The following is a 220,767-nucleotide window of genomic DNA, read 5'->3' on the forward strand; positions in this document are numbered from 1 at the left end:
CTGCGACTCGAGCTCGACCAGCCGATGCTCGAACTCGACCGACACACCCGGAGCCTCCGACGCCGCCGTCAGCAGCGCGTTGTTCAGCGCACCACGGCTGATCGAGTTGATCGCCCGGTTGCCGCCGGCCGAGTACGCCTGGAAGTCCAGCGGTCCGGAGACCGGGTGGATCATCCGGCCCTTCATCGGCAGCGCGTCCGCCATCACCTGGTCGACCAGCCCGATCCGCCGCAGCGCGTCCAGCCCGCGTTCGGAGATCGCCAGGTTGATCGACCGGCCGCGCTCTGCCTGGCCGACGCGCGGATCCGGCCGCCGCTCGTACAGCGTCACCGACAACCCGCGCCGGGCGAGGAAACAGGCCATCAGACTCCCGGTCAGCCCGGCTCCCACGATCGCGACCTTCATGCCGGCACCGCCTCAGCCAGAGCCGTCGCCGCCCGCCAGCAGTCGTGGTACGTCGAGTACAGCGGCACCGGCGCGAGCCGCAGTACGTCGGGCTCCCGCGAGTCCGCGATCACGCCGTGCTCGAACCGCAACCGCTTCGCCAGCGCGCCCGCGCCCTGCGCAGCACCGATCCGCACCGACAACTGCGCCCCGCGCCGCTGGGGATCCGTCGGCGTGATGACCTGCACCGGCCGCTCGATCATGACCTCGCTCAATTGCCTCTCCAGGTACGACGTCAACCGCAGACTGCGTTCGCGCAACACACCGATACCGATCTTGTCGAAGAGCTCCAGCGACGTACGCACCGGGCTCATCGAGAAGATCGGCGGATTCGACACCTGCCAGGCATCCGCGGACGCCGGCGGCCGCGACTCCGGTGTCATCTCGAACCGGGTCGATGCCTCGGTGCTCCACCAACCCTCGAACCGCGGCCGGTCGCCGCCCAGGTGCCGCTCGTGCACGAAGGCACCGGCCAGCGCACCCGGTCCAGAGTTCAGGTACTTGTACGAGCACCAGGCGGCGAAGTCCACGCCCCACTCGTGCAGCGCCAACGGCACGTTCCCGGCCGCGTGCGCCAGGTCCCAGCCCACGATCGCACCGGCCGCGTGGCCGGCCTTGGTGATCGTCGGGATGTCCATCAGCTCACCGGTCAGGTAGTTCACCCCGCCCAGCAGCACCAGGGCCACGTCACCACCCAACTGCTCGACGACGTCCGCCGTACGCAGGCACTCCTCGCCCGGGCGTGGCCGGAGGCGGATGATCGCGTCGTCGGCGTCGTACCCGTGGAAGCGGGCTTGGGAGCGTACGGCGTAGCTGTCGGAGGGGAAGGCGGAGTCCTCGATCACGATGCGGTGCCGCGAGCGGGTCGGACGGTAGAACGAGACCATCAGCAGGTGCAGGTTGACCGTGAGCGAGTTCATCACGACGGTCTCGTTCGGCAGCGCGCCCACCAGCCGTGACGCCGGTCCGGTCAGGAGCTCGTGGTACGGCAGCCACGGCCTGTCGGCGTCGAGGTGTCCCTCCACGCCCAGTGAGGCCCACGCGTCGAGGTCCTCGAGCAGCTCGGTCCGGGTCGCGCGCGGCCGCAGCCCGAGCGAGTTCCCAGCGAAGTACGCCACGTCCGGGTAGTCGCCACCCTGCGCCGGCGGTACGTCGAACAGGTCGCGGTGCCCGGGGTCCGCGGCATCGAGTTCCAGCGCCTCAGCCTCCGCGCTCACGCCTCGGCGACCTCATCCGTCGCGGGCTCCGCCACGTCGTCCGAGACGTCGTCCGCCTCGGCGGGCTTGTCGGCCGGCGGGTCGATCACCTGGCCCTTGCCGAGCACGGTGATACCGCCCTTGGAGACGGTGAAGCCGCGTTCGCGGTCGTGGTCCGGGTCGACGCCGATCTCGACGCCTTCCGGGACGACCACGTTCTTGTCCAGGATCACGTTGATCAGCCGGGCCCCGGCGCCGATCTTGCAGTTGTCCATGATCACCGCGCGCTCGATGTAGGCGCCGGCACTGACGATCACGTTCGAGCCGAGCACCGAGGTCTCCACCGTCGCACCGGTCACGATCGACCCCTGGCAGACGATCGACTCGCCGACGGTCGCGTCGTCGGTGAACTTCGCGCCTGGCAGTTGCGGGTGCGAGGTGAAGATCGGCCAGTCCGAGTTGTAGAGGTTGAACACCGGCTGGATCGAGACCAGGTCCATGTGCGCCTCGTGGTAGGAGTCCAGCGAACCGACATCCCGCCAGTACGAGCGGTCCCGGTCGAGCGCACCGGGTACGTCGTTGTCGCGGAAGTCGTAGACCCCGGCCTTGCCCTCGGCAACCATCATCGGGACGATGTCGCCGCCCATGTCGTGCCGGGACGCCGGGTTCGCGGCGTCCTTGCGGAGCGCCTCGACCAGGACGTCGGCGCTGAACACGTAGTTGCCCATCGAGGCGAACGTCTCGTCCGGCGAGTCGGGCAGCCCCGGCGGGTCGGCCGGCTTCTCCAGGAACTCCTCGATGGTCTGCCCGTCCGCGCCGGTCTTGATCACGCCGAACTCGCTCGCCCCGGCCCGGGGCACCCGGATCCCGGCCACGGTGACGCCGTTCCCACGCTCCAGATGCGCGGCGACCATCTGGGCCGCATCCATCCGGTACACGTGATCGGCGCCGAACACCACGATGACCTCGGGCTTGAAGTCGTCGATCAGGTTCATCGACTGGTAGATCGCGTCGGCGCTGCCCTGGTACCACTGCGGGCCGAGCCGCTGCTGGGCGGGCACACAGCTGACGAAGTTCCCCAGCAGGGTGGACATCCGCCACGTCACGGTCACATGCCGGTCCAGCGAGTGCGACTTGTACTGCGTCAGCACGAACAGGTTCCGGATCCCGGCGTTGACCAGGTTGGACAGCACGAAGTCGATCAGGCGATAACTGCCCCCGAACGGCACGGCCGGTTTGGCCCGGTCCGCCGTCAGCGGCATCAACCGCTTGCCCTCGCCACCGGCCAGCACGATTCCGAGAACTCTGGGCGCCTTTGCCATGTCCGCACCTTAGCTCCGAGAGCCCTCGGGCATAAGCGCTTGCGAGTGTCGCCACACTGGGGGGATGCCAACCCTCATCGAACCTACGGTTGCCGTTCACCGCTCGTTCCTCGCCGCCTGGGACGAGTTCGGCCCGGAGGACGAGCGGTGGATGGGTGCACGGGCGATCAGCGGCGACGAGGAGGAGTGGAGCCGCGAGCAGGCTGAGGACCCGACCGAGTTCGCCCGGATGGTCGAACTGATCCGGAGCGAGGCGGATCCGGCCACCGAACTGCGGCCGGACCTGGTCCACCAGACCGTGCTCTGGTTCGTCGACGGCGAGGAGTGGCTCGGCCGCCTGTCGATCCGCCACGACCTGACCCCGGTCCTGACCGAGCTCGGCGGCCACATCACCTACGGCGTACGCCCGTCGGCGCGGCGTCACGGCCACGGGACCCGGATGCTGACCCAGTCCCTGCCGATCGCGGCCGGTCTCGGCATCGACCCGGTGCTGGTCACCTGCGACCTGGACAACGTCGGCTCACGCAAGGTGATCCAGGCGGCCGGGGGCGAACTGGAAGACGAACGACACGGAAAGCTGAGGTTCTGGGTACCGACACACGTCGCGTGATGACCTAGCCTCGGACGCATGAAGGTCGCCATCCTGACGCGTGAGTATCCTCCGGATGTGTACGGCGGGGCGGGGGTGCACGTGGACTTCCTGGTCCGCGAGCTGCGCCGGCTGCTGGACGTGGACGTGCACTGCATGGGCGAGCCACGGCTCGGCGCGACCGCGCACTCCGAGGACGACCCACGCATCCCGAACGCGAACCCGGCGCTGCGGATCCTGTCCACCGACCTGACCATGACGGCCGCGGTCGGCGACTCCCAGCTCGTCCATTCCCACACCTGGTACGCGAACATGGCCGGCCACTGGGCCAAGCTCCTGTACGACGTACCGCACGTGGTGACCGCTCACTCGCTGGAGCCGCGCCGCCCGTGGAAGGCCGAGCAGCTCGGCGGCGGCTACCGCCTGTCCAGCTGGGCCGAGCGTACGGCGTACGAGGCGGCCGATGCTGTGGTCGCGGTGAGCAACGGCATGCGGGACGACGTACTGGACTGCTACCCGGCGATCGACCCGGCCAAGGTGCACGTGATCTCGAACGGGATCGACGCCGACTTCTACCGGCCGGATCCGGCGACCAACGTGCTGGAGCGGCTGGGCGTCGACCTGAGCCGACCGTACGTGACGTTCGTCGGGCGGATCACCCGGCAGAAGGGCGTCCCGCACCTGCTCCGGGCCGGGCTGCGGCTGGACCCGTCGGTGCAGCTGGTGCTGCTCGCCGGTGCGGCTGACACGGTCGAGCTGAAGGTCGAGACGGACGCCCTGATCGACGACCTCAAGGCGGCCCGGGACGGCGTGTTCGTAGTCTCCGAGATGCTCCCGCGCGACGAGGTCCGGCAGGTGCTGACGCACGCGCTCGCGTTCTGCTGCCCGTCGATCTACGAGCCACTCGGCATCGTCAACCTGGAGGCGATGGCGTGTCAGACCGCCGTCGTGGCCAGCGCGGTCGGTGGCATTCCCGAGGTGGTCGACGACGGCGTCACCGGCACCCTGGTCAGGTACGACGAAGACGACATCGACGCGTTCGAGCGGGACCTGGCGGCGGGGATCAACGACCTGGTCGACAACCCGGCCAAGGCGACCACGATGGGCAAGGCGGGCCGCGACCGGGCGGTCTCGCAGTTCGGCTGGGACGCCGTCGCGGACCGGACCGTGCAGCTGTACACCAGCCTGCTGGGGTAGGCGAAAGTCCACCTCCGGCCCGGGGCCGAGCACCCTCGTCGCACGCTCGGCCCGGCGGTTGGCTGGAGGCATGACTTCACGGATGACCAAGACCGTTGCCGCCACTCTCGCCACCGCCGCCTTGCTCGCAGCGCCGATCTCGGCGTACGCCGCTGTCAGCCAACCGACGCTCTCGGAAGCGGCCGTCACCAGCGTCCACGCTCCGCGTGGTGCGCTCGTCTCGGCCGTCCCGGTCGCCCGGCTGACCGCGGCCCAGTTGGACGGCGCCGCGGCCGGGACCGGCTTCGTCGGTACGCCGGCGGCCAAGCACGACGTCACGGCGTACCGGTTGATCTATCGGACCGTCGACCCGAGCGGCCGGCCCACCACCGCGAGCGGCCTCGTCGTCCTGCCCGACGGCCGCCACGGCGCGCTGACCGTCGCGGAGTACCTGCACGGCACGACCGCGACGAAGGCCTACGCGGCCTCCGTGTCCGAAGAGTCGACCGACCGGCTCGTCACCGCGCTCTTTGCCGGCCAGGGGCTGGTCGGGGTCGCGCCCGACTACCTCGGTCTCGGGCTCGGACCGGGCGAGCACCCGTACATCGACACCAAGACCGAGACGAGCGCGTCCGCGGATCTGCTGCTGGCGGCTCGCACGTTCGCGTTGAGGCATGGAGTCCTCCTCAAACGCGACGTACTCGTCACCGGCTTCTCCCAGGGCGGCCGGGCCTCAGTTGCCTTGGGACGGGCGCTCAGCCGGGGTGAGGTCTCGACGTTCCGCCTCGGCGCTCTGCAGGGCGTGGCCGGGCCGTACGACCTGCAAGGGACCGAGTTGCCGGCCGCCTTCAACGGTGGGGTGGCGCCCGCGACCGCCGCGTTCTATCTCGCCTACTTCACCACCGCGTGGAACCGGACCGTCGGCCTGTACGACGACCCGCGGGAGGCGTTCCAGGAGCCGTACGCGAGCACTGTCGAGGGCCTGTTCGACGGGACGCACCCGGACGAGGACATCGTTGCCGGACTCCCCGATTCCCCGCAGAAGCTGTTCACGCCGGCGTTCATCGAGCGGCTGAAGCACCCGACTGGTCGCTACCTGCGCGCGTTGCAGTCGGCCGACCAGATCTGCCACGACTGGGCTCCGCGCGTGCCCGTCCACTTCTACAGCGGCACGAACGACACCGACGTGGTGGCCGCCAACGCGGACGTCTGTGCTACCTCGCTGCGGGCTCGCGGCGCCACCGTCACCGTCCACTCGATGGGCGCGGTCGACCACGTGGGTACGGCGTTGGCGGCGTACCCGCAGATCGTGCGCGCCTTCAGTCACTGGGCCTAGGTGCCTGATCGCGCTGCCCGGTCGTCTCATCGCCGGTCTGCTTGCCGGACGCGACGAGGCTGCCGAGCAGGGCGAGCGACTCGACGTCCGGCGCGATGACGACGACGTGGTCGACTTCCGCGCCGACGAGAACATCGGGTTCGCGTCGTTCTGCCCGCTCGGTGGCTTCAGCCCGCTGCAGTCCGAGACCCTCGCCAAGGTCGCCGCCCGCCTGAACGCCTCACCTCAGCAGGTCGCCCTGGCCTGGCTCCTGCAGCGCTCCACCACCAGCATCGTCATCCCCGGCACGTCCTCGCTCACCCACCTCCGCGAAACATCGCCGCCCGCGACCTCACACTCCCCACCGAAGCCATCACCGAACTCAACCCGATCGGTGGCTGACAGCGCTCAGCCGATGCCGGAGGTTGGGGTTTCGGAGGTGAGCCAGGTGGTGAGGAGGCGGGCGCCGGCGCCGGTCGCGCCGACGGAGTACTCGAAGCGATCGGCCGGAGACTCCGCGATCGACGACAGGTCGAGGTGGGCCCACGGGATGTCGCCCGCGAACGCCTTCAGGAACAGGGCCGCCGTGATCGACCCCGGGCCCTTCGAGCTGTTCACCGAGTCGGCGATCGGCGTCGAGATGAGCTCCTGGTACTGCTCGGCCAGCGGCATCCGCCACAGTTCCTCACCCGACACGCGGCCGGCGTCGGCGAGGTTGTCGGCGAGCGCGTCGTCGGTCGCGAACAGACCGCCGTACAGCATCGAGCCGAGCGACACCTTGATCGCGCCGGTCAGCGTGGCGATGTCGACGATCGCGTCCGGCTTCAGCTCCTTGACCGCGTAGGCGAGGCCGTCAGCCATCACCAGGCGGCCCTCGGCGTCGGTGTTCTTCACCTCGGTGGTGCGGCCGCCGTAGTGCCGGATCACGTCGTCCGGGCGGTACGCCGTCCCGGACGGCATGTTCTCGGCGGAGCAGATCAGGCCGGTGACCCGCACGTTCGCGCCGAGCTCGCGCAGTGCCGACATCGTCGCCATCACGGAACCGCCGCCGGTCATGTCCCGCTTCATCGACACCATGCCCTCGCGCGGCTTCAGCGACAGGCCGCCGGTGTCGTAGGTGATGCCCTTGCCGACCAGGACGACGTACGGCGTCTTCTTGGTCGCGCCGGCCGGCACGTAGTCGAGCCGGATGAACCGCGGCGGCCGGGTCGACCCCTTGCCGACCGCGAGGATGCCGCCGAAGCCGTCGGCGGCCAGCTGCTTCTCGTCCCAGACGGTGACCTCGAGACCGGACGACGCGGCCAGCTCGGTCGAGCGGGCAGCCATCCAGGACGGGTCCTTCTCGTTCGACGGGGTGATCGCGAACTGCCGCGCCACCCACCCGGTCCGCCCGAGCACGATGCCGCGATCGAGCACCGTCTGCCGCTCCGACGCGGACCCGTCGGTCAGCGTCACCCGGCCGACCACGGGCTTGCCCGTGTCAACCGTCTTCTGGGTGTAGCTGAACGATCCGAGGACGACGCCCTCCGCGACCGCCTGCAGCGTCGCGTCATCGATGCCCTCGGCAACGACCGCGGTGAGCTCGTCCTTGCCGCGGCCGAATCTCGCGATCGCGGCCCCGGCGTGTCGCAGGTCCTTGGCGCTGCCGTCGCCGGCGCCCACCAGCAGCACCTCGGTCACCTCGCCGGTCAGCAGCGGATAGCTCGCGGTGGCCCCGGCGGTCGGGCTGAAGCCGGTCGCCTGCTGCACCTCGTAGAGGCGATCGAGATCGACTCCGAGCCGCTCACCCGCCTCTTTGGCGGCCGCGGGCAGACCGCCCTCGCCGACCACGATCACCCAGGTCGGGGCGCCGTGCACGGGCAGACCGGGCTGCCAGGACACGGCCGGAAGAGTCGGGAAGGTGAACGTGTTGCTGCGGCGAGCCACTAGGAGGACCTCACTGGTTTGATCAAATGTGGGGACTGCATTGTCCGGGGCCAACCGTAACGACCCCGGCCGGTGCCCGAAAAGGCACCCACCGGGGTCGATGAAATTGGCAGAGGTACGGAAGGCACCTCGAGGGATCCGCTCAGCCGACGACGGCCTTGAGCGCGTTGCCGAGTTCGGTCGCTTCGTCGGCGTTCAGCTCGACGACCAGCCGGCCGCCGCCCTCGAGCGGAACCCGCATCACGATCCCGCGGCCCTCCTTGGTGACCTCGAGCGGACCATCGCCCGTCCGCGGCTTCATCGCCGCCATGCGCGCACCCCTTCCCAGTGTCGGTGTTGAGCGACGACACCGCGCGGGGAACCGTCGCCGGCGCCGTTGCGGTGATGCGCCGTCGGCGCGTATCGCAGTGTGTATCGCAACCATTATCCCCGATCACAGGCCAGAGCCGTGCACCATACGGCAGACTCAAGTCTTGTGCACGCCCGTTCAGCCCTTTTCGACCTGTACGGCGACCATCTGCGCGCCCGCGGCGCGCGAGCCCCGGTCGCCGCGCTGGTCCGGCTGCTCGCGCCGCTCGGCGTCCATCCGCCGGCGGTGCGTACCGCTGTGTCCCGGATGGTCCGGCAGGGCTGGCTGGAGCCGGTCCGGATCGACGGACAACCCGGCTACGCACTGACCTCCCGGGCGCGTCGCCGCCTCGACGACGCCGCCGCCCGGATCTACCGGACCAGCCCCGACGGCACCGGTCCGGCCGGTACGAACGGCTCCTCCGGCTGGGATCAGCACTGGCATCTCGGCATCCTCCGCGAGGTCCCGAACGCGCGCCGCCGCGATCAGCTCGCGAGCCAACTCGCCTTCCTGGGTTGGGCTCCGCTGTCCGACGGCGCCTGGGTCGGGCTGCGCAACGACGCCGAGGTGGACCAGATCCTCGGTGTGGAAGGGATCGCCGCGGATCGGTTCCGCGCACCCGTCGACGCCGGTGCCGTCGAGTTCGCCCGCCGGGTCTGGAAACTGGACGAACTCGGCGCGTCGTACGACGCCTGGCTGATCGAGGCGAAGGTCCTGGTGGACAGCGCCGGCGACGACACCACCGACGAGCAGGCGTTCGCCGTACGGTCGGAACTGGTGCACGAATGGCGCAAGTTCCTGTTCCTCGACCCGGGGCTTCCGGGTGAGCTGCTGCCCGATGACTGGGCCGGAACGCGGGCCGCAGCATACTTCGATTTCCACGCCGAACGACTGAGCCCCGCGGCCGGGCGTTTCGTCGACGACTGCCTGACACTGCACTGAAATTCCTCACCGATTGTCAAGGAGCTGACCACGATGAGTGACTCCGTCACCTACACCGTCACCGACGGCGTAGCCACCATCACCCTGAACCGGCCCGACGCGATGAACTCGCTCGACACGCCGACCAAGGTTCTGCTCCGCGACACCGTCCGGGCCGCCGCCGAGGACACCGCCGTACGCGTCGTCGTACTCACCGGGACCGGACGGGCGTTCTGCGTCGGCCAGGACCTGAAGGAACACATCGGTCTCCTGCAGGCGAACGACACGGCCGCCCTCTGGAGCACGGTGCCCGACCACTACGCCCCCATCGCCCTCGCCCTCGCCGAGATGCCGAAGCCGGTCATCGCGTCGGTGAACGGCGTCGCGGCCGGCGCCGGCGCGTCGATGGCGTTCGCGTGTGACTTCCGGGTGGTTGCTGACACAGCCGGCTTCAACCTCGCCTTCACCGGCATCGCACTGTCCTGCGACACCGGCATCTCGTGGACCCTCCCGCGTTTGATCGGGCACGCCAAGGCTGTGGAGTTGCTGTACTTCCCTCGAACGATCCCCGCCACCGAAGCCCTCGATCTCGGGCTGGCCACGTCGGTCGTCCCCGCCGCTGATCTCACGTCCGCCACGGCTGAGCTCGCCACCAAGCTGGCTCATGGGCCGACGGTCGCGTACGGCGCTGTGCGGCAGTCGCTCGGGTACTCGGCGACGCATACGTTGGCCGAGTCCTTGGTGTACGAAGCGGGCAAGATGCAACAAACCGGCGACACCGAAGACCACCACAACGCAGTCGCCGCCTTCGTCGCCAAGCAGAAACCCACCTTCACGGGCCGCTGAGGTTGGTTGGTCAGCCCCACGCGGCGGCTACGCGCGCTCCTGCCGTCGCGTGCTGGCCGTCGCTCCCACCCGCCCCCTTCCTTGCTTACGCCGGGACTCCTTCGTCGCCAGGCTTGTTGACCGCATCGGCGTACTGCTGAGCCAGCGCATCACCCAAACGACTGTTATCGAACTGCAGATCGGACACCGCATTCGGCGAGAGGGCGCGGATTGTTGGTTGCCCCAACGCTTCGGCTACGCGGACTCGTACATCGCGTGCTCGCACGGCTCTCGGCCAGCCGTTGTTTGCATCGGCAACCGCACCATGCGCATCACGCCGGCACGAACCACTCGCGTCCACGGTGTGCTGGGAATCCACGTACTGGCGACACCACAGTGCAGTCGCAAGCCGGGGTACGAAGGAGTCCCAGCGCGAGCAAAGAACGAGGCGGTGGGAGCGGCTGCGAGAACTCGACGGAAGGAGCGCGCGTGGCTGTCGCGGGGGCTGAAAAGTTTGGTGGGCTCCCCGGCCGCGTTCCGGCCGGGCGAGTCACGGCCGGACAACCACCTGACAGTCGGGGAGCCCGGAATCACCTCATCACGTTCAGTGCCCGGAGCACAACTCGTTCAGCCGTTTGTGTTCCAAATTGGCCCAGATCCCTTCCACCACAGGCGTTTCCGGCCAATCGTGCCATTGCACGCGCCAGCTGCATGGCGCAAAGTACGGATGCAGCTGCACGTGCATCGAGGGCTTGCGACCACCGGTCAACGCCCACCGCAACCCATCAGTCAGTGCCCACAAACCGCTGCGCTGTGGTGGATCAGCACGCGCCACAAACGAGTGCAGGCGATCTGGTTTCGGCGTGTTGTGGTCGGGGAGGATCAACGGGCGATGCAGGTTGAGAGGTGGTCGTTGACGATGCCGCTGGCTTGCATCAGGGCGTAGGCCGTGGTCGGGCCGACGAACACGAATCCCTTTTTCTTCAGGGCTTTCGACATCGCGACGGACTCTGGCGTCGTGGCCGGCACATCGCCCAATGTCTTCGGTGCCGGCCGGTTGGCAGGCTGGAACGACCACAGGAGTTCGGTGAACTCGCCGTCGTCCAGCTCCAGCAGCGCACGTGCGTTGGAGATGGTCGCGTTGATCTTCAGGCGATTCCGGACTATCCCGGGATCGGCCATCAAGCGGTCGAAGTCGTCGGTGCCGTACTTCGCGATCACCTCTGGATCGAAGTGCGCGAACGCGGCCCGGAAGTTCTCCCGCTTGCGCAGGATGGTGATCCACGACAGTCCGGACTGGAACCCTTCCAGCGTCATCCGCTCGAACAGTCCCCGGTCGTCGCGGATCTCCTTGCCCCACTCGTTGTCGTGGTACTCGATGTACTCCGGCGCGGAGGTCGCCCACCCGCACCGCGGCGCCCCGTCCGGCCCGATCACCGTCATCGCGCGACCTCCCGCACCAACCGCCGCAACGAGATCCGCATCAGCACCTCGAACGCCGGCCGCACCACCGGCCACCCCATCCGACCGACCTTCCCCAAGGGCGGTACGACGTCCTCCGCCCACGTGAAGGTGCTGCCGACGCCGGTCGGAACGATCGAGAAGGTCCCGGTGCCGGCGACGACGGTGCCGAGGTGTTTCACCGTGCACTCGCGCGGAGGATCCCAGTGTGTGATGACCATGTCGTCAGTGAACCCGATGCCACCGACAGAAGTGCGCGCCGCGATCCCGCCGCCGACACCCTCGCCGTCGTGCTCGGTCGCCCAGACGCGGGTCAGCAGCATCCATCGCGATTGTCGCTCCCAGTCGATCGCGGCATCCCAGGCTGCCTGCGGACTCAAGGACAGATAGACCGAGGCTTCCGCGTGGCAGTTCCCGTCGGAGTTCATCAGCTCGGCCGCTGGTAAGCACCCTGCTCAGGCGGGGCCGGCTCCTCATGCTGAGGCGCTGCGTCAGGCAGCACCCAGTGCGGCGTCGGGGCGGGCTGCGGCCCTGCTGCCGGCACCGACCGCTGCTGGCCCGGCTGTGAGTTGTCAGCCGCGGGCGGCTGCTCGGGTGCGGGCCGCTGGTACCACGGCTCACCCTCCGGCTCGTACGACGCAGCCTCGGGCTGCCGCGGCTCCGGGGCCAGCGGCGGGTCAGACTGCCGAGGCGGCGTCGACTGCTGGGGCGGCGTCGATTGCTGAGGGGCAGGCTGACGCTCGGCCGGCGTACGCCGGGGTGGTCCGGGCTGGGACTGGGCTTCCAGGAGGGCGCGGGCCTCGGCCTGGAGGCGCTCGTACTCGTCCGCCGCCGCGTGGGAAGCGGCGGACCGTTCAGCAGCCGTCTGCTCGGCGACGACAGGCTGCTCGGCAGTCTCAGGCTCGTCGGAAGCGACAGGCTGCTGCAGAATCAGGCGCGGCGGGGCGGCCGCTGCCGGCGACACACCCTGAGCCGCAGCAGGCTGCACCTCCCCGGAAGGCTGCACCCCAGCGCCAGGACCAGCGGAAGGCTGCACGCCAGCGCCAGGACCAGCGGAGGGCCGCACCCCAGCGCCAGGACCAGCAGCGGTCTGCGGACCGCCCGAGGCCTGAGCGCCGCCGGCCATAGGCGACGCGGATCCAGGCTGCTGGCCTCCCGCGGCCGCTTGCTCCGGCGACACGACCGGGCGCGCCGGCTGCCCGGGCGATGCCGGATCCTGCTCGGAAGTCACGACAGGCTGCTCAGCCGTCACCGAGGGCTGTTCCGAGGTGTCCGACTCCGGGAAGTCGCCGCCGACCATGATCGGCTGCTGCGTCCCGGTGTCGTCGAAGTCAGCCGCGCTGTACCGGGACCGGGAGGTGAACCCCGCCCCGTCCGGAGCCTCCACGATCGGCGCGACCGCACGCTCGAGGTCGGCGATCCGGCGGTCGCGCTCGGCGACCTCCTTCGCGACTCGCTCGAGCAGTGTGTCCACCTCGTCCATCCGGTAGCCGCGCAGTCCGACCGCGAACCGGGCCGACTCGATGTCCGCCGAGCCCAGCGCCTGCCGCGCCGGCACGGTCATGTCGGGCCGATCGTCGTACGCCGTACTCATGGCACCCCAACGACCCGAGGCCACCACTGCGACAGCCCCGATCAACAGCACCACGATCAGCCCGAAGAACCACATCACGGGTCCGATCGTGCCATGCCGATCCAGTCACCCGCACAATCGGCAGGGTTTCGGACGTTCCGCACGGGCCGGTTCAGCTCCCGTCCGAGCCGAGCCGATGCGCTTCGCGACGCTCGCGGGCCTCCGGGTTGTCCGCGTCAGCCACGTCCCGCGCGGCGGCGGCCGCGGCCTCCTCGGCGGCGGCGTCGGCCCCCTCACCGGCCTTGATGATGTAGCTGATCGCCTCGTCCACGTCGTCGGTGATGGTGAACATCTCCAGGTCGGCCGCGGAGATCTTCCCGTCCACGAGCATCGTGTCCCGCAGCCAGTCCGCCAGCCCACCCCAGTACGACGTACCGAACAGCACGACCGGGAACGACGTGACCTTCCTGGTCTGGGCCAGCGTGAGCGCCTCGAACAGCTCGTCCAGCGTGCCGAACCCGCCCGGCATCACCACGAACCCCTGCGCGTACTTCACGAACATGGTCTTGCGGGTGAAGAAGTAGCGGAAGTTCATCCCGACGTCGACCCACTCGTTCAGGCCGTTCTCGAACGGCAGCTCGATGCCGAGCCCGACCGACACGCCGCCGGCCTCGGACGCGCCCTTGTTCGCCGCCTCCATCACACCGGGTCCACCGCCGGTGATCACCGCGTAACCGGCGCCGACCAGCTTCCGCCCGAATTCCTCGGCGGCGGCGTACATCGGGTCGTTCGGCTTGGTCCGGGCCGAGCCGAACACGCTGATCGCGGCGCCGAGCTCGGCGAGCATGCCGAAGCCCTCGATGAACTCCGACTGGATCCGCAGTACCCGCCACGGGTCGGTGTGCACCCAGTCGGTCGGGCCGCGGCTGTCCAGCAGGCGCTGCTCCGACGTGGATTGCTGCACCTGGTTGCGGCGCATCACCACCGGCCCGCGCTGCTGGTGGCCGAGCGGGCGGTCGGGGTGGATCGAGGGTTCTGCCATACCCCCAGGTTAGGTCGTCAGGTACTTACCAGCCTGGCGACGCGGGCTCCGTCAACCAAGTCCTCAACCTTTGTTCACACAGCTCGATCTCGGCCTCGGGCACGAACTCGTCCTGCTTGTGCGCGTACAGCGGGTCACCGGGTCCGTAGTTCACCGCCGGTACGCCGAGCAGCGTGAACCGGGCCACGTCGGTCCACCCGAACTTCGGCTTCGGCTCACCCCCGACCACCTGCAGGAACGCCGCCGCGGCCGGCCGCTCCAGCCCGGGCAGCCCGCCCGGCGCAGAGTCGGTGACAGCAAGCCCGAACCCGTCGAACACCTCCCGGAGGTGCGCCTCCGCCTCCGCCTCCGACCGGCTCGGCGCGAACCGGTAGTTGATCTCCACCGTGCACAGATCCGGTACGACGTTCCCCGCGACACCACCGCGGATCGCGACCGCGTTCAGACCCTCGCGGTACTCCAGGCCGTCGATCGGCACGCGCCGCGGCTCGTACGCCGCCAACCGGGCGAGGATCTCCCCCGCCGCGTGGATCGCGTTGCGACCCATCCAGGACCGGGCCGAATGCGCCCGCTCGCCCCGGGTGGTGACCTCGATCCGCATGGTGCCCTGGCAGCCCGCCTCGACCACCGCGTTCGACGGCTCCATCACCACCGCGAACACGCCCTCGAGGAGTTCAGGATTCGACCGGGTCAGCTTGAATAGGCCGTTCCGCTCGGCCTCGACCTCTTCACAGTCGTAGAAGACGTACGTGACGTCGCGGTTGGGCTCGGCCAGCGTCGCGGCGAGCCGGAGCCCGACCGCGACCCCGCCCTTCATGTCGCAGGCTCCGAGCCCGTGGATCAGGCCGTCGGCGCGCCGGGCCGGGAGGTTGTCGTTCAGCGGCACGGTGTCGAGGTGCCCGGCGATGACGATCCGCTCGTCCCGGCCCAGATCGGTGCGCGCGACCACGGTGTTGCCGTGCCGGAACACCTTCAGATGCGCATACGCCGACAGCGCCGCCTCGACCTCGTCCGCGAGCGCCTCCTCGGTCCCGCTGACCGAGGAGATGTTGACCAGCGCCTCGGTCAGGTCAGGGCCGGGCATGGTCAGGTCGAGCTTGTTCATCAGGCGTCCTCCGCCGGGGGTACGAACACGCAGAACTCGTTGCCCTCGGGGTCCGCGCAGACGTTCCAGCCGATGTCGTCGTCCTTGGGCCGCAGCAGTGTCGCACCCGCGTCGAGCACCGGTTGCAGCGCGGGCGCGGTGACGTCCCAGTGCACCCGGTTCTTCACCGTCTTCGGCTCCGGCACCGGCACGAACACCCAGTACGGGAACGGCAGGCCCGGCACGTTCTCCAGCCAGTTGTACGGCGTACCCGGCCGACTGCCGAAGTCACCACCGACCACTCCGTGCCACCAGCGCGCCTGCGCCTCGGGCTCGGCTGCGTCGACGATGAGCTCCAGCACCTTGTACGCCGGGACGGTGGTGCGGACGAATCCGCAGAACTCGCCGCCCTCCGGGTCCTCCATCACGGTCCACATCTGCTCGTCACTCGCCGGCACCTGGATCGTCGCGCCCTGGCGCTCGAGGTCCCCGATCGCGCCGGCGGCGACGTCCAGATGGACGCGCTGCTTCACCGTCCGCGGCTCGTCCACCTTGTTGATCCAGATGGTCTTCTCCGGTACGTCGCCGACCAGCACGTTCGGGTTGTCGGCCGGCGAGGTCAGCCCCAGGACGTTCCCCCAGAACGCCGTCATCGCGCTCGGGCACGTCACATCGATGCACAGGTCCTTGAAACGTGCGACGGTCATAGCCCACAGGCTATCGGCCGTGCTGCTTACGGTAATGGCGGTTCACACGCTCGCGGTTCCCGCAGGACGGGGAGCACCAGGTCTGGCGCGGATCGTCCTGGAGGAAGTACTTGACGCAGCGAGCAGCCGGGCAGGCCCGGAGCCGGGCGCGGTCCGGGCTGGCCAGGAAGTCGATCGCGGAACGGCCCACCGCGCCGACCAGCAGCGCGACCGGATCGTCGGTCCGCCCAGCCCATCGGGTGATCGGTACGCCGTCCTCGGGCCAGTCCAACTGGGTTGTCCCGAGCCGGTCGGAAGCGCGGTTCACCATGCGCAGTGCTGCCGCCGCATTCATGAGCCGATCCGCATCCGCCGTACTGGGAGGTCGGGGTGCGACGGCTCGGGCGAAGAGTGCTCGTACGGCGCTGCGGATCCGGACGAGGTCGTCCCGCGAGTCGTCGGCGCCCTCGAACGGACGGCCGAGCACCGCCGCGACGAGATCCTCGTGCTGCTCGACCCAGGCGTCTGTGTCGGCGGGCGTCGCGAGAAGGTCCGCGACACCGCCGTTGCCGTCGTGCCGAATCGTCGCCGCGAGAGCGAAAGCCAGCGTGCTCACGGTCGTAGTCTAACGGGATATCGGGTTGCTGCCATGTGAGTGACTGCTCTAGGGTCACTAACGCGACAGGCCGCACCTACCGTTAGGCATTCGATGACCGACCTCCGCACCAGACTGCGCGCAGTCCCGACGTTGACCGGTACTCCGCCGGCGTTCGATCCGGCTCGTACGCCGCAGACACCGCATCCACTGTTCGTCGAGTGGCTGCTCGCCGCGGTCGACCAGCAGATCCCGGAGCCTTGTGCCGCGACGCTGTCGACAGTGCGCGCCGACGGGCGTCCGAACGCGCGGGTCCTGATCCTCAAGGACGTCACCGACGACGGGTGGCAGTTCGCCTCGTCGGCGACCAGCCCGAAGGGCGAGGAGCTCGCGGGCACGCCGTACGCCGCTCTGACGTTCTACTGGATCCCGCTCGGGCGCCAGGTCCGCGTGTCGGGGACGGTCGAGGCCGCGGATCCGGAGGACTCGGCGCGGGACTTCATGTCTCGTCCGGTGCCTGCCCGCGCCGAGACGCTGGCTGGGCGGCAGAGCGACGTACTAGATGATCCGGCCGAGGTCGAGGCGGCGGTTGCGGAGCAGGTCGAGCGGTTGAACGCCGAGCCTGGTGTGGTCGCTGCGAACTGGACTCTCTACACGCTGCGGGCCGATGAGGTGGAGTTCTGGCAGGCGGATCCGGACCGACGGCATCTCCGCCTGCGCTACCGGCTCAGCGACCCGACTCTTCCCTGGACCAAGGAGCGCTTGTGGCCCTGAACGACGTCAAGACAGCAGTCACGCAACTGACGGCGCTGGTGACGGACCTGGACGACGAAACCGCCCGCGGCGCGTCCGTCCTGCCCGGCTGGTCCCGCGGTCACGTGATCACCCACATCGCGAACTTCTCCGCGGCGATGACGCGGCAGGTCGAGGAAGCCCTCCAGGGTCGCCTGGTCGAGTTCTACGACGGCGGCCGCCCAGCCCGAGAGGCCGCTATCGAAGCCGGCGCACACCGCCCCGCCGCCGAACTCAAGTCGCATCTGGCTGCCGCAACAACCGCCCTACTCGCCACCTGGGACAAGGTCGGCCCGGATGACTGGCAACGCCCCATCACCCACCGGGACAGCAACATCGCCGCCGCCGTCAACACCACCTGGCGCGAACTGACCATCCACACCACCGACCTCAACCTGGGCGTCACCCCTGCCACCTGGCCGCCCGCCTTCTGCCTCCACCTCCTGAACTTCCTCCGCCCCCGCACCCCCGAAGGGATCCACCTGACCCTCCAACCAACCGACGCCCCCACCTGGGAGAACGGCACCGGCACCCCCGTCACCCTCACCGGCCCCCTCCCCGCTCTCACCGCCTGGTACGCCGGCCGCATCCCCACCGACCCAATCCACGGCCCGATCCCGGACCTACTCCCCTGGCCCTGAAACGTCAGCCGACTGTGAAGTCGTCTACCTGGATGAAGGTGTCTACGCCGGGGGCGTTGAAGCCTGCGTAGACGGTTAGTTCGTGGACTGCTTCGGGGACCTTGACCGTTACCTCGTGGTGGACGTAGCCGGTGCCGGCACCGAAGGTCGTTGAGGCCAGGTCTTGGGTGCCGTTGCGGACTCCGAAGCGGCCTTGGTCAGCGGGCAGATTGGCGGACGCGTTGACCCAGGAGCCGAAGGTGTAGGTGGTGCCTGGGGTGACGGGGATGGTCTGATAGAGCGCGCTGAAACCGGTGCAGGTGCAGCGGATCCAGCCGTTGTTCGCGCCGGAGTGGGCGAAACCGAGTCCACGGTCGACACCGTTGGCCGCCGTACCCTCGAAGAGCCACGCCGGCTTCCCGCCGCCGGTTCCTTCGAACCCACCGTCAGCGAGTTGAGCGACGTACCTGACTGCCAACTCCGCCACGGACGTGAAGCTCCGCGTCCCGCCCGGCAGTCCGATCACCCGCACTCCGTCCGTCTCCTGCGCAGGGAACGTGATCGTGTACGCTGTGTTCGCGCCGGCCGAGACATCGCCCGGGTACGCCGGTGACACGGTCTGCGCACCGACCTCGACCCACTGACCATCCCGACGAACCTGCACCCGCGGCCGGCCCGTGAAGAACCCACCCTGCGCCGACACCGCGCCCGAAGTGAACTCCACATTGTTGACCTTGTGGCGAGACGGCCACTGGTAACCCCACCACGACGCACCCTTCACCTCGTCGTCGAAGTCGGTCTCACTCCCGGTCGTCGCACCGTCGTTCATCAACGCCAGACTGCCCGACTGCGTCGACTTCGAGATCGCGACCGCACCAGTAGCCGGCGCCGCCAGGTTCTCAGGTCCGGGCAGATTGTCAGCCGGCTCATCGGAGGACGGCGTCAAGACCAGCTTGCGCAGGTTGAAGTTGTAGACCGACGTCCCGATCCCGCCACCACCGCACGGGCAGACATTCGCCTGGATGTACATCGTCTTGCCGTCCGGCTGGACGAACTTCGACGGGATCGTCACGCCGTACCCGCCGTACTTCGAGGTCGACCACGGATACCCGCCGAAGTCCTTGCTCATGAAGTGCTTCCACGGACCCCACGGCGTCGGCGACTCGTAGAACTCGAACGTGTACTCCGTCCAGGACGTGTACACGTACCGCTTCTGCTGAGCCAGGTACGTGACCCCGCCCTGACTGATCACACTCAGGTTCGACGCGTTCGTCCCGTACGTCTGCGCGTACAGCCGTCGCTGATCCGTCAGCACCGGCTTGCGATCCGCGATCTTCGCCGACCATCCGGATCCGGTGTAGAACTTCCACGCACCCCGGTCCTGGACCTTCCCGCGAGGAACCCGCGCCAGGAAGACACTCTGCGGATCCGCGACCGTGTCGTCGAACGAGTCCCGCCAGTTCCCGTCCAGCCCATAGGCATAGACGTACCCGTCCGGCGCGAGCGCACCGCCCTTGCCGAAGTCCGCGAACCAGATCGTCGTGAACACATGGTCGTCGAACATCGGCTTGCTCTTGTCCCACGTCCACGTCCGCCCGTGGTCGGTCGACTTCAGGATCGTCGCGGCCGGTACGTCGTTGAAGTCCAGCGCGAGGTCCTGGACGGCCAGGTACATCGTGTCCCCGACGCACACCATCCCGGTGGGTTTGCGGTTGTACCCGGCACCGCTCCAGATCGATCCGACCTGGTCGCCCTTCGAGATCGTTGCCCCGGACAAGCTCCCGGGCGTCCCGTTGATCTCGCTGACAGCGATGTCGGCGAAGTCCTGGTCCAGGCTGAAGCCCTTGCCGTCGCCGTTGGCGGCGTACAGCTTGTCGTTGCCGGCCCAGCAGGACGGCCACAGGTCGCCGTCGCTCGGGCTGGGTGTCCCCTTCGACTCCACCTGTGCCGTGCCGATCGCGGTCGACGTAGTGGTGGCCGGTGGGGAGCCGGAGGATTGGGTGAGCAGTGTCGCCGTTGCGAAGACCAGCGGCAGGACAGCAAGCAGAGCCCCACGCTTCATGAGCGTTCCTTTACTTGAGGCCGGTCGTCTTCATCGCGTCGACCAGGCGTTTCTGGCCCGCGACGAACACCACGACCGTCGGGATGGCCGCGATCACGGCGGCCGCGAGAATGAGGTTCCAGGCCGAGGCGTACTGCCCCTGCATCCCGGACACGCCGAGCTGGATCACCCGCAGGTCCGGGTTCCTGGTGATGGTCAGCGGCCACAGGAACGCGTTCCAGTTGGCCAGGAAGAACAGCACCGACAGCGACGCCAGCACGGGTCGGCTGAGCGGCAGGATGACACTCCAGTACCGCCGCCAGTAGCCGCACCCGTCCAGGTCGGCCGCCTCCTCCAGCTCCCGCGGGATGTTCAGGTAGTACTGCCGGAGCAGGAAGATGCCGAAGGCATGGAAGATGCTGGGCACGATCAGGCCGGCGTAGCTGTCCAGCAGGCCGAGTTGCTTGGCCACCAGGAACAGCGGCACCAGGATCACCGGCAGCGACACCAGCAGCGTCGACATGATGCCGGAGAAGATGATCCCGCGTCCCGGGAACCGCAGCCGGGCCAGCGCGTACGCCGCCATCGAGTGAAAGAACAACGCGACCACGGTGACGACCACCGACACGATCGCACTGTTCAGCATGAACCGCGGCATCGGGATCTTCAGCAGCACGTACTGCAGGTTGTCCAGCGTCCAGGTGGTCGGCCAGCCGAAGTTGAAGACGTCCTCGGCGGGTTTGAGCGCGCTGATCGCGATCCACAGCAGCGGCAGTACGGCGATGATCGCCAGTACGTGCGCCAGGATGGGCAGGAATCTAATCCTCATCGAAGCGGCCTCCTCGGGTGAAGCCGAACATCAGGCCGGTGCAGATCACCAGGATCGCGACGACCACAGTGGTCAGCGCGGCGGCGTACCCCATGTTGTTGAACGTGAACGCCTGCTCGTAGATGTAGAGCACGACCGTGCTGGTGGCGCGGGCCGGTCCGCCTTTGGTGAGCACGAAGACCAGGTCGAACGCCTGCAGGCCGGTGACCGCGCCGATCGTCGAGTTGACCACGACGAAGAAGCTGGTCGGACGCAGCAGCGGCCAGATCACGTACCGGAATCGTTGCCACGAGCTCGCACCGTCGATCTGCGCGGCGTCCTCGAGCTCCTTCGGTACGTCCTTCAGACCGGCCAGGAAGACCAGCATCTGATACCCCATCAGGAACCAGACACTGATCACCACATAGGTGCCCAACGCAAGGGACGGCGTACCGAGGAAGGACACGTCGCCGAGGCCGAACGGCGCGAGGAGCTTGGACAGCGCGCCGCGCTTGTCGACCAGCAGGAACTGCCAGATCAGGCCGACCACGACCAGGCTGACCACGTTCGGCAGGAAGAACGCCGAGCGGACCCAGCCGATGCCCTTGAAGTGGTTGCGCACCAGCATGGCCAACGCGAAGCTCACCACGAACGCGATCGGCACGAACGTGACGACGTAGATCCCGGTGACCCTCAGCGAGGCCCAGAGCTGGTCGTCGCCGGCCATCAGCTTGTAGTTGGCCAGACCGACGTACTGGTAGTTGCCGAAGCCGTCGACCTTGAAGAACGCGACACCGAAGGCCAGCACCATCGGCAGTGCGACGAAGATCAGCAGGCCGATGGTGTCCGGCGCGAGGAAGGCGTACGCCGCCAACGCCTCGCGCCGTTTCCGCGTCATCCCGGCCTTGGCTCTGGGAGCCTGGGCCTTCTTCCGTGCGGTGGTGGGAGGGGCTGTCGTGGTCACCATCAGCTGATCGGCGCGCCCTGGTAGGTCTTCAGGAACGTGTCGATCTTGGCCGCCGCGTCAGCCGCCGCCTTGGCCGGGTCGGCCGCGTTCAGCTGGCAGGCCTGGATCGCGTCCGCGATCGGCTGGTACACCTCCGGTGGGAACCGCGGCTCCGGCTTGCCGGTCGGCGCGATCTCGCTGACGAACTTCTTCAGCGCACCGTCGGCGAACGCACCCTTGGCGTCCGCGGCCTGCTGCACCGACTTGCGCGGCGGCAGGTTGGTCTTCACCACGGTGTTCCACTGCCGCTGCCGTTCGATGCCGGCGGCATCGGTCGAACCGAGCGCCCAGGTGATGAACTTCGCCGCCGCCTCCGGGTTCGCGCCCTTGGAGTTGGCCACGAACGCCCAGCCGCCGAGGTCGGTGGCCGGCTTGCCGCCGTCCGGGGTCGGGTGCGGAATGATGCCGTACTTGAAGGTCTTGGCCTTGGCGCGCATGTCCGCGACCGCCCAGATGCCGCTCTGCTGCATCGCGGCCGCGCCGGAGCCGAGGTTCGACACGACGTCACCGCCGCCGTCGCCGAGCGCCTTGCGCGGGGCCACCTTGTGCTGGATGGAGTCCTGCCAGAACTTCAGTGCCTGGACGGCGGCCGGCGAGTCGAACGCGACCTTGCCGTCCTTGATCGGCGTACCGTCGCCCTGCCAGAGGAACGGGTACCAGGTGAAGTTCTGGTAGTAGCCCGGCAGCGTCTCGAACATCACGCCGTACCGGTCCTTGCCGGTCAGCTTCTCCGCGACCGCGATGGTCTGGTCCCAGGTCTTCGGCAGGTCTGCCTCGGACAGGCCGGCCTTCTCGAACGCGGTCTCGCTGTAGTACATCGCCAGCGGCTCGATCTCCATCGGCAGGCCGTAGACCTTGCCGTCGACGCTGCGCGCCTCGAGCAGGCCGGGCAGGTAGTCGGCCTTGGACTCGTCGGACAACGCCGAGCCGAGGTCCTGCAGGACGCCGCCGTTGTAGTACCGCAGGAAGTCGCCGGGGCTGATCAGGAAGATGTCCGGTCCCTGTCCCGACTGGAACGCGGTCTGCAGGGTGGTCCCGTTCAGGTAGTCCTTGCCGGGGATGTAGCGCAGCTTGACCTTGACGTCGTTGTTTTTGTTCCACTCCGCGACGGTGTCGACGAACCACTTGCTCTGTGGGCCCTGGTCATCGGACGGGCCGTAGAAATTCCAGAACGACATCTCCTTGGCGTTGCCGCCGGAGTCGTCGCCACCACAGGCGGACAGCAGCGGTACGCCGGCCGCCGACGCGGCGACGGCGCCGAGGCCGCCGCGCAGGATCGAACGGCGGCTGAGCTGCCTGGCAGGACTGCGCCAGATTGCAGGAGTGGGTGTTGCAGCCATCACGTGCTCCAGGGGGTGTGCTCTCGAACGACCGAGGATTGGCAATCGATTTCTCGCAATCTACGAGCGACGACCTGGCCGGTCAAGGCCCGAACCGGTGACGATGTGATCAACCTGGCCGATTTCCTCGTGCACGTGAGGGTTTCGACCTGGATGCAGACGTTGACACTGCCGGATCGGGCTGCCTACTCTTCGGAAATCGATTTCTGACATGAGAGGCGCTGGGATGCCAGTTGTGCCGAACCGTGCGACCGCCCACCGCACGGCCGACGAGCTGTCCAGGGACCTGGTGGCACGGGGATTGCAAGCGGCGCGGGACGCGATCGAGACCGAGGCCGCGGCGGTGTCCGCGTTGGCGGACCGGTTGGACGGGGTCTTCCTCGACGTACTGACAGCCGTCGCCGGCTGCGAAGGTCACCTGGTGGTGACCGGCCTGGGCAAATCCGGGCTGGTCGGCCGCAAGATCGCCGCCACGCTCGCCAGCACCGGGACGCCGGCCACGTTCATCCACTCCGGCGACGCGCTGCACGGCGACTCCGGTGCGGTGACAGCCCGCGACCTGGTCCTCGCCCTGTCCGCCTCCGGTGAGACCGCCGAGGTGTGCGCGTTCGCCCGGATGCTTCGGGACCGGGAGATCCCGGTGATCGCGATGACCGGCAACGAGGAGTCGACGCTGGCCCGGCTGGCGACGTACACGCTGGACACGATGGTGCTGAAGGAGGCGGACCCGCTGAACCTCGCCCCGACCGCGTCGACCACGGCTTCGTTAGCGATGGGCGATGCGCTCGCCTGCGCGCTCGTCGTACTGCGGGAGTTCAGTCACCACGACTTCGCCCGGTTTCATCCATCAGGTGCCCTCGGCAAGCGTCTGCTGGGGGACGAGGCATGAGTTCGTACGACGTCTGCGTGCTCGGCTCGTTCATGAAGGATCTGGTCGCGTCGGCCGAGCGGCGACCGCTGCCAGGCGAAACCCTGCACGGGACCGGCTTCGCGGAGTTCCTCGGCGGCAAGGGCGTGAACCAGGCCATCGCGGCCGCGCGGATGGGTGCCCGGACGGCGATCGTCGGCACCATCGGCGAGGACCGGTACGGCGAGGAGTTCCTCGAACTGCTCGAGTCCGACGGCGTCGACACCGCGTGGGTGGTTCGTCATCCGTCACTCGGCACGGGGGTCGGTCTGCCGCTCGTACTGCCCGACGGAGGCAACTCGATCATCATCGTGTCCCGTGCGAATGCGGCGATCACCGCGGACGACGTCGAGGCGGCGGCCGGCGTACTTACCGCCAGTAAGGTCCTCAGCGTCCAACTCGAACTCCCGGTCGAGGCGAGCCACGCTGCCCTCCGGCTCGCCTCGACCGCGGACGTCACCACGATCCTCACTCCGGCCCCCGTCGGCCCGGTCGATCCGACGCTGGCGTCGTACGTCGACATCCTGGTCCCGAACGAGGTGGAGGCGGCCGCGCTGACCGGGCTGAACTGCGACGACGAATCGCAAGTCCCCGCGATCGCGCGGAAGCTGGCCGAGGAGTGGGACCTGCGCGGGTGCGTCGTGACGCTGGGATCGCGCGGGGCCTACGTCCTGGACCGGGCACGGGACTTCGAGGAACGGGTGGAGGCGCACCGCGTCGCGACCGTCGACACAGTCGGTGCCGGCGACGCCTTCTGCGGGTCGCTGGCCGCGTCTCTGGCCGGCGGTGCCGAGCTGATCGACGCCGTACGGCTGGCCAACGCCGCCGGTGCTCTGTCCACCACCGTGAACGGCGCCGCGGACTCCGCGCCGGACCGCGCGACCGCCGTCGCCCTCCTGGACGGCGCGGCTACCGGCCTCGGCCCGCCGTCACCATGAGATCCTTGGTGTCCGCGGAGTGGCGTAGCTCGAATGATGCTGGTGTCCAGGTGCGCACCTCACTCCGCGGACACTTAGCGCTGGATCGGGGTTAGAGTGCGATCCAGACGACCATCGGATCTCCAGCGGGGAGCGGGCATGACGACGATCTACGACGTCGCGCGTAGATCGGGCGTGTCTCCGGCGACTGTCTCGCGGGTGCTGAGCGGCCGTCGCAACGTGGATCCGCAGTTGTCCGAGAAGGTCCGGGCCGCGGTGGCCGAGCTCGGCTACCGGCCCAATGGCGTCGCGCGGAACCTGCGCAAGTCCAGTACGAACCTGTGGGCCGTGGTCATCTCCGACATCGAGAACCCGTTCTTCACGTCGCTCGTCCGTGGTCTGGAGGACGTCGCGCAGACCGAGGGCTACCACGTCGTACTGTGCAACTCCGACGAGGACCCGGCCAAGGAGGCGGCGTACGCCTCGGCAGTGCTGACCGACCAGATGGCCGGCGTGGTGATCTCGCCGACGTCGACGGCCGAGGGCGTCCAGCAGCTCGCAGCAGCGAAGATCCCGCTGGTCCTGATCGACCGCCGGGTCGACGGGGTCGAGGCGGACACCGTGCTGGTCGACAACGAGCACGGTGCGCACGAGGGCGTCAAACACTTGATCGACGGTGGGTACCAGCGGATCGCGTGCATCACCGGACCGCGGAAGGTCAGCACGGCAATGGACCGACTAGCTGGTTATCGGTCGGCGTTGCGGGCCGGTGGGATTCGCTACAACAAGGACCTGGTCCGGCACGCGGATTTCCGCGAGGCCGGTGGATATGCGGCGATGGAGAGCCTGCTCGAGCTCGCCGAGCCACCCGAGGCGCTGTTCGTCACGAACAACCTGATGACGGTCGGTGCGCTGGAATGCCTTGCGAAGAAGGGCCTCCGCGCTCCGGCCGACATCGCGGTCGTCGGCTTCGACGACATCCCGTGGGCAGACCTCGTCGTACCCAGCCTGACAACGGTGGCCCAGCCGACGTACGAACTAGGCCGAACCGCCGGCCTCCTCCTCAAAGACCGCACCGCCTCCCCCGGCCGCCCACCCTCGACCGTCACCCTCCGCACCGAACTCCACATCCGAGCCACCTCAGCCCCAAGAACCAAGAAACGCTGAGACAGCACGAGGTCGGACACCCGGCAAAGGACACCGCCCTCCCGCCAGCAACCCGCGCACGAGGAACGCAGATCGGACACCGCTTCGCGGCGGCTGTCCCATCGGCCGCCTCCGGCGGCCGGCGCGGATCGTTTGACGAGCAGGGTGCTGGGCGGACCATCCGCACCTCGTGCAACCAACGCCTTCGGCGGCGGCTACTTCCTTGGCCCAACGGTGTCGCGAACAGGGGCGATCGGCGGGAGGGTCCGGCGCGGACGGGTCTGGGAGCACATCCGCGCGGGGCGATAGCCCGCCACGCCGATCAGGTATGGGTCAGCCGCTGCTGGCGTACCTAAGGACAGGAGGTAGTCGCCTGAAGCCGGCTCGCGCAGGCGACGCCAAGCGGGGCCAGGGTGTCAGAGGGGGACTACCTCCTGTCCTTACGTACGGGCAGACGCTGGTGAGGACCGGGCCAACGGTTCGGGCGGGGACAAACCCCGACGGGTCAGGTGGTCCGCCCGCAGGCGGGGTCGATGGCGGGCGGGGTCGACAGCTGGACGGGTCGATAGCTGGCGGGGTCGGTAGCTGGCGGGCGCCGCGGGAGTTGCTGGCGCCTATCGCGTATGGAACTCGGCTCCGGTCTGCGAACGCCGCCGGAGGCGGCGGGACAGCAGCCGCCGCGTAGCGGTGTCCTTTCTGCGCGCCGCCGGAGACGGCAGGAGGTCAGCCGCCAGCTTTGTGGAGGAGTTCGAGTTGGCTGAGGGTTAGGTCGGTGGTGGCGGCGGTGATGGTTAGGCGGTAGTGCTGGTAGGTGGCGGGGGTGGGGATTTTGAGGGGGGGGGTTTGGTGGGGCCAGGGGAAAGACTGGTTGGTTCGGGTGTCTAGGACGGTCCAGGTGGTGTTGTCGGTGGAGGCTTCGAGGTGCCAGGCGGTGGGGGTGCCGCCGGTGCCTGAGGTGAGGGTGTAGAAGGACGGGGTGACGGGGGTGGGGAGGGACCACGCGATGGTGGGGGTGGGGGTGTCGAAGGTGACCTCGGTGGTGGAGGTGTTGTCGAAGAGGGGGTTGCCGGGGTCGTGCGGGATCAGGTCGACGAGAGGGGTGGGGACGGCGTCGTCCTGGGTGATGGAGGGTGGGGTGGCCAGGGTCGCCCAGTCGGACGGTTCGGGCCCGAGGACGAAGTCGATCTGGCGGGCGGCACGGAGTTCGGCGTCTCCGATTGAGGCGGTGGGCAACTGTTTGCCGTCGACCAGGAGGTCTTGGACGTAAGGGTGTTGGACGTTGGACGCCGTGATGGTGATCGGCGAGCCGCCCAGCGGGGTGACGACGGTGCGGGAGAAGAGCGGCGAGCCGATCGCGTATTCGGGGGCGCCGACGCGGAGCGGATAGATGCCCAGGGCAGCGAACAGGTACCACGCGGACATCTCGCCGTTGTCCTCGTCGCCGGGGTAGCCCTGGCCGATCTGTTCGCCGACGTACAGGCGGTCGAGGACCTCGCGGACGATGGCCTGCGTCTTGTGGGGTGCGCGGGCGTAGTTGTACATCCAGGCGATGTGGTGGGCCGGCTGGTTGCTGAAGCCGAACTGACCCATCCGGACGGCCTGGGCCTCGAGCATCTCGTGGATGACGATCGAGTAGGTGCCCTTCTTCACCGCGAGTTCCGGCGTGGCGAAGAACTCGTCGAGCTTCGCCTCCAGGCCGCGCGGGCCACCGTACAGGTTGGCGAGGCCGCGTGGGTCGTGGGCGACGTGGAAGGCGAAGTTCCAGCCGTCGGTCTCGGTGAAGTCACCGCCCCACTCGCACGGGTCGAACTCCTCGGGCGTCTTCGCGAACGTACCGTCCGGCCGACGGCCCTGGAAGAAGTTGACGGCGTCGTCGAAGAGCAGCACGTAGTTCAGCGATCGCCGGCGCAGGTACTCCGCTTCCTCCGCGAGCTGAGCGCGACGAGCGGCCGGAACTGCTGGATCGTCGGCGAGGCGGGCGGCCATCTCGGCGAGGCCGAAGTCGTTCAGGTACGCCTCGAGCGACCAGGACACGCTCTCCTCGGTGTCGGTGCTCACGTACCCGGTGAAGAACCCCGTCTCCACGCCCTTCCGCCCGACCTCTGTCGCCTCCGGCCCGACGGTGGCGTTGCGGAGCCCGGCGTCGTACGTCGCCAACGGGTCCGGCAGCTCGACGCCCTTCAGGTAGGCATCCGCGAAGGACACGTCGGAGCTGGTCCCGGTCATGCAGTCCGCGTAGCCCGGCGACGACCAGCGCGCGATCCAGCCACCGTCGCGGTACTGCTGCACGAACTCGTCGACGAACTCCGCCGCCAGCGACGGGTAGAGGAACGCGTACGCCGGCCACGCGGTCCGGTATGTGTCCCAGAAACCGCTGTTGACGTACATCTTTCCGGACTTCTCCACCGCCCGATCGGCCTCGGGCGCGGTGACCGGGCTGGCGTAGCGGTAGTCCGGTTCGTCAATAGTGCCGGCGTTCTCGAAGTGGCTGTTCGGGTAGAGGTTGAGCCGGTAGAGGTTGCCGTAGACCGTGCGCAGCTGCGGCTCGGTCGCACCCTCGGGGCGAATCACCGCAAGCCGTTCGCTCCAGGCCTCCCAAGCGGCCTGCTGGATGTCCTCGAAGGACCGGCCCTCGAGCTCGAGCGACAGGTTGTGGCGCGCCTGGTCGACGCCGATGAATGACGTCGCGATCCGCAACGTGACTCCGTCGACCGCGGCGAAGGAAGCGGCGCGCGCGTTGTCGCGGCCACCAACAGTCGGCCCGAAACCCACCGGCGCCGACGAGAAGACGCCGTAGCAGTACATCCGCGTCCGGCCGAACTCCGAGCCGTTCTCGACCCAGCCGGTCAGCGCAGTCCCGTCGAAGCTGAAGGCGCCGTTCTCGTCGATCGTGTCGAACACCAAGTGCCGGCCGGCCGCATCACCCGGGAAGTCGAACCGGAAGATCGCGCCATGATCGGTCGGAGCCAGCTCGGCCAGTACGCCGTTCGCAAGGCGGACCGAGTACAGGTCCGGCCGAGCAATCTCGTCATCGTGGCTGAAGGCGGCCGCGCGTTCGGCCGGATCGCCGAGCGGCTCGGTCGCGGCCACGGGCATGATCGTCAGCTGGTCCCGGTCGCCCATCCACGGGCTGGGTTGGTGCGAGAACGACAGGCCCTGCAGCTCCGGCCGGTTGTCGGCGTTGTTCGCGCGGTGGTACTCGTACGGCCAGCGGTGGGTCGACGCGTCGGTCACCGGCGTGAGGAAGTTGAAGCCGTTCGGCCAGGCGGTGATCGGCAGCGTGTTGCCGCGGGAGAAGTCGTGGCTGGCGTTGGTGCCGCGCCGGGTGTCGACGGACGCGACCAGGTCCGTGCCGTCCAGCCGGGCCGGCGCCGGCGCGATCTCGATGTCGTCGAGCCAGCCCTCGAAAGGCCCTGAAGGGGCGTCGACCACGAGCAGCACCTGGTCGACGGTCTTCCCGGCCGCCGGGGTGAGGTCGACCTGTACGTCGTTCCACTGGTTCGCGTAGAGGATCTTGGCCGCGCCCTGGCCGGCCGCGTCGAACGGCATCCCGTACTGGTCCGTGACGTCGAGATCGGACAGGCGAGTGCCGTCGGTGAAGACCAGGTCCACCACGGCGTACGTCGCCGAGTAGCCGAGCTGCTCGTCGAGCTCCGGGTAGATCTTGTACCGCAGCCGGTCCCTGACCTGCAGCAGTCCACCCACCACTTGAAGCGCCGCTTCCTGACGGCCGCCCGTCGTACCGGAGTAGCGGGTCGCGTCGACACTGCTGAAGCCGGCGCCGCTCGGGCTGGTCGGGCCGACCGGCCCTCCACCTGTCTCGATGATCACGGGAGGCAATGCTACGGATCAGTGCGGCGGCGGAGGCGGGACGTTCCCATCCTGGACCCACGCCACATAGTCGCGCGCGATCTCCTCGTCCGCCCGCAGCCGGAGTCCCGCCGCCAACGCCCGCCGGTTGTCGAGCCGGAACGTCCCGTCGTTGCTCCCGTCGTGCGGCAGGTGGAAGCGATCGACGGCCGGCGACCAGTCCACCGGAGCAGCATCGGGTACGACGGAACGCCAGGCGTCGGCCAACTCCGCCATCGTCCGGGTCGGCCCGACCGCGTTGAACGGGCCGCTCACGCGCTCGGTGGTGAGCCGGAGCAGGAAGTCGGCCAGGTCGCGGGCATCGACGTACTGGACCGGCTGCGACGGCCGGGCAGCGGACTCCATCCGCGTCTCATGTGCAAGAGCGGTGCCCCAGTTGCCGAAGTCCGGGTTGTACGGACCGACCACGAAGCCGGACCGAACCGCCGCGGCCCGCTCGCCGAAAGTGGCCGACAGCAACGACTCGCAGCGCACCTTCGACGGCCCGTAGATGTCCATCGTGAACTCGTCCTCGGGCGCACCGTCCGGCCAGTCCAGCAGCGGAGCCGACTCGTCCATACCCGGCGTCACCTTGCTGGCGTAGACGGCGATCGACGACATGTAGGTGTAGTGGCCGACACGATCCCGGAGCAGCTCCGCACTCCGCCGGACCTGTGGAACCAGGAAGCCGGACATGTCGATGACGCCGTCCCACTCCCCCGTCGCCAGCACGTCCGGCGCGGCCCGCTCGCCGACCAAGCGTCGTACCTCAGGAAACAGCTCGGGGTTGGTCAGGCCACGGTTGAACAGCGTCACGTCGTGACCGTCGCGGAGGGCGGCCTCGACCACGTGACGGCCGAGGTTCTTCGTGCCGCCGAGGACGAGCAGTCTCACGAGAGCTGGTCCAGGAGATCCTCGAGCTCGGCCAGGAGCGGGGCGATCCAGGAGCCGGAATCCGGGATCGTGCGTTGGCCCTCGGTGACGACGAAGTCGAGTGCGAGCAGGCAGAAGCAGGCGCCGCCGGCGAGCAGTTGACGGTCGACCAGGAACGGATCCGCGCCGGCGATCTCGACGTAGTGGGCGACGATCGGTCCGCGGTCGTGACCGAGTGCGGTCGCATCGCGGACCAGGGTGTACAGGTCGCTGAGGTACGGCGCGACGTACGCCAGCGGCCAGTCGACCGCGGTCCATCGGGTGCCGTCGGTGACGAGATTCTTCGGCACGAAGTCACCGTGGACGACTCCGAACGGTGCATCCCGGTGCAGCGCAGCGAGTGCCTCGGTCAACGGCCCGACGTCGAACGAGATCCGCTCGATGCGATCAGCCAACTCCTTGACCCGCTGCGGCGGAAACCCACTCGGCCCTGATACGGCGCGCGAGCGAATCTCGGCCAGCAACTCGGCCGCGGCAAGGAAACCCTCAGCCGACGGCTCCTGCTCCAGCGTCACCCGGCCCACGTCCGCGAGCACGAGCATGCCGTCCTCGGCGTGGATCAGCTCCGGTGCCGGCAAACCCAACGGGATGACGAACCGCTCGTACGCCGTTCCCTCGCCGGACTGACTGTCCGTCCCCCGCTTCACGATCACACTGCGCAGTCCGTACGACAGCCGCCAGACCTCCGACGATCCCCACTGCCGCAGCAACTCGCCGTGCAACGCCTCGATCGACGGAGCCTCCGTAGCCCGCAGTACCGGTCCGTCAACATGCGAGAGCCACGCCGGAAGCATCCGGCCAGTAGATCACGACCGGCTGAGCTGCCGCCGCCGATTTACGAAGGGTTCGGGCTGCCTGCACAGGCGACGAGGATCCGGTCCACGATGCGCTGGGCGACCCGCTCGGCGTCGAGATCGGCGACGATCCGGTGCGGCCCGTCCCCCGGTGTGAAGGAGGTGATCCCAGCCTCGTCGACCTCGATCCGGCCGGTGGCGAACGTGAACAGGTCCGGATCGGTCAGCATCAGTACCGCGGCCGGGTCGTGCGGGACGTTGGAGTCCGACGCGGAGAAGCTCCAGAACTGCCGCATCTCCGCGCCAAGCAACTGCCCGAGCGGTCCGGCGGCCTCGAACTCGGCCACGACGGCGCCACCCAACCGGAGCCGTGACGTCTGGTCGATACCGATGACCGTCGCCGGCACTCCGCTGGCGAACACGGCCGCGGCCGCGTCGACGTCGCACTTGATGTTGTGCTCTGCATCGGCCGACAAGAAGTCGCCGCCCATGACACACAACTGCTCGATCTGGTGCCCGGGCCGCTCGACGGCTTCCGCCACATTGGTCAACGGGCCGACCGCGACAACCGTCGGTGAGGCGGCAAGCACTCCGATCGGATCGGTGTCGGTAGCGACGGTCTCGCGGTCCAGGTCAGGAAGAAGGGCGCCTTCGTGACCGGCCCACCAGACCGGCCGGCCGGAGCGGGTCTCGGTACGGCCAGGCACGATCGGGTCGATGGCGCGACCAGCGACCGTCGCCACCCGCGCGGCCATCCGGGCCCGCACGAGCGTGTCGCCGTACACGGTGGTGACGGCGGCGAGATCGAGTTCGGGCGAGCCGAGGATCGTCGCCAGCGCGAGGACGTCGTCGACGTCGGAGCCGAGATCGGTGTCGAAGGTCAGCGAGGATGCCGTCTGCATCCGTCCATGTGACCACAGCCACCGGTGCACCGGCCTCTGGAGCGGCGCGGGCCGTCTGGCAGGCTTGTGGGCATGACCGAGAATGCCACGCACGCCTGGGGCTTCGGCCTCGCCACCGTTTCCGCCGACGGGACCGTCCTCGACGTCTGGTACCCGGCGCCCGAGCTCGGCTCACGGCCGGACGACGCCAAGGCGCCGGCCGAGCTGATCGCTGCCGAGGGCAACGACGAGATCCGGCAGGTACGGCGTGAGGTGGTGACGGCCGAGATCACCCTGGACCAGGCGCCGGCGGGCACCGCGGACGCGTACCTGCGGCTGCACCTGCTGTCGCACCGGCTGGTCCGCCCGCACGGCCTCAACCTGGACGGCATCTTCGCCGCGCTGCCGAACAACGCGTGGACGTCGCTCGGCCCGGTCCCGGTCGAGGACATCGAGCAGGTGCGGCTGCGGGCCCGCGCAGCCGGCCAGCACCTGAGCGTGGCGAGCGTCGACAAGTTCCCGCGGATGACGGACTACGTCGTACCGAGTGGTGTCCGGATCGGCGACGCCGACCGGGTCCGGCTGGGCGCGCACCTGGCCTCCGGGACCACCGTGATGCACGAGGGCTTCGTGAACTTCAACGCCGGCACGCTCGGTACGTCGATGGTCGAGGGCCGGATCGTGGCCGGTGTGGTGGTCGACGACGGCAGCGACATCGGCGCCGGCGCGTCGATCATGGGCACGCTGTCCGGCGGCGGCACCCAGGTGGTGTCGATCGGCAAGCGCTGCCTGCTCGGCGCGAACGGCGGCACCGGCATCTCGCTCGGCGACGACTGCGTGGTCGAGGCGGGGCTGTACGTGACCGCCGGCACCAAGGTCACCCTCCCCGACGGCAGCATGGTCAAGGCCCGCGACCTGTCCGGGCAGCCCGGGCTGCTGTACCTCCGCAACTCGGTCACCGGTGCCGTCGAGGCGCGGCCGCGGCAGGGTGAGGGCATCACGCTCAACGAAGCCCTGCACGCCAACGCGTGACGGGTGAGCAACAACGCGTGCGGAACGCCAACCAACCGCACGTTCCGCACGTCAACCACTTCGTGACCGACACCTCGGAACCCGACCCCCGCCCCCGCACGTTGGGAGCGGTATGCCGTTGAAGCGTGGTGCCCTGGTGGCAATGGGCGCTGTCGGTGTGTTCGCGCTGGCCATCGGGTTGACGGTCCGGTGGGTCGGAGACAAGGGGATCGGGCCGTTGCTGCCGCCCAAGGAGCAGTGCACGGCCACGGTCAACGGGACCACTGTCGAGTTGGACCCGGAGCAGGCGGAGTCGGCCGCGATCATCGCGGGGGTCGCCGTACGCCGGGGACTGCCGGCTCGGGCGGCGACGATTGCGCTGGCGACGGCGTACCAGGAGTCCGGCCTGCGAAATCTTGCGCACGGGGATCGGGACTCGCTGGGGCTGTTCCAGCAGCGGCCGTCCATGGGCTGGGGTACGGCGAAGCAGGTGCAGGACCCGCACTACGCGGCCGGGAAGTTCTACGACGCGCTGGTGAAGGTGAAGAACTACCAGACGCTCGCGGTGACGGTGGCGGCCGACCGGGTCCAGCGCAGCGCGTTCCCGAACGCCTACGCGGATCACGAAGCGGATGCGCGGGTGCTCGCCTCGGCGCTGACCGGGCAGTCGAAGAGCGTGTTCGCCTGCACGGTGAACACCGACTCGGTGAAGCAGGAGGTGGTCGGCCGCAGCGGGCTGACGCCGCGGGCGGAGGCCGTACGCGCGGATCTGCTCGAGACATTCGGGAAGCTGTCGACCGGTGGGTATGCGCCGGGTGGGGTGCAGTCCGGGCACATGGAGGGGTCGGCGCATTACGACGGCCGGGCGGTGGATGTGTTCGTCCGGCCGATCTCGACGACGAACACGACCAAGGGCTGGGCGATGGCGCAGTACCTGGTGGCGCGGGCGGACCTGCTGAAGATCAAGACGGTGATCTTCAGCGACAAGATCTGGACGGCCGGTGGGCGCTCCGACAGCGGGTGGCGCGACTACACCCCGCCCGAACGCTCCGGCGACCCAGCCATCCTCCGCCACCTCGACCACGTCCACGTCGACGTCCAAGAGCAGTAGTCAAAGCATGTGGCGAGCACCCCGGTTGGAGTACTCGCCACACTAGGTAACCAAAGAACTACTCGTCGTGCTCCTGTGGGGGCAGGGCCTCGACTCCTCCACCCCCGCCTTTGGCTTTTCAGCCTTACTCGTCGTGCTCCTGCGGGGGCAGGGCCTCGATGAAGGGGTGATCCTTGTCGATCTTGCCCATCTTGGAGGCGCCGCCGGGGGAGCCCAGGTCGTTGAAGAAGTCGACGTTCGCGGTGTAGTAGTCCTTCCACTGCTCCGGGGTGTCGTCCTCGTAGTAGATCGCCTCCACCGGGCAGACCGGCTCGCAGGCTCCGCAGTCGACGCACTCGTCGGGGTGGATGTACAGCATCCGGTTGCCCTCGTAGATGCAGTCGACGGGGCATTCCTCGACGCAGGCGAGGTCCTTCAGGTCAACACACGGCTGCGCGATGACGTAGGTCACTGCTACTCCTCCTATGGCAGGCAAGCGCAGCGCTGATCTGGGGTGCTGCGATGCGGTGATGCTGTGCTCAATGCAAGGTATCTAGTATCACGGTAGTACTTCGCCCACTCTGCCAGGAGTCCGCATCGTGTCAGGCCCCCAGATAGGACTTTGGGTCCGTGATATCGGCCACCGTGTCGTCGTCCGGCACCGGATCCCGGGCGGACTGACCGACGTGATCGGCGTTCTGCAGTCCTGGGACCCCTCCGGCCTGGTCGTACGGCACGCGGACAGCAGTCTGCACCAGGTCGCGACCGCCGACGTGGCGGCGGCCAAACGGATCCCGGAGATGCCGCTGCGCCCGGTGGACGTCGAGCAGCTCTTCCTGACCACCGCCCTGGGCCGGCCCGCGGCCGAGACGGCGTACGTCGGCCAGTGGTTGCTGCGGGCATCTTCCGGCTGGACCGGCCGGGGCAACTCGCTGCTCCCGGCCGGAAACCCCGGCATGCCGGTCGCCGAGGCGCTCAAGCACGCTGAAGCCTTCTACGACGAGCGCGGCCTGCCCCCGCTGGCACTCGTCCGCGTCGGCAGCCCGGAAGCGGCCGAATTCCTTGCCCAGGGGTGGATCGACGCCCGCCCGGAGCAGTCGGACACCTTCGTCCTGCACACCACCCTGGACCACGTGAACGCCTCCCCGCAGTACGACGCACTGATCGCGGAGCACCCCAGCAACGCGTGGTACGCCGCCGCGTTCGACGGACCGGTGCCCGAGGCTGCCCCGGCCGTGATGGAGGGTGCGCCGAAGGCCGTGTTCGCCTCGATCACCCTGGACGGCCGCACAGTGGCCGTCGGGCGGGGGTCGATGACGGGGCACTGGCTCGGTATCGATGCCATCCGGGTGGACCCGTCGTACCGCCGCCGTGGCCTGGGTACGGCGCTCGTCCAGGGTCTGGCCAGGTGGTCCGGGCCGCTGGGAGGCCGCCGTACCTATCTGGAGGTCGTGGAGGAGAACACGGCCGCCATGGCCACCTACCGCAGGCTTGGCTATGCGGACGCGTACCGCTACCGCTATCTGACCAAGCGCTGAGCCGCAGCCGCCCCCACCAGCGTCAGCACGATGAACCCGACCAGTACGACGCTCAGCGCCGTACTGGGGTTCGAGGCGAGCGCTGCGTAGGTAGAACCGGCCAGAGCGACCCCGAGAGCGCCGGACAGCTGTGCGTTGGTGGCGACCACGCCGGACAGGTCCGCGGCGTACTGCGGGGACATGCTCGAGGTGACTGCTCCGATCAGAGTGTTGGCGCTGATGCCTAGCCCGAGGCCGCCGACGCCGAGCAGCGCGAACAGGAGCGGTCCGGTCCGGCCACCAAGCTGCAGATAGGCCAGCACCGACACGTAGCCGGCCGCGAGGACCAGACAGCCGATGACGGGCATCCACCGCACTCCCCTGCGCAGCCGCGGGATGATCGGCCCGGCCAGCCCGAACGCCGCCACCCAGACGACCATGGCGAAGCCCGAGTACGCCGGCCCCTTGTGCAGCCCGGCCTGGAGGTAGAGGGCGAGGACGAAGAGCAGAGCGAAGTACGTGCCCGTTGTGCAGCCATGTGCGAGCATGCCGGCCCGGACGGCCGGGTTCCGGAGCACCTGCCTCGCGATCAGGGGGCGACCACCGCGGGCGGCCCCGCGGCGTTCGCCGTACTCGAAGAAGGCCAGGGCGGGGAGGCTCAGCAGGAGGCACATCCAGGACCAGGTCGGCCAGCCGCGTTCGGAACCCAGCAGGAGCGGGACGATCACGAGCAGGACCGTGGCGGAAAGGGTGAGTACGCCGACCAGGTCGAGCGGATCGCGATCGGTGCTCCGGTCAGCGGGGAGCAGGCGGCGGCCGGCGACCAGGAGCGCCAGGCCGATGGGGATGTTGACGAGGAAGATCGGCCGCCAACTGGTGCCGAACAGGTCGGCCGCGATGAGTACGCCGCCGAGGATCTGACCGAGCACAGCCCCACCGGACAAGGCGATCGAGAAGTAGCCCAGCGCCTTCAGCCGGTCCCGGCCGTGGAAGTGCAACTGGATGCCGCTGAGGACCTGCGGGACCATCAGCGCGGCGCCGGCGCCCTGGACGAAGCGGGCGACGACGAGGGAGACGATCTCGGGCGCGAGCCCGCAGGCCAGCGAGGCTGCCGTGAACACCAGCAAGCCGAGGAGGAACGTACGCCGGTAGCCGAGCGACGAGCCGAGCCGGGCGCCGGTGATGAGCAGGACGGCGAACGCGACGACGTACCCGGAAACGACCAGTCCGACCGCACCCTCCGAGGCGTGCAGATCGGCACCGATCGACGGGCCGGCGATGTTCGCGACCGCGGTGTCGATGTTCGCCATGAACTGCCCGGTGAGCAGTACAGCCAGGATCGCGGCCCGATTGACCGTCTTCGTGTCGTGCAGGGTGTTTTCCACACGGCTGGAACGTGTGAGGCCGGTGTGATGTGAGGGCGTTAGGCTCAGGTGCCATGTCGGATCACAGGGCGGATCACGTGGCGGAGCGGCCGGAGTACGCGGGGGACTTCGAGGAAACGGTGCACGTGGAGTACACGCCGCACCCGGACGACGGGGTGGCGGACCCGGGCGAGATCGTCTGGACCTGGGTGCCGTTCGAGGAGGACCATCACCGCGGCAAGGACCGGCCGGTGCTGGTGGTCGGGTCGGACGGTCCATGGCTGCTGGCGCTGATCCTGACCAGCAAGGATCACGACCGGGACGCCGCCGACGAGGCACGCTGGGGCCGGATCTGGATGGACATCGGCAGCGGCGCCTGGGACAAGGAAGGCCGCAACAGCGAGGTCCGCCTGGACCGCGTGCTGCGCATCGACCCTGGTCAGGTCCGCCGCGAAGGCGCCGTCATCGGCGAGGACCTGTTCAACCAGGTAGCCGCCGAACTCCACAGGATCCACCGGAGCTGACGCAGCCCCGGCCCGGATCAGCTCGGTGGGCGGGTGGTGGCGCCCTGGCTGGGCTTGTTCAAGCCTGGCGGCGTACTGGTGCCGGGCGGCGTCGGGGTAGTGCCGGGCTTGGGACCGCAGCGGATGTCGTCGGCCGCGTTGTACTTCGTGGTGAACGACTCGGTCTTCTGCCGTACGCCGTTCTTCGCGAAGTACCGGAAGACCGTGATGTCGAACCCGGCGGTGGGCGCCTGCGGCCGGCACTTGGCATCGGCGTTGTAGACCACCTTCGGTGCGCGCGGGTTCCGCTTCCCCGACTGGCCCGCGGTGATGTCCCAGACCTTGGTGCCCCAGATCTTCACCGTGATGCTGCCCGCGCTGCCCGGCGTCGACGCCTTGAAGATCGTCTGCACCAGCACGCCGTGCCCGGAGTCGTTGAGGAACTTCAGGTCCACCGTCGGCCAGGCCACTGTCGCTTCCCGGCCGATCGGGTAGCGGCTGATGTAGACGCTGTGCGCCTTGTGCTCGACGTCCTTCAGCCCGGCGAAGAACGCCGCGTTGAACGTGGTCGTCGCCGACTGCGACACGCCACCGCCGAGGTCGAGCACGAACTTCCCGCCGCTGATGATGTTGCCCTCGGTGAAGCCGTTCTCCTTGGTCCGCTCGCCGACGATCTTGTTCAGGCTGAACGTGTCGCCCGGCTTCACCAGGGTGCCGTTGATCTTGGCCGCCGCGGTGCCGATGTTCACGTTCCGGTACGGCGCGTGCGGGAAGGTGGTGGTGAACTCCCCCATCACTTCCTTGATCCCGAGCGCGGCGGCAGCCTCGGTGGTCACCTTCGCCTTGGTGTGGGTCAGCCCGACCGCGGCCCGCCGCTCGCCTTGCGGCTTCGGCAGCACCGCGAGGATCGCGGGTCCCACCTTGGCCCGGTCGACCACGATGCCGTCGACGGCCGGAACGACCTTCGGCGTGGTCCCGACGATCTGGACCGTGGCGTCCTTGGGCAGCGTCTCCAGCGTCTTGAACCGCGCCTGGAACAGCGGCTCGAGCATCTTCGTGTTCAGGGCCGGGGTGGCGTTGCCGTCCTTGACGGTCACCGTCAGCGCGGGCCCGAACTCCTTCGGCTGCAGCTCGGCGGACTTGTTCCCGACGGTCAGCCGGACCGGGCCGGACATGGCCGGTTCGGCGAAGTCCTTCAGTGCCTTGTCCATCGCGTCCGTGCCGGCCTGCGGCTTGGTCACGTTGACCGGAAGGTCGGCGGGCGTGTCACCGGCCGGGTAGGCGGCGACGAGTGCGTCCGCCGCCTTCGCGTTGTCCAACTGGAGGCCCTCGGCGGGTGCGTGCTGGACCGGCGTGGCTTCCTTGAAGGTGATGGTGCCTTCGGTGGCCGGACGGTTCACCTGGGTGGCGAGCTTGTCGACGGCGGCCTTCAGCTTCGCGTCGTCCGCGGTGACCACCGGGTCGACGGCGCCACCGCCGGTCAGGGCATGCCAGATGCGGCCGGGGGCCAGGCTGCGGCCCGCGCCTGCGGCGTTGACGGTGGCGGCCAGGTTCAGGCTGAGACCGGCATCGGCCGGGTTCACCTCGAACTTCGACTGGCCGGCCTTGAGGGGCATCGGCTGGGCCAGGCGGTCCTTCAGCCCGGCCTCGAGCTTGGCCTTGGCATCGCCCTCGGACATCCCGCCGACCGGGATGCCGAGCACCGTGGTGTCACCGGGAATCTTGTCGCCCGCGAACGCGAACGCCGCGCCGTAGCCCACTACGACCACGCCAAACCCAGCAGCGGCGATGATCCCCGCTAGCTGCTTCTTCCCCACCGGACAGAGTCCTCCACTCAAACCGTGTACAGGCCGCGTCCGCTCGGGACACGAGGGGACATCTTACGGGACAGATCAGGCCTCTTCTGCCGCCGGGGCGGGCCCGTCCTGGCCGGGGGTGGCCCGACATGCCCCGGATTGCCCGTAGCCGCGCGACGTGCGGTCTAACGCTCAGGCTCCGGGCAGTTTCCGGTAGTGACTCGCGTGGTAGATCAGCGCGCCCGGATCGGCCGGCTCACCCAGGCCGAGGCTCAGAACCTCACCGACCACGATGGTGTGGTCGCCGCCGTCATACGTCGCCCAGGTCCGGCACTCGAGCCAGGACAGAGCCCCCTCCAGCACCGCGCAGCCGGTCTTCGGGCCGGCCGACGTCGTGATCCCGTCGAACTGGCTGTACAGATCCCGGCCGGAGCGGGCGAACCGGTCCGCGATCGGCTGCTGATCCCCCGCCAGCACCGACATGGCCCAATATCCACAGTCCAGTACGGCGGCATGCATCCGGACGCCCTTGTCGACGCAGACCAGCACCAGTGGCGGGTCGAGCGAGAGGGACGTGAACGCGTTCGCTGTCATCGCGTGCGCGACGCCGTCCTGGAGCGTGCTCATGATCGTGATGCCGGAGGCGAACCGGCCGAGCGCAGCACGGAAGTCGGCGGGCGCGACGCTCCCACTGGGCTCCGACGAGGACACCATTGCAGACTATGCCCGCAGGAAGGTTGACGCCTCAACCGAGTGTGTGGGAACGGTCACGCCCGCACGGCCCTACAGTCCCGCGAACAGGTCGTGCTCGAGGCCGTCCGGGCCGGGTGCCGCGGTGCCCTTGACCAGGCGATAGGACTCCGAGGCCCAGACCTGGTTGCCGTTGTTGTTCGACAGCGCGAAGAACGGCCCGTCGACGGTGATCTGGGTGGCGTGCGCCTTCATCGCGTTCATCTTGCGATCCAGGAACTCGTCGCCGTCGATGACGCAGTCGATCAGCCGGTCCGGCGTGATCGGCGGACCCATCGGACCGTCCGGATCCATGCCCTCGAACGTCGTCGTGTCACCGGCCTCGCGCAGCCGGCGCAGGCTCTCGCGCATCCGCGACTCCGCCATCGCGATCCAGTAGATCTTCGCGATGTCCCAGGCCTCGCCGAGGTCCTCCCGGTACGACGGGGCGGCCGCCAGGGCAGCGGCGTACGTCGCGACGCGATGGGCCTTGATGTGGTCGGGGTGACCGTAGTTCCCGTACTCGTCGTACGTCACCAGGACCTGGGGGCGGACCTCGCGGATGACCGGGACCAGGTCATCGGCCGCGGCGAGCAGGTCGGCCTGCCAGAAGCTGTCCTTGCGGGTCTCCAGCGGGACGGCGGCGTTGCCTTTGTCGTTGTAGATCATCCCGGTGTCGCGGTACTTCCCGGCACTGCCGAGCCAGCGGTGGTCGGTGACGCCGAGCTCGGCCATCGCGGCGGCGAGCTCGCCGATCCGGTGCTCACCGAGCTGATCGGTCTGGTCGGCGGCCAGGTGTTCGAGGTCCGGGACGAGCACCTCACCCTCTTCACCGAGCGTGCAGGTGATGAGCGTGACAGCGGCGCCCTCGGCCACGTAACGCGCCATCGTCACGCCGTTGTTGATGGTCTCGTCGTCCGGGTGGGCGTGCACCAGCAGCAGCCGGCGGTCAGGTAGCTCACTCATGCCGAAAGCCTACGTCGGCCCGCCGACAGCTTTTCTGGCTCGCCGGGACTGTCACGGCTCGCCGACAACTCGACAACAACCTTGGTCGCGGCCCGGGCGCTGCGCCTGGTTGAGGCCCGGGCATCGCCCGGACCGCGACGGGTCCGGCGCTGCACACAGGGGGGTCAGCGGCTGAAAGGGTGGTCAGCCGGGTCCGCAGCGCCGGTCTTCCCCGGACCCGAAGCCCGGGGAAGGGGATCAGCCGAACCGGCGGACGAGCAGACAGCCGGCCTGGAAGCGGGATCTGGCCCCGAGACCGGCGATCAGCGCGCTGATCTCGGCCCGGACGGTCCGCAGCGAGAGGCCCAGTTCCCGGGCGATCGCCGCGTCCTTGGCGCCGGTGGACATCATCCGGCCGATCGCCACCTGGCGACTGGTCAGCTCCTTCACCGCCGCGGGGGTACGACGCCGCGATCCCAGCTCGTACACCTCGCAGACGAGCTCCGGCGCGATGTCCTCCCGCCGCAGGGCGGGAACGGCCTGGTACACCGACATGCCTGTACTCCTCCCCGGTAAGTAACGGTCACGATTCTCCGGCCGGTCCAGACCGCTCACCAGGTACAACCCATACAGTTGACCCATACAAACCGTGACTGTCGCATCACGAAGGCCCGAGCAGGCCGGGTGAGGGTGTGATGTCTGCCACTCAGGGCAGTTCGCGGAGCCGCCGGACGAACGGCCGGTCCGGGATCAGCCAGTCCGCCTCGTCGAGTTCGGCCGGGGCGAACCACCGGAGCTCGGCGTGCTCCCGCAGTACGGGGTCGCCGGCAACGATCGACGCCCGGTAGACCTGCAGGCGGTACCGCTCGGAGATGTCCACCGCCGGACCGAGCGACTCGCCGACCTTGATCTCCAGGTCGAGCTCCTCGCGGATCTCCCGGACCGCCGCCTGCTCCTCGGTCTCGCCCGGCTCGGCCTTGCCGCCCGGGAACTCCCAGCCACCGCCGGGATCGGGCCGGTACGCCGCCAGCACCCGGCCGTCCCTGACAATGGCGACTCCTACCACGATCTGCACGGTGCGACTCTGCCAGATATACAAGGAAAACTGTCCCCGGCCTCCGGCAGGATGACCCGCATGCCGTTGCAGAACAGGGTTTTGCCGACCCAGGAGATCGTCGCCGACGCCGGCCGCGGCCTGCTGATGGGCAACCGCGGCACGCTGCACAACCCCGACCGCCGCCTGGGGACGACGCGCTGGCGCTCCAAGGCCTGGATCTGCTGCGTCCTTGACTGGAAAGGGGTTCGGCGCGATCCGATGCCGCCGGGACGCTGGACCGCACTGTTCTTCTTCGACGAGGCGGTCGCGCTCGCGGCCGGCCATCGCCCCTGTCATTACTGCCGCCGCAGGGACTTCCTGCTGTACGCCGGGGCCTGGGCGACCGGCCGCGGTCTCGACGAGCGCCCGCGCGCCGCGGCGATGGACGCCCAACTGCATCTCGAGCGCGTCGAGCCACGCACTCGACGACAACGCACCACGATCCAGGACCTCGGCGAACTCCCTGACGGAGCGATGATCCGGTACGACGGCCGCCCGGCGCTCGTGCTCGGCCACCAGGTGCTGCCCTGGTCCTGGGACGGGTACGGCGAGGCCCGCCGGCCGCCCGGACTGCGTGAGGCCGAGGTGCTCACCCCACCGGCGAATCTCGTTGTACTGAAGGCCGGATTCGCTCCATTACTCCACCCGACGGCGGTCGGCAACTGAGGTAACCCTAACTGGAAACACGCCGTACCGAGGAGTCTTCCGTTGAGCGCCCCGCAGAGGCAAAGTGTGCCCATACTGACAGCCACAAGACAACTACTGGAGTCGGCATGGGTGAAGGCAACAGCGGCGTTGCCGCAGTCGTCCGCGCGCTCGAGGCACTACACACGTCCGTCGGCAAACTCAGTCAGGAGTACGGTGACACTCTCGGCATCCGCCGGTTGGTGTCGGATGTGGCCCGGCTGAACGACGACTTGGCTGAGCTCGGCCCTCCCGACCCCCGTCACAGACCCGGACCCGTTCCGGAGGAACTCGAGGAGATTCCCGACGTGGAGTATGACGCGTCCATGTGGACAGACGCGGAGCACGAAGGCTTCGGCGCGCCCGACAGGCACGCTCCCTGATGGCGACCGGTGTAAGCGCTCCCGGTCGCGCGCAGATCGGGCAGAAAACCCTACGGACCGATCGCTGGTGGCTGGCACCGCTGCGCATCGGCGTGATCCTGGCCTTCTTCGTGATCTACGCGACGGTCCGGATCTTCATGAACAAGTGGTACTGGGTCGACGCCTACCACTACCTCACGCCGCTGTACTCGCCGTGCGTGACCAGCAGTTGCGTCGAAGGCTCCAGCCACCTCGGCACCTGGTTCGGCAACTTCCCGCGCTTCGTGCCGTTCAGTCTGATCACGTTCGTGATCCTGGCCGGCTTCCGCGGCACCTGTTACTACTACCGCAAGGCGGGCTACCGGTCGCTGTTCTTCGCACCGGCCGCGTGCGCGGTGCCGGAGCCGCACAAGAGCTACTCCGGTGAGCGGAAGTTCCCGCTGGTCGCGCTGAACCTGCACCGCTACTTCTTCTACGGCGCGCTGGTCTTCGGTCTGCTGAACGTCTACGACGGCATCCAGGCCTTCCACGGCAAGGACGGTGGCTTCGGCATCGGCCTCGGCACGCTGATCATCTGGATCAACCTGGTCGCGCTGTGGCTGTACACGCTGTCCTGCCACGCCTGCCGGCACATCGTCGGCGGCCGGCTGAAGAACTTCTCCAAGCACCCGCTGCGCTACCGGTACTGGACCTTCGTGTCCAAGCTGAACCCCAAGCACGGCACGTTCGCGATGACGTCGCTGTTCACCGTGATCTTCACCGACGCCTACATCATGGCGTTGTCGGCCGGCTGGTTCTCCGATCTGCGCTTCATCAACTGACCTACGGGATCTCTGACTTCTCATGACTGAGCTGGAACGACACACCTACGACGTCGTCGTGATCGGGGCCGGCGGCGCCGGCCTGCGGGCGGCGATCGAGGCCCGCGAGCAGGGCAAGCGCACCGCGATCGTGTGCAAGTCGCTGTTCGGCAAGGCGCACACCGTGATGGCCGAAGGCGGCTGCGCGGCGGCGATGGGCAATGCGAACTCCAACGACAACTGGCAGGTCCACTACCGCGACACGATGCGCGGCGGCAAGTTCCTGAACAACTGGCGGATGGCCGAACTGCACGCGCAGGAAGCCCCCGACCGGGTCTGGGAACTGGAGACGTACGGCGCTCTGTTCGACCGCACGCCGGACGGCCGGATCAGCCAGCGCAACTTCGGCGGCCACACCTACCCGCGGCTCGCGCATGTCGGCGACCGCACCGGTCTGGAGCTGATCCGCACCCTGCAGCAGAAGATCGTCTCGCTGCAGCAGGAGGACTTCGAGGCCACCGGCGACTACGAGGCCAACCTCAAGGTGTACGCCGAGTGCACCGTCACCGAGTTGCTGAAGGACGGGGACGCGATCTCCGGGGCCTTCGGCTACTGGCGCGAGTCCGGCCGGTTCATCCTGTTCGACGCGCCCGCGGTGGTGCTGGCGACCGGCGGTGTCGGCAAGTCCTTCAAGGTCACCTCGAACTCCTGGGAGTACACCGGTGACGGGCACGCGCTGGCGATGCGGGCCGGCGCGACCCTGATCAACATGGAGTTCATCCAGTTCCACCCGACCGGCATGGTCTGGCCGCCGTCGGTGAAGGGGATCCTGGTCACCGAGTCGGTCCGCGGTGACGGCGGCGTACTGAAGAACTCCGAGGGCAAGCGGTTCATGTTCGAGTACGTGCCGGACGTGTTCCGCGAGCAGTACGCGGAGACCGAGGACGAGGCGGACCGCTGGTACAAGGATCCGGACAACAACCGGCGGCCACCGGAGCTGCTGCCCCGCGACGAGGTCGCCCGGGCGATCAACTCCGAGGTCAAGGCCGGCCGCGGTACGCCGCACGGCGGTGTCTTCCTGGACGTGTCGTCACGGCTCCCGGCCGAGGAGATCACCCGCCGGCTGCCGTCGATGCACCACCAGTTCAAGGAGCTGGCCGACGTCGACATCACCGCGGAGCCGATGGAGGTCGGCCCGACCTGTCACTACGTGATGGGTGGCGTCGAGGTCGACCCGGACACCGCGTCGTCCGTCGTACCGGGCCTGTTCGCGGCCGGTGAGGTCGCCGGTGGCATGCACGGGTCGAACCGGCTGGGCGGCAACTCTTTGTCCGACCTGCTCGTCTTCGGGCGGCGTGCGGGCATGGGTGCGGCGGTGTACGTCGACTCGCTGCAGGAGCGGCCGAAGATCGACGAGGCGGACATCGACGCCGCGGCGACCGAGGCGCTGGCGCCGTTCGAGCTCGAGGGCGGGGAGAACCCGTACTCGATCCACCAGGAACTGCAGCAGTCGATGAACGACCTGGTCGGCATCATCCGCAAGGAAGAGGAGATGGAGCAGGCGCTCGGCCGGCTGGCCGAGTTCCGCGGCCGGATCGCGAAGATGACGGTGGAGGGCCACCGCCAGTTCAACCCCGGCTGGCACCTGGCGCTCGACCTGCGCAACATGCTGACGGTGTCCGAGTGCGTGGCCAAGGCGGCGCTGCGGCGGCAGGAGTCGCGCGGCGGTCACACCCGCGACGACTACCCGGGCATGAACGCCGAGTGGCGCAAGAAGCTGCTGGTCTGCGCACTCGATGCCGACGGCGGCGTGAACGTGACCGAGGAGCAGCAGATCCCGATGCGCGAGGACCTGCTCGAACTGTTCGAGCTCGACGAGCTGAAGAAGTACCTGACGGATGAGGAGCTGCCGGCCAAATGACCGAGCGGAGCGAGGGCATCAAAAAGCACAGTGTGTCTCGTGCCTCGTCGGCGCCCGGAGCGGAGCGAGGACGTCGATGAGCTACAAGGGCAAATTCCGCGTCTGGCGGGGTGACTCCGACGGCGGCGAGCTGAAGGACTACGAGGTCGAGGTGAACGAGGGCGAGGTCGTCCTCGACGTCATCCACCGGCTGCAGGCGACCCAGACGCCGGACATGGCGGTCCGGTGGAACTGCAAGGCCGGCAAGTGCGGCTCCTGCAGCGCCGAGATCAACGGCATGCCGAAGCTGATGTGCATGTGCCGGATGAACACGTTCGCCGAGGACGAGGTCGTCACGGTGACGCCGATGCGCACCTTCCCGGTGATCCGCGACCTGGTCACGGACGTGTCGTTCAACTACCAGAAGGCCCGCGAGATCCCGGCCTTCAAGCCGCCGGCGGACGTGAAGCCGGGCGACTACCGGATGCAGCAGGTCGATGTGGAGCGCTCGCAGGAGTTCCGCAAGTGCATCGAGTGCTTCCTGTGCCAGGACACCTGTCACGTGATCCGCGACCACGAGGAGAACAAGGAGAGCTTCTCCGGGCCGCGGTTCCTGATGCGGATCGCCGAACTGGACATGCACCCGCTCGACGCCGCCGACCGGCAGCACGCGGCCCAGGAGCAGCACGGCCTGGGCTTCTGCAACATCACCAAGTGCTGCACCGAGGTGTGCCCCGAGCACATCAAGATCACCGACAACGCGCTGATCCCGATGAAGGAGCGCGTCGCCGACCGCAAGTACGACCCGATCGTCTGGCTCGGCAACAAGATCCGCCGCCGCCCAGCCTGATCCACCACCCGAGAGCCCCCGGCCCACCCGCCGGGGGCTCTCGCCTTTCTCCCACCCCCGTCTGCCTGGCTGGCCCACGAGACGGTGGGTTGGCCCCCCGGAATCGCGGTGGCCAACCCACCAGCGGCGAGGTCAGCCAGGCAGACGGGGGTGGGAGAAGGGTGGGGGGTCAGTCAGGGATTCGGTCGTCCGGGTGGGGGAGTTGGGTGGGCCCGGTGAGCGCCTAGGGTGCGTGGCATGGACGTGGTGATCTTCGGGCTGATCAGCATCGGCATCTTCATGGTGATCTTCGTGCCGGTGTCGCAGCGGCTGCTCGGCGTGCGGTTCGGGCTGGTGCGGCTGGTGATCGGCGCCGCGCTCACGCTGACCGTCTTCAGCCCGCTGATGAACGCGCTCGCCGGCCCGCCGCCCGTCGACATCTCCACCGGTGCAGCGATGTCCTTCCTCGCTCTCACCGCGGTCTGCTCGGTCCTTAGCGGCCTGGTGTTCCTGGTGCTGTCCGAGGCCCTGGTCCCGACCGGATCGTTGCCCCGGGCCCGGGATCTCCGGCGTGACCTGGCCGGCCGGGTCGCCCGCACCCGCCGCTACCTGCAGATCCTCCGGATCGCGATCCGGCACGGTCTCGGACCATACCTGCGGGGCCGGCGCCGGCCCGGCCGTGAGAACGCCGCCGGCCAGGCCGAGCTGGCCCGATCGCTGCGGCTCGCGCTCGACGAGGCGGGCGTCACCTTCGTCAAGCTCGGCCAGGTGCTGTCCACCCGCAGCGACGTCATCCCGCCGTCGGTCGCCAGCGAGCTGAGTCGCCTCCAGGACCAGGCCTCCCCCACGCCCTGGCCGCAGATCGAGCAGGTCATCACCGAAGAGCTCGGAGCCCCACCCCACCAGGTGTACGCCGACTTCGACACCGAACCACTCGCGGCCGCCTCGGTCGCCCAGGTCCACACCGCGCGGCTGCGCACGCCTGACGGTCCGCGGGTGGTCGTGAAGGTCCAGCGCCCCGGCATCGCGTCGATCGTCGACCGGGACCTCGACATCGTCCGCCGGCTGGCCCGCCTGCTCGAGCGGAACACCGACTGGGGCCGGTCGATGGGAGTCCGCGCCCTCGCCGACGGGTTCGCAGAGGCGATGCGCGAGGAGCTCGACTTCACCGTCGAGGCCGGCAACATGACCGCCGTCGCAGCCGGCCAATCAGTTGCCTCCACCAACGAACTCGTCGTCCCCGAGCTCTACCCGCAGGAGTCGACCCATCGGGTCCTGACCATGCAGCGCCTGGACGGCATCGGGCTGGGCGGCGCTGCGACGGCGATCGCGGAGCGCGGCCTGGACGCGGCCCGGCTGGGCCGGGTGCTCTTCGACTGCCTGCTCGGCCAGGTCGCGATCGACGGGGTCTTCCACGCGGACCCGCATCCGGGCAACTTCCTGCTCCTGACCGACGGCCGGATCGGCATGCTCGACCTCGGCTCGGTCGGCCGGCTCGATCCAGCCACCCGCGAGGCGCTGCAGCGGTTCCTGCTCGCGATCGATCACGGTGACCCGGTCGCCGCGACCGACGCGCTGCTGGAGATCGTCTACCGCCCGGACGTGATCGACGAGCGCAGCCTCGAGCGCGCGGTCGGCCAGTTCATGACCCGCCACCTTGCCGCCGGAGTTTCGCTCGGACCGGCCATGTTCAACGACCTGTTCAGGATCATCACGATGCACGAACTCGGCGTGCCGCCGGAGGTGGCCGCTGTGTTCCGGGCGCTGGCGACGATCGAGGGCACCATCTCGCGGATCTCCCCCGGCTTCGATCTGGTCGCGGCGTCCCGCCAGTTCGCCGCCGCCCATGTCACCGATCGCCTTGCGCCAGAGGCCTTGCGTCGTACGGCGACCGAGGAGCTCGCCACGTTGCTGCCGATGCTGCGCCGGCTGCCGCGGCGGATCGACCGGATCGCGGCCGCGGCGGAGAGCGGACGGCTGGGGCTCAACGTGCGGCTGTTCGCGGATGACCGGGATCGGCGGCACATCACCGGCCTGCTGCATCAGACCCTGCTCGCGATCCTCGGGGCCACCGCGGGCCTGATGGCGGTGTTGCTGCTGGGTACGCCGGGCGGGCCTCAGGTGACCGCGTCGATGAGCCTGTTCCAGCTGTTCGGCTACAACCTGCTGGTGATCTGCGCGGTGCTCGTCCTGCGCGTCCTCGTCCTGGTCTTCCGGCTCCCGGACGGCCGTCGTACCTGAATCCGCTTGACCTCCAGTGCACTTGAACCTTGAGCATTGCGGTCATGACTGCGACCGCCTCCACCGGCAGCGACCCAGTGACCCGTGAGCGTCTGTTCAGCGGCCGGCACCTGCCGCTCGTGCTGGGGGTGATCGGACTCGTCACCCTGGGCGCGTTCGAGAACCGCGCGGTCGGTACGGCGTTGCCCACGATGGTCCGGGAGTTCAATGCCCTCGGCAGCTTCGGACTCGCGAACGCGGCTCCGAACGCGAGCTACCTGATCTCGCTCGCGGTCGCCGGGCTGTGGTCCGACCGGCGTGGACCGATCCCGACCCTGCGCACCGGCGCGATCGCCTTCACGCTTGCGCAGTTGCTGGTCGGTACCGCGGTGGGAATGCCGATGATCGTCGCGGGCCGGCTGCTCAGCGGATTCGCGGAGGGACTGCTGGACGTCTCGCTGATGGTGCTGGTCGCGCGCGCACTGCCCGCCGTACTGCGGCCCAAGATGTTCGCGCTGTTCGCAGCGATGTGGATCCTGCCGTCGGTGGTGGGGCCGCTGCTGACTGGTCTCGTCACCGAGCAGTTCGGGTGGCGGTGGGTCTTCCTGGGCGCCGTCGTCCTGCTGGTGCCGAGTTGGATGTTGCTCGGTCCTGCCATGCAACTCTCGCTGCGGACACCGGCGCCGGAGCGGAGTGCGGAAGATGCGGCTGAGCTGGAGGCTTGGCGGGCCGCGCTCCCCTGGGCACTCGCCGCGTCGGTCGCGCTGTTCTCGATGACGCTCGCCGGCGACCACCTGGAGGCGCACCCGGTGATCTGCGGGATCGCGATCCCGGTGGCGCTGGTGGTGCTCGGGCTGGCCGCCGTACGCGTGATGCCGAAGGGGACGTTCGTCGTACGGCGAGGCTTCCCGGCGGTGGTCGCGGTCCGCGGACTGGGCGGAGCGGCGTTCGCCGGAGTCGGCGCGTACCTGCCGTTGCTACTCACGTTGCAGCACGACTTCAGCCCGTCGCGTGCCGGTGTGACGCTGTCCATCACCGGGGTCAGTTGGGCGCTGGGGTCCTGGCTGCAGGGCAGGGAGCACGGCATCGAGCGAGTGAAGGTACTGCGGACCGGGCTGGCCTTCATGACGATCGGGCTGCTCGTCACTTCACTATTGGCCTGGACGGATGCAACGACCTGGTTCGGTCTGATCGGCTGGACGTTCGCCGGAATCGGAATGGGCCTGAGTACGTCGAGCCTGTCGGTGCTCACGCTGGACCTGTCGGATGAGAACAACTCCGGCCGCAACAGCAGCGCCGCCCAGATGGCGAGCACGATGAGCATCGCCACCGCCTTGGCCGTCAGCGGCACGCTGCTCGCTCTGAACTCCTCCGATCCTCAGCCGTGGGTGTTCGGCGCCATCGTCACGGCCGGCGCCGGCCTCGCCCTCCTCGGTTTCTGCACCGCCGGCCGCGTCCGCACCTAGTGCCGATGGGGCTAGAGTGACGGCATGGCTGAGCTGCTGACCGACGACCAGATCGACCTCGCGATCCGCGACCACCTGCCGCAGTGGAAGGTCGTGGACAACGAACTGGTCCGCAGCGTCACGAAGGAAGCGTTCCTGGACGGCATCCGGCTGGTCGCGACAGTCGCGCAGCTGGCCGAGTCGATGAATCACCACCCGGACATCGACATCCGCTACACCACGGTCACCTTCCGGGTCAGCAGCCACGAGGCCGGCGGCATCACCGAGGACGACCTGGTGCTGGCCCGGCACATCGACACCGCGGCGGGCTGACCGCTTTACGTCATGGCGGTTCTCGGTCAGCAGGAGCCCTGGCTCAGCAGCGCGGCAGGCACCTACACATGAGGGCATGACCTCACGCCGCCTCGCCCTCGGAATCGCCGCCCTCCTCCTGACCTCCCTCGGATCGGCCGTCCCCGCCGATGCCTCCTTCACCGCGCCGGGGTGGTCCTGGAACCGCCCACACTGCGACACCGTGTACGGCGATGGGTCGGTGACCATCACCGAGTCCGACGGCAAGGTGCTCGCGCCGACCACGGGCAAGCTGCGTCCCGTCACATACGCAAAGGTTGCCGCCCTCCAGGAACCGAACACCCTGATCACCATCGGCCAGCACCTGATCCAGCGGTCCAGCGACGCTGGTTGCAGCTGGCAACTACTCGACAAGACGCCTGGCGACCTCAGCACGTACGACGTCCAGCCGGGACCGGGCGATACGGCGTACATCTACAGCGTGAACGACCAGCCGATCCATCGGGTGAAAGGCGGTACGGTCACCACAGTCCAGGGACCGGTGAGCGGCGACGGACTCGCCGCGCTGTCCTCCGAGCCCGGCCGACTCCGTGTCGTCGCGGGCGACGGCCAATTCTACGACTCGTACGACGACGGCGTCACCTGGGTGCGGACCGGCGTACTGCCGGCGCGGAATCTCTTCGCGTACGACGCCGTGATCGACCCGCGGAACCCCGACCATGTCGTCGTCGGCGTGATGTCGGACGGCGTCTACGTCACGTTCGACGGCGGCCGCACCTGGACCCGGTCGCGGCCGGTGGAGCGGGTGAACGCGTTCAGCCTGGCGATGTCGCCGGCCGACCCGTCGAAGGTTTGGGTCGAGGGGTACGACCGCGACCGCGCAACCCGGTTCATCTGGGAGTCGGCGGACGGGGGGCTGAAGTTCCGCGAAGTATTGGACCAGAGCCGCGCGACCCTGATCAACGGCAACCGGATGTGGGACAGCCCGGCCGACCCGGACCTGCTCTACTTCAGCTACGGAACGTCGTTCGGCGGCTTCGGCGCCGACCTCTACCGCTTCCGCCCGTCCACCGGCGAGCTGTCCGAACAGCACAATCGCAACGACGGCATCCCGTCGGTGGCCTTCAACCCGTCCGACCCGAACATCCTCTATCTGGGGCTGGCGGAAGAGCGCTGACGCAGGCCGATCAGGACTCCCTCGGTGTCGCGCAGGTAGCAGAGCCGGCCGACCCCGGGCAGTTCCTGGATCTCGCCTTCCTGGCTGCCGCCGGCACCGCGGGCGGCGTCCAGCGTCGCCTCGAGGTCGTCGACCTCGATCCACGCGATCGTGGGCTGCTGCTGGTAGCGGCTGCTCATGATCGCGCCGTCGATCCCCTCCCCCGGTCCGGTCTGTGCGAGCAGGTAGCCCTCGGGCACCGGCGCCGGCGTGACCTGCCAGCCGAACACCTTGGTGTAGAACTCGGCGGCCCGGTCGTGGTCGGTGGCGACGAGTTCGACGTGGACGATGCGTCCCATGGCGGATCCTTTCCGATCGGTTCGGATCCGATCCTCACCCCCCGGGCCGGGTGCCGTCTTGGACGGAACTTCCATGCATCAGAGCGGCGATCCCGTTCTGCACCGCGCGGAACGAGGTCGCGCTGACGCCGGTGTACCGCTTGAAGTCGCGAGCCGCGTGCGCCTGGTCGTAGTACCCGTGCAGCGCCGAGAGCGTCGCGGCCGCGTCTCCTCCGATCAGCCCGCCGGCGAAGTGGTAGTACCGGATGATCTCGGCGTACTGCTTCGGCCCGATCCCCAGGTTGCGCGTGAAGACCCGATAGAGCGTGCTGTACGACGTCCCCGCTGCAGCGGCGACTTCCGCGACGGTCGTCCGACCATGAGCCTCGTCGATCACCCGGACCGCCTGCTCAACCAACGGCAGAGAAGGCACCTCGGTCAGCCGAGGCTTCAGGAAAGCAGCCAGGCGGTCCGCACGGGCCGGGCCGAACGGCTCCGCGCGAAGCTGCTCGACGAGGGCGGCCGTCGTACCGTCGCCAACCCAGTCGGACAACGGCAGTACGCCGTCCACGAGCCGATCGGCACGGCCGAGCGCGGCCATCCCCCACGGCTTGAACTCCACTCCGGCGTAGCTCGACGTACCGGTCTGGCCGATCACCTGCGGGCGGGTCATGATCCCGAACACCGACGCGGTGTTGGGCCACTCGGCCAGCGTGAGGGGGTCGTGCCGAGTCCCAGGTTCGGCGAGGGCGATTGCGAGGCCGGGGCGGCCGTTCGGGATCAGGATGTCCTGCCGCAGCGAGGCCAACGGCGGCGACTCGACCAGCCAGACATGCTCGACCAGATCCCGCAGCGCCTCCGGCGGTGCGAACCGCTGATAGGTGACCACGGGTTAGATCGTAAGTCTCTGGCTCCATCGGAATCGGATACGGTTGGTGAGTGACGACAGTCGACGAGTACCGCCTGCTCGGATTCAGCGACGAGGACCGCGAGGCCACCGAAGCGTTCGTTCCGGACCGCGAGGCGGTCGACGCATTGGCCCGGCAACTGCGCGCCGCGATCGGCAAGTTCGATGACGAGCCGGAGCTGCAGATGCCCGAGGACCCGCGGAACTCGGTCCAGGCGTTGCTCCAGACCGTGCCGGACATCCGGCGCTTCCACTCCGAGCTGGGGATCAGCGACGAGATCAGCTGGGCGACGCTCTCGGATCTCGGTCAGCAGCTCAAGGTGCATCGCCGGACCTTCGGCAGCTACGGCATGGAGACGCACTGGTGGCTGCGGATCCACTGGGCCGGGGAGATCTACGCGCTCGGGCGACTGCAGTTCCAGCTGTACCGGGTCCCGGCGGACAACCCGGTCCCGGGCACCGAGCCCGGCGAGTGGGTGCTCAACGTGCACATCCCGGAGTGGGGCCCGCTGACACCGGAGGCGGTCGACGACAGCTTCGCGCAGGCGCGTGAGTTCTTCCCGCGGTACTTCCCGCAGTACCCGGTGAAGACGGCGATCCTGTGGTCCTGGCTGATCGATCCGTACCTGCTGGACAACCTGGCGCCGGACTCGAACATGGTCCGGTTCGGCCGCCGGTTCACGCCGTACGGCAAACCGACCGACGCCCAGGACAGCGCGATCTTCTTCACCTTCCGCCACCACGGCACCGACACCCTGGACGAGCTGCCGCAGGACACCAGCCTGCAGCGGCTGGTGGTCAGCCGGATCAAGGCCGGCGGCACTTGGCAGAGCGGCTTCGGCTACCTCCGCCTCTGAGCCGTCTCAGGAGGACTTCGGTACGCCGTACCTCGTCAGCCAGCCCACTAGCTCGCGGTTGCTGACGCAGCGCACGTCGGGCTGCTTGCAGGTCTCCTGGACGAAGGTGGTCAGCGCGTCGGAGTAGACGCTGTTGTTCCACCGGTTGAAGTGGTTGCCGAGGAACAGCGGTGGGTTGCCGTTCGCCCGCGACTTCGCCAGCGCCTGGCGGTAGGTGGCGAGCACCTGCGCCCTGTAGGCGGGCGCCTGCGCCATCGGCGCCTTCTTCGCACCGGTCTGGCTGTACCAGAGGTTGTAGTCCATCGTCAGCGTCTTCTTGGTGGTCCCGGCCAGCGTGACCGACTCCAGCGGGAAGTCCCAGACGCCATTCACCTTCTTCGGCCAGGCGATGTACCCGGGCGCGGACGCGTCGTACAACATGCCGCGCTGCGCCATCGCGAGCCGGTACGCCGGCCGATTGCCCTCGAGACACGGTGTCCGCATCCCCTTCACCGTGGCCGGGTCGAACGGCGGTACGACGGGCTTGCCAGCAGCCAGCGTTGGTCCGGTCCGCACCATCCGGTCGAACGCGCTCAGCTCAGCGGTCCACTGCGCCGTGGTCCAGCGGCCGATCCCGGTCGCGCCGCAGAAGTGACCGTTCCCGTGCGTCCCGATCTCGTGGCCTTCCGCGATGGCCTGCCGCAGCACCGTCGTCCGGCCGAGCACACTGGCCGTATCACCCCAGCCGATGTCGGAAGCGCCAGGCTTGCGGTACGGCGGCCTGTAGTCGGTGCGATGTGATCCCGGATAGAGGTACGGGCCAGACAGGAAGAACGTCATCCGGGCGTTGACCTGCTTGGCCACTGCCCGCCAGTGCGACCAGAGCGCGAGATCACCGGCGCCGTCGAACGAGACCACGACGAACAGCGGCGGCTTACCGTCACGGAGCCGGGCCGGGAACAACCTGGTCACCGGGGCCGCGTCCGCGAGATTGCGCCCGGTCGTCGGCTTCGGCGTGGGCTTTGGACTGGGCGTAGGTGTGGGCTTCGGCGTGGCCGACGGTGTCTTCGTCGGCGCGGTGGGACTGTGGGTCGGGCCGCTCGGCGACGGCGCGCCCTCGAGTGGGACGTCCGCACATCCGGCCAGCAACGCCGCCATGACCGCTGCGGCGCCGAGGAGGTTCGCCCCAGGCCTCACCACCCCCCTACTGACGCACGTGGAGGCGGGAAGGTTGTCCCGGGACACGCACTCGCGCAGAAACCCAGCGGTCGATCGTTAGCCGGCTGTGATCTTGGCAGCGCGGCGCTTGACGGCGATCCGGCGCGAGGTCTCGATCACCAGGCCGATCACGAACGCCAGGCTGAGGCTGAACGCGAGCGCCTTCAGCGAGTCGTGCGCGAACGCATCTCCACCGAGGTAGCCGAGCAGTGCGACGTACGTGTAGGCGACGGTCACGCCGGCGATGGTGAAGATGATGAACTTGCGGAACGAGTACCGGGTCGCGCCCGCGGTGAGAGTCGCGACCATCCGCGCGCCGGGGATGTAGCGCACGGTCATCAGGATCAGGCCGCCGCGCGAGTGCAGCGCGGCCGAGACCTTGTCGTACAGCGCCTGTCTGCGCGCCTGGCGCTTCATCCAGCGGTGCAGCATCGGCCCGGAGCCGCGGCCCATGAAGTAGCAGGCGGACTCACCGATGACCGATCCGAGCATCGCGAGCACGATCACGAGCAGCAGGTTCTGGTGCCCCGCCGCGGCGGCCATGCCGGCCGTGACCACGAGACCCTCGCTCGGAACCACGGGGAAAACCGCATCGACCGCGGCGGCCACGAACAGGATCAGCAGAAGCCAATGTGAGGCCATCGCAACGCCGAGCAGGTGCCGCACGACCTCCATCAACTCTGTCACCCGGGTAAGGATGCCATCTCTGGTCAAACCCACCACAATCCCAAGCGTGTGATTCAGGCGTGGTTCACCGGATGTTCAGCGCCGGCGGCCGGGTGTGGTCAGAGCAGCACGGGCAGTTGGCGAATGCTGTTCATCAGCAGGCTCGCGCCGCGGGCCGGATCCTGTTCCGGTGCCGCCAGGCGCAGGTCCGGGAAGCGGTCGAACAGCATTCCCAGTGCGATCCGGCCCTCCAGCCGCGCCAGCGGGGCTCCGAGGCAATGGTGGATGCCGTGCCCGAAGGCGAGGTGGGCGTTCTCCGGCCGGGTGATGTCCAATTCGTCCGGCCGGTCGGTCTTGCGGCCGTCGCGGTTCGCGGGCAGCAGCGCGAACACGATCACCTCTCCCGCCTCGATCCGCGATCCGGCGATCTCGATCGGCGCCTGCGCGACGTACGGGATCGCGGCCTGCAGCGGGCCGTCGTACCTGAGGACCTCCTCGACGGCGGCCGGGAGCCGCTCGGGCTCAGCCTTCAGCAGGGCGAGCTGGTCCGGGCGCCGCAGCAGCGCGTGCACACCGTTGGTGATCAGGTTCACCGTCGTCTCGTGGCCGGCTGCCAGGAGCAGGAAGACCATCGAAGTGAGCTCGTCCTCGGTGAGCCGATCGCTGCCGTCGCGGGCGTCGATCAGGGCCGACAGCAGGTCCTCGGCCGGCGCCTCGCGCTTGTCCTCGATCAGGTCGCGGATGAACCCGACGATGGCTCCGGCCGCCTCGACGTACTCCTCCGGAGTGTGCACCGACGCGTCCACCGCGACCGACGACCAGCGGCGGAACTCCTCGCGATCGCGCATCGGGATGCCGATCAGCTCGCAGATCACGGTGATCGGCAGCGGGTAGCTGTACGCGTCGACCAGGTCCACCCCGTCACCGGCCGCGGCCATCTGGTCGAGCAGACCGGCCGCGATCTCGCGGATCCGCGGCTCCAGGCCCTCGATCCGTCGACGGGTGAACGCCGCGGTGACGAGCTTGCGTAACCGGGTGTGGTCCGGTGGGTTCACGACCAGCATGTGCTGCTCGGTCGCGTTCACCAGTTGGGCCGTGATCTGGTCGCGGTGCGGACCGTCCATCGGCGACCGCACGACGTCCGGATGCGCGAGCAGTGCGCGCGTCTCGGCGTACCCGGTCACCAGCCAGACCGGAACGCCGGTGAACAGCATGAGATGCGTCAACGGGCCCTTGGCCGCCAGCTCGGCGAACCCTTGGTGGCGGGCGATCCCACTGCTCACGATGAACGGCTGCGTCACATCCGCCAGCCTACGTTCGGAACGGACTGGACTTCAGTTGCTCGGCGAGCTCGGTCCGGGAGTGGATGCCGAGCTTCGCGTAGACCTTGCGGAGGTGGTACTCGACGGTCTTGGGGCTGAGAAACAACCCGGCGGCCGCCTCCCGGATGCTCTGCCCGTCCGCCAGTAGCAGCGCGATCTGCCGCTCCTGGGGCGTCAACTCGTCCGCAGTGCTCGGCACTCTGCGTCGTGCGGTCTCCCCGGTCGCCTTCAGCTCCATCGCGGCCTGGTCGGCCCACCCCGCTGCGCCCAGTGCGTCGAAGGCCTCCACGGCGAGCCTGAGCTGCGCCCTTGCATCCACTCGCCGTCTCGCACGCCGCAGCCACGCGCCGTATGCCAGCCGCGTCCTAGCCGCCTCGAACACGTCGAGGGTCTCCGCGTGCCAAGCGAGCGCTTGCATGAAGTCCCGCTCGTTGTCTCCGACCACGCCGCGCGCCCTGGCTGCCCGGGCCAACGACCACGGCTGTCCCTTCGCCTCCGCCAGGACGGTGTGCTCCTGCGCCACGCGCTCAGCATCGTCAGTCCGGCCCAACCGTCGATAGACCTCCGCCAGCTCCGGCGCCGGAGACAGATCAGGGTCCTTCAGACCGTTGGCAGCCAGTACGTCGACCAGCCGCTCGTACTGCGGCAGCGCCAGAGCCGGAGCGCCACGGCCCAGCTCCAGGTCGCCGAGCGCGAACAGCGACCAGAGCGTGCCGAGGTGGATCTCCCGCTCCGCACAGATCCGTAGGCACTCGCTGGCGAGATCCTGACTCTCCGCACGACCTTGGTGCGACGACAACCAGGCCAGTCCGGCCAGGTTCATCGCCAGCTCCGTCATCTGGCCGGTCTCGCGGGACAGCCGGATCCCCTCGTCGTACGCCGCCATCGCGTCCGTCCAACGGTCGGTCGTCGCATCGTCACGGGCCAGCACGAACAGCAGACCGGGCAGCGTGCCGAGAGCGACCTGCTCCCGCCGTTCCAGCATGGCCTGCTGCAGCAGCCCTCGACCGGTGCCACTCTCCCGGAGGAACAGTGCGGCGAGGACCATCCACACCTGCCGGCGTCGATCCCGATCCAACTCGACCGACGGCGCCATCGCGACCGCGGCCCGGATCTGGCTCGTTCCTCCTTGCCCAGCGAGGACCTTGGCGACCCCACTGGCGAGCATGCCCATGATGCGTGGACCGGGCCGCTCGACGCCGGGGAGCAAGCGGTCGATGTCGTGCGCCAGCTCCAGGCCGGCCGCCGCGTCGGACATTCGGAGGCAGGCACCGACGGCGTCGGCGAGCAGTCCGATCGCCACAGCCGGGTCCTCGCACTCGGCGGCCGCGGCGGCGAGGATGTCGCGGGCCCGGCTCGGGGATCCGCACTTGACCGCGATGTCGCCGCGGATCTCCTGCGCACCTATCCGGACCTGCAACGGTGGCTGGAGAGCCAACGCGTCGTCAAGCAAGGAGTCCGCTCGGTCTGCCAGCCCGGCTGACCAGGCCGCCTCTCCGGCCGCGACCAGTCTGACTGCCCGGTCGTGCAATCCCTCGGACAGGCGTGCTGCACGCTCATAGGCCGTTGCCGCGACGGAATGCGCACCACGAACAGCGGCGTGCTCGGCCGCGGCGTCCAACCCGGCTGCTACCTCGTCGTCGGTTCCCAGCACAGCCTCGGACAGGTGCCAGGCCCGTTTGTCCGCGTCCACCGTGACCCGAGCAACCGCCCGGTGCGCAGTACGACGCTCTGCCGGCCCAGCACTCGCGTAGATCGCTGAACGCACCAAGGGATGCCGGAACTGGACCTCGCCGTCGCGGATGGCGACCAGCGCAGCCGTCTCGGCCTCCTGCAACGTTGCGACGTCCACACCGAGCTCCTGGCACGCTCTCGCGACCGCACCGAGTTCGCTGTCGTCGAGGGCGGCCACCAGCAGCGCCGTACGTGCGTCAGGGCTGAGCCGGTTTGCCCTTGCGGTAAAGGCTTCTGCGATCAGTTCCGGCACCGGGAGAGGCGCACCCGGCGGCATGCGGTGGAGGTGGTCCGGGTCGGCGGCGAGCTCGAGCAGTGCCAGCGGGTTGCCTGCCACCGTGCTGTGCAGTTGCTCGACCAGCTCGCTCGGCAGGCCGCGCAAGATCGCCTGCGCGGCCTCGAGCGGAACGCCGTCGAGCTGGAGCACCGGAAGATCCGCCTCGGCGAGCGGATGCTGCTCCTGCGTGCGGGCGGCGATCAGCAGGACGATCGGATCGGCGACCAACCGCCGCGCGGCGAACAGCAGTGCCTCTGCGGACGGCCGGTCCAGCAGATGCGCGTCGTCGACGATCACGGCCAGCGGCGCATCTTCGGCGTACCGGCAGATCAGGCTCAGCGTTGCCGCTCCAACGGCGAACCGATCAGCTGTGGTGGCCGGCCCGAGTGCCAGTGCGGAGGCCAGTGCCGACCGCTGCGGACCGGGGATGCGATCGAGGCTGGAGAGTGCGGGCCGGAGTAGCTGGAGCAGGGCGCCGAACGGGAGTTCACGTTCGGCCTCGGTGCCGCGCGCTCTCAGGATCCGCAGTCCATGGGCCGTCGTGGCGGCCTCGTCGAGGAGGGTTGTCTTGCCGATGCCGGGTTCGCCGGTGACGAGCAGCACTCCGGCGGTGCCGACTCGCGCCCCCGCGACCAGTTGCTCGATCACCCGGCGCTCGGCCTCCCGCCCGATGAGCATGTTTGGCAGTCTGCACCAGGTGACCCACCTGATGCGATGGCCTGTCCGGGCTACCTAGGTTCGCCGTACAACCTAAAGGGGGCACAAGCAAATGACTGTTGCAATCGACGGCGACAAGCTGATGGGGTTCGTCTTCCGCGCGGTGGACGAGGTGGGCGCGACGCTGAACGCGGCCCTGGTCGTGATGGGCGACCGGCTCGGCTACTACCAGGCACTCGCCGACCACGGTCCGACCACGCCGGGCGAGCTGGCCGAGCGGACCAGTACGAGCGAGCGGTACGCGCGGGAGTGGCTCAACGCGCAGGCAGCCGGCGGCTTCGTCGAGTACGACGCGGACAGCGGCCGGTACACCTTGCCGCCAGAGCAGGCTGTCGCGATGACGGACCCGGAGAGTCCGGCGTACCTGCCGGGCTTCTTCCAGATCGCGCTGGGCACGGTGCAGCACACCACGGAGATGATCGAGGCGGCACGGAGCGGCGCCGGCATCGGCTGGCACGAGCGCACGTCGGACGTCCATCTCGGCTGCGAGCGGTTCTTCCGGCCGTCGTACAACGCGAACCTGCTGACCAGTTGGCTACCCGCTCTGGATGGCGTAGTGGCGAAACTGGAGAGCGGTGCAACGGTGGCCGACATCGGCTGCGGGCACGGCGCGTCCACGATCCTGATGGCGAACGCCTTCCCGCAATCGACGTTCGCCGGTTCGGACTATCACCAGGAGTCGATCGAGACGGCCAGGCTGCGCTCGGCCGAGGCGGGCCTTGGCGAGCGGGTGTCCTTCGAGGTGGCTCCCGCCGCCGGATTCAGCGGGTCCGGCTACGACCTCGTCACGACCTTCGACGCGTTGCACGACATGGGCGACCCGGTCGGTGCGGCCCGTCATGTGCGGGAGGCACTGGCACCCGACGGCACCTGGATGTTGGTGGAGCCAATGGCCGGTGACAAGGTCGAAGACAACCTGAACCCAGTGGGACGTGCGTACTACGGCTTCTCCACCCTGCTGTGTACGCCGGCATCGCTCTCGCAACCGGTCGGACTGGCACTCGGCACCCAGGCGGGCCCGGCGCGGATCCAGGACGTCACCACGGCGGCCGGGTTCACCAGGTTCCGTACGGTCGCGCAGACCCCGTTCAACCTGGTCTTCGAGGTTCGGCCCTGACCTTGACAAACAGTTCACCAGTTGGTGAAGTGTTTGCGTGCTGACGACGACCTTCGGTGCGCTCGCGGACCCGACCCGGCTGGCGATCGTGAGCCGGCTGAGCCGGGGCGACGCGACCATGGGGGAGCTCGCGGAGCCGCACCGGATCACCTCGCCCGCGATGACCAAGCACGTCGGAGTGCTGGTCGACGCGGGCTTGGTGGCCCGGCGCAAAGTCGGCCGGACCGTGGTGTGCACGATCCGGCCGGAGGCGTTCACGGAGGTCGAGCAGTGGCTCGGCGACCTGACGGCGTACTGGCACAGCACGGTCGACCGACTGGAAGAACTGCTGCGAGGAGGCGGGGATGGGACCTGACATCCGGATCGACAGGGTGCTGCCGGCAACGATCGGGAGGGTGTACGAGGCCTGGACCCGGGCGGAGTTGCTGACGCAGTGGTACTGCCCGAACCCTGACCTGGAGCTGAAGGTGCAGGCCGACGTACGGGTCGGGGGCGACTACGTGGTCGAGATGGGACCGCATGTCGTCCGGGGCACGTACCTGGAGGTCGAGCCGCCGCACCGGCTGGCGTTCAGCTGGAAGTGGGACGGCACCGAGGACGAGCCGACCCGGGTGGAGGTCGAGCTGACCGAGGTCCCCGACGGCACCCGGATGCTGCTCATCCACAGCGGTTTCGCCACCGAGGAGGACGCGACGAACCACCGGATGGGCTGGGAGCCCGAGCTGGGCCGCCTGGCCGGGTTGCTCACCGCTCAGCAGCCCGACCCTGCGACCGATCGAGGCTGACCACCAAGGCTTCTGCTGGTTCAGAAATGAGTCGAGCCCCGGGCGGCAACCCGGGGCTCAGGCGGATGGATGGACAGTTGGCGTATCAGCTGCCGGACTTGCGCCGGAATTGGCGCCTCTGCTTGTCGTTGTGCGCCTCGCCGACGCCCTCACGCCGCGTCCCGGACCCCGGGTGCGCGTTGTTGTGGGCGTTCTTCTTCTCGAGCGCCTCCTTGAACTTCTTCTGCAGATCGTCCGCCGGCTCGCTGGACTTGTCGCTCATACCGTCTCCTTCACAAACCGTCAGGCGTACACACCCCACGCTAACCAACTGTGACGGCACCCGCGAGGGGATTATCGTCGCAGCGCTCCCGCCGGGCCTGTCGCACGCGTCACGTCACCGTTGGCTCACCGCGGACGGGCAGCCGGGCTGGCCACAGTCCTCGGACTCAGGGACCTCACCGTTGAGGTCGTGTTCGTAGGCGTAGTGGAAGCAGTCCCAGTGCATCCGCTCGAAGACCTCGTAGTCGTCGCGGCTGGACTCCACCTGCTCGCCGCAGCGCATGCACGTCTGGTCGCCCACCCGGGCAAGGTACCCCTCGATCTCACTCTGAGGAAAACCCCCACGGACTGTCGTAGCTCGCTGTTAGCGTCGTGAACGAGACGATGAAAGGGGACGCACGTGCTGGTCAGTAGTGAGGCGATGCTCGGGATCGCGTTGGTCGAGCTGGGTCTGGTGGTCACGCCAGGGCCGAACATGATCTACCTGATCTCGCGATCGATCTCGCAGAGCCGCCGCGCCGGGCTGATCTCGCTGGCCGGTGTCGGCGTCGGCTTCGGGGTGTATTTGCTCGCGGCAAGCGTCGGCCTGGCCACCCTGTTCGCGCTGGTCCCGGAGATCTACGTGACGCTGAAGCTCGCGGGCGCGGCGTACCTGCTCTGGCTTGCCTGGAACGCGTTCCGCCCTGGCGGCAAGTCCGTCTTCGCGACCCAGGAGCTGGAGCCGGACCGGCCGCGGAAGCTGTTCGGCATGGGCCTGCTCACCTGCCTGCTGAACCCGAAGATCGCGATCCTCTACATCTCCGTGCTGCCGCAGTTCCTCGACCCATCGCGCGGCCATGTCGGCACCCAGAGCATGATCCTCGGCCTGATCCAGACCGCGGTCGGCGTCGGGGTGAACGCGATCTTCGTCATCACCGCCAGTTCGGTCGCCGTGTTCCTCACCCGCCGTCCCACCTGGATGCGCATCCACCGCTACCTCACCGGCACCGCCCTAGCCGCCTTCGCCATCCGCCTGGCCACCGACAAAGCCCGCCCCCTCGCCACGCACTGAGCCGCGTCGCGCCGTGCTGATCTGATGGCTTATTGATGTGCGGCCCTGGACGGACTCCCGGATACTGCTGGGCGTGTCGATGCATCCTGGACAACTCGACGTGACGACGGACCTGGTGGCGCGGCTGATCGAGTCGCAGCACCCGGAGTGGAGCGGCCTGCCGATCCGAGGGGTTCCTTCGCACGGCACGGTCAACGCGTTGTTCCGGATCGGCGACGGGGTGGTCGCGCGCTTCCCGATCCAGCCGGGCGACGCTGCCGATGTGCGCAAGGACCTCGACGACGAGGCCGACGCCGCCCGTCGTTTGCACGCGATCTCGCCGTACCCGACGCCGGAGCCGGTCGCGATCGGTGAACCCGGTGAGGGCTACCCGCTGCCGTGGGCGATCTACACCTGGCTCAACGGCACCATCGCGTACGACGCCGATGTCGCCGGATCGACTGCGTTCGCCGAGGATCTGGCGCGATTCGTGCTCGCACTGCGCGTCGTCCCGACCGATGGGCGCGAGTTCACCGGCACGTGGCGCGGCGGCGTACTGACCAGCCAGGACGAGTACGTCGCCGACGGGCTGCAACGCTCTCGCGGGATGATTGACGTGGACGCACTCGGCCGGTTGTGGGCCGATCTCCGTACCACCCCACGCACCGAGCCGGACGTCTGGGCGCATCGCGACCTGATGCCGGGCAACCTGCTGGTGGTCGGCAACCGCCTGGTCGGGGTGATCGACGTCGGCACGTTCACGGTCGCCGATCCGGCCATCGACCTGCAGCCCGCCTGGAACCTGCTCGATGTGCCGGCCCGCGCCGCGTTCCGGACTGCCCTCGGCAGTGATGACGACGAGTGGCGTCGCGGGATGGGCTGGTCGTTCGCCCAGGCCATCGGGTGTCTCTGGTATTACGTCGAGACCAACCCGGTCATGTCGCGCACCGCCCACCACACACTGACGGCGCTGCTCACTGCTTGGTAGTCACGAACACGAACTCTTTCCCGGGGCGGTCCGGCGCCTCCCGCACCTCGTCAACCGTGAACCCCGCGGCCGTCAGCGACTTCTCGAGCTCGTCCCGCTCCCGGAACCACAAGGTCGAATCCGACGTGAGCACCGCACCATCGGACTCGAACACATAGGTGCCCCGGAACGAAACGTACGGCAGCTCGACGGCGAGGAGATCGGACCAGCTCTCCACCGTGTCCACGCCCTCGACCGTCACGACCTGGTGCGTGTGCTCCCGGGTCCACTCTTCCCACGCCCGCTTCGCCGGATCTCGCGTCTCGAACACGAACCGCCCACCGCGCCGCAGAGCTTGGTGTACGCCGGCCAGCGTCGCCGCCCACTCCTCGTCGGTCAGGAACACCTGCGCCACGTTCCCCGTCATCACCGCGAGGTCAACCTCCAGCGGCGGCAACGTCGTCGCGTCCCCATGAATCCAGCGCACCCGATCGGCGTACTTCTTGCCCTTAGCAACTTCCAGCGAGGCCTCGGCCGGATCCACCCCGACCACATCAACCCCCTGCCCCGCCAGCAAGCAGCTCAGTTCCCCGGTCCCACACCCGACGTCGAGCACCCGCCGTACCCCGAACTCCCCCACCATCGCGGCGTAATGCTGCAGATCCTCCCGCCCCGCATCCAGCGCGTCATAAACCGCCACCAACCGACGCACCCCAAACAAAGCATCAACCATCCCGCGACGCTAACCCGCCCCGCACCGCCCCGCGACCACATTTCCGCGATCGGTCCTGCGCGGTCGCAATCATGAAGTGCCCCAAGCATCACCTGCCCCCGTGCAACTCCACACAAACCCAACGGATCCCCAGACCCCGGCGCCTACCCGAGATCCTCGAAGGAGTCCTCACCGGGCCGCCACACCATGAAGGACCTGTCCTCGAACCCGCCGAGCATCGCGATCTCAGGACTGACGAGCTCGTCTGACCTGGGATGCAGCACGATCGATCCGCCGGCGAAGTCGATCTGAAGACCACGCCCGGTCTCCTCGACCGTCGCGACCACCCGCCCAGGAATGAACGAGCGCAGCGCATCGGAGTACCCGACGTCACCGTCGTACAGCCGGGAATCGCCCACCTGCACACCCGGCATGACATCGCAGTTCAGCACCGGCAGCTCATCGGAGCCGATGGAGTCGAAGCGCAACTGCACGTAGTCCATCACAAACTGAACCGAGTACAGCCGGAACCCGACCAACCGCCCCGCCCCAGCAACTCGTTCGGTACGTACGTCACCGGATTCGACTCCAAGCCCACGAACTGATCAGACACTGCAGCGGAATTCGACTACGTCGCCGTCCCACCCCCACCCCCGAAGGGGTACTTCTCTTTAGACGTTGAAGCGGAACTCGACTACGTCGCCGTCTTGCATGGTGTAGTCCTTGCCTTCCATGCGGACCTTCGCGGCGGAGCGGGCCGCGGTCATGGTGCCGGCGTCCATCAGGTCGTCGTACGAGACGATCTCGGCCTTGATGAAGCCTCGCTGGAAGTCGGTGTGGATGACGCCGGCCGCCTCCGGTGCGGTGGCGCCGCGCTTGATGGTCCAGGCGCGGGCTTCCTTCGGACCGGCGGTGAGGTACGTCTGCAGGCCGAGGGTGTCGAACCCGACCCGGGCCAGCACGTCCAGACCCGGCTCGTCGATGCCCATCTCCGCGAGCATCTCCCGCGCCTCGTCCTCGTCGCCGAGCTCGACCAGCTCCGCCTCGAACTTCGCGTCCAGGAAGATCGCCTCGGCCGGCGCCACCAGATCACGCATCTGCTGCTTCAAAGCCTCATCGGCGAGCTCGTCCGCGTCGCAGTTGAACACGAACAGGTACGGCTTGGCCGTCATCAGCATCAGTTCACGGATCGCATCGCGGTCCACGTCGGACGCGATGATCGGCGTACCCGCCTCGAGGTGCTTCTGCGCGGCCCGGACCGCCTCGAGCACGACCGCGCTCTCCTTCTTCAGCCGGGCTTCCTTCTCCAGCCGCGGGATCGCCTTCTCGACGGTCTGCAGGTCGGCCAGGATCAGCTCGGTCTGGATGGTGGAGATGTCGTCGGCCGGCGAGACCTTGCCGTCGACGTGGGTGACGTCGTCGTCGCGGAACACCCGGGTGACCTGGCAGATCGCGTCCGACTCACGGATGTGGCTGAGGAACTTGTTGCCCAGCCCCTCGCCCTCCGACGCGCCGCGGACGATGCCGGCGATGTCGACGAACTGCACGGTGGCAGGAATCACCTTGGCCGAGTTGTACAGCTCGGCCAGCTTGCCGAGCCGTGCGTCCGGTACGCCGACCACGCCCACGTTCGGCTCGATGGTCGCGAACGGATAGTTCGCGGCGAGCACGTTGTTCTTGGTCAGCGCGTTGAACAGGGTGGACTTGCCCGCATTGGGGAGCCCGACGATTCCGATGGTGAGTGCCACGGGCGTCAAGAGTACGCGGCCGGGGCGCATGGACCCCAATTCAGATCAGGAACGCCTCCAGCTCAGCGGCGTACCAGCGGCTGGTGCGGCCGATCGACCGCATGCCCAGGCGGCGGCACACTGCCAGTGACGCCGTGTTGTCCGGACGAACCACCGCGTGGATCTCACCGAGGCCGGCCTTGAATCCGCGTGCGATCGCACCACCCGCCGATTCTGTCGCGAGACCGCGCCCCCACGCGTCCGGATGGAAGTGCCAGCCGACCTCGACCTCCCCCTTGCTCGCGATCCCGTCGGACGGATCAGGCAGCGGAACGAGGAGAACAGTCCCCGCGACCGTGCCGGTCGACCGCTCCTCCACCGCCCAGACGCCGTACACCGGGTCCTGGTTGCGCTCGTTCCACCGCTTGATCACCCGCGCGGCCGCGTCGCGGTCCGTCATCAACCGCGGCTCGGCGCCGAGCCAGCGCGACACTTCCCAGCGCCGGTAGATGTCGAACACCCGATCCTCGTCCGTGTCCGCCCAGCCACGCACCACGAGCCGGTCCGTCTCGTAGACCACGTTCGGAGCCATCGCGGCACCTCCCCCTTCCGATTCATGGAGCCGTCCGAACCAGCCGGGGGCAAGCCGCGTCTCCACTCTGTGACCAGTTGGAGAGATCGCCGTGGCCATCGATCACGCTTCGTGTCCGGATGCCTGCAATTCCTGCATTTCGGGTGGCTCGAGGTCGTCTCCTGCCTGTTCCCGATCTGCCTGTTCGCCGGCCTGGCCGTCTCGAAGTACGTCGATCTCCCGATCGACCGGTACGACGCCCTGCTCGCGTACTGCCTCGGTCTCACCCTGCTGTTCTGGGTGGTCGGGCTGGAGACGTGGCGCGAGGTCGCGGTGATCTTCGCGTTCCACCTGGTCGGGCTCGGTCTCGAACTGTTCAAGGTGCAGGTCGGGTCGTGGCAGTACCCGGGCGACGCGGTCACGAAGTTCGCCGGAGTGCCGCTGTTCGCCGGATTCATGTACGCCGCGGTCGGCAGCTACATCTGTCAGGCCTGGCGCCGGTTCGACCTGCGCGTGAGCAGCTACCGTTCCGTGCCCACCACGGTCCTCGCCGTACTGATCTATGCGAACTTCTTCACCCACCACTGGATCGTCGATCTCCGCATCCCGATCGCGCTCGCCCTCCTCGTCGTCCTGCGTCGTACCTGGGTCTTCTTCACGGTCGGCTCACGGCGCTATCGCATGCCGCTCGCGCTGTCGTTCGGCCTGATCGGCTTCTTCCTGTGGATCGCGGAGAATTTCGGCACCTTCCTGGACGCGTGGAACTATCCCGACCAGGTCGACGTGTGGCGCCTCGTTCACCCGGCCAAGTTCGGCGCGTGGGCTCTGCTCGTCAGCATGAGCTTCGTCCTCGTTGCCAGCGTCAAGTCTTTGGAGGGCCGTCTCTACCACCGCGGCACGCCCGCCACCGTCTCGACGCCGGAGGCAACGAACGTCGAGCCGGCCGACCTTCCAGCGAACATCACGGCGGCTGAGATCGCACCGCAACATGGGGATGCCAACCAGAGCTCACGGTAGGGCGTCTTCCCGGGTGTGAGGCTCCTTCGGGGGAGCAACTGGGGAAATCCGCCTGATCTGTGAGGGAGCATCATGTCCCGGAAGTTCGCCGCTTTCGTCGCGACCGGTGTGGCGTTGGCCGTCGTTGTCGGATCGCTGCTGACCTTGGCACTAGCACATTCGCGAGCGCCGAAGCCCGCCGTCGCGACCACACAGACCTCTGCCACACCGACCGTGACGCCGACCCAGACACCGATCGTCAACGCTCCACCGACCACGCGCCATACTCCGGCCCCGGACCCGACCGCAGCGCTTGCTGCAGGCAACAAGAAGGTCCTGTTTCTGAGCTTCGACGACGGGCCGGACCCGCTCTGGACTCCACGGATCCTGCAGATCCTGGCCAAGCACGGCGCGCACGCGACCTTCTTCGAACTCGGCTCCATGCAGGCCGCGCACCCGGGTCTACGTGAACAGGTGCTTGCCGCAGGCAACACCATCGGCAGCCACTCGATCACTCACCCGCAACTCACCGCTCTCCCTGCCGCCAAACGCCGGCACGAGATCTTCGACGGACCGAAGTCCACCTGCTACCGCCCCCCGTACGGCGCATCGAACCCGAAGGTCCGCGCCGACATCAAAGCGGCCGGCATGACCCAGGTCCTCTGGGACGTCGACCCCCGCGACTGGGCCCGCCCAGGCACGACCGCGATCGTCCACAACATCCTCACCCACGCCCACCGCCGCAACATCATCCTCCTCCACGACGGCGGCGGCGACCGCTCCCAAACCGCCGCCGCCCTGGACAAAGTCCTCCCCCTCCTCAAATCCCAGGGCTACACCTTCCCCGCCATGACCTGCTGACCCTCAGCATGCCGAGCGGCAGGCGACCGCACACGGCACCGAGTCGGCACTCTCTCGGCAATTTCGCGGCACTTGGCCGCGTGTTGGCGGAAAGTGTCGGTGGGGTTGGGCACTATCGGTGACATGACGGGTACGACGGTGTTGTTGGTGTTGCTGTTCCTGGCGGTGGGGTTGCTGCTGGGGGCTGTGTTCGGCGTGCTCTGGGTGCGGGGGCGGGATGGGGCTCAGCTTGCGCGGGTGACTGCCGAGCGGGATGCGGCCGAGGATCGGGTTGTCGAGCTGACGCAGGAGCGGACCACGGTCGGGCAGCAGATGGGTGGCCAGGCTGTGGTCAAGGAGGCTCTGGATCGCCTGCATGTGCAGCTGAATCAGCTCGAGCAAGGCCGGGCCGCGTGGCAGAGCCAGCTGCATCAACAGGTCAACGAAGTGCGGATGAGTGGCGAGGCGTTGCGTCGCGAGACGGCGTCGTTGTCGACCGCGTTGCGCAAGCCGCAGGTGCGTGGGCGCTGGGGTGAGCTGCACCTGCGCCGGACCGTTGAGCTGGCCGGCATGGTGGCGCATTGCGACTTCACCGAACAGACCACGACGGTCGGCGAGGACGGCGTACTGCGTCCTGACCTCGTCGTACGACTTGCCGAGGGCAAGAATCTGGTCGTCGACTCGAAGGTGCCGCTGGCTGCCTTCCTCGAGGCGGCGGAGTCGGACGACGCTGGGTTCCGCGAGGAACGGTTGCGTGCGCATGCCAGGCATCTGCGGACGCATGTCGATCAACTGGCGTCGAAGGCGTACTGGACACGACTGTCGCCGTCACCGGAGTTCGTCATCCTCTTCGTGCCTGGCGAATCGTTCCTGTCCGCGGCGCTCGACGTCGAGCCGTCCTTGCTGGAGTACGCCGCTGAGCGCCGGGTGATCCTGGCGACGCCGACCACGCTGATCGCGACGTTGCGGGCCGCGGCGTACGCCTGGAATCAGTCGGCGCTGACCGAGTCGGCGCAGCAGGTCTTCGAGCTGGGTCGCGAGCTGTACGAGCGTCTCAGCACGATGGGCGAGCACTTCGGACGAGTCGGGCGGTCCCTCACCTCCGCCGTGGAGGCCTACAACGGGACCGTCGGGTCGTTCGAACGCCGGGTCTTCATCACCGCCCGCAAACTCCGCGACCTCCACGTCACCGAAGCCGAGCTCACCGCCATGGAATCCATCGAAGCCTCGGTTCGCCCCCTCACGGCTCCAGAGTTCCTCGCCCTGGAGGACCGCGAGCCAACCCGCCGCTGGCCACCCACCCAAGCCGGCTAACCCCACCCCGATTCGAGCTGGATCGGGGTGGGTGCGGTTAGGGGGTTGGGGGGTTAGGGGGTTAGGGGGTTAGGGGGTTGCGGGGGCTGGGTGGGGGGACTGGGTTGTGGGGGTTTGGGCGGGTGATGGGTGTGGGGTGGCGGCGGGGTTGCGGGTGCGGAGGCCTATCCAGATCAGTAGTGCGCTGACGAGGGTGAAGGCGACGTCCGCACTCAGTGCCAACCGGTGGCCATTCACCAGCGTCGCCTGTGTGGCAGCGATCGCGAACAGAGCCGGCGTACCTATCGTGACGGCGACCTCGCCGGTCATCGAGCTCAGCCCGGTCGCCAGCCCCTGATCCTCGTCGCTCACGCCGGAGGTCGCAGTCACCGTGAACGCGACGATCGCACCCACGTGCCCGAAGAAGCCGACGAACAACGCCGGGACCAGAATCACCAGCGCGACCCAGGTCTGCGTCCCGAGGAACACGATCGGAAGCGTCGCCAGACCCTGGACGGCCAGCCCCACCGTCAGCACCTTCCGATAACCGATGCGTGCGATGACGCGACCGGCGACCACGCCGGCCGCCACCGAGGCGACGCCCGGGATGCCGAAGACGAGGCCGGTCTGGAACGGCGACAACCCCAGTACGTGCTGCACGTACAGCGTGGTCAGCACGATCATCGCCGGCTCCATCGCCCCGATCACCAGCCCGGCATAGTTGCCCCAGGCCACCGAAGGCCGGGTCAGGATCCGGATCGGGACGAGCGGCGCGGCCGACCGCCGTTCGATCAGCCCGAACGCGATCAGCAGCAGTACGCCGACCGCCCCCGCCGGCAGGCTCCGCTCGATCACCGCATAGACGACGGCCAGCAGACCACCGGTCACCGTCATGGCTCCTGGCACATCCAGCTTCACCCGCTCCGGCGCCTTGCTCTCGTTGATCACGAACGGCGCGACCACCAGGACGATCACGACGGCCGGCACGTTGATGAAGAACGCCGCACGCCAACCGAGCAGGCTGACCAGCGCACCCCCGACCAACGCGCCGACGGCGAAACCGGCCGAGAGCAGCGCGCCACGCAGACCGAGGACGCGCGCCCGCACGGAGGCCTCCGAGAACGTGGTCGTGAGCAGAGCCATCGTCGCGGGCATCGCCATCGCGGTCGCCACACCCTGCAGCGCCCGAGCAGTCAGCATGACCTCGGCGTGATTCGCCAGGCCGCCGAGGACGGATGCCGCCGCCAGCAACGCCATCCCGGACAGGAACAGCCTGCGGCGACCGAAGAAGTCCGCCAGCCGACCGAACAACAGCATGCAGCCGGCCGCGGGAAGCGCGAACGCCGAAGTGATCCACGGCAGCCCCTCCGGACCCAGCCCAACACCTGCTCCGGCCTGCGGCAAAGCCACGTTGAGGATCGAGAAGTCGACCGACAGCATGAACCCGGCCCCCAGCAGAACGAGCAGGATCACGCGTTGCCGGGTGCTGAACCGGTACGACGCGGTGGTGTCCATGAGAAGCTCCATCCAGTAGCAACTGATCGATTGCTACTTTATAGCAACCGTCGGGTTGCATCAACCACCGACCATCACCCCTGTCGGAAAGCCGACAGGAGTGGGCTGTTGACACCCAGGGGTGGGGATACGCAACGATGAGAGCGCTCTCACTCGGTCCTTCGGTGATCTACCGTCCCTCGCCGTGCGGACCTGGGCGCCGGTTCGGGCGCTGTTGCGGCCTGGTAGCGCGACAGCTCGGCCGGCCGGTGCCTCGCCTTCTCGAACGGGACTGACCTGAGGAGGATCTGTGCGCATCACACACCGACTGCTGGCGCTCGCCGCGGCCGCGGCGACCGTGGCCGGCGTGCTGACGGCCGTCATCGACCAGCCCGCCCAAGCGGTTCCGGCCACCATCCCGCTGAAGATCACCAACAACTCGGGCCGCGGTGACGCGGTCTACATCTACAACCTGGGCACGAACCTGGCCACCGGACAGCAGGGCTGGGCCGATGCCTCCGGCAACTTCCACGCCTGGCCGGCCGGCGGCAACCCGCCCACACCGGCACCCGACGCGTCGATCGTTGGCCCATCCAACGGACAGTCGACGACCATCCAGATGCCGAAGTTCTCCGGCCGGGTGTACTTCTCGTACGGCCAGAAGCTCGTCTTCAAACTGACCACCGGCGGCCTGGTCCAGCCCGCCGTACAGAATCCGAGCGATCCGAACCGGAACATCCTGTTCAACTGGTCGGAGTACACCCTCAACGACTCGGGCCTGTGGATCAACAGCACGCAGGTCGACATGTTCTCCGCGCCGTACGCCGTCGCCGTACAACTCCCCGACGGCAGCACCAAGACCACCGGACACCTGAAATCCGGCGGGTACAACGGCTTCTACAACGCACTCCGCGGTCAGTCCGGTGGGTGGGGCAACCTGATCCAGACAGCCCCGGACGGGTCAGTACTGCGAGCGCTCTCACCCCTGTACGGCGTGGAGACCGGCGCTCTCCCGGCGAGCGCGATGGACGACTACGTGAACCGGGTCTGGGCGAAGTACACCAACGAGACCCTGACAGTCACACCGTTCGGCGGCCAGCCGAACCTCAATTACTTCGGTCGCGTGTCCGGCAACGTCATGAACTTCACCAACAGTTCGGGCGCGGTCGTCACGTCGTTCCAGAAGCCCGACTCGGCCAGCATCTTCGGTTGCTTCAAGTTGCTCGACGCACCGAACGACCAGGTCCGCGGCCCGATCTCGCGGACGCTGTGCGCGGGCTACAACCGCTCGACCCTGTTGGTGAACCCGAACCAGCCGGACCCGAACAACAGCAGCTTCTACCTGGACTCTGTCACCAACCACTACGCCCGCAACATCCACGCGCAGATGGTGGACGGGAAGGCGTACGGCTTCGCCTTCGACGACGTCGGCAACCACGAAGCGCTCGTCCACGACGGCAACCCCCAGCAGGCGAGCCTCATCCTGGACCCCTTCAACTGAAATGAACCCGCGGGGCCGCCGAGGGCTTGACTCCGCCCTTGGTTAGTGGCAACTTACCGTTCGTGGGGACTTACGGATCACTCGAGGCGGCGGGACCGGTGCTGGATGCACTCGGCGATCCGACCCGACGGGTGATTCTGGAGACACTGCGACGCGGCGGCCCCTGCTCGGTCAGCACCTTGGCCGGGCAGGTGCCCGTCAGCCGGCCGGCGATCTCGCAGCACCTGAAGGTGCTCGGGGCGGTCGGGCTGGTGCGCCACGAATCGCGCGGGACGCGCAACATCTATCGCATCCACCGCACGGGTCTCGACGAACTCCGGGACTGGCTCGACCAGTTCTGGGGCGACGCACTGGAGGCGTACGCCGACCACATCCGACGGACCGAAGACCGGACTGTCCCTGGAAGGCCTGACGTGCGGACCGAGGAGGAGCGGGATGAACATTGACCAAGGCCTGGCGCCGTTGGTGAAGAAGGTCGTTGTGCCGGTCGGCACCGAGCGCGCGTTCGAGGTGTTCACCGCCGAGATCTCCGCGTGGTGGCCGATGGCGTCGCACTCGGTCGGCGAAGAAACCGCCCGCGCCATCCGGGTCGAGAGCTTCGTCGGCGGACGGATCATCGAGTACGGCGACGACGGCGAGGTCGCGACCTGGGGCACGATCTCGGACTGGGATCCGCCCACCTCCCTCAGCTTCAGCTGGCATCCGGGCAGCGACCCACAGCAAGCAGGCCAGGTGACCATCACGTTCACCCCAGTCGACGACGGCACCGAGCTCGCCCTGGCGCACGCCGGCTGGGAGCGCCGCCCCGACGGCGTCCGGGCGCGCACCGGGTACGACACCGGCTGGGACTACGTCCTCGGTCAGTACGTCGCCGCCACGCGGTAGCGCTCGACTTCCGGCCCACCGTCACCGGATAGTGGGCGAATGGCGAATGCTCCCGTCGATCTCCGCGCATTGGAAGCCTCGCTGCGACCGCATGGCGAGTCCGTCATGCTGCCACGCGAGGCCTACACGGACCCCGCCGTACTGGCCTGGGAACGCCGGCATTTCTTCGCCGCCAGCTGGAGCTGTCTCGGCCGGGTCGACGAGTTGTCCACCGATACGACGCACCGCGCGATCACGGTCGGCGACATCTCCGTCGTGCTGACCTTCGGGGAGCGACCGCGCGCGTTCGCCAACACCTGCAGGCATCGCGGGCATGAGCTGCTGCAGAACGACGAGAGCAGCGAACGGCGATCCGTGGTCTGCCCGTACCACGGCTGGTCGTACGAACTCGACGGCGCGGTGAAGGCAGCACCCCGGATGGGCGACGCCTTCGACCCCGCGCCGTACAACCTCGTCGAACTGCCCGCGGAGGTTTGGCACGGCTGGCTGTTCGTGAATGCGACCGCAACGGCCGGCCCGTTCGGCGAGCACCTCGGCGGACTCACCGATCTCGTCGCGCCGTACGCGCCGGAATCCCTCCAGCTGAAGGCGCGGCACCAGTACGACGTCGCGTCGAACTGGAAGACGATCGTCGAGAACTACCACGAGTGCTACCACTGCCCGCTGATCCATCCCGAGCTCTGCAAGGTGTCACCGCCCAACTCCGGCGACAACTGGAACCTCCCCGGCGCCTGGGTCGGCGGACTGATGGATCTGCGACCAGGGGTCGAGACGATGTCGCTCGACGGACGCTCACGAGGGATCGCCTTGCCGGGCGTGGATCCACGCCGGGTGAACTACCTCGGCCTGTTCCCCAACCTGCTGATCTCGCTCCACCCCGACTACGTGATGACCCACCGCCTCGAGCTCCGCGCACCAGGCCTGACCGCGATCGAGTGCTCGTGGTACTTCCCGGCCGAAGTGCAGGATCCGTCGTACGCCGTGGAGTTCTGGGACGTGACGAATCGCGAGGACTGGGCCGCGTGCGAGTCGGTCCAGCGGGGAGCCGAGTCGCCGCACTTCCGGCCCGGCCCGCTGGCACCCGCGGAGGACGCTGTCTACGCGTGGGTGACGATGATCGCCCGCGGATACCTCGGCAAGCCGCTCAGCAATCAGTAGCCGAGGGTGAAGCGCCGGCGGTTGTGGGCCGGACGCTCGAGCTCGTCGACCGCCGCGACCGCGAAGTTCTCGGCCGAGATGTGGTCACCGACCGGCTCGTCGAGACCGAGCCGGAAGGCGCCGGTGCGCTCGCCGGGCGCGATCACGAAGGCCGGGGCCAGCATTGTCCAGTTGACGTCGTCGCCGGTGGCGCGCAGTACCTCGAGCGCCTGGGCGACCGTGAGCGACTCCCCCTTGTACTCCGCCGGGAAGTCCGGACCGTCGACGACCCGGCTGCCGTTGATCTCCAGGCCGCCGGCGCCACCGATCGTCAGCAGGCGCGTCGTCGTACCGCTGACGGCCGCGATCAGATTGTCGATGGCATCCAAGTAGTCCTGGTGGTCGCCGGCGGTCCGGCTCGGGCCCAGCGCGGCGACCAGCACATCAGCCTCGGCCGTGAACTCCTTCGCCAGGGCCACATCGTTGGCACTCCCCTGCACCGCCTGGACGCCGGCCGGAAGCTCACCGCCCGAGCGGGTGATGCCGGTGACCTCGTGGCCGCGGCTGACCGCCTCGGCGGCGATCCGGCTGCCGACCATGCCACTCGCACCGTAGACCGCGATCTTCATACTGACGCTTCCCTTCGATCTGGATGAAATCTCAACTTGTTCTCCAATAGTATCGATTGGTTACTGAGTACTTCAACGTGCTATAAGTACCTTATGGTTACTAATGGCCAGACCTGGGTCCGGGGCGATCTCTTCGACCCGAACTGCGCGACCCGGGTGATCCTGGACCGGATCGGCGACAAGTGGACGGCGCTCGTCGTACTGCGGCTGAAGGACGGGCCGCGCCGGTTCACCGAACTGCGCGACGGGATCGGCCAGGTCGCACCCAAGGTGCTGACGCAAACCCTGCGCCGGCTGGAGCGCGACGGCCTGGTCACCCGCGAGATCTTCGCCGAGGTCCCGCCCCGCGTCGTCTACGCCCTGACCCCGATGGGCGAGTCCCTGATCGAGCCGATCACGGCGGTCAGCAACTGGGCCGAGGAGCACGTGCCCGCCATCACCCGGGCCCAGGAGAAGTACGACGCTTCGGCGTGACAGATCACAACTTCGCACCCGGCCGATCGCGACTCAACCTTTTGATCCCACCCGGTCATCACACTTCTGACCGATACGGAAGCACTGGGGGTTGGGATGGATCCAGGACGGGACACGGAGTTCGCCGAGTTCGTCGACGGGCGCTTCACCGCGCTGCAACGGTTCGGGTACCTGCTGACGGGTGAGTGGCATCTGGCCGAGGATCTGGTCCAGACCTCGCTGACGAAAGTGTGGTTCCACCGCAACTCGCTGCGCAGCGGTACGGCGATGGAGAGTTACACGCGCACGGTGATGGTCAACACCAGCACGCAGTGGTGGCGGCGCAGATGGAGGGGTGAGACGCCGACCGATCGGCTGCCGGAGACGCACGCTCCGTCGGAGTACGGCACGGTCGACGACCGCGACCTGCTGCTCCGTGCGCTCGCGACCCTGCCGCGCCGCACCCGCGCGACCGTGGTACTGCGCTACTTCGAGGACCTGCCTGAGTCCGAGATCGCCCAGATCATGGGCTGCTCGCTCGGCACCGTGAAATCCAACGTCTCCCGCGGACTCGCCAAGCTCCGCGAACACCACCTGGTCGCCGCCGTTGCCGCTCCGGCCCAGAAGGAGGGCTGATCCATGACCGACGATCTCAAGGACAGGTTCGAGCAACTGGTGGCCGATCCGCCCCCGCCGACCGGCGTGCCGAGTCAAGCGGTGGCCGCGAGGGTCCGGACGGTACGGCGGCGTCGTACCGCCGGTGTGGTCACGCTGGCCGCGGCCGCGGTCGTCGCCATTGCCGTTGCCGCAGGCAACCTCACCGACATCGACAGCGCGCCGCCGGTGACCAACACGCCCAGCGCGCCGGTAACGGTCGTCACCGGCCCGCCGACCGCTGCACCGACGACGATCCCACCATCGCCAGTCGTCACGCACACGGTCGGCCCGACGGGGAGCACCAAGACCGGAGGCACCACGGGAACCACGGCCGGGGCGACGACAGGGCACACCCAAGGGACCGGGACGACGAAGACGCCGCCCGCCCGGCCGCCACTGTCGGCCCACGTCAAACTGAACCCGATCATCAACGGCCGGACCGTCACGATGCGGGTGACCGTGTCCGGAACCGTCCTCGTGCCGACCGTGGAAGGCAAGAACCTCCCGGCCGACACGTCCTTCCTCAATCTGTCCGGCGGAACGCAGTACTACTGGGGCGATGGCGAAGAGGGCGGTTCGGACGGCGGCTCGATGAGCTGCGACGGGGCGAAGACGCGGAAGACCGGACAGGAGACGTACACGGCCGAAACGCACACCTACACCAAGCCGGGCACGTACACCTTCCGCTACACGGTGCGGTATTGCAACATCGGCGACACCGTCAAGACCGTCAAGGTGACGGTCAAATAGTCCAGGCGTGGTCTGACGTACCGGTCGTGGGAAGGCCGGCGGCCTTGAGGTCACTGCGGAGCTCACGAGGCAGAGCGAAAGTCAGGCTCTCCTCGGCCGTGGTGACCTCTTGGACGTCGGCGTACCCGCGCTCGGCCAGCCAGCGCAGGACGTCGCGGACCAGCACCTCCGGCACGCTCGCGCCGCTGCTGACGCCGACGGAGTCGACACCCTCGAGCCACGCCTCGTCGATCTCGTCGGCGTAGTCGACCAGGTAGCCGGCCTTGGCACCGTGCTCGACGGCCACCTCGACCAGGCGGACCGAGTTCGACGAGTTGCGGGAACCGACCACGATCATCAGGTCGGCCTCAGCGGCGAGCTTCTTCACCGCGGCCTGGCGGTTCTGGGTCGCGTAGCAGATGTCGTCGCTCGGCGGGTCCTGCAGCTTCGGGAACCGCTCACGCAGCCTGCGGACCGTCTCCATGGTCTCGTCCACGGACAGCGTGGTCTGGGACAGCCAGACGACCTTCTCGGGGTCGCGGACAGTCACATTCGGTACGTCGCCCGGGCCGTCGACGAGGTGGACGTGCTCCGGCGCCTCACCGCTGGTGCCGATGACCTCCTCGTGGCCTTCGTGGCCGATGAGCAGGATGTCGTAGTCGGTGGCGGCGAAACGCTTGGCCTCGTGGTGCACCTTGGTGACCAGCGGGCAGGTGGCGTCGATCGTCTTCAGTTGCCGCGCGGCCGCTTCCTGGTGCACCACCGGGGCGACGCCGTGTGCGGAGAAGATGACCGTCTGCCCCTCGGGCACCTCATCGGTCTCGTCGACGAAGATCGCACCGCGCGACTGCAGGGTGTGCACGACGTGCTTGTTGTGCACGATCTCCTTGCGGACGTAGACCGGCGGCCCATAGAGGTCGAGCGCCTTCTCCACCGCCACGACCGCCCGATCCACACCGGCGCAGTACCCGCGCGGGGCAGCGAGCAGCACCCGCTTCGTCCGCACCGCGGTCGTCGGTTGAGTGTTGTCAGGCTGGGCAGTCACGTCCCCATGGTACGGGCCGCCGTCAGCGCAGCCGGAGTTGACCGGATTTGTGTGAACAGCGTCACGGAGACGAGTCGAGGAGCCGTCCGCCCTGTCCGGACGGCTCCCCCGTGGGAGGTGTTCCAATGCCTCAAGGATGCGGTGGAATCTCTTTGTCCGCAAAGGATTTTCCGTCGGCCCACGCGCGGATCGCCGCGAAATCAGTTGCCGTCAGCCCGGTTCGCGGATCCACCTGATGCACCAACTGGTGGTCGCGACGGAAGAACCTGACGTCGTCGGAGTCCACGTCGTCGTCGATCCAGACGAACGGTCGGTTTCCCACCCAGTCGGCGACGTACGGCGTCTTCCACGATCCGCGGCGTACCGGCGTACGGTCCGGCCAGAGGATCGTCGGGAGATCGCTTGGCAGGCCGAGCAACGGGGAGAGCAGGCGGTTGGCGCCGTGTTCCCAGCTGGTGGCCCAGACGAGGTCGAACGTGCCGGCGAGCGCCTTCAGCTCCACTCCGTGCTGCGGGTTGATGCGCACCTCCCAGGTCCGCTCCCCCTCGACGATCTCGTGCCGCACGTAGCCAGGCGGAGTCTCCCGCGACCGGTACGGATTCAGCGGACCGTCGAAATCGAGCAGAAGCAAGGGACGCATGCGCTCAAGCCTGGCAGCTCACGCCGCTCGGCGTACTTCCGGAAGGGTGCTCAAAGGTGGTCTCCACGCCCGGGTGAGGCGGCGTGCGGGGGTTTGTCGGTGGGGGGTCGTAGGGTCTGGGGGTGGCATTGGAGACCTCACCGGATGCGCCTGCGGCCGTTCGCACGATTGCGAACGGGATCGCCAGCTGGATCAACCAGCTCGGTGCGGTGTGGGTCGAGGGCCAGCTGACCGACGTGTCGATCGGGCGCGGTACGACGACGGTGTTCGGCACACTGCGCGACACCGACGCGGACATCTCGCTGCGGTTCACCTGCAACCGCCGGGTGTTCGAGGCGGTCGATCCGCCGGTCACGGACGGCTCCCGCGTGGTCGTGAACGCGAAGCCGAACTTCTTCGCCCGCCGCGGCACACTCGCACTCGCGGTGAACGAGATCCGGCACGTCGGCATCGGTGAACTGCTGGCCCGGATCGAGCGGCTCAAACAGCTGCTCGCGGCCGAGGGACTGTTCGCGGCGTACCGGAAGCAGAAGCTGCCGTTCCTGCCGCACACGATCGGGCTGATCTGTGGGCGCGATTCCGCGGCGGAGCGCGACGTACTGGAGAACGCGAAGCGGCGGTGGCCGGCGGTCGCGTTCCGGATCGAGTACGCGTCGGTGCAGGGGCCGGCGGCGGCCGGTGAGGTGATGACCGCGCTGCGGAAGCTGGACGGGGACGATTCGGTCGAGGTGATCGTGATCGCGCGCGGCGGCGGGTCGCTGGAGGATCTGTTGCCGTTCTCTGACGAGGGACTGATTCGCGCCGTGTCCCAGGCGAAGACGCCGATTGTGAGCGCGATCGGGCACGAGCCGGACTCACCCCTGCTCGACCTGGTGGCCGATCTGCGCGCCTCGACCCCGACGGACGCGGCGAAGCGGATCGTTCCCGACGTACGCGAGGAGCTCGACGGTGTTCGGCAACTGCGGGAGCGTGGGCTGCGGGCGGTCACATCGTGGCTCGATCGGGAGATGCACGCGCTGGCGGCGATTCGGAGCCGGCCGTCGCTCGCGGCGCCGGTGACGGATCTGCAGCGGCGATCCGATGAGGTCGCGGCGCTGATCGATCGGAGCCGGCGGACTCTGACGCACCGGCTGGATCGGGCGAGTGACGACATCACCCACCGGCTGGCGAGCGTACGGGCGTTGTCCCCGAAGGCGACGCTGGAGCGCGGGTACTCAGTGCTCCAGCTGGCCGACGGGACCGCGGTCCGGGAAGTGGCGCAGGTGGCGCCAGGAGATCTGCTGCAGGCGCGGGTCACCGACGGCCGATTCGCAGTCGAAGTCAAGTCCGAGGAGAACACGTGAGCGGCGACCGTCCCGAGATGACGTACGAGCAGGCCCGGGAAGAGCTGGTCGAGGTGGTCCGCAAACTCGAAGCCGGCGGCACCACGCTCGAGGAGTCGCTCGCCCTCTGGGAACGCGGCGAAGAACTGGCCGCCACCTGCCAACGCTGGCTCGACGGCGCCCGCGAACGCCTGGCCAAAGCCCAAGCCGCCCACGAGGAGAAATCCAACTGAGCCGACCGGGAGTGCGAGCGGCGCGAGACGACGATCTCCTGGGTGCCGCGAAGGCTCGGGTTGCGAGCTGGCGCGCTGCCTTCACCGGCCTCGTCCCTCAGGACTTCCTCGACGCAATGGATCCTGCGGCCATCGCCGCCTCCTGGTCCGACAGCATCGCCGCCGGCCGCTCTCGCCTGTACGTCGCCTTGATCGGCGACCAGATCGCCGGCTACGCCGGAGTCGGTCCCGAGCGTGATCCCGAAGCGCCACCCAGCACCGGCGAGCTCTACGCGCTCTTCGTCCACCCGGATCACTGGGGCACCGGCGCCGGCCGGGCTCTGACTGACGCAGCAGTGACCGATCTCCACGACCACGGCTGCACCGCCGTCTGGTTATGGGTGCTCGAGGCAAACACTCGGGCCCGTCGGTTCTACGCGCGGTACGGCTTCACCGAGACGACCGACCGGACGTACTCGTCGCTGAACAACCTCCCGGAAATCAGGCTGTCGCTCGCTCGGCAATGACCGTTCTGCGCAGTGAGAGACTGATCGATCGCGACGCGCGCGCCGGCTCAAACGGCGCTGAGCAGGGTGGTTGTTGCGGTGCGCAGGCCGGACTTGATGCGTGGGAGGTCGAAGCCCTGGTCACGGAGGGATTTGTGGAGGTCGGCGGCCAGCGGAGCCAGGACCAGGTGGGCTGTGTAGTCGGCGTCGAGGTCGGGGCGGGCTTCCTCGATCAGTAGGGCCAGGTGCTGGTGCCAGAGGTTGTAGGAGCCGATCCGGTAGCGCGCGCCGTCTGAGGCGTTCTCGCTGTCCATGAAGAGTTCGACATGACGGTCGAGCAGATCGAGGTACGCGTCGAGGAAGGCCTTCACCCGGAGGACCGGCGCCGCGCCGGGGCCGAGCGGCGGTGGGCCGCTCAGGATCTTCGCCTGCAACTCCTGCTCGCGTTCGTCGAGCAGCGCGACCGCCAGACCGGCGCGGTCGCCGAAGCGGCGGAACACCGTCCCCTTGCCGACGCCCGCCGCCGCGGCGATCGCGTCCAGCGACACGTTCTTCACGCCCTGCTCGGCGAACAGCCGATCGGCCGCCTCGAGCACCCGGAGGCGATTGCGGCGGGCGTCGGCGCGTTCCGGGCGCGGCTGTCCGACGACCGGCAGCTTCCGTTGTAAAGCGGACCGCGGTCCGGTACTGTCGTTCATAAGACGGACTGTAGTCCGCTAAAGTCTCTGGAGGAAGAACATGAACGAGCGAAGCGAGTTCATCATCAAGCACAGTGCATCTCGTGTCTCATCGGCGCCCGGAGCGAAGCGAGGACGTCGATGAGCAACACGTCTGCCCGGATCGCGATCGCGTACCACTCCGGGTTCGGCCATACCGCGAAGCAGGCCGAGGCGGTCGCCGCCGGTGCCGCATCGGTGCCTGGCAGCGTGACAGACCTGGTTCCGCTGGATGAACTGACCGACGACATCTGGGACCGGCTCGCCGTCGCGGACGCGATCATCTTCGGCGCCCCGACGTACTTCGGCAGCCCGAGCGCCGGGTTCAAGGCGTTCGCGGAGGCCAGCGTGAAGATCTGGGCGCCCGAGTTGGGCTGGCGGGACAAGATCGCCGCTGGGTTCACCAATTCCAAGGCGATGTCCGGCGACAAGCTGAACAGCTTGGTCGACCTGGCGGTGTTCGCCGCGCAGCACGGGATGATCTGGGTCGGTCTCGATCTCTACCCCGGCTGGGCGGAGTCGACCGCGAGCATCGAGGATCTCAACCGGCTCGGCAGTTGGCTCGGCGCGATGGCACAGTCGGACGCGGATCTCTCGGCCGAGAAGGCGCCGCCGGAGACGGATCTGCGGACTGCGGCCGCTCTCGGCGCGCGGGTCGCGACCGTCACCCACCGGCATCTGCGCGGAGCAGCACTGGCGGCCTGATGGCATGGTTGGTGCTGCTCGCGGCGGCCGCGTTCGAGATCGCGTTCGCCCTCAGCCTGAAACCGAGCGACGGATTCAGCCGGCTGTGGCCGACGGTCGGCGTACTCGTCTTCGGCGTGATCTCCGTCGTACTGCTGGCCAGGACGCTCGACCGCCTCCCGGTCGGTACGGCGTACGCGGTGTGGACCGGGCTCGGCTCGATCGGCGTGGTCACGTTGGGCATCGTGCTGTTCGACGAGCCGGTCACCCCGGCCCGCCTGGCCTGCATCGCCCTGATCGTGACCGGCGTCGCCGGACTGCGCCTGGCCGGCGCCGACTAGGTCGCCGTACGGCGGCGTCGGCGGGGGCGGGTCGGGAGTGGGACCGGGTGCGCGTCGTCGATCGGGGTGTCCTCGAAGGCGCCTGGAGTGAACGCACCGTGGGCCGGCGTGTGGCCGGAGACCAGGCGACGGTAGTCGTCCCAGGTCCCGGCCCGCGCCGGAATGTTGCCGATGGCATCGACCTGGGTGAGCGGGTAGCGGCCGCCCTCGATCAGGTCCCACAGGTCGTCGTCGCTGCGCAGTTGCCGCAGTTCCCCGAACAACTCGCGGCCGAACCAGCACGGGTGCCCGTGGCCGTTGTCGTACCGGCTGACGCCGACCGGGGTGGCCGGCCCGGCGACCTCGGCGACCAGCGACCACACGGTGGCCGAGGTCGCTCCCGGCTGGTCCCCGAGCATCACCACGATCCCGTCGGACCCGTGGTCGACCGCATCGAGGGCCGGCACGATCGACGAACTGCCGGTGTCGGCGTGCGGCGAGTCCACTACCCGGACACCGTCCAGGTCGACCCGGTCGCGGATCTGGTCGGCGGCACTGCCCAGCGTGACGATCAGCTGGTCGAACCCGCAGTTCCGCGCGACATCCAGCGTCGCGCCGAGCAGCGTGTCGCCGTGATAGGAGAGTAATTGCCTGGGTACGCCGAGGTGCGGGGAACTGTCGGCGGCAAGCAGGAGTCCCGTGACGAACATCGGCGCATCAACTCCCCGCCCGGGAGGGCGCAACCACGTGAGGGCTCCTTCGCACTCTTCCCCGAGCGTGTAACAGCCGAAAAACGATGGAAACCCGAACCGGTCAGATGTGTCAACGACCGTCCGGAACGTGGTCAGGAAAGGGTGCGAAAACGGTCAGCGCAACGCCGAAGCAAACGCTTCAAGGGCGGGATATCCGGCATTCCCGGTCACGATCGTGGTGGCGCCGGAGCCCACCAGGACCAAGGCGTTCTCCTGTTTGCGGTCGAGCAGCACCTTGCGTTGCCAGGTGACGCCGCCGACCGTCGACGTACCGTCGTCTGAGGTCCGGCCGAGCTTGTCGGACTGGAACTTCCCGCCGGTGACATTGGACTGCTCGAGGCCGACGTACTTCTTCTCGTTGGTGACGACGCCGAGGTGCCAGGTGATCGGGGCCTGCTCCGGACTGCGGAATTCCACGCTGGTCGCGGTCCAGCCGGACGGCATCGGCTCCGGGCCGCGGACCCAGGGCGCGACCTTCTTCGCGTCCTCCAGCTGGGCCGTGTACTCGACCGCTTTGACCTGCTCGTGCTTCGGCCGCCAGGTCACGATCATCAGGAACGCGACCACGACGAAGCAGGCCAGCAGTGCCCAGACCATGTTCGTCAGCGTGCGCGCCTTGGCCCGATCCTTGCGGTTCTGCTCCCGGTAAGCGATCGCCTCGGCCCGCACGCGGGCTTTCTCCCGCGCCTCCGCCTCGCTGGAAGCACCCTGACCTGTCGAACTCATGGCATGAGTGTCCCATCTCGCCGAAACGGCCGGAGACCGCGTTGGCTACCATCCGTTGGCATGAGCGACCCGACCACGCCACCTGCCCATCTGGAGGTCGAGGCGCACGCGCCTGACCGCAACCTCGCCCTCGAGCTGGTCCGGGTCACCGAGGCCGCGGCGATGGCGGCGGGCCGCTGGGTCGGGCGCGGTGACAAGAACGGCGCCGACGGCGCGGCGGTGAACGCGATGCGCACCCTGATCGGCACGGTCGGGATGAACGGCGTGGTGGTCATCGGCGAGGGCGAGAAGGACAACGCCCCGATGCTCTACAACGGAGAGCAGGTCGGTTCCGGCGACGGGCCGGAGTGCGACGTCGCCGTCGACCCGGTCGACGGTACGACGCTGGTCGCGAAGGGCATGGCCAACGGCATCGCGGTGATGGCGGTGTCGGCGCGCAACTCGATGTACGACCCGTCCGCGGTGTTCTACATGGAGAAGCTGGTGGTCGGGCCGGAGGCGGCCGACGTGGTCGACATCCGGCTCCCGGTCGCGGAGAACATCCGGCGGGTGGCGAAGGCGAAGGGATCCACCGTCGACGACGTGACGGTCGTCGTTCTGGATCGGCCGCGGCACGAGGATCTCGCGATGCAGATCCGGGCGGCCGGTGCGCGGATCAAGTTCATCAGCGACGGCGATGTGGCGGGCGCGGTCGAGGCGGCCCGGCCGGACACCGGTCTGGACATGCTGATCGGCATCGGCGGTACGCCGGAGGGCATCATCGCGGCATGTGCGATGAAGTGCCTGGGCGGGCTGATCCAGGGGCGACTCTGGCCGAAGGACGACGCGGAGCGGCAGAAGGCGATCGACGCCGGCCATGACCTCGACCGGGTGCTCAGCACCGACGACCTGGTCAGCGGTGACGACTGCTTCTTCGTCGCCACCGGAATCACCGAAGGCGAGTTGCTGCGTGGCGTCCGGTACGGCCGGTCCACCGCGCGCACCCACTCGCTGGTGATGCGCTCCCGCAGCGGCACGATCCGCAGCATCGAAAGCGTCCACCAGTTGTCCAAGCTCCGCGCGTACTCAGCCATCGACTTCGAGCACGCCCGATGACCGCACCTGTCCTCGTCATCGGCGAGGCTCTCGTGGACATCGTGGTGCCGGCGCCGCGGGCTCCCCGCAACGGCAACGGGAAGACAACTGCGACGCCGGGTGGGTTTGCGGCGAACGTGGCCGTTGGGTTGGCGCGGCTCGGGGTGCCGACCGAGTTGGTGGCGCGGTTCGGGACCGATCCGTACGGCGACCAACTCGGGGCGCACCTGTTCGGGAACGGCGTACAGCTCGCTCCCGGCTCGGTGGATCCGAGCTTCCGGACGAGTACTGCGACCGCGACGCTCGATCCGGCCGGAGTCGCGTCGTACCAGTTCGACATCACCTGGGATCCGCCCGCGCTGTCGCGGCCGCGGGGGTGCCCGGCGATCCACACCGGTTCGATCGCGACCATGCTCGAGCCGGGCGCCGGCGCGATCCGCAAGTTCCTGCAGTCGGTCGCCGATCAGCCCGTCACGGTGACGCTGGACCCGAACGCACGGCCGACGATCACCCCGGATCCGGTGCCGGCGTGGGCCGCCATACGAGAGCTGGCGGCGTCGTCCGACCTGGTGAAGCTGAGCGACGAGGACTGCAGGTTCTTCCGGCCCGGAGCGTCGCCGGACGAGATCGCGGCCGAGTTGCTGTCCGCCGAGCGGACCCAGTGCGTCGTCATCACGCTCGGCGGGGACGGTGCGATCGGGATCAGCCGGGACGCGCGCGTCGAGGTGCCGGCGCCGGCGATCGAGGTCGTCGACACGGTCGGCGCAGGGGACTCGCTGATGTCGGCGCTCATCGCCGGGCTGAACGCGCGCGGGCTGCTCGGCGCGACGCGGTTGTCCGGGCTGACGGCCGAGGATCTGCGCGAGGTCGTCGACTACGCGGTGAAGGCGGCCGCGATCACCTGCACCCGGCACGGAGCCGACCCGCCGACCGCCGCGGAACACGCGGCCAAGTGGGGGTCCTGACGTGTCCGCCGAGACCTGGACATCCGAACTGGAGTCCAAAGGCAGCGTGGTCTTCCCGCCACGCCGTGGGCGACTCACGATCCGGCTGGCCGGATTCGGGCTGCTGATGGTGCTGTCCGCGTGGACGAACGTCGACCACATCCGCGCGGGCGAGATGTCCGGGACGCTCGGCGTACTGCGGCTGACCGCGCTGGCCGCGTTCGTCTACGGCACCGGGCTCACGCTCTGGCAGCTGATCACGAACCGCCCGGTCGTCAAGGTCGACGCCGACGGCATCAGTCGCGGCCGCAGCCTGCGCTGGTCCGGGATCACAACCATCGACGACCCGGCCGGTCTGCCGGGAGTCCGGACGGTGCAGGTCCGGCCGACTGACCGGCGTACTCGGCCGATCAGCATTCCGCAGGACAACGTCGAGGATCTCGATGCCCTCACGCCCTGGCTGCGCTCACTCCACGACCAGCACCGCGCCTAGGACACGGAGCTTCGGACCGCGCTGAGGTGTTCGCGGGACCGGGCCGCGGCAAGGTCCGGGTCGCGGTCGCGGATCGCGTCGGCGATCGCCACGTGGGCCGCCTGGTCATGCCGGTGCCGGTGCTGCTCGTCCAGCCGCAGCATGTCGATCATCGCCCGCCGGATCCGCGGCACGAACGTGTCGAACAGCTCCGTCAGTACGGCGTTGTGCGCAGCGGTGATCACGGCTCGGTGGAACGCCAGGTCGGCTTCGACGTACCAGTCGTCCGGTGAGTTCTCCGACGCCCGCTTCCGGTCGGCGAGCGTGTAGCGGAACGCCTTCAGGTCGGCCGGCGTACGACGGGACGCCGCCAGCCTCGCCGCCTCGGTCTCGATCGCGAGCCGGCCCTCCAGTACGTCGGTGATGTCGGCGCGGCGAAGGACCTTGTCCCAGTCCTCCGAGGCCTGGTGCGCGATCACGAACACGCCGGCGCCCTGCCGGCTCTCCAGCACCCGGCGGCCGGCCAACTCCCGGACTGCCTCACGGATCGTCGACCGGCCGACGCCCAGCTGCGCGGCCAGCGTGGTCTCGCCCGGCAGCTTCTGGCCGAGTGCCCACTCGCCGCTGCCGATCCGGCGGAGCAGCTCCTCGGCGGCCTGCTCGGCCAGTGGGTGACGGCGGATCATGCCGCTCAGTGTAGGCCCGCCGGGGTCCAAAAGTTATCAGCTTGTCTGAGGAGTTGGTTTCGGGTTAGCGTGTCCGCATGTCCTCGATCCTCCTGCTTCCGGGTCGCCTCCTTCTTGGCCGCCACGGCGGGAGCTGATTCGACCGGCACCCCCTCCGTGGAGTGCTCTCGCCTGCCGGTCCCGCCTCCCGCACGAGCCGAAGGACCCACCATGGACTGGAACCGCCAGCAGCACTCCCCCATGCCCAGCCACCGCTATCGCGACGTCTTCGCCAAGGTCCCGGTCGCGCCGGTCGACCGCGAATGGCCGGACCGCCGGATCACCACCGCACCGCTGTGGGTGCCGGTCGACCTGCGCGACGGCAACCAGGCGCTGGCCGATCCGATGGACCCGGAACGCAAGCGCCGCTTCTTCGAGCTGATGCTTGCCATGGGCTACAAAGAGATCGAGGTCGGCTACCCGTCCGCCTCGCAGACCGACTTCGACTTCGTCCGGCTGCTCGCCACGAGCGATCTCGTCCCACCGGACGTCACCATCGTCGTCTTCACGCCAGCCCGGCCCGAGCTGATCGAGCGGACCGTCGAGTCCATCGCCGGGATGCATGGCCAGGTCGTCATCCACATGTACGCCGCGACCGCGCCGGTGTGGCGAGACGTCGTACTGCGTCGTACCCGGGACGAACTGGCGTCGCTCATTTACGCCGGGGCCGAGGACATCCTCAGGCTCGCGGGTGAGCAGGAGAACGTGAGGTTCCAGTTCTCGCCGGAGGTGTACAACCTGACCGAGCCGGACTACATCCTCGAGCTGTCCGACCAGCTGACCAAGCGGTGGGACGCGACGCCGCAGCGGCCGGTGATCCTCAACCTGCCGGCCACGGTCGAGGTCGCGACGCCGAATGTGTACGCCGACCAGATCGAGTACATGGACAAGAACCTGCCCCGACGCGACAGCGTGATCCTGTCCGTGCATCCGCACAACGACCGCGGTACCGGCGTCGCCTGCGCGGAGCTCGCCGTACTCGCCGGTGCGCAGCGGGTCGAGGGCTGCATCTTCGGCAACGGCGAACGGACCGGGAACGTCGATATCGCGACCCTCGCGCTGAACCTGCACGCGCAGGGCGTCGACCCGATGGTCGACTTCTCCGCCATCGACCGGATCCGGGAGACCGTCGAGCACTGCACCCGGATGCCGATCCACCCGCGGCATCCGTACGTCGGGGAGCTCGTTTACACGGCGTTCTCCGGGACGCATCAGGATGCGATCCGGAAGGGGTTCGCCGAACATCACCGGCGGGCTGACGCGACCGGCGTACCCACATCGGAGCTGGCGTGGGATGTGCCGTATCTGCCGATCGATCCGGCGGACGTCGGGCGCGGGTACGAGGCCGTCGTTCGGGTGAACAGCCAGTCGGGCAAGGGCGGGATCGCGCATGTGCTGGAGTCGTCGTACGGCGTGCGGATGAGCTCGGCGGAAGAGGTCGAGTTCGCCCGGCACGTGCAGCGGCACACCGACGAGACCGGCCGGGAAGCGAGTGCGGTGGAGTTGAAAGGTCTTTACGAGGAGGTTTTCGGGTGCTCGAACTGAAGGACGTCGACTTCGTCCGGGACGGCAAACTGCTGCTCGGCGGGGTGTCGCTGACGGTCGGCGAGGGGGAACGGTGGGCGCTGCTCGGGCCGAACGGCGCGGGCAAGAGCACCCTGCTCAACCTCTGCGGCGCCATCACCCACCCGACCCGGGGCACGGTCGAGATCCTCGGCCGTCGCCTCGGTGCCGTCGACATCCGGACCCTGCGTGAGTCGATCGGGCACGTGAACCCACGCCATCCACTGCGGTCGCCGCTGACGATCCGGCAGGTCGTCCTCACCGGCCTGACCGGGACGATCGAGCTGATGCCACGCTGGGAGCCGACGCCCGATCAGGACGTCCGGGCCGCGGAGCTGGTCAAGCTGCTCGGGATCAGTACGCACCTCAACGCGTCCTGGACCAACCTGTCCCAGGGCGAACGCGGTCGCGCACTGATCGCCCGTGCACTGATCTCCGACCCGCGCCTACTGCTCCTCGACGAACCGACGACGGGTCTCGACGTCGCCGCCCGCGAGCAACTCCTCGAAACCCTCGACCAGATCCACGCCTCACATCCCCACCTGGCGTCGCTCCTCGTCACCCACCACCTCGAGGAGCTCCCCACCTCCACCACCCACGCAGCCCTCCTCCGCGAAGGCCGCCTCCTCACCGCCGGCCCCGCCGAAGACGTCCTCACCACTCCCCTGATAACCCGAACCTTCGCCCACCCCATCACCATCCACCGCACCGCAGGCCGCTGGCGAGCAACCGCCTAGCTCAGACAGAGGCGGTCGGCCGCGGCGACTAACTCAGGCCGAGGCGTTTGGTGAGGCGAGGGCCTCGTTTGATTTTTATTTCGCCGAGGATGGCGGTGCCGCGGATGTGGAAGGTGGTGGGGGTGGCCGGAGTGGCCGGGTCGGCGGCGGAGAGGGCCGATTCCTGTTCGGAGATCGAGCCGAGGATGGGGTTGCTGTCCAGGTGGACGATCGCGTTGCGCGGGACGCGGATCTTCACGTCGGCCAGGATCGACTTCACCTCGACGAAGACCTCGGCGTACGGGAGCTGGGCCTCGGTGTAGTCCAGGGTGACGTCGCCGAGGACGGCGTTGATCTCCTGGCGCTGCGGGACCAGCCAGTTGCCGGTGCGCTTCGTCTCCGACATGAACACGTTGATGACCGGGCCGGCCTCGACCATGGCCCCGCCGTAGTGCGGGCTCACGGCCGGCACCTCCGAGGCACCCGGGACGCGCGGGCCGTTCGGCAGGTCCGCGGTGATCTCGACCAGATCGCCGTACGTCTTGGAGGCGTACAGCTGTTCCAGCCGCTCCTCGAGCTCGCCGTACGACAGCCGGCCCTCGCCCGCGGCGTCGCGCAGTACGTCGGCGACCTCCTCCCGCTCGAGGTCGGAGACCCGGCGCCGCAGCGCCAGCTCGTCACCCGTCGCCGGCGCGGGCTGCGCGGGCACCGAGTCCTGCGGTCGGTTGTCCTGGGGAACCTCATCCTGGGCCACGTCAGCACGATACGCGCGGACGGCACCAACCGCCGACGGGAATCATCCCCGATTCACCCCTGATCCCGCCCCTGAGCCCGCCGGATAAAGTTGGCGTATCCAGACCACATGCCATGGAGGTACGCCGGTGTCCGCCGACTTCAACTACTCCGATCTGTTGCCCCTGGGTGCCGACGACACGGAGTACCGGCTGCTGACGACCGAAGGTGTCAGCACGTTCACGGCCGGCGGCCGGACGTTCCTGCAGATCGAGCCCGACGTACTGCGCGCGCTGACCGCGGAGGCGATGCACGACATCTCGCACTACCTGCGGACCGCGCACCTGGAGCAGTTGCGCCGGATCATCGACGACCCGGAGGCGTCCGGGAACGACCGGTTCGTCGCCCTGGATCTGCTGAAGAACGCGAACATCTCCGCCGGCGGCGTACTGCCGATGTGCCAGGACACCGGGACCGCGATCGTGATGGGCAAGAAGTCCGAGGGTGTGCTCACCGGCGCGGCCGACGAGGAGTGGATCAGCCGCGGGGTGTACGACGCGTACACCAAGCTGAACCTGCGCTACTCGCAGATGGCGCCGCTGACCATGTGGGACGAGAAGAACACCGGCTCGAACCTGCCGGCCCAGGTCGAGCTGTACTCGACCCCGGACCACGGCGACCCGGCGTACAAGTTCCTGTTCATGGCCAAGGGTGGCGGCTCGGCGAACAAGTCGTTCCTGTTCCAGCAGACCAAGGCGGTGCTCAACCCGGACGGGATGATGACGTTCCTGGACGAGAAGATCCGCTCCCTCGGTACGGCGGCCTGCCCGCCGTACCACCTGGCGATCGTCGTCGGCGGCACGTCGGCGGAGTACGCGCTGAAGACCGCGAAGTACGCGTCCGCGCACTATCTCGACTCGCTGCCGACCTCGGGATCGCCGCTGGGGCACGGGTTCCGCGACGTGAGGCTCGAGGAGGAGGTCTTCAAGCTCACGCAGGAGTTCGGGATCGGGGCGCAGTTCGGCGGCAAGTACTTCTGCCACGACGTGCGGGTGATCCGGCTGCCGCGGCACGGCGCATCCTGCCCGGTCGCGATCGCGGTGTCGTGTTCGGCGGACCGGCAGGCGCTGGCGAAGATCACGCCGGAGGGTGTGTTCCTGGAGCAGCTCGAGCGGGACCCGGCGCGGTTCCTGCCGGACACCACCGACGAGCACCTCGCCGACGATACCGAGGTGCTCCGGATCGACCTGAACCGGCCGATGAGCGAGATCCGCGCGGAGCTGACCAAGCTGCCGGTGAAGACCCGGCTGTCGCTGAGCGGACCGCTGGTCGTCGCGCGGGACATCGCGCACGCGAAGATCAAGGAGCGGCTGGACGCGGGCGAGCCGATGCCGCAGTACCTGCGCGACCACGCCGTGTACTACGCGGGTCCGGCGAAGACTCCGCAGGGATACGCGTCGGGATCCTTCGGGCCGACGACGGCTGGGCGGATGGACGCGTACGTCGACCAGTTCCAGGCGGCCGGTGGATCGTTCGTGATGCTTGCCAAGGGCAACCGCTCGGCCAAGGTGACGCAGGCGTGCAAGGAGCACGGCGGGTTCTATCTCGGCTCGATCGGTGGTCCGGCGGCCCGGCTGGCGCAGGACTGCATCAAGTCGGTGGACGTGGTCGAGTACGCCGAGCTCGGGATGGAAGCCGTCTGGAAGATCGAGGTCGAGGACTTCCCGGCGTTCGTCGTGGTCGACGACAAAGGCAACGACTTCTTCACCGACACCCGCAAACCAGTCCCCCTCACCGTGCGGCCCCGCAGCTAACCCTGCGGGGAAATGAGCGCTGTGCACCCGCAGGCCGGTTCCACCGACCGTCCGGCCGGGGAGCTGGACCTGCAGGTCATCACGACCGGCTGTTGCCGGTGCGGCTGAGGGGGAGCGAGGCGTGGTGATGGCCAGGGGGCCGGAGCTGGGTGGTTGACGTTGGCGGGGGATCGCCGGAGGCTCGGGAGTGGGGGTGGTTGTGATGGGGCGGCGGATGCTGCGGGTGGGGAATCGGATCGGGGTGTGGATGTATCGCACGCTCGATGGGCGGTGGGCGAGTGGGAGCAAGGACGTGCACGTCCTGATGCTGACCACGCCCGGCCGGCGGACCGGAGTACCACGGTCGACCTGCGTGCGGTACCTGGAGGCGCCGGACGGACTACTGGTGTGGGGAACAGGGTCGGGCTCCAGGCAGGATCCGGACTGGTTCCGCAACCTGCGCGCGGTCGAGATGACCGACGTGCAGATCGGCGCGAAGCACGTCCGGATGCGTCCGCGGGAGTTGACCGGGGTGGAGCGGCAGACCGCGTGGACCGATGTCATCCTGCGCGAGGATCCAGGTATCGGCCGGTTCGCGACCAAGGCCAAGCGCACGATTCCGGTCGCCGTACTGGAACCGGAGCAGCGCTGACCTCAGCTGGCCTGGCTTTCGACCGGCTCGGGGAGCTTGACCAGGACGGCCCTGGCGGCTCGCACGAGGTCGGCTTCGTTGTGGCCGAAGGCCTGGAGGTAGCTGCCGAGGGCGGATCGCAGTAGTTGCAGCTCCTCGGTTTCCAGCTCGATGGTGTACATGATTCCAAGGTAAGTCCGAACCCGGCAGATGGAACCGCTCGTGATGCACCCGTTGTCAGCGGTCAACCGACGGGCCAGCCGGCCTTGCCGAGGATCTCGGCCGCGGTCTCCGCCGGAGAACCGTCGTTGGTGACCGTGAAGTCCTCGATCGGCTGGTGAGTTGCGCCCTCGGCCAGTGCCGCCTGCAGGTCCCAGTCGGGTCCGCGGGTCGACCGGGTCCGCGCTGCCACCAGGTCCGGCGAGGTCAGCATCCTGACCATCCGTACGTCGCAGTCGGCCAGCGCCTGCGTGTACGCCGCTCTGAGCTCGGCGGTCTCGACATGCCCACTCACGATCAGGAAGCGGGCACCCACGTCACGGTAGGTGGGCCAAACGGCCGCAAGGTTGCGCGCCTTGAGCCGGTCATAAAACCGAAGCCCAGAATCCGGCCCAGAATGCGGCCCAGAATCCGGCACCGAATCCGGTGCCGCGGTCGGTGCCTGTGGCGGCGGGCCGAACTGGCCCACGGCGTCCAGGTCGAGCACGGCGGCCGGGTGACCACCAGCCGTGAGGAGGCGGGCGATCGCCTGAGCGACCGTGGTCTTGCCAACTCCCCCACCGCCGGAGAGCAGCAGCGCCTGCGCGCTCAACTGTGCAACTCTTCGGCGATCAGGACCGGCTGATGCGACGTCGGCGCCATCGGCAGCCGCCAGTCCGGTGGCGCCGTCCACTTCTGCCAACCGTCCGAGAACGGCGACGTCCAGGCCTCGATGTCCCGGACGGCCTCATGGGCATCGGCGATGATGCGCTCGGCCCCGGCCGCCGTGAAGCGCCCAGCGGTGACCGCACCCTCCAGCTCGTCCTCATCCTTCCACTCGATCGTGCGATCCGGTCGAATCCACAGATCAAGGACGTGGTCGACAGTGCTGGTCCGGCGCGCCGCCGCATCGCGCACGTGCGGGGTCTCGAGGTTCACGTACCAGCCGCGGAAGCTGCCGTCCTCGGCCCAGAAGTGCCACACCGACCATGGCTTGCCCGGCGGCAACACCTTCAGGATCCCGGTCCCGCGCCAGACGTCGAGCTTCAGCACCCGGTCCTCGGTGAACATCGCGACCGGGCCGGCGTACCTCGTCTCGCGTCCGTCCACCAGTACGGGCTTGATCAGCGGCGTGCCGGGAGCGAGCCAGGCAACCAGGCCGTCCTCGTCGTCACGCACCACCGTCATCGGCCGGACGTTCGGCTTGTCCGCGTGCCGTCCGGTCCCCTCGTACACCCACTCGATCGTGGTCCCCGGCTGCCAGAAGCGCGCCTCCGCCGCGGCTGCCGTCACGGCTGCGCCGGCCGGGTCATGGACAGTACGTCGAGGGCCGCGTCCAACTGCTCCTCGGTCAGATCGCCCTTCTCGACATGTCCGTTCTCGATCACGACCTCGCGGATCGTCTTGCCCTGTTTGAGTGCGCTCTTCGCCACCGCGGCGGCGTTCTCGTAGCCGATGTAGCGGTTCAGCGGCGTCACGATCGACGGCGACGATTCGGCCAGCGCACGGGAGTGGTCGACGTTCGCGGTGATGCCGTCGACGCAGCGGTCGGCCAGCAGCCGGGAACTGTTTGCCAGCAGGGTGATCGACTCGAGTAGGTTGCGCGCGATCACCGGGAGCATCACGTTCAGCTCGAAGTTTCCGCCGGCACCGGCCACGGTGATCGTGGTGTCGTTGCCGATCACCTGGGCGGCGACCATCAGCGTCGCCTCGCAGATGACCGGGTTCACCTTGCCCGGCATGATGCTCGAGCCCGGTTGCAGGTCCGGCAGCGCGATCTCACCGAGCCCGGCGCGCGGCCCGGATCCCATCCAGCGCAGGTCGTTGCAGATCTTGGTCAGGCTGACCGCGATCGTCTTCAGCTGCCCCGACAACTCGACCAGACCGTCGCGCGCACCCTGCGCCTCGAAGTGGTCGTCGGCCTCGCGCAACTCCAGACCGGTGCGCCGGTTCAGCTCGGTGATCACCTTCGCCGCAAAGCCTGGTGGTGTGTTGATCCCAGTCCCGACCGCCGTGCCACCCAGTGGAAGCTCGGCGACCCGCGGCAGCGTCGCACGCACCCGATCCGCACCGCGCCGCACCTGCTGCGCGTACCCGTTGAACTCCTGCCCGAGCGTCACCGGTGTCGCGTCCATCAGGTGAGTCCGCCCGGACTTCACCACCTCACCGAACTCGGATCCCTTACGGGACAGGGATTCCGCCAGGTGCTCGAGTGCCGGCAACAGCTCCTCGACGACACCCGCGGTGGCGGCGACGTGGATCGACGACGGGAACGTGTCGTTGCTCGACTGCGACGCGTTCACGTGATCGTTCGGATGCACGTCGGCGCCGAGGGCACGGGTCGCCAGCGTGGCCAGCACCTCATTGACGTTCATGTTCGTGGAGGTGCCGGAGCCGGTCTGGAACACATCGATCGGGAACTCCGCGTCGTACTCACCGCCGGTCACCTGGTCCGCGGCGGCCACGATCGCGGCCGATCGCTCGCCGTCCAGCACGCCGAGCTCGGCGTTCACCACCGCCGCCGAGGCCTTGATCTGGGCGAGCGCATGGATGAGCGCCGGCGCCAGCGGCCGGCCGGAGATCGGGAAGTTCTCCACCGCACGCTGGGTCTGCGCCCGCCACAACGCGTCCCGAGGCACCTTGACCTCGCCCATCGTGTCGTGCTCGATCCTGAATTCCGCATTGTCACCCATACCTGCAGAGTACGTCGCTCCACGCAGTCGCCGACGACCGATTGTCAAACTGTGGATAACGAACCCTGGTACACGTAGTACGTCTCGGCTCGCCCCTGCAGAGTCACCGGCACAGGCGTGACCGAACACACCCCGAAGACCGCTGTGACCGCGGTCTCCAACGCATCCGACGCTGACGACGACCAGACGGTCAGTGCGCCGCCGGCCCGCAGCTTCGACCGGCACACTGTCAGGAACGGCGACGCGTAGATGGCCGAGTTCTCGTTGTAGACAAGGAAGTCCGGGCCGTTGTCCACATCCAGCAGGATCCCGTCGAGGGACGCATCGGCCGACGCGGCAACAACCGCACGTACGTCGCCGACGACCACGGACACCCGCGGATCGTCCAGCACCGACGGCACCAGTCCTGACCGCATCCACGCCACCAGGTCCGGCTCGATCTCCGCGACCACGACCGCACCGAGCCGGTCGTCGGTCAGCAACGCACGGACGGTGTAGCCGAGCCCGAGACCACCGACCAGGACGCAATCAGGACGTTGTACCGAGGCCAGGGCTGCGGACGCGAGGAGCTCCTCGCTGGAGGTCTCACGGTCGTCCATCACGAAGACGCCGTTCACCCGCAGCTCGAGGGCGCCGTCGTCGTCACGCCGCCGCAGGACCAGCTCTCCCCGTTCACTGCTCTCCCGCGCGATCTCCGGCACGCCGACATCCTGCCAGGCCTCAGTAGTTCACCTTGAACCGCAGGTGCGTGGCATTGCCCGACGGTACGACGTCGGTCCGCTCCAGCTGGTATTGCCTGCCGCCGAGATTCTCGAACAGCGGCGTCCCCGACTGCAGCAGAACCGGCACCAGATGAATCTGGATCTCGTCGAGCAGTCCCGCGGCCAGGCACTGCTGCGCCGCGCTCGCACCGTGCACGCCGACGACCCGGTCGCCGGCCGCATCCTTGGCCGCCTTGACCGCCGCCTCGATGCCCTCGCTGACGAACGTGAACACCTTCGGCGCCCGCACGGTCTCCGCAGCGGGCGGGTTGTGGGTGAGGACGAAGCACGGCAGCTGCCCGGCCGGACCGCCGTCACCCCAGCCGCCGTCGCCCTCGGCCAGGTCGTACGACCGTCGGCCCATCAGGATCGCGCCGGCCGAGGCGACCATGCCGTCCAGGACTGCGGTGTCTTCCGGGAACGGCTCCCAGAGCCAGCGGTGCAGGATGTCGCCGCCGACGCCGAGCTGGTGTTCCCTGGTCACGTCCGGGCCGGTGATGTAACCGTCCAGCGACATCGAGAGGCCCGAGATGACGAGTGCCATGATGACTCCTTCGAAGAGGTGATTCCTACTCCTCGAAGCCTGCCGGTCAGACGCCCGTACGCGCCTCCGCGATCAGCACGGAAACACCACGGAGAGGGCTCAGTACCAGCCCTTGGCCTGCGAGTGCCCCCAGGCCGAGCACGGCGAGCCGTACGCGTCCTCGATGTAGTCCAGGCCCCACTTGATCTGGGTGACCGGGTTGGTCCGCCAGTCCGAGCCGTACGCCGCCATCCGGTTGCCGGGCAGCGCCTGCGGGATGCCGTACGCCGTGGAGGTCGGGTTGTCGGCGTCGACGCGCCAGCGGGACTCCTTGTTCCACAGCTTCTCGAGGCAGCTGAACTGGCTCTCGCCCCAGCCGTGGTCGGGCAGGAGGTTCATCGCGACCTCCTTGGGCGTGCCCTCGAGCTTCTTCCGCTCGGCGTCGCGGCTGGCCCGCTCCTCGCGCGAGTCGTTGTCCTTCTCCTGCAGCGCCTTGTACCGCTTCAGGGCCGCGTTCTTGGCCGCGCGGACCGTGGCCGCCTTGTCCTGCGTCGCCTTCTTGGCCGCCGCGATGGCTTCGACCTGGTTGCGGAGCCGCACGACCTCCTTGGCCTGCTCATCGGGGCTGAGACCCTTGAGCGAGGGCGTTTTCGCCGCGTGCGCCTTCTCGCTGTTCAGCACGGCCATCTCGGCCCGGCCGGACACCTGTTCCGAGGCGACGCTGCTCCCGGGGGAGCTGAAGAGGTCGATACCGGCGACGACGGAGACGACGACGATTCCAGTCACTGAGAGAACCGCGACGGAGCGCTTCGCTTTCATCTGTCCTTCCGAGGAAACCCGACCCCCGTCGGCTGGCAACAGGAACATACTCTGGCGTAAACGGACCGTGATCACAAGCAGGTCACAGGCAACGGTGCGGCCGCCCCGACGGGCGGCCGCACCGTATGCTCTGAAGTCTTACGCGTGTTTTACAGACAGAGATTACCTAAGGGTAGAAACACTCCTTACCAATACCTTCCCCGCCCCGGTCACAGCTGCAGATCGTCCAGCATCTCGGTGACCAGCGCAGCGATCGGCGACCGCTCCGAACGGGTCAGCGTCACGTGGGCGAACAGTGGGTGCCCCTTGAGTTGCTCGACCACCGCGACCACACCGTCGTGCCGGCCGACCCGCAGGTTGTCGCGCTGGGCCACGTCGTGGGTGAGCACGACCCGCGAGTTCGCGCCGACCCGGGACAGCACCGTCAGCAGGACGTTGCGCTCCAGCGACTGGGCCTCGTCGACGATCACGAACGCGTCGTGCAGTGAGCGGCCGCGGATGTGGGTCAGCGGCAGCACTTCGAGCATGCCGCGGTCGATCACCTCGTCGATCACGTCACTGCTGGTCAGCGCGCCGAGCGTGTCGTACACGGCCTGTGCCCACGGCTGCATCTTCTCCGACTCCGAGCCGGGCAGGTAGCCGAGCTCCTGGCCGCCCACCGCGAACAGCGGCCGGAAGACGACCACCTTCTTGTGCTGCCGCCGTTCCATCACCGCCTCGAGGCCGGCGCAGAGCGCGAGCGCGGACTTGCCGGTGCCGGCCCGGCCGCCGAGCGAGATGATCCCGACGTCGGGGTCCAGCAGCAGGTCGAGCGCGACCCGCTGCTCGGCCGACCGGCCGCGGATCCCGAACGCCTCCCGGTCACCCCGGACCAGCCGGACCCGCTTGTCCGGCATCACCCGGCCGAGCGCACTGCCCCGCTCCGACAGCAGCACCAAGCCGGTGTGGGTCGGGAACTCACCGGCCTGCGGCAGCTCCAGTACGCCGTTCTCGTACAGGTCGTCGACCACGTGGGTCTCGACCTCGAGCTCGCTCATCCCGGTCCAGCCGGACTCCAGCGTCAGCTCGGCCCGGTACTCCTCGGCCATCAGGCCACAGGCCGACGCCTTGACCCGCATCGGCAGGTCCTTCGAGACCAGCGTGACGTCCCTACCCTCGGACTTGAAGTTGCAGGCGACGGCCAGGATGCGGCTGTCGTTGTCGCCGAGCCGGAAACCAGCCGGCAGGCTCTCCGGATCGGTGTGGTTCAGTTCGACCCGGAGGGTCCCACCCTTCTCCCCCACTGGCAGGGGCGCGTCCAGACGTCCGTACTGGATCCGGAGCTCGTCGAGCAGCCGCAGCGCGGTGCGAGCGAAGTAGCCGAGTTCCGGGTGATGCCGTTTGGCCTCCAATTCGGTGACGACGACCACCGGGACGACCACCTCGTGCTCGTCGAACCGCAGCATCGCGTGCGGGTCGGACAGCAGCACCGAGGTGTCCAGCACGAAGGTGCGCTGGGCCGGTGTGGATGAGGTACTTGACGCCTTGGCGTGGGTGGCAGCCATGTCGCACGTCCTCTCGGGCCGCGACGTGCACCACGCCCGGCCCACCAGTGGTTAGGTGATGGACCGGGAGCTGGCCCGGGGATCTGGTGCAGATCCCCTCCGGATCGCCGCACGGGCAGATCCGGGAACCAGTGAGATCGAGACGCGAGGTCTCGGGCACTCCGTTCTGCCCCTCATGGGGCAACCGGCTGGCGAACGATTCTCAAGCTGATCGGGCCTCCCGGACAGCCGGCTTCCCCTCCGACCGTCACTAAGGAGCGTAGGTCGGCGGCGCAAACCCCGCATTCCGACACGCCCGGCCACGGGGTTAACGGCGTGTTACTTCTTCCCCCCACGCCGGGGAGGTCGTTCACCCAGCGGAGTGATCCGGTCCGCGACCCTCCGCGACAGTCTCGTCACATGCGGAAGAACTGGCCGGTGGGGACCGGGTACGCGACGGCTCTGTGGTCCCTGACGTACGGCGTTCTGGGCGTCTACTGGGCCCTCGGCGGACCCGGCTACCCGTTCGCGAAAGTGACCGATGATCGTGCAACCGCCTCGATCCTGGAGGACACGCCGGCCCATGTCGTTGCCCCGCTCATGGCGGCCGTCGGTCTCGGTGGCGCCGTACTGGCGATCGTGATGACCAGACGCCCGGCCCGCGGTTGGGTGCTCCAGGCAATCGCCGCCGTCCTGGCGATCGGGCTCGCGGTGGTGATCCCTGACTACACACTGATCGCGATGGTTGCCCTGGCCCCTGCGTTGGTTGCCTTCGCGTTCACCGGCGTACCGGGTGAACAGGGCGGCGTGGGCGACCGCTGGGGCGAGGTCTATCCGCGCTGGATCTGGTTCTCATCCCGGCCGGCCTGATGAACACCCAGCTCCCTTTGGACGGCGACAACTGGGCCCTGAACGGTCCCGGCATCCTCTGGGTGGTCTGGGGAGCCGCCGCCCTGGGTCACGTCCCGAAGCGGCGCTCCCGTTGTGCGTAGCTCCGGATCGCCCGCAGGAAGTCGACGTGCCGGAAATCCGGCCACAGGGCTTCACAGAAGTAGAACTCGCTCAGCGCGCTCTGCCAGAGCAGGAAGCCGCCGAGGCGCTGCTCACCCGACGTCCGGATGACCAGGTCCGGGTCCGGCTGGCCCTTCGTGTACAGGTGCCGCGCGATGTGCTCGACGTCGACGCGCTCGGCCAACTCCTCGATGGAGATGCCCTGCGCGGCCTCCTCGTGCAGAAGCGAGCGGACCGCGTCGGCCAGCTCGCGGCGGCCGCCGTACCCGACCGCGACGTTGACCAGCATCCCGTCGACTCCGTGCGTGGCCGTCTCGGCCGCCTTGAGCGTCTCGGCGGTGGCTCCGGGCAACAGGTCGAGGGCGCCGACCGGGTGGATCCGCCAGCGACCGATCGCGGTCAGCTCGTCGACGGTCTGCTCGATGATCCGCAGCAGCGGCTCGAGCTCGTCGGCCGGCCGGCTCAGATTGTCGGTGGAGAGCATCCAGACGGTGACCACCTTGACGCCGACGTCGTCGCACCAGTCGAGGAACTCGACGATCTTGTTCGCCCCGGCCTCGTGACCGCGCGACACCGGGTCGCCGACGGCCCGGGCCCAGCGCCGGTTGCCGTCGATGATGACGCCGATGTGCCGCGGGATCCGGTCCAGCGACAGCGATCGGATCAGCCGGCGTTCGTACAGGCCGTACACCGCATCGCGCAGCTTTTGCTTGCCAGGTGTCCGCATGGGCAGGTGCTCTCCTCGAAGACTCTCGGTCACGAGGCTAGCCCAGATCGGCCGCTGTTGAGAGGCCCTGGAGCGGCTCGCAGAAAGCTGCCCGGAGGTTCGAACTTTCGCCGAAGTTCGTGCGTCGGACACGCGGGTGGCGGTGTGCCAAGGGGTGATGTCGCCTACATTTCATGCTTATGGACGATGGAACCTACGGTTCCGTAGGTTACGGTTGCGTAGGTACTGAACCGCCCGGCACCCCTCGAAAGGACGGCGATGACCGCTACCAGCGCCCAGCCCCAGGAAGTCGGTCACCGGCTGTCGGGAAGACTCGCGCCGCTGAAGCCCAAGCTTCGCGGCTGGCTGCACGCCGGCACGTTCCCGTTCGCGACCGCCGCCGGCATCGTGCTGATCTGTCTCGCCCCCGGCGCCGAGGCCCGCTGGGCCGCGGCGGTCTACACCATGGGCGCGATGCTGCTGTTCGGCATCTCCGCGCTGTACCACCGGTTCTACTGGGGCCCGACCGGTGAGGCGATCCTGCGCCGGCTCGACCACAGCAACATCTTTCTGCTGATCGCCGGCACCTACACCCCGCTCGGGATGGTCCTGCTGCACGGCGACAACCGGCTGCTGATGCTCGGCCTGGTCTGGGGCGGCGCACTGCTCGGCATCCTGTTCCGGATCTTCTGGGTGAGCGCTCCGCGCTGGCTCTACACGCCGATCTACCTCGCCCTCGGCTGGGTGGCGATCTTCTGGATGGGCGACATCTACCACCAGGGCGGCGCGGCCGTGGTCACACTGATCGCGGTCGGCGGCGGGCTCTACTCGATCGGCGCGGTCATCTACGGCACCAAGCGGCCGAACCCGTCACCCCTGTGGTTCGGCTTCCACGAGATCTTCCACGCCTTCACCGTGGCTGCGTTCATCTGCCACTACATCGCCGTCAGCATCGCGACATACCAGGTCGGCTAGGGCGCGTCTCCCAGATCCCTCAGGGTCTCGCGCAGTACGTCGTACCTTTCGCGGCCCAACTGCTGTTCCCACAACTCCTCCACGCGGGCGATCGCGGCCCGGCTGAACTCGACCGCCTCGTCGCCACGCGGCGTACGACGTACCAGCCGGACCCGGCGGTCACCGCGCAGCCGGTCCGACTCGGTGAACCCCAGTCGCTGCAGGTAGTCGACGTGCTGCCCGAGGCCCTGCTTGGTCATCCCGGCCGCCTCGGCCAGGTCGGTGATCCGGCCGCCGTCGGCCGGGATCATCTCGAGCAGCCGGTAGTGCGAGATCCGCAGCCCCGGGAACGCCTGCTCGGAGTCGGCCAGGATCTCTGCCCGTAAGCGCGCCATCACGAGTCCGAGCAACCCGGCGATGTGATCGGAGCGGACCGGTTCCACCGGTGTGCCCGGAAGTCCGTTGACGGAAGTCATAAGGCAACTTTACTATCTCGGTAGTAAGGCTGCTTTACTTCTTTCCGTGCCAGCTCTGAAGACTGGCAGAAGGCGCGGGCGGACGATGGGCGGCAGACTGCTTTGGGGGGACGCATGATCACCACTCTGGAACCACTGGGCCGGGACGCCCTGTGCGACGACGACCTGACCGATCTGGTCCGGACCATCACCGGGGACCCGGCAGCCCGGCCCGGCGCGGTCCGGGTCGAGCCGGTCGACTACCTGATCGGCACGCCGAGCACCGAGGCCCTGTTCCGGCTCTTCGGTACGGCGACCACGGCCGGCGGCGACACGGTCGACTGGTCCTGCTTCATCAAGAAGCTCCAGTCCGTCCGGCACTGGGAGTTCATCGACTCGGTGCCAGAACAGTTCCGCGCCTCGTTCGTCCAGAACCTGCCGTGGCAGCTGGAGATCGCCGTACACCGCAGTGGCGTCGCCGACGTGCTTCCGGACGGCCTGCGGCTGGCCACGGCGTACCGCATCGATCTGTACGACGACGATCGCGGCACGCTGTGGATGGAGAACGTCGTCCAGGAGCCGGGTCCATGGCCGATGGAGCGGTTCGAGCGGGCGGCGTACCTGCTCGGGCGTCTCTCCGCCCGTCGCCAGCCGCAGCTGGTCGAGCCGCTGCTCCCCCGCAACGACATCACCACTCCCGGCGTCGGCCTGCGGTACTACGTGGGCGGCCGCGTGCAGATGGCCGCACTGCCGGCGATCGCCGACCCGCAGACGTGGCGGCAGCCGATGCTGGCCGCGGCGGTCTGCCATCTGGGCGACCACCGTCTGCGTGACGACCTGCTCGACCTGGGTGAGCGCTTGCCCGCCGTACTGGATGCGCTCGACGCGCTACCGCAGTGCTACCAGCACGGGGACGCGAGTCCGCAGAATCTGCTGGTTCCGGCGGGGAGTCCGGACGAGTTCGTGGTGATCGACTGGGGGTTCGACTGCCCCCAGGCGGTCGGGTTCGACCTGGGGCAGTTGCTCGTCGGCCTGGCGCATGCCGGTGAGCTGGCGCCCGATGCGCTGCCGGCCGTGCACACCGTGATCTTCAAGGCGTTCCTGAAGGGCCTGGCCGAGGACGGGATGCAGGTGACCGAGGAGCAGGTGCAGTACGGCTATCTCGGCTCGCTCTGCGCCCGGGCGACGTTCACCGCGCTGCCGCTGGAGCAGATCACCAAGACCACCGACGACGCGACGCTCGCGATGTTCGAGGACCGCGTCCGGCTCACCCGCGTGCTGGTCGACCTGGTGTCGCGGGTGGTCTAACAAGAACATTTCGGTCGTGTCACAGCTGCAACGAACCGCCTGCCTGGATGTATCCATGGTGCGTGAGGAACCTCAGCAGGTACGCAGTGGTCGCCACGATCAGCACCGTCGCCGGACTGGTCCTGGTCGGCTGTGGCGCCGAGTCCGGCAATGGTGCGGGCGGCACGCCGTCCGCTCCTCCGACGCTGCCCAGCAGTACGCCCACGGGGAGCCCGTCGACCCCGGCCGGCACAGCTCTGCCGATCACGGTCAGCCGGACCGGTGGGTTCGCCGGGTTCGACGACAAGGTGGTGATCGGCACCGACGGCGTCGCGACGGTGACTTCGCGCGGCAAGCAGGCGGTCCGGTGCAAGCTGGACGCTGCCCTGCTGACGACGATCCAGACCGCCGCACAGCAGGTCGACTGGGCCAGCCTCACTCCTACCAAACCGAGCACCCGGCACCCCGACGACATGATCCTCGCGGTCACCGCGAACGGGAAGACGGCCCGCATCGAGGACCCGCAGCTCAAGCCGATGTCGGAGTCGGTGAACCAACTGCTCACCCAAGCCACCATCCCCCCGGGCAAACTCTGCGAGCCGGTCTAACGGGGAGTCCGGGGCGCGCAAGTCTGGGCGGAGACCGCGCGCCCCGGACGTAGGCTGTCAGCCCACACTCAGCGCCGTGTCATCGATGACGAAGCTCGTCTTGGTGTAGTCCTTCTGGGTGTAGGTCCAGATCATGTGGCCGATGGCATCGATCTGGTGGTCCAGCGAGGTCAGGTCCAGGTTGCTGATGGTGTCGCAGGACCGGTGGTAGCAGCGGTCGAATGCCTGCCCCGCCGTACCACCCCACTTCGCGGCCTGGGCTGACGTCTTGGTCTCCTCGGCGCCGGAGAACGTGCCGGCAGTCGGGATGCCGAGCGACCGGAACGCGGCGTGGTCGGATCGGCCCCGGACGTCGATGAACTCGGTCTGGACGTTCTGTTGGGTGAAGTACGCGACCAGGTCGTCGCGGGCGCCGTTGCCCGCGGGATTGTCGTCGTACACGAAGTAGCCCGGGTTCGGCGACGCGATCATGTCGAAGTTCAGGTACAACTCGATCTTGTCGCGTTCCGTGCCGGGCAGGTTGTTCAAGTACCTCGAGCCGACCAGCCCGAGTTCCTCGGCACCCCAGAACCCGAACCTCAAACGGTTCCTGGGGGTCTGGAGATGTCCGGCGACTCGGCCGCGGTGGCGACGTTGCCTGGGGCAAACAGTACGCCGGCCACGAGGACAGCGCCGAGTCCGGAGTACCGGAAGGTACGCATGGTGGATCTCCTTCAGCCGGGGCGAGCGAAAGGAGATCCGGGGCGCGCGAGCCTGGGCGGAAGGCCGCGCGCCCCGGACGGGATCACCGCGAGACGGTCAGCTCGCGGTCAGCGAGGTGTCGTCGATGACGAAGCTGGTCTGCAGGGAGGAGTCCTCCTGGCCGACGAACTTCACCGTGACGGTCTTTCCCTTGTACTGCGTCACATTGAGCGTCTTCTGCACGTACGACGTGTTCTTGTTCAGGTTCGAGTACGTCGCCAGCGTGGTGGTCGTCCCACCGTCGATGATCTGCACCTTCGCCGTGTCGTACACCGTCGAGGACGTCGTCTCCGCGGTGTCGATCCGGATCCAGAACGAGAGCGACGCCGCCGTCGCCGAAGCCGGGATCGCGACCGACTGGCCGACGTTCTCGGTGGTGGCGCGGCCGTTGCCCTGCAGCCAGAGCTTCCAGCTGCCGGTGCGGGCCGGACGCCCGGTGTTGTTGGTGATCGGGCCGGCGGTGCCGGTCCAGTTCACCGCACCGGACTCGAAGCCCGGGTTCAGCAGCAGGTTGTCGCCGGTGGGCGGCGGCTCGGTGCCACCACCACAGGCGGCCGCACCGGCCGGGACGGAGATGCCGCTGAAGGCAGCCTCGATGCCCTTGCACTGCGCGGAGTCGGCGCCGTACAGCTCCTTGGCCGAGGTGATCGCGCCTTCACGGGCGTCCTTGTAGGTGCTGCCCGAGCTGAGCTTGGTGCTCAGCGTGCGGTACCAGACCTTCGATGCCACGTCGTGGCCGACACCGGCGATGGTGGCGCCGTTGCAGGCGGTGCTGCTGTGCGTCACACCACCGATGACCTTGCTGCCGGTGCCCTCGGAGGCCAGGTAGAACCAGTGGTTCAGCGGACCGGACGAGTAGTGCGGGTCGGCGTTGCCGACCGAGCTGCTCCAGCAGTCGTAACTGGCCCCGTCCTTCGACGGCTTGTCCATGTAGCGCAGCGGCGTGCCGTTGCCGTTGATGTTGATCTTCTCGCCGATCAGGTAGTCACCCGGGTCGGAGGAGTTGTTGGCGGAGAACTCGACCATGGTGCCGAAGATGTCCGAGGTGGACTCGTTCAGGCCGCCCGCGTCACCGAAGTAGTTCAGGTTGGCGGTCGCCTCGGTGACACCGTGGCTCATCTCGTGGCCGGCCACGTCGATCGCGGTCAGCGGACGGGCGTTGCCCTGGCCGTCGCCGTACGTCATCTGGGTGCCGTCCCAGAACGCGTTCACGTACGCGTTGCCGTAGTGCACCCGGGACCTGGCGCCCTGGCCGTTGTTGAAGATGCCGTTGCGGCCGTGGACGTTCTTGTAGTAGTCCCAGGTCAGCTGCGCGCCGTAGTGCGCGTCGACACCGGCGGTCTGGCGGCTGGACGTCGAGCCGTTGCCCCAGGTGTCGTCGGGGTCGGTGAACGTCGTGCCGTTGCCGGAGGTCGCACCGTTGAGGTCGGTGGTGAAGTTGCCACCGCGGCTCGGGTCGCTCATCGTGAAGCTGCCCGACGTACCGATGCTGACGGTGCCGGAGTACATCGAGTTGCCGGTACCGGTCTTGATCTCGTCGTCCTGGGCCAGCAGGGCGCCGGACTTGGCGTCGATGAACGAGTGCAGCACCGACGGGGTCTGGTCCGGCTTCACACCGGTGGTGACGACCTCGTAGGCGAGCACGGGCTTGGCCGGCGTGACGAACACGACCAGCGCACCCTTGTTGCCGGTGGCCTTGAACTTGGCCGCCTGGGCACCCTTGGTGAGCGCGGCCGACTGGGACAGAGTCGGCTTGGTCGCGACACCGACGGACTTGGCGCCGAGGTTGTAGGTGACAGTGATGACATCGCCGATCGCCTCGCCCTTGCGCTTGACGATCAGGTCACCCCCGACGACCTTCAGGCCGTTGTAGGTGCGGTCGTAGCGGACGTACTCAGTGCCGTCGGCGTCCTTGACCACGTCGCGAACCTTGAGCACCTCGCCACCGGCGAGTCCGAGGGCTGCGGCCGTCTGCGCGGTCTGCGCCTGTTCGGCCTGGACGGCGGCCGGCTGGTTGAAGCCGGACGCCGGAAGCGGAGCCGCGCGATTCGCGGCCCCCGCGGTCGAGCCGGTGAACGCCGTCGCAAGACCCGCTGTCGCGACGATGGCCACCGCCCCTGCTGATGTCAGTCGTTTCAAGACAACATCTCCTCACGGTGTGGTCGCTGTTTGGGCGCAGCGACCGAATTCAGTTGGGGACGCCGGATGTATTGGCGCAGCAGTGCCACTGCCTCAGTTGTGACACTGTGTGTCAAGACGTGCGAGTTCTGTTACATCCGACTGAGGGAGGACTCTCGTCCCCAGCGGGCCGGGAGTCAAGGGATTCTTCCGAAACGACAGGGAAAACCCGCACCGCCGTCGTTGTCAGTTCACCGGGCGGAACTCGCGGCGAAGGTCTTCCGGCAACACGACCGGGAGCCGGCAGGTGAATTTCTGACAGACGTACGCCGCGGGCTGGTCCTGTACCAACGCGCGACCCTCCATCAGCGGTACGGCGAGACCGGGGTCGCCCTGGACGATCGCCGTACCCCAAGGCGAGGCCGTGAATGCGGTTCGGAGCAACTCGGGCGAGCGGCCCGCGATGGCGATCTCGAGCGGCCCGGCGGCGATCGTCTCGGCCACTGCCAAGGCCCGGCCGGCGAACCGTGGCGCCCGCGCGGCGATGGCGGCCGAGGCCTTCAGAGCCTCGGCGGCCGCAGTCTCATACCGGACCGATCCGGTCACGCTGGCCATCGTCGTCAACGCCTCGGCTGCCAGGCTCACGCCGGCCGGGCTGGCGTTGTCGGTCGGGTCCTGCGGACGCCAGACCAGCTGCTCGGCATCGGCAGCCGTGTCGAAGTACGAGCCATCAGCAACAAATTGCTCGATTGTCCTGTCCAGAAGGCGTCGCGCGGTGTCGTACCACTCGATGTCACCGCTGGCACCGAACAGCACCAGACAAGCCTGCGCGTACGCCGTGTAGTCCTCGAGGACACCGTGGGCTGTCCCGGCAACGCCGTCCCGGGAGGTGCGGTGGAGGCGTCCGGTCGCGTCGTCGAGGTGTACCTCTCGGACCAATCTGGCCGCCTGGGTGGCGGCTTCGACGTACTCGGGGCGGTCCAGGATCACACCGGCTCTGGTCAGGGCGGTGATGGCGAGACCGTTCCAGGCGGCAACTACTTTGTCGTCGCGGCCGGGGTACGTGCGCTGCGCGCGGGCCTCGCGCAGGAGCGCCCTGATCCGCTGCCAGCGGTCGGAGTCGTCGGGGTCCTGGCGAAGCTGGAGGACCGAAGACCCGTGCTCGAAGGTGCCGCTGACGTCGCAGAGTTCGATGACCCAGCGGGCGTCGTCCTCGGTCAGTGCCTCGTGCAACTGCTCCGGCGTCCAGACGTAGTACTTGCCTTCCACACCTTCCGTGTCGGCGTCGAGCGCGGAGGCGAAGCCGCCTTCGTCGGTCCGGAGCTCGGTGCGGAGGAAGTCGGCGGTCTCCTCGGCGATCCGCCGGGCGAGCGGGTCGGAGCTCACCGCCCACCATTGGGTGTAGACGTCGAGCAGCAGCGCGTTGTCGTAGAGCATCTTCTCGAAGTGCGGAACGATCCACTGGCGGTCGACCGAGTAGCGCGCGAAACCGCCGGCCAGCTGGTCGTACATGCCGCCGCGCGCCATCCGCTCGCACGTCGTCGCGACCATCTCGAGCGCGTCGGCCGAGCCGGTGCGGCGATGGTGGCGGAGCAGGAAGTCGAGGACCATCGACGGCGGGAACTTCGGCGCACCACCGAAGCCGGCATCGGCCGGGTCGAAGTCGGTCTTCAGCAGTTCGGCGGCCTGATCCAGTGTCGCGGTGTCGATCGCACCCCCGGCCGCGTGCTGCTGGACGCCGAGCTGCCCGACCACCCGGCGACCGATCTCGTCGATCTGATCGCGCTTGGTCCGCCACGCGTCGACCAGCGACTCGAGCACCTGGCGGAACGAGGCCATCCCGCCGCGCGGGTCCTTCGGGAAGTACGTGCCGCAGAAGAACGGCTCGGCGTCCGGGGTCAGGAACACCGACATCGGCCAGCCGCCCTGCCCGACCATCGCCACCGTCGCCGACATGTAGATCGCGTCCACGTCGGGGCGTTCCTCGCGATCCACCTTGATGCAGACGAAGTGCTCGTTCAGGTACGCCGCTGTCGCCTCGTCCTCGAACGACTCGTGCGCCATCACATGACACCAGTGGCAGGCGGAGTACCCGACCGACAGGAAGACCGGTACGTCGCGCTCCCGCGCCTCGGCGAACGCGGCCTGGGACCATTCCTGCCAGGCCACCGGATTCTCTGCATGCTGCCGCAGGTACGGACTGGTGCTTCGGCCGAGCTCGTTCACGGACGCCATGTTCCCCACCGTATGCGGGGCCGGACGGAATGGACCGGGCCGGGTGGGGGTTGCCCCTGACATGCACGTTCACCCGCTGCTCGCCTCACGCTTCAGCCCATTGCGGTTCGATCCCGAGTCGACGCTTACGGATGACGACGTGGACCTGCTGCTGGAAGCTGCCCGCTGGGCGCCCTCGGCCGGTAACTCGCAGCCTTGGGCCTACTTCACCGCGCGGCGCGACGAGCCGGAGCACAAGCGGATCGTGCGGCACCTCGCGGCCAGTTCGGGCCGATGGGCTCCGAGTGCGGGCCTTCTCGTCGTGACGATGGCGCATCGGTTCGTCGAGGACACGGACTGGGCGTACTCCGACTTCGCGGACTACGACCTGGGTCAGTCAGTGGCCCACCTGACGCTGCAGGCGCACGCGATGGGTCTCGCCTGCCGCCAGTTCCGCGCGTTCGATCTCGACGCGCTGACCGAGGACCTCTCCCCCGGCGCCGGCTGGCACATCGTCTCGATGATCGCGATCGGCCGTGCCGCCGAAGACCGGCCCCAGGACCGCGAACGACGTACGACGTCCGACCTGCGCACCGCCCCGTGGTCAGGCGCTCTGTGAACGGCGGCCGCTCGGCACGGTGAGGGAATCATCCGGGCGGGAGGATCCCGGTCACGGCCGAGAGACCTAGCGTGACTGCTCGGAGGGACGACATGACGACTGCCACGCTGCCGCAACCCGCGCCGTTCACCCGAGACGACTACACCGCCCGGATGCGCCGGGTTGTGAGGGATGCCGCCGGAGCAGGGCTTTCCGGCGTCATCGTCACCCCTGGACCGGACCTCGTGTGGCTGACCGGCTATCAGCCGACCGCGATCACGGAACGGCTCACGATGCTGATCCTCAGCACCGATCGGGAGCCGACGCTCGTCGTACCGGCGCTCGAGCGGCCCGATGCGGAGTCGGCGGAGGGTGCCGGCGCCCTCAGCATGATCGACTGGACCGACGGGTCCGACCCCTATCCCGTGGCCGGTGACCTGTTGACCTCCGACGGCCGGTTCGGGATCTCGGACTCGGCTTGGGCCATGCACGTTCTCGGTCTGCAGCGAACCAGACCGGCCACGAGCTACCAGGCATTGAGCGAGTGCATGCCGATGATGCGTGCGGTCAAGGACGCCAACGAACTGGCGCGTCTGTCCCTGGCCGCCGAGGCCGCGGATGCGACGTACGGGGAGATCGTTCAGTTGCGCTTCGCCGGCCGGCTCGAGACGGAGGTCGCGGCCGATCTCGCCCGGCTGCTTCGGCAGTTCGGCCACGAGCAGGTCGACTTCACCGTGGTCGGGTCCGGCCCGAACGGCGCCAACCCGCACCATGAGGCCGGCGAACGGGTCATCCAGGCCGGCGACGCGGTCGTTCTCGACTTCGGCGGCCTGCGGTACGGCTATGGGTCCGACACCACCCGTACGGTCGTCGTCGGCGAGCCGAGCGCCGAGGTGCAGGAGGTGCACGACATCGTCAGGACGGCACAGCAAGCCGGATTCGAGGCCGTCCGGCCGGGCGTGCCGTGCCAGCAGATCGACCGCGTTGCCCGCGAGGTCATCACCAAGGCCGGCTACGGCGAGCAGTTCATCCACCGGACCGGCCACGGGATCGGTGTGACGACGCACGAGCCGCCGTACATGGTCGAGGGTGAGGAGCGACTGCTCGAGCCTGGGATGTGCTTCTCCATCGAGCCCGGAATCTATCTGGCCGGCCGCTTCGGGGTCCGCATCGAGGACATCGTCACCGTGACCGAGAGCGCGGGCCGACGGCTCAACAACACCGACCACCGGATCCGCGTAGTCGAGTAGACAGCCGGCCCCGTCAGCGCCGTTGCCTTGGGCATCTTCCTGATGCCCAAGGCAACGGGGGTTGTCTGGCGCCTCCGGGCGCAGAGGGCTCGCCGCCTTTCATCCACGGGGGATGAGTCGTCGATATCGGTTGATTCCTAGCCTGACAACGACATCCGTCATGTCATGGCCTAGGGGGCGATGAGAGTGTCGGCAATCGATAGAACGCGCAGGTCTCAGGAACGTCCGGGAACAACGGTCGCCGGAGTGTGGTTGCGGTGAGCTCAGCCGACGTTCCGATCGAGCCGCCCGCGGTGGCTGCCGCCGCCCGGGCCAAGGCCCCGGCCACCACGTGGATCTCCTGGGTCGCTCTGGCGATGATGACCACGAGCTCCGTCGCAAGTCTCCGAGCCGCCCCGACCATGGCGGTCTACGGCCTGGCTTGCGTCTTCTTGTACCTACTTCCCGCGCTGGTGTTCCTGCTGCCCACCTCGCTGGTGTCCGCCGAACTGGCCTCCGGCTGGAACGGCGGCATCTACCGCTGGGTGTCCGACGGCATCTCCAAGCCGGCGGGCTTCCTGGCCGTGTGGTGCCAGTTCGCGATGACGATCTTCTACTACCCGAGCCTGCTCGGGTTCGTCGCGAGCACCCTCGCCTATGTGTTCAATCCCGAGCTGGCCAGTAGTGGTGTGTGGACCGCCGCGGTCATCATCGTCGTCTACTGGTCCGGCGTCTGGGTCTCCTCGCGCGGCACCAAGGGCGTGGCCGGCCTCGCCAGTGGCGGCCTGATCATCGGTACATTGATACCCGGCGTCGTCCTGGTCACTCTCGGCATCGTGTTCCTCGGCCAGGGCAACCCGTCGGCCGCACCGATGACGTCGGACAACATCTTCCCGGCCTGGGCCGGCCTGTCGAGCCTCGTGCTCATCGTCAACAACTTCCTGTCCTACTCCGGCATGGAGATGAACGCGGTGCACGTGTCGTCGCTGCGGAAGCCTGCCAAGGAGTTCCCGAAGTCGATGTTCCTCGCGATGGGCCTGGTGCTCGCGATCTTCATCCTGCCCGCGCTGGCGATCAGCTGGATCGTCCCGGCCAAGGAGCTCTCGCTCACCGCTGGTGTCATGCAGGCCTTCGACGCCGTCTTCGCCAACTTCGGTTGGCAGTGGCTGACGCCGATCGTCGGCATCATGCTGGTCACCGCCTCCCTCGGCGGCATGCTGACATGGCTGGCCGGGCCCTCGAAGGGCCTGCTGCTGATCTCCCGGCAGGAGGGCTACCTCCCGCCGTACCTGCAACGGCTCAACAAGAACGGAGTGCAGCAGAACATCCTCGTCGTCCAGGGCCTGATCACCACCGTGATCGGCCTCGCGTACGCGTTCATCCCGGATGTGTCGAGCGCCTACTGGATCTTCTCTGTGATCACCACCCAGGTGTATCTGATCATGTACCTGCTGATGTTCGTCGCAGCCGTTCAGCTGCGGCGTAAGCACCCCGAGCACCCGCGCGGCTATCGCGCGCCTCTGCTGGCCGGGATGTGTGGTGTGGGCTTCGCCGCGTCGCTCGCCGCGCTGCTGGTGGGATTCATCCCGCCGTCGCAGTTCGAGTCCGGCAACGGCGGGGTCTACCTGGCGATCGTCGCCGGCGGGGCGCTGGGCCTCGGCCTGCTGGTGCCGTTCCTGTTCTACCGGTTGCGCAAGCCCAGCTGGAAGCAGCCCGAGCCCGAGGGAGCCGAGACATGAGCACCGCGACGGAGACGTCGGAGCCCCGCCACCGCACGATGCTCTACATCGGCGCCGCGGTGGTGGTCGCGATCCTGATGATCATCGGTCTGATCGCCTTCTCCTCGGCCAGGTCCACGAAACAGGCCGAGGACAAGGCCAACCAGCTCATTGCGGCCCTGCAGAGCTCGGGCTCGCGGGCACCGTCACAGGAGCAGATCGTGCGGGTCCTCGGCGAGGACGGCGGCGCCACGTGCACCGATCCGAACGAGGCCCTGACCCGGGGGATCTTCCTTTCGCAGCTGGCCAACGGCGCCGCCGGGCCGGGGATCCGGCCGGTGATCGCGGACAGCGAGATCGTCCGCGGCCAGTTGCTGATCATCAAGATCTACTGTCCGGACGAGCTGGAGGACTTCCAGAACTTCGTCGACGACCTCAAGACCGACGACGTCGCGGGGTGACGGGACCATGGATCTACGCAGCCGGATCGCCGGGCTGATGCCACAGGCGAGGTCGGAGCTCGCCGACCTCGTCGCGATCAAATCGGTGGCGGACCCCCGGCAGTTCCCGATCGAGGAGTGCGAGCGCGCCGCGGCGTGGGTGCTCGGCAAGTTCGCGGAACTGGGATTCGCCGACGCACACCTGGAGGAGACGGCCGACGGCAGCCGTGCAGTCGTCGGATCGCGGCCTGGCCCGACGCCGGACGCTCCCACGGTACTGCTGTACGCGCATTACGACGTCCAGCCACCACTTGACGACGCTGCCTGGCGTACGCCGCCGTTCGAGCTCACCGAGAAGGACGGCCGCTGGTTCGGCCGCGGGACAGCGGACTGCAAAGGCAACATCGTCGTCCATCTGGCCGCGTTGCGTGCGCTCGGTGACGACGTACCGGTGAACCTGAAGCTCGTGGTCGAAGGATCGGAGGAGCAGGGAACCGGCGGCCTCGAGGCGTTCGTGCCCGATCATGCCGACCTGCTCCGCGCGGACGCGATCCTCGTCTGCGACACCGGCAACGCGGCAGTGGGCCATCCGGCGGCGACCGTGAGTCTGCGCGGCATGGTGAACGTGGTGGTGACGGTCGAGGCGCTCGGCACCGAGCTCCACTCCGGCATGTTCGGCGGCCCTGCCCCGGACGCGCTCGCGGCCCTCGTCGCGATGCTCGCGAGCCTCCGCGACAGCCAGGGCAACACCACCATCACAGGGCTGGACAACACCCGGACGTGGTCGGGCCAGCCCTATCCGACCGATCAGTTCCGTAGCGATGCGAGCGTGCCGGACGGCGCCTCCCTGCTGGGCGACGGCACCGTCTCGGACATGCTGTGGGCGCGGCCGGCGGTGACCATCCTGGGCATCGACTGCCCTCCGGTGGTCGGATCGGCGGCGGCCATCGTGCCGAAGGCGGCGGCCCGGCTCAACCTGCGCATTCCACCCGGGACGGACCCGGATCAGGCCGGGACCAGCCTGATCGACCAGCTCCGGGCCACGGCTCCCTGGGGCGTCCACGTCACCGCCGAGATCGAGGCGGTCGGCGCGCCCTTCAAGGCCGAGACCGACGGTCCCGCCTACACAGCGATGGCAGCAGCGATGCAGGAGGCGTACGGAACGCCGATGACGTCGTTGGGACAGGGCGGGTCCATCCCGCTGTGCAACGTGTTCGCCGACACCTACCCGGGGGCCGAACTCATCTTGATGGGCGTGGAAGAACCCCTGGCCCTCATCCACGCCCCGAACGAGAGCGTCCATCCGAGCGAGATCGAGAACATGGCGTTGACCGAGGCCCGATTCCTCCAGCTGTACGCGACCATGGGCCGCCCGAACCAGGCGTGACCGTCAGGCGGTCTGTGACAGGGCGACGGACAGGCCCAGGGTGAGGGCCATGACGAAGAGTTCGGTACCGACGATCCGCCAGAACGGGTTGCCGCCGTCAACCAAGTCGCCGATCGCCCGGCGGCGGTGCAGCCAGGCCGCGACGATCAGGACCAGGAACGCGGCGATCTTCACCAGCAGGAGAACGCCGTACGCATCCGACGTGAGCGCGTCGGGGATCGAACCCCAGCCGCCGCCCTTCGCGGCCAGCCGGCCCGCTGCGCTGAGCAGGCCGCTCAGCAGTACGGCGATCGACGAGATCGACGCGACCTCGTTGAACCGCTCGAGCACGATCGGGAGGCCGGTGCGACTCGCCCGTCCGTAGCGGACCAGGCCCGCCAGTCCGCCGATCCAGGTGGTCGCGGCAATCACATGGACGACAAGGGCCGCGCCGGCGACCACGACGTACGACTCGTTCCGCGGGTACGCCGTCAGTGCGGTCGGGACAAGGGCCGCGATCGCAACGAGTACGCCGAGACTGGCCGCCGACGAAGTCTGGACGCGGCGGATGCCGATCGCCAGCGCGACGACCAGGATGCCGGTGATCAGCAGCGCCTTGACCTCGGGTACGCCGAGGGCGTCGTCCAGCCGGAGGCGGAGCAGATTGACCGGAGTGTCGAGCAGGATGGACGCGGTGACGATCGCGCCGGCGAAGGCACAGACCGCCCAGATGATCGCCGCGTTGCTGGCGTCGCGCACGGCCCGGCGGCCCTGCACTCCGAGCGGACCGCCTTCGATCCGCAGCAGCACCACCGCGGCCAGCAGCGCGCCCGCGCAGCCGACGGTCGCGAAGATCGAGATCAGCCGGACCAGCGGCAGCAGCCAGCCGACGAACACCGACGGTCCGCCGATGCCACCCGTGTCCTGCGGTTCACTGCCGGCTGCGAACAGACCGATGACCATCGCCACCGAGGCGACGATCACGGCCGTCAGACCACCCGCGACCAGCCGTCCGGGCATCCGGTGCCGGGCGGCGCGGGTCGCGGTCACAGAGCGAACTCGGCAGCGGCACGATTGAACACGCGCTCACTATAGGGGCGACATCAGTGGGCAGCCCACGTACGACACCATCTCGTGATAACGGTGTCACGAGATCAGTGCGTTGTGTGTTCCTTGGTGTCACTCTGGGTCGGCGTCGTACCCGTCGTACCCGTCGGCTCGGCATCGCCGGCCGGAGCCGCTGAGCTGTCCGTACTCGCTGGGCCGTCGGACGGTGCTGGGGCGTCCGCACCATCGCCGTCGAAGTCGATCTTCTTCAACTGCTTGCCCATGCTGCGCCACAGCAGCACCGTGGCGGCACCGAGAGCGAGCACGATCAGCAGCGCGACCCAGCCGGGGCGCACCGAGTTCGGGTCGATCTCGGTCGCCGGAAGGAAGGTCATCACTGTCACGCCACCAGTCTCTCACTGCCCGCGCCCCGCCGTCAGCGCAGCCCCGCGAACAGATCGTCCTCGGGGAGTTCGGATTCGACCACGCTCCGCGCCAACTCGAAGTCCTCGGTCGGCCAGGCCGCCTGGTGCACCTCCAGCGGCACCGTGAACCAGCCGCCGTCCGGGTCGATCTGGGTGGCGTGCGCGAGCAGCGCCTTGTCCCGGACCTCGAAGTACTCGGCGCACTCCACCCGGGTGGTGATCCGGCGCTCGTTCTCCGGGTCCGGCTTCCAGTCCTTGAGGCGCTCGGCGTACGGCGACTCCAGGCCGCGGGCGACCATCGCGTCGTGCAGCGCCTTCATCCGCTCATAGTGGAAGGTGTGGTGGTAGTACAGCTTCAGTGGCTGCCATGGCTCGCCGAGCTCCGGGTACGCGTCCTTGTCTCCCGCCGCCTCGAACGCAGCCACCGTGATCTGGTGGCACATCACGTGGTCCGGGTGCGGGTAGCCGCCGTTCTCGTCGTACGTCGTGACGACCTGCGGACGGAACTCGCGGATCAGCTTCACCAGCGGTGCCGCGGCGTCCTCCACCTTGAGCGCGCCGAAGCAGCCCTCCGGAAGGGGCGGCGGCGGGTCGCCCTCGGGGAACCCGGAGTCCACCCAGCCGAGCCAGGTCTGCTCGACGCCGAGGATCTCGCGGGCCGTGTCCATCTCTTTGCGGCGGATCTCGGTGATGTTGGCCAGCACCTCCGGCCGGTCCATCTTCGGGTTCAGGATCGAACCCCGTTCCCCACCGGTGCACGTGGCCACCATGACCTCGACGCCCTCGGCCACGTACCGGGCGGTCGAAGCGGCCCCCTTGCTGGACTCGTCATCTGGGTGCGCATGCACATGCAACAACCGAAGATCTTCACTCACAAGACACAATGGTCCTCCAACCCCGGGCCAAACCCACGACCGACCCCCTCTGGACTTCCTTTGACCGAGTCATCTCCGAGTAGTTCAACAGCCGACCTCGATGCGCGGTACGGGCGGGGGCGGCGGTCGCGGCGGCCGTTGATCATCGGGGTGGTGGCTGTGATGGCCGCGGCTGGGCTGGCGTGGCTGGCGTGGGCGGCGATCGTCGGGTCGAATCCGCCGGTGACGTCGCGGTTGCTGGGGTTCGAGGTGACGTCGGCGACCACTGCGAAGGCAACCATCCAGGTGGACCGGACCAAGTCGGTGGAGGCGAACTGCCGGCTGCAGGCCAAATCGGCCGACTTCTCCATCGTCGGGGAGTTGACACTGACCATCCCGGCCGACTCCCCCAGGCACCAGACCCTGCCGGCGACGCTGAAAACGCAACGCTCCGCAACCTCGGTGGTACTGATCGGCTGCACGACCGCGGACTCGCACCGGCCGCACTGACCTCCGGACGGTTGTCCGGCAACCGATTACCGGTCAGTTCGCCAGGATGTGGGAAGAACCACCAAGCAAACGGTTTCCCCGCGTTTGAGGCCCCGCAGAACTGTGGGGTTCTCCGCCGGATCTTGCTACGCTCAGTGGATTGGTCGCCGTCGACGACGGCGGCCAGCAGCTTTTCCTGCCCATCCCACCGACACAAGGAGCAGCCCGTGACGCAGAGGATCGATGAGGACAGCGTTGTCTGGCTGACGCAGGAGGGTTACGACCAGCTGAAGTCGGAGCTCGAGCACCTCAAGGGCCCGGCCCGTGCCGAGATCACGCAGCGCATCAGCGACGCCCGCGACGAAGGCGACCTGAAGGAGAACGGCGGGTACCACGCCGCCAAGGACGAGCAGGGCAAGATCGAGGCCCGGATCCGGCAGCTCGAGGACATGCTCCGTCGGGCCCGGGTCGGCGAGACCCCGAAGGCCGGCGGCAAGGTCGAGCCCGGGATGAAGGTGTCGATCAAGTTCGCCGGTGCCGACGACGTCGAGACGTTCCTGCTCGGCTCCCGCGAACTGCTCGCCCTGGACGCGTCGGTCGACATCGACGTGTACTCGCCGCAGTCCCCGCTGGGCTCGGCGATCCTGGGCAAGAAGAAGGGCGACAAGGCCAGCTACGCGGCCCCGAACGGCAAGGACGTCACCGTCGAGATCGTCGCCGCCGAACCCTTCACCGGCTGACCACCAAGCCCCGAGCGCCCCGGTGGACTCCACCGGGGCGCTCGCCATTTCACTGCACGGTCGGGGCGAAGAGTTCCAGCTGGATGTTGTCCTGGTCGCGGAAGACGAGCACCGAGGCATACGGCTCGTCCACGATCGGAGACTGGGTGAGTGGCTTGTCGGCGGTGTCCGCACGGACCACGCCATGGGCCTCGAGATGGTCCTGCCACTGGGTGAGGTCGTCGCGGGTGCCGACCGCGAAGCCGGCGTGGTCGAGGCCGGTCGTCGTCTCCCTGCACAGGCCGCCGTCGTTGGTGTCGTGGCGGTGCAGGGCGATCATCAGCTGATGATCCGCATCGGCGAGGATGCGGCCGACGCCGCCCTTGTGCGGTACGTCGAGCACCGGGTGGACGCCGAACACTTCGCCGTACCACTGGACGCTCGACTCCAGGTCGGTCACGGTCAGGGCCAGGTGATGGAGTCTGGGCTGGGTGACAGTGGACATGATTCCCCCTCGGGATTACACGGACTCCCCGCTCGCGTACTGAGCCAGGAACATCCGGGTGACGTCGTCGACGAGGCCGCTCCACCGGTCGCCGCCAGGATCGTTGGAGACCTGCTGGTCGACCAGACCGGTGGTGATGGCGGTCCAGATGTCGAGCTGACGTTGATCGTGCACGCCGTTGCGTGCGAGGAGCTCGCGGGTCCTCTCCAGGGCGGCGACGGCAAGCTCGTACGACTCGGGCGACGGCGTGAAGCCGGGCACCGAGTGCTGGAACAGCAGTTGGTACCGGGGAATGTCGGACACGCAGAACGTGATGAAGGCGCGTGCCTCGGTCAGCAGGTCCTCGGCCGGCCGGTCCGTCACCGGCAGCGTGGCCTTCAGGTCGATGAAAGCCTGCGCGGCCTGCGCGAACATCGCGTCCAGGATGGCGTTCTTGGACTCGAAGTACGCGTAGACGGTCGGTGTGGTGATCCCGGCCCGGCGGGCCAGCTCGCGCAGGGACAACGCGGCCAGCCCTTCCTCGCCGACCAGTTCCCACGCGGCCGCGAGCACTGAGGCGCGGGCATTCTCCCGCCGCGCCTCCCGCCAGTTCCCCCGTTCCTTTAACATAGTTCGAATTATTTGCACGCTGTATAAGCGTTGTCAATGACTCAACGGCTGGTGGCGCTGCGGTACTTGCGGACGGCCAGGGGCGCGAAGACGGCGATGATCGCGGCACACCAGATCAGGGACAGCCAGACCGGATGCTGCGCGGGGAAACCGTCCGGACTGGCGAAGGGTGACGGATTGCCGAACAGGTGGCGGCAGGCGGCGACGATGGAGGAGATCGGATTCCACTCGGCGACCGGTTGCAGACCGCTGGGCAGGTTGGGCGTCGGCACGAACGCGTTGGACAGGAAGGTCAGCGGGAACAGCCAGATCAGTCCTGCCGACGCCGCCACCTCGGGACTGCCGACGGACAGACCGATGAGCGCACCGACCCACAGCATCGCGAACGCGAACAACAGCAGGATCCCGAACGCCGCCAGCGCCTGACCGAAACCGTGGTGCCAGCGCCAGCCGACGATGAAGCCGCAGATCACCATCACCAGCATCACGAACGCGTTGAACACCACGTCCCCGACGACCCGACCGGCGATCACCCCGGACCGCGCCATCGGCAGCGACCGGAACCGGTCGATCAGGCCCTTCGACATGTCGTCGGCCAGCCCGACACTCGCGGATGCGACCGCGAACGCCATCGTCTGCGCGAAGATCCCGGCCATCAGGAACTCCCGGTACGCCCGCGGGCCCGGGAAGCCGGGAATCGGGATCGCGTTGCCGAACACGTACGCGAACAGCAGCACGAACATGATCGGCTGGATGGTCGCGTAGATCAGCATGTCCGGCGTCCGCGGGATCCGCTTGAGCGTCCGCCACGCCAGGATCCCGGCATCGGAGAACGCCCGGCCGAGCGGATTCACCGTGCCCGGCTCGTCGATGTCCGCCGCACTCATGACTCCTGCTCCTTCTGCTCGGCCTCATGCCCGGTCAGGGTGAGGAACACGTCGTCCAGGGTCGGCCGCCGCAGCCCGATGTCGGCGATCCGGATGCCGCCCGTGTCGAGGGTCCGGATCACCTCGACCAGCGCGCTCGATCCGCCCGGCGCCGGCACGGTGATCCGGCGCGTGTGCTCGTCCTTCGTGGTGGAGTCCGGCTCGGTGATGTCGAGCGAGCCGATCAGCAACTCGAGCGCCCGAGTGGTCTCCGCCGGGTCGTGAACGACGACCTCGATCCGCTCACCGCCCACCTTCGCCTTGAGCTCGTCCGCCGTACCGCGGGCGATCACCGAACCGTGGTCGACGACCACGATGCTGTCCGCGAGCTCGTCGGCCTCTTCCAGGTACTGCGTCGTGAGCAGGATCGTGACGCCTTCGCGGACCCGGTCGCGGATGATCTGCCACAGGTCGAGCCGGCTGCGCGGGTCGAGCCCGGTGGTCGGCTCGTCGAGGAACAGCACCCGCGGGTGGGCGATCAGCGAACCGGCCAAGTCGAGCCGGCGGCGCATGCCGCCCGAGTACGTCTTCAGCGTCCGGTCCGCGGCGTCGGTGAGGTCGAAGATGTCGAGCAGCTCCTCGGCCCGTTGCTTCGCCTGCTGACTGCGCAGCCGGTACAGCCGGCCGAACATCCACAGGTTCTCCCGGCCGGTCAGCAGTTCGTCGACGGCGGCGTACTGTCCGGAGAGCCCGACCAGTGAGCGGACGCGGTCCGCGTCCATCACCACGTCGTGGCCAAGCACGCGGGCCGTGCCCTGGTCAGGCTTCAGCAGCGTGGTCAGCACGCGAACCGCCGTGGTCTTGCCCGCCCCGTTCGGCCCGAGCAGGCCCAGCACCGTGCCTTCGGGAACCTCGAGATCGATCCCGTCGAGCGCCTTGACGGTGTCCTTCCTGGTCCTGAATGTCTTCACGAGGCCGGTCGCCTCGACAGCAGCCATCCGTCGATCCCCCTTCTGGATGTGACGCAGGCCACCCATCCTGACCGACCCCACCGACACTTTCGACACTTTTCTCGCCGATGTATTTTCACGCTCAGATTGAGTCGATCAGACTCAACTTTGTTGATAGTTGAGTCGACAGGACTCAAGTCTCGGCTTAGCGTCGCGGCATGACCTCCCCGAGCATCCTCAGACACCCCGATTTCCGCCGGTTGTGGATCGCTGATCTACTCAGTCAGCTCGGCAGCCGCCTGAGCATGATCGCGATCCCGCTGCTCGCCGTTCTCACCCTCGACGCATCCACCCTCCAGGTCTCGCTCCTGCGGACATGCGAGACGGCTGCCTGGCTGCTACTCGGGCTGTTCGCCGGTGCCTGGGTCGACCGGATCCGGTGTCTCCCGGTGCTCGTGTACGCCGATCTGGGCCGGGCGCTGCTCTTCGCAACGATCCCGGTCGCCGCCTGGTTCGGCGTACTGAGTCTCACGCAGCTGTACGTCGTACTCGTGCTGACCGGCGTCCTCACGGTGCTGTTCGAAGTGGCGCACAGTTCTTACCCGCCTCGGCTGCTGGATCCTGACCAACTGCTGCCCGGCAACGCCAAGCTGGCGGCCAACCACTCTGTCGGCGCAGTGATCGGGGCAGGCGCGGGCGGCGTACTCGTGCAGTGGCTCGGTGCGGCAGTCACCATCGGCGTGGACGCACTGAGCTTCCTGTGGTCCGCACTGTGGCTCCGCTCGATCCGTACGCCGGAAGTGGCGCCGGCCAAGGCGGACCGGCCGAACCTCAAGCGAGAGATCGCGGAGGGGATGCGGTACGTCTTCAGTCACCCGCTGCTGCGACCGATGGCCCTCAACACGGCGACGACCATGCTGTTCCAGGCGGCCGCCGGCGCGATCATGATCGTCTACCTGGTCCGCGAGGTTCACCTGCAGCCGGGCACCATCGGCGTACTGAGCATGATCGGCCTCGGCGGAGCGATCGTCGCGTCAGGCGTCACCGAGAAGATCAGCAACAGGTACGGCGATGCCCGCACGCTGCTGCTGTCGTCGACGGGCATCGGCGTCGCGTTCACCCTGCAGGCGCTGACCGCACCGGGCTGGCAGGTGAGCTGGTACGTCGTCTCGATGCTGCTGGCCGGCTTCTGCATCATCGTCTGCTACATCCTGCAAGTCAGCACCCGGCAGCGCGTCTGTCCACCAGAGCTGCAGGGCCGGGTCAGCGCCACCATGAGCTTCGTCAGCTGGGGCGCCGCTCCGATCGGCAGTCTGCTGGGCGGTGCGCTCGGTACGGCGTTCGGGTTGCACGCGACCTTGTGGATCGCCGGTCTGGCGGCCCTGGCCGGCAACGCGTTCCTCTACTTCTCGCCGTTCCGCACCTTGCGCACCGTCCCGGCCACGCAGTCTGCCGATCAGTCGGACGCGATCTGAGCAGTGCCGACCAGTACTTCGACGTCGAGGGCGGCGCGACCGCGGCCGATCTCCACGTCCTTGGACTGGCCGGAGACCGCGCCCGTCCAGGTGACCCGGCCGAGCTGGGCTTCGGTGTGGACGCGGACGTCGGAACCCCGGCGTAGCGCGACGTTCGCGGTGCCGGACTCGACCCGCACGCGAGACCGGCCCTTGGTGATCTGGGCGTCCAGGTTGGCCGAACCGGCCTGGACGAGCAGGTCGATCGGGCCGTCCACATCGGAGACCTTCGCCGTACCGGCAGTGACGCGGACCCGGCTCAGTCCGGGCAGGCGCTCGGCGTGGACGCTGCCGCCCGTCACCTCGACCTCGACCTGCAGGCTGGGGTTGACCCGGATGGACAGCTCCTTGGCGAGGCCGTTGACGTGCGACTTCAGGTCGGTCGGGTTGCGCAGCATGCTGAACCCGTCGATCGAGACGCCCATGTCGCCTTCGCTGCTGATCGAGAGGGTGTCGCCGTCCCGCTTGATCACATGCGGCCCGTCCACCGCGACTCCGTTGACGGCCGGCTCACCGATCAGCCGCACCCGGCGGCCGATCGCCCGCACCGTCACCCGCTGCACCCCCGCCGGCATCGGCACGTTGCTGTGCTCCTCCTCGACCTCTTCGACCTCTTCGATCTCGTCGGTACCGGAGTTCTCAGCAGTCGCGGGTGTCTCGGCGGGAGCTTCGTCGACCACGCTGTCCTGGACGCCGTTCCCGGCGGCAGCGTGCCGCCCGCCCGGCGTCGCGGCGGCATCGCCACCATTCACGGCGCCCTCGGGTGCCGCCGCGTCGGCGGCGTTCGGAGCGTCCACCACATCGGCCCAGACCGAGGTGGACGGGAGGTCGTCCGCGGCCGGCCAGTCCGTGGACGGCGCGTCCTTGGTCGAGTCTTCGGCAACCGGAGGCGTCGGCGCCGGCCCGTCAGCCTCGGTGGTCGTCGGGGCCTGAAGGGCGGCGATCAGGGTGGTGGCTTCCTCAGGTGAGAGGTGGCCCTTGGCGACCCGGTCGAGGACGTCCTTGACCCGCCGGTCGTAATCGCTCTGGTTGCTCATGCCACCAGTCCAGCACCCCCTCGGGTCGAAACCAATCCGGGATCGCCCGGAATCCACTCCGAACACAGCGGTGCGGATCCCGGGGAGTAGCCCGCGACCCGCACCTGCTGTCCTCTATAACCGCACAGCCCGGACCGGGCTGGTTGTGTCACGCCGCTGGGGTCATCTCCTCCGCGGCCAGTTCGTCCTGTACGGCGGCCAACTCGGCTGCCTCGGCCTCCTCAGCGGCCCGCCGACTGCGCAGACCACGCAGCCCGGTCAGCGCCACCACCAGTCCGAGTGCGGCGATCCCAGTCACCACAGCCAGACCCGGCTTGTAGGCCGACAACATCCCGGCCGAGGTGGTCACGCCGTCCGACTTGCTGCTGATCACCGCGGTCACGATCGCGAGGACCACGGCGCCACCGACCTGGTTGGAGGTGTTGAACAGTCCGGACGCCAACCCCTGCTCGTGGTCCGGGACCCCGGACACAGCCTGGATGTTCAGGGCCGGGAACCCGATCGCGAACCCGAGACCGAGCAGCATGATGGTCGGGAACACGGTCGAGAAGTACGCCGACTCCGGGCCGATCCGCAGCGAGAGGGCGTATCCGACGACGAACAGTGCCATCGACGCGATGATCATCGTCTCGGTGCCGAGCCGGTCGGCCAGCTTGCCCGCGTTCGGCGACAGCGTCGCGACCAGCAGACCGGCGGGCAGGAAGGCCAGCGCGGTCTGGAACGACGACCAGCCGAGCAGGTTCTGCAGGTACATGGTGCCGATCAGCTGGAAGGCGACGTACGCGCCGAAGACGGTCAGGATCGCCAGATTCGCCCGGCGGAGCGAGGCGTTGCGCAGGATGCCGAGCCGGACCAGCGGGTGCTTGGACCGCAGTTCGATCGCGACGAAGCCGGCCAGCAGGACGATCGCGAGCGCGAACATCCCGAAGGTCTGCACCGACACCCAACCGGCGTGCTCGGCGCCGACGACGGCGTACACCAGTGAGAGCATGCCGCCGGTGACGGTGATCGCGCCGGGGACGTCGTACCCGCCGGACGCGTTGTCGCGCGGGCTGTTCGGGATCAGCTTGATCGCGAACAGCAGCACGATCAGGGCGACCGGGCCAGGCATCAGGAAGGTCCAGCGCCAGCCGACCTCGGTCAGCGCGCCGCCGAGGATCAGGCCCATCGAGAAGCCACTGGCGGCGCAGGTGGTGAAGATGCTGAGGGCACGGTTACGGTCCGGGCCCTCATGGAAGGTCGTGGTGATGATGGAGAGCGCGGCCGGCGCGGTGAACGCGGCGGCGACGCCCTTGACGAACCGCGCGGCGATGAGCAGTTCGGGGGTAGTGGCCAAGGAGCTCAGCATCGAGACCGCGGCGAAGACGGCCAGCGCGATCAGGAAGACGCGGCGACGGCCGAGCAGGTCCGCGGTCCGGCCGCCGAGCAGCAGCAGGCCGCCGTACCCGAGCACGTAGCCGGTCACGACCCACTGCAGAGAGGAGAGCGAGACGCCCAGGTCGGCGCCGATGGACGGCAGGGACATGCCGACCATGGACACGTCCAGGCCGTCGAGGAAGATCACGCCGCAGACCACCAGGAGGGCGCCCCACAGGCGCGCGTCCCAAGTCATCCGGGCCGGTGATGTGGTGTGCGTTGTCTGTGTCACGAGGGGAGACTATTCCATGCGTATGCATCTAATGTCTAGGCATTAAATGCGTTTGCATTGAATGCGCGTGCATGCTATCGTCGCCTCCATGGCCGCCATGAAGGTCAGCGCCGGTCCTGGTGAGACCAGCGCCGATGTCAGTGCAGATGTGAGGGAATGGCGCGAGCTGCTGGCTCGCCACGCCGACCTGACCTGCGCCCTCGACCGGGCTCTGCAGGCCGGCCACTCGCTGGGCATGAGTGAGTACGAGGTGCTCGAGCGTCTCGCCGAGCTGCCCGAGCACTCCGCCAAGGTCCAGACCATCGCGAAGTCGGTCCATCTCAGCCAGAGCGCGCTGTCCCGGGTGATCGGCCGGCTGGAGACTGCCGGTCTGGTCGAGCGGCACATGTGCCCCGAGGATCGCCGCGCGGTCAATGTGCGGCTCACCGACGACGGTCTGCACGTTCAGGCAGAGGCCGAGCCGACCCAGCGCCGGGTCCTCGCCGAGCGGCTGCACGCACCACTGGTCAAGAGCTGTGGTCCCCCTACCATCGGTGGATGACAGACGAACCGCTCCTGACCGCCGAGGAAGCTCGGGAAGTCATCGAGGACCTGCACCGCATCGTCGCGCCCGACGGCATCCAGGAGGCGTACCAACTCTCGGCCGGAGGCATCGACCACTGGGTCTACGCCCGTGGTCAGGACCGGTCGAACCCGGTCATCCTCTTCGTGCACGGTGGTCCCGCGTCGCCGCTGTCGCCGGTGACGTGGCAGTTCCAGCGACCGATCGAGGAGTACTTCACGGTCGTCACGTACGACCAGCGCGGGGCCGGCCGGACCTTTCGTACGGTCGATCCGGACACCATCGCGGACACGCTGAAGATCTCGCAGTACGTCGATGACGCGATCGAGCTCACCGAGCAGATCCGGGCGCGGTACGGCGTCGGCAAGGTGATCCTGATGGGTCACAGCTGGGGCACCGTGATCGCGACCCACGCCGCGCTCGCCCGGCCCGACCTGTTCCACGCGTACGTCGGGATCGGCCAGTTCATCAACGCCCGGACCAACGAGCGGCTCTCGTTCGAGTACGCCCTCGAGCAGGCCCGCGAGCACAACCACACCGAGGCACTCGAGCAGCTCGAGTCGATCGCGCCGTACCCCGGTGACGAGCCGGTGACCCGGGAGCGGATCATCATCGCCCGCGACTGGGCGCAGTACCGCGGCGGACTGACGGCGTACCGGAGCGACTCGACCTACTTCTTCCAGGCGGCGCTGCTGTCGCCGGAGTACACGCTGGACGAGGCCGAAACCATTGGCGAAGGCAACATGTTCACCCTCGGCCGGGTGCTGGACCAGTTGCTGGAGGTCGACTTCACCGGGGTCACCGAGTTCCCGGTCCCGGTGGTGATGTTCCTCGGGCGGCACGACTACACGACGCCGAGTGCGCCGACCGCCGAGTGGATCGAGGCGGTCAAGGCGCCGTACAAGCAGGCGGTCTGGTTCGAGCGCTCCTCACACCTGCTGCCCTGGGAGGAACCGGGGAAGATGCTGGTCAGCTTGCTGTCCTACGTACGTCCGCTGGTCAGTTGATCGTGTACGTGTAGCCGTTGCCGGTCAGACCGGCCAGGACGCGGTCGCGGTGGTCCTCGCCTCGCAGTTCGAGCTGTAGCGCCACCTCGACCTCGTCCAGGCTCAGCGTCTCCGAGATGCGCTCGTGCAGTACCTCGATGAGGTTCGCATCCGTCCCGGCCAGTTGGGTCAGCAGAGTAGCGAGCCCGCCGGGCATGTCTGGGATCCGCACTCGCAGGGACAGGTAGCGTCCGGCCGCGGCCATGCCGTGCCGGATGACGCGCATCAGCAGCAGCGGGTCGATGTTGCCGCCGGACAGCACCACCACGACCGGTGGCTTGAACCGCTCCGGCTCGTCCAGTACGGCGGCCACCGCGGCGGCACCGGCCGGTTCGACCACCAGCTTCGCCCGCTCCAGCAGCAACAAAAGGGCCTTGGACAACGAATCCTCGCCGACCGTCCGCATCTCCCCGACGTACTGCTGGACCGCTCCGAACGGTTCCTTGCCCGGCAGTCCGACCGCGATCCCGTCCGCCATCGTCGCCATCTCCGCCAGCTGGACCGGCTCGCCGGCCGCCAGCGAGGCAGGGTACGCCGCCGCGCCCGCGGCCTGCACGCCGACGACCTCGATCGGCGCCCCGTCGCGTTGCATCGCCGACGCGATCCCGGCGATCAGGCCGCCACCACCGGTCGGTACGACGACCGTCCGCACCTGCGGGCACTGCTCGACGATCTCGAGGCCGGCAGTGGCCTGACCGGCGACGATATCGGGATGGTCGAACGGGTGGATCAGCACCGCACCCGTCTCGGCCTCGAACGCGTGCGCCGCGCGCAGGCAGTCGTCGATCGACGTACCGACGAAGCGGATCTCCGCGCCGTACGCGCGAGTCGCCTTCTCCTTCGGGATCGGCGCGCCGTGTGGCATGAAGACGGTCGCCTTGATGCCGAGGAGTTGGGCGGCGAGTGCGACGCCCTGGGCGTGGTTGCCCGCGCTCGCCGCGACCACGCCACGTCTCCGCTCGGCCTTGGACAGCCGCGCCATCCGCACGTAGGCGCCGCGCAGCTTGAACGACCCGGTGCGTTGCAGGTTCTCGCACTTCAGGAACACGTCGCCGCCGACCAGTTCACTTAGCCAGCGCGAGTACTCCAGCGGCGTCGGCGCCACCACGTCATGCAGCAGATCCGCGGCTCGCACGATGTCCTTGGCATCGATCACGCCCTTACCCTACGCAGCTAAACCAGTTGCACCCGCCACATACGCTGCGGCTCATGAAGGTCACGGCTGTCGTGGTGCGCCCCTCCGACGAGGCGGTCCTGATGCTGCCGTCCGGCCTCCCGCAGGTGGAGGTCGCGGAGAAGCTCTGGTTCCCGGACGTCGAGACCACGGTCCGGGCAGTGCGGGAGCAGCTGTCGATCGAGGCCGTCGTCCTCATCTGCCTCGACGAAGAGCCGGTCACCTACCTCATGCTCTCGACCGGCACGGTTCCGCCGGATGCCCAGTGGGCGCACGACGTCGACGATCCGGCGGTCGTGGCCGCGCGCAAGCACCTCGCGCTGCCGGCGGACTCCCCCGTGACCCCGGCGTGGACCAGACCGGGCTGGTACGACGAAGCGCTGCCGTGGATCGACGACGAGCTCGCACGGACTGGCCCGTGGTCCCAGGTGCGCTCGTGGGGGTTGTCGAACGTACTGCGAATCCCGACGGCGCAGGGAGACGTGTACTTCAAGGCGCTCGCGCACTCCAGCACCATCCGGCCGGCGCGAACGGATGCGTTGCCGCTGCTGTTCGCGCACGAACCCATGCTGTTGAAGCAGCTCTCCGACGAGCGTCCTGGTGAGGTGCCTGTGCCGCTGGCGGTGGACGAGAAGCGGGCGTGGATGCTCCTGCCGGACCTCGGTTCCCCGTTGGCCGACTCTCCGGATGTCTCGCTGTGGATCGACGCACTGCGGGCGCACGCCAAGCTTCAGCGCAGCTATGCGGATCAGCCGGATCGGCTGCTGGAGTTCAGCTGTGTCGATCGTCGGCTCGCCGTGCTGGAGGCGGAGATCGACCGGTTGCTCGGGCCGAACCCCGCCACCGATCTGCTCGAGCCCGCCGAACGCGCGCTGCTGCCGAGGCGGGCGGAACAGTTGCGTGAGGCAATCACCGAGCTCGCCGCGATCGGCGTACCGGAGACTTTGCTGCACGGTGATCTGCATCCGCGGAACCTTGCGGTCCGGGATGGTCGGGTGCTGGCGTTCGACTGGACCGACGCCGCTGTGTCCCATCCGTTCCTGGATCTCGTGACGTTCTTCGAGCAGCGGTCGCCGATGTCGGCGGATCCGCGCTTGAGGGATGCCTATCTGGCCGAGTGGGAGTCGTACGCGTCGCCCGCGGACCTGCGTCGTGCGCTCGAGCTGGCCGGGGAGCTGGGGGCACTCCACCAGGTCATGACCTACGCGCACCTGCCGGATTCCCTGTCCGGATCGAGCAAGGAGTCGATGCTCCGGGGCGGCGTGTGGTGGCTCCGGCGGATCCTTGCGCAGTAGCTATCGGTGCAGGACGGCGAGTTGGTTCCGCATGCCGCGGCGGACGGGCGGATCGAGGTACCGGTCCCACGTGGGACGACGCTCGCCGCGCAGGAGGGCGTAGTACGCGAGTGCCTCGGACAACGCGGCTTCGCGGAGGTACCCGCGGGCCAGCGGCTGCTTGCCTCGTCCGTTCGGTCGCGGACGGCGCTCGTACGCCGCGTTGGCGGTGAAGATCCCGAGTCCGTAGAACACGGTGAGCAGATCGGTCAGTGGCTCATGGTCGGGCCGGCGCGCCACCGAGATCCGGCTGCTGCCGAGCAGGAGTTCATGCCCGGCCTCGTGGGCGAAGATCGCGATCAGAGCGACCGGGTCGGCGGCCAATGCCGGTGACAGCTGGATCTGGTTGCGCTCGGCACCGCGGATCCACCGGCCGGACGGTTCCTTCACCACCGAAGCCGATCTGCGGTACGCCGGTCGCCGGATGCCGTCGCCGACGAGTTCGAAGCTGAGGGCGCATTGGTCCGGACGGAGATCCATTCGCGCGCTGACCCGCCGGCACAACTCCTCCGCAGCCGGACGGGTGCCGTCGTACCCGGCCGGGATGAGGTCGCCGGGCAACGCGATCGGTCGCAGCACCACGTCGCGGCCGAACTCGGCGATCATCCACTCCATCGACGACCGGATCCATCGGCGGCTGCCACCCGGCAAGCGCTCACGTGGCGCCTTCAACTGGGACCGCACCTGCTGGCTCCGCCGCAACACCCCGATCGGATTCCTCACCCGCCGGATCATGCCAATCGGACGCCGATATAAACCCGCCTGGTTAGACACGCCCTACTTCAGCAGGAGTTTGCCGAGGCGTTGGGAGGCGATGTACATGCCGATCGTGCCCATGGCGGCGAGGTAGAAGGCGTGGACGAGGAGGAACCAGCCGACGGTGCCGGTGGTGAGGGCGCGCTCGATCACGACGCCCTGGTAGAGCGGGGTGATCTCGACCAGCCAGCGGATCGCCTCCGGGTAGGTCTCGACCGGGTAGAAGGTGGCCGAGAACAGGAACATCGGCATCGCCGCCAGCTGGACGAACTCGAAGTCCTGCCAGCTGCGCATGAACGTGGTCAGCGCCATCCCCGCGCCGGCGAACGCGAGCGCGATCAGGACCGAGGTAGGCAGCGCGAGCAGCGCCCACCACGACGTGATCAGGCCCATCCCGAGCATCACCACGATGAACATCGCCGAGTAGCAGGCACCGCGCAGCAGCGCCCAGGTCACCTCACCGGTCGCGATGTCCCACGGCCGCAGCGGCGTCGCCAGGATCGAGTCGTAGAGCTTGGCGTACTTCATCCGGAAGAAGATGTTGTACGTCGAGTCGAAGATCGCGCCGTTCATCGCCGAACTGGCCAGCATCGCCGGCGCGACGAACGCGGCGTACCCGATCGTGGTGCCGTCGGACAGGGTGAAGTCGCCGACCAGTTGCGCGACACCGATGCCGATCGAGAGCAGGTAGAACAGCGGCTCGAAGAAGCCGGACAAGAAGACGATCCAGGACCGCCGGTAGAGCAGGAAGTTGCGCTCGACGATGTGCCGTCCACCGCCGCCACCGAGGACGCGGGCCGGGAGCGGGACGACCCGGGCAGTGAGGGTCGTCATCAACCCACCAGCCTCTTGGTGAAGCCGCGGACGGCGAACCACGTGCCGACCGCGAACCAGGCGAGCAGGTAGGCGACGTTGAGCAGCGCGAGCGGCGGGTTGATCGTGCCCATCGCCAGATCGCGGGACAGAGCCACCCCGTGCCACAGCGGGCTGAGGTAGGCGAGCCACTCGATCCAGTCCGGCAGCTGGGAGACCGGGAAGAACGCACCGGAGAACAGGAACGCCGGGATCACCCCGAACCGGAAGATCATCGCGAAGCCCGCGTCGTTCTCCAGCGTCGTCGCCACGGCCACGACCGGGGCCGCGGCGGCCATCCCGACCAGCAGCACCACCGGCAGCGCGAGCACTCCCAGCGGGGAGCTCAGCCCACCGAACAGGGCGATCACCACGAGGAAGACCGCGCACGTGCTCCCGACCCGGAAAGCGATGAAGCCGAACTGACCGGCGACGACGTCCACCGGCCGCAGTGGAGACGCGATCATCGAGTGGAAGAACTTCTGCCATTTCAGCCCACTCATCACCGGGTACGTCGACTCGCCCACGGCCACCTGCAACGCGGTGGAGGCGAGCAACCCGGGCGCGATGAACTGCAGGTAGCTGACGCCGCCGAGCGCACCCGTCCCGTTCCGGTCGACGAAGGAGCCGAGGCCGATCCCCATCGCGGCCAGGTAGAGCAGTGGCAGCAGGAAGCTGCTGATCAGCGTGCCCTTCCAGGTCCGCTTGTAGACGGTCAGCCAGTAGTCGAACTGACGACGACCGTTCTCCAGGACGAGCGCCATCAGTCGACCAACGTCCGGCCGGTGAGGCGGAGGAACACGTCCTCCAGAGTCGAGCGGCGGACCAGGACGGAGGCCGGCTCCAGCCCGCGCTCGTGGACGGCCGCGACCGCGCGCTCGCCGTCGTCGGTGTAGAGCAGCAGGCGGTCCGGCAGCACCTCGATGCGCTGGGCCAGGTCCTCGACCTTCTCCGCCAGGGCATCGTGGTCGGACGACATCACCTCCGGCCCGAACCGCAGCTCGGTCACCTCACGCGTCGAGTAGTCCCGGATCAGGTCGGCCGGCGACCCCTCGGCAGCGATCAGTCCGCCGTCCATCACCACCAGCCGGTCGCAGAGCTGCTCGGCCTCGTCCATGTAGTGCGTGGTGATGATCAGCGTCACGCCGGCCTGCTTCAGCCGGAACAGCTTGTCCCACAACAGGTGCCGGGCCTGTGGATCCAGCCCGGTCGTCGGCTCGTCGAGCAGCAACAGGTCGGGGTTGCTCACCAGCGACCGCGCGATCGTCAACCGCCGCTTCATCCCGCCGGACAGCTCGTCGACCTTGACGTCCGCCTTCTCGGTGAGCGAGACGAACGCGAGCAACTCGTCCGCGCGACTGCGGCACTCCGCCCGGCTCAGACCGAAGTACCGGCCGTAGATGGTCAGGTTCTCCCGGACGGACAGCTCGGTGTCGAGGGTGTCGTCCTGTGGGCAGACGCCGAGCCGGGCCCGGATCGACGGGCCCTCGGTGGCCGGGTCCATGCCGAGGATCTGCAGCGTGCCGCCACTGGTCGGTGAGACCGCGCCGATCATCCGCATCGTCGACGACTTGCCCGCGCCGTTCGGCCCGAGGAACCCGAACGCCTCCCCGCGCCACACATCCAGGTCGATGCCCTTGACCGCTTCGAAGTCGCCGTACGACTTGCGCAGTCCACGGACATGGACCAGGGACTCCCGCTGCTCACTCACGGACCCGACCCTAGACCGACCGGCCGACAGTTTTCTTGTCGATTTGAGCGGTTCCATCCATCGACGCTAGAACCTCGACACGACTGGAGCTCAACCGCGGCCGACGTACGGCATGCCTGCGGCCATCACGGTCAGCGTGGGTACGGCGACCGACGTCGGGAGCTGGGCGATCCGGACCACGAAGTCCGCCACGATCTTCGGATCGAACGTCGGCTCGACCGCGATCGTGCCGTCCGGCTGGAGCACGCCCTGCCCCATCCGCTCGGTCATCGGGGTCGCGGCGTTCCCGATGTCGATCTGGCACGCCGTGATCCCGTGCGCCCGGCCTTCCAGCTCGAGGCCCTTCGTCAGCCCCGTGACGGCGTGCTTGCTGGCCGTGTACGCGATCCCCTGCGGCCGCGGGACATGCGCCGAGATGGAGCCGTTGTTGATGATCCGACCACCCTTCGGGTCCTGCCGCAGCATCAACGCGAACGCCGCCTGCGCACACAGGAACGATCCGGTCAGGTTGGTGTCCACCACTCGCCGCCAGTCCTCCTCGGCCAGGTCCTCCACCCCAGCCGCCGGCGCACCGGTCCCCGCGTTGTTCACGAGTACGTCGATCCGCTCGAGCCCGCCGAAGAGCGCACGCACCGCGTCGCCATCGGCAACATCCAGCACCGCGGTCCGCACTCGCCCCTCAGCCGACTGGGCGGCGGTCTCGCGGAGCTTCTCCTCGGTCCGCCCAGTGACAGTCACCTCGAACCCAGCCGCCGCCAACGCCAGCGCCATCTCGCGCCCGAGCCCCGAACCACCACCGGTCACCACCGCTACCTGCGCCATCCTGGCACTCTCCTGTCGCTCGCCGAATCGGCGTCTAGCATCGCAGGATCCTCAGAGGGACGGCGCGACCAGTACCAGCCGACGGCACCCGCCGTGGCGGTCATGACCGAGAGCTCCACCCAGACACCGTGGCCGAGCGGGGGAATCAGCTCCTCGGTGAGGTTCCAGGCCGCGTGCGCGAGGATGGCCGCCGGTACGCCGCCGCGAAGGCGTTCGGTGACGAACAGGATCACGTAGGTCAGCGGGAACAACCCCAGGAAGAACGTCAGTCCCTGCTGGGTGAACAGTCCGTCGTCATGCTGACCGGTGCCGTTCAGGAAGTACAGCGGCACGTGCCACAGGCCCCACGCCGCGCCCACGACCACGGTGGTGGCCAACTGGCCGTAGTACCTGCGCAGCCGAGGCTGCACATACCCCCGCCAGCCGAACTCTTCGGCGACCGGTCCGGCCAGGAACGTGTAGGCCAATGCTCCGAGTGGTCCGCCGGCGCCGGCGATCACGTCGGCCGCATGGTCGGGGAACGCCGCGAGGTGTCCGGTCAACGCAGACGCCGCCAGCGGCGGCAGTGCGCCGAGCAGTACGGCGACGATCGGCCACCGCCACGACCACCTCACCACCCGCTGCGTCTCGCGACGCCACAGCCACATCACCAGGGCCGCCAGAGACGGGCCGGATGCCGCCAGGACGAAAACGAGCATCCCGCCGCCCTCGTCGATGTTCGCGCCCAGCACGCCCAGGATCGCCCAGGGCAACCAGGTCAGGACGAGACAGACCGCTGCGAACTCCAGCAGCCGGCGCCTCGTCGTCGCCATGCTGTTCACCGACCGGCCGTCGATCGCCGTCACGCGTCCCCCAGCAGCTCGCAGGAATATCACCCGAGCCAGCTTCGTTGCCCTCAGACGGGTAGGCCAGGGTGCCAGACCGACCAGCCACCGGGGTCCTAGGTCCCCAGGTGCGTCACAAAACGCACCCCTCCGCCGTCACTAGATCGTGCACCGGTCCTCGTCGTCCACGAACAGTGATCACCCGAAGACTGTGAGTAAGTGAGTGGCGACTCAGTCAGGAATCTTGGAAACTCATTTGCGTGTATCACGCAAGCATGTATATGCTTGCAGCATGCAAGTAAACGACGCGTACTCTCCGCAGACCCCGATCGAGGGCGTGCTGCACGCGTTTACCAGGATCGGCCGGCGGCTGAAGGCCAAGCAGCCCGGGGACACGATCGACCACAGCGTCCACCTGGTGCTGTTCGTGCTGCGGTGCAGCGGAGCGCTGCGCCTGTCCGACCTGGCCAACCGGATGGAGCTGGACGCCTCGACCGCGAGCCGGCACGTGCGGTCGCTGGAGCAGCTGGGCCTGGTCCGCCGCTCCCCCGACCCCGACGACGGCCGCGCCTTCCGGGTCGAGCTGACCGAGAAGGGCATCGAGGAGTGGGACGCCGGCGCCCGACGCCGGATGGAGCTGCTGAGCGCAGCCATGGACGGCTGGTCCGAGGACGACGTCCTGACCTTCGAGCGCCTGATGACACGGTTCGCCGACGGAGTCGCGAGCCTGACCGACCCGGCCATCGAGAAGAGCTGGGCAGACAAGGGCTGGGCCGCTGTCGCCCCGCGCCTACGCCCGGCACCCGCGGCCGAGCGCCGTACCCAAGACTTCGTGGCCGGTGGCGACCCCACCGCTCGCGAGAACACCGACAAGAAGCTGGGGAGCACCACATGAGCACCACCGAGCCCGCCACCACCGGCGGCGCTGCGCCTGAAACACCGGGATACCTGTCCCACAAGCAGATCCTCGTCGTCCTCGGCGGCCTGATGGCCGGCATGTTCCTGGCGGCGCTCGACCAGAGCATCGTCGGAACCGCGCTGCCGCAGATCGTCAGCGAGTTCAACAGCCTGGACAAGCTGTCCTGGGTGGTCACGGCGTACCTGCTGACCTCGACCGCCTCCACGCCGCTGTGGGGCAAGATCTCCGACCTGTACGGTCGCCGCCCGCTGTTCATCGCGGCGATCGTCACCTTCCTGGCCGGCTCCGTGCTGGCCGCGCTGTCGCAGAACATCGAGATGCTGATCGGCTTCCGGGCCGTCCAGGGTCTTGGTGCCGGTGGCCTGATGTCACTGGCCTTCGCCACCATCGGTGACGTGATCCCGCCGCGCGAGCGCGGTAAGTACATGGGGTACTTCGGTGCCGTCTTCGGTCTGTCGTCCGTGGCCGGCCCGCTGCTCGGCGGTCTGCTCACCGACGGTCCCGGCTGGCGCTGGATCTTCTGGATCAACCTGCCCATCGGCCTCGTTGCTCTGGGCATCGTCGGCGCCGTGCTCCGGCTGCCGCACGTGAAGCGTTCGCACAAGATCGACTACCTCGGTGCCGCAGTGGTCACCGGAGCCGTCACCTCGCTGCTGCTGGCCGTCTCCTGGAGCGGCCCGACCAACGGCTGGGGTACCGGCACCACGATCGCCCTGCTGGCCGCGACCGTCGTCCTGGCGGTCACCTTCGTGCTGGTCGAGCTGCGGGTGTCCGAGCCGATCATCCCGATGGACCTGTTCAAGGGCCGGATCTTCTCCGGGTACGCCGGGTACGCGTTCCTGCTCGGGTTCGCGATGTTCGGTGCGCTGATCTTCCTGCCGCTGTACCTGCAGGCGGTCAAGGACATGTCGCCGACCCGCTCCGGCCTGGCGCTGCTGCCGATGATCGTCGGTATCTTCTCCGCGTCGATCCCGAGCGGTCAGCTGATGAGCAAGACCGGGCGCTACAAGGTCTACCCGATCATCTCCTCGGTCCTGGTCGGTGGCGCGATGCTGCTGCTGTCCACGCTGAGCCTGGGTACGCCGTACTGGCACCTGGCGATCTACATGTTCATCATGGGCGCCGGTCTGGGTCTGTCGATGCAGATCACCGTCACCGCCGCGCAGAACAGCGTGCCCCGCAAGCACATGGGCAGCGCGACCTCGACGATGACCTTCTTCCGCTCGATGGGTGGCGCGATCGGTACCGCGGTGTACGGCGCGGTGCTGACCAGCCGGCTCAAGGAGCACCTGGGCGACATCGTCCCGAACGCCACCCAGACCGTGGTCGACGGGCTCGCCAAGGCCGCCAACAGCGTCCAGGCGCTGCACGGCCTGAAGGAGCCGATGAAGGGCTGGGCCCTGCACGGTCTGGTCGACGCGATGGGCGACGTGTTCCTGGTCTCCCTGCCGTTCCTGGCGATCGCACTGATCGTCGCGGTCATCACTCCGGAGCAGCGGCTGGCCGGCCGCTCCGACGGCCCGAAGCCGGAGGGCGAGGAAGACTCCTCGATGGAGGCTTCCGCGGCCGCCGCGATGCACTGACCCTCTGCACCAACCAACGACCGGCCGTCCTCTCCCGAGGGCGGCCGGTCGTCGCACGTTAGGCTTGCGGTGATGTCACGCCTGCAGGGATTCGGAAACCAGCTCGTCGCCTTCCACGATCAACTCCGCGACCAGATCGACGTACTGCGGGAACAGGACGCTCCCGATGGCAAGGATCTGCTGACCCACTGTCTGGCGTTCTGTGGGGCGCTCACCCGGCATCACACCGGTGAGGACGAGGGCGCGTTCATGGTGCTCGCGGAGGAGTACCCGGACCTTCGCCCGGTGCTCGAGGAGTTGGCCCGCGATCATCTGATCATCGCGGCAGCCCTGCAGCGGTTGGAGAACCTCGCCGAGCTCGATCCGGCCGAGCGGAAGCGGGAGCTCGACACCGTGGCCGCGCTGATGGAGACCCACTTCACCTACGAGGAACGCAAACTCGTCACCGCGTTGAACGGCCTCGAGGACGACGGGACAGGGCGCTTAGCCCTCCCCTTCCGCTGACTCCGCCGCGGGTCTGTCCCGGAAGAAGTACCTCCGGGGCAACGGTCTCGGTGGTTCCGGATCGACGTCGTTGCCGGCCAGGTGGTTGACGATCGCATTCAGGACGGCGGCCGTCGGTACGGCGATCAGCGCGCCGACGATCCCGGCGATGACCACACCGGTAGCGATCGACAGGATCACCGCGAGCGGATGCACACTGACCGCACGCCCGAGCAGGAACGGCTGCAGCACATGCGCTTCGAGCTGCTGTACGCCGATCACCACGGCCAGCATGATGATCGCGACGATCGGTCCCTTGGCCACCAACGCGACCAGGACGGCGACCCCGCCGCTGATCGTCGCGCCGACGACCGGGATGAACGCGCCGACGAACACCAGGATGCCGATCGCGCTCACCAGCGGCAGGCCGAGGATCGCCGCACCCAGGGAGATCCCGATCGCGTCCACCGCCGCGACGATGATGGTGGCCCGGACGAACGCCGTCAGCGAGACCCACGCCTTCCGCCCCGACGAGTCCGCCTTCTCGCGCGCCTGCCGCGGGAACAACCGGATCAGCCAGGCCCAGATCCGCTCGCCCTGGTAGAGGAAGAAGAACAGGCAGAACAGCGCGATGAACAATCCGGCCACGACATGCGTCGCCGTCGTACCGACCTCGGCCGCGCGCTGACCGATCGCACCGCCGGACGTGATCTCGTCCTGCAGCCGTTTGAAGGCGTTGGTGATGTCCGTGTCGCTCAGCCCGAAGTTGATCCGGGCCAGGTCGCGCAGCTTCTGCACACCTTCGCCGACCTGCGTCGACAGAGTCTCGAACTGGCCCGCGATCTGCGTCCCGACCAGGGTCAGCAGACCGGCGACGAGAATGATGGTCGCGATGACCGTGATGCCCGCCGCCGGACCGCGAGGAATGCGGAGCCGCTGCAGGCCGTCCGTCACCGGGACCAGCAGAGCGGTCAGCAGCACGCCGACCGTGACCGGGACGACTACCTCGGACAGATAGCGCATCCCGTAGGCGATCACCAGCACGGCCGCGACGATCACCAGGAACCGCCAGGCCCAGGCACTCGCGATCTGCATGCCCGGAGTGACCCCGGTGTCCACGCGCCCCCGGCTGGACGACGCGATCAGGTGATTCTCGGCCACCACCGTGTCGCTGGTCTCGTCGAGCACCTCGTTGTCAGCCACCGGACTCTCGTGGTCCCGTCCGATGTCCGGCGCCTCGGACTCGTCGCCCCGCCCCGACTCGCTCATGCCACCTCCGCAGCTCGCGCTTGGTGCTGAGACTAGTGCCCGGTGCGGACCGTTCCATGAATGTGGCGGGCGAGCCCTTTGGCGGCGGATGGGGCGAGGTCAGCGAGCAGACCTACGCCGGCCAGGACGTAGTCCTTGTCGACGCAGACCTCGGCGCGTTCCGGGACGAGCCAGCCTTCCTCCTGCGCGTTCACCCCGACGGAGCCCAGGATCCGCGCCGCGACGTCCGGCCCGTTGTGCCGCAGGACTCCCCCGGACCCGACCAGCAGGTCCACTTCGCGCAGGTCCTTCCCGGACCGCTCGATCACCCGGCCGCCCGGCCCGAACACGATCCGCTGGCGACCCGCATGCCGCCGCAGCGCCACCGTCGCCGCGACTCTCGCAAGCAGCTCGTCGTACGACGCCTCTTGCTCGCTGTCGGGGAGGTACGACGGGTCGGCGTGCCGGCGAGCGGCCGCCGTACTGAGCTTGTCGTCGTCCGGGATGAGACCGGACTCGACACCGGCGCCGACCACTGGGACCGCACTCCAGCGCATGCCGAGGTCGCCCTCGACCGTGCGCGTCACCGGATGCGTCGCGACCACCTCGCGGCCGAGGTTCGCGTCCTCCGGGTCGAGCTCGATCACCGAGTGCACGTCCGTGGTCGCACCACCGATGTCCACGACCGCCACATCACCGTGCAACCCGGCCAGCACTTCGACTCCGCGCAGTACTACGTCGGGCGTCGCGGCGCGGACCATCCGCGCGAACGCCGGATCCCGGGACAGATTCTTCCCGCCGATCACATGGGCGAGGAACATCTCCCGGATCGCCGCCCGCGCACTGTCCGGCGCGAACACCCCGATCTCGGGTACGACGTTGTCCGCGAGAACATGCGGAACGCCTGCGCTGCCGAGCATTCCGGCAATCACGTCCTGGGCCTCGACGTTGCCAGCGGCCACAACCGGACGCCGCCACCGGTACTTCGCCAGCACCGACGCCGCGTTCTCCAGCACCGCCGAATTCCCACCATCCGTCCCGCCCAGCAGGAGGACGACATCCGGTCGTTCGGCTCGCAGGGCTTTCAGGGACGTTGCCGTGAGCCCGCCGTTGACCACGGCAACCACTCGGCCGCCGCTGGACAAGGCGACCCGCCGGCCGGCCTCCGCGGTGACCAGCTCTTCGTTGCCGACGACACCGATCCGGAGACCGCCGCCCGCACTCGAACAGGCCAGCACCTCGGCACGCTCGACGCCACGATCGGCTTCCAGCAAAGCGTTTCGGCAGGCATGCCAGCCGTCCATCACGTCTGTGTCGATCGTGGTCCGGTGTTCGGCTCGAGCGACCAGGTCGCCCGAGCCGGAGTCCACCGCGATCGCCTTCGTGAACGTCGACCCGAAGTCGACGGCCACCAGCAGGCCTGCCAACTACGCCATCGCGCGGTCGAGGTCCAGCAGCAGGTCGTCGATCGTCTCGATCCCGACGCTGAGCCGGATCAGGTCGGCCGGTACCTCGAGCGGCGTACCGGCGACCGAGGCGTGGGTCATCTTGCCGGGGTGCTCGATCAGCGACTCGACGCCGCCGAGCGACTCGCCCAGGGTGAAGACCTCGGCCTTGTTGCAGATGTCGAGTGCATGCTCCACGCCGCCGGTGACCCGGAACGACACGATGCCGCCGTACCGCTTCATCTGCTTGGCGGCGGTCTCGTGGCCAGGGTGACCGTCGATGCCCGGGTACAGCACCTGGCTGACGGCCTTGTGCCGCTGCAGGAACTCGACGACCTTCTCGGCGTTGTCGCTGTGCCGGTCCATCCGGACGCCGAGGGTCTTGATCCCGCGCAGCACCAGCCAGGAGTCGAACGGGCCGGCGACCGCACCGATCGCGTTCTGGTGGAAGGCGATCTTGTCGGCCAGTCCGGCGTCGCGGACGATCAGCCCACCGCCGACGACGTCGGAGTGACCGCCCATGTACTTCGTGGTCGAGTGCACGACGACGTCCGCGCCGAGCTCCAGCGGCTGCTGCAGGTACGGCGTGGCGAAGGTGTTGTCGACCACCAGCAGGGCGCCGGCGTCGTGCGCGATCTGGGCGACGATGGCGATGTCGGCGACGTTCAGCAGCGGGTTCGTCGGCGTCTCCAGCCAGACGATCTTGGTCTTGCCCGGGCGGATGGCGGCCCGGATCGCCTCCGGGTGCGTGACCGCGACCGGCGTCATCTCGACACCCCAGTTGCCCAGCACCTTGGAGAACAGCCGGAACGTGCCGCCGTACGCGTCGTCGGGGAACACCATGTGGTCACCCGGGACGCAGAGCGAGCGGATCAGCGTGTCCTCCGCGGCCAGGCCGCTGGCGAACGCGAAACCGCGGTTGCCCGCCTCGATCGCGGCCAGACACTCCTCCAGCGCGGTCCGGGTCGGGTTCGCCGACCGGGAGTACTCGTAGCCGTTGCGCAGCCCGCCGACGCCGTCCTGCTTGTAGGTGCTGGTCGCGTAGATCGGCGGCACCACCGAACCGGTGGTGGGGTCGGGCTCGTTCCCGGCGTGGATGGCGAGCGTCTCGAAGCCGTAGTGGTGGTCCGTGTTCACCGGACCAGCGTACGGCCTGGTCTGATCCGTCCCGCGCCGACTGTCCGGCACTGAGACTCTTGACGCAACCGATGGGTTGCCATATATTGTATTGCAACCAGATAGTTGCTATTCATCAGGAGGATGTCATGGGGTTTCCTGACCAGATCGAGCGGACCGTCGAGCTCGCCCACCCGCCGGCGAAGGTGTGGGCGGCGCTGACCACGGCCGAGGGTCTTGGCACGTGGTTCGGCCACCAGGCGAAGATCGATCTGCGGCCGGGCGGAGCCGCGGAGATGACGTGGACCAGCGGCGACCGGGCCGAGATGCGGATCGAGCGAGTGGACGAACCCACCACGTTCGGCTTCACCTGGCACATCTATGGTCTGCCCGCCGAGGACCAACGCCGGACGTACGTCGAGTTCACGCTGGAGCCGGTCGACGCCGGCACCCGGCTGACCGTCATCGAGTCGGGCTTCGCGCAACTGCCGGACGGCGAGTACACCAAGGCGTTCGGCGCCGACACCGAAGGCTGGGCGTCCGAACTCGGAGAACTCGTCGACTACCTCGACGCCGCCTGACCTGCCATGCCCGCCACAGACCGGGTCGAGGCGGTGGCGGAGCAGGTGTTCGTGGCCTTGGCGGATCCGCGGCGGCGCGGCGTACTCGCCGTACTCGCGGCGAACGGGCCCTCGACCGCGACGGACCTGGCGGATCGTCTGCCGATCACCCGGCAGGCGATCGCCAAGCACCTCGCGCTCCTGGCCGACGCGGGCCTTGTCACCGCCGAGCACGGCGAACGCCGCCGCGTCCGCTACGGCCTCCAGCCCGCCCCGATGCAGCTGGCCCAGCAGTTCCTGGCAGCCCTGACGCGCGACTGGGACCATCGCCTCGACGCCCTCAAGAACCACCTGGAAGGCTGACGGTCAAGCGTCGACCTCTTTCAGCCGCACCGTGAAGATCGGCAGCAGGAAGTGGACGAGTGGGCCGATCGACAGGGCGTAGACGACAGTGCCGACGCCGATCACGCCGCCGAGCAGGAAGCCGATGACGAGGACGGTCACCTCGAGCGTGGTCCGGACCAGGCGGACGCTGAGGCCGGTACGACGTACCAGGCCGGTCATCAGGCCGTCGCGGGGTCCGGGGCCGAACTGGGCGCCGATGTAGAGCGCGCCGGCCAGCGCGTTCACGACGACGCCGCTGAGCATGAACACGATCCGGAGCCAGAGCGCGTCCGGCCGGTCGACCGTCGCCAGGGTCAGGTCCGTCACCAGGCCGATGACGATCGCGTTGCTGATCGTGCCGAGCCCGGGCCACTGCCGCAGCGGGATCCAGGCGAGCAGTACGACGAAGCTCATCGCGATCACCACGGTGCCAAAGCTGAGCGGCAGGTGCTTGGTGATGCCGGAGTGGAACACGTCCCATGGGTCCAGGCCGAGGTTGCCCTGGATCATCAGGCCCATCGAAGCGCCGTACAGGGTGAGGCCGACGTACAGCTGGACCAGGCGCCGGGGCAGGTGGCCCGCCTTCAGCTGCTGGATCGGGTTCAGGGGCGCCAGTTGGCGAGGCGGTGCGGGGGAAGTGGCGGTCACCCGTCCAGTTTGCGGAGCAACTGGCCTGGTGATCGATAGCCAATTGCGCAATAGTGGACTGCATGCAGCGGCAATATCTCCCCGCGAGTACGCTCACCGGCCTGCTCGGCTCCTGGGCTGACGACTCCGGCCCGGCATACCGGGTGCTGGCCGATCGGCTCCGCTTGCTGATCGCGGACGGCCGGATCATCCCTGGCTCTCGGCTCCCGAGCGAACGGGAGTTGACCGAGGCTCTGGGGGTGAGCCGTACGACGGTCGCCTCGGCGTACCGCGAGTTGCGCGACAGCGGCTATCTGATGAGCCGCCGCGGGTCGGGCAGCGTCACCGCCCTCCCGTCGAAGGTCGCGCCTGAGCTCGGCCGGCACCACGCGCCGGGGATCGACACCGATGGGCTCTACGACTTCACCTGCGCGGCGCCGTCCGCCGTGCCGGGGATCAGTACGGCGGTGGCGGAGGCGGCCGGGGACTTGCCGGTGCACCTGGCGACGCCCGGGTACCACCCGCAAGGCCTGCCCGTACTGCGTTCGGAGATCGCGGCCGCTTATGCGGAACGCGGGCTGCCGACCACGCCGGACCAGATCATCGTGACCGCCGGTGCGCTGGCGGCGACGTCGATCGCGATCCGGGCGATCACGCAGTTCGGCGACCGGGTGCTGACCGAGAGCCCGACCCACCCGAACTCCGTGGACGCGATCAGGCGTACCGGCTGCCGGGTGGTGGCGGTGCCGATGAGCCCGGGCGGCTGGGACCTTCCCTTGCTGGAGGCAACGATCAGGCAGACGGCGCCGCGGGCCGCGTGGATGGTGGTGGACTTCCAGAACCCGACCGGCTGGTTGATGCCGGCCGCGGACCGGCAGCGGCTGGCGATCGCGTTCGCCCGCAGCCGGACGACGGCGATCGTGGACGAGACCCTGTTCGAGCTGTCCCTGGACGGCCAGGAGCTGCCGCCACCGTTCGCGTCGTACGACCCGGACGGCGTGATCACCGTGGGGTCGGTGAGCAAGTCGTTCTGGGGCGGGTTGCGGATCGGGTGGATGCGGGTGCCGGAGGCGCTGGTCGCGCGGGTCCTGGACGCGCGGGCGTCGATGGATCTGGGCGCGCCGGTGCTGGAGCAGTTGGTCGTCGCCGGGTTGCTGCGGCAGCGGTCGACGATTCTGCCGGAGCGGCGGTTGGAGCTCGCTCGGCGGCGGGACGCGTTGGCGTCGGCGCTGGCGTCCGAGTTGCCGTCGTGGCGGTTCCGGGTGCCGGGTGGCGGGTTGTCGCTGTGGTGCGAGTTGCCTGAGCCGGTGGGGTCGAGTCTGGTCGGTGTCGCGCAACGGAACGGCGTACTGCTGGTGTCCGGTTCGCGGTTCTCGCCGGATGGTGGGCTCGAGTCGTTCATCCGGTTGCCGTTCACGCTCGACCCGGATGCGCTGCGTGACGGGGTGAGTCAGTTGGCCGCGTCGTACGCATCGCTGACCACGGGTGGGGCACCGGCCCGGCGTACGGCGGCCATGATCGCTTGACGTCATCTCGCCGTAAGGGGTGTGGGGAAGGTTCGCCTTACCCCCGGCGTTGAACGATCATGAGAGTACTTCTGCGAGAGGCGTGAGAATGTCGTTCTTCAGGCGCAACACAGCACTGGTCGAGCCCGAGGCCGCACTGCCCGGCCGGCCGGAGCCCGGATTCGCCGTACCGGCGGACAACATCGTGCTCGGTACGCCGCAGACCGCCGCTGCCCCGGAGGGGTTCGAGGAGGTCTGGTTCGGCACCGGGTGTTTCTGGGGCACCGAGGAGATCTTCTGGCAGCTGCCAGGGGTCTACACCACGGCCGTCGGCTACGCGGGTGGTTACAGCCCGAACCCGACGTACGAGGAGGTCTGCACCGGCCGCACCGGCCACACCGAGGCGGTCCGCGTCGTCTACGACCCCACCAAGACCACCTTCACCGACCTGCTGAAGGTCTTCTGGGAGACCCACGACCCGACCCAGGGCATGCGCCAGGGCAACGACCTCGGCTCCCAGTACCGTTCCGCGATCTACTACACCACCGACGCCCAGCGTGCCGAGGCCGAGCGCACCCGCGACCTCTACGCCCCCGTCATCAAGCCCCTCGGCTACGGCGACATCACCACCGAGATCGCCCCCGCCACCACCTTCTACTACGCCGAGGGCTACCACCAGCAGTACCTTTCTAGCTACAAAAACCCCAACGGCTACCGCTGCCACAGCAACACCGGCGTCGCGTTCCCGGCCGAGAGCTGAATCAACTGAAGGGCGCCACCATCGCGGTGGCGCCCTTTTGTTTGCCGGTTCAAGCTCGTGCTCCCACTGGATCGTCCGGACCGACCGGGATCTTGCGCTTCGCCGCGGTTGAGGTCTGAAATGGCTGGTGGAGCTTGGCGAACGAGCCACTCGGGGGCGAGGTAGGCCGACCACTGCATCGCGGTGCCGACGTGCTGACGTTCGCTCGCCACTCCGGTGGCACGCGACCAGCATGGAGGCACCCATGAAGTTCACCTCTCACATGACCCGGCGCAAAGCGTTGGGCCTGGTAACTGCGTCCCTGATCATCTCCGCAGGCCTGATCACCCCGACGACCTCGTTGGGTGCGCCCGCCGGAGGTACCCGCTCGATCCCGAGCGGCGGAACGACGAGCATCCAGACCCGTCCGTTCGGAGTGGACGGCCTTCAGCAGCCGGAGCTCCGGCCTGGAGGCAGGGAAGAGGACGAAGGCGACGGCGAGGCCGGCGAGTTCACCCGTCCGCGCCCGGGGTTCAAGAACGGCAAGTTCCCGAAGAAGCCGCTCGACGCACCGGTCGTCGCGTCCAGCGCCGTGGCCGGCTCCAACGCGGATGTCCAGGCGAGTGTGAACGGGCTGACCCACCGCGACCAGCGCCTCGCCAACGGCGGCAACCAGTTCTCGCTCGAACCGCCCGACCAGGCCCTGTGCGTCGGCAACGGGTTCGTCGTCGAGGCGGTCAACAGCGTCCTGCGCGTTCGCAGCTCCGCGAACGCCGCCACGCTGAGTGGGGTCCAGGACCTCAACACGTTCTTCGGCTACCCGCCCGCGATCAACCGCACGACCGGCGTGGTCGGGCCGCAGGTCATCGACCCGGTGTGCCTGTACGACCCGGACCACCAGCGGTTCATGGTCGTCCTCACCACCTTGGGCAGCCTGCCGAACGGCGACTTCACCGGCAAGAACACGATCGACCTCGCCGTCTCGAACACCGGCAACCCGCTCGGGACCTGGACCATCTACCACGTCCCGGCGCAGAACGACGGGACCGACGGCACACCCGACCATGGCTGCACCGTTGACGGTGTCGTCCACGGCCCGTGCTTCCAGGACTACCCGCACATCGGCCAGGACGCCAACGGCGTGTACGTGACGAGCAACGAGTACGACCTGTTCGGGCCGGGCTTCAACGCTGCGCAGGTCTTCGCGTTCTCGAAGGCACAGCTCGCCGGCCATCCGGCCAGCATCAACATGACCCCGATCGAGAACCTCGCCGTCGACGGCTCGCCCGGCTTCACCGTCTGGCCCGCCAACTCGCCGGCCGGGGAGTACTCCAGCGAACGGAACGGCACGGAGTACGCGCTGAGCACGATCGCCGGTGACGGTAGTGAGACCGGCAACCCGACCGGCACCGCGCGCCGGTTGGGCATCTGGGCGATCACCAACACCGCGTCGCTGAACACCGCGGCACCGGCGCTGGGGATCACGAGCCGGCTGACAAACAGCCAGACGTACGTCGTCCCGCCGGCATCGGACCAGAAGCCGGGCGACATCCCGCTCGGCGAGTGCCTCAACGACACCACGATGCCGACACCGTTCGGTCCGGGGTGCTGGCAGGCGTTCTTCCTGCCCGCGGACGAGCCCGCGCACGACGAGGTGGAGTCGACGCCGGACTCGCTGGACTCCCGGATGCAGCAGACCTGGTACGTCAACGGGACCCTGTGGGGTTCCTCTGGTACCGCGGTCCGGGTGAACGGCGAACTCAAGGCGGGGATCGCCTGGTTCGCGGTGAGCCCGAAGATCAACGGCGCCGGCAAGATCCAGGGCCGGGTGACCAAGCAGGGTTACATCGCGCTCGCGAACAACAACCTCACCATGCCGGCCATCGCCTTCACCCCGGCCGGCAAGGGAGCGATCGCCTTCTCGGTTCTCGGTGAGACCCACTTCCCGAGTGCGGGCTACGTCCGGATCGACGAGCGGGGGTCGGTGGGGCCGATCCACCTCGCGGCCGCGGGGCTCGGGCCGGCTGACGGCTTCACGTCGTACAAGGCGTTCGTCGGGGATCCGCCGCGGACCCGATGGGGTGACTACGGCGCCGCCGTGACCGACGGTGGCAACATCTGGCTGGCGTCGGAGTACATCGGTCAGACCTGCACGCTGGCGGAGTACTTCCCTTCGCCGAACCTGGCCAATTTCGGAAGCTGTGGAGGCACGCGCACCAGTCTTGGAAACTGGTACACCAGAATCACCAAGCTAAGTCAGTGAACTCAGCTGACACCTGAGTCCAACCCCAGGTAGAGGGCGCCACCTGACGGGTGGCGCCCGGCCTGTCGAAGGCGGTGGCACCGAGGGGCTTCAGATGGGTGGCTCTGCGGGGAAGCCGGTCCAGCGCAGGTCGGCGGGCAGGTGTCGCATGTCGTTGTAGATCAGGACCGAGGAGGGGCGGCCGGGGGCGAAGCGGAGAACGGTCAGTGCCGCGTTGCAGTGGTTGAGAGCGAGCCACCGCCACTTCGGCGCGTCCAGGGTGTGTCGAACCAGCCAGGCGACCAGGAAGTTGTGGGTGATGAGCAACTGGTGCTGTACGTCGTTGCCGTCCACCGGCCCGGTGAACCGTTCCAGGGCCACGCGCGCCAGCTCCGCTCCGCTGTCGAGCTCCTCGGCCGTGAACTGCTCGAGGAAGCGCAGCAGGAAGTCAGCCGAGTCCGCCGGCAACTCGTCCCGCGCCGGCAGGTAGGGGACATAGTCTCCGGCCGCTTCCGAATCCTCCAGCGGGACTGGAGTCTGGAACTGTTCCTGCACGAGACGCGCGGTCTGAACCGCCCGCGGGAGCGGACTGTGATGAACAGTCGAGAACGGGACGTCCTGCAGTCGCTGACCGAGCAGCACGGCCTGACGGCGGCCCCTCTCGGTCAACCCGCTCTGATCCGGCAACGCCTCGGCATGCCGGACGAGGTAGAGGTACCGGGTCGCCACTCCGTCAGCCTGGGGACTTGCCGGGCTCGATCTGCTGGGCGAGGTACTGCTGGACGCCGACGCGTTCGATCGCGTCGAGTTGCGACTCGAACCAGTCCACGTGCGTCTCCTCGTCGCGGACCATCTCCTCGAACACCGCCGCGGTGCCGTGGTCGCCGAGGTCGTGACACTCCTTCGCGCCGGCGTTGAACTGCGCCACCGCGGCGAGCTCGCCCTCGAGCCCCAGCCGGAGCATCTCCTGCGCGTCCTCACCGACCGCCACGGCGCCGAGCTTCTGCAGGTTCGGGTGGCCGTCGAACAGCAGGATGCGGCTGATCAGCGCATCGGCATCCTTCATCTCGTCGATCGACAGGTCGTAGAAGGCCTTGCCTAGCCGCCCGAAGCCCCAGTTGTCGAGCATCCGGGCCTCGAGGAAGTACCCGTTGATGACCGTCAGCTCGAGGGTGAGTGCCTCGTTCAGCAGTACGACGACGCGTGGGTTAACCGGCTGCACCTGCCACCTCCGTGATTGAGGCTGCCGAGACCGACCTCCCATGCTGGCACAACAACCGCTTCAACGAGAAGACGCAGCCACCACAGTTCCGTCCCGCCCCGGTCGCCCCGCACACCTGCGCGAGCGTCCGGGCGCCGCGGTCGATGCTCTCGACGACGTCGCGGTCGCTGACGACCTCACAGTGGCAGACAATCACACAGGTGAGGCTACCCTAACCGCGAGGTGCTGAACACCTTCCCCGCGAAATCCTCAACCAGTGGACAGCAACCGAGGGCTCACCGCGAAAGGTTGGCGCCCTCGGTTTTGTGTTGGATCGGCGGGGTACCGGCCGTGCGGCTGGGGGCCTGGTGGTCGTGAAGTACATGATCCGATCAGGGAGGGCAGCGACATGGCCGGAGCAAGGTCCGCGGGCAGGCTGGTGAAAGCCTGGGGCACCGGAGTCAAGGACATACCGCGGAACACGAGCTGGCTGCTGTCGAAGGCGTTGACGCCGCTGGAGGCGACGAAGGACGCGGCCGGCAGCGCGACGCACGCGGCCGGAGGTGGGCTGGTGGACATCGCTCGCCACGCTGGGGCTTCTGTCCTGGATGCCTTGCCCGTCGGCGACTCGATCGAGCTGAGGCTCCAGCGAGCCAGAACCGCGGCCGACGAGGCGCACCAGGCCGAGGACGAGGCCGTCCGCGAGGCCGAGGAGGCGAAGGCGCGCAGCGACGAGGCGCGTCAGATCGCCGAGCGGTGCCGCGCGTACGTGCGTGACGTCGAACGGGAGCAAGCACAGGAGGTCAGCGACAAGGTCGCGGAGGCTCGCCGTGAGGCCGATGCCCGGGTCGAGCGGGCTCGCGCTGCGGCGCAGGCCGACGCCGATCGCGTGGTGCAACGGGCGCAGGCCGAGGCCGACGACCGGGTCGCCAAGGCACGCGAGGAGGCGGAGACTGCGCAGGCGAAGGCCAAGCAGACGATGGCCGATGCGACGGCCAGTCTCGCGGAAGCACGGCGGCTGGCCGACGAGGCGACCGAGGCGACGAAGGCGGCCGCCGAAGAGGCTCATAGGCAGGCTGCACAGCTGGCCGCGAACGCTGATCGCGAAGCCAAGAGCGCCGACGAACGGGTTCGCGAGGCCGAACAGGTCCGGTCCCGCGCCGGTGCGCAACGCAAGGGCAATGGACGGGCTCAGGCGACGGCCGACCTCAACGAGATGACCAAGACGGACCTGCTGAACCTTGCGATGACCGAGGACGTCAAGGGCCGGTCGGCAATGAGCAAGACCGAGCTGGTCACCGCGCTCAAGCGCTCGAGCAGTTCGAAGCGGCACTAGCCAGGAGTGGAGACGACCATGGGACTGTTGCACAGGAAGAACCGGTGGGAGCGCATGGTCGAGCCGATCGCGACCGGCGCCACGAGCGCGATGCGCCGTCGTGCCGTGCGCAACAGCCTGGCCGCCACGGCCGCGGCGATCGGCATGAGCGCTGCCAGCGCGGTGGTCTCCTCGCGGCGGCAGAAGGACAAGAAATGAAGCTGCGCAGTCTCGCGGTGTTCGGCGTGGGGTACGTACTCGGGGCCAAGGCGGGACGTGAACGCTATGTACAGATTGTCGAGGCGCTCCAGAAGGCGTCGCAGCAGTTCGACGAGGCTCGCCGGCAGCGCGGCAAGCCTTCCCGAGCGGGCAGCGACGGACTCGACAGCTATCTGGACGAGACCAGCCGAAACTGACACGCTGGCCGGCGGCGCCGTCGTCCACACCTCGCTGGTCGCGCGGCTGCTGGGCCTGCGGATCCTGACCGTGGAGGGCACCATCCTGCTGGCGCCGGTCTCGTACGCCGAGGCGCCCGCGGACTCCCGGCGTACTACGACGACCCGCGTGGACGGCAAGCCTCTGCCCACCGGGATCGGGGCCCGGCTCGGTCCGTCAGCACGGTTGATCGACGAAAGCATCAACGACCTGCGAGCTGTGCACCTCTGACCGGACTCCGTTCAGAAGCGGTAGTGCAGGACGATGGTTCCCTTCCGGGACCACGCCGTACTGCGGGCCTGGGCTCGGTAGTAGACGCGGAGGACGGACGGGAACTGGGCCACCTCGGGTTCGCGGCTGATCAGGATCTCCTTGATCAGTTGCAGCTTCGGGTTCCAGCGCTCGAAGTCGCGCGGGTTGTCGACGCCGGGGAACTTGATCAGGTCCGCGACCGTCTTGGTGCCGCGCGAATGCCTGGCCGCCCAGACGGCGAACCTGGTGTAGCTGTTGAAGACCAGGTTGCCGCTCGGGAAGTGCTCGACCAGCCGGTCCAGGAGCGACGTCACCTCGTCCTGGCTGAGGAATCCGAACAGACCGTCGGCCACGATGATCGCCGGCTTGTCGGAGGGTACGGCGTCCAGCCAGCCCTTCTCGTTCACGTCGGCGGCGACGTTGTGGCTGTGCGGACGCTCCGGGATCAGCTCGCGGCGTGCGGTGACGACCTCGGGGAAATCGACGTCGTACCACTCGACGGTGTCCGGCGGGGCGAGCCGCTCGCGGCGGGTGTCGAGACCGGCGCCCAGGTCGACACCGACGGCATCCGGGTGACGGTCGAGGAACCTCGACGCCACCTCGTCCATCTTCTTCGCCCGGATGGTCGCGTTCAGGAGCAGGTTGGTGTCGATCTTGAGCCGCTCGTAGTCGTAGCCCGACGTACGGACGATCTGGTCGGCCATGGCATCGCCGAGGATCGGGTCCGGCCTGCGGTTGTCGAGTGCGCGGCAGCACAACGTCAACCACAGGCTGTCCTCGAGCGGCGTGAAGGCCGGAAGCGTGGGCCCCATGACGGATCCCTCCGAGTTCGGTGGTGGACTTCGCACCACCCTCGCCACTGCCCTGCCCTGCGGCATCATCCACATCGAGTGATTTCAGGCCCTCAACCCATCGTCTTCTGGCCGTCGATCGTCTCGCGGATGATGTCGGCGTGGCCGGCGTGCTGTGCGGTCTCGGCGGTGATGTGGAGGAAGACCCGGCGTACCGTCCAGAACACGCCCGGTGGCTGCCACGGCGCGGCCGGGAGTTCGTAGGCGACGTCGAGGTCGAGAGTGCGAACCAGGTCGTCGGTCGCGGCGGCGACCTTCTCGTACTCCGCGAGTACGCCGGCCAGCGTCTCGCCCTCGGTGAGCCGGAACTGGTTCTCCCACTCGGCGATCGCTTCCGGGGTGTACTCGGTCTCCTCGGGCGCGTCCTGGCCGGGGCCTGTCTGGGCGAAGCCGGTCCACATCCGCTCGACCGCGGTGACGTGCTTGATCAGCCCGCCGACAGACAGCGCACTGACCGTACTGCGAGTGTTCGCCTGCTCGTCCGTGAGCCCTTCCGCGGTGTGCCGAAGGAAGTATCGATGCTTCGCGAGGAAGTCGAGAATGTCGGCCCGTTCACCGGTCAGAACCTGCTCGTTCGTCGTCATGCTTCGACCCTAGGAGCCGTAGCGGCCAGGAGGTGTCCTCTACTTGGGGGCTCCTCAGATCGACCGTCGGGAGCTAGGGTGGCGTGGGGGTGGTGAGGTCACCAAACCCGTTGCTGACAAAGGGTTTCGGGCTGACGACGACTCGGCACCGGGCTCCTGGTCCCGCGTGCCGTTGCAGGCCGGGGCCGACTTCGTTACGCACTTCGAGGGGGCAGCACAGTGGGAATGATCACGACCAGCGACGGTACCGAGATCTTCTACAAGGACTGGGGCAGCGGTCAGCCGATCGTCTTCAGTCATGGTTGGCCGCTGTCGGCCGACGACTGGGACAACCAGCTGCTGTTCTTCCTGCAGCAGGGGTACCGCGTCGTCGCCCATGACCGCCGCGGTCACGGCCGGTCGACGCAGACCGGCGACGGGCACGACATGGACCACTACGCCGACGACCTCGCCGCGGTCGTCGAGCATCTCGACCTGCACGACTGCATCCACGTCGGCCACTCCACCGGTGGTGGCGAAGTCACGCGCTACCTCGCCCGGCACGGTGAGGGCCGCGCAGTCAAGGCCGCGCTGTTCTGCGCCGTACCGCCGCTGATGGTGAAGACCGACGCCAACCCGGACGGCCTGCCCAAGGAGGTCTTCGACGACCTGCAGGCCCAACTGGCGGCGAACCGCTCGGAGTTCTACCGCGCGCTGCCGTCCGGACCGTTCTACGGGTTCAACCGGCCCGGCGTGGAGTCCTCCGAGGCAGTCATCCAGAACTGGTGGCGGCAGGGCATGATGGGCGGGGCCAAGGCGCACTACGACGGCATCGTCGCGTTCTCCCAGACCGACTTCACCGAGGATCTGAAGCGGATCGGTATCCCGGTGCTGGTGGTCCACAGCGAGGACGACCAGATCGTTCCGTACGTCGCCTCGGGCCCGCGGTCCGCGGAGCTGCTGAAGAACGGTGTGCTCAAGACCTACAAGGACCTCCCGCACGGCATGCCGACCACGCACGCCGACGTGGTCAACGCCGACCTGCTGGAGTTCTTCCGGTCCTAGAACTCTCCCCTGGCGCCACCACAGTCATCAACTGACTTCGTCATGCTCGCGCGCCCTCCCGGCGACAGTCGCCTGACGAAAGGACCTGTCGATGAACAGGAACCGATCACCTCTCTTCCGTGTGCTGACCGTGCTGGCGGCCGTCCTGGGCCTGGTGCTGACCGCGATCACCCCCGCGGCGGCGTCACACCCCGGCGGCCCGAAACCCACCATCGTGCTGGTCCACGGCGCCTGGGCCGACGGATCCGGCTGGTCCAAGATCACCAGCCGGCTGCTGAACGACGGCTACACCGTCCGCGTGCCACCGAACCCGTTGCGCAACCTGACCACCGATGCCGCGACCATCAGAAGCTTCCTGTCCACGTTGTCCGGGCCCGTCGTACTGGTCGGCCATTCGTACGGCGGCGCCGTCATCACCAACGCAGCGACCGGCAACCCGAACGTCAAGGCGCTCGTGTACGTCGACGCCTTCGCACCCGCGGCCGGAGAAACGATCTTCCCGCTGGCCGGCGCGGACTCCGCACTGGCCGTCGACCCCACCACCGTCTTCGACTTCGTCCCGTACCCGGGCGCGCCCGCCGGTGACGTCGACCTCTACCTCAAGCACGACACCTTCATCACATCGTTCGCATCCGGCGTCCCACGCCACGAGGCCGAGATCCTCTACCCGTCCCAGCGCCCGTTGACATTGAGCGCCGGAAACACACCTTCGGGTACGCCGGCGTACCTGACCATCCCGTCCTGGTACGTCCTCGGGACCGGCGACCGCATCATCACCCCTGACGCCCAACTCTTCATGGCCACCCGAGCCAACGCCAAGATCACCAAGATCAAAGCCGGCCACCTCGGCCTCGTCTCCGACCCCAGCCCCATCACAACGGTCATAGAACAAGCCGCCCGCGCAACCCGCTGACCAGCCCCTCGAGAACCACCGGCGCCGAGAGCCAACCAACTCGGCGCCGGTCTCCTGCCCGGGCTGCCCCGGCGACCGGGGTGTGCGGGGCGGGGTTAGGCTGCGGCGCGTTGGGTCGGTGGAAGGGGTTTGTGGTGGGTGTTGGGATTCGGGGTTTGCGGGATGGGGATCCGGTGATGATCTCCGCGGCGTTCACGGCTATTGGGTGGGACAAGCCGGTTGAGCAGTATGAGAAGTATTTGGCTGAGCAGGCGGCCGGCGTGCGGGATGTGTTGGTGGCGACGGTCGATGAGGAGTTCGTCGGCTACGTGACGGTGCGGTGGGAATCGGCGTACTTCGACGGGATGCCGGAGATCCAGGACTTCAACGTGCTGCCGCCGTACCGGCGCCGCGGCATCGGCAGCGGGCTGATGGACGCCGCCGAGGCATTGGTGGCGCAGCGGTCCGCGGTCGTCGGGATCGGCGTCGGTCTGTACGCCGACTACGGCCAAGCCCAACGCATGTACGTCCGCCGCGGCTACCTCCCCGACGGCCGTGGCCTCATGTACGACAACAGACCAGTTGCCCCTGGCAACACAATAAGACTCGACGACGACGCCACCCTGATGTTCACCAAGTCACTGGTCTGACCCCGTGAAGGGGTGCGTCTTCACCCCGCATCGGGGGCGGGGTGGAGACGCGGCTCACTGTTAGTTGGGGATGGTGGTGAGGTTGAAGGCGTAGCGGGCGGTGGAGTCGGCGATGGCGTCGGAGTTGACGCGATGCGCCGGATTGCTTGATTTGTTGAGGTTCCGGAAGGTAGCTGTCCGGAATGTGTTCTAGCGTGCAGGTATGGAAAGTGTGGATGCGATTGAGCGGGCCGATTTGCGGGGTGTGGTGGTTCGGGATGTCGATTTGCGTGGCGCCCGGTTCGAGCGGGTGGCACTGAGGGGCGCCGTGATGCGCGGGATGGATCTCGGGCAGGTGCGGATCGACGGGGACATCGAGGGTCTGGTGCTCAACGGTGTCGAGGTCGAGGCCTATGTGTCCGGCGAGTTGGACCGGCGGTACCCCGATCGCGTGAAGATGCGGCCGACCGACGTACCTGGGTTCCGCGAGGCCTGGGATGTGGTCGAGCGGCTGTGGGAGGGGACGGTCGAGCGGGCGCGGAAGCTGCCGCCCGAGTTGCTCCACGAGAGCGTCGATGGGGAGTGGTCGTTCATCCAGACGCTGCGCCACCTCGCGTTCGCCACGGACGCGTGGATCGGTCGAGTGATCCTGGGCGAGGCGTCACCCTGGCATCCGCTCGATCTGCCGTTCGACGAGATGGACGAAACACCTGGCGTTCCCCGGGATCGCGACGTACGCCCGTCCCTCGAAGAGGTCCTGGAGTTGCGCCAGGACCGGATGGCCGTCGTACGCCGATATGTCGACAACCTCACCGAGGACGCCCTGAACGCCGACACCACCCCCGTCCCCGGCCCCGGCTGGCCCCGACCCGACAACTACCCCATCCGCGAGATCCTCCTCCTACTCCTCAACGAGGAATGGCAACACCACCTCTACGCCGAACGAGACCTCGCCCTTCTCGAGTCCACCTAGTTGCCGAGCGCAACCGGCCCTGGGTCCTCGGTGATCTCGCCTGACTTGGGTTGAGGGGTTGCGTGGGTGGGGGTTGGGGGTCACCTTCGGGGTAGGGGGTGGGACTGATGTTGCTGGTTGTGGGTGGGACGGGTGAGTTGGGTGGGCGGGTTGTTCGGCTGTTGGTGGGGGCTGGGCGGGATGTGGCTTGTCTGGTGCGGCCGCAGTCTGATGGGAGTCGGCTGGAAGAGGTTGGGGCGAGGGTGGTTCGGGGGGATCTGACGGACGCCGGGAGTTTGCTGGCGGCGTGTGAGGGGGTTAGCACCGTGGTCGCCACCGCGACTGCGATCGCTCGGCTGTTGGCGCGCGTACCGGGGCCGTCGCTGCACGAGGTCGACGAGGTGGGGATGGTTGCGCTGGTCGGCGCGGCGGAAGCGGCTGGTGTGGAGCGGTTTGTCTACGTCTCGTACGCCGGTGTCGAGGCGGGTCTCGGCCTACCGATCGAGCGCGCCAAACTGGCGGTCGAACAGCGCCTGAGGGGCTCGAGCATGCGAGCGGTCATCGTGCGGCCGGACGCCTTCCACGAGATTCACCTGGCACCACAGGGCCGCTTCGATATCGCCAACGGCAAGGTGTCGACGATCGGGAAGGGCGACGCCAAACAGCGCTGGGTGAGCACGGACGATGTCGCAGCTCTGGTCGCGGCGGTGGCAGTCGAGCCCGATCCACCCGAGCTGATCGAGTTCGGCGGACCGGAGGCGCTCAGCCGGAACGAAGCAGTCGCGATCGCGGAGCAATTCGCCGGCCGGCGCGTGAAGGTGCAGCATATGCCGCGGCCCGTCGTCCGCGTGATGGTCCGCATCCTCAGCCGTACCAACGACGGCATGGCGTCGGCGTTGGGTGTCGGCCTGCTCCTGGACCTGCACGACGCACCCTGGGACGACGAACCGCTGCGCAGCCGCGGCATCACGCCACGCTCGACCACCGACTACCTCCGCGACTGCACGAGCTAGGCCTCCAGCGCGTCCGCGTGCCGATGGAAGACCTTCCAGGCACCGGATTCGCGACGGTACAGCTGGGTCACCCGCAGCGTGTACTGGCGCGGCTCGCCCTGCCAACTCGCGCTGGTGTGTTCGTAGCCGATCGTGTACCCAACGTCCCCGCTGAGGTCCGCTGAGATCAGTTCGAAGGTGTACGACGAACAGTCGGTGAAGTTCTCCTCCAGGCGCCCGAAGATCTCCTCTGCCGCGGTCGCCGTCGTTCCCGTCATCCAGGCGCCGAACACGGTCACCGGATCGCGCACCGACCAGATCGCCCGCCGCGGCCCGGCATCACCGTTGTGAATGGCAACTTCCGCCTCCCGGAGCTGCGTCCCCACGAAGTCCAGAAACTCGTCCCGTTCAGTCATGCTCCCGCCCCCTTTCCTTGCAGTGAACGCCATCTGGCTCCCGGCCGCCAGGGATCGATGTCATGCGCGCCCGGGAGAAGTCCGTTGAACCCGAGCGCTCCGGCGAGCGTCAATCATTACCGACCGGATGAGAGGGTGGACGCGTGCATTGGGTGAGGCAGCGGGCGGGATTGGTGTTCGGCGCGGGGCTCGTGCTCGGATTGGCGTGGGCGATCGCGGTGTCGACGTCGATGCCGAGTTGGTTCGACCCGAGTGAGGCGTGCGGAAAGAGGTTCCCCGGGCACATCACCCCGGATGGTCCGATCGACGTTCGGACCGGATGGCTCCCACCGCAGGCCGTGTGCGACTTCGGCGCAGGCGACGTACAGCGGTACATCTCGACGACCCGGTCGACGGTGCTGTCCGTCCTCGGCGTACTCATCCTCGTCCTGCTGGTGACCGGTCTCGTGCTGTCGGTCAAGCGATTGTCCGGAGAGCCAGGTCCGAACCGGCCGGCCGAGGGAGTCGATCTGCGTCGGCGGAAGCGCAACCAGTTGACCTTCGGAGCGCTGGACGTGCTCGGAGCCGTGGCGGTGCTGGTCTTCTTCAACGCGGTCGCGATCGTGCTCGGCGAGATCGTCGGCGGCATCCTCTTCGTCGTCGCCACCATCGCGGGACTGGGCGCACTCTGCACTGCCCTCGACCGGCACATGGGTCCGCTCCCGACTACTGCGCTCGACAGCCGACGCCGAGGAACCGCCACCGGAGCGATCCTGTTCGGCGTCATCTTCACGGCAACCGCAGTCACCGGCCAGCTACCGTTCTTCCGCCTCTGGGCCGCTCCGCTGGCCGCGGTCACGTACGCCGTCGTCGTACACCTCCAATGGTCCCGCCACCCCAAGCCAGTGAACGCCTAGCCCACCCAGCCCCCGCAACCGCCGCCGCCACCCGCCACCCGCCGCCACCCGCCGCCACCACCGCCACCCGCCGCCACCGCCCGCCGCCGCGGCCCGCGCATTTCATGGGTTAGCCACTGAAATCACCGGTTCTGCCCCCAAAACGCGGGCTGACAACCGGCAATCTCACCGGTTATCCGTCGAAATGACCGAGCGACGGGTCGAGGGCCGGGACGGTGCGGCACAGGCGGTCCGGGTTGCCGACGGACGCGCCGCGGCAGGCAGGCGGAGGGGGACGGCAGGCGGAGGGGGTGGGCCGTGCATTTCGACAGGAGGTGTCACGCCGAACAGGAGCTCGGCACGCTCCACAGCGCCTGCACAACGCGCCGATCACCCGACACCTCCTGTCCGCGTGTCCCCTCAGACGACCTTGAGCACGGATCGACCAGATCAGCGGATCGCTCGTGGTTGGTTGGTGCACAAGGTCGCGCGTTCGTCCGAACGTCACCATCGTCCTGGGCGAGTACGCCTCTAGGCGGGCCAGCCCGGTTCGATGTTCTGGTTCAGGTGGAAGACGTTCTCGGGGTCGTACTCGCATTTCACCCGGGACAGCCGCTGGTAGTTCGCCTCACCGAACCCGGCGATCACCCGGTTCTGCCCCTCGTTGCCGATGAAGTTCAGGTACACGGCGCCGGTCGACCACTCCTTCAGATCCGAGCACAGATCCCGGGCCCAACGGATCCCCAGCGAGTCGTCGGCCGGATCCGCCCACAGCCCGAACGGATGCGCCACCCAGGCCGCCTGTCGATGCGGCAGCGGCCAGTTGTCCGCGGCCCGCAGTACCTCACCACCCCACGGCAGCAGGATCTGCTGCGACGGCGACGGCGACGGCATGTCCACCACCCGATCAGAGAACGCCTGGATCGCCGGATCGGGCAGCGACGACAGGTGCTCGGCCGACCAGTAGTTGCGGAACCCGGGTGGATCGTCGAGCGCCGACTGCAGTACGTCGTACGGCATCTCCGCGACCATCTGGCCCTCCGGCGCCAGCGCGAAGATCGGCGCGAGCGCGTCCCGCAGCTCCGCCTCGCCGCCGGCGTAGACCGCGCCCACCGCGGCGATGAGCTTGCCCTGCAGGTGTTGCGGCACGAAGTCCTCGGGCGGCCCGGTCAGATAGATCGCTCCACCGCCGAGCTCCTCCGGCGCCCCCTGCTCGAACAGATCCCGGTACGCGCGGATCACCGCCGGGCCGGCGTCGGCAGGCCACATCAGCATCGCGAGCGTGACCGCCGGCAACGGCTGGAGCTTGAACGTCATCGACGTCGCGACCCCGAAGTTCCCGCCGCCGCCGTGCAAGGCCCAGAACAGCTCGGTGTTCTTCGTCTCGTCCGCGATGATCAACCGCCCGTCGGCGGTGACCAGCTCGACCGACACCAGCGCGTCGCAGGCCAGCCCGAACTTGCGTTCCAGCCACCCCGATCCGCCACCGAGCGTGAGCCCGGCGACACCCGTCGTCGACACCCGGCCACCTGTCGTCGCCAGCCAGTACGGTCGGCAGGCGCGATCGAAGTCGCCCCACGTCGCGCCGCCGCCGACCCGCGCCAGCCGCGCCTCCGGGTCGATCTGTACGTCGTTCAGCCGCCGCAGGTCGACGACCAGACCACCCTCGCTGACCCCGGTCCCGGCCACGCTGTGACCGCCGCCGCGGACGGCGATCTCCAGGTTCTGCGCGATGCCGTGCCGGACTGCCGCCTGGACGTCGGCCGCGGACTCGCACTGCGCGATCATCGCCGGCCGCTTGTCGATCATCGCGTTGAACACCGTCCGGGCGTCGTCGTACGCCGCGTCCCCGGACCGCAGGACCACTCCCCCGAATCCCTCGGGTCGTGCCCCCGGCGGCCGTTCGATCGTGTCGGACATGCTGATTCCCCCTTGCACTAGCTCCCGCTCCCCCAGGTGCCACCCCGATCGTGCAACGCAACCACCCACCGGTCAACGGCTGAACCTGGGGGTTAGGGCTCGGTAAGGTCGGGGTGTGAGCACAGCGGCGGTGATCGGTGGAGTGGGCCAGGTCCTGACCGACGACGAGGTGATGAGCTTCGTCGGCGACTCGTTGGCCGGTGCCGGCCTGGACGGGCGCAGCGTCTGCGTGATCGTCCCGGACGCGACCCGGAGCTGCCCGCTCCCCCTGCTGATGAAGGCGGTCCACCAGGCGCTCGACGGCCGGGTCAGCAAGCTCACCACCCTGGTTGCCCTGGGCACCCATGCCGAGATGACGCCGGACCAGCTGCGCGACCACCTCGGTGGCGAGTACGACGGCGTACTGAATCACGAGTGGTGGAAGCCGGATACGTTCGTCGATCTCGGGACCATCAGCGCGGACCGGGTCGGCGAGATCTCCGACGAGATGCTGCGCGACGAGGTCCCGGTCAAGCTCAACCGTGCCGTGGTCGAGCACGACGTCGCCCTGGTCGTCGGCCCGGTGTTTCCCCATGAGGTGGTCGGTTTCTCCGGCGGCAACAAGTACTTCTTCCCCGGTGTCGCCGGTCAGGAAGTGATCGACCTGTCGCACTGGCTCGGCGCCCTGATCACCAGCGCGAACATCATCGGTACGCCGGGCATCACGCCGGTGCGGGCGCTGATCGACGAGGCCGCGTCGCTGATCCCGGCGGAGAAGCTCGCGCTGTCCGTGGTCGCCCAGTCCGGCACGGATTCCCTGCATGCGATCGCGTTCGGCGACACCGCGTCCTCGTGGCGCGCGGCCGCCGACATCTCCGCCCACACCCACATCACCTACCTGGACCAGCCGGTCCGGCGGGTGGTCTCGATGATGCCGGCGAAGTACGCCGACATCTGGACCGCGGCGAAGGGCTTCTACAAGGTCGAGCCGATCGTCGCCGACGGCGGCGAGGTCATCCTGTACGCGCCGCACGTGACCCGGCTGGCCGCGATGCACCCGGAGATCGAGGAGATCGGGTACCACTGCCGCGACTACTTCATCGGCCAGTGGGAGAAGTTCCGCGACCTGCACTGGGGTGTGCTCGCGCACTCGACCCATCTCCGCGGCGCCGGCACCTGGGACCCGGCGACCGGCGAGCACCTCCGCGTCCAGGTCACGCTGGCCACCGGCATCCCGGAGGACGTCGTCCGCGGCGCCAACCTCGGCTACCTGGATCCGGCGAGCGTCGACCTGGCCGCCCTCGAGGACGACCCCGACACCTTGGTCATCCCGAACGCCGGCGAAATCCTCCACCGGTTGGCGGACGCCAGGCACTCATCAACGTGACCGATCGGCCGTGCTCCACGCTTGAGCGCGCCCGCTGACCGCAGTTGATGAGTGCTGGAGGTCCGGACAACTCACCGGTAACCTTCGTCGGTATGACGGAGGTCGTGATCATCGGGGCCGGGTTCGCCGGGCTGTGTATGGGGATCAAACTGCGGCAGGCCGGATGCGAGGACTTCGTCATCCTGGAGAAGGCCGCCGAACTCGGTGGCACCTGGCGGGACAACACCTATCCCGGCTGCGCGTGCGACATCCCGTCGTACCTCTACTCGTTCTCGTTCGAGCAGAACCCGCACTGGACCCGGATGTTCGCGCCCTGGGACGAGATCCTCGGGTATCTCCAGCACTGCGCGGACAGGTACGGCATCACCCCGAAGATCCGGTACGGCGCCGAGGTGACCGAGGCCGCGTTCGACGAGGCCGCCGGCCAGTGGACCGTGACGGTGAACGGCGACGAGACCATCGAGACCCAGGCCCTGGTGACCGGCGTGGGCAGCCTGCACGAACCCAAGCGACCGGACCTCCCCGGCCTCGATTCCTTCGCCGGTACGACGTTCCACTCGGCGCAGTGGGATCACTCGCAGGACCTGCGCGGGCGCAACGTGGCTGTCATCGGCACGGGCGCGTCGGCGATTCAGTTCGTGCCGCGGATCGCTCCGGAAGTCGGGCAACTGGACGTCTACCAGCGGACCGCGCCCTGGATCACGCCGAAGCCGGACCGCGCGATCGGACCGATGGAACGCCGCCTGCACGAACGGTTCCCGGCCGGCCAGCGCGCGATCCGCAATGTCATCTACTGGGGTCTCGAGGGACGTGGCGCCGGCTTCGCGGGCAATCCGAAGTTGATGAAAGGCCTTGAAATACAGGCGAAACGGCATCTGCGCAAGCAGGTCCCGGATCCCGATCTACGGGCCCGGCTCACGCCCGACTACCAGATCGGCTGCAAGCGGATCCTGATCTCGAACGACTACTACCCGGCCCTCGCCCGCCCGAACGTGGACCTCGTCACCACCCCGATCACCCGGGTCATACCGACCGGCGTGGTCACCGCCGACGGGATCGAGCGACCCTGCGACACGATCGTGCTCGGCACCGGGTTCGACGTGTCGGCGAACCTGACCCGGATGCCGATCCTGGGCAAGGATGGCGTCGACCTGGCCGAGCACTGGAAGCGCGAGGGGATCGGCGCCCACCTCGGCATCACCGTCGCCGGCTACCCGAACCTGTTCCTCCTGGCCGGACCGAACACGCTCCTCGGCCACTCCTCGATGGTGTTCATGATCGAGGCCCAGGTCCGCTACGTGATGCAGGCACTGCACCTGCTCCGTCGCCGCGGAGCCTCGTACGTCGAGGTCCGGGAGGACGCGCAGGAGCGGTTCGTCAGCGGGATCCAGGGTGAGCTCGGGGAGACCGTCTGGCAGTCCGGCTGCAACAGTTGGTACCTGGACGCGGCCGGGCGCAACTCGACGATCTGGCCGGAGTTCACGGTATCGTACTGGCGCCGGACCCGGCGGCTGGATCCCGCCGACTTCGTCCTGGTCCATTAGGGGATGACCCGCACTCCCGAAGTAGGAGTGGGTGGGCTGCGGCGTACGACCTTGGGATGAAGGCAAGACCGGTCCGAGGACCGATGTCTGAGCGGCCCCGCTGAAGGATTCTTGAGGTATGGAAATTCTTCAGATTGCCGGAGCGGCGGCGATCGTGATCGGCATCGTGGTCACGGTCCTGCTCGCCATCGTGCCCTCGGTCGTAGACCGATAAGTCTCCCCCACTGGGGAGTCGGCCCGCGCGGTCGTGCACCGAGCGGATGTCAGTCGGCGGACAGGTGGACCAGCAGGTCCTGACGGGTCAGGACGCCCACCGGTTTGCCGTCGTCCAGAACCATCAGAGCGTCGCGGTCCTCGAGCAACTGGACCGCCCGGGTGACCGGTTCGCCGGCGCCCAGGGACGGCAGCGCGGGGTCCATGTGCTGCTCGACCATGTCGGCCAGCCGGGCCTTGCCGGAGTACAGAGCGTCCATCAGCGTCCGCTCCGACACCGCCCCGGCGACCTCGGCCGCCATCACCGGTGGTTCTGCCCGGACCACCGGCATCTGCGAGACGCCGTACTCGCGCAGGATCTCGACCGCCTCGGCGATCGTCTCGTGCGGGTGCGTGTGCACCATCGGCGGCAGGCTGCCGTCCTTGCCGGCCAGGATCTCACCGAGCGTGACGCCGTGCCGGGTGTGCGCGAGGAACCCGTACTGCGCCAGCCAGTCGTCGTTGAACACCTTCGTCAGGTAGCCGCGGCCGCCGTCCGGCAGCAGGACCACGACGACAGCTTCGGGATCGTCGAGTTCGTGCGCGAGCCGGATCGCGGCCGCTGCGGCCATGCCCGCGGAGCCGCCGACCAGCATGGCCTCCTCGCGCGCCAGCCGCCGGGTCAGCGCGAACGAGTCCGCGTCCGAGACCTCGATCACGCGGTCGCAGATGTCCCGGTCGTACGTCTCCGGCCAGAAGTCCTCGCCGACACCCTCGACCAGGTACGGCCGGCCGGTGCCACCGGAGTACACCGAGCCCTCCGGGTCCGCGCCGATGATCTGCACCCGGCCGCCGGAGACCTCCTTCAGGTACTTGCCGGTGCCGCTGACCGTGCCGCCGGTGCCGACGCCCGCGACGAAGTGTGTGATCTTCCCCTCGGTCTGCTCCCACAGTTCCGGACCGGTGGTCTCGTAATGGGAGCGGGGATTGTTCTGGTTGGCGTACTGGTTCGGCTTCCAGGCGCCGTCGATCTCGCGGACCAGGCGGTCGGAGACGTTGTAGTACGAGTCCGGGTGCTCCGGCGCCACCGCGGTCGGGCAGACCACGACCTCGGCGCCGTACGCCTTCAGCACGTTGCGCTTGTCCTCACTCACCTTGTCCGGGCAGACGAAGACGCACTTGTAGCCCTTCTGCTGGGCGACCATGGCCAGCCCGACCCCGGTGTTGCCGGACGTCGGCTCGACGATCGTGCCGCCCGGCTTCAGCTCGCCGGAGGCCTCCGCGGCCTCGATCATCCGGACCGCGATCCGGTCCTTCACCGAGCCGCCGGGGTTGAAGTATTCGACCTTTGCCAGCACGAGCGGCTTGGCGCCGTCGGTCGTACTCCCCAGCTTCACGAGTGGGGTGTTGCCGACCAGGTCCAGGAGTGAGTTCGCGTAGCGCACGTCCTAACTGTAGTGCTGTTGCCCGCGCGAAGTTGGGCGCGTCTTTGCCGTATTTCACTTGCTTGTCTGTCACAGCGTGTAATCCTGGAGACATGACAAGAGCCCGGGCCGCGAAGCGACTGGCCCAGGCCGCAGCCTTCGGGGGCGGGGGACTCGGACTCATCGGTGCCACGTTGTACGGCGTACTGACCGCTGAGGCCGAGTACGCGAAGCGCGTGATCGGGCCGATGCGTTATTACCCCACTCCGGGCGACGGCCTGTACGGCCGGTATCCAGGAAGACCGATCACGTTCGCCATGCTCGGCGACTCCAGTGCCGCCGGCTACGGCACCGAGTCGCCGGACGAGACTCCCGGGGTGCTGCTCGCCTCCGGGCTCGCCGACCTGGCGAATCGGCCGGTGCGGCTGGTCGACGTGGCGAAGACCGGCGCGAAGTCGACCGACCTCGCCGCGCAGGTGGACGCGGCGCTGCAGGCCGGGCCGCACGTCGCGGTCATCCTGATCGGCGTGAACGACGTGAAGGCCAAGATGCCACCCTCGGCCTCGGTCCGGCTGCTCACCGCCGCGGTCCGCAGATTGCGGGCCGCGAACTGTGAGGTGGTGGTGGGCACCTGCCCCGACCTGGGTGTGGTCCGGACGATCATGCCGCCGCTGCGGCAGGTCGCCCGGTCCTGGAGTCACCGGCTGGCCGCCGCTCAGACCATCGCAGTGGTCGAAGCAGGCGGCCGGACCGTCTCTCTGGGCTCCCTGCTCGGTGAGGTGTTCCGGACCAACCCGTCGATGTGGGGCCGGGACAACTTCCACCCCTCGGCCACCGGGTACGCCGCCGCGTCCGCCGCGCTGCTTCCGTCGGTGGCTGCCGCGATGGGTGTCGGGCCGGAGTCGTTCGTGCATCCGGAGCCGTTCCGGGGCGAGGCGATCCTGCCGATCGCGGAGGCTGCCGTCCAGGCCGCCCGGACGGCCGGCACCGAAGTCGCCGCGACCGAGGTCGCCGGACGTGAGCGTGGCCCGCGGGGTCCCTGGGCCTCCTTGCGCCACCGCCGCCGCCACCCGAAAGCCGAGGTCGACCGCGTCGACGAGGACACCAGCGAGACGACAGACGCCGTACCCGTCGGAAGCTGAAGCCTGGAAGAGGCTTGGGACGATTTCGTGCGTCCGCTGAGCGGGGACATTCATGGCGGAAGTCTTGCCTGTGGGCGTCCTCGTGGTGCACAGTCGATAACTACGCGGTACCCCGATGACGGGAGGCGAAGATGGGCTTGAGCCACTCCGAGGAGACGCATCAGCGTCTGGTGGAGAGGGTGCCCAGGTGCACCGGACGTGAGATGACCGAGTGGTTCCAGCTGATGAACGACGGACCGTCGTTCCTGCGCTTCGATGACCGAGTGAGATGGCTCTCCAGCGAGTACGCCCTCGCGCATGGGCACGCAACCGCCATCGTTCACGAATACGACCTGGTCCGGGCGCACCGGCGAATGAGCTGACCCCCGAAGGAGAACCTCACAAGACCTGCCCTTTCAGGTGGAAGGGCGGGTCTTCGCCGTTTCCGGGGGTGTTGCCGGTCAGAGATCGGTGATGATGGCCACCTCGTTGCCTTGAGGGTCTGCTAGTTGGTGGTTGGAGATGAGGCGGCCGCCGGCTGCGAGGGCCACTTCGAGGCGGGGTTGGGCTTGGTCTTGGGGAACGGCCAGCTCAAGATGGAGGCGGTTGCGGTGGTGGTGGCGGGGCTCGTCGGCTGGGTCCAGCTGCTGGAAGAAGAGGACCGGGTTGAGTCGGCGCGGGTCGTAGATGTCGGACAGGAACTGACGCGGGTCGTGCTCGTAGCCGAGCAGGGCTGTCCAGAACGCGCGGACTGCGGGTACGTCGACCGCGTCGAAGCCGAGCTGGACGAAACGCAGGCGCGTCGGATCGGCGGAGAGCCCTAACTCACCGGCCGCCTTCTGGATCCCCGCGGCCAGGTCCACGAACGCGGGCCGAGGTGCGCCGTCGTCGTCCTCCCACTGGTCCTTCCCGCTGTCGATCGTGACGCCGTCCGGACGTACGTCGACCAGGACCGGCACACCACCGTCGTCCGCCAACCGAGCAACCGCCGTGACCAAGCCGACGGCCTGCTCGGCCGACGTGGTCGGATAGAACGCCATCCCGCCGAAGTTCGCCAGCCAGTCAGCGGTCTCCGTCGAGAGCTCACCACCGGGGACCACGTCGGCCTCGTTGCCCTCGTCATCGGCGAGCGTGAGCTCGTACGCGCCGAACGGCTCCTGGCCGAGTGTGGCCCTGACCGCAGCCACCGCCGCGGAGTCCCGGCCGATGTCGACGTGGATGCGGTTGCGGAGCGGCTGCGGCTCATCCAGCCCGCGGAACGACACCGCCGGATCGCGCCGCAGCGGATCACGGAGGCCGTCGGCACCGACCGGCTCATAAGCCAGCGTGGTCTGCCAGAACGCCTTCACCGAAGGCGCGTCCGCAGCATCGATCACCAGCCGCACAACCTGCAACGCCGCCGGATCCGCCGCCAGGCCCAGCTCCCGAGCCGCCGCCGAAACCCCACGGGCCAACTCCACGTCGGCCGCGGTCAGATCCTCCAGCGGCCGAGCGATCCGCACCCGCACACCACCGGCCCGCAGATCCACATCCGGCAGACCGCCACCACCCGTCAGAGCCGCGATCCGGGCGACCAGCTCCGCCCCTACGCTCAGCGACGGCGCGTCGTACCAAGCACTCGCCCCACCATCAACCACTCGCCAGTCGGCTTGCTCGAACTCGCCGGCGGTCGCTCGTTCCTCGGTCATGGCCTCAGGCTAGAACCACATCCGGACGATCCCCGTCCGAATTCCCGAAGCACCGCAGAAAGGCCGAAGGGCCGGTCCACCTGGCCCGGCCCTTCGGATGTCGTCGTGCGCGTGAGGTCAGTCGCCGCCGCGCAGGATCGCGAGGATGCGAAGCAGGTTCCAGTACAGCCAGACCAGGGTGACGGTCAGGCCGAACGCGGCCCGCCAGGCCTCGCTCTGCGGGGCGCCGTGGCGGACACCCTGCTCGATCATGTCGAAGTCGAGAATCAGGTTGAACACTGCCAGCCCGGCACCGATCGCGGCGAACAGCAGGCCCATCGCGCCGAAGCCGCCGATCCCGGAGTTGAAGCCGAACAGGCTCGCGATCAGGTTGATGACCAGTACGCCGGCGAAGCCCATCGTCGCCAGGATCACCATCTTGGTGAACCGCGGCGTGACCTTGATCTGGAAGTACTTGTACGTCGCCAGCGTCAGCGCGGCCGTCACGAGCGTGGCCAGCACCGCCTGCACGATGATGCCGGAGTCACCGACCCAGTTCGCGATGAACTTGCTGCCGATCCCGAGGAACACGCCCTCGGCGGCGGCGTACAGCATCACCAGCACCGGGTTGACCCGGCGCGAGAAGGACAGCACCATCGCCAGCGCGAACGCGACCAGGGCACCGGCCAGGAACGCCGGGGTGACCACGCTGACCGGGATGACGTTCCAGGAAATCGCGGCGACGACCGAGACGACACCCAGGGTGGCGGCGGTCCGGACGATCACGTCGTCCATCGTCATGGGGCGGCTGTCGGCCGGCGCGCCTTGGTACTGCTGGGGCGGCATACCCGGGCCGCCGTACTGGCCCGGCTGCTGGTAGGGACCCGGCTGACCGTACGGAGCTGCCCCGGGATAGGCCTGGCCTTGGCCAGGCGCGAATGCACTCGACCGGTTCAGGACCGGGTTACTGCTCTGCATGTCTGTCAATCCTCCTGGTGACCCACATCCGGGGCCGTATCGAGATACTACGGTCCCACCCTTAACAACATCTGAGAATCACACGTCTGTTCCCCAACCGAAACCCCCACCCAGCAAACGGTTGCACAACTCAATCAGACACGGATGGGATTGCGGGAAAGCCACCGCAACCTCTCCGAGGCCGTCGGAGGCGCGCCCCTCAGCAGCCAACGCACGCCCGGCCGGGTCCATGCCATCTCGGGCCGAAGCCACTGATCGCAGTACCACTCCAACGCCTCACGCACATGATCCCGTCCGAGCAACTCGCTCAGCCTGCGGTCCGACCGTCGCATGAACCAGCGTGACCAACCCGCAGAGACGGCGACTTGGCCAACCCGGGCGAGGACGAAGAGGAGGGGCATACAGACCAGCAGATAGACCACCAGGCTGTGAACGACTGTCAGAGCCGCCAACACCCCGAAGAATCCGAGCACCAGGCCGGTGGCCGTGCTTCCTCTGGTCACCCACTTGCGTTGCCGATGGACGCCCTCATTCGCCTGAACGAACTCCTGAGCGACCAGGAAGTCCTGCACCCGAATCGGCATCTTCTCGTCGACGTGATGGTGCACGAAGAACATCGGGCCGACCGGACCGGGTGGTTCCATCCAGATGCAGTCCTCCTTGTCTGTGCCTTCGACCCAGGTGATCGGCGGTGGCGTCTGGCCCGTCCGGGCCGCCAGTTCGCCGACCCGGACGGCGAATTGCTGTTCGTTCACCAGCGCATGATGACGTACGGCTGCCGTCGGCGCCAGACGCGGCTCGGCGTCGTATCTGTAGGGGCAGGTACGACGCTTTGCCGGGCGGCCACCCAGGACGTGATGCTCCCGCAGGCCGGTCAGAGGTGTGGGTGGAGGGGTTCCTGGGTGGAGAGGGCGGCGCCGACCTGGTCGGCCAGGGCCACCGCGACGAGGCGCTGCTCGATGTCGGGGCGTGCGATCCGGGCGGCGGCGGTGAGGAGGAAGCGGCCGCGGGTCGCGCCGGCGTGGTGGACGGAGAGCTCGATCTCGGCGTTGGTCGGCAGGCCGTCACGCTCGACCTTCAGCAGATGCCCGCCGCGCGTCACCGTCCCGTCCGCGTTCAGCTGAGGCGCGGACGTTTGCTTGTCCCCGGCAACGAATTTGGCTCCGTCGATCCCCAGCACGGCGGTCAGCTCGGCCCGCACGTGATCGATCAGATCGTCCGCGGACCCACCAGTCGCAACGGCCTGGGAGGTCGTGATCACACCGTCCAGGTAGCCGCGGTGCCGCGACGCCCGCGCTTGTTGCCGACGGCCCCAGATCGCGATCTCACTGACGACGACACCGATCAGGACCAGCAGGATCGTGGTCTCGACGTCGTCGCGGCTGTCGATGGTGAACGTGTTGTAAGGCACGGTCAGGAAGAAGTCGAACCACACCGCGCTCGACACCGCGGCGAGTACGCCGGCCAGCCGGATCCCGAAGGCGGCGACTGCCACGATCACCACGGCCAGCAACAGCGCGGCGTTGGCGTTGTCGAAGCTGTCGCGGAACGGCGTCAGCAGTGCGCAGACTGCGGGCGGTGCAAGCAGCGAGGCCGCCAGCACGGGATTGCGGTAACTCTCCACACCTCTATTGATGCTCGCCGTGCCCCGCCCGATCAACCCTTCTCACAGACGTCTATCAGAGTCGACCGAACCCGAACGGCGCCAGTACGTCGGGCCGCGCGCCGGTAAGGATGTAATCGGTGACAGCCGTCCCCGTGGCAGGCCCGAGCGTGACCCCCAACATGCCGTGCCCGGTGGCGACGAACGCGTTCCCGATGCCGGGCAGCCGGTCGATCACCGGCAGACCGTCCGGCAGGAACGGCCGGCCGCCGACCCACGGGTCGCGGATCAGCCCGACCAACTCGTCCGGGTGGTGGAACCACGGCCCGAGGTAGTGCCGGCTCCCCCGGGCGATCGCGACGATCCGCCGCCAGTCCAGGTCGTTGTTGTTGCCGCTGAGCTCCATCGTGCCGGCGATCCGGGTGATCCCGCCGATCGGCGACGCGACGATCCGCTTGTCCCCGAAGTACATCGCGTGCCGCGGCGCCGGGTCGAGCTCGACCGAGAAGCTGTACCCCTTACCCGCCTGCAACGGCAACCGGTGCCCGAGCAGCCGCGCCAACTCCCGCGACCAGATCCCGGCCGCGACGACCACACCGGCGCACGGGATCTCGCCGTACTCCGTCACCGCGCCGACGACGGTTCCATCGGCGGTACGACGAAAACCGGTGACCTCGACCTTCTCCGTGATCCGCCCACCGAGCCGCGTCACCGCATCGGCCAACGCGGTGACGAGCCGCCCCGGATCGACGACGCCCTCCCCCTCGACCAGGTACGCCGCCTGCACCGCCGACGACAACGCCGGATCGAGTCCAGCCGCCTCGGACCCCGTCAGCACACCGTCCGGTACGTCGTACCGCCCGTCGGCCATCGCCCGCTGGACATCCAGATGGTGACGGGCCTGATCTGCCGACAGGAACGCGTGCACGAGGCCCGGCCGGGTCAGCGTAGTGTCGACGCCCGCCTCCGCCAGTCCGGCGAACAGATCGAACGTCGGCTGGTTGAGGTCCGCGACCGCTGTGTACCCGGCCCGGAACGCAGACGCCTTACTGCTCCGCCAGAACCGCCAGAGCCAGCGCAGCAGACTGGGATCCGGGGCCGGGCGGAGGTACAGCGGCGAGTCCGGTCGTCCCAGCGACCCTACGGCGTACCGGATGACGCCCGGAGCGGGCACCGGCGCGGAGTGGCTCGCACACACCCAGCCGGCATTGCCCCACGACGCACCGGACGCGACGCTCCGCCGCTCGACCACCTCGACCGGTACGCCCTTGGCGGCCAGGTAGTAGGCAACCGACAGCCCGACCACACCGCCGCCGATCACCAGGACCGGGTCGTGGCCGCGCCGTAATGCCGTGGACACCGCGGTCCTAGTGCGACGCCGTGGACGAGGCCAGGAAGGCCTTCGTCCGCGGCTCCCGCGGGTTGCCCAGCACCTCGGCCGGCGTACCTTGCTCGACGATCCGGCCGCCGTCGACGAACACCACCGTGTCCGCGACGTCCCTGGCGAACGGCAACTCGTGCGTCACCAGGATCATTGTCATACCGTCGTCGGCCAGCTCGCGCATCACCCGCAGTACCTCTCCGGTCGACTCCGGGTCGAGCGAAGACGTCGGCTCGTCGAACAGCAGCACGGACGGCCGGAGCGCGAGAGCTCGCGCAATCGCGACCCGTTGCTGCTCGCCACCCGACAGCTGCTCCGGGTACGCGACACCACGATGGGCGAGGCCGACCCGGCACAGCAGTTGGACCGCCCGCTCCAGCGCCTCCTTCTCGGCGATCCCCGCACGGAGCTGGGCCAGCATGACGTTCTCCACCGCGGTCAGGTGCGGGAAGAGATTGAACCGCTGGAACACCATGCCGACCGAACGGCGCAGCTTCGCCAGATCCCCGCACACCAGGCGATCCCCGGCGAAGACCGTCTCGCCCATCACCTCCATCGACGCGTTGTCCGGCCGTTCGAGCAGGTTCACGCAGCGCAGCAGGGTCGTCTTCCCACCGCCGCTCTGGCCGATGATGGCGAGGATCTTGCGGTGGTCGACGGTCAGCCCGACGTTGTCGAGCACCATCCGGCCGTCGAACGACTTACTCAGATTCTCGATCCGTACGACGGCGTCCTGCGTGGCCGGCGTACTCACGGTGGCGTCGACCGCGGCCGTCTCACTCATGCCACTGCTCCCTTCAGCAATGCCTTGGCGGCCCGCAACCGGCGGCGACGGCCGGGGGTCAGCGGGACGCCGGCGCGGATCCGCCGTTCGAGCCACAGCAGTCCCTGCGACAGCGGGTAGCACAGCACGAAGTAGATCGCCGCGATGACCAGATACACCTCGAGTGCCCGGAACGTCGCGGACGTGATCAACCGGCCCTGGGACATCAGTTCCGCGGCCGAGATCGTCACCAGCAACGAGGTCGACTTCAGTAGGTCGACGAACATCGTGTTCGTGCCGGGCAGAGCGGATCGCAACGCCTGCGGGAAGATCACGTGGGTGAAGGTGCTGACCCGGCCCAGCCCGAGCGCCTCGGACGCTTCCTGCTGGCCCGCGTGGACGCCGGAGATCGCAGAGCGGAAGATCTCCGACAGGTAGGCGGCGTAGAAGACGACCAGGCTCAGGCTGCCTGCCTCGAACACGCCGAGTCGCAGTCCGACCGAGGCCAGGCCGAAGTACGTCACGAAGATGATCGCGAGCAGCGGGACGTTCTTGAACAGCTCGGTGTAGATCGCTGCCGGCCACCGCATCACGCGGTGTTTGCTGACCCGGAGCAACGCGAGGGCCAAGCCGAGCACGGCGGCTCCGGCGAAGCTGGCCACGGTGTAGGCGACGGGTCTTCTTGAGCCCGTCGAGCAGCGCGGGCGCGTACTCGGACCACGGGACCTCGATGAGGTGGGTGAGCATCGCGGGCCCCTACGAGCTCGGCGCTTGCCAGTCGGCCGGACGGTCCACGCCGCGACGGGCGGCGGCCATGTCCGGTGCGGGCTTGAGGAACTCGTCCGGCTTCCCGCCGTACTTCTCGATCAGCTTGGTCAGCTCGCCGTTCTGGTACATCGTGCGCAGCTCGGCCGAGATCGCCTGCTCCAGCTTCGGCGACTGCTGCGGCAGGTAGAAGCCGGTCATGTACGGGCGGAAGTACTGGTACGCCGGCTGGGCCTTGACCTCGGCCTCGGTCGGCGGAGTCAGGTACTGCGTCTCGATCTTCAGCTCGGGGCGTTCCTGCTGGGCCGCGATGATCAGCAGCGGATCGAGGAACCCGACCTTGATCCGGCCGGCGCCGAGGTCGTCGAAGACCCCGTTGCCGTCCGGATACGCGTGCAGTTTCGCGCCCGGCACGGCCTGGATCGACTTCACCCAGACGTAGCCCTCGACGGTGCCGAGGTCGAGACCCTTGAAATCGTCGATGGTCTTGAAGTTCTCGCCCGACCGGACCGCCATCGCCGGCGGCGAGTAGTACGGCGGATCCGTGAACAGCCCTTGTTTCTGGCGGTCCGCGGTCCACGCGACGCCGCCGATGGTGATGTCGACGCGGCGGGACTGGACGCTGGCCAGCATGCCCGCGAAGTCGGTGACCTCAGGCTGGATCTTCAGGCCGAGCTTGTCCGCGACCGCGGTCAGGATGTCGCTGTCGAGGCCGGTCAGCTTGTCGCCCACGGCCGTCGTGTACGGCGCGTAGGGCTGGACGGCGACTTTCAGGACCCCCGGTTCGATGGTGTCGAGGGCGGCGGCTTGGCTGGAGACCGCCGCCTTGTTGTCGCCGGAGCATGCGCTGAGTGCCAGCAGCCCGGTAGCCAGGAACCCCGCGAGGCCGGCGATCCGGCGGCGGGTCGGGTGATTGTTCGACATGGGATCCGTGCCTTCCATCGGGCGGAAGCTGATTGGATCAACGCTACGGACGGGGCTATCCGGGGTCACCGGATGATCAGTACGGAATCACTGGGCATTCCGGCGACACAGTCGTACGCTTCGTACAGTCGATGGACCTTGGAGGCTCGGCATGCTCTCCGGATCGCTTGCCCAGCAGATCGCCCGGGACACCTCGGACGTGATCGGGTACAACGTGCTGATCACCGACGACGCCGGGATCGTCATCGGCAGCGGGGACACCGGCCGCGTCGGCAGTTTCCACGAGGCATCGGTCGACGTACTGCGGTCGCAGCAGGCGGCCTGGCACACGGCCGCCGAAGCCCAGGAACTGCGTGGGGTCAAGCCCGGCATGACGCTGCCGATCGTCATCGACGGCGAAGCGATCGGGACAGTCGGCATCACCGGGTCACCCCGGCAGGTCCGGCGGTTCGGCCTCGTCGTCCGGCGGCAGACCGAGATCCTGCTGCAGGAATCGCTCGAACTGCGGTCGCGGCTGCTGCGCGAGCGGGCGCTGGAGGAACTCGTGCGCGACATCGGTTCCTTCGATCCCGACGTACTGGATCCGGAGTTCCTGGTCGGCCGCGCGGCCGAGCTCGGTTTCGACCTGACCCTGCCGCGAACGGTCCTGATCGTCGAGGTCGACGAACCGGTGCCCGCGGGTCACGTCACGACGCTCCGGCCCGAACTCCTCCGCACCCTGCGCGACGCCCTGGGCCCCAGGGCGCTGGTGACCACGATGACGTCCGGCCGGTTCGCCGTACTGCCGCTGGTCTCGACGCGTCCGCCGGTGAAACTCGCCGCGCTGGCCGTCGCGGCCGTGGCCCGCCGGCACGAGCTCAGCTGCCGCGTCGCCGCCGGCGGGACCGCATCCGGTGTCACCGCCTTGCACGACGCGTACGCCGATGCGGTCGACGCGCTCCGCCTCGGTCGACGGGTTGCTCCGGGCAGTACGACGTACTCGATCGAGGAACTGCGCGGTCACCAGGTGATGGCAGCGGTCGGGCAACGGACCCGGGCCCGGCTGATCGCGCTGGTGGCGGGATCGCTGGTCGCGCAGGCGGATTGGCCGGATCTCCGGCGGACGCTGGTCGCCTGGTGTGAGAGCGGCTTCAACCTGGTGCAGACGGCGCAGGTGCTGCACATCCACCGCAACACGTTGATCTACCGGCTGGAGAAGATCGAGCGGCTGACCGGTACGCCGTGGCGCGACCATCGCGCGAGCCTGACGCTCTACCTCGCATGCCTCGCGGATCAGCTCGGCTGAAATCCGGTGGCCGATCAGGGGTGCCGGACCTAGGTTGGTTTGCCATGGCGTATCGCATCCGGCCGGCAACGCCGGCTGACTTCGACTTTCTCACCGACGTGGTGCTCGAGGCGACCCGGGCGCAAGGACGGTTGCCAGTGGACTTCGACGAGGCTGTGTGGCGAGCTGGGTTCGTCGGTTGGTCCGCCGAGCTGGCCGAGGGACCGTCGGCTTTGTGCGTGGTCGAGGTCGACGGGCGTTCCGCGGGCCGGCTGCGGGTGAGCCGGACGCCGGAAGCCGTTGAGCTGAACGGGATCCAGCTCCATCCGTCAGTGCAGAACCACGGCATCGGTACGTCGATCATCGCGGAACTGCAGTCCGAGGCGGGGGCTCGCGGCGTACCGCTGGAGCTGCACGTCGAACGCAACAACCCGGACGCGCGTCGGCTGTACGACCGGCTCGGCTTCACGAAGGTCGGGGAGGACCGCGAGGAGGACGTGATGCAGTGGTCGAAGGCGTCGCATCAGAACCGGTTGTGGGACGCGGATACCGCGCAGCGGTACGACACCCCCGGGACGGGGATGTTCGCCGATTCGGTGCTCGGGCCGACGGTGGACCGGTTGGCCGAGCTCGCGGGCGACGGGCGGGCGCTGGAGCTTGCTATCGGCACCGGCCGGGTGGCCATTCCGCTGGCGGAGCGCGGCGTACCGGTGAGTGGAATCGAGTTGTCGACGGCGATGATCGAGCAGCTGCGCACCAAGGCCTCCGAAGACACGATCCCGGTCGTCGCCGGCGACATGTCCGCCGTACGGGTCCCGGGCGAGTTCACGCTCGTCTATCTGGTCTACAACACGATCGCGAACCTGTTGACCCAGGAGGAGCAGGTCGCCTGCTTCCGCAACGCCGCGCGCCACCTCAGCCCCGGTGGTCACTTCGTGATCGAGCTATGGGTTCCCGAACTGCGCCGCCTCCCACCCGGCACGCCCGCCACCGTCGGCGTGGCCGAGTCCGGCTACATCCTCCTGGACACGTACGACGTACTGAAGCAGCACGTCGTCTCGCACCACTTCCACTTCGCCGAAGGCAGCACCCAGGCCGAGCTCTTCCAGACCCCACACCGCTACATCTGGCCGGCTGAGCTCGATCTGATGGCCCAGCTGGCCGGATTCACCCTCGAATCCCGCCAAGCCGACTGGTCCGGCACCGCCTTCAGCGCCGACTCGCCCAGCCACGTGTCCGTCTACCGCCTGCTCACTGGAAACTGAGCCCATGTCCGCCGACTCGCTGTTCACCCGACTGGCGCCCGTACTGAACGTCTCGGACCTCGCCGCCGAACGGGAGTTCTACGAGAAGCTCGGACTGCCGGTCATCTACGAAGGTGAGGAGTACCCGGACTTCATCGCCTTCGGCACCGACACCATCCACTTCGGCATCCAGCAGGCGACCAGCGACAATGACCCGCCCAGCGTCCTCACCTGGCAGATCGCCGTCTCCGACATCGACGCCGCCGTCGACCGCTGCAAAGCCGCCGGCCTCCAGTACGAACTGGAGGTCAACCAACCCACCCCCACCTGGAAATACCGCCGCCTCCTCCTCCAAACCCCCAGCGGCTACCGCCTGGCCCTAGAAGGCGAGTCGGAGTAACCCCTCGCCGTCCACAACTCCTCGACTAACCAGGTCGGTCTGCAATACTCCCGACCCAGCCGACCGCGCCGGCCTCCTCGACCAGCTATCCACCGCCTGCAGGTAGGAACCGACATCAACGACAACGTGACGCAGTCCGATGACGCCATCTTTCTGAACGGTGGATTTGGCGCGGGAAAATCATCCACCCTCGAGCATGTCGGGGATCTGCTCGCGAGAGCGGGTCGTCCCTTCAGTCTGATGGACGTTGACTGGTTCCACCGCTCCTGGCCGCCCGCCGATCCGGACAACGCTCTGATTGAGGCTCACAACATCGCCGCGGTCTGGAAGTGCTATCGGTCTGTGGGCCCACGGCAACTGGTGATGTGTGGGGTGATCTCGACCGCAGCCGATCGAGAGCGTTACGCAGCCGCAGTCGAGCGCCGCATTCGGATGGTTCGTCTCACCGCCGACGCCGACATCACCAGGAAACGACTGCGAGGCCGCTACAGCTCGAGCCAGCGATCGGCGTTGGAGTGGCACCTGGAGCGCTGCGATGAGATCGCCGCCCGCCTCGAGGCCGCGGACCTGGACGAGTTGGTCATCGACACCAGCACGCTCGAGCCGCAGGAGGTAGCTGAGCGCACCCTGCGCCACTTCGGTCTGCTGGACACCCACTGACCTAGCGCCTTGGGTCGTGTTTCCACAGCGCCGCGATCGCCGCCACCTGCTCGTTGATGTCGTAGTCGGTGACGTCAAGGTGATGATCCGCCGGCGGAGGATGCCGAGCGTCTTCCATGTGCAGGTTCTCGAACTCCTCACCCGTGAGGTACAGCGTGCGGCTCATCGCTCGTCGCTGGGCTTCATCCATCGTCACCTGCAGACGGACGACGACGGCGTTCGGCAGCCACCGCCGGTACAGCGGCATCGTGTCCGGAGTGATCACATCCGCCAGCACCGTCTCGATGCCCTGCGCAACAAAGTTGCGAGCCAGGCTGCAGGCGTTCTCCACACCCAAGCGCTGCTGGCGTTGCCCGTCTTCCCCTTCCCACGGGGCTGCGTGACCACTGACGACCAGGTGGCGTACGTCGTCGACGTCAATGACGGCCGCTCGCGGACGCAACTGAGCCAGGAGTCGCGCCGTCGAACTCTTCCCGACAGCCGGCCCTCCGGTGAGGACGAGCGGTGGTCGCACATCACCAGTATCCCGGCCAGCACTGAGGTTAGACTTTCCGCATATGACGAAAGACGCGACGATATTCTGGATAGGCGGTCCGGCAGCGGCCGGCAAGACCACAGTAAGCCGCCTACTCGCCCGAAAACACGGATTTCTCTGGTACAGCGTAGATGCCCACGCATTCGATCACGAGAAACGCGCAGCCGCGGCCGGACTCCACGTCCTGGGCACCGGCCCAGGAGATTTCGACCGCCGACCAATGATCCTGGAAGACATCCACTCACTCCCCGTGAATACATCGGTCGTAGTCGAAGGCGCCTTCGTCACCCCCACAGTGGCCGGAGTTGCCAAGAACGCAGTATGGCTGATGCCGTCACGAGAGGAACAACTCACAAGGCTGGAACACAGGCACCCAGGCGGTGACCATGAAGGCCAGCTCTGGGGATGGAATCTAGTACGCAGCCAACTCGACGGAACCAACGCAACCATCATCACGGTCGACGACCAGACCGTCGACCAAACACTAACCGCAGTAGAGCAAACCTTCACCCCAACCCTGCAATCCTCCCCTGCAGCCCACACCCCCGAAGCCCGCCAGTCCCTCATCCGCCTCAGCAACCATCAACTAGCGAACCAAGCAACCGAGAGACCCCGATCAGCGCACTGCCTATTCGATTGCGAATGCGCACAGAAAACCTGCAATGAGCTTGTCGAGCTCGCGATCGAGGAGATCCCAACCGTACTCGCTCAAGCACCTCCATCAATCGTCTCCCCCAAACACTTCAACCCAACCTGAAAGGAGGTCGGCTCGTCCGCATGACAGCGCAGATCGCGGCACGAGAATGCGTTCGGACCTGGTGTGTCGGCGTTCGCACCTAGGGTGTCGTCATGGTCGCCCCGATTCCGATCTCAGTCGCTGCGCTTGTGCGTGACGGTCTCGTGCTCCTGGTGCATCGCCATCCATCGCGTCGGTGGTATCCCGACTGCTGGGACCTCGTCGGCGGTCATGTCGAGTCGGGCGAGCTGCCGCACCAGGCCGTCAGCCGGGAATGCCTCGAAGAACTCGGTGTCCACGTCCACGACCCCCTACGCATCCCGATGACGATCAGTGACCCCACCCTCGACATGCACGCGTTCCTCGTCACGCGCTGGGAAGGGGAACCTGTCAACGCCGCACCCGAGGAGCACGACGACCTTCGCTGGTTCCGGCCCAGCGATCTCGCAGACTTGACGATGGCCAACCCGGCCGGCCTGTCGAGCATCCTGAGCGCCGTCCAGGTCGCAACTAATGGGCAAAGACGTGACTGACTACGACAGCTTTGCGAAGGCCTGTTCGACTGAGAACGAGTCCAATCTCTTCAACGCCTACTACGAGCGCCCCGAGATGCTCCGCCTCCTCGGCGATGTCTCGGGCCGCCGGATCCTCGACGCTGGATGTGGTTCAGGGCCGTTAACGGCTGCGCTTCGCGAGTCGGGCGCCGTGGTCACAGGCTTCGATGCGAGCGCAGCCATGGTCGACCTCGCGCGTCAGCGGCTCGGTGAAGACGCCGACCTGCACGTGGCAGACCTCGGCGCGCCGCTGCCGTTCGAGGACGCCGAGTTACGTCATGGACGGCGAGACCGTGTGGCCGACCTTCTGGCACCGGCCCCCGCAAGCCATGACCAGCGCCTTCGCCGCCGCAGGCTTCCGCATCACCAGCATCAGCGAACCACCCCCGGCCCCACCCCCCGGAACTGCTTCCACCCGACCTAAAGGAAGGCGAGTCCTTCATGTACTTCCTCTTCTTCGTCCTCGAGTCCATCTGACACCGAACCCCTTCGGACCGCGAGACAAACGTTCGTGGGTAGGTACCTCACGCGACGGCTTGTCACTCGGGACAATTGCTTCTGAGTAGATCCGGTTGCATCAACGACCCTGCAGGAGCACGTGAAGGCCGCGAGGCTTGAGTTCGACAACTCGAGACTGCGACCGACTGCGAGCGCAACTAGCCGGTGGCGAACCTCAGTCTGGCTGCGTCAACTGCGTTGACGGTGTTGAGGACGTCGGATTCCATGTCGGTGTTGAGAGCCCAACTGGCGTAGCGGATCGCGTAGACGGCGGTGTAGAGCCGCCATGCGTCGGGCAGTACTCGGGAGTTGATTGCTCGGTAGAGCGATGCGAGCACCTGAGGGCTGGCCTTGCTGCCGAGTTCGATGTCGTAGATCATGCCTGCCAGATCGAAAGCGACGTCGCCCGTGCGGCTCTGTTCCCAGTCGATGACGGCGCTGATCTGACCGTCGTCGACGAGCAGGTTCTCTGGCGCGAAGTCGCCGTGTACGACGTCTTTGGATCGAAGGTGACTCGGGTCGCAGGTATCGAGTGCGGCTTGCGTGGTGCGAAGGATGGCTTGTCCTTGTGCATGGTTTCGGAGCCGTTCGGGGTGGATAGCGAGGCTGGGGTCTCCGTCGGTGATCATGCGGGCCACCTTGACGGGCCAGTCTGGGTCGGCTCGCGGCGCGGCATCGCGTTGGAGCTCGGTGAGAGCCAGCATTTGGCCGGCCAGGTTCTGATCGACTCGCGATGGCCATTCACCCTCGACGTATTCGTACAAGAGGTAGCTGTAGTCGCCGACGATGCCACGTTCGAGCAGACGAGGTATCGGGACAGACCGGTCAACCATGATCCTGGCGCTGCTCAGACCTGTGCTGAGGGTTTGTTCGCGCTGTCGTGTCGTAGGCCAGGCCTTGACCACGACGGGCTCACCGTCCAGGCGTGCTAGGGACGTTCCGCCTGCTCCGTGATCGAAGATGCGGACCAGTTCGATGGAGCGGCAGCACGAAAGGAGTTCGATGGCCTTCGCGACATGGCTGCGCATCTGGACAGCCAAGCCGAAACTGGCAAAGACCGCCAGCAGACAATGTCAAGCACGCGGTCAGTTCTCCCGCGTCGCCCCGATAGCTGCCGACATTAGGTTCGGTGCGATGCGCGAACCCACGATCAGACGGGCGACGCGGGCAACTGGGCGGACGTCAGTGACCGGCCTTTTCGGCGAGCGGTCAGCCGAGTCGATTCGGGAGACCGTACTGCTCGACGTAGGCCCGCTCATCGGCTGACATGTCGACCTTCTCGACCACGACTCGATAGAAGATCTCGTTGTCCATCCACCATCGCCAGAGGAACTCGGCGAAGGAGCCGGCGACCAGGATGTAACCCCAGCCGTGATCCTGCCAGAACTGGGTTTCGTCAGGATCCAGAGCGAACCCAGCGGGAAAGCTCGTGCCGACTATGGCCGAGCTTCCATCGTCACCGAGATAGAGCAGCCAGTGGAAGGTCCATTGCGAGTCTGAGATCAGGTGCAGGAGGCGGCCACCGTCGACTGCCGCGACCGAATCGCCGAGATCGAAGTAGGAGTTGGTTGCACTCCTCAGTCGGTCACGTAGTCCGGCGTCTTCCAAGAACTGCGCGAAGTCGTTAGGTACTGCGGCGAGGTCGCCAAGAAGATCGGCGACGGCCTGGCTAGAGATATCCCGCGCGGCGTGCTCGAAGGCGCTGCCCAGGTCGCCATCGGGATGGCGAGGTGCGTGCTTGAGCCACTCCAAGCCGGCCACGTCGACTGGTGCGGCAGGGAGTTGGTCGACCGGGTAGCCGACGTAAGTGACGAGCATCGTTTGCGACGACGTGCCCGGAACCTGGATGGTCACCCACTCGCGCGGCAGGTCAGACAAGAACGACACGCGCTCACCTTCCCAAACGTTGTCCTAGGCCCGCAACTCCCACCACGACAGACTTCCTCGCCCACGTGTCGCACATCAGTCGGCGGATATGTGTCGAGCATTTGTTGGCGGATCACAATCGAGTGGTGTGGTGTCGGGCTACTGTCTTTGACAGCAGCCTGGTGTTGACGAGCTCCTCGATGGCTTGAGGATTTGGCTCACCGATCGGTGTGCGATCCCCTTCGTTCCATCGCGAACAGCCCGGGGCTCACTCGGAACGAGAACGCGGAGCACCGGGCGCCGTCGGTCGCGCCGCAGCGCGAGAACCGGGCGGTAGCCCGCAAGCGCCGGCGGAAGCGCGCAGGTGCTGGCGGCTGCCGGCGAGGGGAAGGACGGCGATGAGCCGGGGGAGGGTGGGAGCGCGCGGAGCAGGTGCGACGAGGAGCGGAGCGACGAGGGAGTGCCTGCGTAGCACGCGTGGGACTGTCCTCATAACGACAGTGCCCGGGACGGGATTCGAACCCGTATGCCTTTCGGCTGCGAGGTTTAAGCTCGCTGCGTCTGCCGTTCCGCCACCCGGGCCAGGGGGTGGGACTGAGGTTACAAGTTACTGGTAGACCTTTCGCGGGTAGACGGCGTGGGCGCCGGCGACTCGGTCGAGGAAGAGTTGGCCGTTGCAGTGGTCGATCTCGTGCTGGAGTGCGCGGGCCTCGAAGGCGTCGGTGGAGATCGTGACGTGGTCCGTCGTACCGGGGAGGACGCCCGTGACGGTCACGCGGGTGGCGCGTTTGACGTCGCCGGTGAAGTCGGGGACGGACATGCAGCCCTCACGGCCCTTCTCCTGGCGGCTGGATTCGATCACGACCGCGTTGCACAGCACGAAGACGCCGTGGCAGGTACGCGTCTTGGGATGTCCGGTCACGTCCAGCGCGAACATCTGCGCCGCGATCCCGACCTGTGGAGCCGCCAGCCCAACGCAGCCGGGCGAAACCCGCATGGTTGCGACCAGGTCAGAGGCGAGAGCGACCATGACCGGGTCGAGCGGGTCCACGGTCGCGCCTTCGGTGGCGAGGACCGGGTGGGGCGCTCGTACGACCTCCAGAGTGTCGCCGGTGATGCCGAGCTGGGCGGGGCTCCAGCTGGCGAGGGTCTGGTTGAGGTGTGCAACGCTCACAGGTCGTCGCTCTCCGTGGGCCGTAGCGTGACGCCGACCCCGAGCTCCTCCGCGGTGATCTCCAGCGCCCGGTCGAGCCATGCCAGCTCAGCCGTCGGCGGGATCTCGACCTCTGCGGTCAGCACGTACAGCTCCCCGCTGAGCCGGGTCGCCAGGTCCGTGATCGTCCCACCGGCGGACGCGATCATCCGGGTGACCGCCGCGACGATCCCCGGGCGGTCAGCGCCGTGCACGCTCAGCAGGTACGACGGCCCGATCGGTGCGTGCTCGTGTTCGGGACCCATGATGCGCACCGTGATCACCAGCTCGCCCCGCAGCGGCTCGAGGGCGGACTTGACCTCGTCGAACGGCCCCGAGCACACGATCATCATGGCGAAGTGGCCGCGCAGCAGCGTCATGGTGGAGTCTTCGAGGTTGACCCCGGTACCGACGAGGGCCTCGGTGACGTCCGCGATGATGCCCGGGCGGTCCGGGCCGATGACGGTGACGGCGAGCTGACTCATGCCCGGCAACCTACCGTCGACCTAAGTAGGCGATCACACCGACTTCGGTATCCGGACAACCGTCATCGCCACGGAGAACGCTTACGCACCGCTACATTCGTGTCATGACCGAGTCCGCGAACCATCGCCGCAGTAGGCGCGACTGGATCGTGGACAGCATCGTCTTCGTCGTCGCGGTCCTGCTCGGCCTGGTCCTGTACGACCAGAGTCAGAAGGAAGGGCTCAGCTCCACCCTGCTGGCGGTGGACCTCTGCGCGGGCATGGCGCTGTGCCTGACCCTGTGGTTCCGCCGGCGCTGGCCGGTCCAGCTCGCCCTGATCGCGGCCGTTGTCTCGATCTTCTCCGACACGGCCAGCGCGGCGACGCTGATCCTGATCCTCTCGGTCGCCGTGTACAAGCCGTGGCGAGCCACGCTGCTGGTGTTCGCGGTGAACTCGATCTCGCTGTTCGCCTACATCCAGGTCAAGAACCAGAACGACGACGCCGCGATCGTCATCGCCGCGACGTCGATCTATGTCGCCGTCGCCGGCTGGGGTCTCTACATCCGGTCCCGCCGCCAGCTCCTCCAGACGCTCCGCGATCGGGCCGATCGCGCCGAGACCGTCGCCACACTGCAGGCCGAGCAGGGCCAGATGCGTGCCCGGGAAGAGATCGCCCGCGAGATGCACGACGTACTGGGCCACCGTCTCTCGCTCCTGAGCGTGCACGCCGGAGCTCTCGCCTATCGGCCCGACGCGTCCACCGAAGAGGTCGCCGGGGCCGCCGAGATCATCCGGGCCAGCGCCCACCAGGCGTTGCAGGACCTCCGCGAGGTGATCGGCGTACTGCGGGCGCCCGTCGGTGAGCTCCCGCAGCCGACGTTCGCCGACCTCCCCCAACTGGTCGAGGCGTCCCGTACGGCGGGCGTCCCCATCGACCTCACGCTCGACGCTCCCGGCGCGTTGCCTGACCACGTCGGACGTACGGCGTACCGGATCGTCCAGGAAGGCCTCACCAACGCGATGAAGCACGCGCCGGGTGAGAAGCTGACCATCACCGTGATCGGTGCCCCCGGCAACGGTCTCTCGGTCGAAGTACGCAACCCTGCGCCGCAGCGGAGACGAGGAGATGGGCAGGGTTTGATCGGACTGACCGAACGCGCGGCCCTGGTCGAGGGACGGATCGAGCACGGCCGCACCCCCGACGGCGAGTTCCGCCTCTTCGCCTGGTTACCGTGGCCGACATGACGATCCGCGTCCTCATTGTCGACGACGATCCGCTACTGCGTGCGGGCCTGAAGCTGATGCTCGGCGGCGCTCCCGACATCCGCGTGGTCGGCGAAGCCAGCGACGGCAGCGGCGTACAGGGCCTTATCGATCGACTGGCTCCGGACGTCGTACTGATGGACATCCGGATGCCCGGCACCGACGGCCTGACCGCGACGGAAGCGGTACGGCGCCGGCCGGGTGCGCCCGAGATCGTCATCCTGACCACGTTCGACGCCGACGAGCACGTACTGCGTGCGCTCCGCGCCGGGGCGGCCGGGTTCGTACTCAAGGACACCCCGCCGGCCGAAATCGTCGAGTCGGTACGCCGAGTGGCCGGTGGGCAACCGGTGCTGTCACCGGCCGTAACGAAGCGACTGATCACCCGGGTGGCGGCGTCCGGCCAGGATCAGCGCAAGGCCAAGGCGCTGGACCGCCTCGCCGACCTGAACGACCGCGAACGCGAGATCGCCGTTGCGGTCGGCGAGGGCAAGTCCAACGCCGAGATCAGCGCGACGCTCTATCTGAGCGTGCCGACCGTGAAGACCCACGTCTCGCGGATCCTGACCAAGCTCGACCTGAACAACCGCGTCCAGATCGCCCTCCTGGTCCACGACGCCGGCCTACTGCACGAGTGATCAGGACCGGGTCGCGCGGCGGAACTCCTCGTTGGGCATCTGCAGGCTGCCGAGCGAGATCACCTCGCGGCGGAAGAACAGCGCCAGCGTCCAGTCGAGGATGACGCGGGCCTTCCGGTTGAAGGTGGGGACGCGCGACACGTGGTAGGTCCGGTGCAGGAACCAGGCCGGCCAGCCCTTGACCTTCACGCCGTACAGCTGCGCGACGCCCTTGTGCAGGCCGAGGCTCGCGACCGAACCGACGTACTTGTGCTTGTAGTCCTGCGGCGGCTGACCGTCGACCACCCGGAGGATGTTCGCGGCGAGCCGGTTCGCCTGGCGGACCGCGTGCTGGGCGTTCGGTGCGCAGTACGCCCCGGTCTCCGAGGTCAGGTCAGGTACGGCGGCGTTGTCGCCGGCCGACCAGGCGTCCTCCAGGCCCTCGATCCGCAGGTTCGGGAGGCACTTGACCCGGCCCTTCTCGTCCAGCGGGAAGTCGGTGCCGGCCAGCGCCGGGTTCGCCTTCACGCCGGCGGTCCAGACGATCGTGTCAGCGTCGAACTCGTCGCCGTCACTGAGGATCACGTGACCCTTCTCGCAGGACTCCAGCCGGGTCTCCAGCTTGATGTCCATCTTGCGCTTGCGCAGCTGGTCGACCGTGTACTTGCCCAGGTCCGTGCCCACCTCGGGCAGGATCCGGCCGGTCGCCTCGACCAGCACCCAGCGCATGTCCTCGGGCTTGATGTTGTCGTAGTACCGGGTGGCGTAGCGGGCCATGTCCTCCAGCTCCGCGAACGCCTCGACACCGGCGTACCCACCGCCGACGAAGACGAAGGTCAGGGCGGACTTGCGCAGCGCCGGGTCGGGCTGGGACGACGCGACGTCCAGCCGGTCCAGCACCTTGTTGCGCAGCGCGATCGCTTCCTCGACGTTCTTGAACCCGGTCGCCTCCTCGGCCAATCCGGGGATCGGCAGCGTCCGGGCGATCGAGCCGAGCGCGACCACGACCTGGTCGTAGGCCAGCTCGTACTCCGGGCCCTCCTCGGGCATCACCTTGGCGACCCTGTTCGCGTGGTCGATCCCGGTGACCCGGCCGGTCACCACCCGGCAGCCCTTGAGGGTCTTGCGCAGCGGCACCACCACGTGCCGCGGTTCCACCGAGCCGGCTGCCGCCTCGGGCAGGAACGGCTGGTACGTCATCACCGACCGCGGGTCCACCACGGTGACCCGGATCCGGCCCTTCCTGGCCGCGCGGCGCAGGCCGTACGCGGTGTACATCCCGACGTAACCGCCTCCGACGACGAGGATGTGCGGCACCTGGGCTGTCATGCGGCTCACTTTCCCTGAGTGGTCGTCCGACTTAATGTCTACTTCAGGTTAGCTGCTCGTGAAAACTTTCACAAACCCTCTCGAGAGTGATCTCACGCACCGGAACGTCCCCCGTCCGAGCGACCTCTCACCCCCTCATGGTGACCCAGTCCACGCCGTACGCCGAGGCCTGACGCCACCCGTCACAGAACCGCAAGAGGTCCGTGGTGCCGAGACGGCGTTCGGCCTTGCCGGGGTGGGGGATGCGTCCTAGCTTCGCAGCAGACGAATCGCGGCAGGGGTGGGAGCAGGCATGGATCGCGAAGAGATGGTGCGGATCGACGACGCGATCACCGATGCGATCGGGGCAGGTGATCCCGGCGCCTTCGACGCGCTGATGGGGCCGGCGCTGGCGGCGGACTTCCGCGAGGGCATCGGCCGGATCCGCAGCGCCTTCCCCGACTACGCGGGCATCGTGGTCAGCCGGGTGGTCGAGGGTGACCGGATGGCGAGCCAGTTCGTCTACCACGGCACGCATCAAGGCGAGTGGCTCGGCGTACCCCCGACCGGTCGGCGGGTGCGGTTCGTCGGGACCAGCATGAATCGGTTCGCGAACGGCGTGATGGTTGAAGCCGACGTGGTGATGGACTGGCTGGAAGTCCTCAAGCAACTAGGTGGCTTCCCGGACGACGAGCCCGCCTAGATCCAGGGCCGACCCGCAGGGATTCGGGGGCGTTCCCGGGTGCTTCGGCCTGTGCCGGTCCGGAAGGGTGGCGGGCACGGATTGCTGAGCTGGGAGGCTGGGGATGAGACGCGCACTTCGGGCGTTGGTGGCGGTTGCGACTGTGTCGGCGGTGGTTGCGGTGCCTGCCGCTGCTCTTGCCGCACCGGCGGAACGAGATCGGGCTGGGCTGCAGAAGCAGCTGGATGACGTCGCGGATGCTGTCGCGGTGGGGGCGGTTGCGGAGGTGCGCGACGGGGATCACGTATGGCGTGGGAGTAGTGGGGTGGCCGAGCTGGGTACGACGCGGGAGGTTCCGGTCAACAGCCGGTTCCGGGCTGGGAGTATCACAAAGACGTTCCTGGCGACCGTCGTACTGCAACTGGTTGATGAGGGGTCACTGCGGCTGGATGACTCGGTGGAGTCATGGCTGCCTGGCGTCGTTCCGGATGGTGACGGGATCACCCTCCGGCAACTGCTCAACCACACCAGCGGGGTGTTCGACTACCGGCTGACCTTGACGCTGCCACCCAGTCCGGAGTTCCTGAACTATCGGTGGCGCACCTGGAGTGCGAACGAGCTGATCGAACGCGCCGTCGCGCAGCCGTCGCAGGTCGACCCACCGGGCTCCGCCTTCTACTACTCGAACACCAACTACACGCTGCTCGGCGAGATCGTCCGCAAGGCGACGGGCCACTCGTACGCCGACGAGATCGACCGACGGATCATCAAGCCGCTGCGGTTGAAGGACACCGAGCTGCCGGGTACGTCGACCCGGATCGGCGGGCCGCACCCTCATGGCTATCTGCCGGTGCAGCGGAGCGAGAACGAACCGGAACTCGTCGACTTCACCGAGATGAACCCGTCGCTGTTCGGCGCCGGCGGCGAACTGATCTCGTCGACAGCCGACCTCAACCGCTTCTTCACCGCGCTTCTCGACGGTCACCTGCTGCCACGCCACCTCTTCGACGAGATGAAGACCGCAGGCACCGATACCAGGAACTACGGACTTGGCTTGTCCTGGCGAGACACGACGTGCGGCATCCGCCTCTACGGCAACGATGGCGACGCCCTGTCCTACCAGTCCTGGTCCTTCTCCAGCCGCGACGGCCGGCACCAGGTCACCATCGCCGTGACCCCGACCTTCAAAACAGACCCCGACGCCGCGGTGGACAACTTCCTGAACAAAGCGGTCTGCGGCTGACGCGATCGCTAGGCGATGCCGCCAGGTGAGTTCAGCGGTTGTCGCCGCTGCCGCCCAGCACAGAGCGTTTCTGCCGGCTGGCGAGTTTCTCGATGTTCTTCGCGCCGACTTCACTCAGCGGAATGTCGAAGTAGTCGGCGAGCACAGCGACGTACCACATGACATCGCCGAGTTCCTTGGTCAGATCCTCGACGTCCACCGCCGACAGGTCGCTGTCGTGGTCACGGATGATCTTCTTGACCTTCTCGGCGATTTCACCAGATTCCCCGACCAGACCGAGCACGAGATGCAGGAACTCGTTCTTCTTGTCACGGGGAGCAGCCGTCCGGAGCGCGGCCTTCTGGTAATCGTCCAAATCCACGGCGCCAGTGTAGAACCGGTCAGATGCCGGCGATGGTGCGGGCGCGGGCGAGTACGGCGTCGAGCATGGCTTCGGTCAGGCGGCCGGTGAAGGTGTTCTGCTGGCTGGGGTGGAAGCTGCCCAGGACGGTGACCTGGCCGTGGGAGGTTTCGAGTCGGTGTTCCACGGCGTGGCCGAACTTGGGGCGGGGCTTGGGGATGGTGGTGCCGAGGGCGGCCAGGCCGTTCAGGAGGGCGTCGTACCCGAACTTGCCGAGGCAGACGATGGCCTGGGTGCTCGGGAGGACCAGCTCGAGTTCCCGGCGGTACCAAGGCGCGCAGATGTCGCGTTCCTCCGGCGTTGGCTTGTTGGCGGGCGGAGCGCAGCGGACGGCGGCGATCATGCGCGTGCCGATCAGTTGGAGGCCGTCGCCCGCGTGTTCGCTGGTCGCCTGGTTGGCGAGGCCGACGCGGTGGAGCGCGGCGAACAACCAGTCGCCCGAGCGGTCGCCGGTGAAGACGCGACCGGTGCGGTTGCCACCATTCGCCGCAGGCGCGAGGCCCACGATCACGATCCGCGGCGCGGCGACACCCCAGCCGGGGATCGGCCGGCCCCAGTACGGCTGATCGGCGAAGGACTTTCGCTTGCCGACAGCAACCTCCTCGCGCCACTCCACAAGTCGCGGACAAGCCCGGCACACCGAGACCCGCGCCTCCAACTCCCGCAGGTCCTGCGTCTCGGTCAACGCGACCACCTCATCCGCATCCCGCGCAACCGGAGTACGACGTACGGCGGGATCCTCCGGCCACCCGGTCCCTGGCGGAACCGGGCTCTCGAACAACTCCCCCGTCAACGGGTGCGGAAGCTTCATCCGCACAGGCTAGCCCTCGTCCGAATCCGGCGATCGGCCCACGCGAGAGGCATCTCGCGTGGGCCGGTCGGTTGGTCAGCCGGCGACCTCTTCGAGGACGGGGGTGGGGGTGGGGCGAGGGGTTCGGTGGTGGGTGGGGATGGCTAGGGCCAGGACGACGGCGGCTGCGGCGAAGGTGGCTAGGAGGAGGAAGGTGTCGGTGAAGCCTGCTTCGGTCGGGAGACCGGAGGGTTGGGTGTGGCCGGTGATGATGGAGCTGGCCAGGGCCGTGCCGATCGAGCCGCCGATGGTGCGGATGTTGGCGTTCATGCCGGTCGCGGCACCTGTCTGCTCGCGGGGAACGTTCTGCACGATCAGGCTCGTCATCGACGCGTAGGCCATCCCGAGGCCGATCCCGAACACCGCGGTCCAGAGCGCGACCTGCCAGGGCTCGTCGTGCAACTCCGCGAAGGCGATCGAGGCAACGAGGATCAACGCCGATCCCCAGACCACCTGGGACTTCACACCGAAGTACGGCGTGATCGGACCACTGAGCGACCCGGTGACGGCCATCGTGACCAGCATCGGCAGCATCAACAGGCCCGCTTGCGTCACGGTAGAACCGAACCCGAAGCCCGCAGCCTTCGGGATCTGCATGAACTGCGGGACGAACGCGTACACCGCGAACATCGCCGCACCGAACAGCAGCGCCACCAGGTTCGTCGTCCAAACCGCAGGCAGCCGCATCATCCGCATGTCGATCAGCGGGTTCCGCGACCGCAGTTCAACGGTGATCCAGCCGACCAGCAGTACGGCGGCCGCCGCGAACAGCACGATGGTCCGCGGCGAACCCCAACCCCACTGCCGCCCAGCACTCAACGGCAGCAGCAGAGCGATCAACCAGCCAGACAGAAACGCGGCGGCCAGCCAATCAATCCGACCGGGCACGCGAACGGGTGACTCGGGGACATAGCGACGTACCAGCGCCGACGCGACCGCGATCACGATCAGTGGGATCCAGAACAGCCAGCGCCAGCCGAGCGCCTCCACGATCGGGCCGGCCAGCACGATCCCGAGCCCGCCGCCGGCCGCGATGATCGCGGAGACCACGCCGACCATCGATGGCACGCGCTCGCTGGGGAACTCGTCGCGGATGATGCCGAACGACAGCGGGAACACCGCGCCGCCGACGCCCTGGACGACCCGGGCCGCGATCAGTACGCCGATGTTCGGGGCGAGCGCGGCGATCAGACAGCCGACCGCCAGAGCGATCAGCGCGCCGAACAGTGTGCGCTCCTTGCCGGTCATGTCGCCGATCCGGCCGAGCAGCGGCGTCGCGACGGAGACGGACAGCAGGAGCGCCGTGAAGACCCAGGTGACCGTGCTCGGGGTGGTGTGCAGGTCGTGCTGGATGACGGGCAGCGCCGGGCTCACCAGCGACTGCAGCATCGAGAAAGCGGCCACGACCGACGCCAGCACAGCCAGCGTCACTCGTGGTGAGGACATATTTCCAGGCATGCAGAAGTCCTTCGAAAGGGTGTGAGCGCGCCGCACCCGCGGCGCGGGAATTCCCCGGCCTGGTAAAGTCGAGGTATGCCTCCACTATAGCGGAGGGTCGCCTCCGCTTGCAACAGATATGGCAACAGGTATGCCGCACGATGGATAGGGTGATCGGATGGTGAGTGAGGCCAGGCCGGCCCTGCGGGTCGACGTACGACGGCCGCAGCGAGCCGACGCGCGACGGAACTTCGACGCGCTGCTCGCCGCTGCCCGGGACGCGTTCTCGACCAAGGGCACCGAGGCGTCGCTCGAGGACATCGCGCGGCAGGCCGGGGTCGGGATCGGCACGCTGTACCGCAACTTCCCGACTCGTCAGGATCTGCTGCGGGCTGTGTACCTGGGCGAGATCGAGGAATTGTGCCTCGCCGCCGAGGATGCCGCCGACCTCCCGCCGTGGGACGCGCTGGCCACCTGGGTCCGTCGCTTCGTCGAGTACGCCGCGACCAAGCGCGCGATCCACGAGTCGCTGAACCGGGAGGCGGCCGAGTTCAGCGAGGCGCGGGATGCGATGTACGCCGCGGGGACGCCGCTGTTCGAGCGGGCCCAAGAGGCCGGCGAGGCGCGCAAGGACGTGTCCTTCGACGACCTGCTCCGGATGATCAGCGGCCTGACCGCCGCCGGGTTCGTCGACGACGAGCAGCGCGAGCGAGTACTCCGGATCGCGCTGGACGGCGTACGCGCCCGCGCAGCCGAGTAGTCGCTGGAGGTCCGCTAGCCGATCGAGAGGGCCACGCCGTCGAGGATGTCGTGCTCGGAGACGATCACCTCGCCGACGGCCATCCGGTCGTACAGGCGCTGCAGGATGAGCACGCCGGCGCCGATCACGTCCACCCGACCCGGGTGGATCACCGGGACGCTGCTCCGCTCGGCGCGCGTCGACCGCATCAGCCAGTACGTCGTCTCGCGCAGCAGTGAGCCCGAGATCCGGGAGTGATGGATCCGCTCGGCGTCGTACTCGGTCAGCTTGGATGCGACCGCGGCGACGGTGGTGACCGTGCCGGCGGTCCCGATCAGGGCCCGTGCCTCCGTAATCGGGACGATCGTGGAGGCCAGGAGGGCGTCGACGTCCTTGGTGGCGGCTGCCAGTTCGGCTGCGGTCGCGGGGTCGGAGGTGAGGTGCCGCTCGGTCATCCGGACCGAGCCCATGTCGAGCGATTCGGCCGCGATCACGCCGTTCGCGTCGCCCAGGACGAGTTCGGTGGATCCGCCGCCGATGTCCGCGACGAGGTACGGCCCTGGTACGGCGAGAGCAGTCAGGCCTCCGGTTGCCCCGCGGAAGCTGAGCTCGGCCTCCTCGGCACCTGAGATGATCTCGGGCTCGACACCGAAGCGTTCCGAGATGCCGGCGAAGAACTTGTCGCGGTTGCTCACATCTCGCGCGGCCGAGGTCGCCACGAACCGCGTCCGCGTGGCTCCGGCGGCTCGGATGACGGCGGCGTACTCGTCGGATGCCTTGAACACGCGCTCCAGTGCCTCGGGCGCGAACGCACCGGTCGCATCCACACCTTGGCCGAGCCGGACGATCGTCATCCGCCGATCGATCTGCTTCAGCTCACCATCCACCACGTCCGCAATCAGCAGACGGAGAGAATTGGTCCCGCAGTCGACAACTGCGACCCTCAGGTCCCCGCCCTCTGCGGGGGCGGTGGACAGAGGCGGTCGCTCAAACACAGGGGCCTCGGCGGCCCCAGTCGTCCAGGGCGGCTAGGGCCACGTCGCCGAGGGGGTTCACGCCGGGGCCGGCGGCCAGGGAGTGGCCGACGAGGACGTGGAGGCATTTGACCCGCGTGGGCATGCCGCCCGCCGTGATACCGGCGATCTCCTCGACGTGCTCGATGGACTCGCGATGAGCCAGGTAGGACTCGTGCGCCGCCTGATACTTCGCCGCCAGGTCCGCGTCGGTCCCGAGCCGGTCGGTCATTTCCTTCATCATGCCCTCGGCCTCGAGCGTCCCGATCGCGGACGCCAGTCGTGGGCAGGTGACGTAGTACGTGGTCGGGAACGGCGTACCGTCCGGCAGCCGCGGCTCGGTCTCGACGACGTCGGGCAGGCCGCAGCTGCAGCGGTGCGCGATCGAGCGGATGCCGCGGGCGGTCCGGCCCAACTGCTTGCTGACCGCTTCGGTGTCTTCGGGGCTGACGCTCACCGGTTCGCCTTGGGTGTGATGATCGGCTTCGGCGTGGGTTTGGCCGTGGTGGCGGCCGGCGGCGCGGGCGGTTGGCCGGCGCCCTCGACACTCCCCCAGAGCTTCGTGTACCAGGTCGGCTTCTGCGCGTCCGCCGCACCGTCCGTCGGCGTATTCGGCTCAGGCGGCGCACCGACCGGCTTCCCGTCCGCGCCGATCACCCGGTAGCCGACCTCGCCCGGCATCACCCAACCGAGCCGCTGCCGCGCCTGCGCCTTCACATAGGCGTCGTCGTTCCAGCGGGCGATCTCGTCGTTCAACTCGCCGACCCGCTTCTCCCGGTCCCGGATCTCCTGCTGCAGCGCGGTGATCTGCTGGTGCTGGTCGAACCACACCCGCAGGCTCTGCGCGTACGACACGATCAGCGCACCCAGCACCAGCAGTACGACGGCCGCCCGGCCGGTCAGGTTCCGGGAGCCCCGGGTCCGGGCCGGTCCCGCGGCAGTTCCCGTCGTACGGCGTTTGGGCTGGTCGCCCCGCCGGGCCGGTGGACGCGACTGAGTACGGCTCGACGGACGCGAGCCGGGTCGTGCACCGGATTCCCGACGGGACGGCATGCTGTCTCGATTCCTCCGGGGTCAGCCCTGGTACCGCGGGAAGGCGGAGCGACCGGCGTACGCCGCGGCGTCGTCCAGCTCCTCCTCGATCCGCAGCAGCTGGTTGTACTTCGCGGTGCGGTCGGACCGGGCCGGGGCGCCGGACTTGATCTGGCCGCAGTTCGTCGCGACCGCGAGGTCGGCGATCGTGGTGTCCTCGGTCTCGCCGGAGCGGTGGCTCATCATGCAGGTGAAGCCGTTGCGGTGGGCCAGGTCGACCGCGTCCAGGGTCTCGGTCAGCGAACCGATCTGGTTCACCTTGACCAGCAGGCTGTTCGCCGACTTCTCGGTGATGCCGCGCTGCAGCCGCTCGACGTTGGTGACGAACAGGTCGTCGCCGACCAGCTGGGTCTTGGTGCCTAGCTCAGTGGTGATGGCCTTCCAGCCGTCCCAGTCCTCCTCGTTCAGCGGGTCCTCGATCGACACGATCGGGTACGACGCGACCAGGTCGGCGTAGTACGCGATCATCTCGTCGGCCGACTTCTTGCCACCCTCGAACGCGTACACGCCGTCGGTGTGGAACTCGCTCGCGGCCACGTCCATCGCCAGCGCGATGTCCTTGCCGAGCTGCAGACCGGTCTTCTCGACCGCGACCGCGATCAGGTCGAGCGCCTCCCGGTTGCTGGCCAGGTTCGGCGCGAAGCCGCCCTCGTCGCCGAGGCCGGTGGACAGGCCGCGCTCCTTCAGCACCGCCTTCAGCGCGTGGTAGACGGTCGCGCCCTGCATCAGCGCCTCGCCGTAGGTGGCCGCGCCGATCGGGGCGATCATGAACTCCTGCACGTCGACGTTGCTGTCCGCGTGCGCGCCGCCGTTCAGGATGTTCATCATCGGCACCGGCAGGACGTGCGCGTTCGGGCCGCCGACGTAGCGGAACAGCGGCAGGCCGGCGCTGTCCGCGGCCGCCTTCGCCACCGCGAGGCTGACGCCGAGGATGGCGTTCGCGCCCAGCTTGGCCTTGTTCGGGGTGCCGTCGAGGTCCAGCAGCGCGTGGTCGATCAGCCGCTGCTCGTGGACGTCGTACCCGACGATCTCCTTGTCGATGTCCTCCAGAATGGCCGTGACGGCCTTCAGGACGCCCTTGCCGCCGTACCGGGCCTTGTCGCCGTCACGCAGTTCGACGGCCTCGAACTGGCCGGTGGACGCGCCCGACGGGACGGCCGCCCGGGCGACGGTGTCGTCGTCGAGAAGAACCTCGACCTCGACAGTGGGGTTGCCGCGCGAGTCGAGGATCTCGCGGGCGCCGACGGCCTCGATGGTGGCCACATTGACTCCCAAGTTCTCGATGACGAATCGGTCCCGAGCCTAGCCGTCAGACCACCGGGCCCGGTGGCCTGGACCGTCACTTAGCCCACCCCACCGCCCCGGTCAGGGTCGACCCTAACGATCGCATCCGGCGGTACCTCCCGCGTCAGTAACACTCCGTTGGGGGCCCGATAGACGGCCAGATTGCTGGGATCCACGCCCAGCAAGACTTCTACGCTCGTCCGCCGACCGACCTGACTGTCCTTGGACGGCGCGAGATGGACGTGCGTACGCCGTCCCGGCTTCAGGCCCTCGCGCTGGATCGCGGGCAGTGCTTGCCGATTGGTCCCGTGCCAGAGCAGGTGGTCGGGGTGCACCCGTTCCCAACTGTTCTCCAAGGCTTCACGTGTCACCGGCATCCCCGCGCGCGAGTGCCCCTGACAGGCCCGGATCCGCTCGCCGTCGACCTGCAACCGCTGCTTGTTGTTGTCCCGCACCGCGGCATCCAACTTACTGCGAGTAAGTTCGAGTAAGGTCAGTACGTCGGCGATCGCCGACCACCCGTCCGCACTCATCGTGAGACCACGCTCACCTGCTGTGTGCCTGAGCAGCCTGGAGATCCTCCGGCTGTCCCTGCTCACGACAACATCCGCTTCAGCTCGTGCACCCCTTCGCTCCGGTCGGTTCGCGTGACGACGTAGTACCGGACCGGCGGCAGATCCTTGACCGGGATCTTCCGGACGGCACCCGTCGTACGGACCGAACCGTTGACGACAGCCGGTCCTATCCCGAGACGCACGAAGTGGACCAGCAGTTCCCAGCCTTCCGCCTCGACCGCGACGGACCATCGCAGACCCTGGTCGAGCATGCTCCGCTCCAACTGCTGCCGATGCGGCCGATCCTTCGGCGGTACGACGAGCGCCTCGTCCTGCAGGTCCTTCAGCCGGACGCTCCGCCGGCCGGCCAGGCGGTGATCGGATCGAGTGATCAGGGTCTGCGGGAACTGCTGGAGCAGGTCGGAGTCGAGGTCGTCGGGCGGGACGGTGAGCGCGGTGACTCCGACGTCGGCCGACCCGTCCCGGACCGCGGCCAAGGTGGCGGCCGCGTCACCGGTGCGCAGTTGCAGCTCGTGGCCTTTGGCAAGGATCCGCCGGATCGGATCGCCGAGCAGGTAGAGATACGCGCCGGAGCCAGCCATCAGCACGAGTGGGCGTGGCGGTAGCGCGTCGAGCGTACGCAGAAAGTCGGCGGCCCGGTCGTTCGTGTCGTTCGCGAACGCGGCCAGGCGCTCTCCGGTGTCCGTCAGGTGCAGCTGCCGTCCTTGCTTGACGTACAGGGATCTGCCCAGGCGCTGCTCGAGTTTGCGGATGCGGGTGTGGAGGGCCGGCTGGCTGACGTGCAGCTCCTCCGCGGCGCGAGTGAAGTTGCGGTGCCGGGCGAACAGCGCGAACGCTTCGAGATCCTCAGCGACCAGTGCCATTGACAGAAACTATAGCCCTTGAGGTGATTACTAGTTCTGTTGAAGTGCTGTGTGGCGCGAGCCTTGAAGTATGAAGAGATTGGGGATTGATGTCGGACGAGTGATCATCGATGGATCGTCTGGGGCCGGGGACACGTCGTTCTTCTCTGGCGACACCGCGGCGATGCTGCGGACACCCGCCGTACCGGGTGCGTTCGAGGCGATCGCACGGCTGGTGCCGTTGTTCGACGAGGCGTGGCTGGTCTCGAAGTGTGGGCCGAGGGTGCAGCAGCGGTCACTGGAATGGTTGCGTCATCACCGCTTCTTCGAGCGGACGGGGATTGCCGACAGCAACGTTCGCTTCTGCCTACGGCGCCCGCAGAAGGCGATCCACTGCGCCGACCTCGCCATCACCCACTTCGTCGACGACAAACCAGACGTGATCGCAGCCATCAAGCCCGTGGTGGCACACCGCTACCTGTTCAAGAACTGGGTCGCGACCGAGACCGCAATCCGGCGGGATCTAGCCGGCGTCTGAGCTCCCCTTCCCACCGGGGACGAACCAGCCGTCCAGGTCCTCGACGGCGCACAGCATGATCCAGTCGCGGTCGCGAACGATCGCCCCGGCCCGCAGTTTGAAGTTGCCGTCCGGCCCCCACACAGGCGATGTCGTCCGCCTGTCCGGCCCAGCCAATGTCGTATTGGTCCACGGTCAGTGCTTCTCGGAGGCGAACGCGCGGCGGGCGTCGGCGAGACCCTTGCGGTTCTCGGCCGGGTCGGCGATGCCGGTACGGACGTCGGTCGAACAGCGCCAGGCGAAGTACCCAGCCTGAACAGCCCACCTGAGCCGGAGGAAGGCTGTGAGGCCTGTCTCGACCTCGCCGGCAGACTCGGGCCGCTGCTCGAGATACGCCGGTACGACGTGCTCCGGCGTACCGGCGTACATGACTGCAGACGCCACGTCGTACAGAACCGGGCCGCGCATCGCCCCACCCCAGTCGATCAGCGCGACCTCGCCATCCGCCTGCCGCAGGAACGCCTCAGCCGCCGGATCCCCATGCAGCCACGCCCACGACAACCCGCCGAGCGCCTGCACACCCTTCACGGCGCCCTCAACCGCCGGCCGGATCCACTCCTCCAGATCGAAGTACTCATCAAACTGCGTCAGCAGCCGAAGCCAGTCCCCCAACTCGCCCGGCGGCGTGGCCGACACCCCATGCACCCGCCCCAGCAACTCTCCGACCGCACGCTGATCCTCAACACTCCCCGCCAGCGGCTCCCCGTCAACAAACTCCAGCACCCCAACCAGCCGATCCCCCACCCGCTCAACCATCCGCCCGGCCTGACTCACCACCGGCCGCCCAGTCACCACCCCCGCGTCCCCAAGCCGCGCCGCCAGCTCCAGCCCCGGCGCGAACGCCCCATCCCCCGCATCCACAGCCTTCACCACCACCCGCCAACCATCCGCAGCGGCAACCCACACAGCAGAATTCATCCCACCGGTCAGCCCCTCCACCTGCGTCGGCTTCAGATCCCAACACTCCAGCAGCACCCCAGCGACATCCACCGGCCCACCCTGTCAGCCGGCACACCACACCTGCACCAGATTTTGCCCCGACCGCCACGAAGGCGGACCTCCCGCACTCACCAACCCCCCGCGAACCACCGGCGGCAGCAGCCCGCTGAGCGTGATCAGGCCAGGCGATCAGCAGTTGGTGAGTGGCACAGGTCCTCGTCGTCGCGCTGTCCCGGTGGCTGGGCCGCGCCCGAGGTCCGGGACGCGCTTCGGGTCCTGCTCGACGACCGCCGTAGTTCAGGACGTCTCGGCGGCGCGGATCTGCGCGGTCAACTGCAGGATCGCGGTGCGGAGCGCCTGTTCGGCGTCGACATCGAGAGTGCGCGCCTCGCGAACCAAAGCCAGCAACTCCATCCCTATGCGCTCAGCCTCGGTGCCGGGCGCCGCCGGTGTCAGCTCGGCGGGCAGAGCCTTGGCTGCGCGGCCGAGGACCTTGTCGGCCAGTGCCAGCGCGGGGAGCGCGAGCGGGATTCCTTCCAGGACTGAGGAGCGCTGCTTCTCGGCGGCCTTGATGGTTTCCCAGTTGGCTTCGACAGCGGCGGCGTCGGCCGCATCCACCGTGCCGAAGACGTGGGGGTGGCGGCGGATGAGCTTTTCGACGATGTCGGCGGAGACGTCGTCGATGGAGAAGCCGTCCCCGTCGTCCACGGACTCCTCGGCGATCCGGGAGTGGAAGGCTACCTGTAACAACAGGTCGCCTAGTTCTTCGCGGAGGTGGGGGCGGTTGCCGGTGTCGATGGCTTCGAGGGTTTCGTAGGTTTCCTCGAGGAGGTACTTCGCGAGGGACTCGTGGGTCTGTTCCTGGTCCCAGGGGCAGTTGCGGCGGAGGCGGTCCATGACGCGGACGAGGTCGATGAGTCGCGCGCCGGGTACGTCGTACGAGCCGTGCAGGATCTCCACGTCGTACGACGGCCGGGGCTCGCGACTGAGCTGGTCGGCGACGACTCGCAGGAGACCGGGTTCGCCGTCCTCGCCGACGAGCCAGACGACCTGACGGCCCGAGGCGGCCGCGGCTGACAGCCAGGTCCAGGCCTCGGCGAAGCCGCCCTCGATCTGGCTGACGACCAGCCCGGAGCCGACCACGGCCTGGACATCAGGGCGTGCCGGACCACCCGAGGCGCCGATCTCGTCGGCGTCGCCCAGCACCTGCCAGGCGGCGCGAGTCAGCAGGCCCGGCGCCACCCGAGGGCTGGTGAGGACCACCTTGATCCCACCAGTGGTCATGCGGGGCCTCAGCCCTGGCCCTGGCCCTGTTGCTGTTGCTGCTGCTGTTCCTGGGCCTGGCGCTTCGCCTTGGCCTGGTCGGACTCCTGCGACAGCGAGCCGGAGACCTTGCCGTCGATGGCGCCGTCGGTCCACTGGCCGAACCGCGGCGCGATGCTGACGTCGATGTTCTTCGACGCGTCCTTGACGACCGCGATGCCGTCCTGCTGCTTCTGCTGCGCCTGCGGGTCGTTCACGCCGGAGCCGCCGCCGAGCTTGATGGTGGCGACCGCGGCCGAGGCGACATCGTTCAGGAAGTCGCGCGACACCGGATTCGCCTGGAACTTCTGGAACGCCGCCTCGTCGCCGACCACGAGCTTCGCGGCCTGGGCGGTCTCCGCGTCGCTGACCGAGATCGACTTCTCTTCGCTGACCTTGGACACCAGCACCGAGTTGACCATCTCGCTCAGCGTGACGCCGGCGGTGAAGTCCTGGCCGAGAGCGTTGGTGACCGCGCGCGAGGTCTCGTCGACGTCGCCGACGCTGATCTCGGTCCCGCCGACCACGGCCGCCGCACCCGGGTGCGTTCCCGCCGCGCAGCCGCCGGCCAGCAGCACCAGGGCCGCTGCCACACCGATCGCCCCAAGCCGTCGAGATGTACTCACCGAATCTCCTCGTGTCTTCCGTCCAGGTTCACGCCGGCACCCCGATCGGTTCGGCGATCACGTCATCGATCAACCGGGTGCACCACTGCAGCAACTCCTGGTCACGGAGCGGCTGACCGGCGACCGGCCGGGTGGCAGGTCTCGGCACCAGGATCGTACGCAGTTGCGGCTTCACCAGACTCTTCGGGTACAGCCTGTTCAGCCGCAGCACCTTCGAATCGGGCAGCTCGACCGGTCCGAACCGGATCAGATTCCCTTGCAGGGTGACGTCATGCAGCCCCGCCCGGCGGGCGTGGTTGCGGAACTTCGCCACCTCGACCAGGTTCAGCACCGGCTGCGGGATGTCGCCGTACCGGTCGTGCAGTTCCTCGACCAGCTCGGCGATGCCCTCGTCGTCGCGGACCGCGGCCAGCCGCTGGTACATCTCCAGCCGCAGCCGCTGCGACGGGATGTAGTCGTGCGGCAGGTGCGCGTCGATCGGCAGCTCGATCTTGACCTCGGGCTCCTCGACCTGGGTGTCGCCGCGGTACTCCGCGACCGCTTCGCCGACCAGCCGGACGTACAGGTCGAAGCCGACGTCGGCGATGTGCCCGGACTGTTCGCCGCCGAGCAGGTTGCCGGCGCCACGGATCTCCAGGTCCTTCATCGCGACCGCCATGCCACCGCCCAGATCGGCGTGCTGGGCGATCGTCGCCAGCCGGTCGTGCGCGGTCTCGGTCAGCGGCTTCTCCGGCGGGAAGAAGAAGTATGCGTACGCGCGTTCGCGGCCACGACCGACCCGGCCACGGAGCTGGTGCAGCTGGGACAGGCCGAGCAGGTCGGACCGTTCCACGATCATCGTGTTGGCGTTCGAGATGTCGATGCCGGACTCGACGATCGTCGTACAGACGATGACGTCGGACTGCTTCTCCCAGAAGCCCTGGATCACGTTCTCGAGCGTGTGCTCGTTCATCTGGCCGTGGGCCACCGCAACGCGGGCCTCCGGGACCAGCTGGCGGATCCGGGCGGCCGCCTTCTCGATCGTGTTGACCCGGTTGTGGACGACGAAGACCTGGCCCTCGCGGAGCAGCTCGCGCCGGATCGCCGCGGTGATCTGGCCTTCCTCGTAGGGGCCGACGAAGGTCAGCACCGGGTGCCGCTCCTCCGGCGGGGTCGCGATCGTCGACATCTCGCGGATACCGGTGATCGACATCTCCAGCGTCCGCGGGATCGGTGTCGCGGACATCGTCAGTACGTCGACCGCGGTCCGCAGCCGCTTCAGCTGCTCCTTGTGCTCGACGCCGAACCGCTGCTCCTCGTCGACGACCACCAGGCCGAGATCCTTGAACGCGACCTCGCCGCTGAAGAGCCGGTGCGTACCGATCACCACGTCGACCGACCCGTCGGCCAGTCCGTCGATGGTGGCCTTGGCCTCCTTGTCGGTCTGGAACCGCGACAGCGGCGCCACGTTGACCGGGAAGGCTGCGTACCGCTCGGCGAAGGTCGCGTAGTGCTGCTGCACGAGCAGCGTCGTCGGCACCAGTACGGCGACCTGCTTGCCGTCCTGCACCGCCTTGAAGGCAGCACGTACGGCGATCTCGGTCTTGCCGTAGCCGACGTCACCACACACGATCCGGTCCATCGGCATGACGCGTTCCATGTCGTGCTTCACGTCGTCGATGGTGGCCAGCTGGTCCGGCGTCTCCACGAACGGGAACGCGTCCTCGAGCTCACGCTGCCACGGTGTGTCCTTGGCGAACGCGTGGCCCTTGGTCGCCTGGCGGGCGGCGTACAGCTTGATCAGCTCGCCGGCGATCTGCCGGACCGCCTTGCGTGCACGGCCCTTGCGCCTGGCCCAGTCGCCGCCGCCCATCTTGTCCAGGGACGGCTGCTCGCCACCGACGTACCGGGTGACCTGGTCGAGCTGGTCGGTCGGCACGTACAGCCGGTCGCCGGGTTGGCCGCGCTTGCTCGGCGCGAACTCGATCACGACGTACTCGCGGGTGGCGCGCTGCGCGCCGGTGCCGACGGTCCGCTGCATCATCTCGACGTACCGGCCGACGCCGTGCTGTTCGTGCACGACGTAGTCGCCGGGCTGCAGCTCGAGCGGATCGATGGTCTTCTTCCGGCGCGAAGGCATCCGTTGCTGCGAACGCCGTTCGGCCGCCGAGCGCTGACCGGCCAGGTCGTTCTCCGTGAGGACGGCGAACTTGATGCCGTCGGCAATGAACCCGTGCTCCAGCTGCCCCTGCGAGATCAGTACGACGCCCGGCTCGGGCACCGAGTCGATGCCGTCGACCGCGCGGGCCGGCAGCTCGGCCTCGGAGAACACCTCGGCCAGGCGCTGCGCGGGGCCGTGGCCCTCGGTGACGCAGACGACCCGCCAGCCGTCGCGCAGCCAGGCGCGGACGTCCTCGACCGCGGCCGCTGTCTCACCGCGGTACGGGTCGACCTCGTGCGCCGCGATCACCCGGCTCCGGACCGCGCCGGCGTCCGGGTCGATGTCGAACGAGATCCGCTCGCCCATCGAGTCGCGCAGCTCCGGCGCGTCGGTCGGGGCAGCCGCGAACGGCGACAGGCTCCACCAGGCCAGACCCTTGCCCAGCGCATGCTCCCGGACGTCCCCGAGCGCGATGTAGGCCGCCGCACCCAGGTCGATCGGGGCCTCGCCACCACCGGCAGCGGCCGCCCACGACGCCTCCAGGAACTCCTGGCTGGTCGCGACCAGGTCGTGTGCCCGGGCCCGCACCCGCTCCGGGTCGCTGACCACGACATGCGTCCCGGCCGGCATCAGGTCGACCAGCAACTCCATCTCGTCGACCAGCACGGGAGCCAGCGACTCCATGCCCTCGACGGCATGCCCTTCGGCCAGCTTCTCGAACAGCTCGGCCAGCTCCGGGTGTTCCTTCGCCAGTACGGCGGCCCGGGCGCGGACCTCGTCGGTGAGCAGCAACTCACGGCAGGGAGGAGCCCACAGGCCGTGCTCGGCGATCTCCAGCGACCGCTGGTCGGCGACCGCGAAGTACCGGATCTCCTCGATGTCGTCGCCGAAGAAGTCGACCCGCAACGGGTGCTCCTCGGTCGGCGGGAAGACGTCGATGATGCCGCCGCGGACCGCGAACTCGCCACGCCGCTCGACCAGGTCCACCCGGTGGTACGCCGCCCCGGCCAACTGCTCGACGACATCCTCGAGCTCGACCGAGTCGCCGACGTGCAACTGCACCGGCTTCAGATCGGCCAGACCGGCCACCTGCGGCTGCAGCACCGAGCGGACCGGCGCGACCAGGATCTTGATCGGCCCGGTCGTCTCGTCCGACGGATCCGGGTGCGCCAACCGACGCAGTACGGCGAGCCGACGGCCGACCGTGTCCGACCGGGGTGAGAGCCGCTCATGCGGGAGGGTCTCCCAGGCGGGGTAGTACGCGACCGTGCCGGGCTCGACGAGGCACTGCAGTGCCTCGGTGAGCTCCTCGGCCTCGCGGAATGTCGCGGTGACCGCGAGCACTGGGCGGTCGGCGCCCTGCTGCTCGGACGCGATCGCAGCCAGCAGGACCGGGCGGATCGGGCCCGGAGCGCTCAGGTCAAGTGTCGTGACGCCGTCGGGCTGGGTGGAGCTCCGGGCATCACGAACGGCCTGGGCCACCACCGGATCGGTGATCAGGGTGTCGACCAGACCGCTCAGCTTCACGAGTTGTACTTCCCTTGAGTTGCATCGAGGCCGTCGGTGAGCAGCGACTCGACCGCGTCCGCGGTCCGGTCGACCGCGAAGGGGAGATCCTTGCGTTCGGTCGAGGAGAACTCGTTCAGGACGAAGTCGGCGGGGTTCTGCCGGCCCGGCGGACGACCCACACCGAACCGGACTCGATAGTACTCACCGGTGCCAAGCGATTTCCGGATCGACCGCAGTCCGTTGTGCCCGTTGTCCCCGCCGCCGAACTTGCACCGCAGTACGCCGAAGTCGATGTCCAGCTCGTCGTGGACCACGACCAGATTGGCGGGCTCGACCTTGAAGAACTTCAGCAGCCCGGACACCGGCCCACCGGACTCGTTCATGTACGACCGGGGCCGGGCCAACACGGTCCGGATCCCGCTGATCCGGGTCTCGATCACCTCGGACTTGACCTGCTTGTGCTGCTTCCACTTGCCGCCGGTCCGGGCGGCCAGCTCGTCGGCCACCAGATGACCGATGTTGTGCCGGGTGCGCGCAGAGGAAGGGCCGGGATTCCCCAGTCCGACGACCAACCACACGTCGTCCGCCACGGATCCCGGCCCTCCAGAAGTCTTGCTGTGTGCAGTGCGGAGATTACTCCGCGGCAGCGGAGACGGGCTCCTCGGCCTCGGCCGGAGCCTCCGGCTCGTCGCGGTCGATACCGGCCTCGGCCTCGGCGTCGGCCAGCTCGGCGTCGAGCTGCTCGGCGGTCTGCGCCTGGGTGATGTTCACGATCAGGGTGTCGGGCTCGATCGCCAGCGTCGTACCGGCCGGCAGCGGCAGGTCGGAGGCGTGGATCTGGGCGCCGACGTCGAGACCCTCGATGGAGACGGTGACGCCGTCGGGGATGTGGGTCGCCTCGGCCTCGACCAGCACGCTCGGCTGCTCCAGCACGACCAGCGTGTCGCTGACGGCCTCGCCCTCGAGGTGAACGGCGATGTCGACCTGGACCTTCTCACCGCGCCGGACCATGACCAGGTCGACGTGCTCGATGAAGCCCTTGATCGGGTCGCGCTGAACCTGCTTCGGCAGCGCCAGGTGGCTCTCGCCACCGGCGACCTCGATCAGCAGCAGGGCGTTGGCGGTCTTCAGGGCCAGCATGGTGTCGTGACCGGGCAGCGTGATGTGCACCGGGTCACTGCCGTGGCCGTACAGGACGGCGGGAACCTTGTTGTCCCGGCGGATTCGGCGGGCAGCACCCTTGCCGAACTCCGTGCGCGCTTCGGCTTGGATCTTGACCTCGGCCACGAGATGAACTCCTCAAATGCGTTGCGGTGATCAGTTGACTAGGTGGAACTCGGCTGCGGCCTCAGCGGGCGCTTTGTGACCCCGGAGAAGGCGTCAGGCAACGAACCACCGCGTCGATCACGGAGCCGCGCCCAACAGTTCTCGGGGGGCGTCCCTCGCCGAGGCAACCAAAACAGTCTACCCACCACTGCGCCCAGACGGGAAATCCGTTCCCCTAGGCACTTTGCTCCACGTACGCCACCACTCCCGGTGACCCTTTTCCGAACGCCTAAGTGAGCTTGGTCCACACCTGGCGGAGGGCGCGGGCCGCGTCGCCTTCGAGACCGGCGGCGTCCAGGGTGGCAGCGAGTTCGTCGAACTCCGGTCCCCAGCGCCAGGCGACGCTCCGCAACTGCTCCGGCAGCCCGGGATCCTTGAGCGAGCCCGCGTCCGCGCGGACCTGCTGTGCCATCAGTGCCTCCGTGACACCGTGCTTCTCGGCCAACTGGAACGCCAGCACGGCGAGCGCTGCCTTGCCTTTGTTGTAGAGGGCGTACGACGACTTGGCCGCGCTGGCCGCTCCCGGCTCCGCACCGACCACCATCGCGGTGACCGCAGTACCGGCCCAGAGCGCAGCCGCCTGATCAGCTGCAGCACCGGACAGCATCAGATGCGTCGGACTCGATCCACCGGTCGGCGGCGGGCCGACCACACCTGCGTCCACGAACGTCGCCTCCGGTACGGCGGACTGCGCCTCGCGCAACGACGTCGGGGACAGCGGGTTCGCCTCGATGTACAGGCCGGCGAAGCCCGCGCTGCCGACCTGCTTGGCGATGTCCACGGCGCCTTGGGGAGCACTTGAGCACAGCACCACTTCGGCCTCGCCCACCGAGTCGGCGAACGGCGTACCGATCAGGCCGGCTTCCGCGGCGCGGGCAGCGGAAGCCTCACTCCGTCCCTCCGGCACCCAGTGCACCTCGTGCCCGGCGGCGACCAGTTGGGCCGCGAGTTTCGAGCCCATCGCACCGGGATGGAAGACAGCGATTCGCATGGGCCAGTCCTCTGGGAGAGCGGTCAGTGCCCACCAAGATAGGCCAGTACGGCGAGCACCCGGCGGTGCTGTTCGTCGATGGTGATCAGCCCGAGCTTCGCCATGATGCTCCCGATGTGCGTCTCGACGGTCCGCTCGGTCAGGAACAGGCGGCGACCGATGCCGACGTTGGTGCACACCTCGGCCATCAACGCGAGCGCCTCACGCTCCCGCGGGGTCAACGGCGCGAGCCGGTTGTCGGCGCGCTGCCGCCCGATCAACCGGGCGACCACCTCGGGGTCGAGTGCTGATCCGCCGGAGGCGACCCGGTCCAACGCGTCGAGGAACTGATCCACCGCGAGCACACGGTCCTTCAGCAGGTAGCCGAAACGGCCGGTCGCGACCAGTTCAACCGAGTGCCGGGTCTCGACGTGCTGAGACCACAGCACGATTCCCAGATCGGGGTTCTGCATCCGGAGCCGGCGTGCGGCGCGTGCACCGTCGTCGGTGTGGTCCGGCGGCATCCGGATGTCGATGACCGCGAGGTCCGGCGTCGATGCTCGGCGGCGCGCTGCTGGCCGCCCTCGGCACCGTCGTCCAGGTCGTCGGGCTGTGGCGGTCGCACGCCGTACCTCGCTGGGTCCCGGTGCTGGTGCTGTTCGTCGTGATCAGCTTCGTCGTCCCGGGCAACGGATGGATGACCGGTCGCCGGATCAGCGCCTGACCGGGCCTGCGGCCTGACCGTCAATCGTCCGACTGGGTACGACGTCCGTCGATCAGGCGCGGCCCTCGAACAGGCTGGTCACCGAGCCGTCCTCGAACACCTCGCGGATGGCTCGGCTGATCAGTGGCGCGATCGACAGTTCGGTGAGCTTGTCGAACCGGCGGTCCTCGGCGATCGGCAGCGTGTTGGTGACGATCACCTCGCTGGCCTGGCAGTTCTTCAGCCGGTCCACCGCCGGGCCGGACAGGATCGCGTGCGTCGCGGCGATCACCACGCCGGCGGCGCCCTCGGCGTACAACGCATCGGCCGCCTTGGTGATGGTGCCGGCGGTGTCGATCATGTCGTCGACCAGGATGCAGACCCGGTTCTTGACCTCACCGACGACGCGGTTCGCGACCGTCTCGTTCGGCCGCTCGATGTCGCGGGTCTTGTGGATGAAGGCCAGCGGCGCGTTGTTCAGCCGGGCCGACCACTGCTCGGCCACCTTGATCCGGCCGGCGTCCGGCGACACCACGGCCAGCTTCTGGTCGCCGTACTTGGTCCGGACGTACTCGCTCAGGATCGGCAGCGCCATCAGGTGGTCCACCGGACCGTCGAAGAAGCCCTGGATCTGCGAGGTGTGCAGGTCGACGCAGATCAGCCGGTCCGCGCCGGCGGTCTTGAACAGGTCGGCCATCAGCCGGGCCGAGATCGGTTCCCGGCCGCGGTGCTTCTTGTCCTGCCGGGCGTACCCGTAGAACGGCAGCACCACGGTGATCCGCTTGGCCGACGCCCGCTTCAGCGCGTCGACCATGATCAGCTGCTCCATGATCCACTCGTTGATCGGCGAGGTGTGGCTCTGGATCACGAACGCGTCACTGCCCCGGACCGACTCCTCGAACCGGACGTAGATCTCGCCGTTGGCGAAGTCGTACGCCGAGGTGGGGACCAGGCCGGTGCCGAGCTGCTCGACGACCTCCTCGGCCAGACCGGGATGGGCCCGGCCGGAGAACACCATCAGGTTCTTCTCGGTGGTTCGCTTCATCCCGCTCATGGCCCGGCCTCCCGTTACTTCTTCTCGCCAGTGTCACTCAACGCGGCGTGATCCGCCGGTGTCTGTCCGGCATCGGCCGACAGCGCAGCCTCGGCCGCCTTCGCCGTCTTGGTGCCGGCCCGCTTGCGCGCGACCCAGCCCTTGATGTTGCGCTGCCGCCCACGCGCGACCGCGATCTCGCCCGGGCCGACGTCCTCGGTCAGCGCCGTACCGGCGGCCAGGTACGCGCCGTCGGCGATGGTCCGCGGCGCGACCAGCACCGAGTTGCTGCCGATGAACGAGTGCTTGCCGACGTGCGTCGGATGCTTCGCGACGCCGTCGTAGTTCGCGAAGATCGTGCCGGCGCCGATGTTCGCGCCCTCGCCGATCGTCGCGTCACCGGCGTACGACAGATGCGGCACCTTGGCGCCGTCCCCGATGGTGCTGTTCTTGGTCTCGACGAACGTACCGATCTTGGCCTTCACGCCCAGCTTGGTCCCGGGGCGGAGGTAGGCGAACGGTCCGACGTTCGCGCCGTCGCCGATCTCCGAGCTCGAGCCGTGCGCGCGGATGATCGTGGCGCCGGATCCGATCTGTACGTCGGTCAGCGTGGTGTCCGGGCCGATCGTCGTACCGGATCCGACCGTGGTCGCGCCGTGCAGCTGGGTGTTCGGCAACAGGATGGCGTCGCGCTCGATCCGGACCGTCTGGTCGACCCAGGTGGTGTTCGGGTCGACGATCGTGACGCCGGCCCGCATCAGCTTGTCGAGGTTCCGGCGGTTCAGCTCGGCGCGCAGCGTGGCGAGCTGGACGCGGTCGTTCACGCCCTCGGTCTGCATCGCGTCCTCGGTCGCGTACGCGCCGACCCGCTTGCCGTCACTCTTCGCGATGGCCAGTACGTCGGTCAGGTACAGCTCGCCCTGCGCGTTGTCCGTGGTCAGCCGGCTCAGCCCATCACGCAGCGTGGCCGCGTCGAAGGCGTAGATGCCGGCGTTGATCTCGTCGATCTGCCGCTGCTGGGGCGTCGCGTCCTTGTGCTCGACGATCCCGGCGACGGTGCCGCCGTCCCCCGCGATGATCCGCCCGTACCCGGTCGGGTCGGGCACCCGCGCGGTCAGCACGGTGATCGCGTTCCCCTGCTTGTCGTGCTCGGCGATCAGCTCCTGGAGCGTCTCCGCCTCCAGCAGCGGTACGTCGCCGGACGTGACGACGACCGAGCCGTCGAAGTCGGCCGGTACGACGGTCAGGCCGGCGCGGACGGCGTCACCGGTGCCGAGCTGCTGCTCCTGGACGGCAGTCCGGGCTCCTGGGTCGATCTCCTTGAGGTGAGCCTCGACCAGCTCCCGGCCGCTGCCGACCACGACCACCAGGTGTTCGGGCTCGAGTGCACGGGCGGTGACCACCGCGTGCCCGACGAGACTGCGCCCGCCGATTTCGTGCAACACCTTCGGGATCGCCGATTTCATCCTGGTTCCCAGACCGGCGGCCATGATGACGACCGCCGCGGGACGATGGGAAGTCACGCGGTCTTCTCCTCGAGTTCCCTGCGAGTTTCTGGAACAAGTATCGGCACGGACACTCGAAACTGTGCCCGCGCAAGCCTACTTGCTCCTCAGACCTGATCCCGCACGGCCTCCGCGCAGCCGTGCGGGATCACGTGACTGGTCTCACGGCATTGTCAGCGGGCGAAAGCGGTGAAGGCCGAGAACTCAGCGTCCGGAGTGGTGCTGGTCAGACCGGCCGTCCACAACCGCCCATCGGCAGCGGCGGCTCCGGTCAAGGTGCCGTAGGCGGCGTCCGGGCTCGGCGCTTCGACGAACTTCGAACCGCGGTACTCCAGCACGTAGGGCTTCGCGAAGACCCTGTTCCCGGACTCCTCGAACCGCTCCCCCACGGCGATCGGACGGTTGTCACGCAGCGCGACGTCGTACAGCTGCGACCACCCGGTCGGAGCCGGCACCCGAGTCCAGGAGACACCGTCGTAGTGCAGGACCAGCGGACGGTCCTGGGCGACATGCTCCACACCGACGAGCCAGATGTTCTTCGGGCCGGCCACCGCGATGCCGGTGGGGATCTGGGAACCATCAGCCGGTACGTCGTCGACCAGCGTCCACCGCTTGCCGTCGAAGTGCGCCAGTCCGCCGTTCAGCCCGAGCCAGGCGTCTTTGGCGGAAATGACGGCCAGGGTGTTGCCGTTGATGGATCCCTCGAGTCCTGTCGTCAGTGGCTGCCACGATCCGCCGGAGTACCGGTAGACGACGGCGTGCTCCTGCCCACCGACGTTCGCCCAGCCGGCCGCCCAGACGGCGCCGTTCGGACCGATGGCGACGCTGCCGAACGACCCGGTCGGCACGGACGGCCCCGGTACGACGCGCCAGCGGGTGCCGTTCCAGTGCATGACCAGCGGCTTGGGGGTCGCGGGATCAGCACGGTCCTCGCCTACCGCCCAGACGTTCTTGGCGCCGGCCACTGCCACACTCTGCAGCGTCGCGTTCGTGTCCACCGGCTGCGCGGTGGCCTTCCAGCGCTTGCCGTCCCAGCGCAGCGCGAGCGGCCGCTGGTCCTGGAACCCGTCGACCTGGTCACCACCCACCGCCCAGGTCTCCCCAGCCCGGCTGTCGATGTCATCAAGGTTTGCCGGCTGCCGCCCGGTCGGAGTCACCGTCCACTGCGACGCCGCCTGCACGGCGGCCGGCTGTGCTTCCGCAGTGATCGAACTGCCTGTGAACACGCACGCAACGACCCCTAGGACCGCCGCAAGCCTGCGCATCCCCCGATTGTTCTCCCGCACAGAACCCCTCCAAGTCACCCTCCGGCCCCACGCGAGTCGCAGGCACCACATCTGTAGACGCCACCACTCCCACATCCCGTCACACCTGACCTGCGATTGGTCTGCGCATGGCGCGGTGCGGATCGGAGGGGGAGACTGGGCCGCGTGGGGGCGGCCCGGGGACGGCCGAGCTCCCGGCTGGTCGGCCGGGGGACGGAGCAGGCGCTTCTCGCGGATGCTTTGACGGGGACCGCGAGCGGGCATCCGTGTGCGGTCGTGGTGCACGGCGAAGCGGGTGCCGGAAAGACGCGGCTGGTCCGAGAGGTCTGTGACGCACCGGATGGCGACGTGCAGGTCCTCTGGGGGTCCTGCGTGCACTTCGGTGGGGCGTCCGTCCCGTTCGTGCCGGTGACAGGCGCACTCCAGTCCTGGCTGACCCAGGCCGACTCCCAGCGGCGTACCGAGGTGCTGGCCGGCGCGGGCGAGCTGAGCGCCGTACTCCCCGCACTCGGTGGCGTCGGGTCGGGCGAACCGGGTCGGCTGCTGCCGCTGATCGACCTGGTGTTCGACCGCATCGCTGCCCAACGGCCGACTGTGGTCGTGATCGACGATCTGCAGTGGGCGGACCGTACGTCGCTGGACGTACTCGCCTACCTGATCACCGGCTTCCGCGAGCAACGGCTGGCTCTGCTGGCGACCTGCCGCGACGAGCAACGCGGTGAGGGCCACCCGCTCCACGGCTGGCTCGCCGACATGCGCCGGATGCCGTCGTTCACCGAGCTCCACCTGGACCGGCTCGACCTGGCCGCCACCGAGTCCCAGGTCGAAAGCCTGCTCGGCCACGCGGTCGACATCGAGCTGACAGCCCAGATTCACGAGCGGTCGGCCGGCAACCCCTACCTCACGGAGCTCCTGGTCCGAGGACTGTCCGGAGACAAGCTCCCGCCGGCCGCGCCCGCAGTCCTCCGCGACGCGCTCCTCGCCACCTGGCACAGCCTCTCCGCACCAGCCCGCCAGGCAACGCGGGTTCTGGCCGTCGCCGGTCGCCCAACCGATCTGGACGTGACGACAAGTGTCGCGGCCGAACACGGTGTCGAGTCCGCGGAGCTGCCGGCGTGCTTGGCTGAGGCCGAGGACCAGGGCGTCGTACGACCGGAGCGCGATGGCCGGCCGTGGTTCCGCCACCCGCTGCTCGCGGAGGTCCTGTACGACGGCATGCCGCTGGGCGAGTGCGCACGGGTTCACTCGACGTACGTGCGGGTGCTCGAGTCGATGCCGGCCGACGTACCAGGGCGTGCGGCGGATCTCGCCGTACACAATCAGCGGGCGGGGAACGCGGCGGAGAGCTACCGATGGTCGATCGCGGCTGCTGAGCAGGCGGCGTCACTCCGGGCCGCCGGCGAGCGGGCCGTGCATCTGGAGCGCGCCTGTTCCCTGTGGGAGGCGGTACCACCGGAAGTCCGCGGGCCGGAGCACCTCGATCTACTCCGTCAGACGAGCCAAGCCTGCGGCCTCGTCGGCCAGCTAGCGACGGCGGTCAGTCTGGCCGAACAGGCTTTGAGACTGGTGGACCCGGTCCGCGATCCGCTGCTCACCAGCACGCTGCTCCTGGCGCGTCGCAAGCTGTCGCTGCCACGTCCGGAAATGGCCCAGGCAGTCGACCCCGAGCTTCTCGAGGCGGTGCGACTCACCGAGCCGTACCCCGACAGCCCCGAGCGAGCTCAGGCGTTGGCAGCACTCGCTGTCGCTGAACATTGGGATGCGTTGGACAAACAGGCGTGGGCGGATGCCGAGGACGCTGTCGCGGTCGCACGACGATCGGGGTCGGCACTCGCACTCGCTGCTGCCCTCAGCGCCCGGTCGGTCGCCCACCTCTACACCGTCGGGAACTCTCTGGAGGACGCCGAGGAGGCCGTGCGACTGGCGCGATCGTGTGACTCGGTCGAGTGGCTGGAGGACGCTGCGACGTGGCGCGTGCACAGCTTGTACAACCTGGGCAGGATCGCCGACGCCACAGCGTCGGCGCTGGAGGTGTGCGACGCCGTCGTCGAGAGAAGCTCGGATCATCTTCTGACCTCTCTCGCGGCAGGCGGACTGCTGGATCTGGGGCAGTGGGACGACTGTCGTCGGCTCCTGCGGACAGCCTTGGCGGCCCGGTCCGCCGGCCGAGGTGGCGCATCGATTCGGCTGACGGCGGCACAGTTGGCAGTACGGCAAGGACGGCTGGCAGAGGCCAGGCTGCATGTGGAGCGCGCTGCTGAGGTGATCGCGGCAGACTTCACCGGGCTGCGGGGACTGTTGACGACGGCCCGCACCGAGGTGCTGGTGGCATCTGGTGAACCGCAGCGGGCGTTGGAGATTCTCGTGGAGGAGATCTTCATGCCGCACGGGCTCTACAACAGCGTCCAGGACGAGTGCCTCCCGCTGTTTGCCGGAACCGCTGCCGACGTCGCGCAGGCGGCCCGTGATGCCGGTGACGACGAGGAGGTCGCACGGGCGATCGCCGTACTCGATGAGGGGCTTGGCAGATGGCCGGTGCCACCGTTCACGGTGGAGCGTGAAGACGTCCTGGACGAGGCGGCGTGCAAGGCTCTGTTCGAGGCCGAGGTCGCTCGCTGCAAGGGTTTGCCAGGCCAGGCTGAGCTCTGGCAGCGGGCAGTCGATGCCTGCCATCTAGGCACCGATCCGTGGCAGGAAACCGTCTCCCGCGTCCGGTGCGCCCGCGCCGAACTCTCCGAAGGCGCACCGGCCTCCGCAGTCAGCCAGCTCCTGCGCGACGCGCACCACCGTACGCTCGAGCTCGGCGCCGAACCCCTCAGACGCGAGGTCGAGACTCTGGCCCGGCTGGCCCGAGTCGACCTCCGAGAACCGGTCGCGATGCCAGCCGAGTCCCCCGCCCCACTGGCCGCCCTGACAGCCCGCGAGCGCCAGATCCTGACCTACCTCATGGCCGGCCGCTCCAACGGCGACATCGGCAGAGAACTGGTCATCACCGAAAAGACGGTCAGCGTCCACGTCTCCAACATCCTCCGCAAAACCGGCACCACCAACCGCCTAGAAGCCGCCGCCCTGGCCGAGCGCCTGGGCGCAGCCCAAACCCCGCCCAAGCCAACCGCCTGACCCACTCGCCACACCCTCACACCCGACAGGATCCCCAGGTGGACACTTGAGCGGGTGCCGATGCCGACCGCCCGTGGGGTATTGAGACCGCCGAGGGGCGCACCGAGTTTGTTGTGTGGGAGTGACCCCTGCGGGAGGAGGATGGCGTTGGCATGGAGCAGGTTGGGAAGCCGGGGAGGGGACTCGGCTGCCGGAGCGGCGGATGACCAGGAGCGAACCATGGGACTCACTCTCGGAGCGATCGTTCTCAACGTGAAGGAGGTCGGCCCAGCGGCCGAGTTCTGGCGCCAGGCCCTCGGGTACGGCGCCGCACCCGACAACCCCGACTTCCTTGTCCCGCCCGGCGGCCGGCCCACCGAACTCCACCTCGACGAAACCGACCGCACCCACCTGGACCTCTGGGTCGACCGCACGACCTCCACCATCGAGGCCGAAGTCGACCGCCTGATCGCCCTCGGCGCCCGCCGCGTCGAGGACTGGACCTACCCGCCGAACGCAGACTTCGTCGTCCTGGCCGCCCCCGACGACACCATCTTCTGCATCATCGGGTGAGCGTTCCCACCCGCGGGATTGCCCTGCTGCTGAACGCGTTCGGGCTCCCGCGTCTGCCACTGCAGGTCCAATCAACCGGCCCGCAGTACGACGACCTCACCGAACGCTGGCTGGACGCGTCGCACGGATGGCAGCCGCCCGACGACACAGCGACGTACCTCCGCTGGCTCGCAACCCACCGCGACGTACTGTTCCACGGCAGCCAGCGCGCCGACCTGGACCAGCTCACACCGGACCGCGAATCGGGCGACAGTACGGCGTTCGGCAACCAGCGCGCGGTCTTCGCCACGGACGACCCGATCTGGGCGATGTGGTTCGCGCTCCTGAACCGCAGCCCCGGATACCGCTCGACCCGCAACGGAGCCTGGTCGGTGCGCGGCGGGCACGACCGGCACTACTTCTTCTCAGTCGACAGTGACCAACCCGACGCAGACCTGCTGACCCCCGGGTGGCTCTACGTCCTCCCCCGCTCCGGCTTCACCCGCGAACGACCCGCCGCCGGCCTCGTCCAGTCCGGTCAATGGATCAACCCCAACCCAGTAAGGCCAATCGCCCACCTACCGGTCTCCCCCACCGACTTCCCCTTCCCGAACCACGTCCACCGCCACACCCCGAGAACCGGCATGCTCCGCACCCTCTGGAACCGTCGGCGACCGACCTGATCGGATCGACCGCCTCAGCCGGCGAACGAGCCCTCCGCGAAGGCCTGCGCAGACCTCGCCACCGCCATCGAGGTGGCGTCGTTGCGCCTACCTCGCGTTCACGGCGGCGTACGCGCCCGGATCCGGCCAAGACGTCGTACGCGCGACTGAAGCCGGCGAGGCGATCCGGTTGGTCCGAGTACTTCGCGAGGTCGGTCCGGGGAGCGATGATCTCGACGCACTGCAGGCGTTGATGATGCTCCAGCACTCTCGCCGTGACGCACGCGTCGACGACGGCAAGCTCGTATTCCTTCCCGATCAGGATCACGACCGCTGGCGCCCAACCGAGATCGCCGAAGCACTCGCCCTCCTGACTCTGCTGGCCCAGCAAGCACCGTCCACGCCGTACTTGCTTCAGGCACTCATCGCGGCCGAGCACTCGATCGCACCGACCGCCGCCGACACTGACTGGATTCGCATCGCCGAGTGGTACGAAGAGCTCGAGCTCATGACGGGATCGCCTGTGGTTCGGATCAACCGCGCCGTCGCCGTTGCGGAGGCGGACGGTCCGACCGCCAGACACGGCCTAAGCCTGCTCGACGGACTGCAGCTGCCCGGCCACCGTCTTCCCGCGGTGCGTGCCGAGCTCCTGGCCCGCGCCGGTCGTCCCGACGAGGCACTGACGGCGTACGACGCCGCCCTCGCAGCCTGCGACAACGCGGCTGAACGGGACCATCTGACGCACCGACGAGCAAACCTCCGGCCCTGAGGTTTGGCATGCTCACCGACATGGCTGATGGAGCAATGGTCGACGTCGGGGATGTCACGTTGTTCGTCCGGGAACTCGGCGAGCGCGGCGAGAAGCCGTCGTTGGTGGTGATGCACGGCGGCCCGGATGTCGGCCACGGCTATCTGGTGCCCGGGTTGGAGCCGTTGGCTCGCGACCATCACGTCGTACTTTTCGACTTCCGGGGTTGCGGCCGGAGCAGCCGCGGCCTTCCCGACGAGGATCTTCAACCGGAGTACGTCGTACAGGACACGCACCGGTTGATCGACAAGCTCGGCCTCGGGCAGGTGGATCTGCTGGGTTTCTCCACCGGCGGCAGGGCGGCGATGCAGTTCGTCGACAAGCATCCTGAGCAGGTACGGCGGCTCGTGCTCGCGTCGACCACGGCGTACACCGATGGGGAGCAATACCTGGTGGGCTGGGAGGAATACGAGCGGCGCCAACGCGCGGAGGACGCGGCCGGCGGGAGGCTGCGGAACTCCACCGTCTTCGTCTGGGACCTGGACCTCGTACCGGCGTACCTGGAACTGCTGGAGGGCCCAGGTTCCGACACCGGCGACTGGAGCGAGGAACGCGCGATCAACGGCGACATGCACCCGTGGTGTCCCGGCGACCCCGAACGCATCCTGCGCGACTTCGGCAAGCCCATCCTGATCCTCCACGGCGAGCAAGACATGGGATTCCCCGTCCAGTTGGCCCGCCGCCTCCACGCGGCCCTCCCCACCAGCGACCTGGCCGTCATCCCCAACACCGCCCACATGTGCCACTTCGAAAGCCCAACCACCTGGGCTCACCACATCCGCGAGTTCCTCCAGTCGCCCTGAGCACACCGGAATACTTGCTGCCATGGTGAACGAGGTCGGTGGTTGGGTCTGGCCCGCAAACGTCCGCAAGGCACTGGAGTACATCTCAGCGTGCGTCGACTATCGCTTCGACGACCTCGACTGGATGGCCGTCGAGACCGCACTCCCCCACACCAGCTGGGACTCTCCCGAAGGCTGGTACGACTACCCCATCGTCGGCACCCAGACGCTCACTGTGTTCCTGGCCTGCGACCCCGGCGACCCGGTCTGCATCAGAGTCCAAGGAGACCTGGACCCGGTCCAATTCGCCACCATCGAAACCACCATTTCCCTCCTCGCCGAGATCGAACCGGCCGACAGTCAGCGGCCGAGTTGCCGCAGCCAGGGGTGGTTGTTGTCGGTACGACGGATCATGTCCCGGAGCCAGAGCTGCTTGGTCTCACTCAGCAGCGGCCAGACGCACGCCAGATCGCGCTCGTCCTTCGTACGCCGCTTCCGGGCCTTGAACAGCAGAACGATCTCGGGGTTGAGGTAGCGAATCCCGTCACCCGCAACCCATGTGACGTCTTCCAGCGGGGCAATGTGGTCCGCGATGAACTTGTTCGTCCACAGTCCGTCGCGATCCGGCGTCAACGGCAGGTCGATCACCCACGGCGCATCACCGTGTTCGCGCACCCAGATCTGACTCGCCGGATGAAACACCTCCGGATGCCGATCGGTCAGCGGCCGCATGTCCTCCCCGGCAAGACACCACAGATGCCACCGATCCCCGACATGCGCCCTCAGTGCAGGAACATCAGAAGCAAGGATCGAGACATCCACGTCGCCATGCCGTCGGGCCACGCCCGTGAACGCATCGACAGCCCACCCACCAACCACCCACCAGGGTCGGTCGAACCCCTCCATGAACCCGGCAACCCCAGCCAGATCCATCGCCTCCCAGCGCCCATAGAGCCGAGCCCAGTACGCCGCCTCAGCCACCTCATCCGCCGTCGGCCCCCATCCCTCAGGCCGCTGCTTCATCCAGCCGCTCACAGACTTCGGCGTACGACGACGTTGCGTTTCGCCTTGGTGCGTTCCTCGCCGTACACCGTGAAGCCGGCAGCGACAAACGTGCTCAGCATCCCGCGCCCAGGATCGCCGGGCATGGCCTTGACCGGATAGGCCTCCACCAGCCGCGCGCCTGAATCGCGGGCGTATTCGACCGCCGCCTCCACCAGCGGCAGCGTCGTACCACGTCCGCGATACCCACTCTTCACGAACAGACAGTTGATCGCCCAGATCGACTCATCCTCCGGCTCGTCGATCGGCAACGCCCGCGAGTGGACGATCGCGTAGTACTCCGGCCGCGGCGCAACCGCACACCAAGCAGCCGGCCGCTCATCGACATACCCGATCAACCCAACCGGCGACCCCGCCCGCACAAACCCCTCCAAGGCGGCCCGATTCTCCGCGCTGCCATTCGCCGCAACCACCGAACTCGGCAACCGCCGAGCCATGCACCAACACCCCCGCGTCCCCCCACTGGGCCCGAACAACTCAACCAGGTCGTCCCACCGCCCCTGATCAACCGCCCGAACCGTCACGTCCATCCCCGCAGTCAACCACCGCCCCCCGACAGAAACCCGCCCCCCAGAACCCGCTGCAGCGAATCATGATCGACATGAACTCAGCCCCGGTACGTCGCCCCGCATCCCCCCGGCGCCTGGACCGCGACTTCTACCTCGTCCGCAGTGATGTGGCAGGCCGGTGGAGTCGCACATGAACACCCATAGGTCAGCCGGCGGCTAACTAGGATGCTCGGCATGGACGGGATCTTGGCTGGCTCAGGTCTCGGGTTGACTCGGGGAGAGGTGAGCCTGGAACCGAGCGATCCAGCGTGGCAGGCGGCGTACGGGCAGGTGGCTTTGAAGCTGCGGGCAGCTCTGAGCGATCTGGCGATTGCGGTGGAGCACGTCGGCTCCACCGCCGTACCAGGACTGCCCGCCAAGCCAATACTCGACATCGCTGTAGGCCTACGCCCCGCGGCGGACCGGGACACCGTGTTCGAGGCATTGCAATCGCTCGGCTTCATCCACCGAGGGACGGTCGAGGAGGACGAGGGACTCACCATGATGTTCGGCTGGGAAGACACCCCGCGACATCGGATCGTCAATCTCCACGTAGTCACACACGACACCCGGCGCTGGCGCGAATGGCTGTCCTTCCGCGACCAACTCCGAGCGGACCAGCAAGCAAGGGATGCGTACGCCGACCTCAAGGCCGACCTGGCCCGCAAATTCCCCAACGACCGCAAGTCCTACATCGCCGGCAAAGACACCTTCGTACAACGCATCCTCACAACCTGACAACCTGACAACCTGACCGAGGCTCCAACACGTCAACCTGCTCCGTGGAGCAGAGCGCCCGTCGGCCCGGGTCCTGTCAGCAAATCCATTGGCCCTCGGACCAGCCGCGGCAAGAACAGTTGGCCGTCATACCTCGAGGCCCGCTGGCGGCTTGTTTCACCACTAACGCCCAACAACCCACCAGCCAGCCCAAAACCCGCCACCCACCGACAGCACCCGACGCAGGACGACCCGCAGCTCGGGTATGCGGGAAGGTTGCTCCCCCGCCAGGTTTCGATCCTGGTCTTCGAGATTCAAAGTTGCCGCCGACCTGTCCGCACGGGTCCACGCAAGCCTGTCCCCCACCCCCGTCCGAGCCTGATCCCGACCCACATCGCGGCTGGTCGTCCACCCCGATCCACACCGTTTGTTAGCAAATCCGTTAGCAAGATCGCTACCTGTGCGACACCAGAAATCGGAGAAGCGGCACCTGCTGCGCCATGAGAGAGTCACGTGTGACCACAACGCCACCCATAGAGAACGTCCGGGTCCTCCACCGCACGGGTCAATGGTGTCCCGGCCGCCAGGTCGGAGAGGTCGTCGCCTACGACGTGCGGATCCTGCCTGAGTATCAGGTGCTTGGACGGCCGACCATCGATCGCAGCTACCTGTTGCTCGACCAGGGCGTCCAGTTGACCAGGCCCGTTGTATTCGAGGGCCCAGTAGAAGGTTGGTGGTACGTCGACCTGGTCGAGATCGAACTCACCGAAGCCGGACTTGTCGTCCATGACCTCTACGTTGACTTCCTGGTGCCGCCCGGTGCTGATCGCTACCACGTCCTGGATCTCGACGAGCTCGCCGATGCCCTCGGCCAGGGACAGCTCACACCCACCCAGTGCGCCACCGTCCTCAGCAGAACGCAACGCTTCATCGACCGACACCTGCGCGCTGCCGAGACGGGTTCCGTTGATCCTCCGCGTCGGTTTCCACCGGACAGCATCGCCGCGCTAGAGCCGCTTCCTTGCTTCCTTGAATGATCCCCAGGAACGACACGCAGCGGAACATGGCCTCGTCCTCGGCGAGACACAGCCGACCGCCCGCTCGTCTTCCCGTCTGCCGTTCAGCCCACGCGTAGCGCGATCAGGAGACGCCAGAGGGGCCAAGATGGAGCGCCCTGCCGGACGAACGATCTTGGCCCCTCTGGCGGCTCCTGATAGGTCCTGACTGGGCTGGGCGGCAGACGGGAAGACGCACCCCCGACCCCCGACTCAGTTGCCGGCCGATTCCGACCCGTCATCCCGGAGTCGTGAGGCCCCCGCCGGAGGCAAATGCTCTTGGCTCCTCTGAAGACACCGAGAGCGGGCGCGGGCGGTGAACGGCCGGAGGCCGCATGCGCACGTCCGCGCCGCGCGCCGAAGGCGCGCCTTGATCCATAAGAGCCCAACTCGGCAAACAGCGAACGGGTGGGGACTGTCCTCCGTCGACTGATGTGCGACACCCGTCCGCCAGGTGATCTGCGACAGTGGCTGGTTCGGCCAGTCTGGGTTTGACGTTCTCCGTGGGGGCGTCG

General features: G+C 68.2%; 236 protein-coding genes, 1 tRNA gene and 1 pseudogene (1 of these 238 running past the window's edge). 110 read left to right on the forward strand and 128 right to left on the reverse strand.

Features of this window, described 5'->3' with window-relative positions:
• The 3 genes in view from E0H75_RS26815 to glgC are tightly spaced (each overlapping or abutting the next) and all read right to left on the reverse strand, a layout consistent with a single transcriptional unit that may run on beyond the window.
• Positions 1-405, reverse strand: partial view of an FAD-dependent oxidoreductase gene (locus E0H75_RS26815; RefSeq protein WP_131516411.1) — the 5' portion only. 897 nt of this gene lie to the left of the window's left edge; the window shows 405 of its 1,302 coding nt (coding positions 1-405); its start codon is at positions 403-405; its stop codon lies off the left edge, out of view.
• Positions 402-1,661 (reverse strand): kynureninase, encoded by a 1,260-nt coding sequence (gene kynU, locus E0H75_RS26820; RefSeq protein WP_131516412.1) that lies wholly within the window; start codon positions 1,659-1,661, stop codon positions 402-404. Before kynU ends, E0H75_RS26815 begins: the two co-directional genes overlap by 4 nt.
• The gene (glgC, locus tag E0H75_RS26825; protein ID WP_475009188.1) at positions 1,658-2,962 is read right to left on the reverse strand and encodes a glucose-1-phosphate adenylyltransferase; all 1,305 of its coding nucleotides are present in this window, start codon (positions 2,960-2,962) and stop codon (positions 1,658-1,660) included. The genes kynU and glgC overlap by 4 nt, the downstream gene beginning before the upstream one ends.
• Positions 2,963-3,026: 64 nt before the next feature.
• On the opposite strand from glgC, the gene E0H75_RS26830 reads away from it, so the two are divergent.
• From E0H75_RS26830 to E0H75_RS44300, 4 genes and pseudogenes are all read left to right on the forward strand, one after another.
• Complete coding sequence (locus E0H75_RS26830) at positions 3,027-3,572, forward strand: GNAT family N-acetyltransferase (RefSeq protein ID WP_131516413.1); 546 nt, start codon at positions 3,027-3,029, stop codon at positions 3,570-3,572.
• A gap of 18 nt (positions 3,573-3,590) precedes the next feature.
• Positions 3,591-4,748, forward strand: coding sequence for a glycogen synthase (glgA, locus tag E0H75_RS26835; RefSeq protein WP_131516414.1), 1,158 nt, complete (start codon positions 3,591-3,593; stop codon positions 4,746-4,748).
• Positions 4,749-4,818: 70 nt separating this feature from the next.
• Positions 4,819-6,063 carry an alpha/beta hydrolase gene (locus E0H75_RS44295; RefSeq protein ID WP_238163296.1) on the forward strand — a complete coding sequence of 415 codons (1,245 nt, stop codon included), beginning with the start codon at positions 4,819-4,821 and terminating at the stop codon, positions 6,061-6,063.
• Positions 6,064-6,169: 106 nt separating this feature from the next.
• Positions 6,170-6,316, forward strand: a pseudogene (locus E0H75_RS44300) (oxidoreductase); the annotation flags it as partial.
• Between the two features lie 134 nt (positions 6,317-6,450).
• Here the strand turns inward: E0H75_RS44300 and E0H75_RS26845 are convergent.
• Complete coding sequence (locus tag E0H75_RS26845; RefSeq protein WP_131516415.1) at positions 6,451-7,968, reverse strand: leucyl aminopeptidase family protein; 1,518 nt, start codon at positions 7,966-7,968, stop codon at positions 6,451-6,453.
• A gap of 142 nt (positions 7,969-8,110) precedes the next feature.
• The gene (locus E0H75_RS26850; protein ID WP_012923066.1) at positions 8,111-8,278 is read right to left on the reverse strand and encodes a DUF3117 domain-containing protein; all 168 of its coding nucleotides are present in this window, start codon (positions 8,276-8,278) and stop codon (positions 8,111-8,113) included.
• 165 nt (positions 8,279-8,443) lie between these two features.
• On the opposite strand from E0H75_RS26850, the gene E0H75_RS26855 reads away from it, so the two are divergent.
• Together E0H75_RS26855 and E0H75_RS26860 are read left to right on the forward strand one after the other, a co-directional pair.
• The gene (locus E0H75_RS26855; protein ID WP_131516416.1) at positions 8,444-9,259 is read left to right on the forward strand and encodes a PaaX family transcriptional regulator; all 816 of its coding nucleotides are present in this window, start codon (positions 8,444-8,446) and stop codon (positions 9,257-9,259) included.
• A gap of 33 nt (positions 9,260-9,292) precedes the next feature.
• On the forward strand, positions 9,293-10,084 hold the full coding sequence (locus E0H75_RS26860; protein ID WP_131516417.1) for an enoyl-CoA hydratase/isomerase family protein: 792 nt from the start codon (positions 9,293-9,295) through the stop codon (positions 10,082-10,084).
• An 861-nt stretch (positions 10,085-10,945) separates the two neighbouring features.
• Here the strand turns inward: E0H75_RS26860 and E0H75_RS26865 are convergent.
• The 7 genes from E0H75_RS26865 to E0H75_RS26895 all read right to left on the reverse strand — a co-directional run bounded on the left by E0H75_RS26865 (position 10,946) and on the right by E0H75_RS26895 (position 16,525).
• Positions 10,946-11,506 (reverse strand): DNA-3-methyladenine glycosylase I, encoded by a 561-nt coding sequence (locus E0H75_RS26865; protein WP_131516418.1) that lies wholly within the window; start codon positions 11,504-11,506, stop codon positions 10,946-10,948.
• Complete coding sequence (locus tag E0H75_RS26870; RefSeq protein ID WP_131516419.1) at positions 11,503-11,952, reverse strand: SRPBCC family protein; 450 nt, start codon at positions 11,950-11,952, stop codon at positions 11,503-11,505. The genes E0H75_RS26865 and E0H75_RS26870 overlap by 4 nt, the downstream gene beginning before the upstream one ends.
• The gene (locus E0H75_RS26875) at positions 11,952-13,193 is read right to left on the reverse strand and encodes a DivIVA domain-containing protein (RefSeq protein ID WP_238163319.1); all 1,242 of its coding nucleotides are present in this window, start codon (positions 13,191-13,193) and stop codon (positions 11,952-11,954) included. The genes E0H75_RS26870 and E0H75_RS26875 overlap by 1 nt, the downstream gene beginning before the upstream one ends.
• 76 nt (positions 13,194-13,269) lie before the next feature.
• Positions 13,270-14,139 (reverse strand): LOG family protein, encoded by an 870-nt coding sequence (locus tag E0H75_RS26880; protein WP_131516421.1) that lies wholly within the window; start codon positions 14,137-14,139, stop codon positions 13,270-13,272.
• A 25-nt stretch (positions 14,140-14,164) separates the two neighbouring features.
• Complete coding sequence (dapE, locus tag E0H75_RS26885) at positions 14,165-15,244, reverse strand: succinyl-diaminopimelate desuccinylase (protein ID WP_131516422.1); 1,080 nt, start codon at positions 15,242-15,244, stop codon at positions 14,165-14,167.
• Positions 15,244-15,930 carry a VOC family protein gene (locus E0H75_RS26890; protein ID WP_131516423.1) on the reverse strand — a complete coding sequence of 229 codons (687 nt, stop codon included), beginning with the start codon at positions 15,928-15,930 and terminating at the stop codon, positions 15,244-15,246. The genes dapE and E0H75_RS26890 overlap by 1 nt, the downstream gene beginning before the upstream one ends.
• 10 nt (positions 15,931-15,940) lie before the next feature.
• Positions 15,941-16,525: a CGNR zinc finger domain-containing protein gene (locus E0H75_RS26895; protein ID WP_131516424.1), complete on the reverse strand. Its 585-nt coding sequence runs from the start codon at positions 16,523-16,525 to the stop codon at positions 15,941-15,943.
• Between the two features lie 93 nt (positions 16,526-16,618).
• Here E0H75_RS26895 and E0H75_RS26900 point away from each other — a divergent pair, with 93 nt between their 5' ends.
• Both E0H75_RS26900 and E0H75_RS26905 read left to right on the forward strand, forming a co-directional pair.
• Positions 16,619-17,278: a pyridoxine/pyridoxamine 5'-phosphate oxidase gene (locus E0H75_RS26900; RefSeq protein WP_131516425.1), complete on the forward strand. Its 660-nt coding sequence runs from the start codon at positions 16,619-16,621 to the stop codon at positions 17,276-17,278.
• Entirely contained in the window at positions 17,269-17,937 is a 669-nt protein-coding gene (locus E0H75_RS26905; protein WP_131516426.1) for a maleylpyruvate isomerase family mycothiol-dependent enzyme, read from the forward strand. Before E0H75_RS26900 ends, E0H75_RS26905 begins: the two co-directional genes overlap by 10 nt.
• Positions 17,938-17,941: 4 nt before the next feature.
• Here E0H75_RS26905 and E0H75_RS26910 read toward each other — a convergent pair whose 3' ends face one another.
• Genes E0H75_RS26910 through E0H75_RS26925 form a run of 4 tightly spaced genes read right to left on the reverse strand, consistent with a single transcriptional unit; the run spans position 17,942 to position 23,111 of the window.
• Entirely contained in the window at positions 17,942-19,978 is a 2,037-nt protein-coding gene (locus E0H75_RS26910) for a DUF4185 domain-containing protein (protein WP_131516427.1), read from the reverse strand.
• Between the two features lie 10 nt (positions 19,979-19,988).
• A complete protein-coding gene (locus E0H75_RS26915; protein WP_131359222.1) occupies positions 19,989-20,786 on the reverse strand; it encodes a carbohydrate ABC transporter permease in 798 nt (265 codons plus the stop codon).
• A complete protein-coding gene (locus E0H75_RS26920) occupies positions 20,776-21,732 on the reverse strand; it encodes a carbohydrate ABC transporter permease (RefSeq protein WP_131516428.1) in 957 nt (318 codons plus the stop codon). Before E0H75_RS26920 ends, E0H75_RS26915 begins: the two co-directional genes overlap by 11 nt.
• Positions 21,732-23,111, reverse strand: a complete 1,380-nt coding sequence (locus E0H75_RS26925) for an ABC transporter substrate-binding protein (protein ID WP_131516429.1) — start codon at positions 23,109-23,111, stop codon at positions 21,732-21,734. The genes E0H75_RS26920 and E0H75_RS26925 overlap by 1 nt, the downstream gene beginning before the upstream one ends.
• A gap of 226 nt (positions 23,112-23,337) precedes the next feature.
• Between E0H75_RS26925 and E0H75_RS26930 the strand changes: the two genes are divergently transcribed.
• The 3 genes from E0H75_RS26930 to E0H75_RS26940 all read left to right on the forward strand — a co-directional run bounded on the left by E0H75_RS26930 (position 23,338) and on the right by E0H75_RS26940 (position 26,102).
• Positions 23,338-24,000: a KpsF/GutQ family sugar-phosphate isomerase gene (locus E0H75_RS26930; RefSeq protein WP_238163297.1), complete on the forward strand. Its 663-nt coding sequence runs from the start codon at positions 23,338-23,340 to the stop codon at positions 23,998-24,000.
• On the forward strand, positions 23,997-24,956 hold the full coding sequence (locus E0H75_RS26935) for a ribokinase (RefSeq protein ID WP_131516430.1): 960 nt from the start codon (positions 23,997-23,999) through the stop codon (positions 24,954-24,956). The genes E0H75_RS26930 and E0H75_RS26935 overlap by 4 nt, the downstream gene beginning before the upstream one ends.
• Positions 24,957-25,094: 138 nt before the next feature.
• The gene (locus E0H75_RS26940; protein WP_131516431.1) at positions 25,095-26,102 is read left to right on the forward strand and encodes a LacI family DNA-binding transcriptional regulator; all 1,008 of its coding nucleotides are present in this window, start codon (positions 25,095-25,097) and stop codon (positions 26,100-26,102) included.
• A gap of 702 nt (positions 26,103-26,804) precedes the next feature.
• On the opposite strand, the gene E0H75_RS26945 is transcribed toward E0H75_RS26940, so the two are convergent.
• Genes E0H75_RS26945 through E0H75_RS26960 form a run of 4 tightly spaced genes read right to left on the reverse strand, consistent with a single transcriptional unit; the run spans position 26,805 to position 32,559 of the window.
• A complete protein-coding gene (locus E0H75_RS26945) occupies positions 26,805-29,912 on the reverse strand; it encodes a GH92 family glycosyl hydrolase (RefSeq protein WP_131516432.1) in 3,108 nt (1,035 codons plus the stop codon).
• Positions 29,913-29,930: 18 nt separating this feature from the next.
• On the reverse strand, positions 29,931-30,824 hold the full coding sequence (locus E0H75_RS26950; RefSeq protein ID WP_131516433.1) for a Rossmann-fold NAD(P)-binding domain-containing protein: 894 nt from the start codon (positions 30,822-30,824) through the stop codon (positions 29,931-29,933).
• On the reverse strand, positions 30,821-31,657 hold the full coding sequence (locus E0H75_RS26955; RefSeq protein WP_131516434.1) for a phosphotransferase family protein: 837 nt from the start codon (positions 31,655-31,657) through the stop codon (positions 30,821-30,823). The genes E0H75_RS26950 and E0H75_RS26955 overlap by 4 nt, the downstream gene beginning before the upstream one ends.
• Before the next feature lie 41 nt (positions 31,658-31,698).
• Positions 31,699-32,559, reverse strand: coding sequence for a nucleoside hydrolase (locus E0H75_RS26960; protein ID WP_131516435.1), 861 nt, complete (start codon positions 32,557-32,559; stop codon positions 31,699-31,701).
• A gap of 72 nt (positions 32,560-32,631) precedes the next feature.
• Here E0H75_RS26960 and dapD point away from each other — a divergent pair, with 72 nt between their 5' ends.
• Entirely contained in the window at positions 32,632-33,570 is a 939-nt protein-coding gene (gene dapD, locus E0H75_RS26965) for a 2,3,4,5-tetrahydropyridine-2,6-dicarboxylate N-succinyltransferase (protein ID WP_131516436.1), read from the forward strand.
• A 112-nt stretch (positions 33,571-33,682) separates the two neighbouring features.
• On the forward strand, positions 33,683-34,660 hold the full coding sequence (locus E0H75_RS26970; protein WP_131516437.1) for a VldE C-terminal domain-containing protein: 978 nt from the start codon (positions 33,683-33,685) through the stop codon (positions 34,658-34,660).
• Between the two features lie 124 nt (positions 34,661-34,784).
• On the opposite strand, the gene fdxA is transcribed toward E0H75_RS26970, so the two are convergent.
• Positions 34,785-35,111 carry a ferredoxin gene (gene fdxA / locus E0H75_RS26975; protein WP_131359246.1) on the reverse strand — a complete coding sequence of 109 codons (327 nt, stop codon included), beginning with the start codon at positions 35,109-35,111 and terminating at the stop codon, positions 34,785-34,787.
• Between the two features lie 127 nt (positions 35,112-35,238).
• On the opposite strand from fdxA, the gene E0H75_RS26980 reads away from it, so the two are divergent.
• Complete coding sequence (locus E0H75_RS26980) at positions 35,239-36,177, forward strand: GNAT family N-acetyltransferase (RefSeq protein WP_238163298.1); 939 nt, start codon at positions 35,239-35,241, stop codon at positions 36,175-36,177.
• Here the strand turns inward: E0H75_RS26980 and E0H75_RS26985 are convergent.
• Positions 36,159-37,541: an MFS transporter gene (locus E0H75_RS26985; protein ID WP_238163299.1), complete on the reverse strand. Its 1,383-nt coding sequence runs from the start codon at positions 37,539-37,541 to the stop codon at positions 36,159-36,161. The genes E0H75_RS26980 and E0H75_RS26985 overlap by 19 nt on opposite strands.
• Positions 37,542-37,594: 53 nt before the next feature.
• On the opposite strand from E0H75_RS26985, the gene E0H75_RS26990 reads away from it, so the two are divergent.
• On the forward strand, positions 37,595-38,044 hold the full coding sequence (locus tag E0H75_RS26990) for a type II toxin-antitoxin system PemK/MazF family toxin (protein WP_131516438.1): 450 nt from the start codon (positions 37,595-37,597) through the stop codon (positions 38,042-38,044).
• Positions 38,045-38,061: 17 nt separating this feature from the next.
• Here E0H75_RS26990 and E0H75_RS26995 read toward each other — a convergent pair whose 3' ends face one another.
• From E0H75_RS26995 to E0H75_RS27015, 5 genes are all read right to left on the reverse strand, one after another.
• Positions 38,062-39,840, reverse strand: a complete 1,779-nt coding sequence (locus E0H75_RS26995) for a VanW family protein (protein ID WP_131516439.1) — start codon at positions 39,838-39,840, stop codon at positions 38,062-38,064.
• Positions 39,841-40,011: 171 nt separating this feature from the next.
• Positions 40,012-40,530 carry a flavin reductase family protein gene (locus E0H75_RS27000; RefSeq protein WP_238163300.1) on the reverse strand — a complete coding sequence of 173 codons (519 nt, stop codon included), beginning with the start codon at positions 40,528-40,530 and terminating at the stop codon, positions 40,012-40,014.
• A gap of 72 nt (positions 40,531-40,602) precedes the next feature.
• Positions 40,603-41,514, reverse strand: coding sequence for an N-acetyl-1-D-myo-inositol-2-amino-2-deoxy-alpha-D-glucopyranoside deacetylase (gene mshB, locus E0H75_RS27005; protein WP_131516441.1), 912 nt, complete (start codon positions 41,512-41,514; stop codon positions 40,603-40,605).
• A gap of 237 nt (positions 41,515-41,751) precedes the next feature.
• Positions 41,752-42,048, reverse strand: a complete 297-nt coding sequence (locus tag E0H75_RS27010; RefSeq protein ID WP_238163301.1) for a LuxR C-terminal-related transcriptional regulator — start codon at positions 42,046-42,048, stop codon at positions 41,752-41,754.
• A gap of 151 nt (positions 42,049-42,199) precedes the next feature.
• Positions 42,200-42,568 carry a (deoxy)nucleoside triphosphate pyrophosphohydrolase gene (locus E0H75_RS27015; RefSeq protein ID WP_238163302.1) on the reverse strand — a complete coding sequence of 123 codons (369 nt, stop codon included), beginning with the start codon at positions 42,566-42,568 and terminating at the stop codon, positions 42,200-42,202.
• Between the two features lie 60 nt (positions 42,569-42,628).
• Between E0H75_RS27015 and E0H75_RS27020 the strand changes: the two genes are divergently transcribed.
• The 9 genes from E0H75_RS27020 to E0H75_RS27060 all read left to right on the forward strand — a co-directional run bounded on the left by E0H75_RS27020 (position 42,629) and on the right by E0H75_RS27060 (position 52,318).
• A complete protein-coding gene (locus tag E0H75_RS27020) occupies positions 42,629-43,255 on the forward strand; it encodes a hypothetical protein (RefSeq protein WP_131516443.1) in 627 nt (208 codons plus the stop codon).
• A 107-nt stretch (positions 43,256-43,362) separates the two neighbouring features.
• Positions 43,363-43,656 carry a hypothetical protein gene (locus tag E0H75_RS27025; RefSeq protein ID WP_131359262.1) on the forward strand — a complete coding sequence of 98 codons (294 nt, stop codon included), beginning with the start codon at positions 43,363-43,365 and terminating at the stop codon, positions 43,654-43,656.
• A complete protein-coding gene (locus tag E0H75_RS27030) occupies positions 43,656-44,456 on the forward strand; it encodes a hypothetical protein (RefSeq protein WP_131516444.1) in 801 nt (266 codons plus the stop codon). Before E0H75_RS27025 ends, E0H75_RS27030 begins: the two co-directional genes overlap by 1 nt.
• A 22-nt stretch (positions 44,457-44,478) precedes the next feature.
• A complete protein-coding gene (locus tag E0H75_RS27035; protein WP_131516445.1) occupies positions 44,479-46,356 on the forward strand; it encodes a fumarate reductase/succinate dehydrogenase flavoprotein subunit in 1,878 nt (625 codons plus the stop codon).
• Between the two features lie 76 nt (positions 46,357-46,432).
• Positions 46,433-47,185, forward strand: coding sequence for a succinate dehydrogenase/fumarate reductase iron-sulfur subunit (locus E0H75_RS27040; protein ID WP_131359268.1), 753 nt, complete (start codon positions 46,433-46,435; stop codon positions 47,183-47,185).
• A gap of 237 nt (positions 47,186-47,422) precedes the next feature.
• Positions 47,423-49,405, forward strand: a complete 1,983-nt coding sequence (locus tag E0H75_RS27045) for an ABC1 kinase family protein (protein WP_131516446.1) — start codon at positions 47,423-47,425, stop codon at positions 49,403-49,405.
• Between the two features lie 44 nt (positions 49,406-49,449).
• Positions 49,450-50,850: an MFS transporter gene (locus tag E0H75_RS27050; protein ID WP_131516447.1), complete on the forward strand. Its 1,401-nt coding sequence runs from the start codon at positions 49,450-49,452 to the stop codon at positions 50,848-50,850.
• 24 nt (positions 50,851-50,874) lie between these two features.
• The gene (locus E0H75_RS27055) at positions 50,875-51,162 is read left to right on the forward strand and encodes a 4a-hydroxytetrahydrobiopterin dehydratase (RefSeq protein ID WP_131359278.1); all 288 of its coding nucleotides are present in this window, start codon (positions 50,875-50,877) and stop codon (positions 51,160-51,162) included.
• A 76-nt stretch (positions 51,163-51,238) separates the two neighbouring features.
• The gene (locus E0H75_RS27060) at positions 51,239-52,318 is read left to right on the forward strand and encodes a WD40/YVTN/BNR-like repeat-containing protein (RefSeq protein ID WP_131516448.1); all 1,080 of its coding nucleotides are present in this window, start codon (positions 51,239-51,241) and stop codon (positions 52,316-52,318) included.
• Here E0H75_RS27060 and E0H75_RS27065 read toward each other — a convergent pair.
• Entirely contained in the window at positions 52,291-52,656 is a 366-nt protein-coding gene (locus E0H75_RS27065) for a VOC family protein (RefSeq protein ID WP_165554047.1), read from the reverse strand. The genes E0H75_RS27060 and E0H75_RS27065 overlap by 28 nt on opposite strands.
• Positions 52,657-52,690: 34 nt before the next feature.
• Positions 52,691-53,524, reverse strand: coding sequence for a helix-turn-helix domain-containing protein (locus tag E0H75_RS27070; RefSeq protein ID WP_131516450.1), 834 nt, complete (start codon positions 53,522-53,524; stop codon positions 52,691-52,693).
• Between the two features lie 50 nt (positions 53,525-53,574).
• Here E0H75_RS27070 and E0H75_RS27075 point away from each other — a divergent pair, with 50 nt between their 5' ends.
• Positions 53,575-54,399 carry an acyltransferase domain-containing protein gene (locus E0H75_RS27075; protein ID WP_131516451.1) on the forward strand — a complete coding sequence of 275 codons (825 nt, stop codon included), beginning with the start codon at positions 53,575-53,577 and terminating at the stop codon, positions 54,397-54,399.
• A gap of 6 nt (positions 54,400-54,405) precedes the next feature.
• Here E0H75_RS27075 and E0H75_RS27080 read toward each other — a convergent pair whose 3' ends face one another.
• The 4 genes from E0H75_RS27080 to E0H75_RS27095 form a co-directional block, all read right to left on the reverse strand.
• On the reverse strand, positions 54,406-55,575 hold the full coding sequence (locus E0H75_RS27080; RefSeq protein ID WP_131516452.1) for a polysaccharide deacetylase family protein: 1,170 nt from the start codon (positions 55,573-55,575) through the stop codon (positions 54,406-54,408).
• Positions 55,576-55,653: 78 nt separating this feature from the next.
• Positions 55,654-56,283, reverse strand: coding sequence for a DedA family protein (locus E0H75_RS27085; protein ID WP_238163303.1), 630 nt, complete (start codon positions 56,281-56,283; stop codon positions 55,654-55,656).
• A gap of 98 nt (positions 56,284-56,381) precedes the next feature.
• Entirely contained in the window at positions 56,382-57,563 is a 1,182-nt protein-coding gene (locus E0H75_RS27090; RefSeq protein WP_131516453.1) for a cytochrome P450 family protein, read from the reverse strand.
• Positions 57,564-57,573: 10 nt separating this feature from the next.
• The gene (locus tag E0H75_RS27095) at positions 57,574-60,273 is read right to left on the reverse strand and encodes a helix-turn-helix transcriptional regulator (RefSeq protein WP_131516454.1); all 2,700 of its coding nucleotides are present in this window, start codon (positions 60,271-60,273) and stop codon (positions 57,574-57,576) included.
• Positions 60,274-60,364: 91 nt separating this feature from the next.
• Between E0H75_RS27095 and E0H75_RS27100 the strand changes: the two genes are divergently transcribed.
• From E0H75_RS27100 to E0H75_RS27110, 3 genes are read left to right on the forward strand one after another with little or no spacing between them, the layout of a single operon-like run.
• Positions 60,365-61,429, forward strand: a complete 1,065-nt coding sequence (locus E0H75_RS27100; protein WP_131516455.1) for a class I SAM-dependent methyltransferase — start codon at positions 60,365-60,367, stop codon at positions 61,427-61,429.
• A gap of 37 nt (positions 61,430-61,466) precedes the next feature.
• Positions 61,467-61,784: an ArsR/SmtB family transcription factor gene (locus E0H75_RS27105; protein WP_131516456.1), complete on the forward strand. Its 318-nt coding sequence runs from the start codon at positions 61,467-61,469 to the stop codon at positions 61,782-61,784.
• Entirely contained in the window at positions 61,774-62,214 is a 441-nt protein-coding gene (locus E0H75_RS27110; RefSeq protein WP_131516457.1) for an SRPBCC family protein, read from the forward strand. Before E0H75_RS27105 ends, E0H75_RS27110 begins: the two co-directional genes overlap by 11 nt.
• Positions 62,215-62,299: 85 nt before the next feature.
• Here the strand turns inward: E0H75_RS27110 and E0H75_RS43220 are convergent, their stop codons facing one another.
• Both E0H75_RS43220 and E0H75_RS27115 read right to left on the reverse strand, forming a co-directional pair.
• The gene (locus E0H75_RS43220; protein ID WP_165554049.1) at positions 62,300-62,476 is read right to left on the reverse strand and encodes a DUF5302 domain-containing protein; all 177 of its coding nucleotides are present in this window, start codon (positions 62,474-62,476) and stop codon (positions 62,300-62,302) included.
• Between the two features lie 114 nt (positions 62,477-62,590).
• Positions 62,591-62,776, reverse strand: a complete 186-nt coding sequence (locus E0H75_RS27115) for a hypothetical protein (RefSeq protein WP_131516458.1) — start codon at positions 62,774-62,776, stop codon at positions 62,591-62,593.
• 99 nt (positions 62,777-62,875) lie between these two features.
• On the opposite strand from E0H75_RS27115, the gene E0H75_RS27120 reads away from it, so the two are divergent.
• Both E0H75_RS27120 and E0H75_RS27125 read left to right on the forward strand, forming a co-directional pair.
• On the forward strand, positions 62,876-63,526 hold the full coding sequence (locus E0H75_RS27120) for a LysE family translocator (protein WP_202873187.1): 651 nt from the start codon (positions 62,876-62,878) through the stop codon (positions 63,524-63,526).
• Positions 63,527-63,605: 79 nt separating this feature from the next.
• Positions 63,606-64,493 (forward strand): aminoglycoside phosphotransferase family protein, encoded by an 888-nt coding sequence (locus E0H75_RS27125; protein WP_131516649.1) that lies wholly within the window; start codon positions 63,606-63,608, stop codon positions 64,491-64,493.
• Here the strand turns inward: E0H75_RS27125 and E0H75_RS27130 are convergent.
• From E0H75_RS27130 to E0H75_RS27145, 4 genes are all read right to left on the reverse strand, one after another.
• Positions 64,480-65,172 carry a class I SAM-dependent methyltransferase gene (locus E0H75_RS27130; RefSeq protein WP_238163304.1) on the reverse strand — a complete coding sequence of 231 codons (693 nt, stop codon included), beginning with the start codon at positions 65,170-65,172 and terminating at the stop codon, positions 64,480-64,482. The genes E0H75_RS27125 and E0H75_RS27130 overlap by 14 nt on opposite strands.
• A 176-nt stretch (positions 65,173-65,348) precedes the next feature.
• Positions 65,349-65,687 carry a hypothetical protein gene (locus tag E0H75_RS27135; protein WP_238163320.1) on the reverse strand — a complete coding sequence of 113 codons (339 nt, stop codon included), beginning with the start codon at positions 65,685-65,687 and terminating at the stop codon, positions 65,349-65,351.
• Between the two features lie 168 nt (positions 65,688-65,855).
• The gene (gene ychF, locus E0H75_RS27140; protein WP_131516461.1) at positions 65,856-66,932 is read right to left on the reverse strand and encodes a redox-regulated ATPase YchF; all 1,077 of its coding nucleotides are present in this window, start codon (positions 66,930-66,932) and stop codon (positions 65,856-65,858) included.
• A 40-nt stretch (positions 66,933-66,972) separates the two neighbouring features.
• The gene (locus E0H75_RS27145; RefSeq protein ID WP_131516462.1) at positions 66,973-67,503 is read right to left on the reverse strand and encodes a GNAT family N-acetyltransferase; all 531 of its coding nucleotides are present in this window, start codon (positions 67,501-67,503) and stop codon (positions 66,973-66,975) included.
• A gap of 111 nt (positions 67,504-67,614) precedes the next feature.
• Between E0H75_RS27145 and E0H75_RS27150 the strand changes: the two genes are divergently transcribed.
• From E0H75_RS27150 to E0H75_RS27160, 3 genes are all read left to right on the forward strand, one after another.
• Positions 67,615-68,499 carry a DUF817 domain-containing protein gene (locus tag E0H75_RS27150; protein ID WP_131516463.1) on the forward strand — a complete coding sequence of 295 codons (885 nt, stop codon included), beginning with the start codon at positions 67,615-67,617 and terminating at the stop codon, positions 68,497-68,499.
• A gap of 72 nt (positions 68,500-68,571) precedes the next feature.
• Positions 68,572-69,339 (forward strand): polysaccharide deacetylase family protein, encoded by a 768-nt coding sequence (locus E0H75_RS27155; protein ID WP_131516464.1) that lies wholly within the window; start codon positions 68,572-68,574, stop codon positions 69,337-69,339.
• Between the two features lie 123 nt (positions 69,340-69,462).
• A complete protein-coding gene (locus E0H75_RS27160) occupies positions 69,463-70,632 on the forward strand; it encodes a DNA recombination protein RmuC (RefSeq protein WP_131516465.1) in 1,170 nt (389 codons plus the stop codon).
• A 69-nt stretch (positions 70,633-70,701) separates the two neighbouring features.
• Here the strand turns inward: E0H75_RS27160 and E0H75_RS27165 are convergent, their stop codons facing one another.
• Positions 70,702-72,126, reverse strand: a complete 1,425-nt coding sequence (locus E0H75_RS27165; RefSeq protein WP_131516466.1) for an MFS transporter — start codon at positions 72,124-72,126, stop codon at positions 70,702-70,704.
• A gap of 289 nt (positions 72,127-72,415) precedes the next feature.
• Here E0H75_RS27165 and E0H75_RS27170 point away from each other — a divergent pair, with 289 nt between their 5' ends.
• From E0H75_RS27170 to E0H75_RS27185, 4 genes are all read left to right on the forward strand, one after another.
• Positions 72,416-73,606 carry a glycoside hydrolase family 64 protein gene (locus E0H75_RS27170; RefSeq protein WP_131516467.1) on the forward strand — a complete coding sequence of 397 codons (1,191 nt, stop codon included), beginning with the start codon at positions 72,416-72,418 and terminating at the stop codon, positions 73,604-73,606.
• A gap of 62 nt (positions 73,607-73,668) precedes the next feature.
• Positions 73,669-74,052 carry an ArsR/SmtB family transcription factor gene (locus tag E0H75_RS27175; RefSeq protein ID WP_202873189.1) on the forward strand — a complete coding sequence of 128 codons (384 nt, stop codon included), beginning with the start codon at positions 73,669-73,671 and terminating at the stop codon, positions 74,050-74,052.
• Positions 74,042-74,491, forward strand: coding sequence for an SRPBCC domain-containing protein (locus tag E0H75_RS27180; RefSeq protein WP_131516469.1), 450 nt, complete (start codon positions 74,042-74,044; stop codon positions 74,489-74,491). The genes E0H75_RS27175 and E0H75_RS27180 overlap by 11 nt, the downstream gene beginning before the upstream one ends.
• A gap of 39 nt (positions 74,492-74,530) precedes the next feature.
• Complete coding sequence (locus E0H75_RS27185) at positions 74,531-75,649, forward strand: aromatic ring-hydroxylating oxygenase subunit alpha (RefSeq protein ID WP_131516470.1); 1,119 nt, start codon at positions 74,531-74,533, stop codon at positions 75,647-75,649.
• Here the strand turns inward: E0H75_RS27185 and E0H75_RS27190 are convergent.
• Positions 75,643-76,257 (reverse strand): NAD(P)-dependent oxidoreductase, encoded by a 615-nt coding sequence (locus tag E0H75_RS27190; RefSeq protein ID WP_131516471.1) that lies wholly within the window; start codon positions 76,255-76,257, stop codon positions 75,643-75,645. The genes E0H75_RS27185 and E0H75_RS27190 overlap by 7 nt on opposite strands.
• Positions 76,258-76,350: 93 nt before the next feature.
• On the opposite strand from E0H75_RS27190, the gene E0H75_RS27195 reads away from it, so the two are divergent.
• The 3 genes from E0H75_RS27195 to E0H75_RS27205 all read left to right on the forward strand — a co-directional run bounded on the left by E0H75_RS27195 (position 76,351) and on the right by E0H75_RS27205 (position 78,117).
• Entirely contained in the window at positions 76,351-76,731 is a 381-nt protein-coding gene (locus E0H75_RS27195; RefSeq protein WP_131516472.1) for a winged helix-turn-helix transcriptional regulator, read from the forward strand.
• Positions 76,732-76,827: 96 nt separating this feature from the next.
• Positions 76,828-77,346: a SigE family RNA polymerase sigma factor gene (locus E0H75_RS27200; protein WP_131516473.1), complete on the forward strand. Its 519-nt coding sequence runs from the start codon at positions 76,828-76,830 to the stop codon at positions 77,344-77,346.
• Between the two features lie 3 nt (positions 77,347-77,349).
• Positions 77,350-78,117, forward strand: a complete 768-nt coding sequence (locus E0H75_RS27205) for a hypothetical protein (RefSeq protein WP_131516474.1) — start codon at positions 77,350-77,352, stop codon at positions 78,115-78,117.
• On the opposite strand, the gene E0H75_RS27210 is transcribed toward E0H75_RS27205, so the two are convergent.
• Together E0H75_RS27210 and E0H75_RS27215 are read right to left on the reverse strand one after the other, a co-directional pair.
• Positions 78,110-79,141, reverse strand: a complete 1,032-nt coding sequence (locus E0H75_RS27210; RefSeq protein WP_131516475.1) for a 4-hydroxy-3-methylbut-2-enyl diphosphate reductase — start codon at positions 79,139-79,141, stop codon at positions 78,110-78,112. The genes E0H75_RS27205 and E0H75_RS27210 overlap by 8 nt on opposite strands.
• Positions 79,142-79,271: 130 nt before the next feature.
• On the reverse strand, positions 79,272-79,781 hold the full coding sequence (locus tag E0H75_RS27215; RefSeq protein ID WP_131516476.1) for an HAD domain-containing protein: 510 nt from the start codon (positions 79,779-79,781) through the stop codon (positions 79,272-79,274).
• Positions 79,782-79,903: 122 nt separating this feature from the next.
• Between E0H75_RS27215 and xseA the strand changes: the two genes are divergently transcribed.
• The 3 genes from xseA to E0H75_RS27230 all read left to right on the forward strand — a co-directional run bounded on the left by xseA (position 79,904) and on the right by E0H75_RS27230 (position 81,842).
• The gene (gene xseA / locus E0H75_RS27220) at positions 79,904-81,124 is read left to right on the forward strand and encodes an exodeoxyribonuclease VII large subunit (protein WP_131516477.1); all 1,221 of its coding nucleotides are present in this window, start codon (positions 79,904-79,906) and stop codon (positions 81,122-81,124) included.
• Positions 81,125-81,141: 17 nt separating this feature from the next.
• Positions 81,142-81,336: an exodeoxyribonuclease VII small subunit gene (locus E0H75_RS27225; RefSeq protein ID WP_131516650.1), complete on the forward strand. Its 195-nt coding sequence runs from the start codon at positions 81,142-81,144 to the stop codon at positions 81,334-81,336.
• 116 nt (positions 81,337-81,452) lie between these two features.
• Complete coding sequence (locus tag E0H75_RS27230) at positions 81,453-81,842, forward strand: GNAT family N-acetyltransferase (protein ID WP_131516478.1); 390 nt, start codon at positions 81,453-81,455, stop codon at positions 81,840-81,842.
• 47 nt (positions 81,843-81,889) lie between these two features.
• On the opposite strand, the gene E0H75_RS27235 is transcribed toward E0H75_RS27230, so the two are convergent.
• On the reverse strand, positions 81,890-82,519 hold the full coding sequence (locus E0H75_RS27235; protein ID WP_131516479.1) for a TetR/AcrR family transcriptional regulator: 630 nt from the start codon (positions 82,517-82,519) through the stop codon (positions 81,890-81,892).
• A 120-nt stretch (positions 82,520-82,639) separates the two neighbouring features.
• Between E0H75_RS27235 and E0H75_RS27240 the strand changes: the two genes are divergently transcribed.
• Together E0H75_RS27240 and E0H75_RS27245 are read left to right on the forward strand one after the other, a co-directional pair.
• Positions 82,640-83,242, forward strand: a complete 603-nt coding sequence (locus E0H75_RS27240) for a flavodoxin family protein (RefSeq protein WP_131516480.1) — start codon at positions 82,640-82,642, stop codon at positions 83,240-83,242.
• Positions 83,242-83,562 (forward strand): DMT family transporter, encoded by a 321-nt coding sequence (locus tag E0H75_RS27245; protein ID WP_131516481.1) that lies wholly within the window; start codon positions 83,242-83,244, stop codon positions 83,560-83,562. Before E0H75_RS27240 ends, E0H75_RS27245 begins: the two co-directional genes overlap by 1 nt.
• Here the strand turns inward: E0H75_RS27245 and E0H75_RS27250 are convergent.
• Together E0H75_RS27250 and E0H75_RS27255 are read right to left on the reverse strand one after the other, a co-directional pair.
• Positions 83,559-84,251 (reverse strand): nucleotidyltransferase family protein, encoded by a 693-nt coding sequence (locus tag E0H75_RS27250; RefSeq protein WP_131516482.1) that lies wholly within the window; start codon positions 84,249-84,251, stop codon positions 83,559-83,561. The two genes, E0H75_RS27245 and E0H75_RS27250, sit on opposite strands and share 4 nt — an antisense overlap.
• A 156-nt stretch (positions 84,252-84,407) precedes the next feature.
• Positions 84,408-85,019: a DUF4245 domain-containing protein gene (locus tag E0H75_RS27255; RefSeq protein ID WP_131516483.1), complete on the reverse strand. Its 612-nt coding sequence runs from the start codon at positions 85,017-85,019 to the stop codon at positions 84,408-84,410.
• Positions 85,020-85,079: 60 nt separating this feature from the next.
• Between E0H75_RS27255 and glpX the strand changes: the two genes are divergently transcribed.
• Genes glpX through E0H75_RS27270 form a run of 3 tightly spaced genes read left to right on the forward strand, consistent with a single transcriptional unit; the run spans position 85,080 to position 87,530 of the window.
• Complete coding sequence (gene glpX / locus E0H75_RS27260) at positions 85,080-86,114, forward strand: class II fructose-bisphosphatase (protein ID WP_131516484.1); 1,035 nt, start codon at positions 85,080-85,082, stop codon at positions 86,112-86,114.
• Entirely contained in the window at positions 86,111-87,058 is a 948-nt protein-coding gene (locus E0H75_RS27265; RefSeq protein WP_131516485.1) for a carbohydrate kinase family protein, read from the forward strand. The genes glpX and E0H75_RS27265 overlap by 4 nt, the downstream gene beginning before the upstream one ends.
• A gap of 1 nt (position 87,059) precedes the next feature.
• A complete protein-coding gene (locus tag E0H75_RS27270) occupies positions 87,060-87,530 on the forward strand; it encodes a hypothetical protein (RefSeq protein ID WP_131516486.1) in 471 nt (156 codons plus the stop codon).
• Here the strand turns inward: E0H75_RS27270 and E0H75_RS27275 are convergent.
• Positions 87,527-88,195 (reverse strand): FadR/GntR family transcriptional regulator, encoded by a 669-nt coding sequence (locus E0H75_RS27275; protein WP_238163305.1) that lies wholly within the window; start codon positions 88,193-88,195, stop codon positions 87,527-87,529. The genes E0H75_RS27270 and E0H75_RS27275 overlap by 4 nt on opposite strands.
• 210 nt (positions 88,196-88,405) lie before the next feature.
• Here E0H75_RS27275 and E0H75_RS27280 point away from each other — a divergent pair, with 210 nt between their 5' ends.
• Together E0H75_RS27280 and E0H75_RS27285 are read left to right on the forward strand one after the other, a co-directional pair.
• Positions 88,406-89,779: a 2-isopropylmalate synthase gene (locus E0H75_RS27280; protein WP_238163306.1), complete on the forward strand. Its 1,374-nt coding sequence runs from the start codon at positions 88,406-88,408 to the stop codon at positions 89,777-89,779.
• Positions 89,767-90,534, forward strand: a complete 768-nt coding sequence (locus tag E0H75_RS27285) for an ABC transporter ATP-binding protein (RefSeq protein ID WP_131516487.1) — start codon at positions 89,767-89,769, stop codon at positions 90,532-90,534. Before E0H75_RS27280 ends, E0H75_RS27285 begins: the two co-directional genes overlap by 13 nt.
• A gap of 28 nt (positions 90,535-90,562) precedes the next feature.
• Here E0H75_RS27285 and E0H75_RS27290 read toward each other — a convergent pair whose 3' ends face one another.
• Positions 90,563-91,267 carry a DUF1707 SHOCT-like domain-containing protein gene (locus E0H75_RS27290; protein ID WP_131516488.1) on the reverse strand — a complete coding sequence of 235 codons (705 nt, stop codon included), beginning with the start codon at positions 91,265-91,267 and terminating at the stop codon, positions 90,563-90,565.
• 127 nt (positions 91,268-91,394) lie between these two features.
• On the opposite strand from E0H75_RS27290, the gene E0H75_RS27295 reads away from it, so the two are divergent.
• Entirely contained in the window at positions 91,395-93,059 is a 1,665-nt protein-coding gene (locus tag E0H75_RS27295) for a fumarate hydratase (RefSeq protein WP_131516489.1), read from the forward strand.
• Between the two features lie 202 nt (positions 93,060-93,261).
• Positions 93,262-93,690, forward strand: a complete 429-nt coding sequence (locus tag E0H75_RS27300; protein ID WP_131516490.1) for a nitroreductase/quinone reductase family protein — start codon at positions 93,262-93,264, stop codon at positions 93,688-93,690.
• A 2-nt stretch (positions 93,691-93,692) separates the two neighbouring features.
• Here E0H75_RS27300 and E0H75_RS43225 read toward each other — a convergent pair whose 3' ends face one another.
• The 8 genes from E0H75_RS43225 to E0H75_RS27335 form a co-directional block, all read right to left on the reverse strand.
• The gene (locus E0H75_RS43225) at positions 93,693-93,851 is read right to left on the reverse strand and encodes a hypothetical protein (RefSeq protein WP_165554051.1); all 159 of its coding nucleotides are present in this window, start codon (positions 93,849-93,851) and stop codon (positions 93,693-93,695) included.
• 62 nt (positions 93,852-93,913) lie between these two features.
• Positions 93,914-94,480 (reverse strand): P-loop NTPase, encoded by a 567-nt coding sequence (locus tag E0H75_RS27305; protein ID WP_131516491.1) that lies wholly within the window; start codon positions 94,478-94,480, stop codon positions 93,914-93,916.
• Positions 94,477-95,160, reverse strand: a complete 684-nt coding sequence (locus tag E0H75_RS27310) for a ribonuclease FAU-1 family protein (protein WP_238163307.1) — start codon at positions 95,158-95,160, stop codon at positions 94,477-94,479. The genes E0H75_RS27305 and E0H75_RS27310 overlap by 4 nt, the downstream gene beginning before the upstream one ends.
• Positions 95,157-96,560, reverse strand: a complete 1,404-nt coding sequence (locus tag E0H75_RS27315) for a class II fumarate hydratase (protein ID WP_131516492.1) — start codon at positions 96,558-96,560, stop codon at positions 95,157-95,159. The genes E0H75_RS27310 and E0H75_RS27315 overlap by 4 nt, the downstream gene beginning before the upstream one ends.
• 44 nt (positions 96,561-96,604) lie before the next feature.
• Positions 96,605-97,261, reverse strand: a complete 657-nt coding sequence (locus tag E0H75_RS27320) for a spermine/spermidine synthase domain-containing protein (RefSeq protein ID WP_131516493.1) — start codon at positions 97,259-97,261, stop codon at positions 96,605-96,607.
• 19 nt (positions 97,262-97,280) lie between these two features.
• Positions 97,281-97,865 carry a dihydrofolate reductase family protein gene (locus E0H75_RS27325; protein WP_131516494.1) on the reverse strand — a complete coding sequence of 195 codons (585 nt, stop codon included), beginning with the start codon at positions 97,863-97,865 and terminating at the stop codon, positions 97,281-97,283.
• A 99-nt stretch (positions 97,866-97,964) separates the two neighbouring features.
• Positions 97,965-98,663: an aggregation-promoting factor C-terminal-like domain-containing protein gene (locus tag E0H75_RS27330; protein ID WP_131516495.1), complete on the reverse strand. Its 699-nt coding sequence runs from the start codon at positions 98,661-98,663 to the stop codon at positions 97,965-97,967.
• Between the two features lie 209 nt (positions 98,664-98,872).
• Entirely contained in the window at positions 98,873-100,207 is a 1,335-nt protein-coding gene (locus E0H75_RS27335) for a PhoH family protein (protein WP_131516496.1), read from the reverse strand.
• A gap of 399 nt (positions 100,208-100,606) precedes the next feature.
• On the opposite strand from E0H75_RS27335, the gene E0H75_RS27340 reads away from it, so the two are divergent.
• On the forward strand, positions 100,607-101,056 hold the full coding sequence (locus E0H75_RS27340; protein ID WP_202873190.1) for a hypothetical protein: 450 nt from the start codon (positions 100,607-100,609) through the stop codon (positions 101,054-101,056).
• Between the two features lie 88 nt (positions 101,057-101,144).
• On the opposite strand, the gene E0H75_RS27345 is transcribed toward E0H75_RS27340, so the two are convergent.
• On the reverse strand, positions 101,145-101,924 hold the full coding sequence (locus E0H75_RS27345; protein WP_131516497.1) for an isoprenyl transferase: 780 nt from the start codon (positions 101,922-101,924) through the stop codon (positions 101,145-101,147).
• 258 nt (positions 101,925-102,182) lie between these two features.
• On the opposite strand from E0H75_RS27345, the gene trhA reads away from it, so the two are divergent.
• A complete protein-coding gene (gene trhA, locus E0H75_RS27350) occupies positions 102,183-102,878 on the forward strand; it encodes a PAQR family membrane homeostasis protein TrhA (RefSeq protein ID WP_131359390.1) in 696 nt (231 codons plus the stop codon).
• On the opposite strand, the gene E0H75_RS27355 is transcribed toward trhA, so the two are convergent.
• Positions 102,875-103,333: a MarR family winged helix-turn-helix transcriptional regulator gene (locus tag E0H75_RS27355; RefSeq protein WP_131516498.1), complete on the reverse strand. Its 459-nt coding sequence runs from the start codon at positions 103,331-103,333 to the stop codon at positions 102,875-102,877. The genes trhA and E0H75_RS27355 overlap by 4 nt on opposite strands.
• A 114-nt stretch (positions 103,334-103,447) precedes the next feature.
• On the opposite strand from E0H75_RS27355, the gene E0H75_RS27360 reads away from it, so the two are divergent.
• Both E0H75_RS27360 and E0H75_RS27365 read left to right on the forward strand, forming a co-directional pair.
• Positions 103,448-104,620: a phosphotransferase gene (locus E0H75_RS27360; RefSeq protein WP_131516499.1), complete on the forward strand. Its 1,173-nt coding sequence runs from the start codon at positions 103,448-103,450 to the stop codon at positions 104,618-104,620.
• A 62-nt stretch (positions 104,621-104,682) separates the two neighbouring features.
• Entirely contained in the window at positions 104,683-105,207 is a 525-nt protein-coding gene (locus E0H75_RS27365) for a hypothetical protein (protein WP_238163308.1), read from the forward strand.
• A 57-nt stretch (positions 105,208-105,264) separates the two neighbouring features.
• Here E0H75_RS27365 and E0H75_RS27370 read toward each other — a convergent pair whose 3' ends face one another.
• From E0H75_RS27370 to E0H75_RS27380, 4 genes are all read right to left on the reverse strand, one after another.
• Positions 105,265-105,789 (reverse strand): M28 family peptidase, encoded by a 525-nt coding sequence (locus tag E0H75_RS27370; protein ID WP_238163309.1) that lies wholly within the window; start codon positions 105,787-105,789, stop codon positions 105,265-105,267.
• Positions 105,786-105,908: a hypothetical protein gene (locus E0H75_RS44695; protein ID WP_272948931.1), complete on the reverse strand. Its 123-nt coding sequence runs from the start codon at positions 105,906-105,908 to the stop codon at positions 105,786-105,788. Before E0H75_RS44695 ends, E0H75_RS27370 begins: the two co-directional genes overlap by 4 nt.
• Positions 105,909-106,005: 97 nt before the next feature.
• Entirely contained in the window at positions 106,006-108,060 is a 2,055-nt protein-coding gene (locus E0H75_RS27375) for a M4 family metallopeptidase (RefSeq protein ID WP_131516655.1), read from the reverse strand.
• 252 nt (positions 108,061-108,312) lie between these two features.
• Positions 108,313-110,301 (reverse strand): thioredoxin domain-containing protein, encoded by a 1,989-nt coding sequence (locus E0H75_RS27380; protein ID WP_131516500.1) that lies wholly within the window; start codon positions 110,299-110,301, stop codon positions 108,313-108,315.
• Positions 110,302-110,362: 61 nt separating this feature from the next.
• Between E0H75_RS27380 and E0H75_RS27385 the strand changes: the two genes are divergently transcribed.
• The 5 genes from E0H75_RS27385 (at position 110,363) to E0H75_RS27405 (ending at position 115,652) form a co-directional block, all read left to right on the forward strand.
• Positions 110,363-110,899, forward strand: a complete 537-nt coding sequence (locus E0H75_RS27385) for a nitroreductase family protein (protein WP_131516501.1) — start codon at positions 110,363-110,365, stop codon at positions 110,897-110,899.
• 92 nt (positions 110,900-110,991) lie between these two features.
• Entirely contained in the window at positions 110,992-112,128 is a 1,137-nt protein-coding gene (locus E0H75_RS27390) for an aminopeptidase P family protein (RefSeq protein ID WP_131516502.1), read from the forward strand.
• A 257-nt stretch (positions 112,129-112,385) separates the two neighbouring features.
• Positions 112,386-113,846, forward strand: a complete 1,461-nt coding sequence (gene gadC, locus E0H75_RS27395) for a glutamate/gamma-aminobutyrate antiporter GadC (protein ID WP_131516503.1) — start codon at positions 112,386-112,388, stop codon at positions 113,844-113,846.
• Positions 113,843-114,286: a pilus assembly FimT family protein gene (locus tag E0H75_RS27400; protein WP_131516504.1), complete on the forward strand. Its 444-nt coding sequence runs from the start codon at positions 113,843-113,845 to the stop codon at positions 114,284-114,286. The genes gadC and E0H75_RS27400 overlap by 4 nt, the downstream gene beginning before the upstream one ends.
• Positions 114,287-114,293: 7 nt before the next feature.
• Positions 114,294-115,652, forward strand: coding sequence for a dipeptidase (locus E0H75_RS27405; RefSeq protein WP_131516505.1), 1,359 nt, complete (start codon positions 114,294-114,296; stop codon positions 115,650-115,652).
• A gap of 3 nt (positions 115,653-115,655) precedes the next feature.
• Here the strand turns inward: E0H75_RS27405 and E0H75_RS27410 are convergent, their stop codons facing one another.
• The 3 genes from E0H75_RS27410 to mca form a co-directional block, all read right to left on the reverse strand.
• Positions 115,656-116,681, reverse strand: a complete 1,026-nt coding sequence (locus E0H75_RS27410) for a CopD family protein (protein WP_131516506.1) — start codon at positions 116,679-116,681, stop codon at positions 115,656-115,658.
• Between the two features lie 104 nt (positions 116,682-116,785).
• Entirely contained in the window at positions 116,786-117,082 is a 297-nt protein-coding gene (locus E0H75_RS27415) for a hypothetical protein (RefSeq protein ID WP_131516507.1), read from the reverse strand.
• 32 nt (positions 117,083-117,114) lie between these two features.
• Positions 117,115-117,978, reverse strand: a complete 864-nt coding sequence (mca, locus tag E0H75_RS27420) for a mycothiol conjugate amidase Mca (protein WP_131516508.1) — start codon at positions 117,976-117,978, stop codon at positions 117,115-117,117.
• 60 nt (positions 117,979-118,038) lie between these two features.
• Between mca and E0H75_RS44305 the strand changes: the two genes are divergently transcribed.
• Together E0H75_RS44305 and greA are read left to right on the forward strand one after the other, a co-directional pair.
• Positions 118,039-118,467, forward strand: coding sequence for a DUF4307 domain-containing protein (locus E0H75_RS44305; protein ID WP_272948932.1), 429 nt, complete (start codon positions 118,039-118,041; stop codon positions 118,465-118,467).
• 206 nt (positions 118,468-118,673) lie between these two features.
• Positions 118,674-119,186: a transcription elongation factor GreA gene (gene greA / locus E0H75_RS27430; RefSeq protein WP_131516510.1), complete on the forward strand. Its 513-nt coding sequence runs from the start codon at positions 118,674-118,676 to the stop codon at positions 119,184-119,186.
• Between the two features lie 49 nt (positions 119,187-119,235).
• Here the strand turns inward: greA and E0H75_RS27435 are convergent, their stop codons facing one another.
• Genes E0H75_RS27435 through E0H75_RS27450 form a run of 4 tightly spaced genes read right to left on the reverse strand, consistent with a single transcriptional unit; the run spans position 119,236 to position 122,143 of the window.
• On the reverse strand, positions 119,236-119,670 hold the full coding sequence (locus E0H75_RS27435) for a VOC family protein (protein WP_131516511.1): 435 nt from the start codon (positions 119,668-119,670) through the stop codon (positions 119,236-119,238).
• A 15-nt stretch (positions 119,671-119,685) separates the two neighbouring features.
• The gene (locus E0H75_RS27440) at positions 119,686-120,279 is read right to left on the reverse strand and encodes a TetR/AcrR family transcriptional regulator (protein WP_131516512.1); all 594 of its coding nucleotides are present in this window, start codon (positions 120,277-120,279) and stop codon (positions 119,686-119,688) included.
• 41 nt (positions 120,280-120,320) lie between these two features.
• Entirely contained in the window at positions 120,321-121,166 is an 846-nt protein-coding gene (locus E0H75_RS27445) for an ABC transporter permease (RefSeq protein WP_131516513.1), read from the reverse strand.
• Entirely contained in the window at positions 121,163-122,143 is a 981-nt protein-coding gene (locus E0H75_RS27450) for an ATP-binding cassette domain-containing protein (protein ID WP_131516514.1), read from the reverse strand. Before E0H75_RS27450 ends, E0H75_RS27445 begins: the two co-directional genes overlap by 4 nt.
• Before the next feature lie 170 nt (positions 122,144-122,313).
• On the opposite strand from E0H75_RS27450, the gene E0H75_RS27455 reads away from it, so the two are divergent.
• Positions 122,314-123,570 (forward strand): MFS transporter, encoded by a 1,257-nt coding sequence (locus E0H75_RS27455; RefSeq protein ID WP_131516515.1) that lies wholly within the window; start codon positions 122,314-122,316, stop codon positions 123,568-123,570.
• Here E0H75_RS27455 and E0H75_RS27460 read toward each other — a convergent pair.
• On the reverse strand, positions 123,552-124,646 hold the full coding sequence (locus E0H75_RS27460) for a hypothetical protein (RefSeq protein ID WP_131516516.1): 1,095 nt from the start codon (positions 124,644-124,646) through the stop codon (positions 123,552-123,554). The two genes, E0H75_RS27455 and E0H75_RS27460, sit on opposite strands and share 19 nt — an antisense overlap.
• A 148-nt stretch (positions 124,647-124,794) precedes the next feature.
• A complete protein-coding gene (locus E0H75_RS27465; protein WP_202873191.1) occupies positions 124,795-126,294 on the reverse strand; it encodes an MFS transporter in 1,500 nt (499 codons plus the stop codon).
• 88 nt (positions 126,295-126,382) lie between these two features.
• On the opposite strand from E0H75_RS27465, the gene E0H75_RS27470 reads away from it, so the two are divergent.
• Positions 126,383-126,835 carry a MarR family winged helix-turn-helix transcriptional regulator gene (locus E0H75_RS27470; protein WP_165554053.1) on the forward strand — a complete coding sequence of 151 codons (453 nt, stop codon included), beginning with the start codon at positions 126,383-126,385 and terminating at the stop codon, positions 126,833-126,835.
• On the forward strand, positions 126,832-127,863 hold the full coding sequence (locus tag E0H75_RS27475; protein ID WP_131516518.1) for an alpha/beta fold hydrolase: 1,032 nt from the start codon (positions 126,832-126,834) through the stop codon (positions 127,861-127,863). Before E0H75_RS27470 ends, E0H75_RS27475 begins: the two co-directional genes overlap by 4 nt.
• On the opposite strand, the gene ilvA is transcribed toward E0H75_RS27475, so the two are convergent.
• Positions 127,856-129,058: a threonine ammonia-lyase gene (ilvA, locus tag E0H75_RS27480; protein ID WP_131516519.1), complete on the reverse strand. Its 1,203-nt coding sequence runs from the start codon at positions 129,056-129,058 to the stop codon at positions 127,856-127,858. The genes E0H75_RS27475 and ilvA overlap by 8 nt on opposite strands.
• Positions 129,059-129,111: 53 nt before the next feature.
• On the opposite strand from ilvA, the gene E0H75_RS27485 reads away from it, so the two are divergent.
• On the forward strand, positions 129,112-130,371 hold the full coding sequence (locus tag E0H75_RS27485) for an aminoglycoside phosphotransferase family protein (RefSeq protein ID WP_131516520.1): 1,260 nt from the start codon (positions 129,112-129,114) through the stop codon (positions 130,369-130,371).
• Here the strand turns inward: E0H75_RS27485 and E0H75_RS27490 are convergent, their stop codons facing one another.
• The 6 genes from E0H75_RS27490 to E0H75_RS27515 all read right to left on the reverse strand — a co-directional run bounded on the left by E0H75_RS27490 (position 130,372) and on the right by E0H75_RS27515 (position 135,363).
• Positions 130,372-131,133 (reverse strand): hypothetical protein, encoded by a 762-nt coding sequence (locus E0H75_RS27490; RefSeq protein WP_131516521.1) that lies wholly within the window; start codon positions 131,131-131,133, stop codon positions 130,372-130,374. It lies immediately after the preceding gene.
• Between the two features lie 54 nt (positions 131,134-131,187).
• Positions 131,188-132,000 carry an ABC transporter permease gene (locus E0H75_RS27495; RefSeq protein WP_131516522.1) on the reverse strand — a complete coding sequence of 271 codons (813 nt, stop codon included), beginning with the start codon at positions 131,998-132,000 and terminating at the stop codon, positions 131,188-131,190.
• A complete protein-coding gene (locus tag E0H75_RS27500; RefSeq protein WP_131516523.1) occupies positions 132,000-132,782 on the reverse strand; it encodes an ABC transporter permease in 783 nt (260 codons plus the stop codon). Before E0H75_RS27500 ends, E0H75_RS27495 begins: the two co-directional genes overlap by 1 nt.
• Positions 132,782-133,729: an ABC transporter ATP-binding protein gene (locus tag E0H75_RS27505; protein ID WP_131516524.1), complete on the reverse strand. Its 948-nt coding sequence runs from the start codon at positions 133,727-133,729 to the stop codon at positions 132,782-132,784. Before E0H75_RS27505 ends, E0H75_RS27500 begins: the two co-directional genes overlap by 1 nt.
• A gap of 90 nt (positions 133,730-133,819) precedes the next feature.
• Positions 133,820-134,551, reverse strand: coding sequence for an SDR family oxidoreductase (locus E0H75_RS27510; RefSeq protein WP_131516525.1), 732 nt, complete (start codon positions 134,549-134,551; stop codon positions 133,820-133,822).
• The gene (locus E0H75_RS27515; RefSeq protein ID WP_131516526.1) at positions 134,539-135,363 is read right to left on the reverse strand and encodes a CPBP family intramembrane glutamic endopeptidase; all 825 of its coding nucleotides are present in this window, start codon (positions 135,361-135,363) and stop codon (positions 134,539-134,541) included. The genes E0H75_RS27510 and E0H75_RS27515 overlap by 13 nt, the downstream gene beginning before the upstream one ends.
• Positions 135,364-135,667: 304 nt before the next feature.
• Between E0H75_RS27515 and E0H75_RS27520 the strand changes: the two genes are divergently transcribed.
• From E0H75_RS27520 to E0H75_RS27530, 3 genes are all read left to right on the forward strand, one after another.
• Positions 135,668-136,270, forward strand: a complete 603-nt coding sequence (locus E0H75_RS27520) for a MarR family winged helix-turn-helix transcriptional regulator (RefSeq protein ID WP_131516527.1) — start codon at positions 135,668-135,670, stop codon at positions 136,268-136,270.
• A complete protein-coding gene (locus E0H75_RS27525) occupies positions 136,267-137,877 on the forward strand; it encodes an MDR family MFS transporter (protein WP_131516528.1) in 1,611 nt (536 codons plus the stop codon). The genes E0H75_RS27520 and E0H75_RS27525 overlap by 4 nt, the downstream gene beginning before the upstream one ends.
• 72 nt (positions 137,878-137,949) lie before the next feature.
• Positions 137,950-138,381, forward strand: coding sequence for a hemerythrin domain-containing protein (locus E0H75_RS27530; protein WP_131516529.1), 432 nt, complete (start codon positions 137,950-137,952; stop codon positions 138,379-138,381).
• Here the strand turns inward: E0H75_RS27530 and E0H75_RS27535 are convergent.
• The 3 genes from E0H75_RS27535 to E0H75_RS27545 are packed head-to-tail and all read right to left on the reverse strand — an operon-like array spanning position 138,361 to position 142,190.
• Positions 138,361-139,629 (reverse strand): AI-2E family transporter, encoded by a 1,269-nt coding sequence (locus E0H75_RS27535; RefSeq protein WP_131516530.1) that lies wholly within the window; start codon positions 139,627-139,629, stop codon positions 138,361-138,363. The two genes, E0H75_RS27530 and E0H75_RS27535, sit on opposite strands and share 21 nt — an antisense overlap.
• Before the next feature lie 32 nt (positions 139,630-139,661).
• The gene (locus tag E0H75_RS27540; protein WP_131516531.1) at positions 139,662-141,035 is read right to left on the reverse strand and encodes a glutamate mutase L; all 1,374 of its coding nucleotides are present in this window, start codon (positions 141,033-141,035) and stop codon (positions 139,662-139,664) included.
• A complete protein-coding gene (locus E0H75_RS27545) occupies positions 141,036-142,190 on the reverse strand; it encodes a cystathionine gamma-synthase (RefSeq protein WP_131516532.1) in 1,155 nt (384 codons plus the stop codon).
• A 128-nt stretch (positions 142,191-142,318) separates the two neighbouring features.
• On the opposite strand from E0H75_RS27545, the gene E0H75_RS27550 reads away from it, so the two are divergent.
• Both E0H75_RS27550 and E0H75_RS27555 read left to right on the forward strand, forming a co-directional pair.
• On the forward strand, positions 142,319-142,750 hold the full coding sequence (locus E0H75_RS27550) for an SRPBCC domain-containing protein (RefSeq protein WP_131516533.1): 432 nt from the start codon (positions 142,319-142,321) through the stop codon (positions 142,748-142,750).
• A 6-nt stretch (positions 142,751-142,756) separates the two neighbouring features.
• Positions 142,757-143,092: an ArsR/SmtB family transcription factor gene (locus E0H75_RS27555; RefSeq protein WP_131516534.1), complete on the forward strand. Its 336-nt coding sequence runs from the start codon at positions 142,757-142,759 to the stop codon at positions 143,090-143,092.
• 3 nt (positions 143,093-143,095) lie between these two features.
• On the opposite strand, the gene yczE is transcribed toward E0H75_RS27555, so the two are convergent.
• Positions 143,096-143,761, reverse strand: coding sequence for a membrane protein YczE (gene yczE, locus E0H75_RS27560; protein ID WP_131516535.1), 666 nt, complete (start codon positions 143,759-143,761; stop codon positions 143,096-143,098).
• A gap of 62 nt (positions 143,762-143,823) precedes the next feature.
• Between yczE and yczR the strand changes: the two genes are divergently transcribed.
• From yczR to E0H75_RS27575, 3 genes are all read left to right on the forward strand, one after another.
• Positions 143,824-145,266, forward strand: coding sequence for a MocR-like transcription factor YczR (gene yczR / locus E0H75_RS27565; RefSeq protein ID WP_131516536.1), 1,443 nt, complete (start codon positions 143,824-143,826; stop codon positions 145,264-145,266).
• 88 nt (positions 145,267-145,354) lie between these two features.
• Positions 145,355-146,005, forward strand: a complete 651-nt coding sequence (msrA, locus tag E0H75_RS27570; protein WP_131516537.1) for a peptide-methionine (S)-S-oxide reductase MsrA — start codon at positions 145,355-145,357, stop codon at positions 146,003-146,005.
• A 244-nt stretch (positions 146,006-146,249) separates the two neighbouring features.
• A complete protein-coding gene (locus E0H75_RS27575; RefSeq protein WP_131516538.1) occupies positions 146,250-148,247 on the forward strand; it encodes a hypothetical protein in 1,998 nt (665 codons plus the stop codon).
• A 90-nt stretch (positions 148,248-148,337) separates the two neighbouring features.
• Here the strand turns inward: E0H75_RS27575 and E0H75_RS27580 are convergent, their stop codons facing one another.
• The 3 genes from E0H75_RS27580 to E0H75_RS27590 are packed head-to-tail and all read right to left on the reverse strand — an operon-like array spanning position 148,338 to position 149,644.
• Positions 148,338-148,955: a histidine phosphatase family protein gene (locus tag E0H75_RS27580; protein ID WP_131516539.1), complete on the reverse strand. Its 618-nt coding sequence runs from the start codon at positions 148,953-148,955 to the stop codon at positions 148,338-148,340.
• A gap of 4 nt (positions 148,956-148,959) precedes the next feature.
• Positions 148,960-149,448, reverse strand: coding sequence for a bacterioferritin (gene bfr, locus E0H75_RS27585; protein WP_131363117.1), 489 nt, complete (start codon positions 149,446-149,448; stop codon positions 148,960-148,962).
• The gene (locus tag E0H75_RS27590) at positions 149,435-149,644 is read right to left on the reverse strand and encodes a (2Fe-2S)-binding protein (protein WP_131363115.1); all 210 of its coding nucleotides are present in this window, start codon (positions 149,642-149,644) and stop codon (positions 149,435-149,437) included. Before E0H75_RS27590 ends, bfr begins: the two co-directional genes overlap by 14 nt.
• A 192-nt stretch (positions 149,645-149,836) precedes the next feature.
• On the opposite strand from E0H75_RS27590, the gene E0H75_RS27595 reads away from it, so the two are divergent.
• The 4 genes from E0H75_RS27595 (at position 149,837) to E0H75_RS27610 (ending at position 151,408) form a co-directional block, all read left to right on the forward strand.
• Positions 149,837-150,763, forward strand: coding sequence for a hypothetical protein (locus E0H75_RS27595; RefSeq protein WP_131516540.1), 927 nt, complete (start codon positions 149,837-149,839; stop codon positions 150,761-150,763).
• Between the two features lie 18 nt (positions 150,764-150,781).
• Positions 150,782-150,961 (forward strand): hypothetical protein, encoded by a 180-nt coding sequence (locus E0H75_RS27600; RefSeq protein ID WP_131516541.1) that lies wholly within the window; start codon positions 150,782-150,784, stop codon positions 150,959-150,961.
• Complete coding sequence (locus tag E0H75_RS27605) at positions 150,958-151,158, forward strand: hypothetical protein (RefSeq protein WP_131516542.1); 201 nt, start codon at positions 150,958-150,960, stop codon at positions 151,156-151,158. The genes E0H75_RS27600 and E0H75_RS27605 overlap by 4 nt, the downstream gene beginning before the upstream one ends.
• Positions 151,159-151,228: 70 nt before the next feature.
• Complete coding sequence (locus E0H75_RS27610; protein WP_131516543.1) at positions 151,229-151,408, forward strand: hypothetical protein; 180 nt, start codon at positions 151,229-151,231, stop codon at positions 151,406-151,408.
• A gap of 11 nt (positions 151,409-151,419) precedes the next feature.
• On the opposite strand, the gene E0H75_RS27615 is transcribed toward E0H75_RS27610, so the two are convergent.
• Both E0H75_RS27615 and E0H75_RS27620 read right to left on the reverse strand, forming a co-directional pair.
• On the reverse strand, positions 151,420-152,241 hold the full coding sequence (locus E0H75_RS27615; protein WP_165554055.1) for a class I SAM-dependent methyltransferase: 822 nt from the start codon (positions 152,239-152,241) through the stop codon (positions 151,420-151,422).
• Between the two features lie 92 nt (positions 152,242-152,333).
• Positions 152,334-152,864: a DinB family protein gene (locus tag E0H75_RS27620; protein ID WP_131516545.1), complete on the reverse strand. Its 531-nt coding sequence runs from the start codon at positions 152,862-152,864 to the stop codon at positions 152,334-152,336.
• 225 nt (positions 152,865-153,089) lie between these two features.
• Between E0H75_RS27620 and E0H75_RS27625 the strand changes: the two genes are divergently transcribed.
• The 5 genes from E0H75_RS27625 (at position 153,090) to E0H75_RS27645 (ending at position 157,394) form a co-directional block, all read left to right on the forward strand.
• Positions 153,090-153,908 (forward strand): alpha/beta fold hydrolase, encoded by an 819-nt coding sequence (locus E0H75_RS27625; RefSeq protein WP_238163310.1) that lies wholly within the window; start codon positions 153,090-153,092, stop codon positions 153,906-153,908.
• 91 nt (positions 153,909-153,999) lie between these two features.
• A complete protein-coding gene (locus E0H75_RS27630; protein WP_131516547.1) occupies positions 154,000-154,821 on the forward strand; it encodes an alpha/beta fold hydrolase in 822 nt (273 codons plus the stop codon).
• Positions 154,822-154,997: 176 nt separating this feature from the next.
• Positions 154,998-155,450, forward strand: coding sequence for a GNAT family N-acetyltransferase (locus E0H75_RS27635; protein ID WP_131516548.1), 453 nt, complete (start codon positions 154,998-155,000; stop codon positions 155,448-155,450).
• A 202-nt stretch (positions 155,451-155,652) separates the two neighbouring features.
• Positions 155,653-156,402, forward strand: coding sequence for a DinB family protein (locus tag E0H75_RS27640; RefSeq protein ID WP_131516549.1), 750 nt, complete (start codon positions 155,653-155,655; stop codon positions 156,400-156,402).
• A gap of 107 nt (positions 156,403-156,509) precedes the next feature.
• Positions 156,510-157,394, forward strand: a complete 885-nt coding sequence (locus E0H75_RS27645) for an SDR family oxidoreductase (protein ID WP_131516550.1) — start codon at positions 156,510-156,512, stop codon at positions 157,392-157,394.
• Here the strand turns inward: E0H75_RS27645 and E0H75_RS27650 are convergent.
• A complete protein-coding gene (locus E0H75_RS27650; protein WP_131516551.1) occupies positions 157,391-157,789 on the reverse strand; it encodes a nuclear transport factor 2 family protein in 399 nt (132 codons plus the stop codon). The two genes, E0H75_RS27645 and E0H75_RS27650, sit on opposite strands and share 4 nt — an antisense overlap.
• A 143-nt stretch (positions 157,790-157,932) precedes the next feature.
• Between E0H75_RS27650 and E0H75_RS27655 the strand changes: the two genes are divergently transcribed.
• A complete protein-coding gene (locus tag E0H75_RS27655; RefSeq protein ID WP_131516552.1) occupies positions 157,933-158,685 on the forward strand; it encodes a hypothetical protein in 753 nt (250 codons plus the stop codon).
• A 510-nt stretch (positions 158,686-159,195) separates the two neighbouring features.
• On the opposite strand, the gene E0H75_RS27660 is transcribed toward E0H75_RS27655, so the two are convergent.
• Positions 159,196-160,584 carry an FAD-binding oxidoreductase gene (locus E0H75_RS27660; RefSeq protein WP_131516553.1) on the reverse strand — a complete coding sequence of 463 codons (1,389 nt, stop codon included), beginning with the start codon at positions 160,582-160,584 and terminating at the stop codon, positions 159,196-159,198.
• A gap of 115 nt (positions 160,585-160,699) precedes the next feature.
• Here E0H75_RS27660 and E0H75_RS27665 point away from each other — a divergent pair, with 115 nt between their 5' ends.
• On the forward strand, positions 160,700-161,950 hold the full coding sequence (locus E0H75_RS27665) for a lactate racemase domain-containing protein (protein ID WP_238163311.1): 1,251 nt from the start codon (positions 160,700-160,702) through the stop codon (positions 161,948-161,950).
• Positions 161,951-162,042: 92 nt separating this feature from the next.
• Entirely contained in the window at positions 162,043-163,494 is a 1,452-nt protein-coding gene (locus E0H75_RS27670; protein ID WP_165554057.1) for a flavin-containing monooxygenase, read from the forward strand.
• A 263-nt stretch (positions 163,495-163,757) separates the two neighbouring features.
• Here E0H75_RS27670 and E0H75_RS27675 read toward each other — a convergent pair whose 3' ends face one another.
• Positions 163,758-165,131, reverse strand: a complete 1,374-nt coding sequence (locus E0H75_RS27675; RefSeq protein WP_131516555.1) for a cystathionine beta-synthase — start codon at positions 165,129-165,131, stop codon at positions 163,758-163,760.
• A 92-nt stretch (positions 165,132-165,223) separates the two neighbouring features.
• Here E0H75_RS27675 and E0H75_RS27680 point away from each other — a divergent pair, with 92 nt between their 5' ends.
• On the forward strand, positions 165,224-166,252 hold the full coding sequence (locus E0H75_RS27680) for an SGNH/GDSL hydrolase family protein (RefSeq protein WP_131516556.1): 1,029 nt from the start codon (positions 165,224-165,226) through the stop codon (positions 166,250-166,252).
• 131 nt (positions 166,253-166,383) lie between these two features.
• A complete protein-coding gene (locus E0H75_RS27685) occupies positions 166,384-166,614 on the forward strand; it encodes a DUF4287 domain-containing protein (RefSeq protein WP_131363087.1) in 231 nt (76 codons plus the stop codon).
• 78 nt (positions 166,615-166,692) lie between these two features.
• On the opposite strand, the gene E0H75_RS27690 is transcribed toward E0H75_RS27685, so the two are convergent.
• The 8 genes from E0H75_RS27690 to E0H75_RS27725 all read right to left on the reverse strand — a co-directional run bounded on the left by E0H75_RS27690 (position 166,693) and on the right by E0H75_RS27725 (position 174,312).
• Positions 166,693-167,919 carry a VOC family protein gene (locus tag E0H75_RS27690; RefSeq protein ID WP_131516557.1) on the reverse strand — a complete coding sequence of 409 codons (1,227 nt, stop codon included), beginning with the start codon at positions 167,917-167,919 and terminating at the stop codon, positions 166,693-166,695.
• A gap of 117 nt (positions 167,920-168,036) precedes the next feature.
• Positions 168,037-168,876: a Bax inhibitor-1/YccA family protein gene (locus E0H75_RS27695; protein WP_131516558.1), complete on the reverse strand. Its 840-nt coding sequence runs from the start codon at positions 168,874-168,876 to the stop codon at positions 168,037-168,039.
• A 134-nt stretch (positions 168,877-169,010) separates the two neighbouring features.
• A complete protein-coding gene (locus E0H75_RS27700) occupies positions 169,011-169,631 on the reverse strand; it encodes a hypothetical protein (protein ID WP_131516559.1) in 621 nt (206 codons plus the stop codon).
• Positions 169,632-169,750: 119 nt separating this feature from the next.
• The gene (locus E0H75_RS27705) at positions 169,751-170,500 is read right to left on the reverse strand and encodes a DUF4118 domain-containing protein (RefSeq protein WP_131516560.1); all 750 of its coding nucleotides are present in this window, start codon (positions 170,498-170,500) and stop codon (positions 169,751-169,753) included.
• 55 nt (positions 170,501-170,555) lie between these two features.
• Positions 170,556-171,839 carry an NAD(P)/FAD-dependent oxidoreductase gene (locus E0H75_RS27710; protein WP_131516561.1) on the reverse strand — a complete coding sequence of 428 codons (1,284 nt, stop codon included), beginning with the start codon at positions 171,837-171,839 and terminating at the stop codon, positions 170,556-170,558.
• Between the two features lie 7 nt (positions 171,840-171,846).
• Positions 171,847-172,644: an amino acid ABC transporter ATP-binding protein gene (locus tag E0H75_RS27715; protein ID WP_131516562.1), complete on the reverse strand. Its 798-nt coding sequence runs from the start codon at positions 172,642-172,644 to the stop codon at positions 171,847-171,849.
• The gene (locus E0H75_RS27720) at positions 172,641-173,285 is read right to left on the reverse strand and encodes an amino acid ABC transporter permease (protein ID WP_202873192.1); all 645 of its coding nucleotides are present in this window, start codon (positions 173,283-173,285) and stop codon (positions 172,641-172,643) included. The genes E0H75_RS27715 and E0H75_RS27720 overlap by 4 nt, the downstream gene beginning before the upstream one ends.
• A gap of 94 nt (positions 173,286-173,379) precedes the next feature.
• A complete protein-coding gene (locus E0H75_RS27725; RefSeq protein WP_131516658.1) occupies positions 173,380-174,312 on the reverse strand; it encodes a substrate-binding periplasmic protein in 933 nt (310 codons plus the stop codon).
• Positions 174,313-174,463: 151 nt separating this feature from the next.
• On the opposite strand from E0H75_RS27725, the gene E0H75_RS27730 reads away from it, so the two are divergent.
• The 4 genes from E0H75_RS27730 (at position 174,464) to E0H75_RS27745 (ending at position 177,880) form a co-directional block, all read left to right on the forward strand.
• Entirely contained in the window at positions 174,464-175,597 is a 1,134-nt protein-coding gene (locus tag E0H75_RS27730; protein ID WP_131516563.1) for a CdaR family transcriptional regulator, read from the forward strand.
• Between the two features lie 44 nt (positions 175,598-175,641).
• Entirely contained in the window at positions 175,642-176,841 is a 1,200-nt protein-coding gene (locus E0H75_RS27735) for a GNAT family N-acetyltransferase (RefSeq protein ID WP_165554059.1), read from the forward strand.
• Between the two features lie 4 nt (positions 176,842-176,845).
• Positions 176,846-177,220 (forward strand): VOC family protein, encoded by a 375-nt coding sequence (locus tag E0H75_RS27740; protein ID WP_131516565.1) that lies wholly within the window; start codon positions 176,846-176,848, stop codon positions 177,218-177,220.
• A gap of 240 nt (positions 177,221-177,460) precedes the next feature.
• Positions 177,461-177,880, forward strand: a complete 420-nt coding sequence (locus E0H75_RS27745) for a hypothetical protein (RefSeq protein WP_131516566.1) — start codon at positions 177,461-177,463, stop codon at positions 177,878-177,880.
• Position 177,881: 1 nt separating this feature from the next.
• Here E0H75_RS27745 and E0H75_RS27750 read toward each other — a convergent pair whose 3' ends face one another.
• The gene (locus E0H75_RS27750) at positions 177,882-178,394 is read right to left on the reverse strand and encodes an ATP-binding protein (protein WP_131516567.1); all 513 of its coding nucleotides are present in this window, start codon (positions 178,392-178,394) and stop codon (positions 177,882-177,884) included.
• 43 nt (positions 178,395-178,437) lie between these two features.
• On the opposite strand from E0H75_RS27750, the gene E0H75_RS27755 reads away from it, so the two are divergent.
• The 3 genes from E0H75_RS27755 to E0H75_RS27765 all read left to right on the forward strand — a co-directional run bounded on the left by E0H75_RS27755 (position 178,438) and on the right by E0H75_RS27765 (position 180,129).
• Positions 178,438-179,172 carry a P-loop nucleotide/nucleoside kinase family protein gene (locus tag E0H75_RS27755; RefSeq protein WP_131516568.1) on the forward strand — a complete coding sequence of 245 codons (735 nt, stop codon included), beginning with the start codon at positions 178,438-178,440 and terminating at the stop codon, positions 179,170-179,172.
• A gap of 92 nt (positions 179,173-179,264) precedes the next feature.
• Positions 179,265-179,684 (forward strand): NUDIX domain-containing protein, encoded by a 420-nt coding sequence (locus tag E0H75_RS27760; protein WP_131516569.1) that lies wholly within the window; start codon positions 179,265-179,267, stop codon positions 179,682-179,684.
• Entirely contained in the window at positions 179,677-180,129 is a 453-nt protein-coding gene (locus tag E0H75_RS27765; RefSeq protein ID WP_202873193.1) for a class I SAM-dependent methyltransferase, read from the forward strand. The genes E0H75_RS27760 and E0H75_RS27765 overlap by 8 nt, the downstream gene beginning before the upstream one ends.
• Positions 180,130-180,361: 232 nt before the next feature.
• On the opposite strand, the gene E0H75_RS27770 is transcribed toward E0H75_RS27765, so the two are convergent.
• The 5 genes from E0H75_RS27770 to E0H75_RS27790 all read right to left on the reverse strand — a co-directional run bounded on the left by E0H75_RS27770 (position 180,362) and on the right by E0H75_RS27790 (position 183,746).
• Positions 180,362-181,231: a phosphotransferase gene (locus tag E0H75_RS27770; RefSeq protein ID WP_131516570.1), complete on the reverse strand. Its 870-nt coding sequence runs from the start codon at positions 181,229-181,231 to the stop codon at positions 180,362-180,364.
• A gap of 181 nt (positions 181,232-181,412) precedes the next feature.
• The gene (locus E0H75_RS27775; RefSeq protein ID WP_131516571.1) at positions 181,413-182,090 is read right to left on the reverse strand and encodes a hypothetical protein; all 678 of its coding nucleotides are present in this window, start codon (positions 182,088-182,090) and stop codon (positions 181,413-181,415) included.
• Positions 182,091-182,570: 480 nt separating this feature from the next.
• Positions 182,571-182,651: transfer RNA gene (locus tag E0H75_RS27780), tRNA-Leu, on the reverse strand.
• A gap of 25 nt (positions 182,652-182,676) precedes the next feature.
• Positions 182,677-183,243, reverse strand: a complete 567-nt coding sequence (def, locus tag E0H75_RS27785; protein ID WP_238163313.1) for a peptide deformylase — start codon at positions 183,241-183,243, stop codon at positions 182,677-182,679.
• Positions 183,240-183,746, reverse strand: a complete 507-nt coding sequence (locus E0H75_RS27790; RefSeq protein ID WP_131516573.1) for a glycine cleavage system transcriptional repressor — start codon at positions 183,744-183,746, stop codon at positions 183,240-183,242. The genes def and E0H75_RS27790 overlap by 4 nt, the downstream gene beginning before the upstream one ends.
• Before the next feature lie 104 nt (positions 183,747-183,850).
• Here E0H75_RS27790 and E0H75_RS27795 point away from each other — a divergent pair, with 104 nt between their 5' ends.
• Together E0H75_RS27795 and E0H75_RS27800 are read left to right on the forward strand one after the other, a co-directional pair.
• Positions 183,851-184,972 carry a sensor histidine kinase gene (locus tag E0H75_RS27795; RefSeq protein WP_131516574.1) on the forward strand — a complete coding sequence of 374 codons (1,122 nt, stop codon included), beginning with the start codon at positions 183,851-183,853 and terminating at the stop codon, positions 184,970-184,972.
• Entirely contained in the window at positions 184,969-185,628 is a 660-nt protein-coding gene (locus E0H75_RS27800) for a response regulator (RefSeq protein WP_131516575.1), read from the forward strand. The genes E0H75_RS27795 and E0H75_RS27800 overlap by 4 nt, the downstream gene beginning before the upstream one ends.
• On the opposite strand, the gene E0H75_RS27805 is transcribed toward E0H75_RS27800, so the two are convergent.
• Complete coding sequence (locus E0H75_RS27805) at positions 185,629-186,936, reverse strand: NAD(P)/FAD-dependent oxidoreductase (protein WP_131516576.1); 1,308 nt, start codon at positions 186,934-186,936, stop codon at positions 185,629-185,631.
• Between the two features lie 292 nt (positions 186,937-187,228).
• Between E0H75_RS27805 and E0H75_RS27810 the strand changes: the two genes are divergently transcribed.
• Together E0H75_RS27810 and E0H75_RS27815 are read left to right on the forward strand one after the other, a co-directional pair.
• Positions 187,229-187,618: an ester cyclase gene (locus tag E0H75_RS27810; RefSeq protein WP_131516577.1), complete on the forward strand. Its 390-nt coding sequence runs from the start codon at positions 187,229-187,231 to the stop codon at positions 187,616-187,618.
• A 103-nt stretch (positions 187,619-187,721) separates the two neighbouring features.
• Positions 187,722-188,840: a serine hydrolase domain-containing protein gene (locus E0H75_RS27815; protein ID WP_131516578.1), complete on the forward strand. Its 1,119-nt coding sequence runs from the start codon at positions 187,722-187,724 to the stop codon at positions 188,838-188,840.
• Positions 188,841-188,871: 31 nt separating this feature from the next.
• Here E0H75_RS27815 and E0H75_RS27820 read toward each other — a convergent pair whose 3' ends face one another.
• The 3 genes from E0H75_RS27820 to E0H75_RS27830 all read right to left on the reverse strand — a co-directional run bounded on the left by E0H75_RS27820 (position 188,872) and on the right by E0H75_RS27830 (position 191,536).
• The gene (locus tag E0H75_RS27820; RefSeq protein WP_131516579.1) at positions 188,872-189,201 is read right to left on the reverse strand and encodes a nucleoside triphosphate pyrophosphohydrolase family protein; all 330 of its coding nucleotides are present in this window, start codon (positions 189,199-189,201) and stop codon (positions 188,872-188,874) included.
• A gap of 19 nt (positions 189,202-189,220) precedes the next feature.
• Entirely contained in the window at positions 189,221-190,051 is an 831-nt protein-coding gene (locus E0H75_RS27825; protein ID WP_131516580.1) for a uracil-DNA glycosylase, read from the reverse strand.
• Between the two features lie 75 nt (positions 190,052-190,126).
• On the reverse strand, positions 190,127-191,536 hold the full coding sequence (locus tag E0H75_RS27830; protein ID WP_202873194.1) for an MFS transporter: 1,410 nt from the start codon (positions 191,534-191,536) through the stop codon (positions 190,127-190,129).
• A 169-nt stretch (positions 191,537-191,705) separates the two neighbouring features.
• Here E0H75_RS27830 and E0H75_RS27835 point away from each other — a divergent pair, with 169 nt between their 5' ends.
• Positions 191,706-192,287 carry a TetR/AcrR family transcriptional regulator gene (locus E0H75_RS27835; RefSeq protein WP_131516582.1) on the forward strand — a complete coding sequence of 194 codons (582 nt, stop codon included), beginning with the start codon at positions 191,706-191,708 and terminating at the stop codon, positions 192,285-192,287.
• A 14-nt stretch (positions 192,288-192,301) separates the two neighbouring features.
• Here the strand turns inward: E0H75_RS27835 and E0H75_RS27840 are convergent, their stop codons facing one another.
• The 6 genes from E0H75_RS27840 to E0H75_RS27865 form a co-directional block, all read right to left on the reverse strand.
• Positions 192,302-193,156, reverse strand: a complete 855-nt coding sequence (locus tag E0H75_RS27840) for a Ppx/GppA phosphatase family protein (protein ID WP_238163314.1) — start codon at positions 193,154-193,156, stop codon at positions 192,302-192,304.
• Between the two features lie 97 nt (positions 193,157-193,253).
• On the reverse strand, positions 193,254-193,736 hold the full coding sequence (locus tag E0H75_RS27845) for a DUF501 domain-containing protein (protein WP_131516583.1): 483 nt from the start codon (positions 193,734-193,736) through the stop codon (positions 193,254-193,256).
• Positions 193,733-194,332 carry an FtsB family cell division protein gene (locus E0H75_RS27850; protein WP_131516584.1) on the reverse strand — a complete coding sequence of 200 codons (600 nt, stop codon included), beginning with the start codon at positions 194,330-194,332 and terminating at the stop codon, positions 193,733-193,735. Before E0H75_RS27850 ends, E0H75_RS27845 begins: the two co-directional genes overlap by 4 nt.
• A 21-nt stretch (positions 194,333-194,353) precedes the next feature.
• On the reverse strand, positions 194,354-195,634 hold the full coding sequence (gene eno, locus E0H75_RS27855; RefSeq protein WP_131516585.1) for a phosphopyruvate hydratase: 1,281 nt from the start codon (positions 195,632-195,634) through the stop codon (positions 194,354-194,356).
• 80 nt (positions 195,635-195,714) lie between these two features.
• Entirely contained in the window at positions 195,715-196,254 is a 540-nt protein-coding gene (locus tag E0H75_RS27860; RefSeq protein ID WP_131516586.1) for an RNA 2'-phosphotransferase, read from the reverse strand.
• Positions 196,251-197,093 (reverse strand): LysR family transcriptional regulator, encoded by an 843-nt coding sequence (locus E0H75_RS27865; protein WP_202873195.1) that lies wholly within the window; start codon positions 197,091-197,093, stop codon positions 196,251-196,253. The genes E0H75_RS27860 and E0H75_RS27865 overlap by 4 nt, the downstream gene beginning before the upstream one ends.
• Positions 197,094-197,163: 70 nt before the next feature.
• Between E0H75_RS27865 and E0H75_RS27870 the strand changes: the two genes are divergently transcribed.
• Entirely contained in the window at positions 197,164-197,610 is a 447-nt protein-coding gene (locus E0H75_RS27870; RefSeq protein WP_131516588.1) for a hypothetical protein, read from the forward strand.
• Here the strand turns inward: E0H75_RS27870 and E0H75_RS43230 are convergent.
• The 9 genes from E0H75_RS43230 to E0H75_RS27910 form a co-directional block, all read right to left on the reverse strand.
• Positions 197,596-197,733 carry an NUDIX hydrolase gene (locus E0H75_RS43230; protein WP_165554061.1) on the reverse strand — a complete coding sequence of 46 codons (138 nt, stop codon included), beginning with the start codon at positions 197,731-197,733 and terminating at the stop codon, positions 197,596-197,598. The two genes, E0H75_RS27870 and E0H75_RS43230, sit on opposite strands and share 15 nt — an antisense overlap.
• 51 nt (positions 197,734-197,784) lie before the next feature.
• Positions 197,785-198,639: a phosphotransferase enzyme family protein gene (locus tag E0H75_RS27875; RefSeq protein ID WP_131516589.1), complete on the reverse strand. Its 855-nt coding sequence runs from the start codon at positions 198,637-198,639 to the stop codon at positions 197,785-197,787.
• Between the two features lie 246 nt (positions 198,640-198,885).
• Positions 198,886-199,872, reverse strand: a complete 987-nt coding sequence (locus E0H75_RS27880; RefSeq protein WP_131516590.1) for a MazG family protein — start codon at positions 199,870-199,872, stop codon at positions 198,886-198,888.
• A gap of 8 nt (positions 199,873-199,880) precedes the next feature.
• Entirely contained in the window at positions 199,881-200,516 is a 636-nt protein-coding gene (locus E0H75_RS27885; RefSeq protein ID WP_238163316.1) for a SurA N-terminal domain-containing protein, read from the reverse strand.
• 28 nt (positions 200,517-200,544) lie between these two features.
• Positions 200,545-204,183 (reverse strand): transcription-repair coupling factor, encoded by a 3,639-nt coding sequence (gene mfd, locus E0H75_RS27890; protein ID WP_131516591.1) that lies wholly within the window; start codon positions 204,181-204,183, stop codon positions 200,545-200,547.
• Positions 204,180-204,755, reverse strand: coding sequence for an aminoacyl-tRNA hydrolase (gene pth, locus E0H75_RS27895; RefSeq protein WP_131516592.1), 576 nt, complete (start codon positions 204,753-204,755; stop codon positions 204,180-204,182). Before pth ends, mfd begins: the two co-directional genes overlap by 4 nt.
• Before the next feature lie 43 nt (positions 204,756-204,798).
• Complete coding sequence (locus E0H75_RS27900) at positions 204,799-205,452, reverse strand: 50S ribosomal protein L25/general stress protein Ctc (RefSeq protein WP_131516593.1); 654 nt, start codon at positions 205,450-205,452, stop codon at positions 204,799-204,801.
• Between the two features lie 268 nt (positions 205,453-205,720).
• On the reverse strand, positions 205,721-206,482 hold the full coding sequence (locus tag E0H75_RS27905) for a DUF1932 domain-containing protein (RefSeq protein WP_131516594.1): 762 nt from the start codon (positions 206,480-206,482) through the stop codon (positions 205,721-205,723).
• A gap of 23 nt (positions 206,483-206,505) precedes the next feature.
• A complete protein-coding gene (locus tag E0H75_RS27910) occupies positions 206,506-206,985 on the reverse strand; it encodes a LuxR C-terminal-related transcriptional regulator (RefSeq protein ID WP_131516595.1) in 480 nt (159 codons plus the stop codon).
• A 32-nt stretch (positions 206,986-207,017) separates the two neighbouring features.
• On the opposite strand from E0H75_RS27910, the gene E0H75_RS43235 reads away from it, so the two are divergent.
• Positions 207,018-207,185, forward strand: a complete 168-nt coding sequence (locus E0H75_RS43235; protein WP_165554063.1) for a hypothetical protein — start codon at positions 207,018-207,020, stop codon at positions 207,183-207,185.
• Positions 207,186-207,237: 52 nt separating this feature from the next.
• On the opposite strand, the gene E0H75_RS27915 is transcribed toward E0H75_RS43235, so the two are convergent.
• The 3 genes from E0H75_RS27915 to E0H75_RS27925 form a co-directional block, all read right to left on the reverse strand.
• Positions 207,238-208,218, reverse strand: coding sequence for a ribose-phosphate diphosphokinase (locus tag E0H75_RS27915; RefSeq protein ID WP_131516596.1), 981 nt, complete (start codon positions 208,216-208,218; stop codon positions 207,238-207,240).
• A gap of 14 nt (positions 208,219-208,232) precedes the next feature.
• Positions 208,233-209,720: a bifunctional UDP-N-acetylglucosamine diphosphorylase/glucosamine-1-phosphate N-acetyltransferase GlmU gene (gene glmU, locus E0H75_RS27920; RefSeq protein WP_131516597.1), complete on the reverse strand. Its 1,488-nt coding sequence runs from the start codon at positions 209,718-209,720 to the stop codon at positions 208,233-208,235.
• Positions 209,721-209,875: 155 nt separating this feature from the next.
• Positions 209,876-210,928, reverse strand: a complete 1,053-nt coding sequence (locus E0H75_RS27925) for a beta propeller repeat protein (protein WP_165554065.1) — start codon at positions 210,926-210,928, stop codon at positions 209,876-209,878.
• Between the two features lie 204 nt (positions 210,929-211,132).
• Between E0H75_RS27925 and E0H75_RS27930 the strand changes: the two genes are divergently transcribed.
• From E0H75_RS27930 to E0H75_RS27950, 5 genes are all read left to right on the forward strand, one after another.
• Positions 211,133-214,087 (forward strand): helix-turn-helix transcriptional regulator, encoded by a 2,955-nt coding sequence (locus tag E0H75_RS27930; protein ID WP_131516599.1) that lies wholly within the window; start codon positions 211,133-211,135, stop codon positions 214,085-214,087.
• 219 nt (positions 214,088-214,306) lie between these two features.
• Positions 214,307-214,639, forward strand: a complete 333-nt coding sequence (locus tag E0H75_RS27935; protein ID WP_131516600.1) for a VOC family protein — start codon at positions 214,307-214,309, stop codon at positions 214,637-214,639.
• Positions 214,636-215,301: a hypothetical protein gene (locus tag E0H75_RS27940; RefSeq protein ID WP_131516601.1), complete on the forward strand. Its 666-nt coding sequence runs from the start codon at positions 214,636-214,638 to the stop codon at positions 215,299-215,301. The genes E0H75_RS27935 and E0H75_RS27940 overlap by 4 nt, the downstream gene beginning before the upstream one ends.
• Before the next feature lie 4 nt (positions 215,302-215,305).
• A complete protein-coding gene (locus E0H75_RS27945; protein WP_337589519.1) occupies positions 215,306-216,049 on the forward strand; it encodes a DUF6596 domain-containing protein in 744 nt (247 codons plus the stop codon).
• Between the two features lie 20 nt (positions 216,050-216,069).
• Positions 216,070-216,891, forward strand: a complete 822-nt coding sequence (locus E0H75_RS27950) for an alpha/beta fold hydrolase (RefSeq protein ID WP_165554067.1) — start codon at positions 216,070-216,072, stop codon at positions 216,889-216,891.
• A 339-nt stretch (positions 216,892-217,230) separates the two neighbouring features.
• On the opposite strand, the gene E0H75_RS27955 is transcribed toward E0H75_RS27950, so the two are convergent.
• Entirely contained in the window at positions 217,231-217,893 is a 663-nt protein-coding gene (locus E0H75_RS27955) for a nucleotidyltransferase domain-containing protein (RefSeq protein ID WP_131516603.1), read from the reverse strand.
• A gap of 8 nt (positions 217,894-217,901) precedes the next feature.
• On the reverse strand, positions 217,902-218,369 hold the full coding sequence (locus tag E0H75_RS27960) for a GNAT family N-acetyltransferase (RefSeq protein ID WP_165554069.1): 468 nt from the start codon (positions 218,367-218,369) through the stop codon (positions 217,902-217,904).
• A 306-nt stretch (positions 218,370-218,675) separates the two neighbouring features.
• Here E0H75_RS27960 and E0H75_RS27965 point away from each other — a divergent pair, with 306 nt between their 5' ends.
• Complete coding sequence (locus E0H75_RS27965) at positions 218,676-219,218, forward strand: GrpB family protein (protein ID WP_165554071.1); 543 nt, start codon at positions 218,676-218,678, stop codon at positions 219,216-219,218.
• 479 nt (positions 219,219-219,697) lie between these two features.
• Positions 219,698-220,234 carry a DUF402 domain-containing protein gene (locus E0H75_RS45225; RefSeq protein WP_475009189.1) on the forward strand — a complete coding sequence of 179 codons (537 nt, stop codon included), beginning with the start codon at positions 219,698-219,700 and terminating at the stop codon, positions 220,232-220,234.
• Positions 220,235-220,767: the final 533 nt, after the last annotated feature.

This window comes from Kribbella capetownensis, assembly GCF_004331485.1.
GTDB lineage: Bacteria > Actinomycetota > Actinomycetes > Propionibacteriales > Kribbellaceae > Kribbella > Kribbella capetownensis.

Excerpts from the sequence above, each read along its gene's own strand:
- msrA (WP_131516537.1), top strand. The coding sequence starts at position 145,355 with ATGTCGTTCTTCAGGCGCAACACAGCACTGGTCGAGCCCGAGGCCGCA.
- E0H75_RS27200 (WP_131516473.1), top strand. The coding sequence starts at position 76,828 with ATGGATCCAGGACGGGACACGGAGTTCGCCGAGTTCGTCGACGGGCGC.
- E0H75_RS27525 (WP_131516528.1), top strand. The coding sequence starts at position 136,267 with ATGAGCACCACCGAGCCCGCCACCACCGGCGGCGCTGCGCCTGAAACA.
- E0H75_RS27715 (WP_131516562.1), bottom strand. The coding sequence starts at position 172,644 with ATGAGTGAGACGGCCGCGGTCGACGCCACCGTGAGTACGCCGGCCACG.
- E0H75_RS27160 (WP_131516465.1), top strand. The coding sequence starts at position 69,463 with ATGACGGGTACGACGGTGTTGTTGGTGTTGCTGTTCCTGGCGGTGGGG.
- E0H75_RS27535 (WP_131516530.1), bottom strand. The coding sequence starts at position 139,629 with ATGAGCGAGTCGGGGCGGGGCGACGAGTCCGAGGCGCCGGACATCGGA.
- E0H75_RS27735 (WP_165554059.1), top strand. The coding sequence starts at position 175,642 with ATGGCGTATCGCATCCGGCCGGCAACGCCGGCTGACTTCGACTTTCTC.
- E0H75_RS27810 (WP_131516577.1), top strand. The coding sequence starts at position 187,229 with ATGGATCGCGAAGAGATGGTGCGGATCGACGACGCGATCACCGATGCG.
- E0H75_RS27910 (WP_131516595.1), bottom strand. The coding sequence starts at position 206,985 with ATGCCGCCGGACCACACCGACGACGGTGCACGCGCCGCACGCCGGCTC.
- E0H75_RS27205 (WP_131516474.1), top strand. The coding sequence starts at position 77,350 with ATGACCGACGATCTCAAGGACAGGTTCGAGCAACTGGTGGCCGATCCG.
- E0H75_RS27405 (WP_131516505.1), top strand. The coding sequence starts at position 114,294 with ATGGATCTACGCAGCCGGATCGCCGGGCTGATGCCACAGGCGAGGTCG.
- E0H75_RS43225 (WP_165554051.1), bottom strand. The coding sequence starts at position 93,851 with ATGTACACCATCGAGCTGGAAACCGAGGAGCTGCAACTACTGCGATCC.
- E0H75_RS27530 (WP_131516529.1), top strand. The coding sequence starts at position 137,950 with ATGTCACGCCTGCAGGGATTCGGAAACCAGCTCGTCGCCTTCCACGAT.
- E0H75_RS26860 (WP_131516417.1), top strand. The coding sequence starts at position 9,293 with ATGAGTGACTCCGTCACCTACACCGTCACCGACGGCGTAGCCACCATC.
- E0H75_RS27600 (WP_131516541.1), top strand. The coding sequence starts at position 150,782 with ATGGGACTGTTGCACAGGAAGAACCGGTGGGAGCGCATGGTCGAGCCG.
- E0H75_RS27280 (WP_238163306.1), top strand. The coding sequence starts at position 88,406 with ATGGACTGGAACCGCCAGCAGCACTCCCCCATGCCCAGCCACCGCTAT.
- E0H75_RS27760 (WP_131516569.1), top strand. The coding sequence starts at position 179,265 with ATGGTCGCCCCGATTCCGATCTCAGTCGCTGCGCTTGTGCGTGACGGT.
- E0H75_RS27805 (WP_131516576.1), bottom strand. The coding sequence starts at position 186,936 with ATGACAGCCCAGGTGCCGCACATCCTCGTCGTCGGAGGCGGTTACGTC.
- E0H75_RS27595 (WP_131516540.1), top strand. The coding sequence starts at position 149,837 with ATGGCCGGAGCAAGGTCCGCGGGCAGGCTGGTGAAAGCCTGGGGCACC.
- E0H75_RS27230 (WP_131516478.1), top strand. The coding sequence starts at position 81,453 with ATGGATCCTGCGGCCATCGCCGCCTCCTGGTCCGACAGCATCGCCGCC.
- E0H75_RS27510 (WP_131516525.1), bottom strand. The coding sequence starts at position 134,551 with ATGGCGCAGGTAGCGGTGGTGACCGGTGGTGGTTCGGGGCTCGGGCGC.
- E0H75_RS27795 (WP_131516574.1), top strand. The coding sequence starts at position 183,851 with ATGACCGAGTCCGCGAACCATCGCCGCAGTAGGCGCGACTGGATCGTG.
- E0H75_RS27620 (WP_131516545.1), bottom strand. The coding sequence starts at position 152,864 with ATGACGACGAACGAGCAGGTTCTGACCGGTGAACGGGCCGACATTCTC.
- E0H75_RS27865 (WP_202873195.1), bottom strand. The coding sequence starts at position 197,093 with ATGGCACTGGTCGCTGAGGATCTCGAAGCGTTCGCGCTGTTCGCCCGG.
- E0H75_RS27555 (WP_131516534.1), top strand. The coding sequence starts at position 142,757 with ATGCCCGCCACAGACCGGGTCGAGGCGGTGGCGGAGCAGGTGTTCGTG.
- glpX (WP_131516484.1), top strand. The coding sequence starts at position 85,080 with ATGAGCGACCCGACCACGCCACCTGCCCATCTGGAGGTCGAGGCGCAC.
- E0H75_RS27135 (WP_238163320.1), bottom strand. The coding sequence starts at position 65,687 with ATGGACTACGTGCAGTTGCGCTTCGACTCCATCGGCTCCGATGAGCTG.
- E0H75_RS27950 (WP_165554067.1), top strand. The coding sequence starts at position 216,070 with ATGGCTGATGGAGCAATGGTCGACGTCGGGGATGTCACGTTGTTCGTC.
- E0H75_RS27690 (WP_131516557.1), bottom strand. The coding sequence starts at position 167,919 with ATGACCGAGGAACGAGCGACCGCCGGCGAGTTCGAGCAAGCCGACTGG.
- E0H75_RS27870 (WP_131516588.1), top strand. The coding sequence starts at position 197,164 with ATGAAGAGATTGGGGATTGATGTCGGACGAGTGATCATCGATGGATCG.
- E0H75_RS27500 (WP_131516523.1), bottom strand. The coding sequence starts at position 132,782 with ATGGCGCTCGTCCTGGAGAACGGTCGTCGTCAGTTCGACTACTGGCTG.
- E0H75_RS27740 (WP_131516565.1), top strand. The coding sequence starts at position 176,846 with ATGTCCGCCGACTCGCTGTTCACCCGACTGGCGCCCGTACTGAACGTC.
- E0H75_RS27825 (WP_131516580.1), bottom strand. The coding sequence starts at position 190,051 with ATGAAGCTTCCGCACCCGTTGACGGGGGAGTTGTTCGAGAGCCCGGTT.
- E0H75_RS44695 (WP_272948931.1), bottom strand. The coding sequence starts at position 105,908 with ATGCGTACCTTCCGGTACTCCGGACTCGGCGCTGTCCTCGTGGCCGGC.
- E0H75_RS27695 (WP_131516558.1), bottom strand. The coding sequence starts at position 168,876 with ATGCAGAGCAGTAACCCGGTCCTGAACCGGTCGAGTGCATTCGCGCCT.
- E0H75_RS27275 (WP_238163305.1), bottom strand. The coding sequence starts at position 88,195 with ATGATCCGCCGTCACCCACTGGCCGAGCAGGCCGCCGAGGAGCTGCTC.
- glgC (WP_475009188.1), bottom strand. The coding sequence starts at position 2,962 with ATGGCAAAGGCGCCCAGAGTTCTCGGAATCGTGCTGGCCGGTGGCGAG.
- E0H75_RS27325 (WP_131516494.1), bottom strand. The coding sequence starts at position 97,865 with ATGGCACTCGTCATCTCGGGCCTCTCGATGTCGCTGGACGGTTACATC.
- E0H75_RS27360 (WP_131516499.1), top strand. The coding sequence starts at position 103,448 with ATGATCACCACTCTGGAACCACTGGGCCGGGACGCCCTGTGCGACGAC.
- E0H75_RS45225 (WP_475009189.1), top strand. The coding sequence starts at position 219,698 with ATGAGAGAGTCACGTGTGACCACAACGCCACCCATAGAGAACGTCCGG.
- E0H75_RS27905 (WP_131516594.1), bottom strand. The coding sequence starts at position 206,482 with ATGCGAATCGCTGTCTTCCATCCCGGTGCGATGGGCTCGAAACTCGCG.
- E0H75_RS27965 (WP_165554071.1), top strand. The coding sequence starts at position 218,676 with ATGGACGGGATCTTGGCTGGCTCAGGTCTCGGGTTGACTCGGGGAGAG.
- E0H75_RS27495 (WP_131516522.1), bottom strand. The coding sequence starts at position 132,000 with ATGACGACCCTCACTGCCCGGGTCGTCCCGCTCCCGGCCCGCGTCCTC.
- E0H75_RS26900 (WP_131516425.1), top strand. The coding sequence starts at position 16,619 with ATGACCGACCTCCGCACCAGACTGCGCGCAGTCCCGACGTTGACCGGT.
- E0H75_RS27385 (WP_131516501.1), top strand. The coding sequence starts at position 110,363 with ATGCACGTTCACCCGCTGCTCGCCTCACGCTTCAGCCCATTGCGGTTC.
- E0H75_RS27225 (WP_131516650.1), top strand. The coding sequence starts at position 81,142 with ATGACGTACGAGCAGGCCCGGGAAGAGCTGGTCGAGGTGGTCCGCAAA.
- E0H75_RS27770 (WP_131516570.1), bottom strand. The coding sequence starts at position 181,231 with ATGCGCAGCCATGTCGCGAAGGCCATCGAACTCCTTTCGTGCTGCCGC.
- E0H75_RS27575 (WP_131516538.1), top strand. The coding sequence starts at position 146,250 with ATGAAGTTCACCTCTCACATGACCCGGCGCAAAGCGTTGGGCCTGGTA.
- E0H75_RS27460 (WP_131516516.1), bottom strand. The coding sequence starts at position 124,646 with ATGAGCAACCAGAGCGATTACGACCGGCGGGTCAAGGACGTCCTCGAC.
- E0H75_RS27250 (WP_131516482.1), bottom strand. The coding sequence starts at position 84,251 with ATGTTCGTCACGGGACTCCTGCTTGCCGCCGACAGTTCCCCGCACCTC.
- dapD (WP_131516436.1), top strand. The coding sequence starts at position 32,632 with ATGACCGAGAATGCCACGCACGCCTGGGGCTTCGGCCTCGCCACCGTT.
- E0H75_RS27800 (WP_131516575.1), top strand. The coding sequence starts at position 184,969 with ATGACGATCCGCGTCCTCATTGTCGACGACGATCCGCTACTGCGTGCG.
- E0H75_RS27180 (WP_131516469.1), top strand. The coding sequence starts at position 74,042 with ATGAACATTGACCAAGGCCTGGCGCCGTTGGTGAAGAAGGTCGTTGTG.
- E0H75_RS27125 (WP_131516649.1), top strand. The coding sequence starts at position 63,606 with ATGCATCCTGGACAACTCGACGTGACGACGGACCTGGTGGCGCGGCTG.
- E0H75_RS27440 (WP_131516512.1), bottom strand. The coding sequence starts at position 120,279 with ATGTTAAAGGAACGGGGGAACTGGCGGGAGGCGCGGCGGGAGAATGCC.
- E0H75_RS26915 (WP_131359222.1), bottom strand. The coding sequence starts at position 20,786 with ATGAGGATTAGATTCCTGCCCATCCTGGCGCACGTACTGGCGATCATC.
- E0H75_RS27035 (WP_131516445.1), top strand. The coding sequence starts at position 44,479 with ATGACTGAGCTGGAACGACACACCTACGACGTCGTCGTGATCGGGGCC.
- E0H75_RS27730 (WP_131516563.1), top strand. The coding sequence starts at position 174,464 with ATGCTCTCCGGATCGCTTGCCCAGCAGATCGCCCGGGACACCTCGGAC.
- E0H75_RS27155 (WP_131516464.1), top strand. The coding sequence starts at position 68,572 with ATGTCCCGGAAGTTCGCCGCTTTCGTCGCGACCGGTGTGGCGTTGGCC.
- E0H75_RS27345 (WP_131516497.1), bottom strand. The coding sequence starts at position 101,924 with ATGCGGACACCTGGCAAGCAAAAGCTGCGCGATGCGGTGTACGGCCTG.
- E0H75_RS27380 (WP_131516500.1), bottom strand. The coding sequence starts at position 110,301 with ATGGCGTCCGTGAACGAGCTCGGCCGAAGCACCAGTCCGTACCTGCGG.
- E0H75_RS27185 (WP_131516470.1), top strand. The coding sequence starts at position 74,531 with ATGGCGAATGCTCCCGTCGATCTCCGCGCATTGGAAGCCTCGCTGCGA.
- E0H75_RS27880 (WP_131516590.1), bottom strand. The coding sequence starts at position 199,872 with ATGACCACTGGTGGGATCAAGGTGGTCCTCACCAGCCCTCGGGTGGCG.
- E0H75_RS27520 (WP_131516527.1), top strand. The coding sequence starts at position 135,668 with ATGCAAGTAAACGACGCGTACTCTCCGCAGACCCCGATCGAGGGCGTG.
- E0H75_RS26960 (WP_131516435.1), bottom strand. The coding sequence starts at position 32,559 with ATGCAGACGGCATCCTCGCTGACCTTCGACACCGATCTCGGCTCCGAC.
- E0H75_RS27215 (WP_131516476.1), bottom strand. The coding sequence starts at position 79,781 with ATGCGTCCCTTGCTTCTGCTCGATTTCGACGGTCCGCTGAATCCGTAC.
- E0H75_RS27265 (WP_131516485.1), top strand. The coding sequence starts at position 86,111 with ATGACCGCACCTGTCCTCGTCATCGGCGAGGCTCTCGTGGACATCGTG.
- E0H75_RS27955 (WP_131516603.1), bottom strand. The coding sequence starts at position 217,893 with ATGAAGCAGCGGCCTGAGGGATGGGGGCCGACGGCGGATGAGGTGGCT.
- E0H75_RS27435 (WP_131516511.1), bottom strand. The coding sequence starts at position 119,670 with ATGTCCACTGTCACCCAGCCCAGACTCCATCACCTGGCCCTGACCGTG.
- E0H75_RS27025 (WP_131359262.1), top strand. The coding sequence starts at position 43,363 with ATGGGTGAAGGCAACAGCGGCGTTGCCGCAGTCGTCCGCGCGCTCGAG.
- E0H75_RS26935 (WP_131516430.1), top strand. The coding sequence starts at position 23,997 with ATGAGTTCGTACGACGTCTGCGTGCTCGGCTCGTTCATGAAGGATCTG.
- E0H75_RS27830 (WP_202873194.1), bottom strand. The coding sequence starts at position 191,536 with ATGTCCTCACCACGAGTGACGCTGGCTGTGCTGGCGTCGGTCGTGGCC.
- E0H75_RS26910 (WP_131516427.1), bottom strand. The coding sequence starts at position 19,978 with ATGAAGCGTGGGGCTCTGCTTGCTGTCCTGCCGCTGGTCTTCGCAACG.
- E0H75_RS26880 (WP_131516421.1), bottom strand. The coding sequence starts at position 14,139 with ATGGCAGAACCCTCGATCCACCCCGACCGCCCGCTCGGCCACCAGCAG.
- E0H75_RS27055 (WP_131359278.1), top strand. The coding sequence starts at position 50,875 with ATGGCTGAGCTGCTGACCGACGACCAGATCGACCTCGCGATCCGCGAC.
- E0H75_RS43220 (WP_165554049.1), bottom strand. The coding sequence starts at position 62,476 with ATGAGCGACAAGTCCAGCGAGCCGGCGGACGATCTGCAGAAGAAGTTC.
- E0H75_RS27755 (WP_131516568.1), top strand. The coding sequence starts at position 178,438 with ATGACGAAAGACGCGACGATATTCTGGATAGGCGGTCCGGCAGCGGCC.
- E0H75_RS27850 (WP_131516584.1), bottom strand. The coding sequence starts at position 194,332 with ATGCCGTCCCGTCGGGAATCCGGTGCACGACCCGGCTCGCGTCCGTCG.
- E0H75_RS26890 (WP_131516423.1), bottom strand. The coding sequence starts at position 15,930 with ATGACCGTCGCACGTTTCAAGGACCTGTGCATCGATGTGACGTGCCCG.
- E0H75_RS27240 (WP_131516480.1), top strand. The coding sequence starts at position 82,640 with ATGAGCAACACGTCTGCCCGGATCGCGATCGCGTACCACTCCGGGTTC.
- E0H75_RS27630 (WP_131516547.1), top strand. The coding sequence starts at position 154,000 with ATGAACAGGAACCGATCACCTCTCTTCCGTGTGCTGACCGTGCTGGCG.
- E0H75_RS27935 (WP_131516600.1), top strand. The coding sequence starts at position 214,307 with ATGGGACTCACTCTCGGAGCGATCGTTCTCAACGTGAAGGAGGTCGGC.
- mshB (WP_131516441.1), bottom strand. The coding sequence starts at position 41,514 with ATGAGTGAGCTACCTGACCGCCGGCTGCTGCTGGTGCACGCCCACCCG.
- E0H75_RS26955 (WP_131516434.1), bottom strand. The coding sequence starts at position 31,657 with ATGCTTCCGGCGTGGCTCTCGCATGTTGACGGACCGGTACTGCGGGCT.
- E0H75_RS27390 (WP_131516502.1), top strand. The coding sequence starts at position 110,992 with ATGACGACTGCCACGCTGCCGCAACCCGCGCCGTTCACCCGAGACGAC.
- E0H75_RS27745 (WP_131516566.1), top strand. The coding sequence starts at position 177,461 with ATGGACGTTGACTGGTTCCACCGCTCCTGGCCGCCCGCCGATCCGGAC.
- E0H75_RS27300 (WP_131516490.1), top strand. The coding sequence starts at position 93,262 with ATGGGGCGGCGGATGCTGCGGGTGGGGAATCGGATCGGGGTGTGGATG.
- E0H75_RS27485 (WP_131516520.1), top strand. The coding sequence starts at position 129,112 with ATGAAGGTCACGGCTGTCGTGGTGCGCCCCTCCGACGAGGCGGTCCTG.
- E0H75_RS27450 (WP_131516514.1), bottom strand. The coding sequence starts at position 122,143 with ATGGCTGCTGTCGAGGCGACCGGCCTCGTGAAGACATTCAGGACCAGG.
- E0H75_RS27645 (WP_131516550.1), top strand. The coding sequence starts at position 156,510 with ATGTTGCTGGTTGTGGGTGGGACGGGTGAGTTGGGTGGGCGGGTTGTT.
- E0H75_RS27255 (WP_131516483.1), bottom strand. The coding sequence starts at position 85,019 with ATGAGTTCGACAGGTCAGGGTGCTTCCAGCGAGGCGGAGGCGCGGGAG.
- E0H75_RS27145 (WP_131516462.1), bottom strand. The coding sequence starts at position 67,503 with ATGGCTCCGAACGTGGTCTACGAGACGGACCGGCTCGTGGTGCGTGGC.
- E0H75_RS27685 (WP_131363087.1), top strand. The coding sequence starts at position 166,384 with ATGGGCTTGAGCCACTCCGAGGAGACGCATCAGCGTCTGGTGGAGAGG.
- glgA (WP_131516414.1), top strand. The coding sequence starts at position 3,591 with ATGAAGGTCGCCATCCTGACGCGTGAGTATCCTCCGGATGTGTACGGC.
- E0H75_RS27030 (WP_131516444.1), top strand. The coding sequence starts at position 43,656 with ATGGCGACCGGTGTAAGCGCTCCCGGTCGCGCGCAGATCGGGCAGAAA.
- E0H75_RS43235 (WP_165554063.1), top strand. The coding sequence starts at position 207,018 with ATGCTCGGCGGCGCGCTGCTGGCCGCCCTCGGCACCGTCGTCCAGGTC.
- E0H75_RS27330 (WP_131516495.1), bottom strand. The coding sequence starts at position 98,663 with ATGAAAGCGAAGCGCTCCGTCGCGGTTCTCTCAGTGACTGGAATCGTC.
- E0H75_RS27815 (WP_131516578.1), top strand. The coding sequence starts at position 187,722 with ATGAGACGCGCACTTCGGGCGTTGGTGGCGGTTGCGACTGTGTCGGCG.
- E0H75_RS27790 (WP_131516573.1), bottom strand. The coding sequence starts at position 183,746 with ATGAGTCAGCTCGCCGTCACCGTCATCGGCCCGGACCGCCCGGGCATC.
- E0H75_RS26990 (WP_131516438.1), top strand. The coding sequence starts at position 37,595 with ATGTCGGATCACAGGGCGGATCACGTGGCGGAGCGGCCGGAGTACGCG.
- dapE (WP_131516422.1), bottom strand. The coding sequence starts at position 15,244 with ATGAACAAGCTCGACCTGACCATGCCCGGCCCTGACCTGACCGAGGCG.
- E0H75_RS26925 (WP_131516429.1), bottom strand. The coding sequence starts at position 23,111 with ATGGCTGCAACACCCACTCCTGCAATCTGGCGCAGTCCTGCCAGGCAG.
- E0H75_RS27355 (WP_131516498.1), bottom strand. The coding sequence starts at position 103,333 with ATGACTTCCGTCAACGGACTTCCGGGCACACCGGTGGAACCGGTCCGC.
- E0H75_RS27235 (WP_131516479.1), bottom strand. The coding sequence starts at position 82,519 with ATGAACGACAGTACCGGACCGCGGTCCGCTTTACAACGGAAGCTGCCG.
- yczR (WP_131516536.1), top strand. The coding sequence starts at position 143,824 with ATGCAGCGGCAATATCTCCCCGCGAGTACGCTCACCGGCCTGCTCGGC.
- E0H75_RS26850 (WP_012923066.1), bottom strand. The coding sequence starts at position 8,278 with ATGGCGGCGATGAAGCCGCGGACGGGCGATGGTCCGCTCGAGGTCACC.
- E0H75_RS27605 (WP_131516542.1), top strand. The coding sequence starts at position 150,958 with ATGAAGCTGCGCAGTCTCGCGGTGTTCGGCGTGGGGTACGTACTCGGG.
- E0H75_RS27095 (WP_131516454.1), bottom strand. The coding sequence starts at position 60,273 with ATGCTCATCGGGCGGGAGGCCGAGCGCCGGGTGATCGAGCAACTGGTC.
- E0H75_RS26940 (WP_131516431.1), top strand. The coding sequence starts at position 25,095 with ATGACGACGATCTACGACGTCGCGCGTAGATCGGGCGTGTCTCCGGCG.
- E0H75_RS27680 (WP_131516556.1), top strand. The coding sequence starts at position 165,224 with ATGACAAGAGCCCGGGCCGCGAAGCGACTGGCCCAGGCCGCAGCCTTC.
- E0H75_RS27245 (WP_131516481.1), top strand. The coding sequence starts at position 83,242 with ATGGCATGGTTGGTGCTGCTCGCGGCGGCCGCGTTCGAGATCGCGTTC.
- E0H75_RS27445 (WP_131516513.1), bottom strand. The coding sequence starts at position 121,166 with ATGAGTGCGGCGGACATCGACGAGCCGGGCACGGTGAATCCGCTCGGC.
- trhA (WP_131359390.1), top strand. The coding sequence starts at position 102,183 with ATGACCGCTACCAGCGCCCAGCCCCAGGAAGTCGGTCACCGGCTGTCG.
- E0H75_RS27455 (WP_131516515.1), top strand. The coding sequence starts at position 122,314 with ATGACCTCCCCGAGCATCCTCAGACACCCCGATTTCCGCCGGTTGTGG.
- E0H75_RS27725 (WP_131516658.1), bottom strand. The coding sequence starts at position 174,312 with ATGTCGAACAATCACCCGACCCGCCGCCGGATCGCCGGCCTCGCGGGG.
- E0H75_RS27550 (WP_131516533.1), top strand. The coding sequence starts at position 142,319 with ATGGGGTTTCCTGACCAGATCGAGCGGACCGTCGAGCTCGCCCACCCG.
- E0H75_RS27340 (WP_202873190.1), top strand. The coding sequence starts at position 100,607 with ATGCGGAAGAACTGGCCGGTGGGGACCGGGTACGCGACGGCTCTGTGG.
- E0H75_RS26865 (WP_131516418.1), bottom strand. The coding sequence starts at position 11,506 with ATGACGGTGATCGGGCCGGACGGGGCGCCGCGGTGCGGGTGGGCGACC.
- E0H75_RS26830 (WP_131516413.1), top strand. The coding sequence starts at position 3,027 with ATGCCAACCCTCATCGAACCTACGGTTGCCGTTCACCGCTCGTTCCTC.
- E0H75_RS27045 (WP_131516446.1), top strand. The coding sequence starts at position 47,423 with ATGGACGTGGTGATCTTCGGGCTGATCAGCATCGGCATCTTCATGGTG.
- E0H75_RS27400 (WP_131516504.1), top strand. The coding sequence starts at position 113,843 with ATGAGCACCGCGACGGAGACGTCGGAGCCCCGCCACCGCACGATGCTC.
- E0H75_RS27065 (WP_165554047.1), bottom strand. The coding sequence starts at position 52,656 with ATGGGACGCATCGTCCACGTCGAACTCGTCGCCACCGACCACGACCGG.
- E0H75_RS27660 (WP_131516553.1), bottom strand. The coding sequence starts at position 160,584 with ATGTCCGACACGATCGAACGGCCGCCGGGGGCACGACCCGAGGGATTC.
- E0H75_RS27835 (WP_131516582.1), top strand. The coding sequence starts at position 191,706 with ATGGTGAGTGAGGCCAGGCCGGCCCTGCGGGTCGACGTACGACGGCCG.
- E0H75_RS27050 (WP_131516447.1), top strand. The coding sequence starts at position 49,450 with ATGACTGCGACCGCCTCCACCGGCAGCGACCCAGTGACCCGTGAGCGT.
- E0H75_RS27335 (WP_131516496.1), bottom strand. The coding sequence starts at position 100,207 with ATGGCTGCCACCCACGCCAAGGCGTCAAGTACCTCATCCACACCGGCC.
- E0H75_RS27640 (WP_131516549.1), top strand. The coding sequence starts at position 155,653 with ATGGAAAGTGTGGATGCGATTGAGCGGGCCGATTTGCGGGGTGTGGTG.
- E0H75_RS27615 (WP_165554055.1), bottom strand. The coding sequence starts at position 152,241 with ATGGGGCCCACGCTTCCGGCCTTCACGCCGCTCGAGGACAGCCTGTGG.
- E0H75_RS27315 (WP_131516492.1), bottom strand. The coding sequence starts at position 96,560 with ATGGGTGACAATGCGGAATTCAGGATCGAGCACGACACGATGGGCGAG.
- E0H75_RS27650 (WP_131516551.1), bottom strand. The coding sequence starts at position 157,789 with ATGACTGAACGGGACGAGTTTCTGGACTTCGTGGGGACGCAGCTCCGG.
- E0H75_RS44295 (WP_238163296.1), top strand. The coding sequence starts at position 4,819 with ATGACTTCACGGATGACCAAGACCGTTGCCGCCACTCTCGCCACCGCC.
- E0H75_RS27190 (WP_131516471.1), bottom strand. The coding sequence starts at position 76,257 with ATGAAGATCGCGGTCTACGGTGCGAGTGGCATGGTCGGCAGCCGGATC.
- E0H75_RS27625 (WP_238163310.1), top strand. The coding sequence starts at position 153,090 with ATGATCACGACCAGCGACGGTACCGAGATCTTCTACAAGGACTGGGGC.
- E0H75_RS27100 (WP_131516455.1), top strand. The coding sequence starts at position 60,365 with ATGACTGTTGCAATCGACGGCGACAAGCTGATGGGGTTCGTCTTCCGC.
- E0H75_RS26970 (WP_131516437.1), top strand. The coding sequence starts at position 33,683 with ATGCCGTTGAAGCGTGGTGCCCTGGTGGCAATGGGCGCTGTCGGTGTG.
- E0H75_RS27960 (WP_165554069.1), bottom strand. The coding sequence starts at position 218,369 with ATGGCTCGGCGGTTGCCGAGTTCGGTGGTTGCGGCGAATGGCAGCGCG.
- E0H75_RS26930 (WP_238163297.1), top strand. The coding sequence starts at position 23,338 with ATGCCAGTTGTGCCGAACCGTGCGACCGCCCACCGCACGGCCGACGAG.
- E0H75_RS27195 (WP_131516472.1), top strand. The coding sequence starts at position 76,351 with ATGGTTACTAATGGCCAGACCTGGGTCCGGGGCGATCTCTTCGACCCG.
- E0H75_RS27475 (WP_131516518.1), top strand. The coding sequence starts at position 126,832 with ATGACAGACGAACCGCTCCTGACCGCCGAGGAAGCTCGGGAAGTCATC.
- E0H75_RS26870 (WP_131516419.1), bottom strand. The coding sequence starts at position 11,952 with ATGAACTCCGACGGGAACTGCCACGCGGAAGCCTCGGTCTATCTGTCC.
- E0H75_RS27635 (WP_131516548.1), top strand. The coding sequence starts at position 154,998 with ATGATCTCCGCGGCGTTCACGGCTATTGGGTGGGACAAGCCGGTTGAG.
- E0H75_RS27515 (WP_131516526.1), bottom strand. The coding sequence starts at position 135,363 with ATGGCGACGACGAGGCGCCGGCTGCTGGAGTTCGCAGCGGTCTGTCTC.
- E0H75_RS26875 (WP_238163319.1), bottom strand. The coding sequence starts at position 13,193 with ATGTGGTTCTTCGGGCTGATCGTGGTGCTGTTGATCGGGGCTGTCGCA.
- E0H75_RS27010 (WP_238163301.1), bottom strand. The coding sequence starts at position 42,048 with ATGTCGGTGTACCAGGCCGTTCCCGCCCTGCGGCGGGAGGACATCGCG.
- E0H75_RS27040 (WP_131359268.1), top strand. The coding sequence starts at position 46,433 with ATGAGCTACAAGGGCAAATTCCGCGTCTGGCGGGGTGACTCCGACGGC.
- E0H75_RS27110 (WP_131516457.1), top strand. The coding sequence starts at position 61,774 with ATGGGACCTGACATCCGGATCGACAGGGTGCTGCCGGCAACGATCGGG.
- E0H75_RS26920 (WP_131516428.1), bottom strand. The coding sequence starts at position 21,732 with ATGGTGACCACGACAGCCCCTCCCACCACCGCACGGAAGAAGGCCCAG.
- E0H75_RS27165 (WP_131516466.1), bottom strand. The coding sequence starts at position 72,126 with ATGGACACCACCGCGTCGTACCGGTTCAGCACCCGGCAACGCGTGATC.
- E0H75_RS27060 (WP_131516448.1), top strand. The coding sequence starts at position 51,239 with ATGACCTCACGCCGCCTCGCCCTCGGAATCGCCGCCCTCCTCCTGACC.
- E0H75_RS27020 (WP_131516443.1), top strand. The coding sequence starts at position 42,629 with ATGCCGTTGCAGAACAGGGTTTTGCCGACCCAGGAGATCGTCGCCGAC.
- E0H75_RS27915 (WP_131516596.1), bottom strand. The coding sequence starts at position 208,218 with ATGAGCGGGATGAAGCGAACCACCGAGAAGAACCTGATGGTGTTCTCC.
- E0H75_RS27670 (WP_165554057.1), top strand. The coding sequence starts at position 162,043 with ATGACGGAGGTCGTGATCATCGGGGCCGGGTTCGCCGGGCTGTGTATG.
- E0H75_RS27470 (WP_165554053.1), top strand. The coding sequence starts at position 126,383 with ATGGCCGCCATGAAGGTCAGCGCCGGTCCTGGTGAGACCAGCGCCGAT.